The 175,286-nt window shown below is 73.2% G+C and carries 133 protein-coding genes, 1 tRNA gene and 3 pseudogenes; 92 read left to right on the forward strand and 45 right to left on the reverse strand.

Annotation, left to right across the window (positions count from 1 at the left end; genetic code table 11):
- Positions 1-42: 42 nt before the first annotated feature.
- The 4 genes and pseudogenes from ACZ3YL_RS22780 to ACZ3YL_RS22795 form a co-directional block, all read left to right on the forward strand.
- Positions 43-402 (forward strand): annotated as a pseudogene (locus tag ACZ3YL_RS22780) (acyltransferase domain-containing protein); the annotation flags it as partial.
- A 138-nt stretch (positions 403-540) separates the two neighbouring features.
- Positions 541-3,750, forward strand: a complete 3,210-nt coding sequence (locus ACZ3YL_RS22785; RefSeq protein ID WP_465659578.1) for a type I polyketide synthase — start codon at positions 541-543, stop codon at positions 3,748-3,750.
- Positions 3,747-5,999 carry a cytochrome P450 gene (locus ACZ3YL_RS22790; RefSeq protein ID WP_465659415.1) on the forward strand — a complete coding sequence of 751 codons (2,253 nt, stop codon included), beginning with the start codon at positions 3,747-3,749 and terminating at the stop codon, positions 5,997-5,999. The genes ACZ3YL_RS22785 and ACZ3YL_RS22790 overlap by 4 nt, the downstream gene beginning before the upstream one ends.
- Complete coding sequence (locus ACZ3YL_RS22795; RefSeq protein ID WP_223243409.1) at positions 5,999-7,162, forward strand: macrolide family glycosyltransferase; 1,164 nt, start codon at positions 5,999-6,001, stop codon at positions 7,160-7,162. Before ACZ3YL_RS22790 ends, ACZ3YL_RS22795 begins: the two co-directional genes overlap by 1 nt.
- 301 nt (positions 7,163-7,463) lie before the next feature.
- Here the strand turns inward: ACZ3YL_RS22795 and ACZ3YL_RS22800 are convergent, their stop codons facing one another.
- Entirely contained in the window at positions 7,464-9,200 is a 1,737-nt protein-coding gene (locus ACZ3YL_RS22800) for an amidase (protein ID WP_465659417.1), read from the reverse strand.
- A 140-nt stretch (positions 9,201-9,340) separates the two neighbouring features.
- Here ACZ3YL_RS22800 and ACZ3YL_RS22805 point away from each other — a divergent pair, with 140 nt between their 5' ends.
- Positions 9,341-9,982, forward strand: a complete 642-nt coding sequence (locus tag ACZ3YL_RS22805) for a TetR/AcrR family transcriptional regulator (protein WP_465659419.1) — start codon at positions 9,341-9,343, stop codon at positions 9,980-9,982.
- Between the two features lie 36 nt (positions 9,983-10,018).
- Here ACZ3YL_RS22805 and ACZ3YL_RS22810 read toward each other — a convergent pair whose 3' ends face one another.
- Positions 10,019-11,236 (reverse strand): saccharopine dehydrogenase family protein, encoded by a 1,218-nt coding sequence (locus ACZ3YL_RS22810; RefSeq protein WP_465659421.1) that lies wholly within the window; start codon positions 11,234-11,236, stop codon positions 10,019-10,021.
- Positions 11,237-11,579: 343 nt separating this feature from the next.
- On the opposite strand from ACZ3YL_RS22810, the gene ACZ3YL_RS22815 reads away from it, so the two are divergent.
- The 25 genes from ACZ3YL_RS22815 to ACZ3YL_RS22935 all read left to right on the forward strand — a co-directional run bounded on the left by ACZ3YL_RS22815 (position 11,580) and on the right by ACZ3YL_RS22935 (position 43,597).
- On the forward strand, positions 11,580-11,945 hold the full coding sequence (locus tag ACZ3YL_RS22815) for a DUF485 domain-containing protein (protein WP_465659423.1): 366 nt from the start codon (positions 11,580-11,582) through the stop codon (positions 11,943-11,945).
- On the forward strand, positions 11,942-13,684 hold the full coding sequence (locus ACZ3YL_RS22820) for a solute symporter family protein (protein WP_188304760.1): 1,743 nt from the start codon (positions 11,942-11,944) through the stop codon (positions 13,682-13,684). Before ACZ3YL_RS22815 ends, ACZ3YL_RS22820 begins: the two co-directional genes overlap by 4 nt.
- A gap of 3 nt (positions 13,685-13,687) precedes the next feature.
- The gene (locus tag ACZ3YL_RS22825; protein ID WP_465659425.1) at positions 13,688-14,290 is read left to right on the forward strand and encodes a cysteine dioxygenase family protein; all 603 of its coding nucleotides are present in this window, start codon (positions 13,688-13,690) and stop codon (positions 14,288-14,290) included.
- Between the two features lie 82 nt (positions 14,291-14,372).
- On the forward strand, positions 14,373-15,098 hold the full coding sequence (locus tag ACZ3YL_RS22830; protein WP_188304758.1) for a hypothetical protein: 726 nt from the start codon (positions 14,373-14,375) through the stop codon (positions 15,096-15,098).
- 597 nt (positions 15,099-15,695) lie between these two features.
- Positions 15,696-17,183, forward strand: a complete 1,488-nt coding sequence (locus ACZ3YL_RS22835; RefSeq protein WP_411292953.1) for a sugar transferase — start codon at positions 15,696-15,698, stop codon at positions 17,181-17,183.
- Between the two features lie 76 nt (positions 17,184-17,259).
- Positions 17,260-18,576, forward strand: a complete 1,317-nt coding sequence (locus tag ACZ3YL_RS22840; protein WP_188304756.1) for a nucleotide sugar dehydrogenase — start codon at positions 17,260-17,262, stop codon at positions 18,574-18,576.
- Positions 18,577-18,652: 76 nt separating this feature from the next.
- Positions 18,653-19,891 (forward strand): glycosyltransferase family 4 protein, encoded by a 1,239-nt coding sequence (locus ACZ3YL_RS22845; protein ID WP_465659428.1) that lies wholly within the window; start codon positions 18,653-18,655, stop codon positions 19,889-19,891.
- On the forward strand, positions 19,888-21,375 hold the full coding sequence (locus ACZ3YL_RS22850) for a Wzz/FepE/Etk N-terminal domain-containing protein (RefSeq protein WP_465659429.1): 1,488 nt from the start codon (positions 19,888-19,890) through the stop codon (positions 21,373-21,375). Before ACZ3YL_RS22845 ends, ACZ3YL_RS22850 begins: the two co-directional genes overlap by 4 nt.
- The gene (locus ACZ3YL_RS22855) at positions 21,372-22,898 is read left to right on the forward strand and encodes a Wzz/FepE/Etk N-terminal domain-containing protein (RefSeq protein WP_465659431.1); all 1,527 of its coding nucleotides are present in this window, start codon (positions 21,372-21,374) and stop codon (positions 22,896-22,898) included. Before ACZ3YL_RS22850 ends, ACZ3YL_RS22855 begins: the two co-directional genes overlap by 4 nt.
- A 3-nt stretch (positions 22,899-22,901) precedes the next feature.
- On the forward strand, positions 22,902-24,809 hold the full coding sequence (gene asnB / locus ACZ3YL_RS22860) for an asparagine synthase (glutamine-hydrolyzing) (RefSeq protein WP_188304752.1): 1,908 nt from the start codon (positions 22,902-22,904) through the stop codon (positions 24,807-24,809).
- 61 nt (positions 24,810-24,870) lie between these two features.
- Positions 24,871-27,066, forward strand: coding sequence for a bi-domain-containing oxidoreductase (locus tag ACZ3YL_RS22865; RefSeq protein ID WP_465659433.1), 2,196 nt, complete (start codon positions 24,871-24,873; stop codon positions 27,064-27,066).
- Entirely contained in the window at positions 27,063-29,015 is a 1,953-nt protein-coding gene (locus ACZ3YL_RS22870) for an alginate lyase family protein (protein WP_465659435.1), read from the forward strand. Before ACZ3YL_RS22865 ends, ACZ3YL_RS22870 begins: the two co-directional genes overlap by 4 nt.
- Positions 29,016-29,024: 9 nt before the next feature.
- Complete coding sequence (locus ACZ3YL_RS22875) at positions 29,025-30,542, forward strand: right-handed parallel beta-helix repeat-containing protein (RefSeq protein ID WP_465659437.1); 1,518 nt, start codon at positions 29,025-29,027, stop codon at positions 30,540-30,542.
- 1 nt (position 30,543) lies between these two features.
- Positions 30,544-31,791, forward strand: a complete 1,248-nt coding sequence (locus ACZ3YL_RS22880) for an O-antigen ligase domain-containing protein (RefSeq protein WP_465659439.1) — start codon at positions 30,544-30,546, stop codon at positions 31,789-31,791.
- Positions 31,792-31,799: 8 nt separating this feature from the next.
- Positions 31,800-33,074, forward strand: coding sequence for a glycosyltransferase (locus ACZ3YL_RS22885; protein WP_465659441.1), 1,275 nt, complete (start codon positions 31,800-31,802; stop codon positions 33,072-33,074).
- Positions 33,071-34,306 carry a class I SAM-dependent methyltransferase gene (locus tag ACZ3YL_RS22890; RefSeq protein WP_465659443.1) on the forward strand — a complete coding sequence of 412 codons (1,236 nt, stop codon included), beginning with the start codon at positions 33,071-33,073 and terminating at the stop codon, positions 34,304-34,306. Before ACZ3YL_RS22885 ends, ACZ3YL_RS22890 begins: the two co-directional genes overlap by 4 nt.
- The gene (locus tag ACZ3YL_RS22895; protein WP_465659444.1) at positions 34,303-35,106 is read left to right on the forward strand and encodes a sugar phosphate nucleotidyltransferase; all 804 of its coding nucleotides are present in this window, start codon (positions 34,303-34,305) and stop codon (positions 35,104-35,106) included. The genes ACZ3YL_RS22890 and ACZ3YL_RS22895 overlap by 4 nt, the downstream gene beginning before the upstream one ends.
- Positions 35,103-35,750, forward strand: coding sequence for a PIG-L deacetylase family protein (locus tag ACZ3YL_RS22900; RefSeq protein ID WP_188306050.1), 648 nt, complete (start codon positions 35,103-35,105; stop codon positions 35,748-35,750). The genes ACZ3YL_RS22895 and ACZ3YL_RS22900 overlap by 4 nt, the downstream gene beginning before the upstream one ends.
- A 3-nt stretch (positions 35,751-35,753) precedes the next feature.
- Entirely contained in the window at positions 35,754-36,779 is a 1,026-nt protein-coding gene (locus tag ACZ3YL_RS22905; RefSeq protein ID WP_188306049.1) for an NAD-dependent epimerase/dehydratase family protein, read from the forward strand.
- Positions 36,776-38,071 carry a DUF4910 domain-containing protein gene (locus ACZ3YL_RS22910; RefSeq protein WP_465659447.1) on the forward strand — a complete coding sequence of 432 codons (1,296 nt, stop codon included), beginning with the start codon at positions 36,776-36,778 and terminating at the stop codon, positions 38,069-38,071. The genes ACZ3YL_RS22905 and ACZ3YL_RS22910 overlap by 4 nt, the downstream gene beginning before the upstream one ends.
- A 5-nt stretch (positions 38,072-38,076) precedes the next feature.
- The gene (locus ACZ3YL_RS22915) at positions 38,077-39,426 is read left to right on the forward strand and encodes a hypothetical protein (RefSeq protein ID WP_465659449.1); all 1,350 of its coding nucleotides are present in this window, start codon (positions 38,077-38,079) and stop codon (positions 39,424-39,426) included.
- Positions 39,423-40,370: a glycosyltransferase family 2 protein gene (locus ACZ3YL_RS22920; RefSeq protein WP_188306683.1), complete on the forward strand. Its 948-nt coding sequence runs from the start codon at positions 39,423-39,425 to the stop codon at positions 40,368-40,370. The genes ACZ3YL_RS22915 and ACZ3YL_RS22920 overlap by 4 nt, the downstream gene beginning before the upstream one ends.
- Before the next feature lie 53 nt (positions 40,371-40,423).
- On the forward strand, positions 40,424-41,662 hold the full coding sequence (locus tag ACZ3YL_RS22925) for a polysaccharide pyruvyl transferase family protein (RefSeq protein WP_317621225.1): 1,239 nt from the start codon (positions 40,424-40,426) through the stop codon (positions 41,660-41,662).
- On the forward strand, positions 41,659-42,210 hold the full coding sequence (gene rfbC / locus ACZ3YL_RS22930; protein WP_188306681.1) for a dTDP-4-dehydrorhamnose 3,5-epimerase: 552 nt from the start codon (positions 41,659-41,661) through the stop codon (positions 42,208-42,210). Before ACZ3YL_RS22925 ends, rfbC begins: the two co-directional genes overlap by 4 nt.
- A gap of 37 nt (positions 42,211-42,247) precedes the next feature.
- Positions 42,248-43,597: a glutamate-1-semialdehyde 2,1-aminomutase gene (locus ACZ3YL_RS22935; RefSeq protein WP_465659452.1), complete on the forward strand. Its 1,350-nt coding sequence runs from the start codon at positions 42,248-42,250 to the stop codon at positions 43,595-43,597.
- A gap of 7 nt (positions 43,598-43,604) precedes the next feature.
- Here ACZ3YL_RS22935 and ACZ3YL_RS22940 read toward each other — a convergent pair whose 3' ends face one another.
- Positions 43,605-44,321 (reverse strand): phosphatase PAP2 family protein, encoded by a 717-nt coding sequence (locus tag ACZ3YL_RS22940; protein ID WP_465659454.1) that lies wholly within the window; start codon positions 44,319-44,321, stop codon positions 43,605-43,607.
- Positions 44,322-44,798: 477 nt separating this feature from the next.
- Between ACZ3YL_RS22940 and ACZ3YL_RS22945 the strand changes: the two genes are divergently transcribed.
- From ACZ3YL_RS22945 to ACZ3YL_RS22980, 8 genes are all read left to right on the forward strand, one after another.
- Entirely contained in the window at positions 44,799-45,065 is a 267-nt protein-coding gene (locus ACZ3YL_RS22945; RefSeq protein WP_465659455.1) for a hypothetical protein, read from the forward strand.
- 8 nt (positions 45,066-45,073) lie between these two features.
- Entirely contained in the window at positions 45,074-45,586 is a 513-nt protein-coding gene (locus ACZ3YL_RS22950; protein WP_317621222.1) for a DUF6879 family protein, read from the forward strand.
- Positions 45,587-45,595: 9 nt separating this feature from the next.
- A complete protein-coding gene (locus ACZ3YL_RS22955; RefSeq protein WP_465659457.1) occupies positions 45,596-46,444 on the forward strand; it encodes a helix-turn-helix domain-containing protein in 849 nt (282 codons plus the stop codon).
- A 97-nt stretch (positions 46,445-46,541) separates the two neighbouring features.
- Complete coding sequence (locus ACZ3YL_RS22960; protein WP_465659459.1) at positions 46,542-46,760, forward strand: hypothetical protein; 219 nt, start codon at positions 46,542-46,544, stop codon at positions 46,758-46,760.
- A 230-nt stretch (positions 46,761-46,990) separates the two neighbouring features.
- Entirely contained in the window at positions 46,991-47,137 is a 147-nt protein-coding gene (locus ACZ3YL_RS22965; RefSeq protein ID WP_188306676.1) for a hypothetical protein, read from the forward strand.
- 133 nt (positions 47,138-47,270) lie between these two features.
- Entirely contained in the window at positions 47,271-47,441 is a 171-nt protein-coding gene (locus tag ACZ3YL_RS22970) for a hypothetical protein (protein WP_465659461.1), read from the forward strand.
- A gap of 109 nt (positions 47,442-47,550) precedes the next feature.
- Positions 47,551-48,477, forward strand: coding sequence for a hypothetical protein (locus ACZ3YL_RS22975; protein WP_465659463.1), 927 nt, complete (start codon positions 47,551-47,553; stop codon positions 48,475-48,477).
- Between the two features lie 35 nt (positions 48,478-48,512).
- Positions 48,513-49,778 (forward strand): tetratricopeptide repeat protein, encoded by a 1,266-nt coding sequence (locus ACZ3YL_RS22980; RefSeq protein WP_465659465.1) that lies wholly within the window; start codon positions 48,513-48,515, stop codon positions 49,776-49,778.
- A gap of 185 nt (positions 49,779-49,963) precedes the next feature.
- On the opposite strand, the pseudogene ACZ3YL_RS22985 reads toward ACZ3YL_RS22980, so the two are convergent.
- Together ACZ3YL_RS22985 and ACZ3YL_RS22990 are read right to left on the reverse strand one after the other, a co-directional pair.
- Positions 49,964-50,347 (reverse strand): annotated as a pseudogene (locus ACZ3YL_RS22985) (CoA transferase); the annotation flags it as partial.
- A gap of 183 nt (positions 50,348-50,530) precedes the next feature.
- Complete coding sequence (locus ACZ3YL_RS22990) at positions 50,531-51,580, reverse strand: trypsin-like serine peptidase (protein ID WP_465659467.1); 1,050 nt, start codon at positions 51,578-51,580, stop codon at positions 50,531-50,533.
- A 244-nt stretch (positions 51,581-51,824) separates the two neighbouring features.
- Here ACZ3YL_RS22990 and ACZ3YL_RS22995 point away from each other — a divergent pair, with 244 nt between their 5' ends.
- The 3 genes from ACZ3YL_RS22995 to ACZ3YL_RS23005 are packed head-to-tail and all read left to right on the forward strand — an operon-like array spanning position 51,825 to position 54,139.
- Positions 51,825-52,931, forward strand: a complete 1,107-nt coding sequence (locus tag ACZ3YL_RS22995) for a hypothetical protein (RefSeq protein ID WP_465659469.1) — start codon at positions 51,825-51,827, stop codon at positions 52,929-52,931.
- A gap of 22 nt (positions 52,932-52,953) precedes the next feature.
- A complete protein-coding gene (locus ACZ3YL_RS23000; protein WP_465659470.1) occupies positions 52,954-53,817 on the forward strand; it encodes a DUF3592 domain-containing protein in 864 nt (287 codons plus the stop codon).
- 31 nt (positions 53,818-53,848) lie between these two features.
- Positions 53,849-54,139: a GNAT family N-acetyltransferase gene (locus ACZ3YL_RS23005; RefSeq protein ID WP_465659472.1), complete on the forward strand. Its 291-nt coding sequence runs from the start codon at positions 53,849-53,851 to the stop codon at positions 54,137-54,139.
- 171 nt (positions 54,140-54,310) lie between these two features.
- Here the strand turns inward: ACZ3YL_RS23005 and ACZ3YL_RS23010 are convergent, their stop codons facing one another.
- Positions 54,311-54,892 (reverse strand): TetR/AcrR family transcriptional regulator, encoded by a 582-nt coding sequence (locus tag ACZ3YL_RS23010; RefSeq protein WP_188306667.1) that lies wholly within the window; start codon positions 54,890-54,892, stop codon positions 54,311-54,313.
- Positions 54,893-54,976: 84 nt separating this feature from the next.
- Here ACZ3YL_RS23010 and ACZ3YL_RS23015 point away from each other — a divergent pair, with 84 nt between their 5' ends.
- From ACZ3YL_RS23015 to ACZ3YL_RS23030, 4 genes are all read left to right on the forward strand, one after another.
- Complete coding sequence (locus ACZ3YL_RS23015) at positions 54,977-55,858, forward strand: SDR family oxidoreductase (protein WP_465659474.1); 882 nt, start codon at positions 54,977-54,979, stop codon at positions 55,856-55,858.
- Positions 55,859-56,303: 445 nt separating this feature from the next.
- On the forward strand, positions 56,304-58,034 hold the full coding sequence (locus ACZ3YL_RS23020; RefSeq protein ID WP_465659476.1) for a carbohydrate binding domain-containing protein: 1,731 nt from the start codon (positions 56,304-56,306) through the stop codon (positions 58,032-58,034).
- 625 nt (positions 58,035-58,659) lie between these two features.
- Complete coding sequence (locus ACZ3YL_RS23025) at positions 58,660-59,481, forward strand: SDR family NAD(P)-dependent oxidoreductase (protein WP_465659478.1); 822 nt, start codon at positions 58,660-58,662, stop codon at positions 59,479-59,481.
- A 35-nt stretch (positions 59,482-59,516) separates the two neighbouring features.
- Positions 59,517-59,591 carry a 50S ribosomal protein bL37 gene (locus ACZ3YL_RS23030; protein ID WP_465655890.1) on the forward strand — a complete coding sequence of 25 codons (75 nt, stop codon included), beginning with the start codon at positions 59,517-59,519 and terminating at the stop codon, positions 59,589-59,591.
- A gap of 138 nt (positions 59,592-59,729) precedes the next feature.
- Here the strand turns inward: ACZ3YL_RS23030 and ACZ3YL_RS23035 are convergent, their stop codons facing one another.
- The 4 genes from ACZ3YL_RS23035 to ACZ3YL_RS23050 form a co-directional block, all read right to left on the reverse strand.
- Positions 59,730-60,542, reverse strand: a complete 813-nt coding sequence (locus ACZ3YL_RS23035; RefSeq protein ID WP_465659479.1) for an SAM-dependent methyltransferase — start codon at positions 60,540-60,542, stop codon at positions 59,730-59,732.
- 144 nt (positions 60,543-60,686) lie between these two features.
- Entirely contained in the window at positions 60,687-61,181 is a 495-nt protein-coding gene (locus ACZ3YL_RS23040) for a nuclear transport factor 2 family protein (RefSeq protein ID WP_465659481.1), read from the reverse strand.
- A gap of 5 nt (positions 61,182-61,186) precedes the next feature.
- Positions 61,187-62,536 (reverse strand): NAD(P)/FAD-dependent oxidoreductase, encoded by a 1,350-nt coding sequence (locus ACZ3YL_RS23045; RefSeq protein WP_188306662.1) that lies wholly within the window; start codon positions 62,534-62,536, stop codon positions 61,187-61,189.
- A gap of 199 nt (positions 62,537-62,735) precedes the next feature.
- The gene (locus ACZ3YL_RS23050; RefSeq protein WP_465659482.1) at positions 62,736-64,283 is read right to left on the reverse strand and encodes a PucR family transcriptional regulator; all 1,548 of its coding nucleotides are present in this window, start codon (positions 64,281-64,283) and stop codon (positions 62,736-62,738) included.
- 155 nt (positions 64,284-64,438) lie between these two features.
- On the opposite strand from ACZ3YL_RS23050, the gene ACZ3YL_RS23055 reads away from it, so the two are divergent.
- The 11 genes from ACZ3YL_RS23055 (at position 64,439) to ACZ3YL_RS23105 (ending at position 78,959) form a co-directional block, all read left to right on the forward strand.
- Positions 64,439-65,506 carry an ABC transporter ATP-binding protein gene (locus ACZ3YL_RS23055; protein WP_465659484.1) on the forward strand — a complete coding sequence of 356 codons (1,068 nt, stop codon included), beginning with the start codon at positions 64,439-64,441 and terminating at the stop codon, positions 65,504-65,506.
- A 41-nt stretch (positions 65,507-65,547) separates the two neighbouring features.
- The gene (locus ACZ3YL_RS23060) at positions 65,548-66,750 is read left to right on the forward strand and encodes an ABC transporter substrate-binding protein (RefSeq protein WP_465659486.1); all 1,203 of its coding nucleotides are present in this window, start codon (positions 65,548-65,550) and stop codon (positions 66,748-66,750) included.
- On the forward strand, positions 66,750-67,664 hold the full coding sequence (locus ACZ3YL_RS23065; RefSeq protein WP_465659488.1) for an ABC transporter permease: 915 nt from the start codon (positions 66,750-66,752) through the stop codon (positions 67,662-67,664). Before ACZ3YL_RS23060 ends, ACZ3YL_RS23065 begins: the two co-directional genes overlap by 1 nt.
- Before the next feature lie 21 nt (positions 67,665-67,685).
- Entirely contained in the window at positions 67,686-68,498 is an 813-nt protein-coding gene (locus ACZ3YL_RS23070; RefSeq protein WP_465659490.1) for an ABC transporter permease, read from the forward strand.
- 381 nt (positions 68,499-68,879) lie between these two features.
- On the forward strand, positions 68,880-70,787 hold the full coding sequence (locus tag ACZ3YL_RS23075; protein WP_188306656.1) for a putative Ig domain-containing protein: 1,908 nt from the start codon (positions 68,880-68,882) through the stop codon (positions 70,785-70,787).
- 136 nt (positions 70,788-70,923) lie between these two features.
- The gene (locus tag ACZ3YL_RS23080; protein WP_465659492.1) at positions 70,924-71,382 is read left to right on the forward strand and encodes a hypothetical protein; all 459 of its coding nucleotides are present in this window, start codon (positions 70,924-70,926) and stop codon (positions 71,380-71,382) included.
- 193 nt (positions 71,383-71,575) lie between these two features.
- Positions 71,576-72,703 (forward strand): serine hydrolase domain-containing protein, encoded by a 1,128-nt coding sequence (locus ACZ3YL_RS23085; protein ID WP_465659494.1) that lies wholly within the window; start codon positions 71,576-71,578, stop codon positions 72,701-72,703.
- Between the two features lie 61 nt (positions 72,704-72,764).
- Complete coding sequence (locus ACZ3YL_RS23090) at positions 72,765-73,550, forward strand: MerR family transcriptional regulator (protein ID WP_188306653.1); 786 nt, start codon at positions 72,765-72,767, stop codon at positions 73,548-73,550.
- A 260-nt stretch (positions 73,551-73,810) separates the two neighbouring features.
- The gene (locus tag ACZ3YL_RS23095) at positions 73,811-74,758 is read left to right on the forward strand and encodes an ABC transporter ATP-binding protein (protein WP_188306651.1); all 948 of its coding nucleotides are present in this window, start codon (positions 73,811-73,813) and stop codon (positions 74,756-74,758) included.
- Positions 74,755-76,128: an ABC transporter permease gene (locus ACZ3YL_RS23100; RefSeq protein ID WP_465659497.1), complete on the forward strand. Its 1,374-nt coding sequence runs from the start codon at positions 74,755-74,757 to the stop codon at positions 76,126-76,128. The genes ACZ3YL_RS23095 and ACZ3YL_RS23100 overlap by 4 nt, the downstream gene beginning before the upstream one ends.
- An 80-nt stretch (positions 76,129-76,208) precedes the next feature.
- Positions 76,209-78,959, forward strand: coding sequence for an alkaline phosphatase family protein (locus ACZ3YL_RS23105; RefSeq protein WP_465659499.1), 2,751 nt, complete (start codon positions 76,209-76,211; stop codon positions 78,957-78,959).
- Positions 78,960-79,010: 51 nt separating this feature from the next.
- Here ACZ3YL_RS23105 and ACZ3YL_RS23110 read toward each other — a convergent pair whose 3' ends face one another.
- From ACZ3YL_RS23110 to ACZ3YL_RS23140, 7 genes are all read right to left on the reverse strand, one after another.
- Positions 79,011-80,207: an aminotransferase class V-fold PLP-dependent enzyme gene (locus ACZ3YL_RS23110; protein ID WP_317621221.1), complete on the reverse strand. Its 1,197-nt coding sequence runs from the start codon at positions 80,205-80,207 to the stop codon at positions 79,011-79,013.
- A gap of 5 nt (positions 80,208-80,212) precedes the next feature.
- Positions 80,213-81,541, reverse strand: a complete 1,329-nt coding sequence (locus ACZ3YL_RS23115; RefSeq protein WP_188306649.1) for a pyridoxal-phosphate dependent enzyme — start codon at positions 81,539-81,541, stop codon at positions 80,213-80,215.
- Positions 81,538-83,022, reverse strand: coding sequence for a Y4yA family PLP-dependent enzyme (locus tag ACZ3YL_RS23120; RefSeq protein ID WP_188306648.1), 1,485 nt, complete (start codon positions 83,020-83,022; stop codon positions 81,538-81,540). The genes ACZ3YL_RS23115 and ACZ3YL_RS23120 overlap by 4 nt, the downstream gene beginning before the upstream one ends.
- A 289-nt stretch (positions 83,023-83,311) precedes the next feature.
- On the reverse strand, positions 83,312-84,097 hold the full coding sequence (locus ACZ3YL_RS23125; RefSeq protein WP_223242707.1) for a class I SAM-dependent methyltransferase: 786 nt from the start codon (positions 84,095-84,097) through the stop codon (positions 83,312-83,314).
- A gap of 183 nt (positions 84,098-84,280) precedes the next feature.
- On the reverse strand, positions 84,281-87,871 hold the full coding sequence (dnaE, locus tag ACZ3YL_RS23130; protein ID WP_465659502.1) for a DNA polymerase III subunit alpha: 3,591 nt from the start codon (positions 87,869-87,871) through the stop codon (positions 84,281-84,283).
- 211 nt (positions 87,872-88,082) lie between these two features.
- A complete protein-coding gene (locus tag ACZ3YL_RS23135) occupies positions 88,083-88,772 on the reverse strand; it encodes a phosphonatase-like hydrolase (RefSeq protein WP_188306646.1) in 690 nt (229 codons plus the stop codon).
- 4 nt (positions 88,773-88,776) lie between these two features.
- Positions 88,777-89,538 carry a GntR family transcriptional regulator gene (locus tag ACZ3YL_RS23140; RefSeq protein WP_465659504.1) on the reverse strand — a complete coding sequence of 254 codons (762 nt, stop codon included), beginning with the start codon at positions 89,536-89,538 and terminating at the stop codon, positions 88,777-88,779.
- A gap of 162 nt (positions 89,539-89,700) precedes the next feature.
- On the opposite strand from ACZ3YL_RS23140, the gene ACZ3YL_RS23145 reads away from it, so the two are divergent.
- Positions 89,701-90,897: a TIGR03364 family FAD-dependent oxidoreductase gene (locus ACZ3YL_RS23145; protein WP_465659506.1), complete on the forward strand. Its 1,197-nt coding sequence runs from the start codon at positions 89,701-89,703 to the stop codon at positions 90,895-90,897.
- 106 nt (positions 90,898-91,003) lie between these two features.
- Here the strand turns inward: ACZ3YL_RS23145 and ACZ3YL_RS23150 are convergent, their stop codons facing one another.
- The 3 genes from ACZ3YL_RS23150 to ACZ3YL_RS23160 all read right to left on the reverse strand — a co-directional run bounded on the left by ACZ3YL_RS23150 (position 91,004) and on the right by ACZ3YL_RS23160 (position 92,832).
- A complete protein-coding gene (locus tag ACZ3YL_RS23150; protein WP_188308886.1) occupies positions 91,004-91,756 on the reverse strand; it encodes a maleylpyruvate isomerase family mycothiol-dependent enzyme in 753 nt (250 codons plus the stop codon).
- Positions 91,757-91,959: 203 nt separating this feature from the next.
- Positions 91,960-92,334 (reverse strand): cupin domain-containing protein, encoded by a 375-nt coding sequence (locus ACZ3YL_RS23155; protein ID WP_188308885.1) that lies wholly within the window; start codon positions 92,332-92,334, stop codon positions 91,960-91,962.
- A 75-nt stretch (positions 92,335-92,409) separates the two neighbouring features.
- Positions 92,410-92,832 carry an SsgA family sporulation/cell division regulator gene (locus ACZ3YL_RS23160; RefSeq protein ID WP_188308884.1) on the reverse strand — a complete coding sequence of 141 codons (423 nt, stop codon included), beginning with the start codon at positions 92,830-92,832 and terminating at the stop codon, positions 92,410-92,412.
- A 297-nt stretch (positions 92,833-93,129) separates the two neighbouring features.
- On the opposite strand from ACZ3YL_RS23160, the gene ACZ3YL_RS23165 reads away from it, so the two are divergent.
- The 19 genes from ACZ3YL_RS23165 to ACZ3YL_RS23255 all read left to right on the forward strand — a co-directional run bounded on the left by ACZ3YL_RS23165 (position 93,130) and on the right by ACZ3YL_RS23255 (position 110,852).
- A complete protein-coding gene (locus ACZ3YL_RS23165; protein ID WP_465659509.1) occupies positions 93,130-93,570 on the forward strand; it encodes a cupredoxin domain-containing protein in 441 nt (146 codons plus the stop codon).
- 6 nt (positions 93,571-93,576) lie between these two features.
- Positions 93,577-93,990, forward strand: a complete 414-nt coding sequence (locus ACZ3YL_RS23170; RefSeq protein ID WP_188308881.1) for a hypothetical protein — start codon at positions 93,577-93,579, stop codon at positions 93,988-93,990.
- 131 nt (positions 93,991-94,121) lie between these two features.
- Positions 94,122-95,813 (forward strand): enoyl-CoA hydratase-related protein, encoded by a 1,692-nt coding sequence (locus ACZ3YL_RS23175; RefSeq protein ID WP_465659511.1) that lies wholly within the window; start codon positions 94,122-94,124, stop codon positions 95,811-95,813.
- A gap of 132 nt (positions 95,814-95,945) precedes the next feature.
- Positions 95,946-96,992 carry an NADH-quinone oxidoreductase subunit B family protein gene (locus ACZ3YL_RS23180; RefSeq protein ID WP_188308879.1) on the forward strand — a complete coding sequence of 349 codons (1,047 nt, stop codon included), beginning with the start codon at positions 95,946-95,948 and terminating at the stop codon, positions 96,990-96,992.
- Between the two features lie 96 nt (positions 96,993-97,088).
- Positions 97,089-98,876: a nickel-dependent hydrogenase large subunit gene (locus tag ACZ3YL_RS23185; protein ID WP_188308878.1), complete on the forward strand. Its 1,788-nt coding sequence runs from the start codon at positions 97,089-97,091 to the stop codon at positions 98,874-98,876.
- On the forward strand, positions 98,873-99,340 hold the full coding sequence (locus ACZ3YL_RS23190; protein ID WP_188308877.1) for a thioredoxin: 468 nt from the start codon (positions 98,873-98,875) through the stop codon (positions 99,338-99,340). The genes ACZ3YL_RS23185 and ACZ3YL_RS23190 overlap by 4 nt, the downstream gene beginning before the upstream one ends.
- A complete protein-coding gene (locus ACZ3YL_RS23195) occupies positions 99,337-99,984 on the forward strand; it encodes a DUF5947 family protein (RefSeq protein ID WP_411293085.1) in 648 nt (215 codons plus the stop codon). Before ACZ3YL_RS23190 ends, ACZ3YL_RS23195 begins: the two co-directional genes overlap by 4 nt.
- Positions 99,981-100,625, forward strand: a complete 645-nt coding sequence (locus ACZ3YL_RS23200; protein ID WP_188308876.1) for a DUF6084 family protein — start codon at positions 99,981-99,983, stop codon at positions 100,623-100,625. The genes ACZ3YL_RS23195 and ACZ3YL_RS23200 overlap by 4 nt, the downstream gene beginning before the upstream one ends.
- Positions 100,622-101,989 (forward strand): hypothetical protein, encoded by a 1,368-nt coding sequence (locus tag ACZ3YL_RS23205; RefSeq protein WP_465659514.1) that lies wholly within the window; start codon positions 100,622-100,624, stop codon positions 101,987-101,989. The genes ACZ3YL_RS23200 and ACZ3YL_RS23205 overlap by 4 nt, the downstream gene beginning before the upstream one ends.
- Positions 101,986-102,549, forward strand: a complete 564-nt coding sequence (locus tag ACZ3YL_RS23210; RefSeq protein WP_317621414.1) for a hydrogenase maturation protease — start codon at positions 101,986-101,988, stop codon at positions 102,547-102,549. Before ACZ3YL_RS23205 ends, ACZ3YL_RS23210 begins: the two co-directional genes overlap by 4 nt.
- Positions 102,543-102,647, forward strand: a complete 105-nt coding sequence (locus ACZ3YL_RS23215) for a DUF6893 family small protein (RefSeq protein ID WP_411293084.1) — start codon at positions 102,543-102,545, stop codon at positions 102,645-102,647. The genes ACZ3YL_RS23210 and ACZ3YL_RS23215 overlap by 7 nt, the downstream gene beginning before the upstream one ends.
- A 116-nt stretch (positions 102,648-102,763) precedes the next feature.
- The gene (hypA, locus tag ACZ3YL_RS23220; protein WP_188308875.1) at positions 102,764-103,144 is read left to right on the forward strand and encodes a hydrogenase maturation nickel metallochaperone HypA; all 381 of its coding nucleotides are present in this window, start codon (positions 102,764-102,766) and stop codon (positions 103,142-103,144) included.
- A 5-nt stretch (positions 103,145-103,149) separates the two neighbouring features.
- Positions 103,150-103,896: a hydrogenase nickel incorporation protein HypB gene (gene hypB, locus ACZ3YL_RS23225; RefSeq protein WP_188308874.1), complete on the forward strand. Its 747-nt coding sequence runs from the start codon at positions 103,150-103,152 to the stop codon at positions 103,894-103,896.
- Positions 103,893-106,199 carry a carbamoyltransferase HypF gene (gene hypF, locus ACZ3YL_RS23230; RefSeq protein WP_465659518.1) on the forward strand — a complete coding sequence of 769 codons (2,307 nt, stop codon included), beginning with the start codon at positions 103,893-103,895 and terminating at the stop codon, positions 106,197-106,199. Before hypB ends, hypF begins: the two co-directional genes overlap by 4 nt.
- 6 nt (positions 106,200-106,205) lie before the next feature.
- Positions 106,206-106,508, forward strand: a complete 303-nt coding sequence (locus tag ACZ3YL_RS23235) for a HypC/HybG/HupF family hydrogenase formation chaperone (RefSeq protein ID WP_188308872.1) — start codon at positions 106,206-106,208, stop codon at positions 106,506-106,508.
- Positions 106,505-107,629, forward strand: a complete 1,125-nt coding sequence (gene hypD, locus ACZ3YL_RS23240) for a hydrogenase formation protein HypD (protein WP_188308871.1) — start codon at positions 106,505-106,507, stop codon at positions 107,627-107,629. Before ACZ3YL_RS23235 ends, hypD begins: the two co-directional genes overlap by 4 nt.
- Positions 107,622-108,707, forward strand: coding sequence for a hydrogenase expression/formation protein HypE (gene hypE, locus ACZ3YL_RS23245; protein ID WP_411293083.1), 1,086 nt, complete (start codon positions 107,622-107,624; stop codon positions 108,705-108,707). The genes hypD and hypE overlap by 8 nt, the downstream gene beginning before the upstream one ends.
- Positions 108,708-108,823: 116 nt before the next feature.
- Positions 108,824-108,900 (forward strand) — tRNA-Met (locus ACZ3YL_RS23250).
- Positions 108,901-109,187: 287 nt separating this feature from the next.
- Positions 109,188-110,852 carry a phospholipase D-like domain-containing protein gene (locus tag ACZ3YL_RS23255; protein ID WP_465659521.1) on the forward strand — a complete coding sequence of 555 codons (1,665 nt, stop codon included), beginning with the start codon at positions 109,188-109,190 and terminating at the stop codon, positions 110,850-110,852.
- 63 nt (positions 110,853-110,915) lie between these two features.
- Here ACZ3YL_RS23255 and ACZ3YL_RS23260 read toward each other — a convergent pair whose 3' ends face one another.
- Genes ACZ3YL_RS23260 through ACZ3YL_RS23275 form a run of 4 tightly spaced genes read right to left on the reverse strand, consistent with a single transcriptional unit; the run spans position 110,916 to position 123,052 of the window.
- The gene (locus ACZ3YL_RS23260; RefSeq protein WP_465659523.1) at positions 110,916-112,718 is read right to left on the reverse strand and encodes a carbamoyltransferase family protein; all 1,803 of its coding nucleotides are present in this window, start codon (positions 112,716-112,718) and stop codon (positions 110,916-110,918) included.
- 58 nt (positions 112,719-112,776) lie between these two features.
- A complete protein-coding gene (locus ACZ3YL_RS23265; protein WP_317621412.1) occupies positions 112,777-114,084 on the reverse strand; it encodes a KamA family radical SAM protein in 1,308 nt (435 codons plus the stop codon).
- Positions 114,081-119,864 (reverse strand): AMP-binding protein, encoded by a 5,784-nt coding sequence (locus tag ACZ3YL_RS23270; protein ID WP_465659526.1) that lies wholly within the window; start codon positions 119,862-119,864, stop codon positions 114,081-114,083. The genes ACZ3YL_RS23265 and ACZ3YL_RS23270 overlap by 4 nt, the downstream gene beginning before the upstream one ends.
- Positions 119,865-119,908: 44 nt before the next feature.
- Entirely contained in the window at positions 119,909-123,052 is a 3,144-nt protein-coding gene (locus tag ACZ3YL_RS23275; RefSeq protein WP_465659528.1) for an amino acid adenylation domain-containing protein, read from the reverse strand.
- Between the two features lie 301 nt (positions 123,053-123,353).
- Here ACZ3YL_RS23275 and asnB (ACZ3YL_RS23280) point away from each other — a divergent pair, with 301 nt between their 5' ends.
- The 6 genes from asnB (ACZ3YL_RS23280) to ACZ3YL_RS23305 all read left to right on the forward strand — a co-directional run bounded on the left by asnB (ACZ3YL_RS23280) (position 123,354) and on the right by ACZ3YL_RS23305 (position 132,663).
- Entirely contained in the window at positions 123,354-125,228 is a 1,875-nt protein-coding gene (gene asnB, locus ACZ3YL_RS23280; protein WP_188308864.1) for an asparagine synthase (glutamine-hydrolyzing), read from the forward strand.
- A 62-nt stretch (positions 125,229-125,290) separates the two neighbouring features.
- On the forward strand, positions 125,291-127,360 hold the full coding sequence (locus ACZ3YL_RS23285; RefSeq protein WP_465659530.1) for a hypothetical protein: 2,070 nt from the start codon (positions 125,291-125,293) through the stop codon (positions 127,358-127,360).
- Entirely contained in the window at positions 127,357-128,640 is a 1,284-nt protein-coding gene (locus tag ACZ3YL_RS23290; RefSeq protein WP_188308862.1) for an MFS transporter, read from the forward strand. Before ACZ3YL_RS23285 ends, ACZ3YL_RS23290 begins: the two co-directional genes overlap by 4 nt.
- The gene (gene cuyB / locus ACZ3YL_RS23295; protein WP_188308861.1) at positions 128,637-129,515 is read left to right on the forward strand and encodes a cysteate racemase; all 879 of its coding nucleotides are present in this window, start codon (positions 128,637-128,639) and stop codon (positions 129,513-129,515) included. The genes ACZ3YL_RS23290 and cuyB overlap by 4 nt, the downstream gene beginning before the upstream one ends.
- On the forward strand, positions 129,512-130,801 hold the full coding sequence (locus tag ACZ3YL_RS23300; RefSeq protein ID WP_188308860.1) for an ATP-grasp domain-containing protein: 1,290 nt from the start codon (positions 129,512-129,514) through the stop codon (positions 130,799-130,801). The genes cuyB and ACZ3YL_RS23300 overlap by 4 nt, the downstream gene beginning before the upstream one ends.
- 143 nt (positions 130,802-130,944) lie before the next feature.
- Positions 130,945-132,663: a DUF885 domain-containing protein gene (locus tag ACZ3YL_RS23305; protein ID WP_465659531.1), complete on the forward strand. Its 1,719-nt coding sequence runs from the start codon at positions 130,945-130,947 to the stop codon at positions 132,661-132,663.
- Positions 132,664-132,876: 213 nt separating this feature from the next.
- Here the strand turns inward: ACZ3YL_RS23305 and ACZ3YL_RS23310 are convergent, their stop codons facing one another.
- The 9 genes from ACZ3YL_RS23310 to ACZ3YL_RS23350 form a co-directional block, all read right to left on the reverse strand.
- Positions 132,877-133,791: an MvdC/MvdD family ATP grasp protein gene (locus tag ACZ3YL_RS23310; RefSeq protein ID WP_188306813.1), complete on the reverse strand. Its 915-nt coding sequence runs from the start codon at positions 133,789-133,791 to the stop codon at positions 132,877-132,879.
- Positions 133,788-134,534, reverse strand: coding sequence for a hypothetical protein (locus ACZ3YL_RS23315; protein ID WP_188306814.1), 747 nt, complete (start codon positions 134,532-134,534; stop codon positions 133,788-133,790). Before ACZ3YL_RS23315 ends, ACZ3YL_RS23310 begins: the two co-directional genes overlap by 4 nt.
- A gap of 7 nt (positions 134,535-134,541) precedes the next feature.
- A complete protein-coding gene (locus ACZ3YL_RS23320; protein ID WP_465659533.1) occupies positions 134,542-135,516 on the reverse strand; it encodes a hypothetical protein in 975 nt (324 codons plus the stop codon).
- Positions 135,517-135,554: 38 nt separating this feature from the next.
- Positions 135,555-139,313, reverse strand: coding sequence for a hypothetical protein (locus ACZ3YL_RS23325; RefSeq protein ID WP_465659535.1), 3,759 nt, complete (start codon positions 139,311-139,313; stop codon positions 135,555-135,557).
- A 3-nt stretch (positions 139,314-139,316) separates the two neighbouring features.
- The gene (locus tag ACZ3YL_RS23330; protein WP_465659536.1) at positions 139,317-142,931 is read right to left on the reverse strand and encodes a hypothetical protein; all 3,615 of its coding nucleotides are present in this window, start codon (positions 142,929-142,931) and stop codon (positions 139,317-139,319) included.
- Positions 142,932-143,423: 492 nt separating this feature from the next.
- On the reverse strand, positions 143,424-144,566 hold the full coding sequence (locus tag ACZ3YL_RS23335) for a polysaccharide deacetylase family protein (RefSeq protein WP_465659538.1): 1,143 nt from the start codon (positions 144,564-144,566) through the stop codon (positions 143,424-143,426).
- A gap of 13 nt (positions 144,567-144,579) precedes the next feature.
- Entirely contained in the window at positions 144,580-145,335 is a 756-nt protein-coding gene (locus ACZ3YL_RS23340) for a TIGR03943 family putative permease subunit (RefSeq protein ID WP_465659540.1), read from the reverse strand.
- Positions 145,332-146,339: a permease gene (locus ACZ3YL_RS23345; RefSeq protein ID WP_465659542.1), complete on the reverse strand. Its 1,008-nt coding sequence runs from the start codon at positions 146,337-146,339 to the stop codon at positions 145,332-145,334. The genes ACZ3YL_RS23340 and ACZ3YL_RS23345 overlap by 4 nt, the downstream gene beginning before the upstream one ends.
- A gap of 199 nt (positions 146,340-146,538) precedes the next feature.
- Complete coding sequence (locus tag ACZ3YL_RS23350) at positions 146,539-146,775, reverse strand: hypothetical protein (RefSeq protein WP_465659544.1); 237 nt, start codon at positions 146,773-146,775, stop codon at positions 146,539-146,541.
- A 6-nt stretch (positions 146,776-146,781) separates the two neighbouring features.
- On the opposite strand from ACZ3YL_RS23350, the gene ACZ3YL_RS23355 reads away from it, so the two are divergent.
- Positions 146,782-147,699: an alpha/beta fold hydrolase gene (locus ACZ3YL_RS23355; protein WP_465659545.1), complete on the forward strand. Its 918-nt coding sequence runs from the start codon at positions 146,782-146,784 to the stop codon at positions 147,697-147,699.
- A 92-nt stretch (positions 147,700-147,791) separates the two neighbouring features.
- On the opposite strand, the gene ACZ3YL_RS23360 is transcribed toward ACZ3YL_RS23355, so the two are convergent.
- Positions 147,792-148,730, reverse strand: a complete 939-nt coding sequence (locus ACZ3YL_RS23360; protein ID WP_465659547.1) for a hypothetical protein — start codon at positions 148,728-148,730, stop codon at positions 147,792-147,794.
- Positions 148,731-148,941: 211 nt separating this feature from the next.
- Between ACZ3YL_RS23360 and ACZ3YL_RS23365 the strand changes: the two are divergent.
- Together ACZ3YL_RS23365 and murJ are read left to right on the forward strand one after the other, a co-directional pair.
- Positions 148,942-149,043, forward strand: a pseudogene (locus ACZ3YL_RS23365) (dienelactone hydrolase family protein); the annotation flags it as partial.
- Positions 149,044-149,203: 160 nt separating this feature from the next.
- On the forward strand, positions 149,204-150,883 hold the full coding sequence (murJ, locus tag ACZ3YL_RS23370; protein WP_465659549.1) for a murein biosynthesis integral membrane protein MurJ: 1,680 nt from the start codon (positions 149,204-149,206) through the stop codon (positions 150,881-150,883).
- A 149-nt stretch (positions 150,884-151,032) separates the two neighbouring features.
- On the opposite strand, the gene ACZ3YL_RS23375 is transcribed toward murJ, so the two are convergent.
- The 4 genes from ACZ3YL_RS23375 to ACZ3YL_RS23390 form a co-directional block, all read right to left on the reverse strand.
- A complete protein-coding gene (locus ACZ3YL_RS23375) occupies positions 151,033-152,520 on the reverse strand; it encodes a purine-cytosine permease family protein (protein WP_188305092.1) in 1,488 nt (495 codons plus the stop codon).
- A gap of 209 nt (positions 152,521-152,729) precedes the next feature.
- Entirely contained in the window at positions 152,730-155,477 is a 2,748-nt protein-coding gene (gene lanL / locus ACZ3YL_RS23380) for a class IV lanthionine synthetase LanL (RefSeq protein ID WP_465659551.1), read from the reverse strand.
- Between the two features lie 2 nt (positions 155,478-155,479).
- Positions 155,480-155,647 (reverse strand): SflA family class IV lanthipeptide, encoded by a 168-nt coding sequence (locus tag ACZ3YL_RS23385; protein ID WP_188302778.1) that lies wholly within the window; start codon positions 155,645-155,647, stop codon positions 155,480-155,482.
- 208 nt (positions 155,648-155,855) lie between these two features.
- Entirely contained in the window at positions 155,856-156,491 is a 636-nt protein-coding gene (locus ACZ3YL_RS23390; protein WP_465659554.1) for an NAD(P)-dependent oxidoreductase, read from the reverse strand.
- Between the two features lie 89 nt (positions 156,492-156,580).
- Here ACZ3YL_RS23390 and ACZ3YL_RS23395 point away from each other — a divergent pair, with 89 nt between their 5' ends.
- Positions 156,581-157,237, forward strand: a complete 657-nt coding sequence (locus ACZ3YL_RS23395) for a TetR/AcrR family transcriptional regulator (RefSeq protein WP_465659556.1) — start codon at positions 156,581-156,583, stop codon at positions 157,235-157,237.
- Positions 157,238-157,320: 83 nt separating this feature from the next.
- Here the strand turns inward: ACZ3YL_RS23395 and ACZ3YL_RS23400 are convergent, their stop codons facing one another.
- The 3 genes from ACZ3YL_RS23400 to ACZ3YL_RS23410 all read right to left on the reverse strand — a co-directional run bounded on the left by ACZ3YL_RS23400 (position 157,321) and on the right by ACZ3YL_RS23410 (position 161,929).
- Positions 157,321-158,745, reverse strand: a complete 1,425-nt coding sequence (locus ACZ3YL_RS23400) for a non-reducing end alpha-L-arabinofuranosidase family hydrolase (RefSeq protein WP_465659558.1) — start codon at positions 158,743-158,745, stop codon at positions 157,321-157,323.
- A gap of 101 nt (positions 158,746-158,846) precedes the next feature.
- Positions 158,847-160,319 carry a glycoside hydrolase family 10 protein gene (locus ACZ3YL_RS23405; protein WP_465659560.1) on the reverse strand — a complete coding sequence of 491 codons (1,473 nt, stop codon included), beginning with the start codon at positions 160,317-160,319 and terminating at the stop codon, positions 158,847-158,849.
- A gap of 584 nt (positions 160,320-160,903) precedes the next feature.
- Positions 160,904-161,929: a LacI family DNA-binding transcriptional regulator gene (locus ACZ3YL_RS23410; RefSeq protein WP_188302773.1), complete on the reverse strand. Its 1,026-nt coding sequence runs from the start codon at positions 161,927-161,929 to the stop codon at positions 160,904-160,906.
- 155 nt (positions 161,930-162,084) lie between these two features.
- Here ACZ3YL_RS23410 and ACZ3YL_RS23415 point away from each other — a divergent pair, with 155 nt between their 5' ends.
- From ACZ3YL_RS23415 to ACZ3YL_RS23435, 5 genes are all read left to right on the forward strand, one after another.
- A complete protein-coding gene (locus ACZ3YL_RS23415; protein WP_465659562.1) occupies positions 162,085-163,380 on the forward strand; it encodes an ABC transporter substrate-binding protein in 1,296 nt (431 codons plus the stop codon).
- 11 nt (positions 163,381-163,391) lie between these two features.
- Complete coding sequence (locus ACZ3YL_RS23420) at positions 163,392-164,330, forward strand: carbohydrate ABC transporter permease (protein WP_188302771.1); 939 nt, start codon at positions 163,392-163,394, stop codon at positions 164,328-164,330.
- Positions 164,330-165,148 (forward strand): carbohydrate ABC transporter permease, encoded by an 819-nt coding sequence (locus tag ACZ3YL_RS23425; protein ID WP_188302770.1) that lies wholly within the window; start codon positions 164,330-164,332, stop codon positions 165,146-165,148. Before ACZ3YL_RS23420 ends, ACZ3YL_RS23425 begins: the two co-directional genes overlap by 1 nt.
- Positions 165,149-165,156: 8 nt before the next feature.
- On the forward strand, positions 165,157-167,517 hold the full coding sequence (locus ACZ3YL_RS23430) for a beta-xylosidase/alpha-l-arabinosidase (protein ID WP_465659565.1): 2,361 nt from the start codon (positions 165,157-165,159) through the stop codon (positions 167,515-167,517).
- A 68-nt stretch (positions 167,518-167,585) separates the two neighbouring features.
- A complete protein-coding gene (locus tag ACZ3YL_RS23435; protein WP_465659567.1) occupies positions 167,586-168,995 on the forward strand; it encodes an extracellular catalytic domain type 1 short-chain-length polyhydroxyalkanoate depolymerase in 1,410 nt (469 codons plus the stop codon).
- Positions 168,996-169,186: 191 nt separating this feature from the next.
- Here the strand turns inward: ACZ3YL_RS23435 and ACZ3YL_RS23440 are convergent, their stop codons facing one another.
- From ACZ3YL_RS23440 to ACZ3YL_RS23455, 4 genes are all read right to left on the reverse strand, one after another.
- Entirely contained in the window at positions 169,187-170,611 is a 1,425-nt protein-coding gene (locus ACZ3YL_RS23440) for a GH1 family beta-glucosidase (RefSeq protein WP_465659569.1), read from the reverse strand.
- A gap of 82 nt (positions 170,612-170,693) precedes the next feature.
- Positions 170,694-171,566, reverse strand: coding sequence for a carbohydrate ABC transporter permease (locus ACZ3YL_RS23445; protein ID WP_188302766.1), 873 nt, complete (start codon positions 171,564-171,566; stop codon positions 170,694-170,696).
- A gap of 3 nt (positions 171,567-171,569) precedes the next feature.
- The gene (locus ACZ3YL_RS23450; RefSeq protein WP_465659571.1) at positions 171,570-172,517 is read right to left on the reverse strand and encodes a carbohydrate ABC transporter permease; all 948 of its coding nucleotides are present in this window, start codon (positions 172,515-172,517) and stop codon (positions 171,570-171,572) included.
- 4 nt (positions 172,518-172,521) lie between these two features.
- The gene (locus tag ACZ3YL_RS23455; RefSeq protein WP_465659573.1) at positions 172,522-173,859 is read right to left on the reverse strand and encodes an ABC transporter substrate-binding protein; all 1,338 of its coding nucleotides are present in this window, start codon (positions 173,857-173,859) and stop codon (positions 172,522-172,524) included.
- 276 nt (positions 173,860-174,135) lie between these two features.
- Between ACZ3YL_RS23455 and ACZ3YL_RS23460 the strand changes: the two genes are divergently transcribed.
- Complete coding sequence (locus ACZ3YL_RS23460) at positions 174,136-175,185, forward strand: LacI family DNA-binding transcriptional regulator (RefSeq protein ID WP_188302763.1); 1,050 nt, start codon at positions 174,136-174,138, stop codon at positions 175,183-175,185.
- The last annotated feature ends 101 nt before the right edge of the window (positions 175,186-175,286 follow it).

Raw genomic sequence — 175,286 nt, forward strand, 5'->3', positions numbered from 1 at the left:
TCGGTGGAGGAGGTGGTGGGGTCGCTGGTGCCGGGTGCTGAGGTGGCGGCGGTCAACGGGGTGGATGCGGTGGTGGTGTCGGGGGACGAGGCGGCTGTGGTGGCGGTGGGTGAGGTGTGGCGTGGCCGTGGGCGTCGGGTGGGGCGGTTGGAGGTGAGTCACGCGTTTCATTCGGCGCGGATGGATCCGGTGTTGGGGGAGTTGGGCCGGGTGGCGGCGGGTTTGTCGTTCGGTGAGCCGGTGATTCCGGTGGTGTCCACGGTGGCGGGGCGTCCGGTGGATATGGGGGAGCCGGGGTACTGGGTGCGGCAGGTGCGGGAGCCGGTGCGGTTCGCTGATGCCCTGGAGTGGCTGGCGGGCCGGGGTGTGACGGGGTTCGTGGAGGTGGGTCCGCATCCGTTGCTGGTGGGGAACGGGTTGATGCGGCGTGGTGGTGATTCTGTGGAGCGGTTGTTCGCGGGGTTGGGGCGGTTGTGGGCGGATGGTGCCGTGGGCTGGACGCCCCCCGTGGCCGCGGCGGCGGGGGCGTCGGGTGGACGGGTGCCTTCGTATGCGTTCCAGCACCAGCACTACTGGCTCCAACCCACCACCCCGTCGGAGGGCCCCGACACGCCCGACCACCCGCTGCTGCGGTCCCTGGTGAAGCTCCCCGACGGGCAGGGCGTGGTGCTGACCGGGAAGCTCTCCGCGTCCGTCCACCCGTGGCTGGCCGAGCACACCGTGCTCGGTTCGACGCTGCTGCCCGCGATGGCGTTCGTGGACATGGTCGTCCACGCCGGCGAGCACACGGCCAGCCCCGTACTGTCCGAGCTGGTCCTGGAGGCGCCGCTCGTGCTGTCCGAGCACGACGGTGTGCACGTGCAGGTCACCGTCGGCGCGCCCGACGACACCGGACGCCGACCCGTCACCGTCCACTCCCGCACCTCCGCCGAGCCCGACGAGTGGACCCGCCACGCGACCGGCGTGCTCAGTCCGCCCACGGACCGGGCGACACGGGCGGACCGGACGGCCGTGCCCGGGGCGGACGACAGCGGGGCCACGCCGCTCGACATCGGCTCGCTCTACGACCGGCTCGCCGAAGCCGGCTACGACTACGGGCCGACCTTCCAGGGGCTCACCGGCATCCGGCGACACGGCGAGGACCTGCACGCCGAGGTGAGCTTCCCGGCGGACCCCGCGCAGCTCACCGGCTACCGCGTCCACCCCGCGCTCCTGGACGCCGCCATACAGCCGCTGACCCTGCTCGCCGGCCTCGCGGCCGAGGACGGCGGCGCCGGCGGCAGCCCGGCGCGGCTGCCCTTCTCGTTCTCCGGCGTGTCGGTCACCGGGTCGGCCGCGACGGTCCGCGTGGTGCTGCACCCGACCGGGCCGGACACCTGCGCGGTGCGGATCACCGACACCGCCGGGATGCCGGTCGTGAGCATCGACGAGATCGTCCTGCGGCCCGTCGAAGCGGCGGGTCACGGGGCCGGGCGCCGGTCGAACACGCTGTTCGCCGTTGACTGGACCCCGATGGCGGCACTAGACGGCCCGGGCACCGAGACGGTCCTCCACGAGGTCGTCGGCGAGGGCGAACCGGTCGCGGCCGCCCACGCGGTGACCCGGGAACTGCTCGGCAGGGTCCGGGAGTTCCTGGCCACCGATACGCCGGTCCGGCTCGTCGTCCTCACCGGCGACGACCTGGCCTCGGCCGCCGCCCGCGGCTTCCTGCGCAGCGCGCACAGCGAGAACCCCGGGCGGATCCTGAGCGTCCGGCACGACGGCACGGCCGCCTCACGACGGGCGATCCCCGCCGCGGTGCGCGCCGCCGTGAGCGACGGCGAGCCCGAGATCCGGTTGCGCGACGGAATCGCCCTCGTGCCGAGGCTGGTGAGGGCCGCCCCGACCGGGCCGACCGGGCCCCTGGACGGCGCGCCCCTGGACGGCACCGTGCTGATCACCGGCGGCACCGGCACCCTCGGCGTCCTGCTCGCCCGGCACCTGGTCGTGCGGCACGGTGCCCCGCACGTGGTGCTCGCCGGCCGTCGCGGCGTCGAGCCGCCCGGGCTCCGGCAGGAGCTGGGCGCCGCCCTCACCGTGGTCGCCTGCGACGCCGGTGACCGCGGGGCACTGAGGGATCTCGTCGCCTCGATCCCCGACCTGCGGGTCGTCGTGCACGCCGCCGGGGTCGTCGACGACGCCGTGGTGGGATCGATGACACCGGAGCAGATCGACACGGTGCTGCGCTCGAAGGCCGATGCCGCGTGGCACCTGCACGAAGCCACCGAGCACCTCGACCTGCGGGCGTTCGTGCTGTTCTCCTCGGCGTCCGGGGTGTTCGGCGCCCCCGGGCAGGCCAACTACGCCGCCGCGAACGCGTTCCTCGACGAGCTCGCCGAGCACCGGCACGTGCGCGGTCTGCCGGTCACCTCCCTGGCCTGGGGCCAGTGGGCCGAGTCCAGCGGCATCACCGGGGGACTGAGCGAGGCCGACCACCGTCGGCTGGCGAGGACCGGGATGCTGCCGCTGGCCACCGAGCAGGCCCTCGACCTGTTCGACACCGCCCTGGCCGACGAACGCCCGGCGCTGGTGCCGGTGCGCCTCGACCTCGCGGCGATCGACACCCCGCCCGCGCTGCTGCGCGGACTCGCCCGGCCGCGGCGCGCGCCGGCCCCGGCAGCCGGCCCCGGCGACCTGCGGGCCAGGCTCGAAGCCCTGCCCGAGCCCGAACAGCGCGCCCTGCTGCTCGACCTGGTCGCCACGCGCAGCGCGAGCATCCTCGGGATGGCGCCCGGCGGGATCGACGACCCGCGTCAGCTGTTCCGCGACCACGGCGTCGACTCGCTGACCGCCATCGAGCTGCGCAATCAGCTCAACGCGGCCACCGGGCTCCAGCTCCCGGCGACCCTCGTCTTCGACTTCCCGACGCCCGAACAGCTCGTCAACCACCTCTACGGGCAGCTGTGCTCGCCGGAGAACCGGGTCGCCGGGCCGATGGAGCGCCTGCTGCGCAAGGCCCTCGACGTCGGCCGCGCGCAGGACGGCCTCGACCTGCTGGCCACGGCGTCCCGGCTGAGCCCGGCCACCGACGCGCCCAAGGCCGAGGTGGTCGCCCTCGCGGCCGGCCTCCTCCAGCCGTCGCTGGTCTGCCTGCCGTCCGCGCTGGCGTCGAGCGGCATCGAGGAGTACGGGCGGTTCGCCGCGGCGCTGGAGGCCGCCCGCGACGTCGCGGCGGTCACCCTGCCGGGCTTCGCCGGCGACCCGCTGCCCGCGGACGCCGACGTCCTGGTCCAGGCACTCGCCGACGCCGCGTCGGCCGTCGCCGCGCCGGTGCTGGTCGGCCGTTCGGTGGGCGCGTGGCTGGCGCTGGAGACCGTCAGGGAACTGGAACGGCGGGGGGCCCGGCCCAGCGCCGTGGTGCTCATCGACGGCTACCCCGACGACCTGCCGGGTGTGCTCACCGGCATGCTCGACGCCGGCCACCAGGTCCAGCCGGTCGACGACGACCGGCTGGTGGCCATGGGCCGATACCTCGATCTGGCCGGCGCCCCGGAGCCCGTCACCGCGCCGGTGCTGCTGGTGGGCACCGGGAAGCGCTCGTGGCCCCGGCTGTCCACCACCGCCCAGGAGGTGCTCACCGTCTCGGGCGACCACTTCACCGTACTGGAGGAGCACTCCGCGGCCACGGCGCTGGCCATCAGCACATGGCTCCTCGACTTCAGCGGATACGGCGCCGGATTGTCCGCGCTCAGGGGAAAGGACTATGCATGATCTGGGACAACGTCTACATCGGCGGAACGGGGCGGTATCTGCCGCCCCGCACGCCCGCGACACAGGCCGTGCCGGACACCGAGACCATGCGGCGGCTGCTCGCGCTGTCGGACTTCGTGTCGTTCACCCGCTCCGACGACGTCACCGAGCACGCGATGGCCGTGCACGCGGCGATCGGAGCCCTGCGCGAGTCCGGCCTCAGCGGCGCCGACATCTCCATGGCCGCCTACGCCCAGATGGACCACCAGGACCACATGGCGTCCTCCTGCCACCTGCAGCGCGTCCTCGGCCTCGGCCACGCCCTCGTCTACGAGGTCGAGGCGACCAGCAACGGCGGCTCGGCCGCGCTGCAGGCCGCCGCCGCGCACCTGGTGGCCGACCCGGCCGCGACCGCGACCCTGGTCACGGCTACCGCCCGGTTCCTGCCGCCGCGGTGGGAACGCTGGCAGCCCACCATCGGGGTCTTCCTGTCCGACGGTGCGGGCGCGGCCGTGCTCAACCGCGAGGGCGGCCGGGCGCGGCTGGTCGCGACCGCCAACAGCTCCGCGACCCAGATGGAGGTCCTCGCCACCCCGACGATCCCGGACCCCAAGGGCCACCGCAACCGTACGCCGATCGAGGTCACCGGCCTGGCCCCGTATCTGACGCTGATGAGCGGGGCGCTGGTCACCGCGGTCGAGCAGGCCGCCAAGGAGGCCGGCGTCAGCGTCGCCGACATCACCAGGTTCGTCGTCACCGGTCTGGGCCTGGCCCAACTGGAGGTCGTCGTGCTGGAGCCGCTCGGCATCGACGTGGGCCGCACCACCTGGCCGATGCTGCGCGAACTCGGCCACGTCGGGCCGTGCGACCAACTGCTCGGCGTGGACCACCTGTTGCACGACGAGACCCTCAGGCCCGGCGACACCATCATGTCGATCGGCCTCGGCATGGGCTCGCGGTTCACCGCTACCCTGCTGGAGGTCACCGAGCCGCCCAAGCCCCGTACGACCACCACCTTCACCGAGCCGGTGCGCGCGCAGGCCCCGCCCGCCGACGCGTATGTCATCGACCCCTCGGGCGGTGACATCTTCGGCGAGGCCGCTGCCTTGCGCGAGCGCGGCCCGGCCACGCCCGTCGAACTGCCCGGTGGCGTGTCGGCCTGGGCCGTCACCGGGCACGACCTGGCGAAGAAGCTGCTGCTCGACCCGAAGGTCTCCAAGGACGCGAACAAGCACTGGCCCATGTGGCGCGACGGCGACATCCCGCCGGACTGGCCGCTGATCATGTGGGTCGCGATGCAGAACATGTTCACCGCCTACGGGGCCGACCACACCAGGCTTCGCAGCCTGGTGGCCAAGGCGTTCACCCCGCGCCGGATCGAAGCGATGCGGCCGCGCGTCGAGGAGATCACGGCCGGCCTGATCGCCGACCTGGCCGCGGTGCCGCCGGGGCAGACGGTCGACCTGCGCGCACGGTTCGCGTTCCCGCTGCCGATCCAGGTCATCACCGGATTGTTCGGGGTGAGCGAGCAGACGGGCGCGGACCTGCGGCGGCTGGTGGACGCGGTGTTCAGCCTCGACGCGGACCCGGCGGGCGTGCAGGCCGCCTCCGGCGAGCTGTACATGCTGCTCAAGGAACTCGTGGCCGCCAAACGGCGCGACCCCGGCGACGACATGACCAGCGACCTGATCGCCGCACAGGAGGCGGACGGCACACGACTGTCCGAGCGGGAACTGCTGGACACCCTGCTGCTGACCATCTCCGCCGGCTTCGAGACGACGGTCAACCTGCTCGATCACGCCATCCACGCGCTGGCCACGCACCCGTCCCAGCTCGCCCTGGTGCGGTCCGGGACCAGCACGTGGGAGGACGTGGTGGACGAGACCCTGCGCTGGCAGGCGCCGGTGCCGAACCTGCCGCTGCGGTACGCCGTGGAGGACGTCTCCGTGGACGGCGTGCAGATCCGCAAGGGCGAGGCGATCCTGCTGTCCTACGGCGCGGCCGGCCGCGACCCGGCGCAGCACGGGGCCGACGCGGGGGAGTTCTCCGTCACCCGGCCGTCGCGGGCCGACCACCTCACCTTCGGGCACGGCGTGCACTACTGCCTCGGCAGCCCCCTGGCGAAGCTGGAGGCGACGACGGCGCTGTCCGCGCTGTTCTCCCGGTTCCCCCGGCTGCGGCTGGCCGTCCCGTCGTCCGAACTCGAGCCGCTGGGTTCCTTCTTCACCAACGGACACAAGACTCTTCCGGTCATCCTGGAGGAGAGTTGATGGCCCATTTCGCCTTCGTGAGCGCGCCCGCGTCCGGGCATGTGAACCCGACCCTGCCGCTGGTCGAAGAGCTGGTCCGGCGCGGTCACCGGGTCAGCTACGCCACGGGACCGGCCACCGCGGACGCCGCCTTCGCCGCCGGGGCGGCGCCGGTGACCCTGCCCTCGCAACTGCCGCCCGACATGGCGGCGCGGGGCGGGTTCACGGCGGAACAGCTCGCCGTGACGATGGAGTACTACCTCGACGACGCGCGTGCCTCTTTCCCCGTCCTGGCCGGGCACTTCTCGGCCGACCCGCCGGACGCGGTGTGCTACGACTCGGTGACCTTCACCGGGAGGATGCTGGCGAACCTGCTCGAGGTGCCGGAGATCTCCCTGGTGCCGACCTTCGCGGAGAACGAGTCCTTCTCGGCGGCGCAGGTGTACTTACCAGCCGACTTCGACCACACCAACCCCCGGCTGGTGGCCGCGTTCCAGGACATGGGGAAGTTCGCGCAGGGCCACACCTTCCTCGAGGACCCGAACCTGATGTTCGGCTACGTGGCCCCGACGAGCCTGGTGTTCATCCCCCGCGAGTTCCAGATGTCGGGGGACACCTTCGACGAGCGCTTCCACTTCGTCGGGCCGTCGCTGAGCAGCCGGCAGACCGCTGAGGAGTGGAGCCCCCGGTCGCGGGCCCCGGTGCTGCTGATATCGCTGGGAACCGTCTTCAACGACCGGCCCGAGTTCTATCGGACCTGCGTCGAGGCGTTCGGGGACAGTGACTGGCAGGTCGTCATGGCGGTGGGCGGGCTGGACCAGGAGTCGCTGGGCCCGATCCCGGCGAACGTCGAAGTGCACGCGCACGTGCCGCAGGTGGCGGTGCTGCGACACACCGAGGTGTTCCTGAGCCACGGCGGGATGAACTCGGCGATGGAGTCCCTCTACCACGGGGTGCCCTTCGTGGCGGTGCCGCAGATCCCGGAACAGCGGGCGATCGCCCGGCGGGCGGAGGAACTGCAGGTCGGCAGGATGCTCGCCGAGCCGACCGTGCAGGGCCTGCGCGACGCCGTCCAGGACGTCGGGTCCTGCCGCCCCCGGGCGGCGGCCCTGAGCCGGATCCTGCGCGGGGCGGGCGGCGCGGCAAAGGGGGCGGACGTCCTGGAGAAGCTGCTGACGCGGTAGCGGCCGGACTCCACCGGGCAGTCCGCCCCCGCACCCGCCCGGTGGAGCCCTTCCCACGCACGGTCTGTGGAGGACGGGTAGAGGTACATGGGGACGGTGACCGTCTCCAGGCGGGCGGCCTGCTTGAGGTGTTTGACCAACTCGTCGAGTGTGGTGATCGGTTCAGTGGCGTTGACCCTGGTGGCCGGGTCGGTGCGAAAGGATCCGGAAGCAGGAGCGCGTCATCCGGGCGGCGCAGCGGGCGGTCCCGCTGCGGCGGCGCGGCACCGCCGCCGAGGGGCGGTGCCGCGCCGCCGTCGCCTCACTCCGTCGGCAGTCGCGGCGTGCGCGGCGGGGCGGTCCGGCGGTCTCCGGTCGCCTCGAAGGCGGCGGCGAGGGTCAGCAGGGCGTTGTCGTCGTAGGCGCGGCCCGCGAAGGTCAGTCCGACGGGCATGCCGATGTCCGCCATGGTGCCCATGGGCACGGTCACCGTCGGGATGCCGAGGTGGCGGGGCACCAGGTTGCCGTTCGCGACCCAGACGCCGTTGCGCCAGCCGAGGTCGGCGGAGGCCTCGGAGACGTCCATGTCGGCGGGGCCGACGTCGGCGACGGTCGGGAACACCACGGCGTCCAGGCGCAGTTCGTCCATCCACTGCTCCAGGTCGACCCGGCGGGTCTCCTCCAGCCCGCGCAGTCCCTCCTCCAGGTGGGGCATGTCGGTGAAGGAGGCGTAGCGGCGCTCGCGCACGAAGCGCGGGTACTCGCCGATCGTGTCGTCGAAGCCGGCGTAGCGGTCCGGGAGTTCACCCTCCTGCTTGGGGAAGATGCGCTCGCCGTCGACCTCGGTCAGGGTGGCGAGTTCCGGGTCGCCGTTGGCGCGCAGGAAGTCGTCCCACGCCCAGGCGGAGAGGTCCTCGATCTCGACGGTGAGGAAGTCCCGGCCGACCAGGCCGCGGGTGAACAGCGACGGGGCGCCGGGGCGGTCGGACTCGTAGTTCGACACGACGGGGAAGTCGACCTCGACCACCTCGGCGCCGGCCGCCTCCAGGTCGCGGCGCGCGGCGTTCCACAGGTCGATCACCGAGGGGCGGGTGTCGATCCGCTGACCGGTCTGGCCGCCGATGCCGCCTTCGGGGTTCGTTCCGGCGTCCGGGTCGGCGTTGATGTACATCCGGGGGACGCCGACGCGCTTGCCGGCCAGCGCGGCGCGCGCCGCCGCCGGATCGGCGGGCCCGAGCGCCGGGTACGAGGCGGGGCGGACCTGCGACGACGCGGGCAGCGGCACCCACGGCTGGGCGCGCCACAGGTCGCCGCGGGTCTGCGGGTCGTCGGCCACGATGACGTCGAGCAGCTCGAACAGGTCGGCCATGGTGCGGGTGTGCGGGACGACGACGTCCATGGTCGGTACCAGCGGCCAGTTACCGCGCACCGAGATCACGCCGCGGCTGGGCGTGTAGGCGCACAGCGCGTTGTTCGACGCGGGTGCCCGGCCCGACGACCAGGTCTCCTCGCCGAGGCCGAACGCGCCGAACGACGCGGCCGTCGCGGTGCCCGAGCCGTTGGACGAGCCGGAGCCGTAGGCGCTGGTGAGCCAGTCGGCGCTGTACGGGCTCTCCGCGCGGCCGTACACGCCGCGCTGCATGCCGCCGTTGGCCATCGGCGGCATGTTGGTCAGGCCGATGAGGACGGCCCCGCCCGCGCGCAGCCGCTCGATCGCGAAGGCGTCGCGCTGGGCGACGAGGTGCTCGAAGGCCGGCGAACCGGCCGCGGCGGTCAGCCCCTTGGCGAGGTAGCTGTCCTTCGCGGTGTACGGGATGCCGTCCAGCGGGCCGAGCGTCTCGCCGCGCGCCCGGCGGGCGTCGGAGGCCTCGGCTTCGGCGCGGGCGTGCGGGTTCATCACGACCATCGCGTTGAGCGCGGTGGCGGTGCCCGGCCGGTCGTACGCCTCGATCCGCGCGAGGTAGGCGTCGAGCAGCGCGACCGCGGTGGTCTCGCCCTTCTCCAGCGCCGCGCGCAGGTCGGCGATATTGGTCTCCACGACGTCGAATCCCCGCGTCATGCGGATGCCTCCTGGATGGTGGGTCGGGTAGGGCGAACCGGTGGGGCGTCCGGCCGGTCGAGCGGACGGACGCCCCAGTCGCACTGACTAGATTTTCAGTCTAGACTACCGATCTAGATCCCCAGAAGCGAGATGAGGCCATGTCGACGCCGGAGTCCCAGCCGCCCGCTCAGCCCCCGCGCCGCCCCGCCACGCCCAGCGGCGACGGGGCACGGGAACGGGCGATGCGGGCCGCCATCAGCGCCATCGCCGAGAAGGGCGCCGCGGCCGTGCGGATGTCGGACATCGCCGAGCGGGCCGGCATGAGCACCGGGCACATCCTGTACCACTTCGGCAAGAAGGACCGCCTGCTGCTCGAAGTCCTCGTGTGGAGCGAGGGGGACCTCGGGGCCCGGTTCCAGCAGGCCGCGGACGAGGCCGCCTCCCCCGCCGAGAAGCTGGACCTGTTCGTCCGCGCCTACCTGCCCCGCCACCCGGGCGACGAACGCTACGCCCTGTGGACGCAGGTGCTGGCGCAGCGCCACGACGACGCGGGCCGCACCGTCCTCACGGCGCTCTCCGACGCCTGGGAGGAACGCCTGGAAGCCGTCATCCGCGAGGGCCGGGCCCTGGGACAGTTCGCCGACGTGGACCTGCCCGAGTTCGTCATCAGGGCGGTGGCCATGCTCAACGGGCTCTCCGAGGACGTGATGTTCGGACGGCCGCGCTGGCAGCACACCTCCGCGCACACCTTCGCGCTGTCCGCCCTCGAACGCGAACTCAGGCCGACCGGCGGGGCGTGACGGCGTGCCGGCGCGCCGGTCGGCGGCCGCTACCGGTCACGACCGGCCGGGGGCGGTCTTCGGCGGGGTGTCCAGCACCCGGAAGGAGAGGCCGGCGGCGATCAGCCGGTCGATCAGCGGCCGGCCCATCGCCACCGCCGTGGTCGACTGCCCCGCCACCGGCGGCAGGTCGTCGTACGCGAGGCAGAGCGCCGACTCGGCCAGCATCTTCGCGGTCTCCTGGTAGCCGGGATCACCCCCGGACACCTCGGTGAGCACCCTGCGCCCGTCATGGGCCCGCGCCCTGAACCGGACGGCGAACCAGGAGCGCGTCCGCTGCTCTTCGCTCGGCCCGTCGCCGGGCTTGCGCAGCCGGCCCAGGGCCCGGCGCAGCAGCGGCAGTTGGGCGGCGAGGGCGACCGCCGCCAGCACGGCGACGCCGCCGACGGCGATCGGCAGCCGTCGCACCGCCGCATAGTGGGCGTAGCCGAAGTCGGGGCCGTACTCGGCGAGGGCGGCGGCCGAGCGGGAGACCACCCGGGGGTCGATGGTGGGCATCGGTACCGCCCAGGCCCGGGCCGCCCGCGACCGGTGCGGCAGGCCCAGCGGGGTGCGGATCAGCCGGCCCTTCGGCCGGGGCTCCACCGCGCGGCGCGCGCGGGCGGCGCGGGCCATCGCCCGCGGCCGGGAGAAGGCCGTCATCACCGAGGCGAAGGTGCCGCCCGAGACGGTGCCGCCGGCCCGGACGAAGCCCTCGACCTCGACCCGGGCCGGCGGGCCGCCGCGGCGCAGCAGCTCCTCGACGGTGAACAGCACGCCGAGGTCGTGCGGCACCGAGTCGAAGCCGCAGGCGTGCACCAGCCGCGCGCCGGTGGCCACCGCCCGCTCGTGGTGCCGGAGGTACATCCGGTCGACGAACTCCGGCTCGCCGGTGAGGTCCACGTAGTCGGTGCCGCTCTCCGCGCAGGCCGCCACCAGCGGCTCGCCGTACCGCAGGTACGGGCCGACCGTGGAGATCACCACCCGGGCCCCGGCGGCCACGGCGCGCAGCGCCTCGCGGTCGGCGGCGTCCGCGATCAGCAGCGGGAGGCCGGCGCACCGGGGGTCGATCCGCGCCAGCTTCGCCCGGACGGCGGCGAGCCTGCCCTCGTCGCGTCCGGCGAGCGCCCAGCGGCAGTCCTCGGGCACGGTCCGGGCCAGGTACTCGGCGGTGAGCCCGCCGGTGAACCCGGTGGCACCGAACAGGACGAGGTCGTACGGGCGCGGCTCGGCCATCACAGTCCCTACTCGCGGGTCATCGACTGCGCCACGCTAGGAGTCCGCCCTGGGACTGTCAACGGGTCCGGACCGGGCGCCCCGCCGTTTCGAGGCGGGTGGCGGCGAGGGCGGGCCGACTCCGATGGCACGTCCGACAGGGCCGCGTTCGTCCTGCCGCCCGGCCTCGCCCCCCTCGCCCACGAGCACGGGCCGGAACTCTCCAGGCTCATCTCCCGCCACCTGCGCCCGGAGGAGGACGAGGGCCCGCGCTGACCGGAGCCTACGCGCGTTGATCGGTTGTCTACCTGGGACTTCTACGGTCGGGCCATCGGCAAGTTCCGCACCGCTCAGAAGGATTCCCATGATCGACCCGGCCGCGCCGTCGCGCGGTGAGACACCCTGGATCGGCGACGATCCGAGATTCGGCGAACTGCGCGCCGCCTACCGCAGGTTCGTGTTCCCGGTGACGGTGGCGTTCCTGCTCTGGTTCCTGGCGTACGTGCTCTGCTCGGCCTACGCCCGCGGGTTCATGGCGACCAAGGTCGCCGGGCACGTCAACGTGGCCCTGGTGTTCGGGCTGCTGCAGTTCGTCTCGACCTTCGGCATCGCCCTGGCCTACGGCCGGTTCGCCGCCCGGCGGCTGGACCCGCTGGCGGCGGAGCTGCGGAGCGTGGCGGCGTCCCGCCGCCACGACGGGGACCAGGAACCGACGGGGAGCCAGGCATGACACAGCACCATTCCCAGGCCGCCGCGGTGGCGCAGGCGGCGTCGGCGTCGGCGTCGAACAAGGGCCTGACCATCGGGCTGTTCGTGGCCCTGGTGGCGGTGACCCTGGTCATCACCCTGTGGGCCCGGCGGAGCACCCGGGGCACCGGTGGCTTCTACACCGGCGGCGGGGAGTTCTCCGCGCTGCAGAACGGCATCGCGATCTCCGGCGACTACCTGTCCGCGGCGTCCTTCCTGGGGATCGCCGGGATCATCGCGCTGGCCGGGTACGACGGCTTCCTGTACTCGATCGGCTTCCTGGTGGCCTGGCTGGTCGCGCTGCTGCTGGTCGCCGAACTGCTGCGCAACACCGGGCGGTTCACCATGGCCGACGTGCTGGCCGCGCGGCTGCGCAGCGGGCCGATGCGCACCGCCGCGGGTGTGTCGACCATCGTGGTGTCGATCTTCTACCTGATCGCGCAGATGGTCGGCGCGGCGACGATCGTGGGGCAGCTGCTCGACGTCAAGGGTGCCTCCGCGCAGGTCTGGACGATCGTCGGGGTCGGCGCCCTGATGATCGTCTACGTGGTGGTCGGCGGGATGAAGGGCACCACCTGGGTGCAGATCGTCAAGGCGGTGCTGCTGATCGCCGGCGCGGCCACCATGACGGTGTGGGTGCTGGCGAAGTACGGCTTCAACGTCAGCCATCTGCTCGGGGACGCCGCCGCGGCCTCCAAGAAGGGCGACGCCTTCCTCCAGCCCGGCCTGAAGTACGGGGCTACGGACGGCTGGTCGAAGCTCGACCTGGTCAGCCTGGGCACCGCCCTGGTGCTGGGCACCGCGGCGCTGCCGCACGTGCTGGTGCGCTTCTACACGGTTCCTACCGGCCGCGACGCCCGCAAGTCGGTGAACTGGTCGATCGGCATCATCGGGGTCTTCTACCTGATGACCCTGGTGCTCGGCTTCGGGGCGGCCGCGCTGGTCGGCACGGCGACGATCAAGGAGAAGGACCCGTCCGGCAACACCGCCGCCACCCTGCTGGCGGAGCACCTCGGCGGCGGCGCGGGCACCACCGGCGGCTCGTTGATGCTGGCCTTCATCGCGGCGGTCGCGTTCGCCACCATCCTGGCGGTGGTCGCCGGGCTCACCCTGACCTCCTCCTCGTCGTTCGCCCATGACCTGTACGCCAGCGTCATCCGCAAGGGCCGGGCCACCGAGCGGCAGGAGCTGATCACGGCGAAGATCGCCGCCGTGGTGATCGGCGCGGTCGCGGTCGCGCTGTCGATCTTCGCCCGGGACCTCAACGTGGCGTTCCTGGTGGCGCTGGCCTTCGCCATCGCCGCCTCGGCCAACCTGCCGGCGATCCTGCTGACCCTGTTCTGGAAGCGCTTCACCACCTTCGGCGCCAAGTGCGGCATCTACGCGGGCCTGGTCAGCGCGATCGGCCTGGTGCTGCTCTCCCCGATCTGCTGGGGCGGCGCCAGCGGCACCGTCCCGGCCGTGAAGCTGACGGCCACCCAGGCGAAGGACTGCGGGGTGCCGGCGGCCGGCCAGGAGGTCGGCAACGCCACGGCGCTGATCTCCTGCACCACCACCGCGCCGATCCCGCTGCAGAACCCGGGCGTCATCTCGATCCCGATCGGGTTCGCAGCCGCGGTCATCGGCTCGCTGGCCGGCGGTCGCCGCCGCCGGCACGAGGACGCGGACGGGCGAGGCTTCGCGGAGCTCGAAGTCCGGGCGCTCACCGGGGTGGGGCGGTAGACCGTGACGACGGGTTCCAACCTGGACGAGTTCCTCTCCGACCTGGAGCGCTACGCCGCCGCCGACGTCCTGACCGCCCAACTCACCGCGGACACCCTGCGCAAGTACCTGCGGGCCGGGCTGATCGTCCCCGACGACCTGTGCGCCGGTGACACCGACGGCTACGCGCAGCGGCTGCTGCACGCCGGACGGACCCACTCCGTGTTGGCCCTGACCTGGCTGCCCGGGCAGTCCACCCCGATCCACGACCACATCGCCTGGTGTGTCTCCGGCGTGGTGGAGGGCGTGGAGGTGGACGAGGCGTACCGGCTGTGGCGGCTGCCCCGCTCCGGCCGCCGGGTGCTGGTGCCGTCCGGCCGGACCACCTGCTCGCCCGGCCGGGTGCAGCTCCTGGTGCCGCCCGACGAGGACATCCACCGGGTGTCCAACGGCGGCACCGGCCGCGCGGTCTCCCTGCACGTCTACGGCGCCGACATCTCGCCGAACGGGGGCAGTTCGATCAACCGGGTCTTCGGGCAGGACGTCGTGGACGCCCCGCCGGACGGCGCCCGCCTGGTGAGCTGGCGGCACCCGGACGGCCTGGCTCCCTGGCCGACGCACCGCTGACCGACCCCCGCCGTGCCCCGACGGGCCGTCCTCCCCGGACGGCCCGTCGGCCGTTTCCCGCCGGTGGTGCATGATGGCCGCCATGGCGCTGTTCGCACCGAAGTGCCCGGTCGGGCCGGCGGAGCGGGTCTGGATCGAGGAGTCCATGGCCTGGCTGGCCGCCGAGTTCGGCCGCGAGGTGCTGGACCGCGCACCCGTCCTGCCGACCGCCGAGTTCTTCCCGGGGCCCTACGAGGGCTCCGAGGAGGACATCCGGCGGGTGATCGCCCGACTCTGCGGGTACCTGGAGGTGGCGCCCGAGCGCCTGACGGTCGAGATCGAGCCGGACGACGGCGAGCGGGCCATGGCCGCCGGTCTCGGACTCGGCTACCGGTCCCGCTCCGCCGCCGGGCACTACCGGCGGGAGAACGGGCGCCCGGTGATCGCCGTCGACCAGCGCCAGGCCGCCCGGCCGGTCGCCCTGGTCGCCACCATCGCCCATGAGCTGGGCCACGTCCGGCTGCTGGACGAGCGGCGGATCACCACGGCCCGGCGCGACCACGAGCCGCTCACCGACCTTCTGACGGTCCACTTCGGCCTCGGCGTCTTCACCGCGAACTCCGCCTTCGACTTCCGCCGCAGCGACCGGGGTCGGTCGTCCGCCCGGCTCGGCTACCTGAGCGAGCCGATGCTCGGGTACGCCCTGGCCTGCTACGCCCACCGGCGGGGCGAAGCCAAGCCCGGCTGGGCGCGCCACCTGACCACCAACCCGCGGGCCTACCTCCGGCGGAGCCTGCGCCATCTGGACCGGAACCCGCCGAGCACGTGATCGGGGACCGGGAGCGGAGAGCGTGGCTGGATCCGAACATCATTGCGCGAAAACGACTCTGACGATCAGTCAATCGATCTCTCCGGCCGATCGGTCCGGGTGGCCTCCCAACTCGCCTCCGTACAGGTCACGGTGTGTGCCCGCGCTCCCAACGCGCTTACCGGAAGCCGCTGTTCGATCATCCGAAGTTCAGATTCCGAGTGCGCGTTTCACACATCCCCCTCATCGGGCGGCCCGGATGCTCTACATTGATTTTCGCCCCGCACGGACGGAAGCGGGGCGACGACGGACTGTGATCTTCCTGGCCCGGGACGGGGCCGCGAGGGTGGGGCGCAGCCGCCGACGTTTCCCGCGCACCCAGGGGCACTGGCAGGACGAGCGAGTCCGCTGCCGCCCGGGTGGGATGTTTCACGCAGCGCCGCAACAAGCCGATTCGCCATTCGCCGGGGGAGGGGTCCCCTCGGAGGCCAGGAACAGCGCGGCACACGGGGGGCGGGGCCTCCCGAGGGGAGGAACAGGGCGGGGGGCGTGAGCCTCCTGGGGGGAGGAACCGTGTGGAGCGAACACGTCGAACCCAGCGGTGAGTTGAAGGGGGACGTGGAGCAGGGGGAGGGAGAGTTAGCCGGCCCGTTTCCCTCGGCGCGCAGGCGCCCGGTGGCGAACGGGACGATCAGCCGGTCCGAGAGCGACTGGGAGCAGCAGTACCGCCGTACCGTCATCATCAGCGACACCGTGGCCACCGCCTTCGTGGTGGCGGCCATCGGCGGCTTCTTCGGGGTCCGGGACGCGGCCAACTGGCACGAGAAGTGGGGCATCCTCGCCTTCGGCACCGAACTGCTGGTGCTGGGGGCGCTGGCGACGAGCCGGGCGTGGGCTCCGGCCGTGCTGGGGCAGGGCGCCGAGGAGTTCCGCCGGCTCGGGCGCTCGCTGTTCACGGCGGCCGTCGTCCTGGCGCTCGGCGGGATCGCCCTCGGCTCGCACAACATCAGGCTCTGGATCTTCGCCGCGATCCCGGCGGTCACGGCCGTCACCATGACCGAGCGGTACCTGCTGCGGCTGTGGCTGCACAAACAGCGCAACCAGGGACGGTGCCTGCGCCCGGTGCTCGCCGCCGGGAGCCCGGCCACCGTGCGCGACCTGATCAGCCGGACCCGCAAGTTCCCGCACCTGGGCTGGCGGGTGGAGGCGGTGTGCACGCCGTACACCCTCGGCCGGGGCGCCGACCGACTGGACGGGGTGCCGGTCGTCGGCCGGCTGGCGGACGTCGCCAACCACGTCCGCCGCGACGGCTACCGGGTCGTCGCGGTCACCCCGGACCCGTACTGGACACCGGACCGGCTGCAGCGGCTGGCCTGGAACCTGGAGGGCGGCGACGCCGAGATGGTGGTCGCCCCGGTGCTGATGGAGGTGGCCGGCCCGCGGCTGCACGTCGACGCGGTGCTCGGGATCCCGATGCTGCGGGTCAGCATGCCGACCTTCACCGGCGGCCCCCGGGCCGTCAAGGAGGTCGTCGACCGGCTGGGCGCCGCCGTCCTGCTGGTGCTGTTCGCCCCGCTGATGCTGCTGGTCGGGCTGCTGGTGCTGGCGGACAGCCGGGGCGGGGTGTTCTACCGGCAGCACCGGGTCGGCAAGGACGGCCGCCAGTTCACCCTGGTCAAGTTCCGCACCATGGTCGCCGGGGCGGACCGGGCCCGGGCGGCGCTGGCCGACCGCAACGAGGGCGCCGGCCTGCTGTTCAAGCTCCGCCGGGATCCACGGGTGACCAGGGTGGGGGGAGTGCTGCGCCGGTACTCGCTGGACGAGCTGCCGCAGCTCGTCAACGTGCTCACCGGCTCGATGTCGCTGGTCGGCCCGCGGCCCCCGCTGCCGGAGGAGTCCGCGGCGTACGGCCCGGACATCCGGCGGCGGCTGCTCGTCAAGCCCGGGCTGACCGGCCTGTGGCAGATCAGCGGGCGCAGCGACCTGCCGTGGGAGGAGGCCGTCCGGCTGGACCTGCGGTACGTGGAGGACTGGTCGCTCGCCCTGGACGCGGTGATCCTCTGGAAGACGCTGCGGGCCGTGCTCCAGGGGCAGGGGGCCTACTGATGGGTGGGGGCGCCGTCCGGACGGACGGCGTGCGGACGGCCGGCCACAAGGGCCTGCCCGAGGGGAGGAACGGGTCATGAGGGTCAGCGTCCTGGGGCTCGGTTACGTGGGCTGCGTGTCGGCCGCGTGCCTGGCCAGCCTGGGCCACGAGGTCATCGGGGTCGACGTCAACCAGGTGAAGGTCGACCTGGTGAACGACGGCAAGGCCCCGGTGGTCGAGGAGCGGATCGGCGAACTCATCGCCGAGATGGTGGCGAGCGGGGCGCTGCGCGCCACCGGCGACGTCCGCGAGGCGGTCATGGGAAGCGAGGTGTCGCTGGTCTGCGTGGGCACGCCCTCGGAGCCCAACGGCAGCCTGTGCACCAGCTACCTGGAGCGGGTCACCGAGCAGATCGGTGCCGCGGTGGCCGAGCGGGGCGGGCGGCAGACCGTCGTGTTCCGCAGCACCATGCTCCCGGGCACCTGCCTGAACCTGCTGGTGCCGATCCTGGAGAAGTACGCCGGCGGCACGGCCGGGGTCGACTTCGGGGTCGCGGTCAACCCCGAGTTCCTGCGCGAGGGCACCAGCGTGCGGGACTTCTTCGACCCGCCGAAGACCGTCATCGGCGAACTCGACCGGGCGAGCGGCGACGTGGTCGAGGAGTTGTACGAGGGACTGCCCGGCGCGGTGTTCCGGGTGCCCGTCCCGACGGCCGAGGCGATCAAGTACGCGGACAACGCCTTCCACGGCCTCAAGATCGGCTTCGCCAACGAGCTGGGCGCGGTCTGCCAGGCGCTCGGGGTGGACTCGCACCAGGTGATCGACGTCTTCCTGGCCGACCGCAAGCTGAACATCAGCCCCGCCTACCTGCGGCCCGGCTTCGCCTTCGGCGGCTCCTGCCTGCCCAAGGACCTGCGCAGCCTGGTCCACGCGGCGCGCCGGGCCGACGTCGCGGTGCCGATCCTCTCCCATGTGCTGCCCTCCAACGCCGAACACCTGCGGCGTGCGGTCACGCTGGTCGAGCGCACCGGCGGGCGCCGGGTGGGCCTGTTCGGCCTGTCCTTCAAGCCGGGCACCGACGACCTGCGCGAGAGCCCGCTCGTCGAGCTGGCCGAGCAGCTCTTCGGCAAGGGCTACGACCTGCGGATCTACGACCCCAACGTGAACCTCTCCCGGCTGCTCGGCGCCAACCGCGAGTACATCGAGACCCGGCTGCCGCACCTCGCCCAGCTGCTCACGGACTCCGTCCACGAGGTGCTGGAACACGCCGAGGTGTGCGTGGTCGGGACGAAGGACCCGGCCGTCCTGGCGGCCCTGCCGCACGGCGACGGCCCGGCGATCGTCGACCTCATCCGCCTCCCCGACGCCGAGACGCGCCGGGCCGAACCGGGGTACGTGGGCCTTGCCTGGTGACACATCGTTCAGTGACGAACCGCTCAGTGACACGTCGTCCAGTGACACACCGTCCAGTGACACGTCGTCCAGTGCCGTGGCCGGCGGGGACGGGCGTGGCCGGCGCGCGCTCATCCTGGTGGAGAACCTGTCGGTGCCCTTCGACCGGCGGGTCTGGCAGGAGTGCACCACGCTGCGCGACGCGGGCTGGACGGTCCACGTGATCTGCCCCCGGGGCAGCAAACGGGACACCGAACCCGAGGCGCTGATCGACGGGGTGCGGATCCACCGCTACCCCCTGCGCGCGGCCACCGGCGGCCCGGCCGGGTACCTCCAGGAGTACGGATCGGCGCTCTGGCACACGGCCCGGCTGGCCCGCAAGGTCGGCCCGGTCGACGTGGTCCACGCCTGCAACCCGCCCGACCTGCTGTTCCTGCCCGCCCTGTGGCTCAAGCGGCGCGGCGCGCGCTTCGTCTTCGACCAGCACGACCTGGTGCCCGAGCTGTACCTCTCCCGCTTCGACCGCGGCGAGGACCTGCTCTACCGCGCCGTCTGCGCGCTGGAACGCCGGACGTACCGGGCCGCGGACATCGTGCTCGCCACCAACGAGAGCTACCGGGACACCGCGCTGCGCCGCGGCGGCCGGCGGCCCGAGGACGTCTTCGTGGTGCGCAGCGCGCCCGACACCGAGCGGTTCCGGCCGGTGCCGCCCGAGCCGGAGCTCAAGCGCGGCAAGCCCCATCTGCTCTGCTACCTGGGCGTCATGGGCCCCCAGGACGGCGTCGACTACGCCCTGCGGGCGCTCGCCAAGCTGCGCGACGAACTCGGGCGGACCGACTGGCACGCGGTGTTCGTCGGCGGCGGCGACACCTTCGACGCCATGGTGGAGCTGTCCCGGCGGCTCGGGCTCTCGGAGCAGGTGCAGTTCACCGGGCGCGTCCCGGACGCCGACCTGGTGCGCTACCTGTCCACCGCGGACGTGTGCCTGTCCCCGGACCCGCGCAACCCGCTCAACGACGTGTCGACCATGAACAAGGTGCTGGAGTACATGGTGATGGGCCGGCCGATCGTCTCCTTCGACCTCCGGGAGGCCCGGGTCTCCGCCGGTGACGCCGCCCTCTACGCGCCCGCCAACGACGAGTCCGAGTTCGCGAGGCTCGTCGCGCAGTTGATGGACGACCCGGAGAAGCGGGCCTGGATGGGCAAGCTCGGCCAGGAGCGGATCAACGGGCCGCTCGCCTGGCGGAACTCCCAGCGCGCGCTGCTCGCCGCCTACGCCGCCGCCTGCCGGGACCGCACCCCGGAGGACCGGGCACGGAGAAGGCCGTCCCGTTGAGCGACGACACGATACGCCTGGTCACGGTCGGCCGGATCCTGCGTCGGCGCTGGCGGCTGCTCGCCGTCTTCGCCCTGGTGGGTGCGCTCGTCGGCTACGGCGCCTCGCTGCTGTTCCCGCCGAGTTACACCACGTCCGCGTCGGTGCTGCTGCCGGGCGTGTGGCAGGACCGCGAGTTGCTGACCCAGGCGGAGATCGCGACCAGTTCGGTGGTGCTCGACCGGGCGGCCGCCTCGCTCGGCTGGCCCGGGGTCAGCGGCGCGAAGCTGCAGGACCGGGTGAGCGCCACGGCCGCGGACGGCAACATCATCAAGATCTCCGGCACGGCCGACACCCCGGAGCGCGCCCAGCAGCTCTCCGATCAGGTGGCCCACCAGTTCGTCACGTTCGCGGCGCGGATCGCGGGCGACAGCACCGACCCCGAGGCGGCGCAGCCCGAGGCCCTGCGGCAGCTGGTGCTGCAGGCCAGCCGCCGGATCACCGACCTGGCCGCCTCGACCGATCCGGGGCGGACGGTGGAGAGCGTGCAGACCCGTACCGAGCTGGAGAAGCTGCGCACCGCGCTCCAGGACGCCATCAAGAAGCTGGACCAGGTCGACCCGGGGGCCAACAAGGCCAACATGGTCGTCATGGGCTCGGCGGCCCGGCCGTCCGCCCAGGCACCGCCGACCAGGACGGAACTCATCGCCGCCGGGGCGCTGTTGGCCTTGCTGCTCGCCGTCATCGGTCATCTCGCCGCGGCCCGGATGAGCCGCTGGCTACGCACCGAAGGGGAGATCGCCGCGGCGCTGGGCTCGGTGGTCCTCGGCACCGTCGACGTCCCCGCCGAACGGTCCGCGCGGCGGCCGGGGGGCCGTGGGCCGCGGGCGCTGGTCCGCCGGCTGCTGGGCCTCGACACCCGCTGGGACCTGCCCGTCCCGCACGCCTCCGGCGACGAGGCCGGCCGACGGCTCCGCTACCGGCGGGTGTGCGCCCGCCTCCGAAACCGACTGCCCGCCCCCCGACGCCTGCTGGTCGTCGTCCCGGACGGCGACGAGCCGGCCCACCGGGCCGCCGGGCAGCTGGTCGCCGAGGCGGGGGGCGATCCGCTGCTGCGGGTGGTGGGGGTGTCGGCGCACCGGCCGCTGCTGCCGGACGGCGAGGACGGGTCCGGTGCGCTGGTGGTGCTCAGCACGGGCAGCTGGACGGCGGGGGAGCTGGCGGGCATCGGCGGGGCGTGCCTGGACGCCGGGCACGAGCTGGTCGGCGTCGTCGTCGCCGGCACCGTCCGGGCCCGGTCGACGCGCGGTTCGGGCCGCGCTCGGGGCCGCGCCTCGAGTCGTGCCGCGGACGGCGATCCGGACGGCGCCACGCCGGACCGCGACGCGGACCGCGACCCGGACGGAGACCAGGTCCGCGAACCCGATGGAGAGCAGGTCCGCGACCAGGACGACGCCACGCCGGCCCTCGCGGTCGGCGACGACTCGGGGAGAGGGTCGGGGTGACGACGAGTACGACTCCGGAGCCGCCGCCCGCCCCGCCACTGCTGGACCTCCAGTCCCTGGTGGTCGCGGTGCGCCGCCGGCGCCGCCTCTGGTGCGCCCTGGCGCTGGTCGGGCTGCTGCTCGGCGCGGCCGTGGCCGTCCTGAAGCCGCCGCCGCCGACCGCGGTGACCAAGGTGCTGGTCGCCCACCAGGCGGACCAGCCCAACGACCCCGGCACGCTGATCCGCACCGACGTCGCCCTGCTGCAGACCACCGCCATCGCCGGCAAGGCCCTCCAGGCCCTCGGGTCCGCGCAGAAGCCGGAGGACTTCATGCGGGACTACACGGGCCTCGGCCTGACCAACAACCTGCTGCAGATCACCGTGACCGGCGGCAGCGACGCCGAGGCGCGGGCCCGGGCCGAGGCGCTGGCGGAGGCCTTCGTCGCGGACCACGTGAAGCGGATCCAGGACGCCGCGGACGCCCAGGCCAAGGCCCTGCTCGGCGAGCGCGACCGGATGCGCGACCAACTCGCCCAGGTCAACAAGGAGATCGGGGACGGCGCGCAGCAGAGCGGGCCGACCGCCTCGGCGAACCTGGAGTCGCTCTACGCCAGCCGGGCCGAACTCACCTCCCGGATCACCGACTTCGGCCAGCGCGCGGCGGAGGCGCAGGTCGGCACGCCCCAACTGGTGGCCGGCACCCAGATCGTGGACGCCCCGCGCGCGGTGCGGCAGTCCCTGCCCACGGCCGCCGCCACCGACGGCGGGATCGGGGCCGTCCTCGGACTGGTGCTCGGCATCGCGGCGGCCGCGGTCGGCGCGGTGGTGGCGGACCGGCCGGTGCTGCGCCGGGAGATCGCGGCGAACCTCGGCGCCTCGGTCATCGCCGAGCTGCACCGGGTGCCCCGCCGCCCCGCCGGACGCTGGCAGTCGCGCCGCACCAGGGCGGCCCGGGCCAGGCTCACCGCGACCCTGGCCCGCACCGTGCGCGGCTCCGCGGAGACCGTGTCGCTGCTGGAACTGGGCTGCGCGCGCAGCACGGTGGCGATCGCCCTGGACCTCGCCGGGGAACTGTCGGGCGAGGGGCCGGTGGTGATCATGGACGGCCTGCCGGGCCCCCAGCTCGCCCACCGCCGCGCCAAGCCGGGGGAGCCGACCGTGATCGGCGGCGAGCAGGCCTCGGCCGTGGCACTGGGGGAACGCCGGCTCGGCGTCGGCTCGGTGGTCCCCGGCACGGCGTGGACCGACCTCCAGTACCTCGGCACCCGCACCGTGCTCGTGGTCCGGGCCGGGCACGGCAGCGCCGCCTGGCTGCACACCGTGGCCCGCCAGCTCGCGGACCAGCACATCCCGGTCCTCGGCGTGGTGCTGATCGACCCCGATCCGCGCGACCGGACCGACGGCACCCTGTGGGACGGGCCGCACACCGCGCTGCGCGGCCGGGGCGAGCGGCCGGCCCGGAACGGGCTGGGCCGGCGGCGGACGGCACGACTTCCGATGTGGACCTCGAGGGTCCCCGACAGCGACCAGGAGGCGAGGTAGCACATGTGCGGCATCGCGGGCACGTACCGATGGCCGGACGGCAAGGCCGTGACCGACCAGCTCACCGAGACCCTCGCCCACCGCGGCCCGGACGGGGCGGGCCGCTACAGCCACCCGCTCGGCGACGGCGAGGTGCAGCTGGGGCACCGCCGGCTGGCCATCGTCGACCTGTCCGAGACCGGCGCCCAGCCGATGGCCTCGGACGGCCTCGTCCTGACGTACAACGGCGAGCTGTACAACGCGCCCGAGCTGCGCGCCGAACTGACCGCCGCCGGGGCGCGCTTCCGCGGCACCTCCGACACCGAGGTGCTGCTGGAGGCCTGGCGGCGCTGGGGCACCGACTGCCTGCCCCGGTTGCGCGGGATGTTCGCGTTCGGGATCTTCGACGAGCGCACCGGTGAGCTGGTGCTCGCCCGCGACCAGCTCGGCATCAAGCCGCTGTTCCTGGTGCGGCGCGGCGGGGGCCTGGTGTTCGCCTCCGAGCTCAAGGCGCTGGCCGCCGTCACCGGCGGCTCGCTGGAGGTGGACCACGCCGCGCTGGTCGCCTCGCTGCTCTACTACTGGGTGCCGGACTCGCGCTGCGCGTTCCGCGAGGCGGAGAAGCTGCCGCCGGGCAGCTGGCTGCGGTGCCGGCCCGACGGCCGGGTCGAGCGCGGCCGGTTCTGGCACCTGCGGGAGGTCGCCGCCGAGGGCCGGGACCGGGCCCGGGCCGGCGAGCGGCCGGACCTCGCCGCCGTCGTCGAGGAGTCGACCAGGCGTCATCTGCTCTCCGACGTCCCGGTGGCGACCTTCCTCTCCGGCGGACTGGACTCCAGCTACCTGACCGCGCTGGCCGCCCGCGACCGCCCCGGGATCTCCGCCTACACGATCGGCTTCCGCGCCGAGGACGCCAGGTTCGAGGCGATGCCGGACGACCTGCGCTACGCCCGGCGGGTGGCCGAGCGGTTCGGCGTGGACCTGCACGAGATCGAGATCGCCCCGGACGTGCTCGACCTGCTGCCGCGGATGACGTACCACCTGGACGAGCCGATCGGCGACCCGGCCGCGATCAACACCTTCCTGATCTGCTCGGCCGCCCGGGAGGCCGGGGTCAAGGTGCTGCTCTCGGGGATGGGCGCCGACGAGCTGTTCGCCGGCTACCGCAAGCACCTGGCCAACCAGCTCGCGCTGCGCTACCAGCGCGTCCCCCGGCCGCTGCGGCGCGGCCTGTCCGCGGCCGTGGACCGGCTGCCGGTCGCCACCGCCCGCCGGGGGTACCGCTCGGTGCGCTTCGCCAAGCGCTTCCTGTCCTTCGCCGACCTGCCGGAGGAGACGGCGTTCCGGCGCAGCTACACCATGTACGACCGGGCGGAGCTGCTCGCCCTGGTCAACCCGGACCTGGCCGGGACGGTCGACGACGTGCTGACCGAGCACGCGGACGTCTACCAGGACAACGACCTGGACGACTTCGTCAACCGGATGTGCCTGGGCGACGCCCGGATGTTCCTGCCGGGCCTGAACCTCGCCTACACCGACCGCTCCAGCATGGCCGCGTCGACCGAGGTGCGGGTGCCGTACGTGGACGTCGAGGTGGTGAAGGCGGCCTTCGCGGTGCCCGGCGACCGCAAGATCGTCGGCCGGCAGGGCAAGGCCGTCCTCAAGGAGGCGGCCCTGTCCGTCCTGCCCCGGGAGATCGTGTACCGGCCCAAGGGCCTGTTCAGCGCCCCGCTGCGGGCCTGGATGAGCCGGGACCTGGCGCCGCTGGTGCGCGAGGTGGTGAACGACGGAGTGCTCGTCAACTCCGGCTTCCTGCGCCGCGAGGCGCTGGCCCGGCTGGTCGCCGAGGACGCCGCCGGGCAGCGGGACCACTCCAAACATCTGTGGCACGTGCTGACCCTCGAGTACTGGTACCGGGGCGCGACCTCCGGCTGAGGTCAGCGCGCTCGCTCGACGACGAACAGGCTGAGGAACACGAGGAACAAGGGGACTTGCGGTGAAACAGGTTGTGCAGAACTACAAGAGCGGCGAACTGTCGGTGCTCGACGTACCGGTGCCGGCGTGCAAGCCGGGCGGGGTGCTGGTCCGCACCGCCTTCTCGCTGATCTCCACCGGGACGGAGCTGATGAAGGTCTCCGAGGCCGGCATGTCGATGCTGGGCAAGGCCCGCTCCCGGCCGGACCAGGTGGCCAAGGTGATGCAGAGCGTCGCCGTCAACGGAGTGCCCGCCACCTACCGCAAGGTGATGGGCAAGCTGGACTCCTACACGCCGCTGGGCTACTCGCTGTGCGGGGTGGTCGAACAGGTCGGCGCCGGGGTCGACGACGTGAAGGCCGGCGACCTGGTGGCCTGCGCGGGCAACGAGCACGCGCTGCACGCCGAGCTGAACTGGGTGCCCAGGAACCTCTACACCCCGGTGCCGGACGGCCTCGTCCCGCGGCACGCCGCCTTCGGCACCGTCGGGTCGATCGCTCTGCAGGGCGTGCGCCAGGGCGAGCCGCAGCTCGGCGAGGTGGCGCTGGTGATCGGCCTCGGGCTGATCGGGCAGTTGGTGGCGCAGCTGCTCACCGCCGCGGGGGTGCGGGTGGTCGGGGCCGACCCCGACCCGGTGCGCTGCGCACTCGCCGAGCGGCTGGGCGCGGTGGCCTGCGGCGACCCCGGGTCCGCGGCCGTGGAGACCGCCGTCGCCGAGCTGACCGACGGTCACGGCGTGGACCAGGTGTACCTGGCCGCCGGCGGCGGCAGCAACCAGCCCGTCGAACTGGCCGCCCGGTTGAGCCGGGACCGCGGCCGGGTGATCGACATCGGCAAGTGCCGGCTGGACCTGCCGTGGAACGCGTACTACGAGAAGGAGCTGGACGTCCGGTTCTCCCGCTCGTACGGCCCCGGGCGCTACGACCCGGCGTACGAGCTGGAGGGGCGGGACTACCCGATCGGGTACGTGCGCTGGACCGAGCGCCGCAACCTGGCCTGCTTCCTCGACCTCGCCGCCCGCGGCCGGGTCGACGTGGAGCCGCTGATCTCCCACCTCGCCGACTTCGACGACGCCGTGGAGACCTACCGGCGCCTGAAGGACGGCGAGTTGAAGGCCGTGGCGGTGCTGTTCCGGTACGCCGGGGCCACGGCCGAGCAGCAGGCGCCGGCCCCGGTGGTGGCGGTGCCCGCGGTGCCCCGCCCCACCAGGACCGCCGCCCGGCCCTCCGGGTCGCCGGTGCGGCTGGCCTTCGTCGGCGCCGGGAACTACGCGACGTCGATGCTGCTGCCGCACCTGGCCCGGCGCGAGGGCGTCGCGCTGTCCGCCGTCGTCACCACGACGGCGCTGTCCGCCGCCAACGCCCAGCGCACGTTCGGCTTCGCCCGGTCCACCACCGACCTCGACGCCGTCCTCGGGGACGACGCCGTCGACGCGGTGTTCGTGGTCACCCGGCACAGTTCGCACGCCGAACTGACCAGGCGGGCCCTGCTGGCCGGCAAGGCGGTGTTCGTGGAGAAGCCGCTGGCCCTCACCGAGGAGGAACTGGCCGGGGTGCTCGCGGCGGTGGCGGAGTCCGGCAACGACCGCCTCCAGGTGGGCTTCAACCGCCGCTTCGCGCCGCTGCTGCGGGAGGCCAGGAGCCGCTTCGGCGTCCGGACCGGCCCGGCCAGCCTGCGCTACCTGGTCAACGCGGGCCGGCTGCAGCACGGCAGCTGGTACCTCCGGCAGGGCACCGAGGGCTCGCGGTTCGCCGGCGAGGGCGGGCACTTCATCGACACCGCGAGCTGGCTGCTGGACGCCGACCCGGTCTCGGTCTACGCCGTCGCCCCGGCCGGCAACGACGACCTCCAGATCGTGCTGCGCTACCCGGACGGCTCCACCGCCACCCTCAGCTACGTCACCACCGGCGCGCCCGGCTTCCCCAAGGAGACGCTGGACCTGGTCGCGGACGGCAAGGTGCTGAAGCTGGACGACTTCGTCCGCGCCTCGGTGTACTTCGACAGCACGGCCGGCCGCAAGCGGTGGGTCAGCTCCCGGCTGCCCACGGCCCGGGACAAGGGCCAGTCCGCCGAACTGGCGGCGTTCGTCAGGGCGGTGCGGACCGGCGGGCCGATGCCGGTGCCGCTGGAGTCGCTGGCGGCCACCACGGCGGCCACCCTCGCCGTCCAGGCCGGCCTGGCGGGCGGCGCGCCGGTGACGCTGGCGGGGACGCGATGACCATGAGCGCGGGCTGGTACCTGCGGCGGCTGTCCCGGATGGGGCCGCGGGAGGTCGGCGGCCGGGTCGGCGACGCGGTGCGCCGGCGGCGATGGCGCACCGCGCCGGCGCCCGGACCGGCCCTGACCGGCGCCCGGTTCACCGCCGTGCTGCCCGCCGAGGCGCTCGCCGCCGTCCCGGCGGAGGCCGTGAAACGCCTCACCGCCGAGGCGGACCGGCTGATGGACGGGCACGCCGAGTTCTTCGGAGTGCGCCGCGACGACCTGGCCGCCCCGGACTGGTGGTACGACCCGAAGACCGGGCGCCGGGCCCCCGCCGGCTACGCCTTCGACCTGCCGTACCGGGACGAGGGGGCCGTCGGGGACATCAAGCAGATCTGGGAGCCGTCCCGGCACCAGTACCTGACCGTGCTCGCCGCCGGCTACGCCGTCACCCGCAACGAGCGCTACGCCGAGCGGGTCGCCGAGCACCTGCGGTCCTGGTGGGCGGCCAACCCGCCGCTGCGCGGGGTGCACTGGATCAGCGGCATCGAGCTGGGCGTCCGGCTGCTCTCCTGGGTGTGGATCCGCCGGCTGCTCGACGGCTGGCCGGGCACGCCCGCGCTGTTCGAGTCCAACCCGGTGGCGCAGGACCAGATCCGGCACCACCAGCGCTGGCTGGCCGCCTTCCCCAGCCGGGGCTCCTCCGCCAACAACCACGTGATCGCCGAGGCCGCCGGGCAGTTCGCCGCGGCCTGCGCCTTCGACTGGTTCCCCGCCTCGGCGCGCTGGCGCTCCGACGCGCTGCGCTCGCTGGAGCGGCACCTGCGCGGCAACACCTTCCCCTCCGGCCTCAACCGCGAACTGGCCACCGAGTACCACGGACTCGTCCTGGAACTCGGCCTGGCCGCGCTGGCCGAGGCGGACGCCGCAGCCGTGCCCGTCCCCAGCACCGTCCGGCTGGTGCTGCTGCGGATGACCGACGCGCTCGCGGCCGTGGTGGACGACCGGCTGCGCCCGCCGCGCCAGGGGGACGCGGACGACGGCCACGGCCTGGTCCTGGACGGCGCGGGCACCGACCGCTGGGCCTCGCTGCTGGCCACCGGGGGCGCCGTGTTCGGCCGGCTCGACTGGTGGCCCGCGGTGCCCGCAGCCGACGCGCGCACCCCGCTGCTGGCCGCGCTCATCCGGCCGTACGGGAAGGACGGCAGGGTGACCCGCCCGGCCCGCCGGGCGGCCCACTTCGCCGACGCGGGCCTGACCGTGCTGCGCGGCCCCGGGGAGATCTGGTGCCGCTGCGACGGCGGCCCGCACGGCTTCCTGTCCATCGCCGCGCACGCCCACGCGGACGCGCTGTCCGTGGAGGTCCGGCACGACGGCGTCGACGTGCTCGCCGACCCGGGGACGTACTGCTACCACGGGCAGCCCGAGTGGCGGCGCCACTTCCGCTCGACCCTCGGCCACAACACCCTGGAGCTGGATGGCGCCGACCAGTCCGTCTCCGGAGGCCCGTTCCTGTGGACGCGGCACGCCCGCAGCCGCGTCCTGGTCGCCGGCACCTCGGACGAGGGGGTGGCCCGCTGGTGCGCCGAGCACGACGGCTACCGGCCCGCAGTGCACCGCCGCCGGGTCGAACTGGACGCCGCCGAGCGGGAGTTGCGGGTGGTCGACGAGGTGCGCGGCCCGCGCCGGGCAGCCGCGCGGCTGGCCTTCCACCTCGGCCCGGCGATCACCGCGGAGCTGACCGGCAACCGGGCCGCGCTGACCTGGACCAGGGACGGCGAGGAGCGCTCCGCGGTGCTCGACCTGCCCGGCGGGCTGACCTGGCGGGCCCACCGGGGCGAGAGCGAACCGCCGCTGGGCTGGTACTCGGCCGGCTTCGGCCGCAAGGAGCCCGCCACCACGCTGGTCGGCACCGGCTTCACCGACGGCGCGCAGGGGTTCACCACCGTGCTCAGGTTCCGGGGCTAGGGGGCGGAGGTGGGGATCACGAGGCGGCACCTGGGGGCGGCGGCGTCGCTGGCCCTGCTGCTGGCGACCGGCTGCACCAGCGGCTCGGACGCCCCGCCGCAGCCGACCAGCGGGCCGCCCGGGCCCGTCGCCGTGGCCCGGGTGTGCGCGACCCCGACGGCGGGGCCGGCGGCGGCGCCCGCGGGCGCGGTGACGGTCGACCCGGCGGTGGTCGGCGACCTGGCCGCGAAGACCAGGAACAGCCCCCCGAACACCACGTTCTGGCTCGAACCGGGAACGCACCGGCTCGCAGCGGACCGCTACGCCCAGGTCGTCCCCAAGGAGGGGGACAGCTACCTCGGCGCGCCCGGCGCCGTGCTCGACGGCGGGAAGACCAACCAGTACGCCTTCGGCGGCGGCGCCGGCCAGGTCACCATCCGCTACCTGACCGTGCAGGGCTTCGTCGCGCCGCAGAACGAGGGCGTGGTCAACCACGACTCGGCCGACGGCTGGGTGGTCGAGCACACGACGATCCAGGACAACTCCGGCGCCGGGCTGATGGCCGGCGCCCACCAGCGGGTCCGGGCCAGCTGTCTGCGCGGCAACGGGCAGTACGGCCTGAACGCCTACAAGACCGGCGCCCCGATCACCGACCTGCTGCTCGAGGGCAACGAGATCACCGGCAACGACACCGACCAGTGGGAGCAGAAGCAGCCGGGCTGCGGCTGCACCGGCGGCGTCAAGTTCTGGGCCGTCAACGGCGCCGACGTGCGCGGCAACTGGGTGCACGACAACCGGGGCACCGGGCTGTGGGCGGACACCGACAACAACGACTTCCGCATCGAGGGCAACGTCCTGGAGGCCAACGACGGCGCCGCGCTGATCTACGAGACCAGCTACAACGCCGTCATCGCCGGCAACACGATCCGGCGCAACGACTGGGTCGAGGGCCGCCGGGCCGCCGACCGCGGCGACGACTTCCCCTACCCGACCGTCTACCTGTCCGAGTCCGGCGGCGAACCGCGGATCCCGGCCCGCACCGACAGGATCGAGATCGACCGCAACCTGCTGGAGGACAACTGGTCCGGGATCACCCTGTGGGAGAACGCCGACCGGTTCTGCAACAGCCCGGCCAACACCTCCTCCGGCGACTGCACCCTGCTGGTGAAGGACACCGCCCGCTGCGCCCAGCCGGCGATCGCCACCGCACCGCTCCTCGCCGACTGCCGCTGGAAGACCCAGCGGGTGGACATCCACGACAACCGCTTCACCATGGACCCGTCCGTCGTCGGCTGCACGGTGAACTGCGGCCGGATGGCCGTGCTGTCCAACTACGGCACCTTCCCGGACTGGTCCCCGTACAAGGGCGAACCGGTGGCCGACGCGATCACCGGCAAACAGCAGAACCGCTGGCACGACAACACCTACGTCGGGCCGTGGAGCTTCGTCGCCCACGACCCCAGCCGCACCCTCGACTTCGGACAGTGGCAGGCCGCGCCCTACCAGCAGGACACGGGCAGCACCCTGCGGCCGGGGGGCGGTGGCTGACATGGACCAGGACCTGACCGCGCACGTCCGGCCGGCCGGCGCCCCGAAGACCGTCGGCCTGGTCTGGAGCCTGCTGATCCTCAACACCCTCGGCTCCGCCGGGGCGCAGACCGTGATCCCGCTGCCCCGCTCGCTGATCCAGATGGTCACCATGGGCGCGCTGGTCTCCGCCTTCGCGCTGGCGCTCCTCGTCAACCTCCGGCTGCGCGTGCGGCCCAGCGCCTACCTGCTGCTGCTCACCCTGCTGCTGGTGCTGAGCGTGATCTCCAGCGCCCACCTGGAGTCCGGGGCGGGCGCGCTGTTCCGCTGCTTCCGACTGGCCCTGTTCGTCGGCACGCTGTGGCTGCTCAGCCGCTGGTGGGACGGCGGCGAGGGGTTCGTCCGGCAGCACATCCGGATGTACTTCGCGGTGCTCGTCTCGGTGGCGGCCGGCCTGGTCATCTCACCGGGCGCGGCCTTCCCCGACGTCTACGGCGGCCGGCTGGTCGGCGCGCTGTGGCCGCTCACCCCGCCGCAGATCGGCCAGTACGCCGCAGTGATCATCGGGCTCACCGTGCTGCTCCTGCTGAGCCGCCGGACCACCGGGGCGAGTGCGGCCGCGGTCATCGTGCCCTCGCTGGTGCTGCTCGCGCTGACCCACACCCGCACCGCCACCCTCGGCCTGATCATCGGACTGGCGCTGGCGATCGGCTCGCTCCTGCTGACCAGCGCCGCCGCCCGCCGGTTCTTCAGCTGGGCCGTCCTGGGCGCCACCGTGGCCGCGGTGGGCCTGAGTTCGCTGCTCCAGGCCTGGTTCCTGCGCGGACAGAGCCAGGAGAACTTCTCCAACCTCACCGGCCGGGCCAAGGTCTGGGACGCCCTGCTGGCGGCGCCCCGGACGACCGTGGAGCAACTGTTCGGCCAGGGCCTGGGCGACAAGTCCTTCGGCGGGCTGCCGATCGACAACAGCTGGCTGGCCGTCTACAACGAACAGGGCCTGGCCGGCGTCGCCCTGGTGGCGGCGATGATCCTGGTGCTGGGTGGCGTCGCGCTGCTGCGGCCGCCGTCGCCGACGCGGGCCGGCGCGATCTTCCTGATCAGCTACTGCGCGATCGCCTCCTACACCGAGGCCGGGCTGGGCGATGCCTCGCCGTACCTGCTGCACCTGACCGTGGCCGCCTCACTGCTGGCGGCACCCGCCACGGCCGCGCCCCTCCCGGCGCCCGCGGCCCCCGACGCACCCCGCACCCGGCCCACAGAACGGAGGTGACCTGAACGATGCACGTCCTCGTGGTGCACAACCGCTACGCCTCGGCGCAGCCGAGCGGGGAGAACAAGGTGGTCGACCAGGAGGTGGCGCTGCTGCGCGAGGCCGGCCACCGGGTCGAGCTGTTCGAGCGGCGCAGCGACTCCATCGCCGCCAAGTCCCTGCCGGGCAAGGCCGCGGTGCCGCTGCTGGTGCCGTGGAACCCGGCGGTCCGTACCGAGCTGGCCGCCCGGCTGCGCGCCGAACGGCCGGACGTGGTGCACGTCCACAACGTGTTCCCGCTGCTGTCGCCCGCGGTGCTGGCCGCCTGCGCCGACGCCGGCGTGCCGGTCGTGGCCACGCTGCACAACTACACCCAGGTCTGCCCGCCGGGCACACTGCGGCGGGACGGCCGGCCGTGCACCGAGTGCGTCGGGGTGGCGCCGCTGCCCGCCGTCCGGCACGGCTGCTACCGCGGCTCCCGGCTGGCGACGGTGCCGCTGGCGGTGAGCCTGTCGGTCAACCGGCGGCGCTGGCGGTCCGGGGTGGAGCGCTTCTTCTGCATCTCCGCGGCGCAGCGCGACGTCCTGGTGGGGGCCGGGATGCCGGCCGAGCGGCTGACGGTGAAGCACAACTTCGTGCCCGAGCCGGGCATCGGCCGGACGGGCGCGGGCAAGCACCTGCTCTACCTCGGCCGGCTCGCCGAGGCCAAGGGCGTACGGCTGCTGATGGCCGCCTGGGACCAGCTCGCCGTGCGGGGCGGGGTGGGCGTGCCGCTGGTGATCGCCGGCGCGGGGCCGCTGGAGCCGGAGGTGCGGGGCTGGGCGGCCGGGCGGGCGGACGTGCGCCACGTCGGCCTGTACGACCAGGAGCAGTGCCGTCAGGCGGTGGCCGGGGCGGTCGCCGTGGTGGCCCCCTCGACCTGGCTGGAGGCCTTCGGCCTGGTGGTGGTGGAGGCGATGGCGGCCGGGGTCCCGGCCGTGGCCGCCGGGCACGGCGCCTTCGTCGAACTCGTCGAGGACGGGGTGACCGGGCTGCTGCACCGACCGGGCGAGGCGGCCTCGCTCGCGTCCTGCCTGCGCCGGATCACGGCCGGGCCGGAGCACAACCAGGAGCTGGGGCGGGCCGCCCGGCGCCGTTACGAGCAGGGCTTCAGTCCGGCCGTCGGGCTGGAGCGCCTGGTGGAGGGGTACCGCGGCGCGATCGCGCAGCGGTCCGGCGGCGCGAACGGCGCGCCGCCGGCAGGGAACGGACACGCTGGCCCGCGGCGGGGCACCCGCGCGGGCGGGAACGGGAGCAGTCAATGACACGATGCCGACTCTGCGGCTCGACGGCGATGGGGAGCGTCGTCGACCTGGGGGCGACCCCGCCGTGCGAGAGCTTCCTCGCCGCGGACGAACTGGACCGGCCGGAGCCGGCGTACCCGCTGCACCTGCGGGTCTGCACCGACTGCTGGCTGGCGCAGATCCCGCCGCTGATCACGCCGGAGGAGACCTTCACCCAGTACGCCTACTTCTCCTCCTACTCGACCTCCTGGGTGGAGCACGCCCGCACCTTCGTCGCCGGGGCCGTCCAGCGGCTGGGCCTGGGCCCGGACGCCTTCGTGGTCGAGGTCGCCAGCAACGACGGGTACCTGCTCCGGCACGTGGTGGACCGCGGGATCCGCTGCCTGGGCATCGAACCGTCGGTGAATGTGGGCGCCGCGGCCCGCGAGGCGGGCGTGCCCACCCTCACCGCGTTCCTGGACCCGGCCACCGGCTCCGACGTCCGCGCCGGACACGGCCCGGCGGACCTGGTGGTGGCCAACAACGTGTACGCCCACATCCCCGACGTGGTCGGCTTCACCCGGGGGCTGCGCGCCCTGGTGGCCGACGACGGCTGGGTCTCCATCGAGGTGCAGCACCTGCTGACCCTGATCGAGGAGAACCAGTACGACACCATCTACCACGAGCACTTCCAGTACTACACGGTCGCCTCCGCGGCCCGGGCCCTGGCCAGTGGCGGACTCACCCTGGTGGACGTCGAGCTGCTGCCCACCCACGGCGGGTCCATCCGGCTGTGGGCCCGCCCGGCCGAGGCGGCCGGCGAGCCGGGCCGGCGGGTGGCCGAGGTGCTGGACCGGGAGAAGGCCGCCGGGCTCCAGGAGCTGTCCGGGTACACCGAGTTCTCCGCCCGGGTGGCCAAGGTCCGCCGCGACCTCCTGCGCTTCCTCATCGAGGCGGCCGAGCGCGGCCAGACCGTGGTCGGCTACGGCGCCCCGGGCAAGGGCAACACCCTGCTCAACCACTGCGGCATCCGGCCCGACCTGCTCCCGTACACCGTCGACCGCAACCCGTACAAGCACGGCAGGTTCACCCCGGGCACCCGCATCCCGATCCTGCCGCCCGAGCAGATAGCCACCGACCGGCCGGACTACGTCCTGGTCCTCCCGTGGAACCTGCGGGCCGAACTGACCGAGCAGCTGTCCTTCGTGCACGAGTGGGGCGGCCGGCTCGTCTTCCCCATCCCGGAACTCAGCGTCGTCGAGGTGAAGCCGTGAAGGTCGTCCTGTTCTGCGGCGGTTACGGGCTGCGGATGCGCAGCGGAGCCTCCGACGACGCGCCCAAGCCGATGGCGATGGTCGGCCCGCGCCCGCTGATCTGGCACGTCATGCGCTACTACGCCTACTTCGGACACACCGAGTTCATCCTGTGCCTCGGCTACGGGGCCCACCACATCAAGAACTTCTTCCTCAACTACGAGGAGACCACCTCCAACGACTTCGTGCTGCGGGGCGGCAAGACCGAGCTGCTGTCCACCGACATCTCCTCCTGGACGATCACCTTCGCGCAGACCGGCATCGAGTCGCCGATCGGCGAGCGGCTGCGCCGGGTGCGCCACCACCTGGACGGCGACGAGATGTTCCTCGCCAACTACGCCGACGTGCTCACCGACGCCCCGCTGCCGGAGATGATCGACCGCTTCGCCGAGCGCGACGCCGGCGCCTCGATGATGGTCGTCCCGCCGCAGTCCTCCTTCCACTGCGTGGACCTCGGCGAGGACGGCCTGGTCGGCGGCATCACCGCGGTGAGCGAACTGCCGTTGTGGGAGAACGGCGGCTACTTCGTGCTCCGCCAGGAGGTCTTCGACCACATCCCGGAGAACGGGGACCTGGTCGCCGACGGATGCACCCAACTCGCCAAGCGCGGCCGTCTGGTGGCCCACCAGCACCGCGGCTTCTGGAAGCCGACCGACACCGTGAAGGAACGGGCCGCGCTGGACGCCGCCTACGCCCAGGGCGACCGCCCGTGGGCCGTGTGGGAGCGGGCCGGGGCCGAGGCCGGGGTGAGGACCTCGTGATCCGGCTCGGGCCCGGGCCGCTGGAGCGGATCGTCGCCGTCGGCGCGCACTGCGACGACATCGCCATCGGCGCCGGCGCCACCCTGCTGACGATGTGCCGGGCGCGGCCGGGCCTGCGGGTCGACGCCCTGGTGCTCTCCGGCGGCGGAGGCGAGCGCGAGCAGGAGGAGCGGGCCGCCCTCGCCGCCTTCTGCCCCGGCGCCGACCTGCGGCTGACCGTCCTCAAACTGCCCGACGGCCGGCTGCCCGCCCACTGGGACGAGGCCAAGGCCGCCGTCGAGGACCTGCGCGGGCGGTGCGAACCGGACCTCCTGCTGGCACCGCGCACCGAGGACGCCCACCAGGACCACCGCGGCCTGGCGCGACTGGTCACCACCGCCTTCCGCGACCACCTGGTGCTCGGCTACGAGATCGTCAAGTGGGACGGCGACCTCGGCCGTCCGACGGCGTACCAGCCGCTGTCCCCGGAGACCGCCGAACAGAAGGTCCGGCTGCTGCAGGAGCACTACCCCTCGCAGCGGCACCGGCCCTGGTACGACCGGGAGGCCTTCCTCGGGCTGGCCCGGATCCGCGGCATCGAGTGTCACGCGCGCTACGCCGAGGCCTTCGACGTCACCAAAGCCACTCTCAACCTGGGGGGTTGAACCATGCGCGTACTGCTGACCGGACACCAGGGCTACCTGGGCACCGTGATGGCTCCCGTCCTCGCCGCCGCCGGACACGAGGTCGTCGGCCTGGACGCCGGGCTGTTCGCAAACTGCGTCCTCGGCCCGGTCCCCGCCGACCCGCCGGGCCGGCGGGTGGACCTGCGCGACGTCACCGCCGAGCACGTGGCCGGCGTGGACGCGGTGATCCACCTGGCCGCCCTCTCCAACGACCCGCTCGGCTCGCTGGCGCCGGACCTCACCTACGACATCAACCACCACGCCTCCGTGCGGCTGGCCGCACTGGCCCGCGACGCCGGGGTGCGGCGCTTCCTGTACGCGTCGACCTGCTCCGTCTACGGCGCCGCCGGCGGCGACGAACTGGTCACCGAGGACGCCCCGCTGCGCCCGGTGACGCCGTACGCGGAGTCCAAGGTGCGGGTGGAGGACGACCTCCACGCGCTGGCCGACGGCGACTTCAGCCCGGTGTACCTGCGCAACGCCACCGCCTTCGGCTACTCGCCCCGGCTGCGCGCCGACATCGTGCTGAACAACCTGGTGGGCCACGCGCTGCTCTCCGGCGAGGTGCTGGTGCTCTCCGACGGCACCCCGTGGCGCCCGCTGGTGCACGCCGCCGACATCGCGCGGGCCTTCACGGCCGCGCTGGACGCGCCCCGGGAGGCGGTGCACGACCGGGCCTTCAACATCGGCAGCGAGGTCAACAACGTCACGGTCGCCGAGATCGCCGAGCAGGTCGCCGAGGCGGTGGCCGGCGCCCAGGTGGTGATCACCGGGGAGAACGGCGCCGACCCGCGCTCCTACCGGGTGGACTTCTCCCGGTTCCGGGCCGCGCTGCCCGGCTTCGACTGCGAGTGGACGGTGAAGCGGGGCGCGCTCGAACTCGCCGACGCCTACCGGAGGTTCGGGCTCACCCGGGAGGGCTTCGAGCGGCGCTTCACCCGGCTGGCGGTGCTGCGCGAGGCCTCCGAGGCCGGCGCCGTCGACGACACCCTGCGGTGGCGCCGATGACCACGGCGGGGGAGGAGATGACCACGGCGGGCGAGGAGATGCACGCCCTGGTGGAGCGGCTCTACCCGCTCTGCCGGAGCATCACCGGCGACGGCGTGCGCGCCACCCTGGAGATCATCGGCGAGTACCTGCCGCTGCGGGTGCACGAGGTGCCGACCGGGACACAGGTGCTCGACTGGACGGTGCCCCAGGAGTGGAACATCCGGGACGCCTACATCGCCGACGGCACGGGCAGGCGGGTCGTCGACTTCGCCGCGTCCAGCCTGCACGTGCTCGGCTACAGCGTGCCGGTGGCGGCGACCATGCCGCTGGCCGAACTGCGCGAGCACCTCCACACCCTGCCGGAGCACCCGAGCTGGGTGCCGTACCGCACCAGCTACTACACGCCCACCTGGGGGTTCTGCCTCGCCCAGGAGACCCTGGACGGCCTGCCGGACGGCGAGTACGAGGTGCGGATCGACTCCACCCTCGCCGACGGCCACCTCAGCTACGCCGAGCACGTCGTCCCCGGGCAGGTCGCCGACGAGGTGATCGTCTCCTGCCACGTCTGCCACCCGTCGCTGGCCAACGACAACCTGGCCGGCATCGCGGTCGCGACCTTCCTGGCACGGGAGTTGGCGCAGCGCACGCCGTACTACACCTACCGGTTCCTGTTCGCCCCCGGCACCATCGGGGCGATCACCTGGCTGGCCCGCAACGCCGAACGGGTGGACCGGGTCAAGCACGGCCTGGTGCTGGCCTGCGCGGGCGACCGGGGCGACCTGACGTACAAGCAGAGCCGGCGCGGCGACGCGGAGATCGACCGGGTGCTGCGGCACGTCCTGTCCAGCTCCGAACGCCCGCACCGCGTCACCGAGTTCACCCCGTACGGCTACGACGAGCGGCAGTTCTGCTCGCCCGGGTTCGACCTCGGCGTCGGCTCGCTCAGCCGCACCCCGTACGCCGGGTACCCCGAGTACCACACCTCGGCGGACAACCCGGCCTTCGTCACAGCGGAGGCGATGGCGGACACCCTCGCCGTCTGCCGCGAGGCCTTCGCCGTGCTCGACCGCAACCGGCGCTACCTCAACCTCAGCCCGTACGGCGAACCGCAGTTGGGCCGGCGCGGACTGTACGAATCACTCGGCGGGCGCAGCGACGCCAAGCAGGCACAGCTGGCGATGCTCTGGGTGCTCAGCCTCTCCGACGGTGAGCACAGCCTGCTGGACGTCGCCGAGCGCTCCGGGCTGCCCTTCGACACCGTCGCCGTCGCGGCCGACGCCCTCCAGGGCGCCGGGCTGATCAAGGCGTGACGCCGATGACCACCGAGGAGGCGCGGACGAGGACGGCGGACCCGCCCGAAGCGGCCCGGCGGGCCGCCGAGCGGGGCGTCCTCGGCCGGCTGTCCTGGGGGCTGGCCGACCAGGCGGCCTCCAGCATGACCAACTTCGCGGTGGGCGTCTACGTCGCCCGCGAGTTGGGGGTGACGGCCTTCGGCGTGTTCAGCCTGGCCTGGCTGACCTACGGCGTGGTGCTCAACGTCGCCCGCGGGCTGGCCACCGACCCGCTGGTGGTGCGCTTCAGCGGTGTGCCGGAGGCGCCCTGGCGCGCGGCGGCGGCCCGGGCGTCCGGCGCCGCGCTCGCCGTCGGCACCGTCCTCGGCGCGGTGTGCCTGCTGGTGGGGCTCGGCCTCGGCGGCCGGGTCGGGTCGGCCTTCGCCTGCCTCGGAGTGGTGCTGCCCGCGCTGCTGCTCCAGGACGCCTGGCGGTTCGCCTTCTTCGCCGCCGGCACCGGGCGCAAGGCCTTCGCCAACGACCTCGCCCAGGCCGTCGCGCTCGTCCCGGCCATGCTGGTGGCGGCCCGGGTCGGCAGCGTGGCCGCCTTCCTGCTGGCCTGGGGCGCCTCCGCCGCGGTGGCCGCCGGCTACGGCTGCCTCCAGTCGGGCCTGCGGCCCCGGGTGGCGCAGGCCCGCGGCTGGCTGCGCGAACAGCGCGACCTCGGCAGCCGGTACCTGGTCGAGAACGTCAGCCTCAGCGGCGCGAGCCAGCTGCGGGCGTACGGGCTCGGCGCGATCGTCGGGGTCGGCGCGGTGGGCGCCGTCCGGGGCGCCGAACTGCTGCTCGGCCCGTTCCTCGCCCTGCTGATGGGGCTGTCGCTGGTCACCGTCGCGGAGGCGGCCCGGGTGCTGCGGCGGGCACCGCGGCGGCTCGGCCGGTTCTGCCTCCACCTGGGCGGCGGACAGGCCGTCGCCGCACTGCTGTGGGGCGCGGCGCTGCTGCTGATGCCCGACCGGGCCGGCGAACTCGTCCTCGGCGACGTCTGGCACTCCGCCTCCCCGCTCATCGTGCCGGCCACCCTCGGCGTCGCGGGCGCCGGCCTCGGCAGCGGCGCGGCCGCCGGACTGCGGGCGCTCGCCGCCGCCCGGCGCAGCCTGCGCTGCCAGCTGTTCGCCTCCGCCTGCTACCTGGCCGGCGGACTCGGCGGGGCGGCCGCGGCCGGCACGGTCGGCTCGGCCTGGGGCGTCGCCGCGGCGACCGCCTGCGGCTCGGCCGTCTGGTGGCTGCAACTGCGCGCCGCCCTGCGCGAACGCCACCGCGACCCCGTCCCCGTTCCCGAAGTCCCTGGGGCCCCCGAAGTCCCCGAAGTCCCTGAAGTGAGGAAGCCATGACCGCCCCACCCCGGTTGAGCATCGGTCTGCCGGTCTACAACGGCGAGGAGTACCTCGCCGAGTCGCTCGACGCCCTGCTCGGCCAGACCTACGAGGACTTCGAGCTGGTCATCTCCGACAACGCCTCGACCGACGCGACCCAGTCCATCTGCCGCGAGTACGCAGCGAAGGACTCCCGCATCCGCTACCTGCGACTGCCCCGGAACATCGGCGCCGCGCCCAACCACAACCACGTGTTCACCCAGTGCCGGGGCGAGCTGTTCAAGTGGGCCTCGCACGACGACCTGTACGCCCGGGACTTGCTGCTGCGCTGCGTGGAGGCGCTGGACGAGCGGCCCGAGATCATCCTCGCCCACTCCGGCCAGGCGGTCATCGACGAGCACAGCCGGGTGAAGGTGCCCTACGCGTACGGGCTCGCCACCGACTCGCCGCACGCCCCGGAACGCTTCCGCAGCCTGCTCTTCGAGCCCGGCGGCGACGACTTCTACGGGGTGATGCGCGCCGACGTGCTGCGCCGGGTCAAGCCGCACGACAGCTACCACCACGCGGACCGCACCTTCGTCGCCGAGATCACCCTGCACGGGCCCTTCCACCAGGTGCCGGAGCTGCTCTACTTCCGCCGCGACCACCCCACCCGCGCCGAGCGGGCGAACCCCTCCAAGCGCTCCCGCTGCGTCAACCTGGACCCGCGCCGGGCCGGCCCGCTGCACCCGACGCCCCGGCTGCTCGCCGAGTACGTCTGGGGCTTCGCGTCGGCGATCCGGCGGGCCCCGCTCTCCCCCGACGACCGGCGCGCCTGCTACCGCCACCTGGCCGCCTGGATGACCAGCCGGCTGAGGCCGGGCGCCGGCGAGCGGGTCGAGGACCGTGCCCCGGTCGAGCCGGGCCGGCTCACCGTCTCCGTGGACGCCCTGGTGGCCGGACGCGAGGGGCGGCGGGCATGACGTTCCCGGACCGGGCCGCGGACCGGTCCGCGGGTCACGTCCCGGGCCGAGCCGTGGACCGAGTCCCGCTGCGGGTCGGCGTGTTCGGGCTGCTCGGCTCCGGCAACCTCGGCAACGACGGCTCGCTGGAGGCCGTCCTCGGCTACCTCCGCACCGAGCACCCCGAGGCGCACGTGGACGCGCTGTGCGGCGGACCGGAGGCCGTCACCGCCCGGTACCGGATCCCCGCGACCCGGCTGCACTGGTACCGGGGGGAGTACCGCACCGCCTCGCGGGCCGGCGCGATCGCGGGCAAGGGCCTGGGCAAACTCGTCGACGCCGTCCGCACCGCCGCCTGGGTGCGCCGGCACGACGTGGTGATCGTGCCCGGCATGGGCGTCCTGGAGGCCACCCTGCCGCTGCGGCCGTGGGGCTTCCCGTACGCGCTGTTCCTGCTCTGCGCCTCCGGCCGGCTGTTCGGCACCCGGGTGGCGCTGGTCGGCGTCGGCGCCGCCCCGATCCGCGACCGGGCCACCCGGGCCCTGGTGCGCTGGTCGGCGCGGCTGGCCGCGTACCGCTCGTACCGGGACGCGCTGTCCCGCGAGGCGATCCGGGGGATGGGCGTGGACACCGCGCGGGACGAGGTCTACCCCGACCTCGCCTTCGCCCTGCCCACGCCGCCGGTACCGGAGGACTCCGGTGCGCCGCGTCCGGTCTGCGTCGGCGTCATGGCCTTCCACGGCGGCAACGACGACCGGGCCAGGGCCGAGGAGATCCACCGGCGCTACCTGGACGGCACCATCCGCTTCGTCCGCGCGCTGGTCGCGGACGGCCGGCCGGTCCGGCTGCTCGTAGGCGACGACGTCGACCTGCCGGTGGTCGCCGCGATCCGCGAAGCGGTCGGCTCGCCGCTGGTCACCGCCGCCGAACCGGCCTCGCTGGCCGACCTGATGCGGGAGACGGCCGCCGCCGACACCGTGGTGGCGACCCGCTACCACAACCTGGTCTGCGCGCTGAAGGCCGGCACCCCGACGCTCGCCCTCAGCTACGCGGCGAAGAGCGACGCGCTGATGGACCGGATGGGGCTGGGGGAGTACTGCCACCCGGCCCGCGAGGTCGACGCCGACCGGCTGATCCAGCAGTTCCGGGCCCTGGAGCGGCGCTCGGCCGAGCTGCGGCGCACCCTCGCCGAGCGGAACCGGGCCGCCACCCGGCTCCTGGAGCGGCAGTTCGCCGCCCTGACCGCGGCCGTCCTGACGGCCGGCCACACCCGCACCGATGCCCCGGCCCGTGTCCTGAGGGAGGCGCCATGAAGGTGACCGAAGTCCCGGCGATCGCCGGCGCGTACCTGTTCGAGCCGACGCCGTACGCCGACGAACGCGGCTTCTTCTGCCGCACCTTCGACGCCGAGGTGATCCGCTCGGTGGGCCTGGACCCGAACGCCTTCGTCCAGCACAGCGTCTCCCGCTCCGTCCGGGGCGTGCTGCGCGGACTGCACCTGCGCTCCGGGGCCGGCGAGGCCAAGCTGGTGCGGTGCTCGTACGGGAGGGTCTTCGACGTCGTCGTGGACCTGCGGCCGGACTCGCCGACCCACCGCGGCCAGGCCCACTTCGAGCTGTCCGGCGAGACCCAGGCGAGCGTGTACATCCCGGCGGGCTGCGCCCACGGCTTCCAGGCGCTGACCGACACCGCCGACGTCTCCTACCGGATCGACCGCCCGCACGACCCGGCCGAGGACGTGACGATCGCCTTCGACGACCCGGAACTCGCCGTCCCATGGCCGCTGCCGGCCACCTCGATGTCCCAGCGGGACCAGGAGGCACCGAGCCTCGCCGAGGCCCTGCGCCACCGTGAGAGCTGAGGCCGACGTGAACCCCGAAGACGTGAACCCCGAAGGCGTGAACCCCGAAGGTGTGAACCCCGGAGCCACCGACGAGTTCTCCCTGCCCCGGTCGCGGGCGGCGAACGAGCGGCTGCACGCCCTGGTCCCCGGCGGCGCCCACACCTACGCCAAGGGCGACGACCAGTATCCCGAGCACCTGGCCCCGGTGATCAGCCACGGCCGCGGCGCCCACGTCTGGGACGTCGACGGCAACCGCTACGTCGAGTACGGCTCCGGCCTGCGGTCGGTCAGCCTCGGCCACGCCCACCCGCGCGTGCTCGAAGCGGTGCGGCGGGAGATCGACCGCGGCGGCAACTTCGTCCGGCCGTCCATCGTGGAGGTCGAGGCCGCGGAACGCTTCCTGGAGACGGTGCCGACCGCCGAGATGGTCAAGTTCGCGAAGAACGGCTCCGACGTCACCACCGCCGCGGTGCGACTCGCCCGCGCCGTCACCGGGCGCTCCCGGATCGCCGTCTGCGGCGACCAGCCGTTCTTCTCCGTCGACGACTGGTTCATCGGCACCACCCCGATGTCCGCCGGCATCCCGGCCGCCACCACCGAACTCACCGTGGCCTTCCCCTACGGGGACCTCGCCGCCACCGAGGAACTGCTCACCCGCCACCGGGGCGAGATCGCCGGTCTGATCCTCGAACCCGCCGGCCACCGCGAGCCGCCGCCCGGCTACCTGGCCGGCCTGCGCGAACTGGCCGACCGGCACGGCTGCCTGCTGGTCTTCGACGAGATGATCACCGGCCTCCGCTGGTCCCCGGCCGGCGCCCAGGGCCTGTACGGCGTCGTCCCCGACCTCTCCACCTTCGGCAAGGCCCTGGGCAACGGCTTCGCCGTCTCCGCGCTGGCCGGGCGCCGCGACCTGATGGAGCGGGGCGGCCTACGCCACTCCGGCGACCGGGTGTTCCTGCTCTCCACCACCCACGGTGCGGAGACCCACGCGCTGGCCGCCGCGATGGCCGTCCAGACCACCTACGTGGAGGAGGGCGTCACCGCCCGGCTGCACGCCCTCGGCGAGCGCCTGGCCGCCGGCGTCCGCGAGGCCGCCGCCGGCATGGGCGTCGGTGACCACGTGGTGGTCCGGGGCCGGGCCAGCAACCTGGTCTTCGCCACCCTGGACGCGATGCTCCAGCCGTCCCAGCAGTACCGCACCCTGTTCCTGCGCCAGCTGCTCGCCGGCGGGGTGCTGGCCCCGTCCTTCGTGGTGAGCAGCGCGCTCGACGAGGACGACATCGAGCACACCGTCGACGTGGTGGGCCGGGCCTGCGCCGTGTACCGGAAGGCCCTGGACGCGGGTGACCCCACCCCCTGGCTGGGCGGCCGACCGGTGAAGCCGGTGTTCCGGCGGCTGGCCTGACGTCTCGTCAGTTCTCCGCCCGCCGAACGTCGTCGGCCGACCGGCCCGCCAGCCGGTCGGCCGCGCGGTCGACCAGCCACCCGGTCACCGGCACCAGCGCCAGCGCGGTGCACCCGCCGGCCAGGGTGTCGGTCGGGTAGTGGGCGCCCAGGGCGACCTGCGCCCAGCCCATCGCGGCCCCGGCCACCACCGCCACAACCAGCACCGGCACGGCGCGGGGGCCGCTCACGAGCAGCGCCACCACGAGGGCGAGGGCGGTCAGGAAGGCGGTGTGCCCGCTCGGGTAGGAGAGGTTCTCGGCGCCGTGGATGGTGCGCCCCACCACGTGCTTGAGCAGCGTCGCCACCACCACCGGCAGGCCGACGCCGACGGCGGCGAACACCGCCTCACGCGGCCGCCGGAACAGCAGGCAGCACGCCACGGTGGCCATCACCAGGGACCCGGCGCCCACCGGCTCCCCCAGCGAGTCCAGCGCCCGGGCGGCGTACCGCCACGGCGGCTCCACCCCGTACAGCGCGTCCTGGATCGGCGCGTCCACCCCGCTGGGCCCGCCGTCCCCGGCGTACCGCACCCCGAGCACGACCACTACCAGCGCCGCGAGAGCCGAGGCCAGTCCGAGCCACCCCCGCAGCACCACCAGCGCCGGTTCCGGACGGCCCCGGCCGGCCTCGACCCGGGCCGTCCCGGCCCCGGTTCCCGTTCCGCTCCGCCCGGCCGATCCCACGCGAGCCCCCCATCATGTCCACATAGCCTGCCGTGTGAGCTGATTGACGGATCGTCATGGCACTGTGCTCGTCAGCTGCTGGGCCGCGCCCCCCGGAAGCAGCCTCCAGGGTACGGGCGCACGCCAACCGCCGAACGGGAGAAGCCGAAACCCGCGCCCCCGGCGGCGCTCGCGCGTCCTACGCCCCCAGCGCCCCGCTCGCGCGGAGGGCGGCGATGCGTTCGTCGGGGTAGCCGAGGGTGCGCAGGGCGGCGTCGGTGTGGGCGCCGAGGGCGGGGACGGGGCCCAATCCCGTCCGGCACGACAACCGGACGGGATATCACGACAGGGCGAACGTCGCCTGATGCGGCACTGGACTCGCCGTCGCCGAGCTGGCGGTCCGTCAGAAGAGGAAGTGCCTGACAGGCCGGTCGTATACGGGCCAGGATGAGCCCATCGGTTGTGCAACCACGCGGAACCAGAGTCCCAGGGAGCAACGTGCAGCCTCTAGAGTTCATCGGGATCATCTCCAACACGCCAGAGGTCGACTCGCCGACGATTTGGCGCGACCCGGAGAACGGTGACCTGCTCATCCAGTCCTACAAGGCCGGCGATGAGGACTTGAGTCGCTGCAAGGAGGTTGGTTCGGTCCCCGGTCACTCGACTGACGTGCCTGGCCACGAGACCGTGATCCGCCCCCCGGAAGAGATGATCAAGTTCATCGTGGACCTCGCCGCAAGGCTGGCCACTCAAGAGGACGAGTAAGGAGTAGCGTGGCCAACCCGATCGCCACGGCCATGGCAGAGGCCAAGTTCTCTGCCGTGCACCTGGAGATGCGCGACAACTACACGCCGAACGACCCTCAGTTCCAGCGCTATCGGGAGGGTCTTCGCTACAACCCGGACGACCGGCCGGAGTGGTTCCAGGGGTGGACCAACTTCGCCGGAGAGGCGATTCGCCGTGGCGTGGTCATGCGTCGCGCTCGGATCGTCTCCGAGCCGGTCACGGAGTACATCCGCTACGAGCACCACGTGACGTTCCTGAATGTGGCCATCGGCGAGCAGGTTCGCTGGCTTCCGCGTCGGCTGGCGGCAGACATTGCCCTGCCCGGAACTGACCTGTGGATGTTTGATGACTCCAAGATCATGTTCACCTTCTTCTCGGGGGACGGGGATGTGGTGGACCGTGAGTGGACCACCGAACCTGCCGTCGTTCAGCTCGTGAAGAACGCCTTCGAGACCGTTTGGCATAGGGCGACTCCGCACGAGGGCTATGTGCTCAAGTAACCGAACGAGATGCGTACTTCTCGCTCGTCGAGCGTTCAGCAGGCCCGGAAGGCTCTAGCCGAGCGGCTTAAGGAGATCCGTAAGGACTCCGGACTCACCGGGCCTGCTCTCGCGCTCGCCTGCGGTTGGAGCAAGTCGAAGTGCTCCCGCATCGAGAACGCGATCACCGCACCGTCCGAACATGACATCAGGGATTGGTGCCGGGCCTGCGGAGCGCACGACCAGGCCGCGGACCTGGTGGCTTCCCTCCGCTCGGTAGAGACCATGTTCACCGAGTGGCGACGCATGGAGCAAAACGGGCTCAAGCGCGCCCAAGAGATGGTCCTGCCGTTGTACGAGCGAACCACGCGGTTCCGGGCGTACACACCTGGCATCCTGCACGGGCTCCTCCAAACCCGGGACTACACCCGCTCGGTGCTCCAAGCCACCCAACGTCGTCGGGTTGCCGTGGACGACGTGGAAGAGGCCGTGCAGGTGCGTATGGAGCGACAGGAGATCCTGAGAGACCACGGGAAGACCTTCGCCTTCATCATCGAGGAGGCATGCCTGCATCACGGTCTTGGCGGCACGGAGGTAGCCGCCGGCCAGCTTGCCCACCTGATCGCTGTCGCGTCCCTGGCGAACGTGAGCCTGGGAATCGTTCCGAGGGGCTATCTGCGCCACTCGATGCACGTCGAAGCGTTCTCGCTCTACGACTCGTCACAGGCCAACGTCGAACTCGTCTCCGGATACCTCCAGATCACGCAGACCTCCGAAGTGGCCATGTACGTCAGCCGGTTCGGGGAACTGTCCGCAGATGCCGTACGCGGTGCCGCCGCTCGCGCCCTGATCACAGAGGCGATTGACTCTCTCGGGTGACTGCTGTGCAACTGCGTGCAACTGTCTGGAGAGCGTCGGACTGAAACTCCTACGGTCTATCACGCACCCCACCGCCACGGCGAAGGAGGACAGACCGATGGCGAGACGCAACCCCAAGCGTGAGTACCGCGAGGTCGTGATCGGCCCCGCGAAGCACGAGCTGAACCAGGCCTCGGACGGCCGGAGTCCGCTGGCCGACTACCGGGCAGCCAATCCTGCCGGCCGCGCCCCGTCGGTGGGCACTCTGCTCCAGATCGACGCCGTGCGCTCCACCTGCCCCTGCCGGGACTGCACGACCCGCAGATCGGCCGCGTGACCTCGTGCAGGGGTCCACCCGCCAGCGGATGGAGCCGCCCCCACTCTGCCCGGCCTGCTATATCGAGACGGCGTACGACTCTCAGCCGTCCGCCGACGACACCTGGGGCTGCGGCATCTACCAGGGCACCTGCCACCCGATCGGTGACGACTGCATTTCCCGCGCCTGCAGGCCCTATCGTCGCGCCGCGCTGCGGGCCGCGCTCGGCCAGCGGTCGGCATAGGAACGCCATGGACGATCAGGACGAGTACCGCGACGCGGCCGATCAAGCCGCACGCGGAGTCCCGCCCCCGGTACCGGTCACCGTCGCCTACACATTCTCGCTGTTCGCGCTGATAGCGCTGGCAACCGCACTCATCGTCTCCGGCCGCTTCTAGTCGGCCCCGCGCCTTCGGGCGCCCACGAGCCCCCGGCCCCTCGGAAAGGGTCTTCCGTCGGGCCGGGTCGCACCACCCCGCAAGGCTGCTCGCCCACCCCGGGCGCGCAGACGCCAACCCGATTGGAGAGCACATGAGCACCACGACCATCAAGGCCGGTGACCCGGAGGTCACCAACCTGACCCGCCTGCTGGACCACTCGGTCCCGGACGGGGACTTCGTCCCGGCCGTCGCCAACCTCACCCGCCGCCTGGACCACAAGGTCCCGGACGGCGACTTCGCCCCGGTGGGCACCGAGGTCTGACCGCACCCAACTGACGCCGGTTAGTTGACGGCACGGGCGGGTCGGCTCGGGCCACCTCCCAGCCGACCCGCCCCCCGTGCGCGCACACCACACTCAAGGAGAGTTCGCATTGAAGACCGCCATCGCCACCCGTGTTCCCGTCGGCTCCTTTTTCGACCTCGACCGCAAGGACCCGGACCTGACCCGGCTGCGGGAGCAGGGCGCCGAACCGGCTCTCCCGTTCGCCCTGATGGAGCGCCTGGTGAAGACCGGCGTCCCGTACGCGGAGCACGCCCGCTCCCTGCGCAGCGAGACCGTCACCGTGGCAGGGATGACGTTCGACTGGTACGAGGCCGAGCTGCCCGGGGAGATCGCCGACGAGATCAACCTGACGGACTACGAGATCGTCTCTCACACCGACGAGCGCCGCACGGCGCTCACACAGGCTCTTGACCGCCTGTCGCTGGTCCACCCTGAGGGGTTCGCCTGCGTGCGCGAGTTCGTCCGTGGGCTCCTGTGGGTGGGGCTCAAGCCCGGTGTCCGAGTCTCCTCGCTGACCAGCTCCAGCGACCCCGCGCTCCCGTACGTCATCGTGTTCTCTGACAAGGCGTCGCGCCACATCCCGCCGAACACCGTCAGCGAACAGCCCTCCCACCTGTACCTGGCGGAGAACCTGCTGCACGAGGGCACCCACCAGTCGATCAGCTTCCACGTCCTCCAGGACCAGGTCTTCGCCGACGGCTACTCCTCCCGGACCTCCCCAAAGATCGAGATCAACTGGCGAGCCGGACAGGGCGAGGACCGCAACCGGTTCTGGGAGATCGACCGGGCCTTCCACGCTACCGCCGTGTACAACCAGCTGCTCCGGTTCCGCCAGACCGAACTGCGCCGCGACGACCTCACGCCCGCCGAGCGCGCGAGCTTCCAGAGCGCCTACGACGAGGGCCTGCCGGCCGTGCGCTACCTCATGCGCGAACTCGAACTCCGCACCGAGCACTTCACCGCGCACGGGCGGGAGCTGCTGGCCGACCTGCGCGGCCAGACCGACCACCTGTAGTGCCACGCTGAGCACACCCGAACGACGGAGGTCACGTGCTGGATCACCTCATCACCCACGACGACAGCCTGCGGATGGTCCCCACCGACCGGGAGGAGCTGATCGCCGCAGTCGCCCGGCTCCACGAGGAACTGCGGGCCCTGCCCCACGGAAACGACCCCGCTCGTGCCCGGCTCCTGACCAGATGGATTGGCATCGGCCAGCTGTCCCTGGGCAACCACGACGAGGCCCGCGCATTCCTGCGGCAGTCGCTCGACCTGGCCGCGGGCCTCGGCGACTCGCGGGCGGTCGTCGCCACCGGCCTCAATCTCGCCGACGCACACCGCTACTCCGGCGACACGCAGACTGCGGACGCGCTCTACCGAAGCGCGCTGAACACCGCGCGCCACCAACACCCGGAACTCGTGGACTTCGCCCTCCAGCACACCGGCAAACACCTCATGGAGTGCGGCGACCTTGTGGGCGCCCTGGGTTACCTGCAGGAGGCGATGCGGCTGCGGATCGCCAAGAGGGACGCCGGGCTGGTCGAGTCCACGCAGGCTGCAATCTTCCAGGTCGAGCTTCTGATCAGCCAGGCCGGGGCAACGGCGGCACCCCGGGAGGTGACGAGCGAATGGAGCAGCAGGTGGACCTCGTGGCTCCAGGCCCGCAGCTCGGCCGGGGTGCCGGCTCGGTGGGCGGAGGACTTCCCAGCCCTGCGGGACGCTGCACGGGCGCTCGCCGCGTGTCAACGAGTGCACCCGCGCCACCTGCGCCACCAGCGTGATCAGTTGCTCCCCGCCGAGCTGATCGACGCCATGGCGGAGGAAGCTGAGAAGGTCATCGCGGCCAACGGGTACCTCCACAACGGCAATTGGAACGCGGCCGTCGGCGACGCCGCGACCCGCTTCGCCGGGCTGGTCGATCTCGCTGCGGTCGTAGCGCGGTCCACAGGCCTGGAAGTCGAGCAGCCCCACGCCGCCGTCTACATCGCCTACACGGAAGGGCAGTTCCTCGACTTCCACGTGGATGATCTGGGCTTCGGCGAGGCCAACATGATCCTCTGCCTCCGGCACGAGCGCCCCGCCGGAGCCGCCCGCGTAAGCACCACCGCCTTCATCAGCGGTGACGGCTACCTCGAATGCGCGCTCGCCCCGGGTGACTGCGTCGTCTTCGACGGTGCCCTCACCCCGCACGGCCGTACGCCGCTCAGCACCGGGGAGAGCGTCACCCTCATCAGCTTCGGGTTCCGCGCCCGCGACCAGGCTTTGCGCACCGTCACGAACCTCCCGCTGGTCCCGGCCGTAGCGACGTCCGCATGATCGACCGCCTCTGACCATCTCGCACCCCGCCGCTTTCAACCCCAGCGGCGGGCCCGTCCCCGTTCCGTGACGGCCCCCGCTGTCACAGAACGGGGGCCGTCGGGCGCTCCAAATGTCGTGTACCAGGACACCTTCGCCTATTTCTCCAGGTCAAGGCAGAGGTGTGAGGGTGCATCCTCATCCCCGGAGCCGTAGCCGGAGAGGTCGACGGTGACCAACCGGGGGTGCCGGGCGCGCAGTCCGGCGGCGCCGAAGCCGAGGCGGGCGGCCGCGCCGGGGGCCAGGTTCTGCAGGAAGACGTCGGCGCCGGCCACCAGGTCGGTCAGCACGGCGCGGCCCCCGGGCGTCTTGAGGTCGAGGACGACGGACTCCTTGCCGCGGTTGAGCCAGACGGAGTGGCTGGCCAGCCCGTTGACGCTGTGGTCGTAGCCGCGTGCGAAGTCGCCGCCGTCCGGCCGCTCGATCTTCACCACCCGGGCGCCCAGGTCGGCCAGGTGCCTGGAGGCCAGTGGCGCGGCCACCGCCTGTTCCAGCGCGATCACCGTGGTACCCGTCAGCGGCAGCGACATCCGGACTCCCTCCCTGGTGGACGCCCGGGGCCTACCCGCCCCCGACGGCGTTCAGTCGGCCCCCGGCCGCTCGGCCCGCCGGGACGGCGCAGGCCGCCGGCCGGCTCCCTGCCGGCCCTCGCCGTAGCCAGGCCCGGTGCCCGCCGTCCCACGCGGGGGCGGCGGGCACCGTCCCCGGGACGGTCAGGACGGGCGGGTCCGGGCCCAGTCGTAGAGGCGGTGGGCGCTGTCGCCGAAGCGGGTGGCGTAGAGCGTGCCGGGCTGCCCGCCCGCGAGGTCGTCGGTGGTGGTGGTGACGCCGACGACGGTGCCGGTGCCGGTGCGGGTGTCGAACTGCGCGAAGTGGGGGCCGCCGCTCGCGCCGTGGGACATGTCGCAGGTCTCGCCCCACAGTTGGGGGGACTTGGGGGCGGGCCGGGCCGGTCCGGCGCAGTGGATCATGCGTGAACCGGCGTACTTGGCAGCGGGGTTGTTGAGCCGGTCCTTCGGATACCCGAAGGTGTGGTCGAACTCGTCCCCGGTCGGCCTGCCGAACGAGATCCGCTGGCTCCCGGTGACGTCCGCGATCCGGCGCCCGTCGGCCGAGGGGTTCGCGACCAGGACGGCCGTGTCGTAGCCGGCGAGGGCGACGTCCGCCGAGGTGGTGCCGCTGGGGGCGGTGTCCCAACGGGAGGAGGTGGCCATGGTCTTGACGCTGAAGCCGCCGAGCGGCTTCGTCCCGTTGCGGTAGCCGGGAACGAAGTAGAGGTTGTGGTTCCAGGTGCCGTCGGCGGTGGGCGCCCCGACGGCCCGCAGGCAGTGCGCCGCGGTGACGAGGGTGCTGCGGTTGGCGCTGTTGACGACGGTCGCGGTGCAACTGCCGTCGTACCCGTCGGAGAAGGTGAAGAAGAGCCGGCCGACGCTCCGCTCCACCGCGCCGCCGTGGGTCCAGACGGCCCCCGGGTCCGGCGTGTTCGGCGCGAGCGGGTGCGGGTCCTCGGGGGTGTCGTCGTCCGCGGGCAGCGGCGTGACCTCCGGGACCAGGGCGCCCGCCAGCTTCATCCGGGCGGCCGTCCAGTAGGCGTCGATCTGCTCGCGCTCCTGCGCGGTCGTGGCGCCGGAGTGCGAGGTGACGGACTCCGGTTCGGCGGCGACCGCCGCGGTGGGCAGCACCGCCACCGCCGCCGTGGCGCTCAGCAGAAGGGCTCCGGCGGCGGAGCGGAGGCGGGGGAGTGCACGGGGTGTGGCAGACATGGTCGCCCATCTCGGTCGGGTGCGGTTCGTTCGGTCGGGCGGCCGCGGTCCGTCCGACCCGTCGGGATCTCCGGCACTGTACGAACGGAATGTCAGGCCGATGTATGGAGAGCGTTTCGCTCGCCCATCGGTACCGTCAGGTTCCGGTAACGGCGTCTCGTCCTCGCCACCCGGCAGGGGCTCCGCCCCGGCTCCTGTGTCACAGGCCTGTCGGTTGTCAGCCAGGACGTGCACAATCGGCCCCATGACCACAGCCGCGGGCGCGCCGCCCACGCACCGGACGTCTGCCGACCTCGCCCTGGGCTTTCTGACCGGCGGTGTGATCGGTGCGTCGCCGGCCGCCTTCATCGGCGGGTGCGCCGTCGGGCGGGCGCCGCTGATCGTCCTGGGGCTCGCCCTGCCGACGGCCTACGGGCTGGTCCTCCTCCTCGCCACCCGGCCGCGCCGGGCCCGCGAGGCGGCCGTGGTGCCGCGGACGGCGCTCGGGCTGATCGAGGGCCTGGAGGCCGTCGGGAGCGAGGGCAGCGATGTGCCGGTGCGGTTCGAGCTGACCGTCGCCCCGGACGGCGAGCCCGCGTTCCGCGTCGAGATCCGGCAGGACGTCAACCTGGTCGAGCTGTCGGACTTCCGGCCGCGCGGGGTCGTGGTGGTGGAGTACCCGCCGGACCGGCCGTGGAAGGGGCGGATCGTGCGGCGGCCGACGCCGGAGTGGGAGGAGCGGGCGGCCGGGGCGTGCCTGGACTCAGCGCCCGGCCCCGCGATGAAGAGCGAGAGCCCGAAGGGCTGCGCCGGCGGTCTGCTCACCCTGCTCGGCCTGCTGCTCGGCGCGACCGCCGTGCTGGTGCCGTTCCGCGCCGACCTGTTCGACTCCCGGGACGGTGGCTCCCGCGAGGGCGGCGGCGCCCCCGGGGCGTCCGTCACCTCCTCCACCACCTCGTTCTCGTCGGTGACCAGCGTGACCTCGGCGACCGGCACCGTCACCCTCGGTCCGGGCCGCTCGATGCTCGACCAGGGCGAACTGCGCCGGGCCGTCAAGTCGTTGACCCAGGACGCGGATCAGCGCCAGGCACTGTCCGTCCTCGTGCAGGACCACCAGCTGACGGTCGTGTTCCGCCCCGCCGGGGTGCCGGGCCCCGGGTTCGACCCGCGTTCCCTGCCCTACGATCGCGTCCCCGCCCTGGTCGAACAGGCCGGGGCCGGCCTGGGCGGCGGCTCCCCGCGGAGCTGGCAGCTCACCGCCGACGGCGTCGTCGGCCCGCTCACCCTGAGGGTCGTGGTGACCGGCGACGGGGGCAACGCAACCCTGGAGGCCGACGGGCGGGGCGACGTGCTGCGGCGCAGCGGCGGCTGACCGGAACGGGAGGAGGACGGCAATGGGGTGGGACGGGTTCCTGGCGCTGTGGTGCGCGGTGTGGGGTGTGGTGGCGCTGGCCGGGTTCGGCAGGTCGCTGGCCGGGGTGACCAGGGCGCAGCGGACGGTCCGGCTCACGGGCCGGATCGTCCGGGTGGGGGAGCCCCGGCACGGCGGCTCCCGGCAGGGCGGGATAGCGGTGGTGGTCGTCTACCGTGACCCGGCCTCCGGGCAGGACGTCACCGTGACCAACGACGGTGAGCGCGGCGAGATGATCACCGCGGCGTGGGTGGGGCGGGAGATCGGGGTCAGCCACCCGCGGGGCAGGCCGCACGCCTACCGGTTCGCCAACCTCCCCGAGGAGCCGAGCCGTGGACTGGGCCGGCCGGCCTTCGCGCTCTTCCTGGTGTATGCCGGGCTGGTGGTCCTCGCCGCGCTCCACTGGGGGTGGCCGTGGACGCTGATCGGCTTCGGTGGCCCGTGGGCCCTCCTCGGGATGGTCCACCTGCCGGGGGCGGTCCGTGACAAGAACGCCCGGCTGGGCAGGCTGGCCGCGATGGACTCGGTGGAGGGGCGGGTGGTCGCGGTCCTGAAGGACGTCAGCGTCGACCAGGACGACGGCCACACCTCGACCACCATCACCCCGGTCCTTTCGTTCACCACCCGCGCGGGCACGGTCGTCACGGCCCACTGCACCGAGCACCTCGCCGATCCGGCCGGCGCGTACGGCCGTGAACTGACGGTCCATCACACGCCCGACGATCCTGCCGAGTTCACCCTCGACCGGGCGGCGGAGCGGCGTTCGGAGGAGCGGGGCCTGCTGTTCCACGTGCTGCTGACCGTCGTGCTCGCGGCGACGGCCGTGGCGGGAGCGGTGCCGCTCTGAGGGGGCCGGGCGGAACCCCGACGCATCCTCAGTGCACGTTGGTTCGTTAGGGTTCGAACATGAATCGCACGACCGTACCGCCGCCGACGTCGGCTGGCTGATGCTCAAGCTGGCCTTCGCCGAGCTCGGCCTCGCCCGGGTGTGGAGCATGACGTCCATGGAGAACGCCGAGGCGGTCCGGGCCGTCACCCGCTTCGGCTTCACCCCCACCGGCGAGATCGAGCGCTACTTCCCCGAGGCCGACACCACCATGCGGCTGGTGACCATGGAGATCCTCGCGGACACCTGGCGCGCGATGCCCGTCCCGGCCGGCCGCGGCTGACCGGGACGCCGTCGAGGCCGAGGGGGTGGTGCCGGCTCACCCGGCACCACCCCCTCGGTGGTCGGTCCCGCCCGCGGCGCACCGGGCGCGAGCCCAGCCGGCGTGCAGCCGCTGGGCGGCGGCGGTGGGGTCGAGCGGTGGCCCCGGCGGGGCCAGGGCGGGAGCCCGCTGCTACCGCAGCTCCGTGACGGCCGCGCGGAGTTCGTCGAACGCGGCCCGCGTATGGTCGGCCAGCTCTCCGGGGTCCTCGTCGCGGGCCGGGTCGGTCCACCGGGTGTATCCGAGCCTGAACGCGAGCATGCCGAGTTCGGCCGCCACCTGGGCCGCGGCTTCCGTGACGCCCCGTCGCTTCAGTGCGTCGACCATGACCGCGGCCATGCCGACGCACTTCAGCGCCTCGCGGCTGCGCAACTCCTCGTTCGCCTCGACCGCCGCGCGCAGCAGCGGGCCGAGCGAGCGGTTGAACGCCGTCATCTCGCCCGAGGCGCGCTCCAGGCCGGCCGCGACGGCCGTCATCGGTGTCGCGTCCGGGGGAGCGGCGTCGATGCCCTCGGCCAGCAGCCGGCTCAGGGCGTTCTGGCCCGCGGTGAGGATCTCGCGCTTGTCCGAGAAGTGGCGGAAGAACGTGCTCCGGGTGAGTTCGGCACGCTCGGCGATCTGGGCGACCGTCGTCTCGTCGTAGCCCTGCTCGGCGAACAGGCCGAGCGCGGCCACGACCAGGCGCTGTCGGGCATCAGGCTTCCATCTCGGCATACGACCATCCTAAGCGATGCGACATGTGTCGCATCACCGGCTACAGTGATGGGACAGCAGTCGCATCACTCCTTGGAGGTCGTCATGCGCGTCTTCATCACCGGCGGTACGGGTCTGATCGGCTCGGCCGTCGTCGCCGAACTGCTCTCCGCCGGCCACTCGGTCACCGCCCTCACCCGTTCCGACGCCTCCGCGGCGCGCGCCGAGGCCGCCGGCGCCGCCGTGCTCCGCGGCGGGCTCGCCGACCTCGCGGTGCTGCGCGCCGGCGCGCAGCAGGCGGAGGGCGTCATCCACCTCGCCTTCAGCAACGACTTCAGCTCACCCGAGGCGCTGGCCCACGGCATCGCGGAGGAAGGCGCCGCGCTCGCCGCCCTGGGCGACGCCCTCGTGGGCACCGACAAGCCGCTCGTCACCGCGTCCGGCACCCCCTACGTGGCGGGTCGCGTTGCCACCGAGGACGACCCGCTGCCGACCGACGGGCCCGTCGCCGGACGCAGCCGCTCCGTGACCCGCGCACTCGACCTCGCCTCCCGGGGCGTGCGCAGCTCGGCGGTACGGCTGCCGCGCACCGTCCACAACGAGGGCCAGGGCGGGTTCGCCGGACTGCTCGCCGACATCGCCCGCCGCACCGGCGTCGCGGGCTACCCCGGAGACGGCGCGCAGCGCTGGCCGGCCGTCCACGCGCGGGACGCCGCCGTGCTGTTCCGGCTCGCCCTGGAGAAGGCACCGGCCGGAAGCGCCTGGCATGCCGTCGCCGACGAGGGCGACCCGGTGCGCGACATCGCCGCGGTGATCGGCCGACGCTTGGGCCTGCCCGTCGAGTCGGTGCCACAGGAGAACTTCGGTTCCCTCGGCCCGATCTTCGCGGCCGACCAGCCCGCGTCCGGTGCCCGCGCCCGCGCCGCGCTCGGCTGGCAGCCGACCCACCCGAGCCTGCTGGACGACCTGGAGAAGATCGAAGCCTGAGCCCGGTCCCGGTCCCGGTGCCAGCGGCTCGCCGCACCCGCACCCGCAGGCGCCGGCGGGTGCGGCGAGCCGCCGGCGCCCGCGCCTGGCCGGGGCCCGACGGCTGGGCCCGCGCCGGGAGTTGACTTCGGACCCGGCCGGACCCGGCCGGACCCGGCCGGACCCGGCCGAGCGTAGGCGGAGAGTCGGCAGAGGGTCGGCGGCATTGAGGGGGAGGCGGGACGGGGTGGTGGGTAGGGCGAACCGTCCGCTGGATCCCGGCCGGGTCGGGGCGCCCTCCGTGAGTGGTCCAGACCTAAATGGTCCAGACCTATTGACCGACTCGGCCCGCCCTCCTACGATCCCGTCCGGCACAGCCCCACATGTCCCCACCTCACCCACGGCCGGGCGTCTCGCCCCCACGCGTCGGTCATGTCCATGGCGCCCGGCGGGAAGGGAGCACAGCATGTTCCGTCGGAGGTCGCGAGCCCCACGCCCGTCGGGCGGTTTCCGCCCCGCCCCGGAACCCGGCCGCCACCACGGCGACCAGGCCGGGAACGAGCCGCCCCGGGCCGGCCTGGAGCGCGCGTCGCGGGTACGCCCGAGCGGCAGCGCCCAGCACCGCCCGACCGTCCTGATCCGCTCCCTCGCCGTGGTCGGCGCCGCCGCCGTCATCGGCGCCGGCCTCGCGGTGACCGGCACCGTCACGGCCGGGGCCGCCACCCCCAACCTGGTCGCCAACCCCGGCTTCGAGAGCGGGCTCGCCGGCTGGACCTGCTCCGGCGGCACCGGCGCCGTCGTCGGCAGCCCGGTGCACTCCGGCGCCGCCGCCCTCCAGGCCACCCCGACCGGCCAGGACACCGCCCAGTGCAGCCAGACCGTCAGCGTGCAGCCCAACTCCCCGTACACGCTGAGCGCCTACGTCCAGGGCAGCTACGTCTACCTGGGCGCCACCGGCACCGGCGGCGGCAGCGACCCGTCCACCTGGACGGCCGGCAACGCCTCCTACGGTCAGCTCAGCGTCGGCTTCACCACCGGGCCGAACACCACCTCGGTGACGGTCTACCTGCACGGCTGGTACGGGCAGCCCGCGTACGACGCGGACGACGTCTCGCTCACCGGCCCCGGCGGCGGCAGCCCCACGCCGCCCACCACCCCGCCGACCACGCCTCCCACGACGCCGCCCACCACCCCTCCCACCACCCCTCCCACGACGCCGCCCACCACACCCCCGCCCGGTGACACCTGCCCGACCAAGCCCCGGCCGTCCGGCAAGGTCCTCCAGGGCTACTGGGAGAACTGGGACGGCGCCTCGAACGGCGTGCACCCCGGCCTGGGCTGGGTGCCCATCACGGACAGCCGGATCGCCGCCCACGGCTACAACGTCATCAACGCCGCCTTCCCGGTGATCCTCTCCGACGGCACCGTCCTGTGGCAGGACGGCATGGACACCAACGTCAAGGTCTCCACCCCCGCCGAGATGTGCCAGGCCAAGGCCGCCGGCGCGACGATCCTGATGTCGATCGGCGGCGCCGCGGCCGGCATCGACCTCAGCTCCAGCACCGTCGCCGACCGCTTCGTGGCGACCGTCGTCCCGATCCTCAAGAAGTACAACTTCGACGGGATCGACATCGACATCGAGACCGGCCTCTCCGGCGGCGGCGACATCAGGACGCCGTCCGCCTCCCAGGCCAACCTGATGCGCATCATCGACGGCGTGCTGGCCCAGATGCCCGCGGGCTTCGGCCTGACCATGGCCCCCGAGACCGCGTACGTCACCGGCGGCAGTGTCACCTACGGCTCCATCTGGGGCGCCTACCTGCCGATCATCAAGAAGTACGCCGACAACGGCCAGCTGTGGTGGCTGAACATGCAGTACTACAACGGCAGCATGTACGGCTGCTCCGGCGACTCCTACCAGGCCGGCACCGTGCAGGGCTTCACCGTCCAGACCACCTGCCTGAACAACGGTCTGACCATCCAGGGCACCACCGTCAAGGTCCCCTACGACAAGCAGGTGCCCGGCCTGCCGGCCCAGCCCGGCGCGGGCGGTGGGTACCTGGACCCGGGCTCGGTCGGCCAGGCCTGGAGCGCCTTCGGCGGCGCACTGAAGGGGTTGATGACCTGGTCGCTCAACTGGGACGGCTCCAAGGGCTGGACCTTCGGGGACAACGTCAAGTCCCTGCAGAGCCGTTGACGGCCCACCGCCGACCACCCGCCGACCACCTGCCGACCATCCGCCGACCGTGCGCCGACCACCTGCCGGTCACCCGCTGACGGCCCGCGCCCCGGTGTCTCGTTTCGAGCCCGGGGCGCGGGCCGTCCGGCGTCCACCCCGGCCGTCGGTGCCGGTGCGGTGACGAAAGCCGCGGCAGAGCAATGGCCGACGGAACCCCGGCGACCGTCGGCAGCCCGAGCGGAGCCGAGGTTGGCGCCGGCGTCAAGGGTTCGTCAGGGCGGGCGCGGGCGCTTGCCCCGGGCATTCCAGGGGGCTTTGATGGAGGGCATGCACCGCTCGACACGCCACCACGACCGCCCGCCGCATAGCCGGCCGCGGTTCGTCGTCGCTGTCGCGGTCGCCACCGCCGTCCGGTAGGCCCCAGCTCCTTCCCGCTGGCCACCGGCCGCGCGCACGGGCGGGCTCCGTTCGCCGTGCCCGTGTCGTTCGACGCCGCCCGTCCCCCGCCCCGTTCGGCTCCGGGGGCCGGGGCGGGCGAGCGTCACCCCGCACCACACTCCTCTCGCACCGGCGGCCCCGGGGCGGGCGGCTTCGTGCCGCCCCTTCCCGCACCCCGCCGTTGCCTTCCACCCTTGGATGGGTCATGTCCGACGCTGTTCTGCCTGCCCGCACCGCCCTCGTCACCGGCGCCTCCTCCGGCATCGGCTGGGAGACCGCCCGGCTGCTCTCCGGGCTCGGCGCGACCGTCCTGGTGCACGCCAGGACCACCGACGAGGCGGCGGGCGCCGTGGAGCGCCTGGTCGCCGCGGGCGCCCGACGGGACCAACTGGTCGAGCTGGCCGCCGACTTCACCAGGCTGTCGGAGGTCGCGGTGCTGGCCGGCACGGTCGTCAAGCACTACCCGGCGCTGGACCTGCTGGTGAACAACGCCGCCGTGATGGCGCCCGAGCGCTGCACCCTCACCGACGACGGCAACGAGATCTCGCTGCAGGTCAACTTCCTTGCCGCGCACCTGCTGTCCAAGCTGCTGCGGGCCCCGCTCGCGGCGGCCGGCGACGCCCGGATCGTCAACGTGTCCTCCTCCCTGCACCGCACCGCGTCGATGAACTGGTCGGACCCGCACCGGGTCAAGAAGTACTCGCGGGTCGCTGCCTACGCGCAGTCGCAGCTCGCGCTCACCATGGCGACCGCCGAGATGGCCCCGGCCGGCTCCGGCATCACCGCCGTCAGCCTCAACCCGGGCCTGTGCGACACCGCGCTGCTCCCGCTCTACGGGCGGGTCGGCGCGCCGGCGGCGGAGGGCGCGGCCGCCGTGGTCCGGCTCTGCCTGCCGGACGTCGAGGTCGCCAACGGTGCCTACTACGACGGCGGTGTGACCGCGCCCACCGCGCAGGCCGCCCAGGAGGAGCGCTCGCAGAAGCGCCTGGCCAAGCTCGCCGACCAGCTGGTCGGCCGGGCCGCCTGAACCCCACCCACCCGACGACCACGAGGAACAGCACGATGTCCAAGCGCGCCCGCAAGAAGAAGGCCCGGCGGAAGAAGAAGGCCAACCACGGCCGCAAGGCCTGCCAGTGACCCCGTAGACCCACCCGGCGCCGCGTGCCACCGGCGCCGGGTGCCCACCCCCCTTCGCGAGCGTCGGCCGTCGGCCCGTGGCGAAGGGGGTCCGTCGTGAAGGGGGCCCGTGGCGAGAGGGGTTCGCGCGTCGGGCCGTCAGGGCTTGCCGGCCAGTCCGCAGGAGATCAGCCGCTCCCACACCGTCAGGTCGCCCTCGTCCGTGGGCACTTCGGCGGCCGTGGGGTCCGGGCGCCACAACCGGCAGGGGACCAGGCCCGGTGGGAGCAGGTCGAGGTCGCCGAACAGGGCGAGGATCTCCTCATCGGTGCGCCAGCGGCCGCGGCCGAAGCTGTCCTGGAGCTTCTGCTCCACGAGCCGGGTCTCCTCGTTGGCGCCGGAGCGGAAGTGGGAGACGTAGACCAGGCTGCCCGAGGGCACCTCCGCCGCCCACCAGCGCACCAGGTCGGCGGGCCGCTCGGAGTCGTTGAGGTGGTGCAGGACGGCGCTGAAGACGACGCCCACCGGCTGGTCGAAGTCGATCAGGCGCTGGACGTCCGGGTGGTCGCGGACCGACTCCGGTTCGCGCAGCTCGGCCTGGACCAGGATGGTGCGGTCGTCGGCGGCCAGCAGGGCCCGGCCGTGGTCGAGTACGGTCGGATCGTCGTCGACGTAGGCGACGCGCGCGGCGGGGTGGTGCCGCTGGGCGACCTGGTGCACGTTGTCGGCGGTCGGCAGTCCGCTGCCCATGTCGATGAACTGGCGGACGCCGTCGTCGGCCATCGCGCCCACGGCGCGCACCAGGGCCTGGCGGTTGGCGTAGGCCATCGCCACCGAGCCGGGCAGGTCCCGGAGGAAGTAGTCCCCGATCTCCCGGTCGACGGGAAAGTTGTCCGTGCCACCGAGGAGGTAGTCGTAGACCCGGGCGATGCTCGGCTTCGACTCGTCGATCCCGCTGCTCTGATCGGTCATGGCGAACCAACCCCGTCTCTGGCGTCCGTTGTGGCCCCGATCGTAGGAGAACGACCGGGGCCCGGGTGCCGACCGACCGGTGATGTCGCGGGATTCGCCGTGACGTGGTAACGGCCCGGGCCCGCCGGCGGCCGTCGGGAGCCGTCAGCCGGACGGTGTCGTGGCGGAGAAGGGGGTGCCGGACGGGGCGGGTGTGCGGGGGGTGGCGGGGAGGACGCCGAGTTGCTGCAGGACGGAGGTGCGGTCGTACGCGTCCACCGTCCGGGCGATCCGCCCGTCCTCGGCGAATTCGAGCAGGCTCATCAGGTAGAGCGAGAACCGCTGTCCACGGCTGGACTCCGGGAGGCAGAGGAACGGCTCCCTGACGGTGGCGCTGTACCGGACGTGGGCCACCGCGTGGGACGGGCCGACCAGCACGCCCAGGCTGACGGAACGGATGTCGGAGAAGAGCTCGCCGGCCCGGCTGAAGTACGCGTGCATCTCCTGGTGGCCCCGGTAGGTGTGGTCGAAGGCCTTGTCCTCGATCACGGAGTCCTCCGTGTAGTACTCCATGGCGTCGGCGGGGGCCGTGGGCGATTCCCACATGGTCACCCAGCGTTCGACGAACGCCTTCCGCTCGCTCTCGTCGAAGTCCGGCATGAGGATCAGTCCTTTCCGCGGCTGACGCCGTCAGTGGTGGCGGCCGTGCGAGGGGCGGCGCCGGGTGACCAGTGCCGGAGGACGGAGGCGATGACCCCCGGCCGGGCCAGTTCCGCCGGGGAGCCGGTCAGGCTGACGGCGTTCCAGACGGCGGTGGCGACCCGGGCGTCGTCGGCCGCGGCGCGCATGGTGGCCTGGAAGGCGTGCGCCAGCAGGCGGGCGAGGGCGGGGTGGGTGCCCGGGACTTGCGGCATGGACCGGTCGGCCATGGTGGAGAACAGCCACGGCAGCCGCACGGCCCGTGCGGCTTCCCGGTAGAAGCGCCGGGGAAGGCCGTCCAGGCCGTCGTCGAGACACCTCTGGAGCGCCTTCGCCTCCAGGGCGGCGACCGTCATCCCGGCCCCGTAGATCGGGTTGAGGCTGCACACCGCGTCCCCGGTGGAGATCAGTCCGTCCGGAATCCGGCGCAGCCGGTGGAAGTGCCGGCGGAGGGAGGCCGGGTAGCCGAAGGACGAGATCCCGGTGAGCGGTTCGGCGCTCCGGAGCGCGTTCCAGGTGTCGGCGGCGAGCAGGTCCTCGGCGAAGTCGAGGAACCGCTCCGGCGAACCCGGCGGGTGGTCGTCCCTGCCGAATCCGTAGAGGGAGAGCACCCACGCGTCGTTCTCCTGCTGGGTGAGGACCGCGCCGCGGGGGCGGGCCTGGGTCGCTCCGATCAGCACGCCCTTGGCCGGCCCCAGCGCGCCCGGGGCCACCCGGTAGCGGCGGCTGGCGTAGGCGACGTCGACGCGCAGACGGGCCGCGGAAGGCTCCTGGTAGCCCAGGGACTTGAGCCAGGTGGCGCCCCGGCCCGCGCGGCCCATCGCGTCCACGACGAGGTCCGCGTCGACGGCCTCGAAGGAGTCGGGCTGCCCCGGGCGGGCCAGCCGGACCCCGCTCACCCCGCCGGGGCCGGTGGCGATCGGCGCGGTGGCCTCCAGCCCCGACCGCAGGCGGACGCCGGGCAGCGCGCGGACCCGCTCGCGCAGCCGGTCCTCCAGGAAGGGCCGGCTCACCTGGAGCACCCGACCGAGCGGTACCTGCCGCAGGCGCGAACCGAAGAACACGATGTCGAGCTCGTCCAACGCCCCGGCCAGCGTGCCGCCCCCGGCCGCCAGCTCATCGGTGAACCCCGGGAAGAACTCCTCCAGGACCTGCGCGCCACCGGGCGTCAGCGAGTGCACGTGCGCCCCCTGCGGAACTCCGCGTCGGACGCCGGAGGTCTCCGGGAGGGTGTCCCGCTCGACGACGGTGACGTGTTCGAAGAACCCGGAGAGCGCCCGGGCGGCGCACAGGCCGCTGATACCGGCACCGAGCACGAGCGCGTGGCCCGTTCCGCCGCGATGACGGCTTCTTCCCTCGCGGCTACGGCTTCGCGCTGGATTCACGGTCGGCTCCGATCGCTTGCTGCCTGCCGTCGAGCGGGCGCCCTCACCCTCCCACCGGGCTTCCGGCCCACACCAGACAGCGGTCACCCGTTCGGGTGACACCGGCGGACCGGGGTCACCCGGACGGCCGTCAGTCGTGCCGCGGGACGGCCGGTTGGCGCTCCGGGTAGGCGGCGAGCAGGGCCAGCCAGAGCTGGAAGCGGTCCTGCAGGGACTGCAGCGACCGGCCGGTGAGGCGCTCGATCTGGTCCAGCCGGTAGCGGACGGTGTTGCGGTGGACGTACAGCCGGTCGGCGACGGCCTGGACCGAGCAGTCCGCGGCCAGGTAGGCGTGCAGGGTCGCGACGAGGTCGGCGCGGTTGGCCTGGTCGAACCGGGTGAGCGGGCGCAGCACCTCGGCGGCCAGCTCCTTCAGCGGGAGGTCCGGGGTGGACAGCAGCAGGCGCGGCAGGTTGAGCGGGTCGCCGCCGTGCACCCCGGGGCCCTTGGTGAGGGCGGCCTGGGCTTCGAACCAGCTCCAGCGCAGCCCGTCGACGCCCCGGTAACAGCCGCCGATGCCGACCGAGGCGCGGGCGTCCAGACCGGACAGCGCGGCGCCGAACCGCCGGGCCGGCTCCTCCACCGGGGTGGCCGCCGGGAGCACCGCCACCAGGTACCGGTTGACGACGGCGGTGAGCACGGGCTCGGGGGAGTTTGGGCGGCCCGCGGACTGCCAGTCCAGCCGGGCGAACCGCCGTTCCGCCTCCTGGCGGCCGCTTCCGGACCGCTCCCCGGACCGCTCGTCCTCCGGCGCCAGCCGGCCCAGGACCACCCGGTGGGCGCCCTGGGGGTCCAGCCCGAACACGGCGAGCCTGCGCTCGGCGGCCGCCGGCGCGATCACGTCCCGCACGACGTCCTCGACGACCTGGCCGACCAGCTCCCGCCGCCCCGCCAGGTAGGCCTGACGACGGGCCAGCTCCAGCCCGACCAGCCGGACCGCGTACGGGAGCACGTCCGCGGCCGGCCCGGCCGAGCGCAGACACAGGAACGCCGTGACCACCCCGTCGACCCGCACCGGCAGCCGCAGCGCCCCGGCCCCGCCGGGCCCGCTCCCGGGCGCGGGCCCGGGTGGCCCGAGCAGCGCCCCGGCCCGCTCGGGGCTGGCGGCGAGGACCACCCCGTGGCGGTCCACCACCGCGACCTCGCAGCCGCAGGCCCGCCGCAGCACCCGGAGCAGGGCGGTCAGGCCCTCGCCGCTCAACAGGGCCTGGACCAGCAGGTCGTGCTGGTCGACCAGGCGCCGCTGCGCGCTGTGGTCCTCGGCCGTGATCCGCTCGGCGACCAGCCGGTTCACCGCGATGAACGGCGTCTCGTACGGGACCTCCAGCACCGCCAGGCCCAGCCGTTCGGCCTCCGCCACCGTCGCCCGCGGGACGCTGGGGTGGCTCAGCCCGGTGCCGAAGCCGATCCCCGAGACGCCGGCCGCCGCCACCCGCTGGACGAAGGCGGTCTGCGTGGCGGCGGTGCGCTGCCGCAGGCCGGTGGTGAGGAGCAGCTCGCCACCCGTCACCCACTCCGAGGGGTCGGCGAGTTCCGTCACCGCGACCCAGCGCACGACCCGTTCGACCCCGGCCGTGCCGGTGCACAGTCGCAGGCCGAGGCCCTCTTCCTGAAGCAGATCGCGCAGTGTCACCGGCATGCGCCGGACTGTAGCGCCGCACAACTCGGCGGCGGAAGACCGTGCGGGCGTCCATAGCCGGATGGGGTGATCTCTTCCTAGGGTTCCCAGCGAACCGGACGGGGCGACTCGCCCTGACCGTCCTCCTGTCACATCACCCGGAAGGGCCAGCGGAGTTGAGCAGCTATGACCGTCCACCCCGCGCGGATCCGGCCCCCGGCGCGGTCCGGCTCGAAGGGCTGGCCAAGACCTTCGACGGCGGCCGGGTCCGCGCGGTCGACGGCGTGGACCTGGAGATCGGCGAGGGCGAGTTCTTCGCGATGCTCGGCCCGTCCGGCTCCGGCAAGACCACGGTGCTGCGCATGATCGCGGGCTTCGAGGCGCCGACCGCCGGGAGGGTCCTGCTGGGCGGCGCCGACGTCACCGGCCTGCCGCCGTTCGACCGGGACGTCAACACGGTGTTCCAGGACTACGCGCTGTTCCCGCACATGACGGTCGAGCGGAACGTCGGCTACGGCCTGATGGTCCGCCGGGTGCCCAGGGCCGAACGGGCGGAGCGGGTGCGCGCGGCGCTGGCGATGGTCCGGCTGGACGGCTTCGAAGGGCGGCGCCCGGCCCAGCTGTCCGGCGGCCAGCGCCAGCGGGTGGCCCTGGCCCGGGCGCTGGTGAACCGCCCCAGGGTGCTGCTGCTCGACGAACCCCTCGGCGCGCTCGACCTGAAGCTGCGGCACGAGATGCAGGCGGAACTCAAGCGGATCCAGCGCGAGGTCGGGATCACCTTCGTGCTCGTCACCCACGACCAGGACGAGGCCCTGACGATGAGCGACCGGGTGGCGGTGTTCAACGCGGGGCGGATCGAGCAACTCGGCTCGCCCGCCGAGGTGTACGAGCACCCGGCCACCGCCTTCGTCGCCGGTTTCGTCGGCACCTCCAACCTGCTGGACGGCGCGGCCGCCGAGCAGGTGGTGGGCGAGGCCGGGCTGTTCAGCGTCCGGCCGGAGAAGATCCGGATAGCGCACCCGGACGACCCCGCCGGGCCCGACGAACTGTCGGCCACCGGCCGGGTGGCCGAGGTCGTCTACGCGGGCGGCCACACCCGGTTCCTGGTGGACCTGGAGGCCGGCGGGCGGCTGACCGCCGTCCGGCAGAACCTCGACGAGGGCTCGGCCGACGTCCTGCGCCACCGCGGCACCGACGTCGTCCTGGCCTGGCAGCGCAAGCACACCGTCCGCGTCGGCTCCTGACCGCCCCTCGACCCCTCTCCCCGAAGATCGGAACACCTCGCATGCGCCTCCCCCAGATCGCCCGCACCGCGGCCGCCGCCACCGCCGCCGTCCTGCTCGTCGCAGGGTGCGGCAGCGGCGGCACGTCCGGGAGCACGACCGGCTCGCACGGCCTGAACCCGCCGAAGCTGCCGATGCTCCAGTCGCTGGGCGCCGGCGAGGGCCAGGTCAACCTGGTCGCCTGGGCCGGCTACGCCGAGGACGGCTCGGACGACAAGACCGTCGACTGGGTCCACCCCTTCGAGCAGCAGACCGGCTGCAAGGTCAACGCGAAGATCGCCGGCACCTCGGACGAGATGGTCTCGCTGATGAAGACCGGCCAGTACGACGCCGTCTCGGCCTCCGGCGACGCGACGCTGCGGCTGATCGCGGCCGGTGACGTCGCCCCGGTCAACACCGCGCTGGTGCAGAACTACGCGGACGTCTTCGACGGCCTGAAGAACCAGCCCTGGAACTCGGTGAACGGTCAGATGTACGGCATCCCGCACGGCCGCGGCGCCAACCTGCTGATGTACCGCACCGACAAGGTCACCCCGGCGCCGGACTCCTGGAGCGTGGTCTTCGACGGCGCCTCGCAGTACTCCGGCCACGTCACCGCCTACGACTCGCCGATCTACCTCGCCGACGCCGCGCTGTACCTGATGAAGACCAAGCCCGACCTGGGCATCAAGAACCCCTACGCCCTGGACGAGACCCAACTCAAGGCGGCCGTCGACCTGTTGAAGACCCAGCACAAGGCGATCGGCGAGTACTGGAGCGACTTCCAGAAGGCGGAGAACTCCTTCAAGACCGGGGACACCGTGGTCGGCACCAGCTGGCAGGTGATCGCCAACATGGCGCAGGCCGACCAGGCGCCGGTCAAGGCGGTGCTGCCGAAGGAGGGCGCCACCGGCTGGTCGGACACCTGGATGGTCTCGGCGAAGGCCGCCCACCCCAACTGCGCCTACCAGTGGATGAACTGGATCGTCTCGCCGACCGCCAACGCCCAGGTCGCCCAGTGGTTCGGTGAGGCCCCGGCCAACGCCAAGGCCTGCGACCTCACGACGGACAAGGGCTTCTGCGGCACCTTCCACGCCGCCGACGAGGCCTACTGGAAGGACGTCTACTACTGGACCACCCCGGTCAAGAGCTGCCTGGACGGCCGCACGGTGGCCTGCACCGACTACTCCGCCTGGACGTCCGCCTGGACCGAGATCAAGGGCTGATGACGACCAGCACGACCACCACGACCACCACGGCCGCCCGGCCCCGGCGGCGGGGAGGCGTACGGCGGGTGGCCGCCGTCCTGCACCGGCGGGCCGGGCTGCGGCTGGCGCTGCTGCTGTCGGCGCCGATGGCCTGGCTGGTGCTCGCCTACCTGGGCTCGCTCGCCGTCCTGCTGCTGTCGGCGTTCTGGGCGGTCGACGACTTCACCTACGACGTCGTCCGGGTCTGGAACACCGCCAACTTCCACACCGTGCTCACCGAACCGGTCTACCGGACGGTCGCCCTGCGCACGCTCGGCATCGCCGCCGCCGTCACCGTGATCGACGCCGTGGTGGCCTTCCCGATGGCCTTCTACCTGGCCCGGATCGCCCGGCCGCGCACCCGCAAGCTGCTGGTGGTCGCGGTGCTGACCCCGCTCTGGGCCAGCTACCTGGTCAAGGCCTACGCCTGGCGGGTCATCCTGAGCCAGGGCGGCGTCCTCGACTGGCTGGGCCGCCCGTTCGGGGTGTCCAGCCCGGGGTACGGCACGACGGCGGTCATCGTCGTCCTCGCCTACCTGTGGCTGCCGTACATGATCCTGCCGGTCTACGCGGGACTGGAGAACCTGCCGGCCAACCTGCTGGACGCCTCGGCCGACCTGGGCGCCTCCGCCGGGCGGACGTTCCGCTCGGTGGTCCTCCCGCAGGTCCTGCCCTCGGTGTTCGCCGGATCGGTGTTCACCTTCTCGCTGAGCCTGGGCGACTACATCACAGTGCGGATCGTCGGCGGCAAGACCCAGGTGCTGGGCACCGCGATCGCCGACAACGTGACGCTCAACCTGCCGCTGGCCGCCGCGCTGTCCTGCGTACCGGTGGTGATGATCGTCGGCTACCTGCTCGCCGTGCGCCGCACCGGCGCCCTGGACTCCCTGTAGGACCAGCTCTAGGAGGCCCCCGTGATCCTCTCCCGCCGTGCCCGGATCGCGCTGCGCGCGGCCATGGCCGCCGGCCTCGCCGTGGTGTACCTGCCGCTGCTGCTGGTCCTGCTCAACTCGCTGAACCGGGACCGCTCCTTCGCCTGGCCGCCGACCGGGCTGACCACCGAGTGGTGGGTGCGGGCCTGGCAGTCCGACGGTGCCCGCAGCGCCCTGCTCACCTCCGTGCGGGCGGGCGCCGGGGCCACCCTGGTGGCACTCGTCCTGGGCACCCTGACGGCCTTCGCCGTCCAGCGCCACCGGTTCTTCGGCCGGCAGGCGGTGTCCTTCCTGGTGATCCTGCCGATCGCGCTGCCCGGCATCGTCACCGGCATCGCGCTCAACGCCGCGTTCCGCACGGTGCTCGGCCCGGCGGGCATCGGCCTGGGGATGCTCACCGTGGTCATCGGGCACGCCACCTTCTGCATCGTGGTGGTCTTCAACAACGTGGTCGCCAGGCTGCGCAGGCTGTCCCCCTCGGCTGAGGAGGCGTCGGCGGACCTCGGCGCCCACACCTTCCAGACCTTCCGGTACGTCACCTTCCCGGCGGTGCGGTCGGCGCTGCTGGCGGGCGGGCTGCTGGCGTTCGCGCTGTCCTTCGACGAGATCGTGGTGACCACCTTCACCGCCGGGCCGGGCGTCCAGACGCTGCCGGTGTGGATCTACGCCAACCTGGCGCGGCCCAACCAGGCGCCGGTGGTCAACGTGGTGGCGGCGGTGCTGGTGCTGCTGTCGGTGGTCCCGCTGTACCTGGCCCAGCGGTTGTCCTCGGACAGTGCCGGGGGCCGGCTGTAGGGGCCGGCATCCCGAAACTGTCCGCGGCCCATGAGGGAATGTTGAAACCACGACGTTTCAAGGAATGCGGAAACAGTCTTCTGACCGGCATTCAGTGAATGCCGAGGGCTTTGAACAGGTCGTCGATCACTGCCCCCACCTGCCCGGACACCGCTCTTAATCTTTCCTTACCCTTCGCCGTTGACCTGCGTTCGTCAAACCTGCTTTCCTTCATCCCCAAGCGGATGCGCCCCACCGAGAGACCGTCAATTCCGGTTGCCCGGAAGAAAGACCGGAATCGTCGTTCGGTGGAATGCGTCGTCCGATCCTTCCCCACAAAGGGATCGTTCGCGGCCCCCCAGCCGCACGGGCGATCGGTAACGAGAGAGGCACCCTCACCCCATGGGTCACTCCCACAGAACGCGGCGCGCGAAGTACGCGGCGATCACCGGCATAGCGTCCCTCGCGCTCGCCGCCGCCGGCCTCGCCGGTGCGGCCGCGCCGGCCTCCGCGCAGGACATCTCCAGCTCCTCGGGCAGCGTCAACAACGAGTTCAACCCCTGGAGCCCGCAGACCGGCCACCCGTACCGCCACGGCGCGGTGCTGGGCAAGGAGCAGCAGAAGAAGTACAAGCAGTGGCTCGCCCAGCACAACCAGGCCGCGGCCACCGGCCAGGAGACGCTGTCCTACGGCGGCGGCGTCGACGGCATCGGCGTGCAGAGCGGCCACTCCAAGGTCTACCTGGTCTTCTACGGCACCCAGTGGGGCAGCCAGAGCACCGACGCCAACGGCAACGCCAAGTTCTCCGGCGACTCGGCCGGCGCCGCCGGTGCCACCCAGCAGATGTTCAAGGGCATCGGCACCAACGGCGAGACCTGGTCGGCCGACCTGACCCAGTGGTGCGACGGCCCCAACGTCGCCGCCGGCGCGGTCAGCTGCCCGACCAACGCCAACTACATCCCGTACCAGAGCGGCGGCGTCCTCTCCGGCGTCTGGTACGACAACGCGGCCGCCTCGCCCGCCCAGGCCACCGGCAACCAGCTGGGCCAGGAGGCCGTCAAGGCCGCCGGCCACTTCGGCAACACCACGGCCGCCGCCAACCGCGACGCGTACTACGTCATCCTGTCGCCGCACGGCACCAACCCGGACGACTACCAGAACCCCACCACCGGGTACTGCGCCTGGCACGACTGGAACGGTGACACCACCCTCAACGGTGGCGCGGCCAGCTCGCCCTACGGCGACATCGCCTTCTCCAACCAGCCGTACAACATCGACCAGGGCAGCAGCTGCGGCGTCGGCTTCGTCAACTCGCCCGGCACGCTGGACGGTTACACGATGACCCTCGGCCACGAGTGGCACGAGATGATGTCGGACCAGAACCCGGCCGGCGGCTGGACCAACCACGTGTCCGGCAGCTCGTACAACGGCCAGGAGAACTCCGACGAGTGCGCCTGGATCCAGCCCGGCTCGGCCGGCGGCGCCGCGAACGTCTCCTTCGGCTCCTACGGCACCTTCGCCGAGCAGGCCAGCTGGTCGAACGACACCAACTCCTGCGCGATCTCGCACGCCATCCTGACCCACGGCAACCCGGGGAACACGGTCACCGTCACCAACCCGGGCAACCAGTCCGGCACCGTCGGCACCGCGGCCAGCCTGCAGATCCACGCCACTGACTCGGCCTCCGGCCAGGCCCTGAGCTACGCGGCCACCGGCCTGCCCGCCGGCCTGTCGATCAACTCCTCGACCGGCCTGATCTCCGGCACCCCGACCGCCGCCGGCACCGCCAACGTGACGGTCACCGTGACCGACTCCACCGGCGCCACCGGCAGCACCTCGTTCAGCTGGACCGAGTCCGGCGGCTCGGGCGGCGGCAACGCCATCACCAACGGCGGCTTCGAGGCCGGCAACCTGTCCAGCTGGACCGGCGCCGGCTCCACCTCCGCCACCTCCTCCGCCGCCCACAGCGGCAGCTACGGCGCCATGGTCGGCTCCACCAATCCGACCGGTGACTCCTCGCTCGCCCAGACCTTCACCGCGCCGTCCGGCTCCAGCAAGCTGTCCTTCTGGTACAGCAACACCTGCCCGGACACCGTGTCCTACGACTGGGCCACCGCGACGTTGAAGGACAACACCACCGGCACGACCACCACGGTCCTCGCCAAGACCTGCGCCGCCACCGCGAGCTGGGCCAACCAGACCGCGGCCGTCACCCCGGGCCACTCGTACACGCTCACCCTGAGCAACCACGACGACAACTACCCGGGTGACCCGACCTACACCTACTACGACGACGTGACCGTCTCCTGACGATCGCCTAGCCGACACGCACCGGGGTGGGCCTCGCGCCCACCCCGGTGTGGTTTTTCTGCATATGGGGGGATCCGATCCGGCGCCTCGCGCGTCGAACCGGTACCGCTTTCCACCCCGGCACTAAGGAACCACCGTGACCCTGAGAAGACCCGCCGCCCTCGCCCTCACCTGCGCCGCCGCCCTGCTGGCCCTGGCCGGCTGCGGCTCCACCCACGCCTCGACGGCGGCGTCCGCCCCGGCCCCGACGATCACGGTCGTGACGCCCCCGGCCGCCGTGACCGCTGACGAGAAGGCCAACCACACCACGGTGAAGGTCGCCGTCGGCGCCGCCGTCTCGGTCGAACTGCACGGGACGTACTGGTCCGCCGCCGCCAGCTCAGCCCCCGACGTGCTCTCTCCGGCCGGTTCCCCGACCACCGAACCGTCCCCCTCCTGCCGCCCCGGCGGCGGCTGCGGCACCGTCACCACCACCTTCGCCGCCCGCACGGCGGGCACCGCCCACCTGACCGCCTCCCGCACCGTCTGCGGCGAGGCCCTCAACTGCGCGCCGGACCAGCGCAGTTACGACGTGACGATCGAGGTCACCGGCTGATCCGGCGGCTCCGCCCGTGGCCGCGCTGCGGTGTTCCCGCCCAGGGAGCGCCGCAGCGCCGCTGTGACCCGCCGTGACCCGGTGTGACCCGATGTGACCCGGATCACGCTTGAGGCTGCCCCTGGGGCAGGGTGGAGATTCGTCGCAGCGGCCGGACAGCGGTCCGGGCACGACGGACACCGAGGAGCACCCCATGACCACCGGCCACACCGAACGTTGCGCGGGCGCCGACCAGGGCCAGGACCAGGACCAGGACCAGGACCGACCGGAGCTGCGGCAGGTGATGGAGGAGCTCGTCGGCTCCGGCTTCCTCGGGGTGCAGCTGCGGGTGAGCGACGCACGGGGCACCTGGGCCGGCAGCGCCGGGGCGCGCGAACTGGGCAGCGGCGCCGAGCCGCTGACCGACGGGCACTTCCGGATCGGCAGCAGCACCAAGAGTTTCGTCGCCACCACCGTGCTGCTGCTGGTCGCCGAGGGCAGGATCGGCCTGGACACCCCCGCCGACCAGTACCTGCCCGAGTTCGGGCTGGACCGGCGGATCACGGTGCGGATGCTGCTGCAGCACACCAGCGGGATCTTCAGCCACACCGGCGAACTCCTGGACGACGGGACGGTCGTGCCCGGCATCCCGTGGCAGGGCAAGGCCTGGGTGGACAACCGCTTCCACAGCTACCCGCCCGAGGAACTGGTGCGGCTGTCGCTGTCCAAGGCGCCGCGGTTCGCGCCGGGCGAGGGCTGGAGCTACTCCAACACCAACTACGTGCTGGCCCGGCTGGTGATCGAGCGCGCCACCGGGCGGCCCTTCGCCGAGGAGCTCCGCCGGCGGGTCCTGGCCCCGCTGGGGCTGACCGGTACGGTGGCGCCCGGCAGCTCGCCCGAGATCCCCGAGCCCCACCACCACGGCTACTACCGCTACCAGGACGGCGGGCAGGAGCTGACGATCGACGTCACCCGGCACGATCCCTCCTGGGTCGCGGCCGGCGGCGACATGATCTCGACCACCCGGGACCTGCACACCTACTTCGCCGCGCTGATGGGCGGCCGGCTGCTGCCCGCCGGGCTGCTGGCCGAGATGCGCACCCCGGAGGAGCGGATCGGCTACGGCCTCGGGCTGTTCGCCCAGGACCTCGGCCCGGCCGGCGGCACCGTCTACCACCACAACGGCGCCACCATCGGCTCGGCGGCGCTGATGTACGGCTCGGCCGACGGCCGCCGGGTCCTGACGGCCGCCCTGAACCACGTGGACGACCCGGAGATGTCCCTCGCCGCGTCCTTCCAGCAGGCCCAGCAGCGGCTGGTCGCCGCGGTGTTCTCCGGCTGACCGGGAAACCCCGGCCGGGGGCGGGTAGCCGCCGGGTCCGACCACGCGAGAAGCTGGGCGGATGGTGAACGGAGTCACGATCGGTCAGGCCGCGGCATTCGTCGGCGTCTCGGTGAAGACGGTGCGGCACTACCACGAGCACGGGCTGCTCGCCGAACCACGGCGCGACACCTCCGGCTACCGGCGGTACGGCTCGGATGAACTGCTGCGGCTGGTCCAGGTCCGGACCCTGGCCGGCGCCGGTGTCCCGCTGGCCGAGATCGGGCCGCTGCTGGACGCCGAGGCCGAGCCGTTCGCCGCCGCCCTGGCCGACGTCGAACGGCGGCTGGCCGAGCGGATCGCCGAGTTGGAGGAGCGCCGCGCCACGCTGCACCGGCTCACCGAGGGCGACCGGGCCCTGCTGCCCGACCGCGCCTGCGCCGTCCTGGAGCGAATGGCTGACCTCGGGTTCGCCCCGGCGTACGTGGCCGGGCAGCGCGAGGCGCTGGTACTGGCCCGGGTACTGGTGCCGACCGGCTTCGACGGCTTCCTCGCCCAGCTCGAACACCGGCTGGACGACCAGGAGTTCGTCGAGCTGTCGATGTGCGCCTGGGAGGCCGGGAGCTGGGAGCCGGACGACCCGAGGATCGAGGAACTCGCCGCCGCCATGGCGGAGCGCTTCCTCGCCAATCCGGCGCTGCTGGGGGACGCCGACAGCCTCCAGGCCTGGAGCCGGGCCGCCGCCCAGTACCGGCTGATCGACCACCACCGCGAGGACCAGGCCCCGAGCGCGGCCCGGCTGACCGCGCTGACCGAGGCCAGGCTCCGCTCCGCCGGCGCCCCGGCCCCGCGCCTCCCGCGCCACTGAGCGGCGCCGCTTCGGGAAGTGCGGCAGTCGGCGGGGAGGTGGCCTGCTCCCCGCCGGCCGCCGCGAGCGCGTGGGCCTCAGGAGGCCGGGGCACCGCTCATACCTCCCGCACCTCCCGCACCCCCCGCCGCACCCGGCCACCGCCCGTCCGGAGGCCGGGTGCGAGCCGACCCTCTGCTGTTTCATCGGTGTTCAACCGCCCGCTCCTGACTCCACCCCGTCAAGCCCATAGCTTCCCTGGGGGACTGCGAGAAGGAGCCATGGAAGACACGCAACCTGTCGTACGGGCACGGGGATTGACGAAGTGCTTCGGTGACGTCGTGGCGCTGGACGGCGTCGGCCTGGAGCTGTCGCCCGGCCGGATCCACGGGCTGGCCGGGCCGAACGGCGCCGGGAAGACCACCCTGCTCGGGCTGCTGCTCGGCCTGGCCGTCGCCGACGACGGCGAGCTGGAGGTGCTGGGCAGACCGGTCGGGCGGGCGCTGCCGGCGCCGGACGGCGTGGCCGGCTTCGTCGACGGCCCCGGCCTCTACCCGTCGCTGACCGCGCGGAAGAACCTGGCCGCGCTGGCCGCCCTGCGCGGCCTGCGGACCGGGTCCGGCCGGATCGACGGGGTGCTCGCCGAGGTCGGGCTGACGGACGTCGCCGACGACCGGGTGCGGGGCTTCTCGCTGGGCATGCGCCAGCGGCTCGGGCTGGCCGCCGCGCTGCTCACCGAGCCCCGGCTGCTGGTGCTCGACGAGCCCTCCAACGGCCTTGACCCGGCGGGAAAGCAGCACGTCCACGGCGCGCTGCGCAGGCTCGCCGACAGCGGCGTCACCATCCTCCTCTCCAGCCACCGGATGGACGACCTGGAGGCGCTCTGCTCCGAGGTGACGATCCTGGCGACCGGCCGGGTCCGCTACTCCGGCCCGCTGGGCAAGCTGGCGGCCGAGACCCGCGAGCTGGACCATCGGCTGCTCACCTCCGACCTGCGGACCGCCCGACGGGTGGCCGACGGGGCCGCGGGGGTGCGGGTGGTGGACGACGCCGGGGCGTGGCGCGGCACGGAGGCGCTGGTGGTGCGCGCCTGCGGGCCGGCCGTCGAGCAGTTGGTGGCCGCACTGGTGCAGGAGGGCGTACGGGTGCGCGAGGTCGCGCCCGTGGTGTCGCCGCTGGAGGCCGCGTACCTCGCCCTCACCGAGGAACAGCAGGAGGGTGGGCGATGAGCACGGTCATGGCCGGGGACGCGGTGGCCGGTGCCGCCCCCACGCCCGGGGCGGGTCCGGTCCCGGTGGGCCGGGTGTACCGCTTCGAGCTGGTGAAGCTGGTCTCGCAGTGGCGGATCCGGCTGCTGGTGCTGGCCTGTTGGGCGCTGCCCGGGCTGTTCGTGGCCGCGGTCGCCCAGCAGGGGACGCTGCCCTCCGACACCCTGTTCGGCCGCTGGATGCACGCCACCGGCTGGGCCGGCCCGCTGGTGGTGCTGGGCTTCGCCGGCTCGTGGGCGCTGCCGCTGCTGACCTCCGTGGTCGCGGGCGACGTGTTCGCCGCCGAGGACCGGCTCGGCACCTGGCGCCACCTGCTGGTCGCGGTCCGCTCGCCGCGGCGGATCTTCCTCGCCAAGACCCTGGCGAGCGCGACCGTGATCGTGCTGCTGGTCGCCGGGCTGGTGGCCTCCGGTGTCGCCGGCGGCCTGGCGGCCGTCGGGAACCAGCCGCTGGTCGGCGTCGACGGGCACCAGCTGGCACCGTCCGCCGCGGCCGCGAGCGTCCTGCTGGCCTGGGCGGCGGCCCTGGCGCCCACGCTGGCGCTGGCGGCGCTCGGGCTGCTCGGCTCCGTCATCCTGGGGCGCTCCCCGATGGGGCTGCTCGTCCCCGCGCTGTCCGCCGTCGCCATGCAGCTCGCCCAGACGCTGCCGCTGCCGGTGGCGCTGCGCCTCGCCCTGCCCGGCTACGCCTTCGTCTCCTGGAACGGGCTGTTCGCCGACCCGAACCGGCTCGACGAGCTGCTGATCGCCGTCGCGGTGAGCCTGGGGTGGGCCGCGGCGGCCACCACGGCGGCCTACCGGCTGTTCGTCCGGCGGGACTTCACCACCGGCAACGAGGACGGCGAGAAGCGCCGGGCGCTCACCTACGGGGTGCTGCCGCTGGCCGGGCTGCTCGCGCTGGGCACCGGCGCGGTCGCGGTGGCCACGCCCTCGACCGGGTCGGGGATCACCCAGGCGAAGGTGCAGCGGTCGGTCGCCACCGTGTTCGCGCACCTCTACCGGCTGCAGACCGAGCAGCTGCACCGCCCCGCCGTCACCGAGGCCGACCTGCGGGTCAGCGCGGAGTGCAACCGGGGCGACGGCCAGGTCGATCCGGAGGGGCCGGGCAACGACTGGCGCTGCGTGGTCACCTGGCACCTGCCCGGCACGGCCGCCCCGGGCACCGCGATCTACCAGCTGGACGTCGCCTCGGACGGGCGGGTGATGGCCGACGGTGACGGGCCGAAGGAAGTCAACGGCTACTTCCTGGTGCACACCGCGACCGGCGACGCCCCGAACCCGTTGTGGCAGTTCGACGGTCAGATCGCCCTGCTCGACTCCTCGACGGACTGACCGCGCCCGGCCGGCCCGCACGAAGCTCCCGACGCACCGGACCCACTCCCCGCGACCGATCACAACGAAGGGCTGACGCCATGCAGGTAACGCGTCGTCGACGTATCCAGAAGGACCACCCGGTGGTCCTCAGCCGCCGGGTCGGCCGCCGGGCCACCCTGGCCACGGCGTGCATCACGGCGGTGGCCGTGGCCACCGGTACGGCCTTCGCGGCCACCCAGCAGTTCGGCACCGACCAGGTCGGCCAGGTCACCGCCGACGGCCAGGTGATCTCCAGCGACCAGTACATCGCCCCGTACGGCGACCGGCTGGTCATCGACAACGGCAAGATCATGGGTTCCCGGGTCAGCCCGGACGGCACCCACCTGGCGGCGTCGCTGGCCGACGGCGACGCCTCGCTCGTGATCGTGGACCTCAGGACCGGCAAGGTGCAGCAGCGCGCCGGCAAAGCCAGGACCGCCGACCTCCACCTGACCGACGGCTCGGTCGGCCAGGAGGCCCCGGTCTACTCGCCCGACGGCAAGCAGCTCTGGCTGGGCCAGCTCGACGGGTACACCAAGTTCACCGTGAAGGCCGACGGCTCCCTCGCCGACCCGGTGAGGATCGCCATCCCCGCCGACGGGACCAAGCACGCGCTGGCCTCCGGCGCGGTGTTCTCCGCCGACGGCGCGACCGTGTACGCGGCGGTCAACGGCCAGAACCGGGTGGTCGCGATCGACGCGGCGACCGGCAGACTCGGGCAGAGCTGGACGACCGGCACCGCCCCGCGCGGCATCGCGCAGGTCGGCCACAAGCTGTACGTCGGCAACGAGGGCGGGCGCGCCGCCACCCCCGACGACGACACCCTCAACTCCTACGGCACCCAGGTGCCGGCCGACCCGGACACCGGCGCCGCCACCTCCGGCACCGTCAGCGTGATCGACCTCTCGAACGGGGCCGCCGCCGTCGGGACCATCGACGTCGGCCTGCACCCGACGGCGGTCTACGCCAAGAACGGGACGGTCTTCGTCGCGGACACCTCCTCCGACCAGGTGTCCGTGATCGACGCCGCCCGGGACAAGGTGGTGCAGCGGATCTCCACCAAGCCCTGGCCGGAGGCCTCGGTGGGCTACGAGCCCACCGCCGTGACCCTCACCGACGACGGGCGACTGCTGGTCACCCTCGGCCGGGCCAACGCCGTCGCCGTCTACCGCTTCGCCGGCGCCCAGGAGCCGGTGAGCTACATCGGCCTGCTGCCCACCGACTACTTCCCGGCGGAGGTCACCACCGTCGGCTCCACGGTGGTCGTCTCCAACACCCGTGGCATCGACGCCCGGCGCCCCAACTCCACCGGCGCCCACAACACCCACGACACCACCTCCAGCCTGACCCGGTTCACCCTGCCGAGCGACCAGGAGATCCGCTCCCAGACCGACAAGGTCTTCCGGCAGAACGGCTGGACCAAGGGCGCGGTCCAGACCGCCGACCGGCGCAGGGCGAAGCCGGTCGCGGTGCCGGCCCGGATCGGCGACCCGTCGACGATCAAGCACGTCTTCCTGATCGTCAAGGAGAACCGCACCTACGACCAGGTGTTCGGCGACATCGGCAAGGGCAACGGCGACCCGAAGCTCGCCCAGTTCGGCGCGAACGTGACGCCCAACCAGCAGGCGCTGGCCAAGCAGTTCGGGCTGTACGACAACACCTACGACATCGGCACCAACTCCGCCGAGGGCCACAACTGGCTGATGCAGGCCGACAACCCGGAGTACACCGAGTCCTCGGCCGGCGAGTACGAGCGCAGCTACGACACCGAGGACGACGCCCTGGGCCACCAGCGCTCGGGCTTCCTGTGGACCGGCGCCCAGGCGGCCGGCCAGGACGTCCGCGACTTCGGCGAGTTCCACCAGTTCCTGACCAAGCCCGACGGCGCGAACTGGCAGAACCTGTACTGCGACGCCAAGAACATGGAGGCGACCGGCGACGACACCGCCTACCCGCTCAACTCCTCGTCGCCGATCCCCTCGCTCAACGACGCGTCGGTGCCCGGCTTCCCCAAGTTCGACCTCGATGTCCCGGACCAGTACCGCTACCAGATCTGGAAGCAGGACTTCGAGCAGAACGGCCCGGCGAACCTCAACATGCTGTGGCTGTCCAGCGACCACACCGGCGGCCCGGCCGCCCCGGCCGCGCAGGTCGCCGACAACGACCTGGCGGTCGGCAGGATCGTCCAGGAGATCTCGCACAGCGAGTACTGGAAGGACTCCACGATCTTCGTGGTCGAGGACGACTCCCAGGCCGGCCTCGACCACGTCGACGGCCACCGCGCCCCGATCCAGATCATCAGCCCCTGGGCCCAGCACGGCGCCGTCGACAGCCGCTACTACTCGCAGATCACCATGGTCCGCACCATCGAGCAGATCCTCGGGATCCACCCGATGAACCAGAAGGACAGCGCGGCCACCCCGATGGCCACGGCCTTCACCGACAAGCCGGACTACACCCCGTTCAGCGCGGTGCCCAACCGCACCTCGCTGACCGACGGCCTGAAGACCCCGCCCGCCTGCGGCGTCGACGTCCCCGGCGCCCAGGACCGCACCGCCGCCGCCGCGCCGGTCACCACCGCCCCGCCGGCCGCCGAGCAGGGCGTCGCCGCCCAGTGGGACACCTGGAAGTCCCGGCAGCAGCTGACCGGCCCGAGCGCCGCGCCCGACCGCGCCAACCCGGCCCAGATGAACCACCTGACCTGGTACCAGACCCACAACTGGACCACCCCGTACCCGGGTGAGAACGCCATCCACGCCCCCGACGACGTCCCCGGCGCCTACATCCCGTCCGCCGAGAACGACGGCTGACCCCTGCCGAACGAGTCCCGGCCCGGCCGGACCGCCGGGCCGGGACTCGTTTCACAGCTTGAGCAGGACGGCGAGCAGGCGGTCGATCTCCTCGGGGGAGCTGTAGGCGTGCAGGCTCACCCGCACCGAGCTGTCGGCCTCGCCGGCCCGGGCCTGGCAGTGGCCGTCGGAGCGGACCATCAGGCCGTGGCTGGCGAGGACGAAGCCCAGGTCGGTGGAGGAGATGCCGCGGTGGCGGAAGGTAACGATGCCCTCGCGCCGCTGGACCGGGGAGTCGGCGGCCAGGCTCTGCTGGCAGCCGAGGATCCGGTAGGCGTCACAGCCGCGCAGGCCGTCGGTGAGGCGGGCGGCCAGGGCGGTGGTCCAGCGCTGGATCTGCTCGGTGCCGGCGGCGTCCAGCCAGTCCAGGGCGGCCTCCAGTCCGGCGATCCCGCTGGTGTTGGGGGTGCCGCTCCAGCCGCCAGGACGGAACTCCGGGCCGCGGGTGTTGCGGGCCCAGACCGCGCCGGTGCCGGGCAGGGCCAGGGCCTTGTGGCCGGAGAAGACCACGAAGTCGACGTCGAGGGCGGTGACGTCCACCGGCAGGTGGCCGACGCTCTGCGCCGCGTCCAGGCAGATCGGGACGTCCGGGCCGACGGCGGCCCGGATCCGGTGGACGTTCATGTCGCCGCCGTACACGTGGTGGACGTGGGTGGCGGCGACGAACGCCGTTCGTTCGGTGACGAGTCCGGGCAGCGCCCGGTGGTCGTAGTCGTGCGAGGCCGGGTCGTACGGGAGTTCGCGGACCAGGACGCGCACGCCCTGGGCGGCCAGCAGCCGCTGCGCCTCCAGCCAGGGCAGGGCGTTCGCCTGGTGGTCGGCGAACGGCACGATGATCTCGTCGCCGTCCCGCAGGTGGAGCGGCAGCCAGTCCCGGGCGACGGTGCGCAGGCCCTCGGTGGTGCCGCTGGTGAAGTGGACGCCGGAGGGGTGCCCGGGGGCCGGGTCGCCCAGGAAGGCGGCGACCCGGGTGCGGGTGCGTTCGACCAGGGCGGTGGTGGCGTTGGCCCAGGTGTACGTGCCGCGCCCGGCGTTGGCGTTCCCGGTGGTCAGGTAGCGGTGAACGGCGTCGAGCACCGCCCGCGGCTTCTGCGAGGTGGCCGCGCTGTCCAGGTAGGCCTGCTCCGGATCGGCCACGATGATCGGGAACTGGGCCCGCAACGCGCGGTGCCAGGAGTCGAGTTCTTCGAGTGTGCTGATCTCCGCCACCCCGTTCAGTCCCGGACCAGCGGCGCGCCCGCGTCGCGCCAGCCGATGATGCCGCCCGCCAGGCTGCGGGCGTCCTGGTGTCCCATCCGGGTGAGCAGGGCGGCGTACCGCACCGACTTCTCGCCGACCGGACAGGCCAGCAGGACGGGCTGTCGGGTGCCGAACGGCAGTCCGCCGTGCAGGAGTTCGTCGAACAGCTCGTCGACGATGTTGACCGAGCCCTCGATGTGCAGCGCCGCGTAGGCGAACGGGCCGCGCAGGTCGATCACCAGCGGGCGCTCCTCGGCGATCCACTTGCGGGCGGCGTCCACGTCGACGGCCCGGACGGCGGCGAGTTCGGCCTCGGTCAGCGTGGACACCGAGTGGGGCCGCGGGGGCTGGTCGAACAGCTCCGGCCGGCGGTCGCGCAGGTACCCGAGGTAGCTCTCGACCCGGTCGCAGACGATGAACACCGCCGTCCGGCGCTCATCGGTGTCCGCCAACTCGGCGTCCAGGGCCCGTAGATGGCGCAGCGCGCCGTAGTAGGCGCCGCCGCCGGTCGGCCCGGCCAGCAGGCCGCAGCGGCGGACCAGGGTGAGCATCCCGTCGATGGCCTGGTCGGCGGTCACCGACGCGATGCGGTCGTAGGTGCCGGGGTCGAACAGCCCGACCTCGTGCACCTCGTCGATGGTGCGGATGCCGGGGATGAAGTCGGACTTGTGGGCGACCAGCCCGACCACCTCGACCGCCGGGTTGTGGGCGCGCAGCACCGTCGCCACGCCGGTGGAGGAGCCGGCGGTGCCCACGCAGGCGATGAAGACGTCCGGGGCGCGGCCGTCGAGGTCGCGGACGATCTCCGGCCCGGTGCCGGTGAGGTGCGCCTGGAGATTGAGCGGGCTGTAGTACTGGTCGGTGTGGAGGTAGCCGGACTCCGCCTCGGAGAGCATCCGGTGGATCCGGGTGAGCGGGTCGTCGGTGTCGGTCGGGTCGAGGCACTCGGCGCGGCCGGGCAGTTCCTCGATCTCCGCGCCGAGCAGCAGGAGCAGGTCCTTGATCTCGGGGACCTTCATCCGGTTGGTGACGCTCTTGAACGGCAGTCCGTGCATGCCCGCGATCAGCGCGAGCGCCTTGGCGGTGTTGCCGCTGGACAGCTCCACGATGGTGTCGCCGCGTGCGACGGCGCCCGGGAGGGCCTCACGGGTCATGTTCCAGGCGGCGCGGTCCTTGACCGAGCCGAAGGGGTTGAGCAGTTCGAGCTTGGCGTACAGGTCGATGTTGTGCAGGCCGGTCACCGCCGGGTCGATCCGGAGCAGCGGGGTGTCGCCGATCGCGTCGGTGATGCTGTCGTACCTCATGCCCGTCCGTCCCCCTGGTGTGTCGCGGCCCCCGTGGTGTCGAGGGGCCAGTACTGCTCGTCGAGGCGCCAGTGCCAGGCGCCGTCCTGCCGGTACGCGGCGACCTTGCGCGCGACGGGCTGCTGGATCGGCCCGCCGGCGTTGAAGTCCATCAGGTAGCCCGCGGTGTTCGCGAAGGCGAGGAGGTCGCCGGGGGCGGGGAGGCGGGGCAGGAAGACCAGCCGGCGGGTGATCAGGTCGGCCTCCAGGCAGAGGTTGCCGATCAGGTGGACCCCGACGGGCTCACCCGTGGTGGTCGCGGCGCCGGGGCGGGGTATCAGCACCGGGTCCATCAGCACGCCGTGGTCCTCCAGGCTGGCGTCCCGGGCGTTCATCTCCAGCCGCACCAGGCAGTCGCCGTCGGGGGTGTGCCGCACCTCCAGGACGCGGCCGAGGGTGGCCCCGCACTGGTCGACCAGCGCCCGGCCGGGCTCCACGGCCAGGTCGTACATGTTCTCCAGCAGCAGGGTGCCGAGCGGCCGCCCGAGGGTGGGGGCCCGGTGGGAGAGCAGCTCGTCCAGGTACGCCTCGGCGGCGACCGGGCGGTGCGCCGGGTACAGGCCGAGCGCGCCGCGCAGGGTGCCGGACTCGTTGCGCAGCCCGTATCCGTGCCCCTGCCAGCTGAGTGGGGGCCGCCGGCCGAGGACGGCGTTGGTGAGTTCGGTGGTGTACCGCTCCCACTGGGCGGCGTCGGCCAGGTAGTTGACGCCGAAGCCGCCGCCGATGTCGATGGTGCGCGGGCGCAGGCCCCGGCGGTGGCACTCGTCCATCAGCCGGATGCAGGCCTCCAGGGCGACGGCCTTCTCGGCGACGCCGGTGGTGTCCAGGTGGTAGGCGACGCCGGTGAGTTCGACGGCGTCCCGGTGGCGTTCGAGCGCGTCGAGCAGTTCGTCCGGTTCGCCGACGGGGGAGCCGAAGCGGCTGGGCCGGCTGAGGACGGTGACGCCCGGCGAGCGGAAGCCGGACAGCCGGGGCATGACGGGCACCCGGGGGAGGGCGTGGGTGCGCACCAGTGCGGCGAGGTCGTCGAGTTCGGCCCGGGAGTCCAGGTGGACGGTGGCGCCGGTGCGGGCCGCCAGCCAGAGGAACTCGCGGCTCTTGGGGCCGGTGGCCATGATCCGCTCGGGGGTGCAGCCGGCGCCGAGGGCGTGCTGGAGTTCGCCGAGCGAGGCGACGTCCAGCCCGGCGTCGGTGGCGGCGAGCCGCCGGACGAGCGCGCTGGAGCGGTTGGCCTTGTGGGCGAAGTAGATCCGGCCGGTGAGATGGTGCTTGCGGTAGACGGCCCGGAAGCGGGCCAGGTTGTCGGCGAGCTGTTCGGGCAGCAGCAGGTTGAGCGGTGACCCGAGTGCGTCGACCAGCGTGTGCAGGAAGTCGGTTGTCTCCAGGAGGGATCGGAGCCGCGGCTCCAGCCGTGGTTCCAGATAGAGCGGTGAGGGCCGCATCGGCGAATCTGCTCCCCGTCAGAGGTCGGCTTGAGGGGGCGCGACCACCGACAGGCTGCCCCCTGTCGGCCCCGTTGCCCCGCTCGTCCGCACGCCGGCTCGGCGCGCGCACGGTCGGACGCCGGGCGCGGATCCCGCCGCGAGGGGCGTCGTCGACCGAGGGAAACGGTAACTGTTTCCACATTGAATCGACAGCGCTTTCTGTCACGCCATCGCAAAGTCTGTGCCAATGCGAAGGGGGCCAATCCACTTGTGAGGAAAGGGAGTTGGATCTCCGGTGAGGGAGCGGTCAGCGCAGTGCCACCAGGACGGAGCTGGCGCCGTACTGCCACACCGAGCCGGCCTGGCGGAAGCCGGCCACCCGCAGCAGGTCGGCGTGCTGGGCGGCGGACAGGCGGTTGTCGCCGCCCTCGCTCGGCGGCAGCTGCCGCTCCCGGGCCGCCAGCAGCTCGGCGAACTCGGGGATCCGACCGGCGGCGTCCCACCACTGCGACCAGTCCTCCTCTCCGCCGACGCCCCGGCGCTGGGAGCGGCGTCGGCCGATCGCGAGCGCGAGTTCGGCGAGGGAGGGCTCCTCGGGGACGAGGTGGTCGCCGTTGACCAGGACGGCCCCGGGGCTCAGCGCGCCCGCGAGGTCGCGGTAGATCCGCAGCAGCGCCTCCGGCGGCGGGTAGTGGAGTGCGGTGGAGGAGAGTACGGCGTCCAGCGGGCGGTCGAGCGCGAGGTCCTCGATCCAGCCCGGCCGGCCGATCAGGGTCTCCACCCAGCGGGTGACCCGGGGGTGGCCGGCCCGGCCGAGGGCGAGCAGCAGCGGGTCGATGTCGACCGCGATCACCTCGGCGTGCGGGAGCCGGTCGGCGACGCGCGCGGACAGTGAGCCGGGGCCGCAGCCGAGGTCGGCGATCAGCGGGCGTTCGCGGTGGCCGACGACCTGTTCCACCACGTCGACGATGACGGTGAACCGCTCCTCGCGCTCCACCGCGTAGCGCTCCTGCTGGCGCTCCCAGCGCTCCACCCAGGCTCCGGCCAGGGTCGCGTCCACCGGCATTCCGACTCCCGCTGTGTCCGTGCGCATGCGCAGTCCCCGTTCGATGCCCATGTATGTCATGTCCATCTGGATTGGCAACGGAACCGGCGCGATCCATCGGCGCGATCCACTACCCGAGCCGTAATGATATCCGTTTTCATCTCACGGGTGAGACACGACGGAACCGGGGCGGGGCGCACCAGCGCCCCGCCCCGGTCGGCCCGGCAGTGCCTACCTGCCGACGGGCTGCTCGGAGGCGGCGCGGACGGCCGCGCCCGCCCAGGCGCGGTTGCCGAGGAGGGTCTTGACGTCGGAGGCGAGCCCGTTGTCGGGGTTCACCCGGAAGCCCAGCTCGTACAGGGTGTTCTTGTCCCAGTTGGTGGTGAGCAGCCGGACCGGGACGTCGCCCGGGTGGGCCTGGAGGGCGAGCTTGAGCTCGGAGACCATCTGGGGGGTGATCCGGTGCACCGGGACGGTGATCTGCACCGGCGGCTTGGTGCCCAGCTCGGCGGAGGAGACGTCCAGGGTGGTGATCTCCTGGCCGAAGATGCTCAGCGAGCCGTCGCGCTCGTTGAGCCGGCCGCGGACCGAGATGACGTTGTCCTCGATCATCTGCTCGGCCATCAGGTTGTAGGTGGCCGGGAAGAACAGCACCTCGACCGAGCCGTCGCGGTCGGACAGGGTGATGATCGCCCAGGCGTTGCCCGCCTTGTTGATCCGCCGGTCCACGCCGGTGATCAGGCCGGAGAGCCGGACCTCGCCCTCGGAGCGGCCGGAGCCGAGGAGTTCGGCGATCGAGGTGTCGCGGTTCTGGGAGAGGATGTGCTCGGCGCCGTCCAGCGGGTGGCTGGAGACGTACAGGCCGAGCATCTCGCGCTCCAGGGCGAGGAGTTGGCGCCGGGGCCACTCGTTCTCGGTGAGCTGGAAGTCCAGCCCGATGCCCGGGCCGCCGCCGTCCCCGGCGTCCAGGGCGCCGAACAGGTCGTCCTGTCCGATGGCCTGCTGCTTCTTCACCCCGGTGACGGCGTCGATCGCGCTCTCGTGCACGGTGCTGAGCGAGAGCCGGGTGTGGCCGAGCGAGTCGAAGGCGCCCGCCTTGACCAGTGAGTCGACGGTGCGCTTGTTGCAGACCACCAGCTCGACCTTGTCCAGGAAGTCGGGGAAGGAGGTGTACTTGCCCTTCTCCGCGCGGGTGGCGACCAGGGACTCGATCACCGGCACGCCGACGTTGCGGACGGCCTTCAGGCCGAAGCGGACGTCGCTGCCGACGGCGGTGAAGTCGACCACCGACTCGTTGACGTCCGGGGAGAGGATCTTGATGCCCATCTGCCGGCACTCGGCCAGGTAGACGGCCATCTTGTCCTTGTCGTCGGCGACGGAGGTGAGCAGCGCGGCCATGTACTCGGCCGGGTAGTTGGCCTTCAGATAGGCGGTCTGGTACGAGACCAGGCCGTACGCGGCGGAGTGCGACTTGTTGAACGCGTAGCCGGCGAAGGGGACCAGGACGTCCCACACCGCCTGGATGGCCTCGTCGGAGTAGCCGCGCTCCTTGCAGCCCGCGTGGAAGGGTACGAACTCCTTCTCCAGCACCTCCTTCTTCTTCTTGCCCATCGCGCGGCGCAGCAGGTCGGCCTGGCCGAGCGAGTAGCCGGCCAGCACCTGGGCGGCTCGCTGGACCTGCTCCTGGTAGACGATCAGGCCGTAGGTGGGGCCGAGGACGTCCTTGAGCGGCTCCTCCAGCTCCGGGTGGATCGGGATGATCTCCTGCTGGGCGTTCTTGCGCAGCGCGTAGTTGGTGTGCGAGTTCATGCCCATCGGGCCGGGCCGGTACAGCGCGGAGACGGCGGAGATGTCGGCGAACTCGGTCGGCTTCATCAGCTTGAGCAGGGCGCGCATGGGGCCGCCGTCGAGCTGGAACACGCCCAGGGTGTCGCCGCGGGCCAGCAGCTGGTAGGTGGTGGGGTCGTCGATCGGGATCTTCTCGATGTCGACGTCGATGCCCCGGTTGGCCTTCACGATCTTGATGCAGTGGTCGATGATGCCCAGGTTCCGCAGACCCAGGAAGTCCATCTTGATCAGGCCCATGGCTTCGCACGACGGGTAGTCGAAGCCGGTGATGATCACGCCGTCCTTGTCCCGCATGTGCAGCGGGATCAGGTCGAGCAGCGGGGTGGAGGACAGGATGACGGCCGCGGCGTGCACACCGGTGCCGCGGATCAGGCCCTCGATGCCCCGGCCGGTGTCGATGATCTTCTTGACGTCGGGCTCGTTCTGGTACAGCGACCGGATCTCGGTGCCCTCGTTGTACCGGGAGTGCTTCTCGTCGAACAGGTCGGCCAGCGGCACGCCCTTGCCCATGACGTCCGGCGGCATCGCCTTGGTGATCCGGTCGCCCATGGCGAACGGGTAGCCGAGGATGCGGTTGGCGTCCTTCACGGCCGCCTTGGCCTTGATCGTGCCGAAGGTGTTCACCTGGGCCGTGTACGCGGCGCCGTACTTCTCGGTCACGTAGCGGACCATCTGGTCGCGCTGGCGGTCGTCGAAGTCGATGTCGACGTCCGGGGGGTTGATGCGCTCGGGGTTGAGGAAGCGCTCGAACAGCAGGTCGTGCTCCAGCGGGTCCAGCTGGGTGATGCCGGTCAGGTAGGCGACCATCGAGCCCGCCGCCGAACCGCGGCCCGGGCCGACCGGGATGCCGTTGTCCCGGCCGTACTGGCAGATGTCGGCGACCACGAGGAAGTAGGCGTCGAACCCCATCGGGGTGATCACGCCCATCTCCAGCTCGATCCGCTCCAGCACCTCCTGGCTCGGGTTGTCGCCGTACCGGTGCTTGAGCCCGACCTCGATCTTCTTGCGCAGGAAGGAGGCCTGGGTCTCGCCCTCGGGCACGTCGAACTGGGGCATCCGGTCGACGTAGGTGAAGACCTCCTCGTACGACTCGACCCGCTCGGCGATCGCCAGGGTGTTGTCGCAGGCCTCCGGCAGCTCGCGGAAGAGCTCGCGCATCTCCTCGGCGGTCTTCACGTAGTAGCCGGTGCCCTGGAACTTGAACCGGTTCGGGTCGTCCTTGTTCTTGCCCACGCCGACGCAGAGCAGGCTGTCGTGGGCGTCCGCCTGGTCGGCGGTCACGTAGTGCGAGTCGTTGGTGGCCAGCAGCGGGATGTTCAGGTCCTTGGCCAGGCGCAGCAGGTCGTCGCGGACCTGGCGCTCGATGTCCAGGCCGTGGTCCATCAGCTCCAGGAAGTAGTTCTCCTTGCCGAAGATGTCCTGGTAGGCGCCGGCCGCCTTGACCGCCTCGTCGTACTGGCCCAGCCGCAGCCGGGTCTGCACCTCGCCCGAGGGGCAGCCGGTGGTGGCGATGATGCCGGTCGCGTTGGCGGCGATCAGCTCGCGGTCCATCCGGGGCTTCATGTAGTAGCCCTCCATCGACGCGAGCGAGGAGAGCTTGAAGAGGTTGCGCAGGCCGGCCGCGTTCTGCGCCCACATCGTCATGTGGGTGTAGCGGCCACCGCCGGAGACGTCCTTGCCGCCCTCGCCGTCGGCGCCGGACGGGCGCTGGCCGCCCGGCGACCAGAACACCTGCTTCTTCAGGAAGCGGGAGGCCGGGGCGACGTACGCCTCGATGCCGATGATCGGCTTCACCCCGGTCTTGGCGGCGGCGTGGAAGAACTCGTACGCCCCGAACATGTTGCCGTGGTCGCTCATCGCGATGGCGGGCATGCCCTGTCTCTCCGCCTCGGCGAACAGCTTGCCGTTCTTCGCCGCCCCGTCCAGCATCGAGTACTCGGTGTGGACGTGCAGGTGCGCGAAGCTGTCGGACACGGCGCTTTGCTCCTCGGTGGACCTCGGTGGGCGGAGCGATCCAGGCTAGCGGGTCGGCCCGGTCGACGCGCCGGGCGGGGTGTCCGGGGCGGGAGTCTTGACGGGTTCCTCCCGCCGCCGCTCCGCCTCCTTGACGGCGCGCGTCCGGACGGCCGTCCGCGGCCGCCGGCCGGGCCGCCGTCCCGGTGCCCGGCCGGTGCCGGTGGCGGCCTCAGGCGGTCTGCTGGACCTCGGCCAGGCCGGGGATCTCGGTGACGCCGGCCAGCACGTGGGTGTACGGGTGGCCGTCGAAGTCGGCGCGGCCGAGCTCCCCGGTCAGCACCCCGACGACCACGCCGGCCCCGGCGTTGCGGCCGGCCTCGACGTCGACCACGGTGTCGCCGGCGGTCAGCACCCGGCGGGTGTCGATCACCCCGGTCTTCTCCATCGCCCGGTGGATCATGTGCGGCGCCGGACGGCCGCGCGGGACCTCGTCCGAGGTGACGACGGCGTCCAGGTTGCCGCCCTCGCCGGTGGACCAGCCCAGCGACTCCAGCAGCGGGTAGGCGACGTCGTCGCTGAACCCGGTGGTCAGCGCGACCTTGATGCCGCGTCGGCGCAGCTCGGCCAGGGCCTCCTCGACACCGGGGATGGCCTGCGGGGGAGTGCTGCGGTAGGCCTCGCGCAGGAAGTCCGCGAAGGCCGCGTAGCTCTCCTCGACCAGCTCGGGGGTGGGGGTGCCCCCGCCGATGCGGACCAGGGCGGCGATGGCCTCGCGCTTGTCGGTGCCCATCCAGGTCTGGAGGTCGGCCTCGGTGACGGCCACGCCGGTGCGCTCGACGGCGGTGCGCAGCGCCCGGTAGACGGCGCCCGACTCGTTGATGGTGGTACCGGCCATGTCCAGGGCGGCGAGCTCGATCACGGTGTCAGTCCTCTTCGGTGCGGTAGCGGCCGATGACGGTACGGCCTTCGATGGTGTTCTCGATGGTGAAGGTGGCCATGGCCGGCAGGTAGCGGTCGTCGGCGTCCTCCAGCGGCACGCCCTGGCCGGACGTGGTGAGCCGGCGCACCCGCAGCAGCGGGTCCCCGGCGGCGACGTCCAGGAGTTCGGCGTCCTGCGTCCCGGCGGCGACGGCGTCGATGGTGTGCCGGGCGTGGTGCAGGTCGACCTCGCGGCGCAGCAGTTCCTGGTAGACCGAGCCGGTGTCCGGGTCGAAGTCGAACAGGACGCGGCCGACCTCGTGGACGAAGGTCGAGCGTTCGAGCATGGCCGGGACGCCGTCCAGCAGGCGCAGCCGGACGAGTGCGACGACCGGCTCGCCCTCGGCCAGGCCGAGCCGGGCCGCCGTCTCCGGGGAGGCCCGACGGCGGGCCACCTCGATGGTGCGCTGCCCGGGTTCGCGGCCGATGCCGCGGGCCCACTGGGTGAAGGACAGGAACGTGTCGAAGGGCTGGGAGGGCGTGGTGCGGTGGGCGACGGGCGGCTTTCCGCGCCCGCCGACCAGGCTGCCCGCGCTGCGCAGCATGGCCAGGGCCTGGCGGACCGGGCCGCGGGAGGTGCCGAACTCGGCGCAGAGCTGCGACTCACTGGGCACCGGCCTGCCCTCGGGCCACTCGCCGGACTCGATGCGGCGCAGGAACTCGGCGCCGAGCCGTTGGTGGAGAGGAAGCTCCTCACTTGTCTTCACAAGTTGACTATGACACCCCGGAGCGAAACTTCTCAAGGTCGGTCCACCTGCGGTTTCTCCTGTTCACCTGCGCGTTCCCGGGGATCGTCGCGTGGATGAACAGCCGGTAACTTGTACATACATCTCTTGACTCCGGCATCGGAAAACCCGTTAGCTGGACTCATGAGCAGCAGCACCGCACCCGCAACCACCCCCGCCGCATCCCCCTCCCGCGCCCCGGGCACGCCCGGCCACAGCGACGTGGTGATCGTCGGCGCCGGCATCGTCGGCCTGGCCCACGCCTTCGAGGCGCTGAGCCGGGGACTGTCCGTCACCGTCGTGGACCGCGACCGGCAGCCGGTCGGTGCCTCGGTCCGCAACTTCGGCCACTGCTGCATCACCGCCCAGGACGGCGAACTGCTCGGCCTCGCCCGGCGCTCCCGCTCCGGCTGGCTGCGCGCCGCCGCGGCGGCCGGCTTCTGGGCCGAGGAGGCCGGCGCCCTGGTGGTGGCCCGGTCGGCGACCGAGGCGGCCGTCCTGGAGGAGCTGAGCGCCGAGCGCGGCGCCGACGCGGTGCGGCTGCGCACCGCCGCGCAGACGGCCGAGGTGCTCGGCCGCGCGGCGGGCGCGGCCGACGACCTGGTGGGCGGCGCGCTGCTGCCCGCCGACCTGCGGGTCAACCCGCGCGAGGCGGCGCCCGCGCTGGCCCGCTGGGTGGCCGAGCAGCCGCGCGGGCGGGTCCGGTGGGGCACCGCCGTCACCGGCGTCGAGTCCGGCACGGTGCACACCACCCGCGGCCCGGTGCACGGCGACCGGATCCTGGTCTGCGTCGGCCACGACGTGGACTACCTGTTCCCCGACATCGCCGAGGACCACCAGGTCCAACGCTGCCGGCTGACCATGGCACGGGCCGAGGCCCCGGCCGGCTTCCGCACCAACACCGCGGTGCTGACCACCACGTCGATGCTGCGCTACGACGCCTTCACCTCCCAGTCCTCGGCCGCCCTGCTTCGGGCGGAGGTGCTGGGCCACAGCGCGGAGCTGCTGGACATCGGCGCCAATGTGATGTTCACCCGGCTGCCGGACGGCAGCGTCCTGGTCGGCGACTCGCACCACTACGACGCCACCACCCCGCCGTTCGTCGACGAGCGCACCCACGAGCTGCTGATCGACGCCGTCGCCCGGGTGCTGGGCGTGCCGACGCTGCGGATCCTGGAGCGCTGGCAGGGCGTCTACGCCAGCAGCCCGCGCGGCCCGCTGCTGGTGCGCGACCTGGCCCCGGGGGTGCGGGCCCTCTCGGTCACCTCGGGGATCGGGATGACGCTGTCCTTCGGCCTCGCGGCCGCCGGCTTCGACGGCACCCTGGCCGCGACCGGCTGACCCGGTCGGCACCTGTCACGGCCGGAGCGCCCCGCCAGGACGAAAGAACCGGCCGGACCTTCGCAGGTCCGGCCGGTCTCCTTCCGGGCGCGTCGCCCGGTGGTGCTCAGAAGGCGGAGTGGGCGAACCAGTGCGCCAGCAGCTCCGCGTCCCCGGCCAGCTCGATGCCGGCCGCGGTGCGGTCGAGCCGCCCGTACAGGAGCAGCAGCAGGTCGGCGGCGCAGGCCCGGACGGTGGCGTCGGCCGCCGCAGCGGAGTCGTCGAGGCCGAAGCCGTCGGGACGCAGCCGGACCAGCCAGTCGCCCTCGCCGTCGGTGCGGGTGAAGCGGATGGTCCGGTCCTCGGCGCGCAGCCGCGCCGTGTCGGGGGCGAACAGGGTGGCGAAGGGCAGGTTGGTCAGGAACTCGGCCACGCCGTCGGCCGCGAGGGCCGGGTCGATCTCCGGCGCCAGACCGAGCGCGGTCTCGGCGTCGACGCGGTGGACGAGGGTCTCGAACAGCATCCGCCGCACCCAGAACCGGGCGTGCTGGTCGGCGCCCCAGGCCCACATCGGCGCGTCGAGGTCGCCCTCGGCGAACGCGGCGCCGGCCTCCTCGGCGGCCTCGGCCAGCCAGTCCGGGAGGTCCTCGGGCCGCTCCGGCAGCCGCAGGTCGACGTCCCGGCTGCGCGGCGGCTCCTGGATCCGCTGGTGGAGCAGCACGGTGAACCAGCGCTGGGCGCTGCCGGTGTGGCGGACGAGGTCGGCGAGCGTCCAGTCGGGGCAGCCGGGCACCGGGAGGGCGGGGTCGGCCTGCCGTACGGCGGCGACGAAGCGGGCGGTCTCGGCGGCGACGGCGGCGCCGTGGTCCAGCGGGGTCATGGGGGCTGTCTCCAGTGCTACGGGTGTCGCGTGCCACGGGTGTCGCGGCGCCTCGGGCCGGATGGCGCCCGATGGCTTGCACGCTCAATTTTTCATCAGCTGAAACAATCGCGACGACGCTAGGCCTGAAAGGTTGAGCCTGTCAAGTAACTCTCCGGGTGCGCACCTCCGGGACGGCCCCCGTCCCGCCCCCCGCCGACCGGCTACCCGGCCGGCGCGGGGCGGACGGTGAGGCCGGGGCGGCGGCGGTGGACGGTGAGGTAGACCAGGCCGTCCTCGCCCGCGGAGAGGGCCCGGCGGGCGCCGTGCGGGAGCCAGGCCGTGCAGCCGGGGGAGAGGGCCTGCCGGCCGTTGTCCGTCGCCAGCTGGCCGCTGCCGCCGAGCACCTGGACCAGGACGTCGAGGTCCGGCTCCACGTGCGCGGCGACCTCGGCGTTCGCCGGGAGGCGGATGATGTTGGCGTCCAGCTGGCGCCCCTCCTCCCGCAGCCGCCACAGCGCCCCGCTCCGGTCGGCGGGGGCCTGGTGGAGCAGGGAGTCCAGGTGGGTGAGCACACCCGGTCCGGGGTGGGGCGTCAACGCGGTCTCCTGACGGTGGGTGGGCGGTTCGGCCCGTGGATTCTACGGAGCACCGCGGACGTCCGGACGTCCGGCTCAGTCGGCGGTGAGCAGCCGGGCGACGGTGGCGTCGACGTCCAGGTGGTCGGACTCCGATCCGGCGGGCACCAGGGCGAAGGAGTCCGAGAGGAACGCCGTGACGACGTCCTCCGGGGCGCTGACCAGGGCCCGGCCGACGGGCCCCCGCAGCGTGATCAGGACCTCGCCCTCGGGCCCCGGGCAGATCCGCACGTCGCCGCTGCCGACCGGGCCGAGCCGGCCCTCGTTGAGCAGCTCGCGGCTGAAGTACCAGGACACCCGGGCGCCGTCGCCGGTGCACCGGCACGGGGTGAGCGGGAACGCCAGGCAGGCCGCGTACGGGAGGCCGGCGTCGAAGCGGAGTTCCGCCTGGACCGGGACGTCCGGTTCCGCGCTGTCGGGGAAGGTGACGGGCACCGGGCGGACGGTGGACAGCTGCATCGCTTCGGCCTCCTGCGATCGTGACGCGCCGGGCGGGGGCGGCCCGGCCTACCCGGGGCGCCTACCCGGTGCACCGAGGGGCAGCGTCCAGGGGAGGAATCTCCACGATTCCCCCGCATCGCCCCGCCGCGGAACCCCCTTGGCGTCAGCTCAGTACCAGTGCTTTCACTCGCACGAATGAATCGGCGGGCTGTCCGGAGGTCTCGGCCTGCCCGTGCCGGGCCCGTACCGCAGCACGCTGGAAGCGCGCCGCCCCCGCCCCCCCGCCGGCGCACCCCTCCCGAACGGAGCCCGCACGTGACCAGCCCCCGGCCCCTCCAGGCAGCCGCCGCACTCCTGCTCGCCGCCGCCCTCGCGGCCTGCTCCAGCTCGGGCACGCCGACCAAGGCCAGTCCGAGCACCGCGTCCGGCCCGGCCGTGACCAGCCCCGCCGCCACCAGCCCGGCCATGACGAGCCCCGCGCAGAGCAGCACGGCGGCCAGTGCCGACGCCCTCCAGGTCACCATCAAGGACTTCGCGTTCGCCCCCGCGACCCTGACCGCGGGCCCCGGCCAGACCGTCACCGTGCTGAACCAGGACTCCGTCGCCCACACCCTCACCGCCGTCGACAAGTCCTTCGACACCGGCACGATCCAGCCCGGCGCCAGCGCGACCTTCACCGTGCCGCAGCAGACCGGCGCCCACCCGTACATCTGCACCATCCACCCGTTCATGCACGGCACCCTCACTGTCGGCTGAGCCGCCGTGGCGACCCCCGCACCCGCCCGGCGCACCGCCCACCTGCTGCTGCGCCTGGCGGCCGCCGCCGGACTCGCCGTGGACGCCGCCGTCCACGCCCGGCTCGCCGAGCGCTACGACGCCGTCGGCGACACCCTCAGCCAGGGCACGCTGTTCCGCGCCGAGGCCGCCGCCGCGAGCCTCGCGGTGCTGCTCGTCCTGCTGCTGCGCCGCCGCACCGGCGACCTCTTCGGCTGGCTGGTCGCCGCCTCCGGCCTGGGGGCGCTGCTGCTCTACCGCTACGTCGACGTCGGCCCCCTCGGCCCGCTGCCGAACATGTACGAGCCGTTCTGGTTCGCCGACAAGACGCTCGCCGCCTGGGCCGAGGGCGTCGCCCTGGTGGCGCTCACCGTCCTGCTGTCCGCCCGCGGCCGGCGTTGACCCGAGCCCCGGGGAGACCGCCCCGCCGCCCGGGTGAACGGGCGGCGCGGCGGGGGCGACGGGCCGGGGGCCGGGCGGACCGGCGGCGATGATCGCCGGGTTCCCGGAGGCCCTCACCGTCGGAGGCGGACATGCGGATCCTGCTCCTCGCCAGCGCGTTCAACAGCCTCAGCCAGCGGCTGCACGCCGAACTGCGCGACCGGCGTCACCGGGTCGACGTCCACCTGGCCGGTGACGACGACGAGTTGATGGCAGCGGTGAACCGGCTGCGGCCGGACCTGGTGCTCGCGCCGATGCTGCGCACCGCGATCCCGGAGCGCCTCTGGTCGCAGCTCACCTGTCTGATCGTCCACCCCGGCCCGCCGGGCGACCGCGGCCCCTCCTCGCTCGACCGGGCGGTCCAGGAGGGCCGCACCGAGTGGGGCGTCACGGTGCTCCAGGCCGAGGACGAGATGGACGCCGGACCGGTCTGGGCCTGGGCGCCCTGCCGGCTCCCCGAGCGCGGCAAGAGCGACCTGTACCGCAACGAGGTCTCCGACGCGGCCGTGGCGGCCGCGCTGCTCGCCGTGGAGCGGGTCGCCTCCGGCACCCACGCGCCCCAGCCGCAGCACGGCCCCGGCTGGCGCAAGAGCATCCGCACCCGGCCGCTGCTGCGCCAGGAGGAGCGCCGGATCGACTGGACGGGCGACCCCACCGAGGAGGTGCTGCGCCGGCTCCGCGCCGCGGACTCCCAGCCCGGGGTGCTGGACGAGCTGTGCGGCGCCGAGTGGTACCTGCACGGCGGCCACCCCGAGCCCGAGCTGCGCGGCCGCCCGGGCGAGCTGCTCGCCACCCGGGCCGGCGCCGTCTGCCGGGCTACCCGGGACGGCGCGGTGTGGCTGCCCGAACTGCGCCGCCGCCGCACCCCGGGCGGCCCCGCCACCGTCAAGCTCCCGGCGGTCACGGCGCTCGGCGCCCTGCTGCCGCCCGTCCCGGAGCGGCCGGCCCCGCTGATGCCGGCGCAGGACGACGAGCCCGGGTGGTCGGACATCCGCTACCGCGAGGACGGCCCGGTGGGCTTCCTGCGGTTCTCCTTCCCGGGCGGGGCGATGTCCGCCGAGCACTGCCGCCGGCTGCTGGCCGGGTACCGCTTCGCCCTCGGCCGCCCGACCTCGGTGCTGGTGCTGGGCGGCGGCCGGGACTTCTTCTCCAACGGCATCCACCTCAACGTCATCGAGGCCGCGCCCGACCCGGCCGCCGAGTCCTGGGCCAACATCACCGCGATGGACGACCTGGTCGCCGAGGTGCTCACCACCACCGACCGCCTGGTGGTCGCCGCCCTCGCGGGCAACGCCGCGGCCGGCGGGGTGATGCTGGCACTGGCCGCCGACGAGGTGTGGTGCCGCCGAGGCTCGGTGCTCAACCCGCACTACCGGCTGATGGGCCTGTACGGGTCGGAGTACTGGACGTACACCCTCCCGCGCCGGGTGGGCGCGGCGGAGGCCGAGCGGCTGACCGGCCGGGCCCTCCCGGTGTCCGCGTCCGCCGCCGAGCGGATCGGCCTGGTCGACCGGGTGCTCGACGGCGGTCCGGAGGAGTTCGGCGCGGGCGCGGCCCGGATGGCCGGGCTGCTCGCCGCCTCGCCCGCCACCCAGCGCCGGATCGCGGCGAAGAAGGCCGCCCGCGAGGCCGACGAGCGGGTCAAGCCGCTCGACGCGTACCGGCGGGAGGAGCTGGCGGTGATGCGCGGGCAGTTCTTCACACCCGAATCGCCGTACCACGCGCTGCGGTCCGCGTTCGTCCACAAGCGCCCGGTCACCGCCGGGCTGCCCGCCCCCCGGTGACCCGAATAGCCCGCCGGGCTTGCGCGCACATGGCCGCCCCGCCGAGTCCGTGGACGGGCGGGCGGCCCGAACCGTTGCTATGACTGGGTCCGAGCCATTTCCTCCGGCTCCCATCCCCGAGGAGGCATCCTCATGGGTGCTGCAACAACCGACACCGACGTGGTGCACATTCTCTGGATCAACGCCGGTCTCAGCTGCGACGGGGACTCCGTCTCGCTGACCGCCGCGATGCAGCCCAGCATCGAGGAGATCGTCACCGGCGCGCTGCCCGGCCTGCCGAAGATCGCGGTGCACTGGCCGCTAATCGACTTCGAGTGCGGCCCGGTCCAGGGCGCGGACAACTTCATCGAGTGGTTCTTCAAGGCCGACCGCGGCGAGCTCGAACCGTTCGTCCTGGTCGTCGAGGGGTCCATCCCCAACGAGAAGATCAAGAAGGAGGGTTACTGGTGCGGCTTCGGCGACGACCCCGCCACCGGCCAGCCCATCACCACCAGTGAGTGGCTGGACCGGCTCGCCTCCAAGGCGACCGCCGTGGTCGCGATCGGCACCTGCGCCACGTACGGCGGCATCCACGCGATGGCCGGCAACCCGACCGGCGCGATGGGCGTGCCGGACTACCTCGGCTGGGACTGGAAGTCCAAGGCCGGGCTGCCGATCGTCTGCGTGCCGGGCTGCCCGATCCAGCCCGACAACTTCGCCGAGACGCTCACCTACCTGCTCTACCAGCTGGCCGGCTCCGCGCCGATGATCCCGCTCGACGACAAGCTGCGGCCCGCCTGGCTGTTCGGTGCCACCGTGCACGAGGGCTGCGACCGCGGCGGCTACTACGAACAGGGCCAGTTCGCCACCGACTACGGCACCCCCGAGTGCCTGGTGCGGCTCGGCTGCTGGGGCCCGGTCGTCAAGTGCAACGTCACCAAGCGCGGCTGGATCAACGGCGTCGGCGGCTGCCCGAACGTCGGCGGGATCTGCATCGCCTGCACCATGCCGGGCTTCCCCGACAAGTTCATGCCCTTCATGGACCCGCCGCCCGGCTCGCGGGTCTCCAGCGGCGCCAGCACCGCGTACGGCGCGGTGATCCGCCGGCTGCGCGCGATCACCCTGCAGACCGTCGACAAGGAACCGAAGTGGCGCCGCACCGGCCGCCATCTGACCACGGGTTACCGCCCGCCCTGGTGACAGGGGAGGGCCGCACACCACCCGGTGTGCGGCCCCCGTCGAGCTCCGCCCGGCCAGTGCGACCCGCAGACCCGTAGACAAGGACACGCAGAGACGATGGCAACACCGACGACCAGGGCGGCCGGCGACGGCAGCGGCCTGACCGAGATGTCGTGGGACCCGATCACCCGCATCGTGGGCAGCCTGGGCATCCACACGAAGATCGACTTCAAGCAGAAGAGGGTCGCGGAGTGCTACAGCACCTCGTCGGTCTTCCGCGGCTACAGCGTCTTCATGCGCGGCAAGGACCCGCGCGACGCCCACTTCATCACCAGCCGGATCTGCGGGATCTGCGGCGACAACCACGCCACCTGCTCGGTCTACGCCCAGAACATGGCGTACGGCGTGAAGCCCCCGCACCTGGGGGAGTGGATCATCAACCTCGGCGAGGCCGCCGAGTACATGTTCGACCACAACATCTTCCAGGAGAACCTGGTCGGGGTCGACTACTGCGAGAAGATGGTCCGCGAGACCAACCCGGGCGTACTGGAACTGGCCGAACGCACCGAGGCCCCGCACGCCGGCGACCACGGGTACAAGACCATCGCCGACATCATGCGCTCGCTCAACCCGATCGAGGGCGAGTTCTACCGCGAGGCGCTCCAGGTCAGCCGCTACACCCGGGAGATGTTCTGCCTGATGGAGGGCCGCCACGTGCACCCCTCCACGCTCTACCCCGGCGGCGTCGGCACGGTCGCGACGGTGCAGCTGTTCACCGACTACCTGACCCGGCTGATGCGCTACGTCGAGTTCATGAAGAAGGTCGTGCCGCTGCACGACGACCTCTTCGACTTCTTCTACCAGGCGCTGCCCGGCTACGAGGAGGTCGGCCGGCGCCGCGTCCTGCTCGGCTGCTGGGGCAGCCTCAACGACCCGGACCACTGCGACTTCACGTACCGCAACATGACGGACTGGGGCCGGCGGATGTTCGTCACCCCCGGCGTCGTGGTGGACGGCAAGCTCGTCACCAACGACCTGACCGAGATCAACCTCGGCATCCGGATCCTGCTCGGCAGCTCCTACTACGAGGACTGGCAGGGCAAGGAACTGTTCGTCACCCACGACCCGCTGGGCAACCCGGTCGACCCCCGGCACCCGTGGAACCAGCACACCATCCCCCAGCCGCAGAAGCGCAACTTCGACGACAAGTACAGCTGGGTGATGTCCCCGCGCTGGTTCGACGGCAAGGAGCACCTCGCGCTCGACACCGGCGGCGGCCCGATCGCCCGGCTGTGGTCCACCGCGCTGTCCGGCCTCGTCGACATCGGCTACATCAAGGCCACCGGCCACAGCGTCAAGATCAACCTGCCCCGCTCGATGACCAAGCCCGAGGTCACCTTCGAGTGGAAGATCCCGCAGTGGAGCAACGCCATCGAGCGCAACCGCGCCCGCACCTACTTCCAGGCCTACGCGGCCGCCGCCGCCCTGCACTTCGCCGAGAAGGCGCTGGAGGAGGTCCGCGCCGGGCGCAGCCAGACCTGGGAGCGCTTCGAGGTGCCGGACGAGTCGATCGGCTGCGGCTTCACCGAGGCCGTCCGCGGCGTGCTCTCGCACCACATGGTGATCCGCGACGGCAAGATCGCCAACTACCACCCGTACCCGCCCACCCCGTGGAACGCCAGCGTGCGCGACAGCTACGGCACGCCCGGCCCGTACGAGGACGCGGTGCAGAACACCCCGATCTTCGAGGAGAACTCCCCGGAGAACTTCAAGGGCATCGACATCATGCGCGCGGTGCGCAGCTTCGACCCCTGTCTGCCCTGCGGCGTGCACATGTACCTCGGCAACGGCCAGACCCTGAAGACCATGCACGTGCCCACCGGCCTGAGCGGGCTCACCGCATGACGGCCGAACAGACCGGGCAGCGGATCCAGCAGGCCCTGGACGCCCTGGCCGGCAGCGGCGCCGAGCAGGCGGGCGAGCAACTCGTCCGCGACCTCATGGAGTTCTACGGCGAGGGGCTGGCCAGACTCGTCCCCGCGCTGCCCCCGCCCGCCCTGGACCGGATGCTGGACGACCCGGCGGTGGCCGGGCTGCTGCTCCTGCACGACCTCCACCCCGAGGACCTGACCGCCCGGATCGACCGGGCGCTCGCCGGCCTGCCCGAGCGGGTCGAGGTGCTCGGCTACGAACCCGCGACCGGCACCCTGCGGCTGCGCCGGACCGCCTCCGGCTGCGGCTGCGGCGAGCCGGAGGTGGAGGCCGCCCTCGCCTGCCACGCCCCCGAGGTGACGGCCCTGGAGCTGGAGCGCGCCCCCCAGCTGCTCCAGATCGGCACCCGCCCGCCGCAGCCCGCGGAGGCGCGGTGAACACCCGCAGGGTCTCCCGGGACGGGACCGCACTGCTGCGCCGGCTGCGCGAGCCGGCCCCGCCGCGCCCCGAACAGTGCGGCCTCTGCGGCCGGGACCTCCCGCCCGGCCACCGCCACCTGGTGGACGTCGAGGAGCGCGCCCTGGCCTGCACCTGCACCGCCTGCGGCCTGCTGTTCCAGCAGCCGGGCGCGGCCGGTGGCCGCTACCGCACCGTGCCGGACCGCTGCCTGGTCGACCGGGACGCCGAGGTGGACGAGCGGGCCTGGTCGGTGCTGGGCGTCCCGGTCGGCACCGTCTTCCTGTTCCGCAACGCCGTGCTGGACCGGCTGCTCGCGTTCTACCCCGGGCCGGCCGGCGCCACCGAGAGCGAGGTGGACGAGGAGGCCTGGCAGCGCGCCCTCGGCACCAGCCGGCTGGCCGCCGCCCTGGAACCGGACGTGGAAGCGCTGCTGCTGCGCCGCACCGAAGGCCGGATCGACTGCTACCTGGTGCCGATCGACTACTGCTACGAGCTGGTCGGCCGGCTCCGGCGGTGCTGGCACGGCTTCGACGGCGGGGCCGAGGCTCGCGCCGAACTCGACGCGTTCTTCGCGCAGTTGGCCGACCGGGCCCGCCCGCTGCCCACGGCGGTGACGGCATGACCGCGCTCGGCTTCGCCTGCACCGGCGTCCGCTCCGCCCCGTACGCGGCCGGGCCGACGCTGGTGTTCCGGCTGCGGATCACGGCACCCGCCGACACCCGGGTGCACGCCCTCGCCCTGCAGTGCCAGCTGCGGATCGAACCCGTCCGCCGGCCCTACACCGACGCCGAGGGCGAGCGGCTGGCGGACCTCTTCGGCGGGCGGGAGCGCTGGGCGACCACCCTCAACCCGATCCAGTTCGCCACCGTGCCGCTGCTGGTGCCCGGCTTCACCGGGGAGACCGAGGCCGACCTGGTGGTGCCGTGCGGCTACGACCTGGAGGTGGCCTGCGCCCGGTACTTCCGGGCACTGGAGGACGGTGAGGTGCCGCTGCTGCTGCTCTTCTCCGGCACCGCCTTCGCCGGCCCCGGCGGTTTCCAGGTCACCCCCGTGCCCTGGGACAAGGAGGCCCGGGTGCGGATGCCGGTGCGGGTCTGGCGGGAGGCCGTCGACCAGCACTTCCCAGGCTGCGGCTGGCTGCGGCTGCCCGAGGACGTGCTGGACGACCTGCTCGCCTACCGCTCCGGACGGGCCCTGCCCTCCTGGGAGGCGACGGTGCGGGCGCTGCTCGCGACCGCGGCCGTCGGGGAGGGGGCCCGGTGACGACCTTCCCCGAAGGCATCGAGCACGGCTTCGCGGCCGCCCGGCAGATCGCCGACGCGGTGCTGCTGGAGGGCTACGTGCTCTACCCGTACCGGGCGTCGGCCGCCAAGAACCGGCTGCGCTGGCAGTTCGGCGTGCTGGTGCCGCCCGAGTACACCGTGCAGGGCGGCGAGCACTCCCACCAGCGCACCGAGTGCGTCATGGAGGCGCGGCAGGGCGACCGGCTGGCCGTCGAGCTGCGCTTCCTGCGGGTCCAGCGGCGTACCGTCGAACGGGCCACCGCCACCGGCGGGTTCGAACCGGTGGAACGGCTGGAGCTCGCCGACCGGGTGCTCGTCGAATGGGACGAGGGCGTCGAGGAGCGGGTCGAACTCCTGCTGTCAGTCGAGGAGTTGGCCGACGGCGGAGTGCAGCGGGGATTCCGGCTGCCGGGCGTCGGCGGCACCGAGCTGGTGCACGAGCACGGCAGTGCCGTCGGCCGGCTGGTGCGGCGGCGCGAGGAGGTCGAAGGGCTGGTGCGGTTGCGGGTCGAGGAACTCCCCGGCCCCTACCGGGCGCAGCGGCTCACCGCCGAGGTGGAGAACGCCTCCGCCTGGACGCCGCACCGGAAGGACACCCGGGAGGAGGCGCTGCCGCGCTCCCTGGTCTCCGCCCACCTGCTGCTCGGGCTGGAGCACGGCCGGTTCGTCTCGGCCACCGATCCGCCCGAGTGGGCCCGCCCGGCCGTCGAACGGTGCCGCAACGAGCGCACCTGGCCCGTCCTGGCCGGACCGGACGACGGGTGCCAGGTGATGCTGTCCTCGCCGATCATCCTGGAGGACCACCCGAGGATCGCCCCGGAGAGCCTCGGCACCCTCTACGACTCCACCGAGATCGACGAGATCCTGGCCCTGCGCACGGCGGCCCTGACCGACCAGGAGAAGCGCGAGGCCCGGGGCACCGACGACCGGGCCGGGGCGGTGATCGACCTGGCCGAGTCCATGCCGCCCGAGGTACTGGAACGCCTGCACGGCGCCGTGCGCGGGCTGCGCGAGATCACCGGCGGCTCCGACCCCGAACAGCCCTGGTGGGACCCGGGCGGCGACCCGGACGTCGACCCCGAGCGGGACCGGGTGCTGGTCGACGGCCGGTCGGTCGGCGCGGGCAGCCGGGTCCTGCTGCGGCCCGGACGGCGGCGCACCGACGCCCAGGACCTCTTCCTGGACGGGCGGACCGGCGTCGTCGAGGCGGTGCTGCACGACGTCGACGGCTCCGTCCACCTCGCCGTCACCGTGGAGGACGACCCGGGCGCCGACCTGTGGCGGGCCCAGGGGCGCTTCCGGTACTTCCAGCCCGACGAGGTCACCCCGCTGGAGGAGTCGTGACCGGCGCGAAGGTGCTGGTTGCCGGGGTGGGCAACATCTTCCTCGGCGACGACGGCTTCGGCGTCGAGACCGTCCGGCGACTGTCCGCCCACCCGCTGCCGGACGGCGTCGAGGTGGTCGACGTCGGGGTGCGCGGCGTCGACCTCGCCTACCGGCTGCTCGACGGCTACCGGACCGCCGTCCTGGTGGACGCCACCTGCCGCGGCGGCGCGCCCGGCACCGTCTACCTGATCGAGGCGGCCGCCGAGCCGCTGGAGGTGCCCGTCCTGGACGGCCACCGGATGGGCCCGGACGCCGTCCTCGGCCTGCTCGCCACGCTCGCCGCCGGCACCGGGGGCCAACCGCCCGCGCGGGTGCTGGTGGTCGGCTGCGAACCGGCGTCGCTGGAGGAGGGCATCGGGCTGAGCGCCCCCGTGGCCGCCGCCGTGGCGGAGGCCGTCAGGACGGTGCTGGAGGCCGTCGAGGAGGCCCTGCGGGAGGCCGCGTCGCCGTCGGGCCCGCAGCCGGAGAGGACTCGGGCGGAGAGGACTCGGGCAGAGAGGAGGACAACACCATGCTGAGGAAACTGTTCTGCGCGGCCCTGCTGGCGGGGATCGGCGCGCTGGTCTGGCAGAGCCTGCCGGACCTCAAGCGGTACGTGAAGATCTCGCGGATGTGAGCCGCGGATTGCTGCGAACGGTGCAGCCCCGGACGCGGTGGCGGCGCGGCTTCGAGCCGTCGCCGCCACCGCCCCCTGTAATGGGGCGCGTTGCCGCCCGCCGTGGGAAGGGACCGATGCACGAGATGTCGATCGCCGCCGCCGTCGTCGAGCAGGTGGACACGGCCGCGCGCGAACACCGGGCCGCCGGAGTGGCCCGGGTCCGGCTGCAGGTCGGCGAGTTGGCGGGCGTGGTGCCCGAGGCCCTCGACTTCTGCTTCGAACTCGCCTGCGCCGGAACGCTGGTGGAGGGCGCGGTGCTGGACACCGAGGCCGTCCCGGCGCGGGCCCGCTGCGCGCCCTGCGCCGTCGAATGGGCCGTCGGCATGCCGCCGGACCTCGGCTGCCCGGACTGCCGCACCGGCACCGGCGTCGAGCTGCTGTCCGGGCGCGAGCTCCAGATCCTCGACGTCGAGTGGGCCAGCCGCCCCGGCGTCCCGGCCGAACAGAAAGGCTGAAGCCGATGTGCCAGACAGGCCACACGGTCGACCTGCGCCGGGCGGTGCTCGCCCGCAACGACGACAGCGCCCGCGAACTGCGGGCCGCGCTGACCGCCCGCGGGACGGTCGCGGTCAACCTGCTCTCCAGCCCCGGCAGCGGCAAGACCGCCCTGCTGGAGGCCGAGCTGGGCCTCGCCCGGAAGCGCGGGATCGAGGTCGCCGCGCTCACCGCCGACCTCGCCACCGAGAACGACGCGTTGCGGCTGGCCCGTTCGGGCGCGCCCGTGAAGCAGGTGCTCACCGACGGCCTGTGCCACCTGGAGGCGCGGATGCTCGCCGGCCACCTGGACGGCTGGCTGCCCCGGGACTGCCGGCTGCTGTTCGTGGAGAACGTCGGCAACCTGGTCTGCCCGGCCTCCTACGACCTCGGCGAATCGCTGCGGGTGGTGCTGGCCTCCGTCACCGAGGGCGAGGACAAGCCGCTCAAGTACCCGACCGCGTTCGGACTGGCCAACCTCGTCCTGGTGACCAAGGCCGACCTCGCCGTGGCGGCCGAGTTCGACGAGGCGGCGTTCCTGGCGAACGTCCAGCGGGTCAACCCCGGCGTGGAGGTGGTGCGGACCTCGGCCCGCAGCGGTGACGGCGTCGGGGCGCTGCTGGAACGGGCGCTGGGCGTGCTGGACGGCGGCGAGGTGCACCGGCCGGTGATGGCGGCGGGGCACGAGCACGCCGGGCACCACCACCACGACGCGGTGCCGGAGCGGCCGTGACGGCACTCGACCGCGAACGGCGGCGGGTCGCCGTCCGCGGCCTGGTGCAGGGCGTCGGCTTCCGGCCGTTCGTCTTCGCGCTCGCCGGGGAACTCGGACTGGCCGGCAGCGTCACCAACACCGGCGAGGGCGTCCTCGCCGAGGTCGAGGGCGACCCGGCCGCCCTGGACGCCTTCTGCCGACGGGTCGCCGCCGACGCGCCGCCGCTCGCCCAGGTCGCCGCGGTGGACCACGCGCCGCTCACCGCCACCGGCGCCACCGGGTTCACCATCACCCCCTCCCGCACCGACGGCCCCCGCGCCACCCTGATCCCGCCCGACGTCGCGACCTGCGCCGACTGCCTGGCCGAACTCACCGACCCCGCCGACCGGCGCCACCGGCACCCGTTCATCAGCTGTACCAACTGCGGCCCCCGGCACACCATCGTCACCGGCCTGCCCTACGACCGGGCCGAGACCACCATGGCCGGCTTCCCGATGTGCCCGGACTGCGCCCGGGAGTACAGCGACCCCGCCGACCGCCGCTTCCACGCCCAGCCCGTCGCCTGCCACGCCTGCGGACCGCGACTCGCCCTGACCGTCCCCGGCCGGGCCGGACTCGGCGGCGAGGACGCCCTCGGCGAGGCCCGGCGGCTGCTCGCCGGCGGGGCGATCCTCGCGATCAAGGGCCTCGGCGGCTACCACCTCGCCTGCGACGCCCGCGACGCCGACGCCGTCGCCCTACTGCGCCGCCGCAAGCGGCGCGGCGACAAGCCGTTCGCCCTGATGGCCCGTGACCTCGCCACCGTCGAGGGCCTGCTGCCGGTCGGGCCCGTCGAACGGGAACTGCTCACCGGAGCCGTCCGGCCGATCGTCCTGCTGCGCCGCTCCGGCGGCTGCACGGCGCGACTGCCGGCCGTCGCCCCCGGCAGCCCCGACCTCGGGGTGATGCTCCCGTACACCCCGCTGCACCACCTGCTGCTCGCCGCCCCCGGGCCGGACCTGCTGGTGATGACCAGCGCCAACCTCTCCGGCGAGCCCATCGTCACCGACGACCGGGACGCGCTCACCACGCTCGCCCCGCTGGTCGACGGCTGGCTCACCCACGACCGGCCGATCAACGTCCCCTGCGAGGACTCGGTGGTGCGGGTGGTGGACGGCGAACAGCTGCCACTGCGACGCTCGCGCGGCTACGCGCCGCTGCCGCTCCCGTTGCCCGTGCCCGTCCGGCCGGTGCTGGCGGTCGGCGGCGACCTGAAGAACACCTTCGCGCTCGCCCGGGACGGCTACGCCTGGCTGTCCGGCCACATCGGCGACATGGACGACCTGGCCACGCTGCGCGCCTTCGACCGGGCCGTCGAACAGCTCGGCACCGTCAGCGGGGTACGGCCCGAACTGCTGGTCGCCGACCGGCACCCCGGCTACCGCTCGCTGCGGCACGCCGAGCGCACGGCCGCCGGCCGGCCGGTGCGCCGGGTGCAGCACCACCACGCCCACATCGCCGCGGTCATGGCCGAACACGGCCTGGACGGCGGCCGGCCCGTCCTGGGCGTGGCCTTCGACGGCACCGGCTACGGCGAGGACGGCGCGATCTGGGGCGGCGAGGTGCTGCTCGCCGACTACGACGGGTACCGCCGCCTCGCCCACCTCGGCTATGTGCCGCTGCCGGGCGGCGACGCCGCCGTCGAGCGCCCGTACCGGACGGCGCTCGCCCACCTGCGGGCCGCCGGGCTGCCCTGGACCGCCGCGCTGCCCTCGGTCCGGGCCTGCCCGGAGGAGGAACTTCGGCTGCTGGAACGGCAGTTGGAACGCGGGCTGAACTGCGTGCCGACCTCCAGCATGGGCCGGCTGTTCGACGCGGTGTCCTCGCTCGCCGGGGTCTGCCAGCGGGCCGGGTACGAGGCCCAGGCGGCGATCGAACTGGAGGCGGCCGCAGTGGAGTTCGGCCCGGCCGAGGGCTACGCCTTCGACCTGGTCGCTCAGCGGGACAGCTGGGTCCTCGACCCCGGGCCGGTGCTGGCCGGGGTGGTCGCCGACGTGACCGCCGGGGCGCCGGCCGGGTTGGTCGCCGCGCGCTTCCACACGGCGGTCGCCGAGGCCGTCCGGCGGGTCTGCGCGGTCGTCCGGGACCGGCACGGCACCACCACGGTGGCGCTCAGCGGCGGCGTCTTCGCCAACGCGCTGCTCTCCTCGGCCTGCGCCCGCGGCCTCGGGGAGGACGGATTCACCGTGCTGCGGCACCGCCGGGTGCCGCCCAACGACGGAGGGCTGGCGCTCGGCCAGCTGATGGTGGCCGGCCGGTCGTCGGCCGCCCGGGAGGAGTGAGAGCGGATGTGCCTGGCGGTGCCCGGCAGGGTGACGGAGATCGGGGAGCGGGACGGGACCCGGATGGCGGTGATGGACTTCGGCGGGGTGGTCAAGGACGTGTGCCTGGAATACCTGCCCGATCTGGCGGTGGGGGAGTACGCGATCGTCCACGTGGGCTTCGCGCTGCAGCGCCTGGACGAGGAATCGGCCCGGCGGACGCTGGCGCTGTTCGAGGAACTCGGGTTGTTGCAGGAGGAGTTCGGCGACCCGTGGGAGGCGGCGGCGGGTGAGCCGGCGGCCGGATCGGCTGAGGAGGTCGAGCGGTGAAGTACCTGGAGGAGTTCCGCAACCCCGAGCTGGCGGAGGGCCTGCTCGCGGACATCAGGGCGACGGTCACCCGCCCCTGGGCGCTGATGGAGGTGTGCGGCGGCCAGACGCACAGCATCATCCGGCACGCCATCGACCAACTCCTGCCGGACGAGGTCGAGTTGATCCACGGGCCGGGCTGCCCGGTGTGCGTCACCCCGCTGGAGGTGATCGACCGGGCCCTGGCGATCGCCGCCCGGCCCGGAGTGATCTTCTGCTCCTTCGGCGACATGCTGCGGGTGCCCGGCACCGACCGCGACCTGTTCCGGGTCCGGAGCGAGGGCGGCGACGTACGGGTGGTGTACTCGCCGCTCGACGCGCTGAAGATCGCCCGGGAGAACCCGGACCGGGAGGTCGTCTTCTTCGGCATCGGCTTCGAGACCACCGCCCCGCCGAACGCCATGGCCGTCCACCTGGCCCGGAAGCAGGGCCTGCGCAACTTCAGCATGCTGGTCTCGCACGTCCGGGTGCCCCCGGCGATCGAGGCGATCATGGAATCGCCGGACTGCCGGGTCCAGGCCTTCCTGGCCGCCGGGCACGTGTGCAGCGTGATGGGCACCGCCGAGTACCCCGCGCTCGCCGAGCGCCACCGGGTGCCGATCGTCGTCACCGGCTTCGAACCGCTGGACATCCTGGAGGGCATCCGGCGCACGGTACGGCAGCTGGAACGCGGGGAGCACACCGTCGACAACGCCTACCCCCGGGCCGTCCGCCCCGAGGGCAACCCGGCGGCCCGCGCCATGCTGGAGGACGTCTTCGAAGTCACCGACCGTGCCTGGCGGGGCATCGGCGTCATCCCGCAGAGCGGCTGGCGGCTCTCCCCGCGCTACCGGGACCACGACGCCGAACACCGCTTCGACGTCACGGGCATCCGCACCAGCGAACCCGCCCAGTGCCGGGCCGGCGAGGTGCTCCAGGGGCTGCTCAAACCCCACCAGTGCGAGGCCTTCGGGACCGTCTGCACCCCGCGCACACCGCTCGGCGCCACCATGGTCTCCAGCGAGGGCGCCTGCGCCGCGTACTACCTCTACCGGCGGCTGAGCACGCCGAGCCCCGTCCAGGAGGCGAGCCCCGTTGGCTGACACCGAGACGCTGACGCAACCGTCGGCCGTGCCCGACTTCTCCGGCTGGAGCTGCCCGCTGCCGCTGCGCGACCACCCCCGGGTGGTGATGGGGCACGGCGGTGGCGGGGCGATGTCCGCCGAACTGGTCGAGCACGTCTTCGCGCCCGCCTACGGCGGCCCGGCGCTGGCCGGCCTCGCCGACTCCGCCGTGCTGGAACTCGGCGGCGCCCGGCTCGCCTTCTCCACCGACTCCTACGTGGTGCGGCCGCTGTTCTTCCCCGGCGGCTGCATCGGGGACCTCGCCGTCAACGGCACCGTCAACGACCTGGCCATGAGCGGGGCCCGGCCGGCCTACCTGTCCTGCGGCGTCATCCTGGAGGAGGGGGTGGAGCTGGCCGTGGTGGACCGGATCGCCCGGGCCATCGGCGCCGCCGCCCGCGCGGCCGGGGTGGAGGTGGCCACCGGGGACACCAAGGTCGTGGAGGCCGGGCACGGCGACGGCGTCTACCTGAACACCGCCGGCATCGGGCTCGTCCCGGCCGGGGTCGACATCCGGCCGCAGCGGGCCCGCCCGGGCGACGTGGTGATCGTCAGCGGGCCGATCGGGCTGCACGGAGTGGCGATCATGAGCGTCCGGGAGGGTTTGGAGTTCGGAGTCGAGGTGCGCAGCGACTGCGCGGCGCTCGGCGGGCTGGTCGAGGCCATGCTCGCGGCGAGCCGTGACCTGCACGTGCTGCGCGACCCCACCCGGGGCGGACTCGCGGCGGCGCTGAACGAGATCGCGGCGGCCGCCGGGGTGGGCGTGGTGCTCAGCGAACGCGCCGTCCCCGTCCCGGATCCGGTGGCCAACGCCTGCGCCGTCCTGGGCCTGGACCCGATGTACATCGCCAACGAGGGCAAACTGGTCGCCTTCGTCCCGCGTGACGAGGCCGAGGCCGTGCTCGCCGCGATGCGGGCCCACCCGCTCGGGGCGGAGGCGGTGGTGATCGGCGAGTGCGTCGAGGACCACCCCGGGATGGTCGTCGCCCGCACCGGCTTCGGCGGCACCCGGGTGGTCGACCTGCCGATGGGCGAGCAGCTGCCGCGGATCTGCTGACCTCGCGGCGCCCCTGGGGCCGGTCCGGATCCACCCGGGCCGGCCCCAGGGCGAGAGGGTCTGCGGGAAGACGATTTCCGTTTCGGGTGGGTGGTCGCATAGGGTGGTGTCAACGACGCGGGGTGGAGCAGCTCGGTAGCTCGCTGGGCTCATAACCCAGAGGTCGCAGGTTCAAATCCTGTCCCCGCTACCAGCAGGAGCCGGGGTCGACGCACTTGGTGCGTCGGCCCCGGCTCCTTTGCGTTGTGCGGGGCGGAGGGCGGGGCCGGTATCCGCGACGGCTGCCAGGGCGTGGCCGGCGACTGCCGCCATCCGTGGGCTCCTTGGTGATGTCCGGGCACGGTACCTGCACGGTGCTGAGGGTGAGTCAGGCCGGTTCGGGCTCCTTGATGGGACCCTGACAGCACCTCAGGTTACTTTGAGGTAATTTATCGGTGTCGTCCGGGTGAACGTCCCCGGCCCCGCATGAAGGACTCGTACGTGCTCTCTCACCAGTCCCGCCACTCCCGCCGTTCCGGCCGCCGTCTGGCCGGTTCCGCGCTGGCCCTCGCCGCCGCTGTCGGTGTGCTGCCCGTCGCCCCCGCGTTCGCGGAGGCGGTGCCCGCCGCGGTGCCCGTCGATGGCACTCCGCACCTGGACGCGGTGGAGCGGACGTTGCGTCAGGTGTCGCCCGGGCTGGAGGGCGTGGTGTGGCAGCGGACGGCGGGGAACCGGCTGGACGCTCCGGCGGGGGATCCGGGTGGGTGGCTGCTGCAGACGCCGGGGTGCTGGGGGGACGCCTCCTGCGGTGACCGGGCCGGGACCAAGCGGCTGCTGGACCGGATGCGGGAGAACATCTCGCGGGCCACGCGGACCGTCGACATATCAACTCTGGCCCCGTTCCCGGACGGTGCGTTCCAGGACGCCATCGTGGACGGCCTGAAGGCGTCGGTGGCCGCCGGGAACGCGCCGCACGTGCGGATCCTCGCCGGGGCGGCCCCGCTGCTCAACATCACCGCGCTGCCGTCCAGGTACCGTGACGAGCTGGTGGCCCGGCTCGGCGGGGCGGCCGGCCGGGTGACCGTCGAGGTGGCCTCGATGACCACCGCGAAGACCGCGTTCTCCTGGAACCACTCCAAGTTGCTGGTCGTCGACGGGCAGAGCGTCATCACCGGCGGGATCAACAACTGGAAGAGCGACTACCTGGACACCGCCCACCCGGTGACGGACGTCGACCTCGCGCTGAACGGTCCGGCCGCCGCCTCCGCCGGCGCCTACCTGGACACCCTGTGGGACTGGACCTGCCGCAACAGCGGTGTGCTCTCGGCCGCCTGGTTCGCCTCCTCCAACGGCGCCGGGTGCACCCCCGACCTGGAGAAGCGGCTCAACCCGGCGGCCGGGCAGGTGCCCGCCACCGGCACCCTGCCGGTGATCGCCGTCGGCGGCCTGGGCGTCGGGATCCGCGACACCGACCCGGCCTCCGGGTACCGCCCGGACCCGGCGGCCGGCGCCGAGGACGTCAAGTGCGGCCCGATCGGCCTGCGCGACCGCACCAACGACGACCGCGCCTACGAGACGGTCAACCCGGAGGAGAACGCGCTGCGCGCGCTGGTCGCGAGCGCCGGCAGCCGGATCGACATCTCCCAGCAGGACGTGACCGGCACCTGCCCGCCGATGCCCCGCTACGACGCACGGCTCTTCGACCTGCTCGCGGGCAAGCTCGCCGACGGGGTGAAGGTCCGCATCGTGGTCAGCGACCCCGGCAACCGGGGTGCGGTCGGCAGCGGCGGCTACTCGCAGATCAAGTCCCTGAACGAGATCAGCGACACCCTCGCGGCGCGCCTCACCGCCCGGCTCGGCGACCCGGCGCAGGTCCGGACGGCGATGTGCCGGAACCTCCAACTCGCCCCGTTCCGCGCCGCGTCCGCCCCGACCTGGGCCGACGGGCACCCGTACGCGCTGCACCACAAGCTGGTCTCGGTCGACGGCTCGGCGTTCTTCATCGGGTCGAAGAACCTCTACCCGGCCTGGCTGCAGGACTTCGGCTACGTCGTGGAGGACCGCGCCGCCGCCGCGCAGGTGGACGCGCAGCTGCTCGCCCCGCAGTGGCAGTACTCGCAGGCCGCCGCGACCTTCGACTACAGCCGGGGCCTCTGCCAGGGCTGAGCCCGTACCACCGCTGCGGGCCGCCGCGCCGAACCCGGCGACGGCGGCCCGCAGCGCGGGTGGTCAGAGCAGGGTGTAGACGTTGTCGCTGACCTGCTGGTGGCGGGGCGGGCGGGTGCCCTTGAACCAGGTGACCCAGGACTGCGGCAGGGCCGAACGGTCCAGCACGAAGTCGTCCAGCACCAGGCAGTCGATGTCCGAGCGCAGGAAGCAGAGCAGGGCGTCGACCGGGGTGTGCACGATCGGCTCGCCGCGCAGGTTGAACGAGGTGTTCAGCAGCAGCGGGCAGTCGGTCCGCTCGGCGAAGGCCTTGATCAGGCGGTAGAACCGGCCGTTCTGCTGCTCGGTGACGGTCTGCACCCGGGCCGAGTTGTCGACGTGGGTGATGGCCGGCAGGTGCAGAGGGGAGTCCACCTCACAGGTCTCCAGCATGAACGGCGACTCGTGGTCGAGCCTGAAGTGCTCCCGGGCGTGCTCGGCCAGCACGGCGGGGGCGAAGGGGCGGAAGGCCTCGCGCATCTTGACCGAGGCGTTGATCCGGTCCCGGGTGTCGTCGCCGCGCGGGTCGGCGAGGATGGAGCGCCCGCCGAGGGCGCGCGGACCGAACTCCTCCCGGCCGTAGTACCAGCCGATCACCTTGCCGTCGGCCAGCCGGGACGAGACCGCGTCCAGCAGGCCCGCCTCGTCGCCCCGGAAGTCCAGGAAGGAGTGGCCGGCGTAGGCGCCGAGCAGCCCGGCGATCTCGTCCGAGCCGGTGCCCGAGCCGAGCAGCGCCGAGCGCTGCCGCTCCCGCGCGGGGCGCTCGCCGGTCAGCCGCTGGTGGGCCACGGCCGCGCAGCCGAGGCTGCCGCCCGCGTCGCCCGAGGCGGGCTGGACGAAGACGTTCTCGAACGGGCCCTCCTCGACGATCCGGCGCACCGCGACGACATTGAGCGCGACCCCGCCCGCCATGCACAGGTTGCGGCTGCCGGACATCCGGTGCGCCTTGTCGGCCATCCGCAGCAGGGTCTCCTCGGTGACCAGCTGGATGGAGCGCGCCAGGTCGTAGTGGACGCCCTCGATCTCCGACTCCGGGACGCGGGGCGGCACTCCGAGCAGCTTCTCGAAGCGCTCGCCGAGCATGCCCTCCGGGTCGGCGAAGTCGAAGTACTCCAGGGCGAGTCGGAAGCCGCCCTCCTCGTCGAGGTGGATCAGCTGCTCGATCTGCTCCTTGAACCGCGGCTCGCCGTACGGGGCGAGGCCCATCACCTTGTACTCGCCCTCGTTGACCTCGAAGCCGAGGTAGCCGGTGACGGCGCTGTAGAGCAGGCCCAGCGAGTGCGGGAAGCCGACCTGCTCGCGCAACTCCAGCTCGGCGCCGCGGCCGACGCCCCAGGTGCTGGTGGCCCACTCGCCGACGGCGTCCACGGTCAGCACGGCGCTGTCCTCGAAGCCGGAGAAGTAGTAGGCGCTGGCCGCGTGCGAGAGGTGGTGGTCGACGATCTCGACCGGGCCGTCCCAGCCCAGCAGGTCGCGGATCTCCCGGCGGGGGCGGTCGGCGTCCAGCCGGTAGCGGGCCATCGGGCCGTTGTCCGGCAAGGCCGGCAGGCCGGCCCAGAGCTGGCGGTGCAGCTTCTTGACCGGGTCCTCGTAGTAGGCGACGCAGTCCACGTCGGTGATCTTCAGCCCGGCCTGGCGCAGGCAGTCCTGGACGGCGAGGCGGGGCAGCTCCGGGTCCTGCTTGCGGCGGGTGTAGCGCTCCTCGTGGGAGGCGGCCACCAGTCGGCCGCCGACCAGCAGGGCGGCGGCGGAGTCGTGGAAGTGCGCCGAGATGCCCAGGATCACCGGCCCGTCGGCGGTGGCGGTGTGGGTGGTCTGGCCGGTCATCGCTGGTCTCCTTGACCTCGGGAGGGGTTCGGCATGTCGTGGTGGGGCGTAGGGCCCGTCATCGGACGTCCAGGTACGGCGCGTCGGAGGGGAAGAGCGGTTTCAGGTCGCTGAGCCAGGTCGCCCGCGGGTCGTACTCGGCGAAGAACGGGCGCCCGACGATGCTCGGGTCGCGGGCCTGGAGGTAGCGCAGGGCGAGCGCCCGCCGCCCGGCGACCTCGGTGACGCCGTCGACCACGACCTTGCCGCGGGTCGCTGACATCGACGGCCCGCGGACCGTGCGGGCCAGCCCGGTGACGCCGGACACCGCGTCCCGGTAGATCTCCCAGGCCCGCACCAGCGGCACCTCGAAGTAGTTCCGCGGGCCGGTGTCGCGCTCCACGAACAGGTAGTACGGGACGGCGTCGAGCGCGAGCTGGCGCGTCCACATCTCCCGCCACAGGGCCGCGTCGTCGTTGATGGTGCGGATCAGCGGCGCCTGGGTGCGGACCACCGCGCCGGCGGCGCGGACCCGCCGGACCGCCTGGTGCACCGCCTCGGGGTACAGCTCCCGGGGGTGGGTGACGTGGGCCATCAGGGCCAGGTGCTTGCCGGCGGCGCGGATCTCCTCGAACAGCCGCATCAGGTCGTCGGCGTCCTGGTCGCTGGTGAAGCGGTACGGCCAGTAGGTGAGCGCCTTGGTGCCGATCCGGATGGTGGTGATGTGCGCCAACTCCGGGTCGAGGAAGGGCTCCAGGGCCCGGCGCAGCGGGCCGGTGCCCATGATCATCGGATCGCCGCCGGTGACCAGGATGTCGGAGATCTCGGTGTGCTCGCGCAGGTACCCGCGCAGCGCGGCCGTCTCGTCCGAGGCCGCCGCGATCTTCAGCTCCGGGTCCCCGACGAACTGGGCCCAGCGGAAGCAGTAGGTGCAGTAGGCGTGGCAGGTCTGGCCCTGGCGGGGGAAGTAGAGCAGCGTCTCGCGGTACTTGTGCTGCACGCCGGACAGCGGAGTGCCCTGCCAGCGGGCGACGTTGAGGTCCGTCTGCCCGGCCGGGTGGGCGTTCATGCCGGCCCGGATCTGCCGTGCGGCGCGGTGCAGGTCGGCCGGGCCGGCGCCGTGGCGCAGCAGGTCGGTGACGGTCTTGAGCTCGTCGGCGGCCAGCATGTCCGGCTGGGGGAAGACCAGTCGGAAGATCGGGTCGTCCTCGGCGGCGTCCCAGTCGATCAGCTCGTCGACCACGAACTGGTTGGTCTTGAACGGCAGGATCGCCGCCACCGCGCGGGTCTGCAGCCGGGTCTCGGCGTCGGCCCCGCAGCGGTCGAGCAGGGTGTCCAGGTCGCGTGCCGTGTAGGCGCGGAACCGCGGAGTGCTGGTTTCGGTCACGATCGCTCCTCGTCCGGGCGGGCGCTGCTCGCCGCGAGCACGCGGGCGATCCGCTCGGCGACGGTGCGGGCCGCCGGGCCGCGCAGCAGGGTGAAGTGGTCGACGTCCGGCACCGTGAGGGTGTCGACGTCGGTGCCGAGCGCCTCGGTCCAGCCGAGGGTCGGGGTGCTGCCGTCCGGGCGCTCCTGAGCGCCGGCCAGCAGCAGGGTGAGCCGGGTGTCGCGCAGCCGGGCGCGGCGCAGCTTGTACGCGACCAGGGCGGTGGCGTTGGCGTCGAACACCTGGAAGCGCCGTTGCAGCGAGCGGGTCTCCTCGTCCTCGGCCGGGGCGCCGCGCAGCAGCCCGGTGGCGGGCCGCTCGCCGGTCATCCGGTCGAGGTCGTGGGCGAAGGACTCCGCCCGGTCGGTGTCCGGGTCGGCGAAGCGGGCGAACGCCCCGGAGCCGGGCGCGTAGCTGTCCAGCAGGGTCACCGAGGCGGTCCGGACGCCCTCGAAGGAGAGCTGGCGGGCCATCTCGTAGGCGACCACGCCGCCCATCGACCAGGCCGCCAGGTGGTACGGGCCCTCCGGCTGCGCCTTGCGGACCTCGGGCAGGTAGGCGGCGGCCAGCTCCTGGACGGTGCGCAGCGGGGTGCCGGACTCCAGGCCGGGCGCGCGCACGCCGAGCACGGTGACCTCGGCCGGCAGGGCCGCGGCCAGCTCGCGGTAGCAGAGCACGTCGCCGCCGATGGGGTGCACCAGGAACAGCACCGGCCCGCCGGGGGTGCCCGGGCGCAGCGGCAGCAGCAGTTCGCTGCCCTGGTCGGCGCCGTCGCCGACCAGCTCGCGCACCGCTTCGGCGAGGTGCTCGATCCGCGGCCCCTCCAGCAGGCGGCGCAGCGAGAGCGCCACGCCGGTGCGCTTGCGCAGCCGGGTGAGCAGGATGGTGGCGAGCAGCGAGTGGCCGCCGACCGCGAAGAAGTCGTCGGTGACGCCGAAGTCCCGGTGTTCGAGCAGCTCGGACCAGAGCTGCCAGAGCGTCTGCTCGGTCTCGTCGCGCGGCTCGACCCGTTCGACGGTGCGCCGGGGCGCCGCGCCGTGCAGGGAGGAGCGGTCGAGCTTGCCGTTCGGCAGCAGGACGAAGCGGTCGACGAACAGGAAGAGTCCGGGCACCAGGGCCAGGGGCAGCCGCTCGCGGGCGTAGCCGCGCAGGGTCTCGGCGGTCAGCGTGGCGCCGGGCTCCTTGACCAGGTAGGCGACGAGGGTACCGGCGCCCTCCTTGTCGGCGTCCACGTGCACCTGGCGCACCTCGGGGTGGGTGGCCAGTTCGGCCGCCACCTCGCCCGGGTGGATCCGGATGCCGCGGACCTTGAGCAGGTCGTCGCGGCGGCCCTCGATGTGGATCTCGCCGTGGGCGCCGACCACGGCGAGGTCACCGGTGCGGTAGAGCAGGTCGTCCGGGTCGGTGCCGCGCGGGTTGGGGCGGAAAGCCGAGGCCGGGCCGGTGCCGCCCAGGTAGCCAAGGGTGCGGTAGGGCGTGCGCAGCACGATCTCGCCGCGCTCGCCGGGGCCGCACGGGCGGTCGGCGGTGCCGAGCACGACGGCCTGGCCGCCGGGCAGCGCCCGGCCGACCGGGACGGGACCGTGGTCCTGGTCGGCGGCCACCCGGTGGAAGGTCTTGATCATCGTGGTCTCGGTGGGACCGTAGAAGTTGACGATCTCGGCGTCCGGGCCGAGCAGCCGCTCGCGCAGCCGGGCGACCAGCCGGCCGCTCAGCGGCTCGCCGGACAGGCAGAGCAGCCGCAGGTGGGGCAGCCGGGCGGTGGCCGGGTCGGCCTCGCGCAGCCAGGCGGTGACCACGCTGGGCGTGGTGTGCACGACGGTGACCCGCTCGCGGGCCAGCCACTCCACGGTGCGCGCGGTGTCGTCCAGGTCGGCGGCGGAGGGCAGGCAGAGCGTGGCGCCGCGGGTGAGCGGGACGAAGACGTCGCGCAACATGGCGTCGAAGGACAGCGTGGTCAGCTGGGCCACCCGGTCGCCGGGGTGGATGCCGAACTCGGTGGTCTCCCAGTCGATGAAGTGGTCCAGGCCGCGGCGCCGGCCGAGCACGGCCTTGGCCTCGCCGGTGGTGCCGGAGGTGAAGAAGACGTACGCGGGGTCGTCCGGGCCGGCCGGGGTGGGTGCGGGAGCGCCGCCGGTGTCCGCGAGCAGGGCGTCGAAGGCCAGCCGGTGCACCTCGACTCCGGTCAGTGCGCCGGTGGCGGTGCTGGGCTCGGTGAGCAGGACGCGGCGGACCTCGGCCCGCGCGGCCATGGTCTCCAGCCGGGGGCCGGGCAGTCCTTCGTCCATCGGGACCGGGACGGCGCCCGCGTCGAGCGCGCCCACCAGGGCGGCGACCGTGGCGGGGGACTTCCCGCCGAGCAGGCCGACCCGCTCGCCGGGGGCCAGCTTGCGGGCCACCCCGCTTGCTGCATCCGTGAGGTGACGGTACGTTACCTCACCCTCGGCCCAGCGGACGGCGATCGCCTCCGGAGTGGCGGTGGCCTGCCGCCGGACCGCCTCGGCGACCGGGACGGGCTCCGCCGGGGGCAGCGCGGTGTCGAAGGGGTGGGCGTCGCCCTGGGCGAGGCTGAGCGGGCGGTCCGGCTGGGCGGCGGCGAAGGCCAGCAGCCGGGTGAGCCGGTCGGCCAGCGCGGCCACGTACTCGGGCTGGACGGTGTCGGCGTCGTACTCCAGGTCGAGGACCGTCCCGGTCGGTTCCGGGCGCACCACGACGGTGAGGTCGAACTTGGCGGTGGGCGCGGCGCCGGTGCCGTCCGCCGCCTCGGCCACCGCGTCCAGCGGACGCAACACGGCTGCCTCGCGCGGCAGTTCCTCGCGCGGCGGCATCCGCAGCAGCACCGAGAAGAGCGGGTCGCGGTCCCCGCCGCGGGCGGCGGTGACGGCGTCCACGACCTGGGCGTAGGAGACCTCGCGGTGCCCGGCGGCCTCGACCAGGGTGGCGCGCACCCGGCCCAGCGCCTCGGCGAAGCCCGGATCGCCGGACAGGTCGAAGGCGTAGGCATGGGTGCGCACGAAGAAGCCGACGACCTCGTCGAACTCCTCGCGGTCCCGGCCCGCGCTGTCGCTGCCGATGACCACCTGGTCCTGGGCCGCCGCGCGGGAGAGCGCGTAGGCCAGCACCGTCATCATCGCCATGTACTCGGTGGCGTCCGCCCGGGCGCACAACTCGCCCAGCGGGGCGGATACTTCGGGCGCCAGCGCGACGCGGACCACCCGGGCCTGGTGCGGCCGGCCAGCGGGGACGGGCCGGCCGAGCGGCAGCTCGGGGCGGCGGACGCCGGCCAGCAGGTCGCGCCAGTAGGCGAGGTCGGCCTCGGCGCGCTCACCGGTGATGCGGCCGGCCCGCCAGGCCGCCCAGTCGCCGAACTGCAGCCGGGGCCCGGCCGAATCCGGCCGGGAGTGGCGGTCGGCGCCGGCCAGCAGCGCGTCGACCTGCTCGCAGACGATCCGCCAGGACACCGCGTCGCAGCACAGGTGGTGGACGGTCAGGCCGACCAGCAGCTCCCGGCCGGCCACCCGTACCGTGCGCACCCGCACCGGGGGACCGGCGACCAGGTCGAACGGGACGGCGGCGGCGGCCGTCAGCGCGGCCAGGCCCGCCGCCCGGTCGGCGCCGTCCGGGAGCCGGGCGAAGTCCACCTCGGCCGGGCCAGCCAGCTGCACCGGGTGGTCGTCGACCTCGTGGAAGCGCAGCCGCAGCGCCTGGTGGCGGCGACAGACGGTGAGCACGGCCTCCCGCACCACCTCCTCGTCCAGCCCGGCGGGCAGGGTGAAGACGCCCGCCATGTTGTACGCGGAGCTGCTCGGGTCCAGCTGCTGGAGGTACCACAGGCCCTCCTGCTCGGGGGAGAGCGGCTGGGGGCCGTCGGTCGTGGCGGGAGCCGGAAGGGGCTCCTCGGCGACGGCGGCCCCGGTGCGCAGCGCCTCGTCGACGGCGGCCGCGAGGGCGGCGACGGTGGCGGCGCGGAACAGCGTGGTCAGGCTCAGCTCGACGGCGAAGGCGCGCCGGATCCGGGCCACCACCCGGGCCATCAGCAGCGAGTGGCCGCCGAGGTGGAAGAAGTTGGCGTGCCGGGCGGTGACCTGCCACCCCAGCACCTCGGACCAGATCGCGGCGACCCGCTGCTCGGTGCCGCTCCACTCGCCCTCGTCCGGCTCCGGCGCGCCGGCCTGCGCCGCCTCCTCGGGCGCGGGCAGCGCGGCCCGGTCCAGCTTGCCGTGGCCGGTCAGCGGCAGCCGCTCCAGCAGCACCACATGGGCGGGGACCATCGCGTTGGAGCCGTGCGCCGCCACGTGGGTGCGCACCAGCTCGGCGTCCGGGCGGGCGCCGGGCGCGGGCACCAGGTAGGCGGCCAGCGCGGGGCCGTCCGCGCCCGGGCGGACCACCACGGCGGCGTCCTTGACCTCGGGCAGCCGGCGGATCACCGCGGCGACCTCGGCGGGCTGGACCCGCACGCCCAGGATCTTCACCTGGTCGTCCGCCCGGCCCTGGATCTCGACGTCGCCCCGCGGGTTGATCCGGCCCAGGTCACCGGTGCGCTGCACCAGGTCGGTCGGGTCGGTGGGGTTGAGCGGGTTCACCTCGAACAGCGGCTCGGCGCCGGGTTCGGGCCGCCACAGGCCCCGGGTCAGGAAGCGGCTGCGGATCAGCACCTGACCGGGCTCGCCGACGCCGCAGCGGCGCCCGCGCCTGTTGACCACCAGCAGCTCGGCGCCGTCGGTGGCGGTGCCGACCGGCAGGATGCCGGCGGGCACCTCGCCCTGCGGCACCGGGTACCAGGCCTTGAGGATGGTCGCCTCGGTGGTGCCGTACAGGTTGACGAAGCGCAGCTCGGGGGCGTCGGTGGCGGCGCGCCAGCGGTTGACCAGGCTGCCCGGCAGCGGCTCGCCGGAGAGGCAGACCAGCCGCAGCGCCGGGAAGCCGTGGCCGGCGGGCAGTTCGGAGAGCAGCGCGCCGAGCACGCTCGGGACGGTCTGCAGGACGGTCACGGCGTCGGCGCGCAGCCAGTCGAGCACCCGCGTCACGTCGACGAACGGGCGGTCGGTGGGCGGCAGGCAGACGGTGGCGCCGCCGATCAGCGCCGGGAAGAGGTCCTTGAAGAGCGCGTCGAAGGTCAGCGCGGCCATCTGGGCGACCCGGTCGCCGTCGGTGATGGCGAGCGCCCGCTGCTCCCAGGCGCAGAACTGGGTGAGCGCGCCGTGCCAGCCGAGCACGCCCTTGGGGCGGCCGGTGGTGCCGGAGGTGAAGCACAGGTAGGCGGGGGCCTCGACGTCGTCCTCGGGCAGTTCGGCCTGCCGGTCCGTCAGCTCGTCGGGCCGCAGCACGCGGTGGTCGGCGAGTTCGGCGGGCAGGGCCGTACCGGTGGTGTCCAGGACCAGCCGGGGCTCGGCGGCCGCCAGGATGTCGCGGACCCGGCCGGCGGGCTGGGTGACGTCGACCATGGTGAGGATCGCGCCCGCCCGCAGGACGCCCAGCAGGGACACGACCGTCTCCACCGAGCGGCCGCCGCGCACCGCCACCACGTCGCCGGCGCCGACGCCGGCCGCGAGGAGGCCACGGGCGGTGGCGCGGTAGCGCTCGACCAGCTCCCGGTAGCTGCAGGTCCGGTCGCCGCGGACCAGAGCGATGGAGTCCGGGCAGCGCGAGGCGGTGGCCTCGATCAGTGCGGGGACGGTGTGTTCGGGCGATGGCCGCGCGGCGGTGGGGGTGGGGCCGCGGTGATCGCTGACGTGCGTCATCTCAGTGTCAGTCCAATCTTCCGGTCGGGGACGACCTGGGCCGGTCAGAGCGGGATCTCGTCGATGTACGCGTCCGGCTTGTCGACCGCGGCCTCGATGCAGGCGGCGAGTTGACGGGCCATCACGGCGGCGCGTTCGGCGGAGATCCGCCCCCGGGCGTGGACCAGGCGTGCCTCGTACCCGGTGGTGAACGGGAAGACCTCGAACTTGAGGTCGTAGTGCGTGTGGCGCGGGGGGAACTGGTGGACCCGTACGGCGCGGCCGTCGGCCTCGCGCCGCCAGGCGGGCATGTTCTGGAAGACGAAGAGGTTCTGGAAGACCGGCAGCCGGTCGGCGCCGCGGGCGCCGCCGAGTTCGGCGACGATCCGTTCCATCGGCACCACCGAGTGCCGGGCGCCGTCCACCACCGAGGTGCGGGCGCGGTCGAGGAGGTCGAGGAAGGTGGTGTCCTCGTCGACGTCCAGGCGCTGCGGGACGGTGGTGATGAAGTTGCCGGCCATCCGGTCGGTCCACTCGGGGGTCCGGTTGGCCATCGGGGTGCCGACGACCACCGTCTCCTGGCCGCTGATCCGGGCCAGCCAGGCGGTGTACCCGGCGAGCAGGGCCATGAACTCGGTGACCTTGCGCTCCCGGCACAGGGCGCGCAGCCGGTCGTCGAAGCCGGGCGACCAGGCGAGGTCGACGCTGTCGGCCGGGACGCTGAGCGCGGCCGGGCGGGGGGCGTCGGTGGGCAGGTCCAGGCCGTCCGGTGCGCCGGCCAGCGTTGTGCGCCAGTGCCGCAGGGACTCCTCGACGGCGGCGAGGTGTGCGGGGCCGGCCTCGTGGCGGCGCTGCCAGGCCGCGTGGTCGGCGATCTGCAGGCGCTCGGGGCCGGTGGGCGGTTCGCCGCCGGTCAGCAGGGCGAGCAGGTCCTCGGTGAGCAGCGACCAGGTCCAGCCGTCGCTGATGATCTGGTGGGTGGCGACCACCAGCAGCTGGTCGTGGTCGCCGAGGCTGGTGCCGCGCACGCGCAGCGGGGCTCCGGCGCCCAGGTCGAAGGGCTGATCGGCGAGTTCGGTGGCCTGGGCGCGGATCAGGTCGGCGGGGTCGGCGCCGGCCGGGGCCGGCGACCAGGCGATCCGGGGGCCGGTGGGGTCGATGACGGCGAGCGGTTCGCCGTCCACGGCGGTGTACCGGGTGCGCAGCACCTCGTGCCGCTCCAGCAGCCGGGCGAAGGCCTCGTCGACCTGCGCCGTGGTCGCGCCGGTGATCCGGAACGCGGTGGGGGCGCTCATCGCGGTGCTGCCGGGCTCCAACTCCTGGAGGAACCACAGGCGTTCCTGGGCGTGGTTGGGCCGCAGCGGGCCGCTCCGAGGGGTGGCCTCCGGCAGCTCCGCCGGGTGCCGGCCGGCGCCGGCGACCAGGGCGCGCAGCCCGTCCAGGGTGGGCCGGGCGAGGAACTCGGCGACCGGCACCCGTACGCCCAGCTGTTCGGCGAGGTCGCCGAGCAGCCGCACGGCGTGCAGCGAGGTGCCGCCGGCCTCGAAGAAGTGCGGCAGCCGGCTGCCGAGCACGGTGGCCCAGGCGCGCTCCACCGGCTCCAGCTCCTCGGCGGCCGGGGCGGCGGCGTCGGGCGCGGTGGCGTCGGGTGCCGGCTCCACCAGCAGGCGCAGCGCCGCCGTGTCGGCCTTGCCGTGGGCGGTCTTCGGGATGGCGGCGACGGTGGTCAGGGTGGCCGGGATCGAGGCGGCGGGCAGCACCCGGGCCAGGTCGGCGCGCCAGGCCTCATGGGCGGTGGCGGTGGCGGTGGCGGTGGCGGTGCCGATGTCGGGGTGGGTGGCGGCGGCCGGGACGGCGACGGCGGCGAGCCGGGTGGTGCCGGCCGGGTCGGTGAGCGTCAGCACGACGCACTCGTCCAGGTAGGGCAGGGCCAGCAGGGCCGCCTCCACCTCGCCGAGTTCGATCCGGACGCCGCCGATCTTCACCTGGCGGTCGTTGCGGCCGTGGTAGAGGTAGGCGCCGTCCGGGCGGCGGGAGGCCAAGTCGCCGGTGCGGTAAATCCGTTGCCGAGCGTCGGCCGGGTGCGGGACGAAGCGTTCGGCGGTGAGCTCGGGCCGGTTGAGGTAGCCACGGGCGACCCCGACGCCGGCGATGCAGAGCTCGCCGGTCGCGCCGGCGGGAAGTTCGGCGCCGTGCTCGTCCACGACCAGCAGCTCGATGCCGGTGATCGGACGGCCGATCGGCACCGGCTCGTCGAGCGGGCGGCCGGGCTCGCACTGCCAGTGGGTGACGTCCACGGCGGCCTCGGTGGGGCCGTAGAGGTTGTGCAGTTCGACGTGCGGGAGCCGCTCGAAGAAGCGCTGGGCGAGGTCCTGGCCGAGGGCCTCGCCGCTGACCGTCACGACGCGCAGTTCGGGGCAGGCGCCGACGGGCAGCCGGCGGAGGAACTCGCGGAGCATGCTGGGGACGAAGTGGGTGACGGTGACCCGGCGTTCGGCCAGGAAGTCGGCCAGGTAGTCGGGGTCGCGGTGGCCGTCCGGTTCGGCGAAGGTGAGGTGGGCCCCGGTCAGCAGCGGCCAGAGGAACTCCCACACCGAGACGTCGAAGGTGTACGGGGTCTTCTGGGCGACGACGTCGGCGGGGCCGAGGCCGAAGCGGTCCTGCATCCAGCGGAGCCGGTTGACGATCGCGGCGTGCTCGGTCAGCACGCCCTTGGGGCGGCCGGTGGAGCCGGAGGTGTAGATGACGTACGCGAGGTCGGTCGGTGCGGCGGCGTCGATCAGGACCGGGTCGGCGGGCCCGTCCGCGGTGCCGTCCGGTTCGCCGTCCCAGCGGGCGTCCCCGACGTCCCTCGTGGTCAGACAGGGTGTGCCGGAGGCGAGTCGGCGGATCCGGTCAGGGTCGCCGGTGAGGATGGCGGCGGGATCGGCGTCCCGCAGCAGGTCCTGGAGGCGGCCGTCCGGGTCGGTGGTGGCGAGCGGCAGCCAGGCGGCGCCGGCTCGCAGGACGGCGACGATGGCGACGGCGAGGTCCACCGAGCGCTCCAGGTGGAGCGCGACGATGCGGCCCGCGGCGGCCCCGGAGCGGGCCAGCCGGTGCGCCAACTCGCCTGATCGGCGGTCGAGTTCGCGGTAGTCGAGCACCTCGCGGCGGTCCGACACCGCGGGGCGGTCGGGTGTCCGCCGGAACTGCTCGACCAGCAGGGTCACCAGGGTGGTGGTGGATGGGCGTGGGTGCTGAATCGGCCCCGACCGGGAACCAGGCACGGTGAATCCTTCTTCCCCGTTGATTGATTGTGCATCAGCTCATCGAGCGGTTCGGACAGCTGTCGCGGAATCGGCTCGGAACGCTTCCAATGCTCCCCGAACAATCGCACGCCGAAAGGAAGTTCGGTAGATCGGCCAGGATGTGAGCTGGGTCACAGTGGGATGTCATGACCGCTGCTAGGCTCCCCGGTCGCAGCCGATAGGATTGGCTCCATCCAAACGCCACTGAATAGGGGGAGTTGGCGTGTGTGGACTCGCGGGCTTTGTAGGCTTGCGGCACGATCCGCGATGGGCGCGAGAGCGACTCGAGGCGATGACCGCGACAATCGGACACCGGGGCCCGGACTCACGGGGCTTCCACGTCGACGAGACCGTCGCCTTCGGATTCAGCCGCCTCGCCATCAGGGACTTGGCCTCCGGCAATCAGCCGATGTACAACGAGACTCGTGAGATCGTCGCCATGACGACGGGCGAGATATACAACTACCCGCAGTTGCGTGAACTTCTTGTGGCGCGTGGCCACACTTTGCACACGCGTTGCGATACCGAAGTCATTCCGCACCTTTACGAGGAGTTTGGCCGGGATTTTCTCGGCAAGCTCGACGGGCAATTCGCGATTGTGCTGTTCGACTATCGCGAGAAGATCTTCTTGGCTGCTCGTGACCATTTCGGTGTGACTCCGCTCTTCTATGCGCACCAGGCCGGCGGGCTCGTTTTCGGGTCCGAAATCAAGGCCATGCTGGAACACCCGGCCGTCGAACGCCGGGTCGACCTGATCGGACTCGACCAGGTCCTCACCCTGCCGGGACTGGTCAGCCCGCGGACCATGTTCGAGGGCGTCCACAGCGTTCCGCCGGGCACCGCCGTGGAGTTCCGCCCGGGCGAGCAGCCCAAGACCTGGACGTACTGGGACCTCGTCTACCCGCGCGCCGGCGCCGAGCTGGAGCGCCACGACGAGTCCTACTACGTCGACCGGGTCGAGGAGTTGCTGATCCGCTCGGTCGAGAAGCGGCTGCAGTCCGACGTCGAGGTGGGCTTCTACCTCAGCGGCGGCCTGGACTCCTCGCTGATCGGCGGCATCATGCGGCATCTGCTGCCGGACGCCGAACTCCGTTCGTTCGCCGCCGCGTTCCCGGAGCGCGAGCTCTCCGAGAGCGACTACCAGCGGCTGATGAGCGATGTGCTCGACACCACGCACCGCGAACGCTTCGTCCACGACGAGGAGATCGGCGCGCGGCTGCGCGACGTGGTCTGGCACGCCGAGTGCCCGCTCAAGGAGTCCTACGACTCCGCCGCGCACGCCCTCTCCGAGGCCGTCCACGAGTCCGGCGTCAAGGTGATCCTCACCGGCCAGGGCGCCGACGAGTTCTTCGGCGGCTACATCGGCTACCGCTTCGACCACCTCCGCCGGGCCCAGCCGGGTGCGGTGGTCTCCACCGACCTCGCCGAGGCCAGGCTGCGGGCCCGGCTGTGGGGCGACGAGAGCTTCTTCTACGAGCGCAACGACGTCGCGTTCCGGTCCGTCAAATCGGGCCTGTACTCGGCCGCGGTGCGCGAACGCGGGCTGGCGATCGACTGCCTGGAACACCCGCTGGTCGACCCGGAACGCCTGGCCGGCCTGGACGACCTGCACCGCCGCTCCTACCTGGACCTCAAGCTCCGGCTCGGCGACCACCTGCTCGCCGACCACGGCGACCGGATGACCTTCGCCCACTCGGTGGAGGGCCGCCACCCGTTCCTGGACCGCGAGTTGGTCGAGTTCCTGGCCACCGTGCCGCCCGAGCTCAAGCTGAAGGGCCTGGAGGAGAAGTACCTGCTCAAGCAGGTCGCCCGGAACTGGATCCCGAGCCGGATCGTCGACCGCGAGAAGTTCGGCTTCACCGCCCCGGGCAGCCCGCACCTGCTCCGCCAGGACGACCCCGCCATCGAGGCGCTGCTCTCCCGCGAGCGGATCGAGGCCGACGGCTACTTCGACCCGGACCGGGTCGAGCAGCTCGTCCGGCAGTACTCGACCCCGGGCTTCCGGATCAACGTCCCGTTCGAGACGGACCTGCTGATGACGGTCATCACCTTCAACATGCTCGTCGACCTGTACGACCTTCCGGCGCACACCGCCTGACGACCGCGCCCACCCGGCGCCGACCAGCACCCCCACCCGGACCACAACGCCGAGGGAACCCGATGCAGCACAGCGACCCGACCCAGAGCCTCACCGAAGGCCTCAGCGACTTCCTGTCCGGACCGGACGGCACGCTCGCCCTCGCCCGGATCCAGACCCTGGGCCAACCCACCACCCGCTCCACCGAGTTGACCGTCCCCGTGCCCACCGGCGACACCGTCGGCATCTGGCGCCGCGAGGACGGGCGGCTCCGGCGCGACACCGGGCGCCGCGAGGAGTGGCGCTACTGGGCCGACCTGCCCGAGCTGCCCCTGCGCGCCGGAACCCGCCGGGTGGCCGTCCTCGGCGAGTCCGCCACCCGCGGCTACTTCTTCGACCCGGTGTACTCGCTGGCCGGCCTGATCGACTCCCGGCTCACCGCCGGCCAGGCCGACGTCCTCGACCTGGCCCGCACCAACTGCTCGCTCCCCGAACTGCTGCGCACCGCCGCCGAGGCCTGCGCGCTCGGCGTGGACGCGCTGGTGGTGCACGCCGGGAACAACTGGAACAACGTCGACCCGACGCCCACCGAGCGCCACCAGCTGGCGGGCCTGATCGCCGAGGGCGGCTTCCCGGCCGCCACCGCGGCCTTCCGCACCCTGGTCGCCGACGTCGCCGCGAGCGCGCTGGACCTGCTGCGGGAACTCGCCGGACCGACCCCCGTCGTCCTGGTCGTCCCCGAGTTCAACCTCGCCGACTGGGTGGACGAGCCGATGCTCGACTGCCCGGCGCTCCCCGAAGGCCGGCTGCCGCGCTGGCTGGAACTCCGCCGCGCGGCCGAACAGGCCGTCGAAAGTGGAGAGTTGACGCAGGCCCGGACACTGGTCGCTGAGCTGCTGCGGCTGGACGGCGGCAGCTCGCCGGTCACCCACCGGCTGGCCGCCCGCTGCGCCGAGACCCCCGACGCCGTGCGCGCGGCCCTCGGCGCGGCCCGGGACTCGGTGGTCAGCCCCTTCGCGGTGCACTCCCCGCGCACCCTGACCGCCGTCCAGGACCTGCTGCGCGAGCGCGGCGAGAAGTTCGGCTTCCGGGTGGTCGACCAGCGGACGCTCTTCCAGGACGGCCGGGCAGGAGCGCAGGGCCAGGCGGGACAGCTGGGCCAGGACGGCCTGCCCGGGCGGCAGTTCTTCCTCGACTACTGCCACCTGAGCTTCGACGGCCTGCGGCGCACCGCCGACGCCGTCGCGGACACCCTCGCCGAGGTTCTCAGCCTGACCGTCGAGGCCGCCGCCCCGGTCGAACCCGCCGCCGACCGGCTCGCCCTGGCGCACTTCCTCGCCGCCGTGCACAACGCCCACTACGGGCAGGGCGAGGAGATCCTGCGCCACCACGTGGCCCGGGCGCTGGACACCGACGCCGCCGTCGCCGAGCGGATCGAGGACTACCTCGACTACCAGACCCGGCGCGCCCCCAACTGGATGTGCTCCTCCTACGAGCGCTCCGCCCAGGACCCGTCGGTGGCCCGCTACCTGGTGGTCGGCGACGGCCGGCTGAACGGCAAGCTCGCCGACCACGCGCTGCGCGAGGTCATGCTGGACGAGCTGGAGCGGCACGGCCGCCCGGTGCGCGAGCGCCACCAGGAGCTGCTGGTCGCCGAACACGCTGCCGAGCACACCGCCGAACACGTCGCCGGTGCCGACCTGTTGGCCGACCCCGCGCTGGCCGCCACCTTCAACGAGCGGCGCGGCACCGCCTTCGCCCGGCGGGTCGCCTACCTGCGCGCCCACGCCCCGCTGACGCGCTCCACCCTCGTCCTGGCCGAGCCGGCCGGGCTGACCGTCGAGGTCACCTGGCGGCTGCCCGGCGGGACCGTACCGGCCGGCGTCCGCCTCGCCGTCAACGGCCAGGACGTCGGCGCGGCCGAACTCGGCACCGACTGGCGCTCGGACGCCTTCACCGTCCGGCCGGAGCTGCTGCGGCGCGGCGGCAACACCGTCGAGATCCACTGGCCGCTCACCGGCGACGGCCTCGACGGCGTGCTGCGCGACGCCGGGCCCCGGCTGGAGTGCGCGGAGACCGTCCCGTGCCACCCGGTGCACGGCCACGTCCACGACTGGTCGGTCCGTCCGGTCGGGTCTGTCGGCGCCCGATGAGCGCCCGACCGGGCCCGTGGGCACGGCTGAGCACCACGCTGATGCTGGAGCGGCGGGAGACCAGGCTGCTGCTGGCCAGCGCCACCGCCGACTCCTTCGGCACCGGCATCTTCACGGCCACTTCGGTGCTGTTCTTCACCCAGGTGCGCGGCTTCGACGTCACCTCGGTCGGCCTCGCCATCTCGCTCGGCAGCCTGTGCGCCTTCGTGCTCAGCCCCCGGATCGGCAAGCTGGCGGACCGGGTCGGGGTCAAGAAGAGCCTCATCACGCTCTTCCTGATCCGGGCCTTCGGCTACGCGCTGTACCTGGCGGCCGACCGGTACTGGCTGTTCGCGGTGCTCGCCTGCCTGGTCACCACCGCCGACCGGTCCAGCCCGGCGATCAACATGACCGTGATGGGACGGCTGTTCGAGGCCAAGGAGCGGGCGACCATCCTGGGCACGATGTACACCGCGCGCAACGGCGCGATCGTGCTCGGCTCGCTGGCCGCCACCCTCCCGGTCGTCACCGGCTCCACCGCGCTCTACATGGTGGGCGTCGCCGTCAACGCGGGCTCGTTCATCGCCGCGGCGGTGCTGATGTCCCGGCTCCAGGTGCCGGAGCCCGCCACCACGACCGGCGGCGAGGGCGGGAAGCGGGCCCGGGGCAAGGGCGCGTCCCCGCTGCGCGACCGGCGGTACCTGGCGATCACCGTGGTCAACGGCGTCGCCATGACGCACAACACGATCCTGGCGCTGGTGCTGCCGCTGTGGGTCACCCAGGCGACCGACGCGCCCAGTTGGGGCCTGACCACACTGCTCGCGTTGAACGGCGCGCTGGCGATGGCCGCCCAGGTGCCGGTGAACCGCCGCTTCGCCGACTTCGCGGCCGCGCTGCGCGCCCCGGTGTTCGGCGGGGTGGCCGTGTTCCTGGCCTGCGCCGCCTACGCCGCCTCCGGGACGGTCTCCCAGGGCTGGGCGGCGCTGGCGATCCTGGTGGTCGCGATGGTCGCGCACACGGCGGGGGAGTGCCTCTTCACCGCCAGTACGCCGCTGTCCTACGAGTTGGCGCCGAAGGAGTCACTGGCGCAGTACCTGTCCTTCTACAACCTGGGGCGGGTCGGCCAGGACCTGGTGGGGCCGGTGCTGATCGTGGCACCGCTGGTCAAGCACGGCACCCCGCTCTGGCTGCTGATCGGCGTGCTGGTGATGGCGGCGGGTCTGGTGCCGCGGGCGGTGCTGGGGCGGCACCACCTCGCCACGGGCGCGGCGCCGGCCGTGGCCGAGGAGGCCGCGGGATGAGCGCGGTGAGCGCGGTCGCCCCGGGGGAGCCGGAGACGTGCGAGCAGCCGGGCGCCGTCCGCGCCCGGCGCTCCGCGGGGGCTGCGGGGTCAACGGCGGCCGAGGGGGCCGAGAGGGCCGAGGGGGCTTCCGGAGCCTCCGGGTCCTCCGGGTCCGACATCGTCGGCGTGCTCGGCGGCATGGGGCCGGCCGCCACCGCGGACTTCTTCGCCAAGCTGGTGCAGGAGACGCCCGCGGCCAAGGACCAGGAGCACCTGCGCACCCTGGTGTGGTCCGACTCCACCGTCCCCGACCGCACCGCGGCGATCCTCTCCGACGGCCCCAGCCCACTGCCCCACCTGCGCGAGGGGGTGCGGCTGCTGGAGTCCGCCGGGGCCACCCTGATCGCCATGCCCTGCAACACCGCCCACGCCTTCCTGCCGGAGCTGCGGCGCGAGGCCGGGGTGCCCGTGCTCAGCATGATCGACGCCACCGTGCGGCGGCTGCACCGGGCGGACCCGGCCGTCACCAGTGTCGGACTGCTGGCCACCACCGGGACCCTCGTCGCCGGGCTCTACCAGGAGGCCCTGCGCGAGTACGGCATCGCGGCGGTGGTGCCGGCGCCACTGCTCCAGCAGCGGTGCGTCATGCGGGCCGTCCGGCTGGTCAAGGCGGGCCGGCTGGAGGCCGCCGGGGAGAGCCTCGAACCGGCCGTGCGCAACGTGGCCGAGGCCGGTGCCCAGATCATCGTCGCGGCGTGCACCGAACTGCCCCTGGTCCTCGGTCACCGGGCCGGTGACCTCCCGGTGTTCGACCCCACCACGGCGTTGGCCCAGGACGTCGTCGCCCTCGTACGGCGCCGTCCGCAGAACGATCACACGAAGGAAGCACTATGACGAAGCGTGTCTGCCTGGTCTCTCCCAAGCCGCCGATCATCCAGCGGGCCAGGCAGCTGGAACTCGACGTGGTCTGCGTCTACACCCCGGAGGAGTTCCACACCGTGTCGCCGAGCGCCATCGAGGGCGAGACCTGCCTGGTGCTGCGGCACCGGGAGGACCCGCGGGCGATGGTGGCGGCGGTCCGGGCCCTGCACGCGCAGGCCCCGTTCAGCGCCGTGTTCACCGTCCAGGAGGAGGCCGTCATCCCGGCCGCGCTGCTCAACGAGGCGCTCGGGCTGGACGGCACCCACCCGGACACGGTGGCGCTGCTGACCGACAAGTGGCGGATGCGGCAGCACACCGCCGAACGGGGCGTCAGCGCGGTGCGGGCCGCCGTCGGCACCACCCTCGCCGACATCACCGGGTTCGGCGCCACCGTCGGCTACCCGCTGATCGCCAAGCCGGTGGGCGGCTCGGCGAGCCTGGGCATCCACCGGATCGACGGCCCGGAGGAGGCCGGGCGGGTGCACGCCGCGCTCGTCGAACTCGGCCTGGACCGCTTCCTGCTGGAGGAGTACCTGGAGGGCCCGGAGATCAGCGTCGACATGATCTCCGCCGGCGGGCGGCACGTGCTGATCGCCATCGCGGACAAGGTCACCGGCGCCGGGTTCATGGAGTACGGCCACTCCATCCCGGCCGCGCTGGACGCCGGGCTGGAGGACGAGATCGCCCGCACCGCCGGCGAGTTCCTGGACTCGGTCGGCCTGCGGGACGGTCTCTCGCACACCGAGATGAAGCTCACGCCGAACGGGCCGAAGGTGGTCGAGGGCCACAACCGACGCGGCGGCGACCGGATCAACACCATGGCCGAGCTGGTCTACGGCATCGACCTGGAGGGCACCGGCCTGGCCGTCGCGGTCGGCGAGCGCGAGCCGGTCACCGAGCGGCCCGCCGCGAAGTGCGGGGCCGCGGTCGCCTTCTTCGAGGCCGAGCCGGGCCGGCTGCTGGCGATCGAGGGCGCCGAGGAGGTCCGCAACCACCCCGCCGTCGTCGAGTTCCACCTGCAGTTCGAGGTCGGCAAGGTGCTCCCGCCGGTGCGCTGGTCGCCGGACCGGGCCGGCTTCCTGACGGTCACCGCCGAGACGGGCGAGGCGGCGGGCGCGCTCGCCCGCTCGCTGGCCGCCCGGGTGCGGTTCGTCACCGAGCCGGTCGCGGACGAGGGCGAGGACCTCAACCGCCACCGTGACCTGATGACCGAACTCGACCAGGCCGGGTACGTCGACGCGTTGAACGCCGAGCGCTGAACGGCGAGCGTTGAACGCCCAGCGGTGAACAGCGAGCGTTGAACGGCGACGCGTTGACCGCCGAGCGTTGATACCGCCGCTGACCCGCCGTCCGGAGCCTTGCGCCCTGGACGGCGGGTCGGCCGCCGGGCCAGCATGGGGGCATGCCCGAGACGCCGAAGACCGCCCGTAGGATCGCCGATCACCACGTCGCCCAGGTCGCGGCCCTCGACCCGGCGACCGCGGCCAGACTCGGGCTGCACCCCCAGGACGACCGGCAGCCGGACCTGTCGCCGGAGGGCTACGAGGCGCTCGCCGAACTGGCCCGGCGGACGCTGGCCGAGCTGGACCGGGCACTGCCCGTCGACGGTCGCGAGGGCGACGGCCCCGTGGGCGATCCCGCCGACCGGGACTGCGCCCGGCTGCTGCGGGAACGGCTCACCGCTGAACTCGCCGTCCACGAGGCCGGGGACCACTTCCGCCAGCTGCGCAACGTCAACTCCCCGCTGCACAAGGTGCGCGGCGTCTTCACCATGATGCCCACCGACACCGACGAGCAGTGGGCGGCCGTCGCCGGGCGGCTGCGCAACGTGCCCGGCGCACTCGACGGCTACCGGGCCACCCTGGCCGAGGGCATCGGCCGCGGACTGCTGAGCGCACCCCGGCAGGCCCGCGTGGCCATCGCCCAACTCGACGCCTGGACCGGCCGGTCGGACGGCGGCGCCGGCTGGTTCGGCGGCTTCGTGGCGGCCGGCCCCGCCGCGCTGCGCCCCGAACTGGACGCCGCCGCCGAACGCGCGACCGTTGCCGCGGCGGCCTTCCGCGACTGGCTGCACGACACCTACCTGCCCGCCGCAGACGGCACCCCGGACGCCGTCGGCCGCGAACGCTACCTGCGCTCCGCCCGGTGGGCCAACGGCGCCGACATCGACCCGGCCGAGGCGTACGCCTGGGCCTGGGAGGAGTTCCACCGCACGGTCGCCGAGATGCGGGCCGTCGCGGAGCGGATCCTCCCCGGCGCCGGCATCCGGGCCACGATGGACCACCTCAACCGGCACGGCCACGCCGTCGAGGGCGAGGAGAACGTCCGCGCCTGGCTCCAGCAGGTCATGGACGAGGCGATCGACGCCCTCGACGGCACCCACTTCGACATCGCCGGCCCGCTGCGCCGGGTCGAGACCAGGATCGCGCCGCCCGGCAGCTCCGGCGCGCCCTACTACAACGGCCCCAGCCTCGACTTCAGCCGGCCCGGCCGCGCCTACCTGCCCACCCTCGGCCGGCGGTCCTTCCCCACCTGGCAGCTCGTCAGCACCTGGTACCACGAGGGCGTCCCCGGCCATCACCTGCAGACCGCCCGCTGGACCGCCTGCGCCGACCGCCTCAGCACCTACCAGATCACCCTCGGCGCGGTCAGCGCCGACAAGGAGGGCTGGGCGCTGTACGCGGAGCGCCTGATGGACGAACTCGGCTTCCTGACCGACCCCGCCCGGCGCCTCGGCTACCTCGACAAGCAGATGCTGCGGATCATCCGGGTGATCGTCGACCTCGGCATGCACCTGGAACTCGCCGTCCCCGCCGACGCGGCCACCAGCGAATGGAGCGGCCACCCCGGCGAACGCTGGACCCCGGCCCTCGCCGACGAGTTCATGGCCGCCCACCACGGCAGCCAACTCCCGCGCCGCAGCAGCGAGATCGACCGCTACCTCGGCTGGCCCGGCCAGGCCATCGGCTACAAGCTGGGCGAACGCGTCTGGCTGGACGGCCGGGAGGCCGCCCGCCGCCGTCAGGGCGCCGCCTTCGACCTCCGGGCCTGGCACACCCGCGTCCTCGCCCACGGCTCGCTCGGCCTGGACGCCCTGGCCGCCCGCCTCGCCGAGGCGTAGCGGCGGCCGGGCCCCGCCGGGCGGCCCGGCGGCCGTCCGTCGACACCCCGCTGGGCTGCCACGATCGTGAAAACAGCGGCCAAGGAAGCAAGGACGCGCACCTCGGGACGGAACGGACCGATCCGCACCAGGGCGATCGGCGGCGAGGACACCGCGGACCGGGCCGTCCCGCCGATGTTCCGCAGGCTGCGAGTCAGGCGATCGGAGTCCTCCTCAGCCTCGCGTGAGCGCGAGGGCGATGGCGCGGGCGATCGGCTGGCCGGTGTGGGCCTCGTAGTAGGTGTAGGCCGGGCAGGGGTTGACCTCGAAGCAGTAGACCTCGCCGTCGTCGGCCAGCATCAGGTCGATGCCGGCGAGGGCGAGCCCCAGCTGCCCGGCCAGGCGCAGGCAGCGGTCGGCGAGGTCGTCGGGGGGCTGCCAGGGGGAGAGTTCGGCGTGGCCGCCGTCGCTGTGGGCGTAGCGGTAGTCCACCCGGTCGGTGTCGATCCGGGTGGCGAACACCTCTCCGGCGACGGTGTGGACCCGGACGTTGGTGCCGGTGAGGTAGCGCTGGAACTGCACCGGGCAGTAGCGGATGAGCGGCAGTCGGTCGACGGCCGGCTGATCGAGGAGCCGGACGATGGAGCGGACCCCGCTGATCGACTTGTAGACCAGGGCACCGTGCTCCGCCCGGAACTCCTGGACGAGGTCCGGGTCGTTGGTCACCAGGGTCTCCGGCACCCGGAACCCGGAGCGCTGGATCAGCTGCGCCTGGTGCGGCTTGGACATGTTGGAGGCCATCGCGCGATCCCGGTTCATCACGCAGCCGGGGGCGAGCTCCAGCCAGGTGCTGAGGGCGGAGTGCCAACTCCCGCAGCGGCGCTGCGTCTCCTCGTCCGCGTCCCGGACCTCGGGGAGTCTGCGCCAGTCCATCAGCCGGGCGAAGACGCCGGTGACGGCGGCGAGGTCGATGGAGCCGCCGTTGTGCCGGAGCCGTCCCCGGACACCGCTGCCGGTGGCCTCCAGCTCGAACGGCAGCTCCTGGAAGCGTCGTTGGTGGAGCACGGAGTACGGCAGGCCGAGGGCGTCGAGTTCGGCGGTGACCCGGGCGACCGGCGACTCGCTGGCGATTCCGCAGACGATGATCACGGCGGGTCCGACCGGAGCCCGGTCAGGTGCTTGAGCAGGTGGTCGAGGAACGCGTCGCCGCCGAGGCGGAGGTCGGGCATCGGCGTCGCCCCGGCGAAGGCGGCCGGTCGCCGGCCGTCGTGCTGAAGCGCGATGCCGAGCAGGTCGGCCTCGGCGAGCCGGGCGAGCCGGACGTACCCCTCCTCGTCCCCGGGCACGGGCGCGCCGAAGATCTGCTCGCCGAGCACCAGGACGTCCCTGCGACCGGACGGATCCGGTGGTGGAGGAGCGGCTCGGGGCGCGGTGTCGGGGTCGCTGGAGATCACGGCCGGTGGGACCGGCAGCCCCGCCCTGGCCGCGAGCGCGGTCCACTCCGGGTCCGAGCGCCAGGCCCCGCACAGGCCGTACCCGACGGGCGGGTTGACCGAGACCGGGGCCAGGCAGGTGAGCAGGCTGAGCAGCAGCGCGTGCAACTCCTCCGCGGCGTACACGGCGTCGGCGTGGGTGTCGAACGGCAGGTACCCGAAGGGCGCGCAGGCCACCCGGTTGAGCACACCCTCGACGTCCCGGCTGGCGAGCACCCGCCCGTCGGGCAGGACGAGTTCGAAGCTCGCGCCGTCCGGGTCGACGCGGTGCGCCGTCCGGGTGGAGCCGAGCAGGGCCTGCGCGGAGAGCAGTTCCAGCGGTTCCAGCCCGCGTTCGCGCAACCCCTGGTACGCCCACAGCGCCGGCTGGTCCGCCGGATCGCAGAGCACCAGCCACATGCGGCACCTACCCTTCGGCCGGCCCCGGCTCGGGGGGTTCGTCCCGGAGGGCGCTGTCCGAGAGGTCGGGGCGCTGCGCCGGCGGGATGAAGTGCTCGGGCGGTTGACCGGCCGGGGACGCCGACTGCATGAGGTCGGCAGGATGCTCCTTGGACGTGTCCTTGTCGTCCTTGTCGTCCTTGTGTTCCTTGCGGTCCTTGCCGTCCTTGTTCTCCTTGCCGACGTCCTTGTGCTCCTTGCTCTCCTTGTCCTTCTCGGTGCGGGCCAGCTGCAGGGTGACTTCCTGCTCCACCGGATCGTTGCAGTCCAGGACGAAGGTGGCGTCCACCGTGCTGGTGACGGGGGGTAGGGACGCGGCGGTGATCCCGATCGTGAGGTGGTCGCAGCCGTTGGGCTGGAGGGGGAGCGGGAAGTCCTTCAGCACGTAGCCGGCGCCCATGGGCTGGTCGGCGGCACCGTTGATGGTCAGGGGCCCGGTGCCGATGTTGGAGATCGGGATCACGATGTCCGGGAGGGCCGTGCCCACCAACACCGTCCGCTGGATCGGGGTGGTGTCCATGACGATCCGGGGCTGCTGGGCCCGCTCCGGGCTCGACGCGGTGGACCAGACGAAGCCGAGTTCCACCGGGTCGGTGTTGGTGAACCGCACGGCCCAGGGGCGGTCGCTCGGATCGGTGATGTCGATCTGCACGGCGAAGACGTCGAAGCCGAGCCGGTGCCAGGAGGCGCTTCCGACCGGTGCCAAGGCCTGGTCGACGACCGAGGCGGTGGCGGGCGCCTCGGGGACGCTGGTGAGCGGCCCGTTCCGTGCCTGGATCTCGATCTGCGGTGGCCGTGCGCCCACGGGCGCGCAGTTCGGTCCGAGGGCCACCACCAGCAGGGCCCAGGCCGCCGCGGGCGGGTCCACCACGAAGGGGAGCACCCCGGTGGAGGCGAGGTGCGCCAGCCGGATCTGGCCGGTGTCGGGAAAGATGTCCACCATGATCGCTCCTTTCGTCGCGGAGGCGCCGGGGGCGTCCGTCACCACGTTCCGAGTGGTACGACGTCGAGGAAGACCGGTCGCCCTGTGGCACTGCCGGCGGGCACGGGTGAGGTCTCGAACTCCCGGACCACCAGGCGCTGGGCCCGCTGCCCGGTGTCCGGGACGCTGATCGCGGCGGTCTGGCCGAGTACGGCGGAGGACGTCAGTACGGTGGACCAGCCGGTGACGCCGTCGGGGGCCGGCACCCCCGGGTCCTGGACCTGGAGTTCGGTCCGGACGGTGGTACCGGCCCCGCCCGGTCCGGGGCCGAGGCCCTCCAGGGTGACGCCCGCCCGCCCCGGGCTCCGGGTGACGGTCAGCTGCCGCTGCGGGGCGAGTTGGACGGGTTCGGTGAGCACCACCGGTGAGACGGCGGGGAGACCGGTGAGGGTGTACTGCTGGTAGCGGGCCAGGGCGAGCCGGACGAACGGGAAGTAGGAGGCGGCGACGACCGGCGCCAGGTCCAGGTCGGCGAACCAGCAGTCGCCCTCGGCGTCGAACTCGACCTGGTACAGGGCGGCGTCCAGCTGGCGCTGGAGTTCGGGAAGGGTGACCTGGGCCCGCTGCACCGCGTTGACCTGGGCGGCGGTCAGGACGGCGGGCGGCGCCCCGGTGTCCCTGATCGGGTCGCGGCCGGCGACCGTGACGCACCGCAGGGCGTCGGAGGGCACCGGTCCGGACGGGAAGGTGAGCACGGCCAGGGCCTCGCCGTCGCCCGAGACGTACCAGGGCCGTCCGAGGAAGACCCGCAGGCCGCCGCCCGCCCGCAGCCGGGTGAGCGACTGCTGCCCGTCGGTGCTCCGGGTCCAGCGGAACGACGGTACGCAGCGGAGCAGTTGGGGGGCGGGAGGACGCACGGTGCTCGGCACGTCGAGGTCGGTGAGCTGCCCGGAGACGGTGCAGGCGCCGGGGTCGGTGGCGAGGACGCGCGTGAAGCAGTCCTCGAAGCGGGACACGGCCGTCACGGCGTAGCTCACGTGGTGGTGGCGGGTGTCGCCGAACTCCTGGCGGATCACCGGGAACGCCTCCAGTTGCGCCAGGTGCTGGACCTCGTACGAGCCGACGTGCGCCGTCCGCCGGGTGGTGGTCGGTGCCGCGGGCGGGTTGTCGTCCTGGTCGGTCCACTCGGCGTGCAGGTCGATCCGCCCGGTGCTGGGGATGTCGATCGCGAGGTTCTCCGGGCCGAGGACGGTGTCGCGGTCGCCAGGCGCCCGGTGGGCCGTCAGCTGCCCGTGCGGGTCGACGAGGGGGCGTTGCACCGCGTGCACCAGGGTGACCGTGCGCGGCGGTGTGATCAGGCGGTTCCGGCCGGCGGCGACGTCCTGGTAGGCCTGGCCGTGCGGCACGTTCGGGTCGATGCCCTGCCAGAACCCGATGCCGAACAGCGGGACGTCGTCGAAGGTGGGGCAGGACGGGATGTCGAAGGTCACCTGCTCGGTCGGGCCGAGCGCGACCGTGACGTGGCTCGGGCCCGCCTGGCTGACCGTGCAGCCGCTCGCGGCCGCCTCCAGCCGGATGGACGCGGTCCGCAGCCCGGGCCAGGTGCCCTGCCAGATGGCGAGCACGTCCGTGTCGGCCGGGACGATCGCGCCGGGCCGCCCGTTGACGGGGTCGATCGGCCGGGGCCGGGCCTTCAGGGCGGCGCAGGCGCTGCTCCGGTCGGCCAGCCAGGGGAGTGGCGGGTCGGTCTCGGGCACGATGACGTACGGAGCCGGCGCGGCCGGTCCGGCGGCGACGGTCCGCGAGCCCGGGATGTCGGTGAGCTCGCCGTCGGCCAGGGTGGCGACGTCGAAGAGCGCGGACACCACGGTGTCCGGCGCCGCCGGGCCCAGCGCGGAGTCGAAGGCGCCGTCGTACTGCGTCGCCAGGGCGAGCGAGCACTTCGGCGGCAGCAACTGCCGCAGGTCGTAGGGGCGGTAGCCGTGCAGGGCCGCATAGGCGTCCGCCGTCGTGCCGCGGTCGCTGCGGATGACCATCCGGTCGTGGCCGTCGCCGTCGTCCCACTCCCGGGTGGGCACCAGCTCCGGGGGCGGCAGCGGTTCGAAGCGCCAGTAGGGGACGGGGTTCGTCTGCGCTTCGCCGGCGCCGACCTCCTCGGCGCGCAGGCCGCCGCCGGTCAGGTCGGCGATCCGGACCCGGAACCTGTACGTGCGGCCGAACCGCAGGCGCGGAAGCGAGCCGGGGTCGCACTCCACCACCGTGTCGAGGGGCCGGGCTCCCGGCGGCGGCATGGTGTCCCCGGTGCCGGTCACCCGCTCGGGCCGCGAGGCCACCTGGCTCCAGCCGTCCCAGCGCGCCACGATCTGGTGCAGGTACAGCGCGTCGGTGTCGCCGAAGCCGGTGACCACCGAGCCCGGCCGCAGGTAGCCCTCGTCCAGCAGGCCGTTCGGCAGCAGCGGCACGCCGCCGACGGTGTAGTGCACCCGGCGGCGGCAGAGCGAGTGCCAGGTCCGGCTCGTGCTGTCGTACACGTCCATCCGGTAGCCGCCGAGCAGGGAGTCCGCCAGCAGGGGGGAGGCGAGCAGCCCGCTCGGGGTGCCGCGCTGCTGCGCCCGCTGGAGCTGTTTGCGGTGCTCGTCCTCGCGCGAGAGGTCGAGCAGGGCGAAGCCCGCCGAGTGCAGGGCGGGCAGCGCCCCGGGTGGGACCGGGGAGGATTCCCCGGGCGGGGCCGCGGTGGCGTCCGAGCGGGCCGCGCTGACCAGCCGCAGGGCGGCGCCGTCCACGTCGAAGGGCAGCAGCTCGAAGCGGGCGTTCCCGGAGGGCGCGGGGCCGGCACCGGCCAGGGGGAGGAGACCGTTGCTGAAACCGGTGGAGGTCGGGCCGTCGACGGAGGCGGGGACGAAGCGGGTGCCGCTGAGCGTGTAGGCGGTGGTGGGGCAGAGGTCGCTCTGGGTGGCTCCGCTCCAGCCCGGGGACGGGTCGGGGTCCGGGTGGGGCCAGCGCGGCAGCACGCTCAGCTCCGCGGGGTGGGTCGCGTCCACCGGGGTGAGCCCGGCGACGGGGACGGCGAGGTCCATCAGCAGGCCGAGCGCGCGCAGCACGACGGGGTGGTCGGTGAGGTGGGCGACGCTCTGGTGGAACTCGGCGGCGGGCGGGGCCGCGGTCCGGCGCGTCGGCGGCGTCGTGCCGGCCGCGCCGCGCCGGTAGAAGGCGTACGCCTGGGCGAGGGCCGGGGTGGTGGTGTCGGCGGGGGCCGCGTCGGGGGGCCCGTCGGGGGGTGCCAGCAGGCCGGGCTGCCACTGCGCGGCGACCGTCCGCAGCGCGGCCCGCAGTCCGGGGTCGCTCTCCGGCGCCGCGCCGCCGTGCGCGGCGTGCGCCTGGGCGGTGGCGGTGTAGATGCCCTTGACGTCGGTGCCGGCCTGGCTGGCCGGGAAGGTGCTGACGTCGCGACCGTCGTAGGAGCCGGGCCGGTACGGATCCACCGGCATGGTGGCGGCGAACAGCGCCTGCCAGAACGCGAGTTGCTGGTCCGCGGGGAACTGGACGGCGCTCCCGTCGAGGGCGGTGTACGGGACCCGGACGGCCGGTAGCGACTGCCCGGAGCGGCGGACGTCGAAGCCGACCCCGGCGAGCCGCCGCGGCCAGTCCTGCATCCCGAAGTCCGTGACGGTGAGCGCGGCTCCGTCCGGGCCGATCAGGCGCGGCGTCAGCAGCACCGACAGCAGCGCCATCGGCGTCGGCTGGCCCGGGACGGCCACCACCCGGCCGGCCGGGATCACCGTCCAGACGAACTGCCGTTCCAGGCCGGTGGTCGACATGGCTCACCTCCCTGCGAACGCCCGGCAGTAGGTCTGCCACGGGAAGGACTGCCCCTGCGGCCCGAGCGCGGCCCGCACGGACGGGTCCGAGCCGGTCGCGGCCGCGGTCAGGGCGGGGCGCAGCCCGGCGGACGGCGGGCAGTTGCCGAAGCACTTGTGGCACTCCAGTGTGAAGGACTTGGAGAAGAAGGTCAGGTCCACGGTGATCACCAGCCTCGCCGAGCCGCTCAGCGAGCCGGTGGTGGCGTCGTACGCCAGGGCGAGGGTCAGCTCGATCGAGACGCTGATCAGGCCCAGCAGGGAGACGCTGCCGCCGATCCGCAGGTAGCCGGTGATCTCGGTGTCGGTGCGGTTCTTGGCGAAGACGACGCCGCCGAAGACGTGCACCTCGGCGGAGACGATGACGAAGTCCATCGCGACCGAGGCGCCGAACTCGATGCCGCCGGTGAAGGTCTGCAGCCCGCTGTCGGTGCCGCCCGCGCTCAGCCCGAGTTCCAGGTACCCGCCGCCGCCGAAGCCGGAGACCGTGACCAGGAACGGGCGTTCCCGGGTGCCGAAGGCGAAGTCCATCACGATCGGCTGGTTGCTCAGCGAGAGCGTGACGGCGGCCTGCACGGTGAGGTTCTGCACGCTGAACACCAGCAGGCTGACGGTGGGCACGGCGACGGTGTACGAGGCGGTGATGGACGTGGCGGTGTTGGTGATCCGCGGGCCGTTGTCCCCGATCGGGAGGTACCGCTCCAGGGTGGCGAGGAAGCCGAGGTTCCCGCCGAGCTGGACGTCCGCCAGGTGGACGGACAGGTTCAGCGGCCGGCCGGGGTCGGCGGTGAACCGCACGGACGGGAAGCTGAGCGTGACGTACGCGGGGGCACCGGGGTCGGGGACGATCAGGCTGAAGTCGGTGATCGTCCCGGTGGCGTGCATCTCGGGCTTGCCGTCGACCACTGTGGCTCTGACGTCGAGGTCCAGCGCGCAGTCGGAGCCGGGGTGGAAGACCTTGACGGCGTTCCCGAGAGCCTGGTGCCAGGTCAGTTCCGCGGTCGGGGTGGGCGTTCCCTGGTCCGCCGTGGGGGTGGGCGTCGCCCGGTTCGCCGTGGGGGTGGGAGCCGGCCGGTTCGTCGTCGGGGTGGTCGTCCCCGGGGTGGTCCAGAGCAGCTTCGGGGGCTGGGAGACGACCTGGATGAGCTGGCTCAGCGGGACGACGCCGAACAGGGTGGCGTCCTGGGCGAACAGCTTGGTGGGGTCGGTCTGGAACGCGTCACTGACGGCGGGCCCGAGCGTGCGGGAGATCTGCGACACGGTCATGTTGGGCGCGGACAGCCCGCCGACCCGGGCCCCGGCGGCCCCGAAGTCGAGCGTGCGCGGCGTCACCAGGTCGAGCAGGGCGTCGGGCGGCGGGCTGCCCCAGGGGGTGTCGACGAGCGCCTGGGAGATCGTCGCCGGGAGCGCGGGGAGCGGGCCGAGCAACTGGCGGACGGCCGGCAGCCCGACGGCCAGCTGGACCACCTGCGGGTAGAAGCCGACTCCGCTGGGGGACAGCCCGGCGGCGACCCCGCCGAAGGTCATCGACTGCACTTCCTGGACGGCGTCGGCCACCACCTGGGTCTGCGAGGCCATGACCAGCGGGATGCGGGCGCCGATGTCGGAGAGGGGCCGCCCGAGGGTGGCGAAGGCCCCGGTGGCGGGGCCGCGCCCGTAGATCCCGTCGAGCGTCGCACCGTAGGCGGCGCCGGTGGCCGCGTCCTCGACGAACAGCAGCGGCAGGTTCAGCTCCACGTACTCCGGGCCGGCCGTGGCCTGGAGGGTGAACACCACGGGGGTGCCGGCCCGGGCGGGCCAGAAGCACCTCGGCGGGGCCGCCGAGGAGTCCAGCGGGATCCAGGAGGCGTCGTCCAGGTCCTCGGTCTGCCCGGGGTCGATCGCGACGCTCTGGAACGGGAACCGGCGCTCGTGCGGGCCGCCCGCGCCGATGCCGTAGTCGTCGCGCACGGGCTCGGTGACGACCAGGAAGGACTTGCGGTGCAGGGCGGCCACGGCCGGGTCGGCGCCGTCGAACCTGCGGTCGGAGACCTCGAGGTAGGCGGCCCGGTGGCCGAACGGGAACAGGGCGCCGGGGACGGAGACCTTGACGTGGAAGTCCCGGCCGAGGGCGGCGTCCTGGGCCCACTCCAGCTGGGGCCAGTGGGCGGCGGCGGTGAACCGGGCGCCGTAGGCGCTGAGGATCAGCCGGTCGACCGTGAGCGGGACGGTCGGGTTCTGGGCGGCGGCCGCGACGATCCTGTCGTACCAGGTGTCGAGCGGGGTGCCGTGGTCGGAGCCGTCGGCCAGGGAGCGGAGGGGCTGCGCCGTCAGGTGCCCGTCGGGGCCCGCGACCCGGCTGTGCCACAGTTCGGTGCCGCCCGCCGTGCCGGTGGCGGGCAGGGTGCGGTGGGTGCACCGGGCGTCGGGCTGCAGGGTGAGCAGCAGGTTCCAGGGGACTTCGAGCCTGGCCCCCGGATCGGTCGTGGTGGCCGCCGTGATGACCAGCGGCAGGCGGTTCATCGCGTCGAGCAGGCCGGCCACGGTGAGCGTGACCGGGTCGGGGCCGACGGCGAAGCACAGGGTGGACGGGCCGGCCAGGAAGCCCTGGGGCGGCCGGCCGGATTCCACCACGGTCTCGGCCAGGTGCTGCGAGGGGACGTCCACCAGCAGGTGGCCGCCGCCCGGGTCGGCGACCAGCTGTACGGTGCCGTCCGGCCCGGCCTGTTCGTGCAGGCCCTGGCTCCGGACGGTCAGGGTGACCAGGTCGTCCGGGCGCAGCACGGGGTAGCTGAGCGTGGCCGCGTCGGGCAGCTCCAGGAGCCGCCAGTCCTGCCAGCGGGTGTCGAACCGTCGGTGCATCAGCGCGCTGCCGGCCCAGACGGCGACCACGTCGGTGCGGCCGTCGCCGGAGGCGACGGCGGCCGGCCCGGGGCCCGCCGTACCGTGGGTGCCGAGGTCGCCGCCGAGGTCCTCCCAGCCGAGCCACGGTGACAGGGCGGAGTGCCGGAGGCCGTGGTCCGTCCCCAGGAAGACGTCACGCTCCGTCGCGGCGAGGCTGGTGAAGGACCGTGCGTCCCCGTCGGGGAGCGGGCCGAGTTCCTCCCAGACGGGGGGTTCGGCCGTGGGCGGGGCGTCGGTCTCGAAGCGGCCCCGGAGCAGGCGTCGTTGGGGGAGGTCCGCGACGAGGAGGTCGACCCGGTCCGGCGCGACGGCCACCGCTGCCGGGTGACCGGGTGCCCGCTCGCCCCTGCGGAGCACAATGGGCCCCTTGGCCGGATGCCAGTGCACCAACTCCCAGGACCGCGCGCCGGTGCCCAGGACGAGGTGGAAGTCGCCGGGTCGCCGCGCCACGACCGTGAAGCCGGTCACCGCGCCACCCCGGGCGAGCGCGCCGAGTGATGTCCAGTGCGGCCGGTCCTCGGCGCCCGGGCGCAGGCGCCACAGCTCGCCGTCGGGGCCGAGGGCGAACACCTCGACCGGGCCGCCCGCGAGCGCCGTCGCGCTCAGCCAGTTGAACCCGGGAGCGCCGGGCGCGGGCCAGGGGCGGCCGGACTCGCGCCACGCGTGCCAGGTGCCGTCGAACGTCCGGTGTCGCACGGCGCCGTCGGGTGCGCCGACGAAGAGATGGAGTCTGCCGTACCCCGGGGAACAGACGGCCAGGGCACGTGCCGGGTGGATTGTCATCGAGCGCCCCCAGCAGATGGACGCGGTGCCGGTCGACGGGGCCGAGGTGCTCGGCGCCCGTGAACTCTCGCCGGGTCCAGGCTATTCCCGGTTCGGCCGTGTATCAATTCCGGTGTCCCGCAAGGCGTCCGGGACCAGGGTGGCGTCACCGTGGGTAGGCGCCGGCGGACGTCTCTCTCGGTGACCGCGCCGTCACCCCCGACCCGGGGTCCGCCCGGCGTCCGGGCAGCGGGAAGGGGTGTGCGAGCACCGGTGACCGCGTGTCAGTTCGAAGACCTTGCGGCGCGTGACGACACCCGTGCTCGACCGTGCGGCTCGGCCGGATGGCGACGGTGGGGATGGTTCGCCCCGGAGGGCGGTCGGTCGACCGTCGAGGCTGCCGCGAGGATGCGGCGGATCGCGGCACTACGGCCCGACGACGGCGCTCCAGTCGGGTGCGGTGGCGGGGGCGAGGGCGCGGAGGTGGTTCAGGACGGCCGGGTCCTGGGCGTCGAGCCAGTCGGCGAGTTGGCGGAAGGAGACGCAGCGGACGCCGTCGCGGTGGCAGAGGTCCTTCATCGTCGCCTCGGTCTCCTGGAGCTGGGAAGGGCGCCCGGGGGCGAGGTCGGTGTCGATGACGAGTGGTGCGCGGCTGCCGTGGTAGACGCGGTCGAAGGCGTTCAGATACGTCTGCGGTGTCTGGTCGGTGGAGAGCACCTCGTGCGTGCCGGAGGCGTCGGGGATCCGCTGGAGCGGGAAGTCCCAGAGGCCGTCGGTCTGCGACGGCCAGCGCTGGGTGCCGCCGGGTGAGCCGGCGTCGTAGCGCCAGCCCGCGTCCTTCTCGGCGGGGAGCAGGTTCTTGCGGCCCTCCGGGCACGGGGCGCGGCCGCCGGCCAGCTCGGTCTGGTAGTCGAAGGGCAGCGGGGGCAGGTCGGTGAAGCCTGTTCCGGTCTTCCAGAAGTCGACCATCGAGTAGCCCTGGCCGATCTCGCTCTGCCAGTCGGCGGTCGACCAGTCCCCGGCGCCCTTCGGGCCGCAGAACTGGCCGATGAAGCCGTCGCCGATCTCGTCGCCGTCCAGCCAGGCCCGGCCCAGCTGTTGCAGGGTCGCGCGGACCTGGGCGTCGGTGGGGAAGGGGACGGCGGCGGTGCCGACGTCGTGCTGCGGCGGCTGGTACTGCCAGCGCTTCGCGGCGGGGAGCAGGTCGATGCCGCGCAGGAAGAAGGTCACCTGGGCGCCGTTCGTCGTGGCCGCCGTGCGGGCGCGGGAGAACAGGTGGTCGTCGTTCTCGGTGGGGGCGTCGAAGGTGAAGACCACGAACTGCGGCGGCGCCTCACCGGGCCTGAGCCGGACGGCCGTCGGCTGTCCGGGCTGGGGACCGGTGTCGGAGGTCGAACCGTCGCCGAGCACGGTGACGGAGGAACCGGTCTCGTCGGGTGTCGACCGGGAGTCGGGGGCGGCCGTGCTCAGGCGGTCCGGGACGGCGGGCAGGAAGGCGAGCGCGGCGACCACGCCCAGTGCGAGCACGGCGGCCGCACCACGGCGGCCTCCCGTACGTCCTTCGGTCACGGGTGACGGGTGCTCACTCATAGGGGTCGCCCGGTTCGGGGATCCGGCGGATCTGGCCCGCCGACAGGACGGGGACGGCGCCGTCCTGGTCGGCCCGTCCGTCGGGCTGCCACTGGCCGGTGACCTCGACCCAGGCGCCCTCGGGCGGTGCGTCGGGGCCGTGGATCTCGACCTTGCTGGTCAGCGCGTCGGCGGCGCAGCAGGAGATGGCCAGCCGGGTGAGGTACCAGCCACCCGGGTCGGGTGCGGGCGTGGCGAAGCCGGTGAGCCGGACCTGGCGGCCCTTGAGCGAGCCGCTGGTGTCCCAGCCGGCGCGGAGGTCGAAGTCCGCGAGCCGCATGGTGATCGGGCCGCCGTCGCCGGCCGCGGGCAGCGGCGCGAAGCCGCCGGCGGCCCCTGCGGGCCTGCCGGTGGTGTTGCCCGAGTGCTGCGCGGTGTAGGCGCCGAGCGCCTGGGGCTGGAGCAGGTAGATCGCCAGGACGGGCAGGAGGAGGAGCCAGGCGGTGCGGGGCGTACCGTGCCTGTGCCCGTGATGGGCGTCGGGTGCCTCGGCGTCGGGTTCGTCGGCGGTTTGCTCGGGGCGCAGCAACTCCCGGGCGGCGACGGCCGCGCTGACCAGGCCGACCGCGACGAGCAGCACACCGCCGGCGATCAGGTACGGCCGCAGGCCCTTGCGGACGTAGCGCAGGTAGAGCTCGCTGAAGAGCGAGATGTGCAGCACCGCGGCGCCGACCAGGATGTGCAGCAGTGCCCGGACTTCGCGCCTCACAGGAGCCACCAGCCGGTCAGGGCCGCCGCCGTGACGGCGACGGTGAACGTGGCGGCGGAGAACCGCCAGGCGAAGGCCCGTCCGAAGGTACCGGCCTGGAGGGCGATCAGCTTGGCGTCCACCATCGGGCCGACGACCATGAACGCCAGCCGGGCGGTGGGGGAGAAACCGCTCAGTCCGGCCGCGACGAAGGCGTCCGCCTCCGAGCAGACCGCGAGCAGGACCGCCAGCAGCGCCAGCACGAGGACGTCGACGCCCGGCAGCCCGGCCAGGCCGGTGAACAGATCGCGCGGCACCGCGACGTTGAGGGTCGCCGCCGTCATCCCGCCGATCACCAGGAAGCCGCCGGCGTGCAGGAAGTCGTGTTCCAGCGAGCCGCGGAAGGCCGCCCAGCCGGTCCGATCGCTCGACGGCACCCGGGGCCTGAGCCACTCCGGGCGGCCGAACCGCGCCCAGAGCAGCCCCATGACCACCGCGGTGGCGAGGGAGGCGAGGAAGCGCGCCGCCACCAGCTCGGGCTGCCCCCGGAAGGCGACGGCGGTGGCCACCAGAACGACCGGGTTGACGGCCGGTGAGGACAGCAGGAAGGCCAGCGCGGCCGCCGGAGCCACCCCGCGCGCGATCAGCCGTTCGGCGACCGGCACGGAGGCGCACTCGCAGCCCGGCAGCACCACCCCGGCCGCGCCGGCGATCGGCACGGCGAGCAACGGGTTGCGCGGCAGCGCCCGCTCCAGCAGCCGGGCCGGGACGAACGCGGCGATCGCGGCCGACAGCACCACGCCGAGCAGCAGGAACGGCAGCGCCTGCACGCAGACGGCGACGAAGACCGCCCCCCAGGCCTCCAGCCATGCCGGTCCCGTCCAGTCACCGAGGACGTGACGCCCGACCAGCACGGCCAGGATGCCGGCGACCAGCACTTCGAGCGAACCGATCCGACGGCGGGCACGGCCGGTGGGCTCCGCGGCCGGGTGCGGCCGGGCCTGGACGGCGATCTCGTCAGCCATGGCGGGCCGGACGCTCCTTCGCAGCGGGATTCTGGGGCGTGCCGCACCCCACGGCGCGGCCCGGGGCGAGTCTAGACGCGGCGGTCCGGCGGGCGGACGGCGGTGGTGTGTGCGGCCGGGCGCGGAGCCGAGCGTGGCGTCCATCGGCGCGGACAGCCCGGTCCCGTGGCCGGCCTGGAGCAACTGCGGGCCGGTCGGATCACGTGCCGTTTCCGGACTCGCCCGGGGGCGCTCCAGGTTCAGGTGAGTGGATGTCGGTGTGCCCCGGCGGAATCGCCCCGTTCCCCGGGCTCCCGCGAGATGTGGGGCCCCAGGCGAAGAAGTGGCGGAAGCCGTAGGCGACCACGCCGTCCGGGACGGCGCCGCCGGCGAAGGTGACGGCGAAGGTGACGGCGACGCCGCCGGCCCGGGCGGGCGCAGTCAGACGTGCGAGCATGACCGGATGACTGCGAGTTCCCATGAACTGTACGAGCTGCACCGGGTGATGACACCGGTTCTGGAGATCGCCTACCACCGGACCGGCGAGCGCTGCCGGGAGTCCGACGTTCCGGTGGTCCTGCTGCACGGATTCCCGTACGACGTCCGGGCCTACGACGAGGTGGCGCGGCTGCTCGCGGGGGCCGGCCGGGAGGTGCTGGTGCCGTACCTGCGCGGTTACGGGCCGACCCGGTTCCTGGACGAGGGGACGATGCGTAGCGGCCAGCAGGCCGCGCTCGCGCAGGACGTGGTGGAGTTCATGGACGCGCTGGGGATCGAGCGGGCGGTGGTCGCCGGGTACGACTGGGGTGGGCGGGCGGCCTGTGCGGCGGCGGCGCTGTGGCCGGAGCGGATCCACGGTCTGGTCGCGGCGGGCGGCTACACCGTCCAGGACATCGCCCGCGCGATGGAGCCCGCGGTACCGGAGGCGGAGCGCGACCTTTGGTACCAGTACTACTTCCATTCCGAGCGGGGCCGCCAGGGGCTGGAGCAGAACCGCGAGGAGCTGTGCGGACTGCTCTGGCGGCTCTGGTCTCCGACCTGGCCGCAGGCCGAGGCGGCCTTCGCAGCCTCGGCTGCCAGCCTGCACAACCCGGACTTCGTGGACGTCGCGATCCACTCCTACCGCCACCGCTTCGGTCTGGTCGAAGGCGATCCGCGCTACCGGGAGCTGGAAGACGCGCTGGCCGGTCGGCCGTCCATCGTGGCTCCGACGATGGTGCTGGTCGGCGAGGAGAACGGCGTGATCCCCGCCGCGGATCAGACCGGCACCGAGCGGTTCACCGGACCGTGCGAGGTGCGGACCCTGCCTGGTGTGGGGCACAACGTGCCGCAGGAGGCGCCGGAGGCCTTCGCCGAGGCGGTGCTGAGCTTGAGGCGCTGAGCCCGGCGGGCTGAGCTTGAGTGCTGAGCCTGAGGTGCTGAGCCGGGGTGGGGCGTGGGGCCGGGCCGGTCCCACGCCCCGACGGGCCGCTGCTAACCGTGCGTCACGCACTTGTTGGCGCTGTTGGACCACAGGCCCTGGAGGTCGAAGGTGCCGCTGCTCAGGGTGACGTAGGCGTCGAGGTTCTGGCACTCGTCGCCGATCTCGCCGCCGCCGCCGTTCCAGCCGATGCTGGGCCAGAAGTCGGTGACGGTCTCGGCGTACTCGTGGGTCTCGGTGGACTCGATGCCGGAGAGCAGCCGGCCGTCCGTGAAGGTGGTGCAGGCGCCCGCCCCGTTGTCCGGGATGTACGGCAGGTTGGTGTACGCCAGGGTGCCGTAGGAGCTGCTGGTCTTGTCGTGCCAGGCGCAGAAGCCCGAGTCGGGGAAGCCGTCCGGGTGGGTGCCGGTGGCGGAGACGACCACGTACTGGGCGTTGAGGTTGGGTGCCTGGGTGGTGTTGCCGAAGTGGGCGGCGGCCTTGCCTGCCTCGGCGGCGATCTGGGTGCTGGTGGCGTTGGCGGGCGCGGCGGCGGTCTTGTCGAACCAGACGCCGGCCAGCGGGGAGGAGGTCGGGTGCTGGACGTGGACGCCCTTGGTGCCGCAGCCGGCGGTGCCCTTGGCGACGCCCTCGCAGTACTGGCTGAGGATGGTGCCCCAGGTGTCCTGGCTGCCGTAGAGGCCCTTGAACATGTTCTGCATGTCGGTCGCGACCCCGGCCGGGTCGGCGGACCACTGGGTGCCCCAGAAGACCAGGTACACCTTGGGGGTGGGGGAGACCACGCCCTGGGTCGCGGCGGAGCGGACCGTCAGGGTGTTGCTGCTGGTCGCGGCGTGCTGCGGGGCTGCGCCGGGGTGGAGTGGCTTGGCCCCGAAGTGGGCGGCCGCCGGGGTGGATTGGGCCTCGGCTCCGGTGGCCAGGGTGGTGGTGCCGAAGGCGGCCAGGGCCAGCGCGGTGAGGGTGTGGGCGGCGGCCTTGAGGGATGTGCGCATGTGTCTGCTCCCGAGTGTGAGGGTGTGGGAGGTTTGTCCGTACGAGGTGAGTCCGGACACCACACCAACTCGGCGGCGGTCGCGTCCAGCTGGCGGACGCGGCGACGCGAAGCCTTTGCCGTGCTCATACCAAGTCCTTGTCGGTGAACCGTCGCTGACGCATCGATGACCCGTCGGTGGAACGCCGCCGGGAGCTGTCACCTACCCGGGCGCCCGGCACGGCTTCGCCGCCGACCGCCCGGAGGACCACGACGCCGCCGCGACGACCGACGCCTGGCGGCGCGTCCACGAGGCACTGGCCGAGCGGCTGTAGCGCGTCGCACGGCACCGGGTGAAAGCCCTGGCTCCGTACGGCTGTTCATCCTTCGGCGCGCCGCCGGGGCCGGGGCGCTCCGCGCGCCCGGCCGGGGCGATCGGCGCCGAAGTCCCGGACCACTGCGCGCAGCTGAGGCGTTGAACCATAGATTGTCTCCATGATCGAGGAGACGACGCCCGGGACATCAGAGGGACCGACGGCACGGCGCCGGAGGCACGCCGCCCCCGGGCGGGCCGCGGCCGGCGGCGTGCTGCGGTCGTCCGCGCTGATGGCCGCCGGGACGGTGGTCTCGCGCGCCACCGGGCTGGTCCGGCAGGTGCTGCAGGCCACGGCCTTGGGCGTCAGCCTGCTGGCCACCACCTACAACCAGGCCAACACGGTGCCCACCAGCCTGTACTTCCTGCTGATCGGCGGTGCGCTGAACTCCGTCCTGGTTCCCCAGCTGGTGCGCGCCCGGGCGGAGGACGCCGACGGCGGGGTCAGGTTCGAACAGCGCCTGGTCACACTGGTGTTGTGCGTCCTGGGCGTCGGCAGCGCCCTGGCCACCTGGGCCGCGCCCGGAATCATCGGCATCTACCAGCAGGACACCCCCGCCACCCACGACGCCTTCGAGCTGACCGTGGTCTTCGCCCGCTTCCTGCTCCCGCAGATCTTCTTCTACGGGGTGTTCAGCATCTTCGGGCAGATCCTCAACGCCCGGAACCGGTTCGGGGCGATGATGTGGGTCCCGGTCCTGAACAACCTGGTGCTGATCACCGTGTTCGGCCTCTACCTCGGTCTGATGGCCGCCCCCGAACGGGTCTCCGACATCAGCGACGCCCAGGTCAGGCTGCTCGGCATCGGCACCACCCTGGCCCTGGCCCTCCAGGCGCTCGCCCTGATCCCGTACGCCCACGCCGCCGGGTTCCGGCTGCGGCCCCGGTTCGACTGGCGGGGTACCGGGCTGGGCAGGAGCGTGAGCGCCGCCCGCTGGACCCTGCTGTTCGTCCTGGCCAACCTGGTGGCGGGCACCGTCGTCACCCGGCTCGCCTCCGCCGCGGACGCCGCGCTGCCGCAGGACGGCGTCGGCTACACCGCCTACAGCTACGCCCAGCAGATCTGGATGCTCCCCCAGTCGATCGTCACGGTCTCGCTGGTCACCGCGCTGCTCCCGAGGATGAGCCGGGCGGTGGCCGAGCACCGGCTCGACGAGCTGCGCGCCGACCTCTCCCGGGCGCTGCGGGTCAGCGGCGTGATCATCGTCCCGGCGGCGTTCTTCTTCGCCGCCTTCGGCCCGCAGATCGCCCGCCTGCTGTTCGCCCACGGCGCCGCCGACGCCGCCTCCACCGTGCCCCTCGGGCACATGCTGCAGGCCTTCGGCCTGGGGCTGATCCCGTTCTCCGCCCAGTACCTGCTGCTGCGCGGCTTCTACGCCTTCGAGGACACCCGGACACCGTTCCGGATGGCGCTGTGGATCAGCGGCATCGACATCGCCCTGGCGCTGGCCTGCCACCTGCTGCTCTCCCCCCGATGGGCCGTCACGGGCATGGCCGCGGCCTACGCCCTGTCCTACGCGATCGGCCTGGTGCTCACCGCCCTGCGGCTGCGGCGGCGCACCGGAGGGCTGCTCGACGGCCGGCGGATCTGCCGCGCCTACGCCAAGTTGACCGCGGCCGCCACCGGCGCCGGAGCCGTCGGCTGGCTCATCGCCCGCGCCTGCGGCCACGGCCTGGTGCCGGCCGGCTGGACCCCGGCCGTCTCGCTGGCGGCGGGCGGCGTTGCGATGGCGCTGCTGTTCCTCCTCCTCGCCCGGCTGCTGCGGATCGGGGAGCTGCGCAGCCTGCCGGGGCTGGGCTGACCGGCCCGGCCGGTTCGTCAGGCGGCCGCCGTGCTCGGGTCCCCGGGGAGGGAGCGGACTCCGGAGAAAGCGGACCGCCCGGTCGCCCGCTCAACTGAGCGGGCGACCGGGCGGTCCGGGGTGTCAGCGCGTACGGGACGCCGCGTCGGTCAGACGGTGACCTCTTCGGCCTGCTCGGCGGTGGCGGGGGTGTTCTCCCGCGGCGCGTTCTCCTGGGGCGCGTTCTCGCGCGGGGCCGGGAGCACGGCCATGATCACGCCGGAGATCACGATGGTCGCCGCCCAGGCGAGCCCGTACTTGCCGATCGGAGTGTCGGAGAACGGGCCGGCGAACCAGTCGCACTTGGTGAAGGCGAGGCCGGACAGCAGGGCGAGCACCCAGGAGACCATCGCCTGCCAGCAGAAGCCGCCGGTGTACCAGTAGCGGCTGTTCCGGCTGGTGTCCATCAGCGCGTCGGCGTCGTAGCGCACCGCGCGCGAGCGGCGGCGGTACATGTCCACCGCGTAGACGCCGATCCAGGCCGAGAAGGAGACGGCGAGCAGGATCAGGAAGGTGATGAAGGAGCCCAGGAAGCTCTTCGCGACCAGCATCAGCATGAGGCCGCCGACCAGCGAGATCACGGCGTTGATGCTCACGGCCATGGCGCGCGGCAGCTTGACGCCCATGGTCTGCGCGGTGAAGCCGGCCGAGTACATGGAGAGGCTGTTGATCAGCAGCATGCCCACGATCGCGGTGAGCAGGTAGGGCACGGCCAGCCAGGTCGGCAGCAGGTCACCGAGGAAGGAGACCGGGTCCGCGGCCTGCGCCAGGCCGGGGGAGGCCACCGCCATGACGGCGCCCATCAGCACCATCGGCACCATCACCAGGCCGGCGCCGGAGACCGTCACGCCGACGATCTTCCTGCCGGAGGCGGCGTGCGGGAGGTAGCGGGCGAAGTCCGGGCCGGTGGGGACCCAGCTGATGCCGCCGGCGGCGATGGTCCCGATGCCGGCGATCATCATCGCGGTGGTGCCGGCCGGCTTGGAGAAGACCTCGCTCCAGTGCATGGTCGCGACCAGGTAGCCGAGCACCAGGACGCTGAAGACGCCGAACAGGTACGTCGACCAGGTGTTGCAGACGTTCAGCGCCTTGCGGCCCATGCCGGAGACCAGGAAGGTGCAGGCGACGAAGGCGAACAGCGTGATCACGATCAGCGCGGTGTTGCTCTTGACGCCGAACATCAGGTCGAGGACGGTCAGCACGGCGTAGGCGCCGGTGACGGCGTTGATCGTCTCCCAGCCGAACCGGGCGATCCAGAGGATCGCGCCGGGGAAGAGGTTGCCGCGCACCCCGAAGGTGGCCCGGGAGAGGGTCGCGCCCGGCGCCCCGCCCCACTTGCCGGAGACCGACAGCACGCCGACCATGCCGAACGAGGCGAGTGCGGCGCACGCGGCGACGATCAGCACCTGCCAGAAGTTCAGCTGGTTGAACACGACCAGAGCCGCACCCATGGTGAGCAGCAGGACGCTGATGTTCGCCGCGACCCAGGTCGGGAAGAGCTCGCGGACTCTGCCCCGTCGCTCGTGGTCGGGGACGGGTTCGATACCGCGTGTCTCTATCGCGCCGTCGTCGGTGGCGGCGGTGGACAGGTTGCCCATGAGGGTGGCTCCGTGCGTGTGAAGCGGGGAGAATCGGTCAAATGGAACATTTATGGAACTCTTCGCGCGTAGCGCGGGAGTTCGGCCATCCTACTTTGTTCTGGATGCGCCCTGATTGACACGGTTGCCCGGCGGAGACGAGGGGCGGGTGGGCCGACGCGTCAGCCGACGGGCGGGTCGCTGCGTCAGCCGACGGGTGGGTCGGTGCGTCAGCCGATGAGGCCGAGGCGCGGGCCGCCCCGCTCGTGCAGCCGCCGGAGGAAGCCGAGCACCCCGGCGGAGCCGCCGGCCCAGGTGGCGCCGGCCCGGGCGAGGCCGGCGTCCGGGAACACCGGACGGGACGGGGTGCCGCCGCTGCGGCTCAGGATGATCGCGGCGACCGTCCCGGCGGCCTCCCGGAACTCCTCGGCGTCGGAGCCGGAATCGGAGCGGGATCCGCAGGCCCCTGCGACGTCCACCAGCAGCTCCCCGACGCCGGCCAGCCCGCAGCACTGGGTGACCAGCGGCATCCGGGGCGCGAGCACGGCGCAGGTGCGGGCGGCCCGCCGGGCGAGGGCCAGGTACTCGGGTTCGCCCAGCCGGTCGGCGGCCCGGACGAGCACCGCCCCGACCCCGGCCAGGCCCCGGCACCAGGAGCCGTAGCGGCGGGTGGCCCCCGGGGCGGTGGCCCGGGCGAGGAGCTCCGGGGTCACGGCGGCGAGCCGGGCGCAGGCCTGTTCGGCCCGGCGCAGGGCGGCCGGATCGCCGCTGGAACTCCCGTACTCCAGCAGGAAGTAGGTGACACCCGCCTCGCCGTGCGCCAGCCCCTCGCGCAGGGCGGCGCGGCCGGGCGTGGCGGGGCCCGCGGGCGACAGCCGGGCGCCGCCGGAGGCCAGCACCCGGGCGCACTCGTCGGCGACGGCGAGGTGCCGGTCGCGGTCGTCGGAGCCGAGCCCGGCGGAGCCGTACCGGGTGGCGTCGAGCCGGGCAGCGTCGAGTGGGGCGGCGGCGAGTCGGGCGAGCAGCAGGCGGCCGATGCCGATCCCGGCGACGCCCTCGATCAGGTCCGCCTCCGGTGGCCCGCCGTCCGGTCCCCGGGTCGGCAGGTCCTCGCCGCCGTCCGGGCCGATCCCGGACCCGATCCCGACCCCGATCCTGGCTTCGGCGAGGAACAGCTCGACGCCGGTGCGGCCCGAGTAGAAGCTCGGCGACAGGCGCCGGGACTGGCCCGCCGTCCACCGCGCCAGGGCGTCGACGGCCTCCGGCACCCCGGGCCGGTGGAGGTGGTGCAGCAGCTCCAGGCCGAGGCCCGCGCTCCCGCCGTAGACGTCGATCGGCGTCGGCAGGGCCGCTCGGGCGGCGAGCACCGGGTCGGCGATCCGGAGGGCCGCAGCCACGCAGTACGCGGTCGTGTGCTCGATGATCTCCGCGAGCAGGCCGTCGTCGATCCGAGGCTGCGAGGGCCGCTCGGGTGGGCGCGCCGGGGAGACGGACGGCCGGCCGGTCCGGAGCCGATCCGCGCCGGCGGTGCGTTCCGCGGGGTCGAGACTGGTCAGCTCGGCGATCAGCGCCCGGAGCCGCCGGTGCTCCCCGCCGGGCAGCGCCCGGTCCAGGCCGGCGAGGGTGCGCTGCCGGTTGACGGCGGCGTCCTCGTCGACGATCACCGGGTCCAGGCCGGTGGCGGCGAAGCCGAGGGTGGCGCCCAGCGCGTGGTAGTCGTCGGCGGGTTCGGCGGGTTGGCCGGCCGGGCGCCGGACCGGGTCGCTGTAGCCGGGGGTGGCGCCGTCCACGGCGGCGCCGTCGAGCGCGCTGATCCCGAAGTCGACCAGCCGGCAGCGGCCTTCGGCGTCCAGCGTGATGTTGTCGGGCTTGAGGTCGCGGACGACCACGCCCCGCCGGTGGATGCCGTCCAGCAGCCGGAGCAGCCGGGTGGCCAGCTCGGCGAGCCGGTCGGCGTCGTAGGGGCCGTTCTCCTGGACGTCCCGCCGTAGGTCCCGGTCGCCGCAACTGGTCATCACCAGGTACTCGTCGGAGCAGTGCCGGAAGGAGTCGAGCGCCCGGGGGACCCCGGGGAGGCCGTCGAGCGCGGCGAGGACGGCCCGTTCGTTGCGCAGCCGGTCCCGGGCGTCCGCCCCGGACTCGTCCTCGGCCACGAAGGCCCGTGCCTGTTTGACCACCACCGCCAGCCCGGTGGTGAGGTCGACGGCCCGGTAGACGTTGCCTTGCGGTTTGCGCGCGATGCCGCCGGTGACCCGGTAGCGTCCGCCGCCGAGCCCGCCGAGCCCGCCGAGCCCGCCGAGCCCGCCGAGCCCGCCGAGCCCGCCGAGCCCGCCGAGCCCGCCGAGCCCGCCGAGCCCGCCGAGCCCGTGGAGCCCGCCGAGCCCGTGGAGCCCACGGAGTCCGCCGGTCCCGCTGAGCCCGGCGGCGGCCGGCGCCCGCGCCGCCCGGCGCTCGAACGGATCCTCGGCCCAGGGCGGGCACCGGTAGGAACCGGCCGCCAGCCCGTCGAAGAGCCGGCCGTCCGGGCCGACCATTACGGATTCCAGCCGCCCGCCGCGCCCGGTCCGGTAGTCACCGGTGAACGGCCCGTACCGGTAGTAGACGGGTGCGTCGGGATCGACCCGCCGATCGCTGACGACCTGTGGCCCCTCCCACCCGCGCAGCACAGTGCCGAGCTCCTCGGCGAGCGCGACCGTGGTGCCCGGCGCCGGGTAGACGGTGATCGCCTTGCCGACCGAACCCGCGCCGCGCACCCCGGAGTTGAGCTCCCGCAGGACCTCCGGGCCGCGCGCCCACTTGGCGTGGCAGACGTACCGCGCCAGGACCGGCAGGGTGAGGCCGAGCACGGTGCCGAGTTCGCCGGGCCGCGCCGAGACGTGCAGTTTCCAACCGTGTTCCACCGCCGGCATCCGCGGGTCGGTCAGGTACGACCAGACGTCGTCGGACCAACCGTGGCGGCCGGCGATGGAACCGGTCACCGTCAGGAGTTGAAGTCGCAGGCGAGGCGGGTGGTGGCGGTCACCCACGGGTCGGCGAGACACGCGGTGGCCTCGCGGTCGGCACGGTCGTCGTCCTCGAACACGATGGTCTCGTCGTCGACCACCAGCGGACCCGCGTCGCGGATCTCCTCGGTCATGGTTCCGGGCATGTGTCGCCTCCAGCTCTTGTCGTGCCTCCGGTGAGGGTGCGGGTCGCGGCCGCTGCGGACGCTCAGGCCCGAGCGGGCCGTCCTCCCGAACCACGAAGGTAGGGAGGAACGTTCCGCCTGACAAGGGGTCAGGACGCATCAACTCCACTTCCCACACACATCCATGGAGGAGTCGTGGACATGCCGCTGGTCGCTGCCGCCGCCCGGCTCAGGAGCTGACGCCGACCGCGTGCCGGAAGCTCGTCGGGTCGGTGACCAGGTCCAGCATGGCCCGGGCGACGTCGGCGCGCGGGACGGAGGACCCGGCCGGCCCGGACTCGACGGCGTGCCGGTAGTGGCCCCGGCCCGGCCGGTCGGTCAGTCGCGGCGGGCGGACGGCCGTCCAGTCCAGGTCGCTGTCGCGCAGTACGCGCTCCATCGCCTCCAGGTCGGTGTACACGTCCCGGAGCGCCGCCCAGAGCAGCGGGCCGAAGGCCTTCGCGGCGAGGAGGGACTGCCCGGCCCCGGAGCGGTTGAGCGGGGCGGCGCTGACCACCAGGATCCGGCGGACCCCGACAGCCGCCATCGCGGTGGCAGCCGCGCGGGCGGAGTTCGAGGCGGGCTTGAGCGGGTCCTTCCGGCCGGCCTGGCCGAGGCCGGAGAGGACGGCGTCGACGCCCTCGATCACCGGCTTCAGGGAGGCGGGGTCGAGGGCGTCGGCCCGGACCACGGTCAGCCGGTCGTGCCGGACGGAAAGGCGGGCCGGGTCGCGGACCGCGGCCGTGACCTGGTGCCCGTCGGCGAGGGCGAGGGTGACCAGGTGGCGGCCGATGCCGCCGGTGGCGCCCAGAACGGCGAGTTTCATGACCCCTCCCAGGGGGTGGGTGAGTGCTCACTTCTTCTCCTTCCCAGGGTGAGTGAGTGCTCACCCACCTGTCAAGGTAGGCTGGAGCCATGACGAACGAGGGGACGCACGAGGACGAACGGCCGCTGACCGGAGCGGCGCTGACCAGGGCGCGGGTGCTGGACGCCGCCGCCCGGCTGATCGGTACGGTCGGGCTGGTCCGGGCCACCACCAAGGAGATCGCCCGGGAGGCCGGCTGCTCGGAGGCGGCGCTCTACAAGCACTTCCGGGACAAGGAGGACATCTTCGTCCGGGTCCTGCGGGAACGCGCCCCCCGGCTGGCCGCCGCCGTCGCCGAACTCCCCGACCGGGCCGGGCAGGGCACGGTGCGCGAGCACCTGGAGGCGGTGGTCATGGTCGCCGTGCCGTTCTACCGGCAGTCGCTCCCGATGGCCGGCGGGCTGCTCGCCAGCCCCGAGCTGCTCGCCGCCCATCGCCGCAAACTCGACAACGCGGGCCCGCACCACGTCAGTTCACGCCTGGCGGACTACCTGCGGGCCGAACAGCGGCTCGGCCGGGTCGCCGCCGACGTCGACCCGGACGCCGCCGCGATGCTGCTGATCGGCGGCTGCTTCCACCGCGCCTTCCTGGAGGTCTTCTACGCCGGCGAGGGCCCGGCCGAGGCGCTGCGCCCCGCCGCCCTGGACGACTTCGCCACGGCGACGGTCCGGGCCGTGCTCGGCGGCATCCAGGCCCCGGCGGCCTGAGCCCGGCGTTCAGACGTCGGGGACAGCCGGATACGGGTACCCGGACCGAGGGCCCGTATCCGGCTGAACGCTTCGGCGGCGGGTCAGCGCTGGAGGGTGAGGAGGCCCGGCCGCCACGGCAGTTGGTCGTAGGGACCGGTCGCGGTGGGGGACTTGCCCTGGTAGAGGAGCTGGAGGTGGCAGGGGTCGACGGTCATGGTCTGGTCGGGGTTGTTGCGGACCAGGTCGCCGTGGCTGATGTCGTCGGTCCAGGTGGCGCCGCTGTTGGCCCTGCCGGCGAAGGGGTGGTCCTCGGTGGCGGCCTGCGGGGTCCACTGGCCGTCGAGGCTGGTGGCGGTGAAGGAGCGGAAGTAGCGCTGCTCGTTCGCGCCCCGGGCCTCGACGATCATCAGGTACTGGTTCTGGCCCTGGACCTTGTAGACCTGCGGTGCCTCGAAGAGGTTCTTCACCGTGTCGCTCATGACGGTGGTGTAGGAGGAGCCGAAGTTGCCGGGGAAGTTGCCGATGGGCATGCTCGCGCGGTAGATGCTGCCGTTGTCACCGGCGAAGAACAGGTACATGTTCCGGTCGTCGGCGATCAGGGTCTGGTCGATCGGGGCGGCGCCGGGGATGCCGCCGGTGAACAGCGGCTGCGGCGCCGACCAGCCGTTGGGGTTGGTGGGATCGCTGGAGGTGCGGTAGATGAAGGGCCACTGACCCCACTGGTACGCCAGCACCCAGATGTTCCTGGGCGCGAAGTAGAACAGCGTGGGCGCCACCGCGGGCTGGCTCATCCCGACCTGTCCGGTCGAGGCCATGTCCGACCAGTTGGTGAACGGGCTGAACATCATCGAGCCGTACGACGACCCGTTCACGTTCGACGCGTAGACCAGGTGCTTGCCGTTGACCACCACGTCGGTGAAGTCCTTGACCGAGGCCCATCCGTTCGCCGGCTGCGCCAGCGCACCGGTCGACGACCAGCGGTACGTCGACGGCAGGGAGCAGTTGCCGCCCGGCGGGGTCGAGGTCCCGGACAGGCCCGACCACTTCTGGTTGCCGCCGCCGTTGCACGTCCAGATCTCGACCGCCGTGCCGTTGGCCGTACCGGCGCCCGTGACGTCCAGGCACAGTCCGGACTCCACGCCGACGATCGTGCCGTCGGAGTTCACCCGCCACTGCTGGTTCGCGCCGCCGCTACAGGTCCAGATCTGCACCCGGGTACCGGCCGTGGTGGCATGGCCCGGCACGTCCAGGCACTTGCCGCCGTACACGGTCAGCTGGTTGTCGGAGGTCGACGTCCACAGCTGGTTGGTGCCGCCGGAGCAGTCGTAGATCTGCAGGGACGTGCCGTCGGCCTGGCCGGAGTTCGGCACGTCGAGACACCGACCGGAACCCGCACCGCGCAAGGCGCCGCCGGCGTCCGCCTGAGCGGGGGTTGCGACGAGCAGCGCCGCCAGCGCCGCCACGACCGCGACCACGGCGGTGAGCACCGCGGACAGCGGCCTGCGGCTGGAACTTCGTTCGTGCATGGGGATCTCCTTCGGAAACGGATGGAGCCGGCACCCGGCTCTGTCATCGCTCACCTGCGCGGGCGCGCGCCTGCCGTGGGCGCGCACCCGCGCAGCTCAGCTCAGTTGACGTTCCAGTGCTGGTTGGCGCCGCCGTTGGAGTCCCAGACCTGGACGGGCGTGCCGTTGGCGGTCTGGCCGCCGGGGAGTTCCAGGGCGCGGCCGCTGGCGATGTTGGTCAGCGTGTACGAGCCGTCGCCGTTGCGGTCGAGCCGCCAGTGCTGGTTGGCGCCGCCGCTGGAGTCCCAGACCTGCATCTTCGTCCCGTTGCCCGTCTGGTCGCCCGGCTCGTCCAGGGCACGGCCGCTGGCGATGTTGGTCAGCGTGTACGAGCCGTCGCCGTTGCGGTCGAGCCGCCACTGCTGGTTGGCGGCACCGCCGGCGTCCCAGACCTGGAGCGGGGTGCCGTTGCCGTTCTGTCCTGCGGGCTCGTCGAGGACGCGTCCGGCGGCCACGTCGGAGAGCGTGTACACGGTGCCGGAGACGATGCCGCCGCCCGGTGTGCCGCTGCCGCCGCCACCCAGGGCGGTGAGGACCGCACCGTAGGCGGCCTTCCTGGTGCCGTTGCCGTCGAACAGCAGCGGGTGCTCACCGCTGCGCCAGGAGTCGCTGTCGCGGATGCCCCACACCGTGATGCCCGTGCAGCGGGCGACGCCGAGGCAGGCCCGGACGGTGTCGGCGTACCCGGTGGCGGGTGCCTGGGCGATGTCGAGCTCGGTGATCTGGACGTCCACGCCGAGCGCGGCGAAGTTGGCCAGGGTGGTCCGGAAGCTCGCCGGCGGGCCGCCCGCGCCGAAGTGGCTCTGGAAGCCGACGCAGTCGATGGGGACGCCGCGGGACTTGAAGTCCTTGATCATGCGGTAGACGCCCTGGGTCTTGGCGTCGGACCAGTTCTCGATGCTGTAGTCGTTGTAGCAGAGCTTGGCCGAGGGGTCGGTGTTCCGCGCGGTGCGGAACGCCTCCTCGATGAAGCCGTCGCCGAGCACGTTCTGGAACACGGAACCGCGGTGCCGGCCGCTGCCGTCGTCGGCGAAGGCCTCGTTGACGACGTCCCAGGCGTAGATCCTGCCCTTGTAGTGGGTCATCTCGGTGGCGATGTGGTTGTCCATCACGCCGCGCAGGGTGTTGGCGTCGCCGATGGAGCCGACCCAGGAGGGGAGTTGCGAGTGCCAGACGAGGGTGTGGCCGCGCATCCGCTGGCCGTGCGCGGAGGCGTGGCCGACGATCGAGTCGGCGGGGCCGAAGTTGAAGTTGCCGCGGGACGGTTCGACGGTGTCCCACTTCATCTCGTTCTCCGGGGTGACCATGGTGAACTCGCGGTCCGCGATCGCGGTGTACGCGGGGTCGCCGAGCCGGCCCGAGGCCACTGCCGTGCCGAAGTAGCGGCCGCTGTCGGCTGCTGCCGCGCCCAGCGTGGTCGCGCCGGCGGCCTGGGCCGCGGGGCTCGCGGTGACGGCGGGGACCGAGCCGGCGAGCACGCATGCGGCTGCCGTCAGGGTCTTGCGGAGGAGGGGTTTCCTGGTGAGCCATGACATGACGGATCGTTCTCCTTGGGTGGGGAGGGCTGTGCACCGGTCGGGGGAGCCGGGGCGCCGTCCTGGCGGGTGGGCGCGTGCTACCCGGCGGACCGTTCCTGCTGGCGGACCGTTCCTGCCGGGCGGAGCGGGGCGCGGGTCCGCGATGTGGTGCCTGGTCCTGCCGTTCGGCACCTTCGGTTAGCGTTAACAATTCACGGCAGCCCCGGTGGCCGAGACGTTTCAGGGTCCAGCGGTCGTTCCATGAGGTGCCGGTTCGTGGTGGGGGATGTTCACGGAGGTGATCCGTTCTGCCGACGGGTGGGGGCCCAGCTCTGCGCCGGCGACGGGCCGCGAGGGTGGGGGCGGCCGGACGGCGTCGCGCGGTGGTGCGCGGAGCCGGCTCGGCGTCAACAAGACCGCGCCCGTGAGTGGTTGGCGCACGGGGCCGGGGCGCCAAGGCCACTCGGACTTGTCGACGGCGCCAGTGTTGGCCTGAGCCCGACAAGTTGTCAACGCTTTCGACTGAAACAGCGATAGTTTCGCGATCCGTATCGGTGCTCGTCGAGGCCCGCTCGCGGGCGCGGACGTCCGCGCCGCTCCGTTCAGGGCCGGCTGGGCGCCACGGCGCTGGAGCGCACCACCAGGGTGGTCGACAGTTCGAGGCGGGTGGGGGCCGCCGGTGCCGCCCCGGCGCGGAGGGAGAAGATCAGGCGGGTCGCCTGTTCGGCCATCTCGCGCAGAGGCTGCCGGACGGTGGTCAGCGCGGGGCTGGTCCACTGCGCGATGTCCAGGTCGTCGTAGCCGACCACGGACAGGTCCTCGGGGACGCGCAGGCCGCGGACCCGGGCGGCCTCCATGACCCCGAGCGCCTGCAGGTCGCTGCCGGCGAAGATCGCGGTGGGCCGGTCGGGGAGCTCCAACAGCCGTCCGGCCCGGGCGAATCCGCCCTCGGCGTGGAAGTCGCCGAAGGCGGTCAGCGCGGGGTCGACCACCAGCCCGGCCATGGTCATCGCGGAGCGGTAGCCGTCCAGTCGGGCCAGGGAGCAGAGGGTGTCCTCGGGGCCGGTGACGATGGCGATGCGCCGGTGGCCGAGCTCGATCAGGTGCCGGGTGGCGGCGAGGCCGCCGGCCCAGTTGGCCGAGCCCACCGAGGGCACGTCCGGATCGGGGTTGCCGGCCGGGTCGACGATCACGAACGGGATGGAGCGCGCGCGCAGTTGGCGCTTGAACTCGGGCGGCAGGCTGGAGAAGACCAGGACGACACCGAGGGGGCGCCGACGCAGCACCGCCTCGATCCACTCCGGCCCGGGGGCGTGGCGCGAACCGCTGTGGGTGACCACGACCGCCGCGCCGTGCTCGTTCGCCACGGCCTCGACGCCACGAAGGAGTTCCATCGCCCAGAGGCTGTCGAGCTCGTGGAAGACGATCTCGACGAGGGGTGCCTCACCGCCGCCACGCGCGGCGCGCCGGTAGTCGTGGTCGCTCAGGACCTGCTCGACGCGGACGCGGGTGGGCGCCGAGACGTCGGTACGTCCGTTGAGGACCTTCGAAACCGTCGAAACGGAGACCTCGGCCTCCCGCGCGATGTCCGCGAGGGTCACTCGTCCCAGTTCATCGCCCTTGTCCATGGGGGCAGCATAAGGCACGCGTGGCACACGGCAGTTGGCCCATCGCGCCGCAGTATCCCCCCGCTCCGGGGGGTTGACCCGAAACATGTCCGCAACCTAGCGTCCCGGCCATGCGGTTATTTCGAGAATCGGGCCGAAACTTTAGGGGATCCCTGATGAAGAGACGCGCTCTCGCTGTGGCCATCGGCCTGGCCGCGGTCATGGCGGGGACGACCGCCTGCGGCAGCGGCGGGACCTCCTCCGCCGGCGGGAACTCGGGCACGATCCACGTGCTGGTCTACGGGGACGCCAGCAACAAGGTCGAGAAGCAGCTGGTCGAGACCTTCAACAGGACGTCGAACATCAAGGCCGTCCTGGACACCATCCCCGGCGCGGACTACCAGGCCAAGCTCAACACCGTCATCAACACCCCCCAGGCGCCGGACGTCTTCTTCAACTGGGGCGGCGGCAGTATCCAGCCGTACGTGAAGTCCGACCTGCTGCTCCCGCTGGACGACATGATCGCCGCGGACCCGGGACTGAAGAGCAACTTCCTGCCCTCGGTGTTCAACACCGCGGTGATCGACGGCAAGTCCTACGGCATTCCGATGCGCGGCACCCAGCCCGTGCTGCTGTTCACCAACAGGAAGGTGCTGGCCGACGCCGGCCTGAGCGCCCCGAAGACCTGGGACGACCTGCTGGGCGTCGTCCGGGCGCTCAAGGCCAAGGGCATCACCCCGATCGCCCTCGGCGGCGGCGACCAGTGGCCGACCCTGATGTGGTACGAGTACGTCTTCGACCGCGTCGCGGGCCCCGAGCTGTTCCAGAAGGCGCTCTCCGGTGACCGGAGCGCCTGGGGGAGCGAGGACGCCAGGAGGGCCCTGGGCATGCTCAAGCAGCTGGTCGACGCCGGGGCGTTCGGCTCGAACTTCGACTCGGTCAAGTTCACCGACGGCGGCTCCCCGGCCCTGCTGGCCAAGGGCAAGGCGGGCTTGGAGCTGATGGGCTCCTGGGAGTACGCCACCCAGCGGGACGCCAACCCCGACTTCGCCAGGAGCGGCCTCGGATACGGCAGCTTCCCCGGCATCGCCGGCGGCAAGGGCGACCCGGCCGACGTGGTCGGCAACACCAACAACTTCTACTCGGTGCTGAAGAAGAGCAAGCACCCCGAGGCGGCGGCCGCCTTCCTGAAGCTCATGTACTCCGACGAGTTCGTGAAGGCGCAGCTGGCGATCGGCAACCTGCCGACCACCACCAACACCGAGCAGTTCCTCGCCACCGCGGACAACCCCGACTACTCGAAGTACCAGTACGACCTGGTCAAGGCCGCCCCGTCGTTCCAGCTGTCCTGGGACCAGGCGTACCCGCCGGCCGCCAACGCGCCGATCCACACCGCCGTCCAGCAGTTCTTCGACGGCAAGCTCGACGTGGACGGCTTCATCAAGGCCATGCAGGCCCTCCCCGCCTCCTGAGACGGATCGCCATGAGTGCTTCCTCCTCGGTGTCCGGGTACGGTCGCCGTCTGCGGGCGCGGCCGCGCCGGACCGGCGTCGGGGTGACCCGCCCGGGCCTCGCCTGGGCCCTGCCCGCGACCGTGTTCTTCCTGCTGTTCGCGCTGCTGCCGCTGGTCCTGGTGGCGGTGCTCTCCTTCACCAGCTGGAACGGCGTCGACGCCCCCCGGTTCAACGGCATCGCCAACTGGACCAAGCTGCTGCACGACCCGGTGATGACGCGGAGCATCGGCCTGACCCTGGTGCTGACCGCGGCCGGCGTGGTCGTGCAGACCCCGGTGAGCATCCTGCTGGGCGTGTGGGCGGCCGGCCCCCAACGCAACCGAGCCGTGCTGTCCGCGATCTTCTTCGTCCCGCTGCTGCTGTCCGCGACCGCGGTCTCGGTGGTCTGGCGCGCCATCCTCGACCCCAACTTCGGTGTGCCGTCCCAGCTGGAATGGCTGTTCGGCGACGGCAATCTGATGGGTAGTCAGGGCAGTGCCATCGCGGTGCTCACCTTCGTCGGCATGTGGCAGTGGACGCCCATGCACGCGCTGCTCTACCAGGGCGGCGCCCGGGCGATCCCCCAGGTGCTCTACCAGGCCGCGTCGATCGACGGCGCCGGCAAGGTGCGGCAGTTCCGGCACATCACCCTGCCGCAGCTGCGCAACACCGTGATCACGTCGGTGGTCCTGATGCTGGTCGGCGGCCTCACCACCTTCGACACCGTCCTCATCCTCACCCAGGGCGGCCCCGGCACCGACACCACCAACAGCGCCTACTACATGTACCAACAGGCCTTCAAGAGCTTCGACTTCGGCGCCGGCTCGGCCATCGCCCTGGTCCTGGTGGTGGTCGCCACCCTGGTCTCGCTCGTCGTCGTGCGCCTGTCCGGCTACGACAGGATGCGCAGCACCGCGGAGGGACTCTGATGCGACGGCGTCCCAACCACCTCGCCGGGCTCGGCTCGCTGATCTGGCTGGCCCTGGTCGGATTCCCGCTGTACGTCCTGCTGATCGCGACGTTCCGGACCCGCTCCGACTACTCCTCGCGGGGGCCGCTCACCTTCCCCGCGCGGCTGACCCTGCAGAACTACCTCGACGACTTCTCCAACGGCTTCGGCCGGGACTTCCTCAACACGCTCCTCGTCACCGTGAGCGTGGTCGCGATCGTGCTGCTCGTGGTGCCCCCGCTCGCCTACGCGATCGTGCGGGCCCGGGGCAGGACCATCGGCACGGTCTTCCGGATCTTCCTGCTGGGGCTGGCGATCCCGGCCCAGGCCGTGATCGTGCCGATGTTCTACGTCATCAGCAAGGCCGGCCTCTACGACAACCTGCTCGGCATCATCCTGCCCACCGCGGCGTTCTGCCTGCCGGTGTGCACGCTGGTCCTCACCGGCGCCATGCGGGACATCGCCGGCGAGCTCTACGAGGCCATGGCCATGGACGGCGCCACCCCCGGGCGGGTGTTCTGGCAGCTGGTGCTGCCGCTGTCCCGGGGCGGCCTCTCGTCCGTCGTGGTCTTCGCCGCGCTGCAGGCGTGGAACGGCTTCCTGTTCCCCCTGATCCTCACCCAGTCGGAGCGCACCAAGGTGATCACCCTGGGCCTGTACGACTTCCAGACCGAGCACGGCGTCGACGTGCCCGGCCTGCTCAGCGCCGTCGTGCTGTCGACCCTCCCCGTCTTCATCGTCTACCTGTTCGCCCGACGCGCCTTGGTCCAAGGCCTCATGGGCGTCGGAGGAAAGTGACCGGCACTATGAACCTGGCCGTCCCGCCCCCCGCTGCGACCACCCGCTGGCGCGACCGCTCGCTCAGCCCCGAGGAGCGTGCGGACGCGGTGCTCGCCGAGATGACGCTGCCGGAGAAGCTGGCCCAGCTCGTCGGCGTCTGGGTCGGCGCCTCCGACGAGGGCGGCGACGTCGCCCCGCACCAGCACGACATGGAGGAGCCGCCCGCCCTCGACGACCTGCTCCCCTTCGGATTGGGCCAGTTGACCCGGCCCTTCGGCACGGTGCCGGTCGACCCGGCGCTGGGCGCGCTCTCCCTGGCCCGCAGCCAGCAGCGCATCGCCGCCGCGAACCGGTTCGGCATCCCCGCCCTCGCGCACGAGGAGTGCCTGGCCGGCTTCGCCGCCTGGGGCGCCACCGCCTACCCGGTGCCGCTCTCCTGGGGAGCCACCTTCGACCCGGACCTGATCCGGCGGATGGCCGCGGCCATCGGCCGCGACCTGCGCGCGGTCGGCGTCCACCAGGGCCTCTCCCCGGTCCTCGACGTCGTTCGCGACGCCCGCTGGGGCCGGGTCGAGGAGACCATCGGCGAGGACCCCTACCTGGTCGGCACGGTGGCCACCGCCTACGTGCAGGGCCTGGAGTCGGCGGGGATCGTCGCCACGCTCAAGCACTTCGCCGGGTACTCGGCCTCGCGCGCCGGACGCAACCTCGCCCCGGTGGGCATGGGCACGCGGGAGCGCGCCGACGTGATCCTGCCGCCCTTCGAGATGGCGGTGCGCGAGGGCCGGCCCCGTTCGGTCATGCACGCCTACACCGACACCGACGGCGTCCCCTCGGCCGCCGACGAGGAGCTGCTGACCGGACTGCTGCGCGACACCTGGGGCTTCGAGGGGACCGTGGTCGCCGACTACTTCGGCATCGCCTTCCTCAAGGTGCTGCACGGCGTCGCCGGAGACTGGGCCGAAGCCGCCGCACTCGCCCTGGCCAGCGGTGTGGACGTGGAACTGCCCACCGTCAAGACCTTTGGTGAGCCGCTGCTGCGCGCCGTCGAGGACGGGACGGTGCCCGAGGCGCTGGTCGACCGGGCGCTGCGCCGGGTGCTGGTGCAGAAGGCCCAACTCGGTCTGCTGGACGAGGACTGGGACGCCGTCCCGGCGGCGCTCGTCGGCCGGCCGCTGGACGATCCGCACACGCTGCGCGGCTCGGTCGACCTGGACCGCCCGGAGAACCGCGCCCTGGCCCGGGAGATCGCCGAGCAGGCCGTGGTGCTGCTGCGCAACGACGGCACCCTGCCGCTGCGCCGCCCCCGCCGGATCGCGCTGATCGGCCCCAACGCCGACACCCCGACCTCGGTGCTGGGCTGCTACGCCTTCCCGGTGCACGTCGGCAGCCAGCACCCCGGGATCCCGGTCGGCATCGAACTGCCCACGCTGTACCAGGCGTTGGCGGCCGAGTTCCCCGACAGCGAGATCCGGACGGCGGCCGGGGCGAGCGTCGACGGGCTCGACACGTCCGGCTTCGCCGAGGCCGTCGAGGCGGCCCGGCAGGCCGATGTCGTGATCGTCGCCCTCGGCGACCGGGCCGGCCTGTTCGGGCGCGGCACCAGCGGCGAGGGCTGCGACGTCGAGTCCCTCGAACTGCCCGGGGTCCAGCAGCAGTTGCTCGACGCGCTGCTGGACAGCGGCAAGCCGGTCGTGCCGGTGCTGCTCGCCGGCCGCCCCTACGCGCTGGGCCGCGCGGTGACCGAGGCGGCGGCCCTGGTGCAGACCTTCTTCCCCGGCGAGGCCGGCACCGAGGCGATCGCCGCCGTGCTCAGCGGCCGCACCAACCCCTCGGGCCGGCTGCCGGTCAGCATCCCGGCCCGGCCGGCCGTGCAGCCCTCCACCTACCTCGCCGCCCGCCTGGCCGGACCCAGCGAGGTGTCCAGCACCGACCCGAGCCCCGCGTTCGGATTCGGGCACGGCATCGGCTACACCACGTTCGCCTGGACCGACCTGGAGGTGGAGCAGGCCGCCGCCACGACCGACGGCGAGCTCGGCCTCGCCTTCACCCTGCGCAACACCGGTGAGCGGAGCGGCAGCGAGACCGTCCAGCTCTACCTGCACGACCCCGTCGCCTCCGTCGTCCAGCCGGTCCTGCGGCTGATCGGCTACCGGCGGATCACCCTCGACGCGGGGGAGCGGACCAGAGTATGGGTCCGCGTCCCCGCCGACCTCGCGTCCTTCACCGGGCGCGACGGCCGACGCATCGTCGAGCCCGGCGAACTGGAGCTGCGGGTCGCCGCCTCCAGCACCGACGTCCGGCTCACCGCCACCGTCCGACTCGACGGCCCGGTCCGCGTCCTGGACCACACCCGGCGCCTGCACGCGGACTTCCACCGCACCTGACCCGCCACCGCGCCGGCCGCCGCCGGAACCTTCCCCCACACTCCTGGCAGACCCGACGGAGAGGTCCGATGTTCCGATCCCGCTCGTTACCTTCCCGCCTCCTGGGCATCGTCGCCGCGCTCGGCCTCGCGGTCGGCCTGAGCCTGCAGGCCGTGCCCCGGGCCGCAGCCACCCCGCAGGCAGCCACTCCCAGGGCCGCCGCCGCGCTGACGCAGATCACGGACTTCGGCACCAACCCGACCGGTCTGCTGATGCACCTGTACGTCCCGAACAACGTCCGGGCCAACCCGCCGATCCTGCTGGCCCTGCACGGGTGCCAGGGGTCGGGGCCCTACCTGTACTCCAGCACCGACTTCGCCTCGCTGGCCGACCGGTACGGGTTCCTCGTCATCTACCCCTCGACGAACCCGGGCGGAAGCTGCTGGGACGTCTCCTCCGACCAGGCGCTGACCCGCAACGGCGGCAGTGACCCGGTCGGGCTCCGGTCGATGATCGCCTACACGGAGCAGCACTACGGCGGCAACGCCGACGCCGTGTACGTGACGGGTGAGTCGTCGGGCGGGATGATGACCAACGTGATGCTCGCCGACTACCCCGATGTGTTCAAGGCGGGCGCGGCGTTCATGGGAGTGCCCTACCACTGCTTCCGCACCGGCTCCGTACGCGGCTGGAACCCGGACTGCGCCCAGGGCAAGGTGTCCATGAGCCCGCAACAGTGGGGCGGGCTGGTCCGCACCACGGGGGATCCCGGCTACACCGGTCCGCGTCCGCGGGTGCAACTGTGGCACGGCACCGCCGACCCGATCCTGAGCCACAACGACCTCGGTGAAGAGATCAAGCAGTGGACCGACGTCCTCGGCGTGAGCCAGAGCCCGTCGGCCACGGATACCCCAGCGGCGAACTGGACCCGTACGCGGTACGACAACAGCGCCGGCACCACCCAGGTCGAGGCGTACAGCATCGCCGGGGCCGGGCACCAACTGCCTGTCCAGGGAACCGCGATGGCCGCCGACGCGATCCACTTCATGGGTCTGGACGCGGGCTCCGCCGGCGGCGGCACGGGCGGCACGGGCGGCACGAGCGGCACGAGCGGCGCGCTGCATGCGGTGGACGCGGGCAAGTGCCTGACCGACGCGAACAACGCGACGCTGGGCACCCAGCAGCAGATCCGCACCTGCGACGGCGGCGCCAACCAGCGCTGGACCCGTACGGCGTCGAACCAGCTGACCGTGACCGTCGGCGGCAGCACCCTGTGCCTGGACGCCGACGCCAGGGGCACCACCGACGGCACCAGGGTGGTCGTCTGGTCCTGCAACGGCCAGGCCAACCAGCAGTGGCGGCTGAACTCGGACGGCACCGTCACCGGGGTGCAGTCGGGGCTCTGCCTGGACGTGGCCGGCCTGGCCACCGCCGACGGCACGCCCGTCCAGCTGTGGAGCTGCAGCGGCGGCAGGAACCAGCAGTGGACGCTCGGATGACCGGACGACGCCGCGGGCGTGCCGGTCGCGGTGCCCCGCTGCGGCCGTAACGCGCGGTCATGGGGTGCGGCACAGGCGGCCGCGCGCGACGGCCGGAGGTCTCCTGGGGCAGGTCGCCGTCGAGCGCGCCGCGGCCGGTGTCGGGTGGTCTGCCCGGCACCGGCCACGTCCGCACGGCTCCCCGTGGAGTGCTAACCGCCGGTCGGCGGGTGCAGCTCGCCGGTCCGGGCGACCCGGGCGTACCAGTGGGCGCTGGACTTCGGGGTGCGGGCCTGGGTGGGGTAGTCGACGTGGACCAGGCCGAACCGCTTCTCGTAGCCGTACGCCCACTCGAAGTTGTCGAGCAGGGACCAGGCGAAGTAGCCGCGCAGGTCCGCGCCGTCGGTCAGCGCCCGGTGGGCGGCCGTCAGGTGAGCGTGGAGATAGGCGGTGCGTTCCGGGTCGTCGACCGTGCCGTCCTCGCCGATCTCGTCGTGGTAGGCCGCGCCGTTCTCGGTGACCATCAGGGGCAGGTCCGGGTGGCTGTGGGCCAGTCCGGTCAGCAGCTGGTGCAGGCCGGTGGGGTCGACGACCCAGCCCATCGCGGTCTGCTCGCCCGGTGCCTGGTGGAAGCCGACCCGGTCGGCGCCCGGCCAGGGGGAACCGGTGCCGGCGCCGTGGCCGTCCTCGCGTGCGGGGGCGGTGCCCTCGGCGGCGGAGACGACGGTGGTGGTGTAGTAGTTGACGCCCAGCCAGTCCAGCGGCTGGTGGATCTCCTTCGTGTCGCCGGCCCGGACGAACGCCCAGTCGCTGAGGTGGGCCGTGTCGGCCAGCAGGTCCTCCGGGTAGGCGCCCTCCAGCATCGGGCCGAGGAAGACCCGGTTGCCGACGGCGTCGATCCGGCGCACGGCGTCCTGGTCGGCGGCGGACGGGGTGAGCGGGCGCAGCGCGTGCAGGTTGAGCGAGACCGACAGCTGCGCGCTGGCGGGCAGCAGGTCGCGCAGTGCCGTGGCGGCCAGGCCGTGGCCGAGGTTGAGGTGGTGGGCGGCCCGCAGGGCGGCCACCGGGTCGGTGCGGCCGGGGGCGTGGACGCCGGCGCCGTAGCCGAGGAAGGCGCTGCACCAGGGCTCGTTGAGGGTGGTCCAGTGCTCGACCCGGTCGCCGAGGGCCTCGCCCACCAGCGCGGCGTACTCGGCGAACCGCTCGGCGGTCGTGCGTTCGGGCCAGCCGCCGGCCGACTCCAGCTCCTGCGGGAGGTCCCAGTGGTAGAGCGTGGCGACGGGGGTGATCCCGTTGGCGAGCAGCTCGTCGGTGAGGCGGCGGTAGAAGTCCAGGCCCTGCTGGACGACCGGGCCGCGGCCGGTGGGCTGGACGCGCGGCCAGGAGACGGAGAAGCGGTAGGCGGTCAGCCCGAGTGCGGCCATCAGCCGGACGTCCTCGCGGAAGCGGTGGTAGTGGTCGGCCGCGACCTCGCCGGTGTGGCCCCGGAAGACCTTGCCGGGGGTGCGGCAGAAGGTGTCCCAGATCGAGGCGGTGCGGCCGTCCTCGGCGGCGGCGCCCTCCACCTGGTAGGCGGAGGTGGCCGCGCCCCAGAGGAAGCCGGCCGGGAACCGGTGGACGGTGGGGGAGTCGGACATGGGGTCCCTTCTCGGGGCGGGTTTCGAGCGGGGTTCGGTTCTTGACGTCGAGCGGGGTTCGGTTCTTGACGTCGAGCGGGGTTCAGTTCTTGACGGCGCCGGCGGTGATGCCGCCCACGATGTGTCTGCCCAGCAACGCGAAGACCAGTAGCAGCGGCACGGTGGAGATGAGCGCGCCGGTCAGCACGATCGCCTGGTCGACGCTGTGGTTGCCCGACCCAAGGCCGGCGAGCGCGACCTGGAGGGTGGGGTTGCCGTCCGGGGTGAGGGCGATGAAGGGCCAGAAGAAGTCGTTCCAGGCCTGGACGAAGACCAGCATGCCGAGGACGGCCATGGCCGGCCGCGCCACCGGGAACACCACGTGCCAGACGATCCGCAGGCTGTGCGCGCCGTCCACCCGGGCGGCCTCGACCAGCTCCACCGGCAGGGCCTCGACCAGGTACTGCCGCATGAAGAAGACCCCGAACGCGGCGACCAGCGAGGGCAGCACGACCGACTGCAGCTGGTCCACCCAGCCCAGGTCCGTGATGATCCGGTATAGCGGGATGACGCTGAGCTGCGGCGGGACGGTCATGGTGGCGACGACCACGGCGAGCAGCACGTTGCGGCCCCGGAAGGGCAGTTTGGCGAAGGCGAACCCGGCCAGGGTGGCGAACAGCACGGTGGACAGGGCCACCAGCCCGGCCACGACCGTGGTGTTGACCAGCGCCCGGCCCATGTGGACCTGGTTCCAGGCGAAGGCCAGGTTGTCGAACAGGTGCGGGCCCGGCAGCAGCGGCGCGGGTGCCTCGACCACCCGTTCGCCCGAGTGCGAGGCGGCGACCAGGTTCCAGTACAGCGGGAAGAGCGAGACCAGCGCGGCGAGCCCGAGCAGGACGTAGGTCAGCGGGCCGGCGTGGTGCTGGCGCCCGGCGGACGGACGCCACCGGGTACGGGTCGTGGATGCGGTGGTCATGGTTCAGCCCCTCCCGCGAGGGCGGCGGACACGGACGACGAGCGCCTGCACGGCGCCCATGGACAGCAGGAGCAGCAGCATCACCCAGGCGATCGCGGAGGCCTGGCCGAGCGCCCCGGTCACCCAGCCCTTCTCGTACATCAGCAGGCTGAGCGTCTGGAACTGGTTGCCGCTGCCGCCGCTGACTCCCAGGCTGCCGCCGAACAGCAGGGGCTCGCCGAAGAGTTGGGTGGCACCGATGGTGGACACCACGATGGTGAACAGGATGGTCGGGCGGATCGAGGGGATGGTGACGCTGAGGAACTGCCGGGCCCGGGAGGCCCCGTCGAGCGCCGCCGCCTCGTACAGGTCCGGTGGGACGGCCTGCATGGCGGCGAGGTAGATCAGCGCGTTGTAGCCCGTCCAGCGCCAGGTGACGATCGCCGAAATGGCGATCTGCGCGGGCCACTTGGAGGACTCCCAGTCCACCGGGTGGAAGCCCGCCCAGCCGATCACGGTGTTGATCAGCCCGTAGTCGCTGTTGAACAGCTGGGCGAAGACCAGCGTGGCGGCGGCGATCGAGGTCGCGTACGGCGCCAGCACCGCGACCCGCAGGAAGCCCCGGCCGCGCATCGTGTAGTTGAGCAGGTGGGCCAGGCCCAGGGCCAGCAGCAGCTGTGGCACGGTGGAGATCGCGCCGATGGTGAAGGTGTTGCCGAGGGCGTTCCAGAAGAAGTCGCTGTCCCACAGGTCGGTGTAGTTGCGCAGGCCGAGCCACTGGGCCTGGCCGCCGAGCTCGACCCGGTGCAGGGAGAGCCAGCCGGTGTAGACCAGCGGGAAGAGGCCGAAGGCCGCGAAGCAGAGGAAGAACGGCGCGACGAAGGCGTACGGCGCGGCGCGGACGTCCCAGCGGTGCAGTCTGCTGCGCCAACGTGGGCCGGCCGCTGGGGTATCGGGGGCGATGAGGTCCACGTGACTACTTCTGGATCTTGTCGTCGATCAGCTTGTTGACGTTGGCCCACGCCTGCGCGGGATCGGTGCCGCGCTGCTCGATGTCGAGGATGCCGTTGTCGGTGATGAAGGTCTTCACCTGGCCGTCCCAGCGGCTGATCGGCACGGCCTGGATGCCGGCGGCGGCCTCCGAGTAGATCCGGCCGACCGGGGTGTCGCCGAAGAACGGCAGGGTGGCGTTGCGGACGGCGGGGGAGGAGAGGGTCTCCTTGGTGGAGGGGATGTTGCCGTTGACGGCGAAGACCTTCGCGTGCTGGGCGGGGGCGGTCAGCCAGGCGGCGAGTTCGGCGGCCTCCTTGACGTGCGGGCCGGACTTCGGGACGGCGAGGAAGGAGCCGCCCCAGTTGCCCGCCACCGGGGCGGGGGCGATGTCCCACTTGCCCTGGTTCCCGGGGCCGGCCTGCTCCTTGATGATCCCGGTCATCCAGCTCGGGCAGGCGACGGTGGCGAACCTGTTGTTCTTGAAGCCCGCGTTCCAGGTGCCCTTCTCGTCGAACTGCCGCAGTTTGGCGGTGAGTCCGCCGGTGGCCGCGCTGGTGGCGACGGACCAGGCCTTCTTCACCCCCGGGCTGTTCCGGTAGTCCAACTCGCCCTTGGCGTCCGCGTACTGGACCGGCTCGCTGGAGATGACGGCGTTGAACAGGCCGCTGGCCGAGTCATGGAAGGCGGTGCCCTCGGGCGCCTTCGCCTGGTAGGTGCGGCCGGTGTCCAGGAACTTGTCCCAGCTGCCGGCCCAGAGGGCACCGACCTGCGCGCGGTCGGTCGGCAGCCCGGCCTTGGCGAAGAGGTCCTTGTTGTAGCAGATCGCCATCGGGCCGATGTCGGTGCCGAGGCCGATGACCTTGCCGTCGGCTGTGGTGGCCTGCTTGACCTTCCAGTCCAGGAAGGCGCCGAGGTCCGCGCCGCCGGTCTTGCCGAGGTCCGCCCACTTGCCCGCCAGGGCGGGCCCGGTGGCCTCGGCGATGTAGCCGACCTCGACGGCCTGGATGTCGGCGAGGCCGCTGTCCCGGGAGAGCCGCAGCTTGAGCGTGTCCCAGTACTTCTGGCCGTCGGCCACGTTGGATTCGACGATCTTGATGCCGGGGTGCAGCTTCTCGTACTCGGCGTAGAGCTTGGCGCCGGTCTCGTTGTCGTAGCCGAAGGATCCGTAGGTGCCGATCCGCAGGGTGACGGTGGCGCCTGCGCCGCCGGCCTTCGTGCCGGTGCCGCTGCCGCAGCCGGCCAGCAGGGTGGCGCTCGCGGTCAGGGCGGCGAGCGCGGTGAGGCGCCGACGTCTGATGGTGATGGTGCCGGTGGTGCGCATTCCACTCTCCTCGTCCGGGGGTGGTGTCGTCCAGGGGTGGTGTCGTCCAGGGGTGGTGCGTGGGCTTGTCGGTGGCGGCCCATGGCACGCATGGGAGCGCTCCCATGCATGCTCGGAAGGTTCCTGCCTCAGCTCGGCCGGTGTCAAGAGATGAAGCCGAATTGCCCTCAGAAGCACCGCCGTTGGCAGGCCGCCGCCACTTCCTGAACGTGGCCGGACGATGGCGGTGCCGCGCCCCGGTGATCTACGATCCTCTGCCAAGCGGGCGCGAGACCGATGGTGGCGACGGAAGGCGCGTGGACAGTGGGCGGACGGCAGACCGGAAGGCCGACCCTGGAGGAGGTCGCGGCCCGGGCCGGGGTCGGGCGCGGCACGGTGTCCCGGGTGATCAACGGCTCGTCGCGGGTGAGCGAGCAGGCGAAGGAGGCGGTGGGCCGGGCGGTCGCGGAGCTGGGCTACGTGCCCAACCGGGCGGCCCGGGCGCTGGCCGGCAGCCGGACGGACGCGGTCGCGCTGGTCGTGCCGGAGACCGAGGCCCGGCTGTTCGCGGAGCCGTACTTCCTGGACATCATCCGCGGGGTGAGCGCCGAACTCGGCGCGGCGGACAAGCAGTTGCTGCTCACGCTGATCCGCACCGAGCAGGAGCGGCAGCGCTTCGAGCAGTACCTCGCCGCGCAGCGGGTGGACGGCGTGCTGCTGGTCTCCGTCCACCGGGACGACCCGCTGCCGGACCAGGTGCGCGCGCTGGGCCTGCCGGCCGTGCTGAACGGCCGCCGTTCGCCACAGGAGCCGGTGGCGTACGTCGACTCCGACAACGTGGGGGCCGGCCGCTCGGCGGTGGAGCACCTGGCCGGGCGCGGGCGGCGTCGCATCGCCACCATCACCGGCCCGCCGGACATGGACGCTGCCCAGGGCCGGTTGGCAGGCTACCGCCAGGGGCTGGCGGCGGCCGGGCTGCCGGCGGACGAACAGCTCGTCGCCACCGGGGACTTCACGGAGGACGGCGGCCGCCGGGCGATGCGGGAACTGCTGGAGCGCTGCCCCGAGCTGGACGCGGTGTTCGCCGCCTCCGACCTGATGGCCGTCGGAGCCCTCGCCGTCCTGCGCGCCAGGGGCCTGGACGTGCCCGGAGACGTCGCGCTGGTGGGCGTCGACGACTCGCCGGTGGCCCGCCACCTCGACCCGCCGCTGACCACCGTCCGCCAGCCGATCGAGCAGATGGGCCGCACGATGGCCGGGCTCCTGCTGCGGCAGATCGCGGGCGAGGACGCGGAGCCGTCCCGGCTGGTGCTGCCGACGGAGCTGGTGGTGCGGCAGTCCTCCTGACCCGCCGGGCGGGGGGGGGCCCCCGGGGGCCCGGCGGCCCGGGGGGGGACACCCCCCGCCAACCCCCCGGAGGGCGGGTTTAAAAAACACCCGGACAGGGG

It is taken from the genome of Kitasatospora sp. NPDC023176, from assembly GCF_055560495.1.

What these genes read in the sequence shown, in the direction of transcription:
- cuyB (WP_188308861.1), top strand. Translation starts at nt 128,637, where the DNA reads ATGAGCGCGGTGAGCGCGGTCGCCCCGGGGGAGCCGGAGACGTGCGAG.
- hypA (WP_188308875.1), top strand. Translation starts at nt 102,764, where the DNA reads ATGCACGAGATGTCGATCGCCGCCGCCGTCGTCGAGCAGGTGGACACG.
- ACZ3YL_RS23325 (WP_465659535.1), bottom strand. Translation starts at nt 139,313, where the DNA reads ATGTCGACCACCGGCCTGGAACGGCAGTTCGTCTGGACGGTGATCCCG.
- ACZ3YL_RS23285 (WP_465659530.1), top strand. Translation starts at nt 125,291, where the DNA reads ATGCAGCACAGCGACCCGACCCAGAGCCTCACCGAAGGCCTCAGCGAC.
- ACZ3YL_RS22960 (WP_465659459.1), top strand. Translation starts at nt 46,542, where the DNA reads ATGGCGAGACGCAACCCCAAGCGTGAGTACCGCGAGGTCGTGATCGGC.
- ACZ3YL_RS23035 (WP_465659479.1), bottom strand. Translation starts at nt 60,542, where the DNA reads ATGACCGATCAGAGCAGCGGGATCGACGAGTCGAAGCCGAGCATCGCC.
- ACZ3YL_RS23010 (WP_188306667.1), bottom strand. Translation starts at nt 54,892, where the DNA reads ATGCCGAGATGGAAGCCTGATGCCCGACAGCGCCTGGTCGTGGCCGCG.
- ACZ3YL_RS22840 (WP_188304756.1), top strand. Translation starts at nt 17,260, where the DNA reads ATGAGGGTCAGCGTCCTGGGGCTCGGTTACGTGGGCTGCGTGTCGGCC.
- asnB (WP_188304752.1), top strand. Translation starts at nt 22,902, where the DNA reads ATGTGCGGCATCGCGGGCACGTACCGATGGCCGGACGGCAAGGCCGTG.
- ACZ3YL_RS22800 (WP_465659417.1), bottom strand. Translation starts at nt 9,200, where the DNA reads ATGACGCGGGGATTCGACGTCGTGGAGACCAATATCGCCGACCTGCGC.
- ACZ3YL_RS23200 (WP_188308876.1), top strand. Translation starts at nt 99,981, where the DNA reads ATGACCGCGCTCGGCTTCGCCTGCACCGGCGTCCGCTCCGCCCCGTAC.
- ACZ3YL_RS23420 (WP_188302771.1), top strand. Translation starts at nt 163,392, where the DNA reads ATGAGTGCTTCCTCCTCGGTGTCCGGGTACGGTCGCCGTCTGCGGGCG.
- ACZ3YL_RS23060 (WP_465659486.1), top strand. Translation starts at nt 65,548, where the DNA reads ATGCGCCTCCCCCAGATCGCCCGCACCGCGGCCGCCGCCACCGCCGCC.
- ACZ3YL_RS23050 (WP_465659482.1), bottom strand. Translation starts at nt 64,283, where the DNA reads ATGCCGGTGACACTGCGCGATCTGCTTCAGGAAGAGGGCCTCGGCCTG.
- ACZ3YL_RS23160 (WP_188308884.1), bottom strand. Translation starts at nt 92,832, where the DNA reads ATGCAGCTGTCCACCGTCCGCCCGGTGCCCGTCACCTTCCCCGACAGC.
- ACZ3YL_RS23115 (WP_188306649.1), bottom strand. Translation starts at nt 81,541, where the DNA reads ATGAGGTACGACAGCATCACCGACGCGATCGGCGACACCCCGCTGCTC.
- ACZ3YL_RS23025 (WP_465659478.1), top strand. Translation starts at nt 58,660, where the DNA reads ATGTCCGACGCTGTTCTGCCTGCCCGCACCGCCCTCGTCACCGGCGCC.
- ACZ3YL_RS23440 (WP_465659569.1), bottom strand. Translation starts at nt 170,611, where the DNA reads ATGTCCGACTCCCCCACCGTCCACCGGTTCCCGGCCGGCTTCCTCTGG.
- ACZ3YL_RS23350 (WP_465659544.1), bottom strand. Translation starts at nt 146,775, where the DNA reads ATGCTCGCACGTCTGACTGCGCCCGCCCGGGCCGGCGGCGTCGCCGTC.
- ACZ3YL_RS23260 (WP_465659523.1), bottom strand. Translation starts at nt 112,718, where the DNA reads ATGACCGGCCAGACCACCCACACCGCCACCGCCGACGGGCCGGTGATC.
- ACZ3YL_RS22910 (WP_465659447.1), top strand. Translation starts at nt 36,776, where the DNA reads ATGACCACGGCGGGGGAGGAGATGACCACGGCGGGCGAGGAGATGCAC.
- ACZ3YL_RS22915 (WP_465659449.1), top strand. Translation starts at nt 38,077, where the DNA reads ATGACCACCGAGGAGGCGCGGACGAGGACGGCGGACCCGCCCGAAGCG.
- ACZ3YL_RS23015 (WP_465659474.1), top strand. Translation starts at nt 54,977, where the DNA reads ATGCGCGTCTTCATCACCGGCGGTACGGGTCTGATCGGCTCGGCCGTC.
- ACZ3YL_RS23390 (WP_465659554.1), bottom strand. Translation starts at nt 156,491, where the DNA reads ATGAAACTCGCCGTTCTGGGCGCCACCGGCGGCATCGGCCGCCACCTG.
- ACZ3YL_RS22995 (WP_465659469.1), top strand. Translation starts at nt 51,825, where the DNA reads ATGACCACAGCCGCGGGCGCGCCGCCCACGCACCGGACGTCTGCCGAC.
- ACZ3YL_RS23105 (WP_465659499.1), top strand. Translation starts at nt 76,209, where the DNA reads ATGCAGGTAACGCGTCGTCGACGTATCCAGAAGGACCACCCGGTGGTC.
- ACZ3YL_RS23445 (WP_188302766.1), bottom strand. Translation starts at nt 171,566, where the DNA reads ATGACCACCGCATCCACGACCCGTACCCGGTGGCGTCCGTCCGCCGGG.
- hypB (WP_188308874.1), top strand. Translation starts at nt 103,150, where the DNA reads ATGTGCCAGACAGGCCACACGGTCGACCTGCGCCGGGCGGTGCTCGCC.
- ACZ3YL_RS22820 (WP_188304760.1), top strand. Translation starts at nt 11,942, where the DNA reads ATGACACAGCACCATTCCCAGGCCGCCGCGGTGGCGCAGGCGGCGTCG.
- ACZ3YL_RS23100 (WP_465659497.1), top strand. Translation starts at nt 74,755, where the DNA reads ATGAGCACGGTCATGGCCGGGGACGCGGTGGCCGGTGCCGCCCCCACG.
- ACZ3YL_RS23040 (WP_465659481.1), bottom strand. Translation starts at nt 61,181, where the DNA reads ATGCCGGACTTCGACGAGAGCGAGCGGAAGGCGTTCGTCGAACGCTGG.
- ACZ3YL_RS23085 (WP_465659494.1), top strand. Translation starts at nt 71,576, where the DNA reads ATGACCACCGGCCACACCGAACGTTGCGCGGGCGCCGACCAGGGCCAG.
- ACZ3YL_RS22795 (WP_223243409.1), top strand. Translation starts at nt 5,999, where the DNA reads ATGGCCCATTTCGCCTTCGTGAGCGCGCCCGCGTCCGGGCATGTGAAC.
- ACZ3YL_RS23425 (WP_188302770.1), top strand. Translation starts at nt 164,330, where the DNA reads ATGCGACGGCGTCCCAACCACCTCGCCGGGCTCGGCTCGCTGATCTGG.
- ACZ3YL_RS22890 (WP_465659443.1), top strand. Translation starts at nt 33,071, where the DNA reads ATGACACGATGCCGACTCTGCGGCTCGACGGCGATGGGGAGCGTCGTC.
- ACZ3YL_RS23320 (WP_465659533.1), bottom strand. Translation starts at nt 135,516, where the DNA reads ATGGTGGACATCTTTCCCGACACCGGCCAGATCCGGCTGGCGCACCTC.
- ACZ3YL_RS23120 (WP_188306648.1), bottom strand. Translation starts at nt 83,022, where the DNA reads ATGCGGCCCTCACCGCTCTATCTGGAACCACGGCTGGAGCCGCGGCTC.
- ACZ3YL_RS23125 (WP_223242707.1), bottom strand. Translation starts at nt 84,097, where the DNA reads ATGCGCACGGACACAGCGGGAGTCGGAATGCCGGTGGACGCGACCCTG.
- rfbC (WP_188306681.1), top strand. Translation starts at nt 41,659, where the DNA reads ATGAAGGTGACCGAAGTCCCGGCGATCGCCGGCGCGTACCTGTTCGAG.
- ACZ3YL_RS23075 (WP_188306656.1), top strand. Translation starts at nt 68,880, where the DNA reads ATGGGTCACTCCCACAGAACGCGGCGCGCGAAGTACGCGGCGATCACC.
- ACZ3YL_RS22815 (WP_465659423.1), top strand. Translation starts at nt 11,580, where the DNA reads ATGATCGACCCGGCCGCGCCGTCGCGCGGTGAGACACCCTGGATCGGC.
- murJ (WP_465659549.1), top strand. Translation starts at nt 149,204, where the DNA reads ATGATCGAGGAGACGACGCCCGGGACATCAGAGGGACCGACGGCACGG.
- ACZ3YL_RS23235 (WP_188308872.1), top strand. Translation starts at nt 106,206, where the DNA reads ATGTGCCTGGCGGTGCCCGGCAGGGTGACGGAGATCGGGGAGCGGGAC.
- ACZ3YL_RS23360 (WP_465659547.1), bottom strand. Translation starts at nt 148,730, where the DNA reads ATGCGCACATCCCTCAAGGCCGCCGCCCACACCCTCACCGCGCTGGCC.
- ACZ3YL_RS22905 (WP_188306049.1), top strand. Translation starts at nt 35,754, where the DNA reads ATGCGCGTACTGCTGACCGGACACCAGGGCTACCTGGGCACCGTGATG.
- ACZ3YL_RS23345 (WP_465659542.1), bottom strand. Translation starts at nt 146,339, where the DNA reads ATGGCTGACGAGATCGCCGTCCAGGCCCGGCCGCACCCGGCCGCGGAG.
- ACZ3YL_RS23455 (WP_465659573.1), bottom strand. Translation starts at nt 173,859, where the DNA reads ATGCGCACCACCGGCACCATCACCATCAGACGTCGGCGCCTCACCGCG.
- ACZ3YL_RS23435 (WP_465659567.1), top strand. Translation starts at nt 167,586, where the DNA reads ATGTTCCGATCCCGCTCGTTACCTTCCCGCCTCCTGGGCATCGTCGCC.
- ACZ3YL_RS23180 (WP_188308879.1), top strand. Translation starts at nt 95,946, where the DNA reads ATGGGTGCTGCAACAACCGACACCGACGTGGTGCACATTCTCTGGATC.
- ACZ3YL_RS22970 (WP_465659461.1), top strand. Translation starts at nt 47,271, where the DNA reads ATGAGCACCACGACCATCAAGGCCGGTGACCCGGAGGTCACCAACCTG.
- ACZ3YL_RS23190 (WP_188308877.1), top strand. Translation starts at nt 98,873, where the DNA reads ATGACGGCCGAACAGACCGGGCAGCGGATCCAGCAGGCCCTGGACGCC.
- ACZ3YL_RS23185 (WP_188308878.1), top strand. Translation starts at nt 97,089, where the DNA reads ATGGCAACACCGACGACCAGGGCGGCCGGCGACGGCAGCGGCCTGACC.
- ACZ3YL_RS22885 (WP_465659441.1), top strand. Translation starts at nt 31,800, where the DNA reads ATGCACGTCCTCGTGGTGCACAACCGCTACGCCTCGGCGCAGCCGAGC.
- ACZ3YL_RS22870 (WP_465659435.1), top strand. Translation starts at nt 27,063, where the DNA reads ATGACCATGAGCGCGGGCTGGTACCTGCGGCGGCTGTCCCGGATGGGG.
- ACZ3YL_RS23405 (WP_465659560.1), bottom strand. Translation starts at nt 160,319, where the DNA reads ATGTCATGGCTCACCAGGAAACCCCTCCTCCGCAAGACCCTGACGGCA.
- ACZ3YL_RS23000 (WP_465659470.1), top strand. Translation starts at nt 52,954, where the DNA reads ATGGGGTGGGACGGGTTCCTGGCGCTGTGGTGCGCGGTGTGGGGTGTG.
- ACZ3YL_RS23290 (WP_188308862.1), top strand. Translation starts at nt 127,357, where the DNA reads ATGAGCGCCCGACCGGGCCCGTGGGCACGGCTGAGCACCACGCTGATG.
- ACZ3YL_RS23400 (WP_465659558.1), bottom strand. Translation starts at nt 158,745, where the DNA reads ATGCACGAACGAAGTTCCAGCCGCAGGCCGCTGTCCGCGGTGCTCACC.
- ACZ3YL_RS23145 (WP_465659506.1), top strand. Translation starts at nt 89,701, where the DNA reads ATGAGCAGCAGCACCGCACCCGCAACCACCCCCGCCGCATCCCCCTCC.
- ACZ3YL_RS23355 (WP_465659545.1), top strand. Translation starts at nt 146,782, where the DNA reads ATGACTGCGAGTTCCCATGAACTGTACGAGCTGCACCGGGTGATGACA.
- ACZ3YL_RS23305 (WP_465659531.1), top strand. Translation starts at nt 130,945, where the DNA reads ATGCCCGAGACGCCGAAGACCGCCCGTAGGATCGCCGATCACCACGTC.
- ACZ3YL_RS22810 (WP_465659421.1), bottom strand. Translation starts at nt 11,236, where the DNA reads ATGGCCGAGCCGCGCCCGTACGACCTCGTCCTGTTCGGTGCCACCGGG.
- ACZ3YL_RS23385 (WP_188302778.1), bottom strand. Translation starts at nt 155,647, where the DNA reads ATGCCCGGAACCATGACCGAGGAGATCCGCGACGCGGGTCCGCTGGTG.
- ACZ3YL_RS23090 (WP_188306653.1), top strand. Translation starts at nt 72,765, where the DNA reads ATGGTGAACGGAGTCACGATCGGTCAGGCCGCGGCATTCGTCGGCGTC.
- ACZ3YL_RS22830 (WP_188304758.1), top strand. Translation starts at nt 14,373, where the DNA reads ATGGCGCTGTTCGCACCGAAGTGCCCGGTCGGGCCGGCGGAGCGGGTC.
- ACZ3YL_RS23215 (WP_411293084.1), top strand. Translation starts at nt 102,543, where the DNA reads ATGCTGAGGAAACTGTTCTGCGCGGCCCTGCTGGCGGGGATCGGCGCG.
- ACZ3YL_RS23460 (WP_188302763.1), top strand. Translation starts at nt 174,136, where the DNA reads ATGGTGGCGACGGAAGGCGCGTGGACAGTGGGCGGACGGCAGACCGGA.
- ACZ3YL_RS23410 (WP_188302773.1), bottom strand. Translation starts at nt 161,929, where the DNA reads ATGGACAAGGGCGATGAACTGGGACGAGTGACCCTCGCGGACATCGCG.
- ACZ3YL_RS23395 (WP_465659556.1), top strand. Translation starts at nt 156,581, where the DNA reads ATGACGAACGAGGGGACGCACGAGGACGAACGGCCGCTGACCGGAGCG.
- ACZ3YL_RS22955 (WP_465659457.1), top strand. Translation starts at nt 45,596, where the DNA reads ATGCGTACTTCTCGCTCGTCGAGCGTTCAGCAGGCCCGGAAGGCTCTA.
- ACZ3YL_RS23020 (WP_465659476.1), top strand. Translation starts at nt 56,304, where the DNA reads ATGTTCCGTCGGAGGTCGCGAGCCCCACGCCCGTCGGGCGGTTTCCGC.
- ACZ3YL_RS23315 (WP_188306814.1), bottom strand. Translation starts at nt 134,534, where the DNA reads ATGTGGCTGGTGCTCTGCGATCCGGCGGACCAGCCGGCGCTGTGGGCG.
- ACZ3YL_RS22805 (WP_465659419.1), top strand. Translation starts at nt 9,341, where the DNA reads ATGTCGACGCCGGAGTCCCAGCCGCCCGCTCAGCCCCCGCGCCGCCCC.
- ACZ3YL_RS22920 (WP_188306683.1), top strand. Translation starts at nt 39,423, where the DNA reads ATGACCGCCCCACCCCGGTTGAGCATCGGTCTGCCGGTCTACAACGGC.
- ACZ3YL_RS23415 (WP_465659562.1), top strand. Translation starts at nt 162,085, where the DNA reads ATGAAGAGACGCGCTCTCGCTGTGGCCATCGGCCTGGCCGCGGTCATG.
- ACZ3YL_RS23270 (WP_465659526.1), bottom strand. Translation starts at nt 119,864, where the DNA reads ATGACGCACGTCAGCGATCACCGCGGCCCCACCCCCACCGCCGCGCGG.
- ACZ3YL_RS22965 (WP_188306676.1), top strand. Translation starts at nt 46,991, where the DNA reads ATGGACGATCAGGACGAGTACCGCGACGCGGCCGATCAAGCCGCACGC.
- ACZ3YL_RS23175 (WP_465659511.1), top strand. Translation starts at nt 94,122, where the DNA reads ATGCGGATCCTGCTCCTCGCCAGCGCGTTCAACAGCCTCAGCCAGCGG.
- ACZ3YL_RS22990 (WP_465659467.1), bottom strand. Translation starts at nt 51,580, where the DNA reads ATGTCTGCCACACCCCGTGCACTCCCCCGCCTCCGCTCCGCCGCCGGA.
- ACZ3YL_RS23430 (WP_465659565.1), top strand. Translation starts at nt 165,157, where the DNA reads ATGAACCTGGCCGTCCCGCCCCCCGCTGCGACCACCCGCTGGCGCGAC.
- ACZ3YL_RS22880 (WP_465659439.1), top strand. Translation starts at nt 30,544, where the DNA reads ATGGACCAGGACCTGACCGCGCACGTCCGGCCGGCCGGCGCCCCGAAG.
- ACZ3YL_RS23095 (WP_188306651.1), top strand. Translation starts at nt 73,811, where the DNA reads ATGGAAGACACGCAACCTGTCGTACGGGCACGGGGATTGACGAAGTGC.
- ACZ3YL_RS22790 (WP_465659415.1), top strand. Translation starts at nt 3,747, where the DNA reads ATGATCTGGGACAACGTCTACATCGGCGGAACGGGGCGGTATCTGCCG.
- ACZ3YL_RS23150 (WP_188308886.1), bottom strand. Translation starts at nt 91,756, where the DNA reads ATGACCCCGCTGGACCACGGCGCCGCCGTCGCCGCCGAGACCGCCCGC.
- ACZ3YL_RS23375 (WP_188305092.1), bottom strand. Translation starts at nt 152,520, where the DNA reads ATGGGCAACCTGTCCACCGCCGCCACCGACGACGGCGCGATAGAGACA.
- ACZ3YL_RS23300 (WP_188308860.1), top strand. Translation starts at nt 129,512, where the DNA reads ATGACGAAGCGTGTCTGCCTGGTCTCTCCCAAGCCGCCGATCATCCAG.
- ACZ3YL_RS23065 (WP_465659488.1), top strand. Translation starts at nt 66,750, where the DNA reads ATGACGACCAGCACGACCACCACGACCACCACGGCCGCCCGGCCCCGG.